The sequence below is a fragment of the Serratia sp. JSRIV006 genome (assembly GCF_019968685.1).
GTDB classification, from domain to species: Bacteria; Pseudomonadota; Gammaproteobacteria; order Enterobacterales; family Enterobacteriaceae; genus Chania; species Chania fonticola_B.
Genome location: NZ_CP074137.1, coordinates 2,242,856 through 2,473,541, shown reverse-complemented (window position 1 = coordinate 2,473,541; position 230,686 = coordinate 2,242,856). Strand labels below are relative to the sequence as shown.

Here is a 230,686-nt window from a genome sequence, read left to right as displayed (position 1 = left end):
TATCAAGTAACTCCAGTAAATTTTTTTTATCAAACTTACTCAAAAATGAAAAACCAACAAAGGCAAGGATGCCTAGAATATCCCTCGTTATATTAGATATTAAATCTCTAACTTTTGAAGCATACATGTCAGCCTGAGAGCGCATATCTTTTAATAACTCTCTCATTTCTTTATGATATGCATCTTTTCTATCAAGGATTACAAATGCATAGCTATCCTGCGCTTGTTGCAATGCTTCATCAATGTTGACAAAAACCCCTTTAAAGACGGATTGCTCTATCTCAATATTTAATGAAAGCACATCCATAATTAATTGCAAGCGAGTTTCCGCTCGTTCTTTATAAGTCCAAACTACAGTCTTAACAAGTCTCTTTTGAAGCTCAACGCAGTCCACATCAATTAACTTATCTAAAACTTTAGTAACTAATTTTGTACCTTTGAATGAAACAGCATAGTAATCATCAAATTTCTTTAATTCGAATGCCATACATGCAATAAGGTTTCTTACACTCAATGCAATAAAAGCTTTTGCCAACGTGCTTTGTATGTCTCCCCAAGTCATCAGGTAGGTATTTGGTCTTATTTTCAAAAGAACATCAGAAGAAACCTTCACCAATTCAGAAACCTGAGTTGAGTTGGGTAGTGTAGGAGTATCCTCTTGGCCTTCTTCTTTTTTATAGTCTTTAACTGGAATTACACTTATACAATTCCCACCAAAAGGCTGATCAAGCCCAAATACCCAAATAAAAGTTTTTTCGTTGAAACGTGGTTCTAGATCACTAATTGGAGCTGCGAAGGGGTCTATTTCCTTAACCCATTCTAAAGCTCGTTGCTCAGACATAAATAAAATATTCTTTGAATCAAGCTCACCCTCAATTTTCAACTTTTCGGCAAGTAGGTTTTTACTAATCAATATTGACCAAGAACTATCCAATACACCGACGAAATCCAAAACTTCATCTGGATCTACAGATGAACCATTGACCGTCATAGTGGGACAGGACATTCCAAGCTCAGTACTAAGCCGCCCAAGCTCCTCACATAACTGAGCGATTTTGTCTGTAACGCTCTCCCCCTTCAAAGTTAAGCGATAGCTTTCTTCTGTTACAACATTGGAATGTTGAACTAGTTCGTTGATTTGTTTGATCATACCTACAATGCTATTCATGCTATTTCACCTTCGTTTCCACCCTATTAGTTTCAATGGTAATTATTTCCTTCCCATTGTCCAACTTCCGGCGCTGTATGCCGGCAGCTGCCGCATCACCTTCAAATGTAATTATTACACCTTCTGATGTCTCGTAGATTTGTTTTTTCTCTCTTCTACTTATTGACTCAGGTTTTGATGCGAACCGTTGGCCAGCAACGCCCGCGCTAGCCAACTTTTCATACAGCTCATTTGATAGAGTTTCATTAATTTTAGCATCATCATGTCTTACAACAGCAGCGATAAATGCTTCAGTATCAAAATGTTCATGCGCAGTGAAGAAACTAAAGGAGCGGCCAATCATAGTGTTGGCATCTTCACCTTCAGGGAGCAACTCAGCAGGCACTTGCCGAGCCCAAGCCCTAACTGCTCTATGGGCTTCCTTCGTAAGCACTGAAGCTGTTTGCCTCTCAGTAACGCCGAGGAAAGATCTAAAATAATCAGTTAACGTGGGGCTAACCCGATCATAGGCTAGCACATTCCATTTATGGGTACCTGACAGATCAATCAAGGCGCTTTTTTGCACTGACTGCTTACTCTCACTAAGAGCATTGGGAACCTCATTGATCACAGCAATTCTCTTTCCATCCTCCTCAACATACGAGTACGTTAGCGTCGCACTTTTATCGAGTTTAACGAGAAATAGAAGTTTTTTATAATCATTGGGGCTACTGAGATACGACACTACAGATACAACAAAGAGGCCATCTGAAGACGATCCCACATGTAACTTAGCAAAACTACGTGTTATATCACGTGAAATTTCTACAAACTTGGTAGCATCTTTCGTTAAATTATCACATTTGCTTGCCAAGCTATCAACATCATCAACAAATAAAAATTGGCTACCTTTTGCGCACTCTTTAAGTCTGCTTAGAAAAAATTCCTCTTGAGCTTTAGCAAGTTTTACTGAATCCAAAAAAATAGTTTTTTCATCATCTCCATCAGTCTGGATGATATGGAAGATAAAATCGTTAATTTTTAATGACTCAATTTGCGCTTTACTGAGCACTGATTCAATTGCTTTCGCCATCTTTATATTCCCTGTTCTAATGATTCCGTAAAACTATCACACTACTTATGTGTTTAGTATTAATGCAATCACGTTTTTACTAGAAATAATTGATAGCGAAAAGAGCTCACATTTCGTACAGTTTTGCAGAAGAGTTTTGCAGGGGTTTTGCAGAAGAATTTTTGGAGGGGGAAAAACAGACGGGAGCCATAAGCTCCCGTTATCATTTAACGCTAAATCACAATTACATGTGTTTAACGATGGCGTCGCCAAACTCTGAACATTTCAGCAGCTTAGCGCCTTCCATCAGACGTTCGAAATCGTAAGTCACGGTCTTGGCAGCGATAGCGCCTTCCATGCCCTTAACGATCAGGTCAGCAGCTTCGAACCAGCCCATATGACGCAGCATCATCTCAGCGGACAGGATGATGGAACCTGGGTTCACTTTGTCCTGGCCAGCATACTTAGGCGCAGTACCGTGGGTGGCTTCAAACAGCGCACAATCGGAACCGATGTTGGCACCAGGGGCGATACCGATACCACCAACCTGAGCGGCCAGGGCGTCGGAGATGTAGTCACCGTTCAGGTTCATACAGGCGATCACGTCGTATTCTGCCGGGCGCAGCAGGATTTGCTGCAGGAAGGCGTCGGCGATCACGTCTTTAACCACGATCTCTTTACCGGTGTTCGGGTTCTTGATTTTCAGCCATGGGCCGCCGTCGATCAATTCACCACCGAACTCTTCACGTGCCAGTTCGTAGCCCCAATCCTTGAAGGCACCTTCGGTGAACTTCATGATGTTGCCTTTGTGAACCAGCGTCACTGAATCACGATCGTTGGTGATAGCATATTCGATAGCCGCACGAACCAGGCGCTTGGTGCCTTCTTCGGAACAAGGCTTAACGCCAATACCGCACTGCTCTGGGAAACGGATCTTCTTCACGCCCATTTCGTCGCGCAGGAACTTGATCACTTTGTCCGCTTCTGCAGAACCCGCTTTCCATTCAATACCGGCGTAGATGTCTTCGGCGTTTTCACGGAAGATCACCATATCGGTCAGCTCTGGCTGCTTAACCGGGCTTGGTGTGCCCTGATAATAACGCACCGGGCGCAGACACACGTACAGATCGAGCTGCTGGCGTAGTGCCACGTTCAGAGAACGAATACCGCCACCCACTGGCGTAGTCAGTGGGCCTTTGATCGCTACGCGGTAGTCACGAATAAGTTCCAGTGTTTCTTCCGGCAGCCACACGTCTTTCCCGTAAACGTGGGTGGATTTTTCACCGGTATAGATTTCCATCCAGGAGATTTTACGTTCGCCGTGGTAGGCCTTTTTAACCGCTGCATCCACCACGTGGATCATGGCAGGAGTCACGTCAACGCCAATACCGTCACCTTCGATGAACGGGATGATAGGGTTATGCGGAACAACCAGTTTACCCTGGGCATCAACCGTAATCTTTTTACCTTCTGCCGGAACAACTACTTTGCTTTCCATCAACCTCTCCTTTCTGTCTTCAAGCGCAATTTTTGTTAATGCTTTGTAAGATGCGTGTCAATACTACTTGAATATTCAGCTCGCGCCAATCCGAAACGGATTAGGCTATAATGCGCTTATCATTCGAAATCGCAAAGACCATGACTAAATTCTCTGTTAAAAATCACCAAGTTAAACGATTCAGCCGCAGTAAACCCGCAGCACGCCAGAAATCCCAGGCGCCGCGGCGAGTGGTCATCTTCAACAAACCCTTTGATGTGTTACCACAGTTTACCGACGAAGCAGGCCGCGTCACTCTGAAAAAATTCATTCCTTTCAGCGATGTTTATGCCGCAGGAAGGCTCGATCGCGACAGCGAAGGCTTACTGGTGCTGACCAACGACGGCAAGCTACAAGCACAGCTAACCCAGCCCGGCAAACGCACCGGTAAGATTTATTATGTGCAGGTGGAAGGCGAACCCCAGGAGAGCGATCTGGCCGCATTGCGCCTTGGCGTGACGCTGAACGATGGGCCAACCCTGCCCGCCGGAGCGGAACGGGTTGAAGAGCCAGAATGGTTATGGCCGCGCAATCCACCGATCCGCGAACGCAAGACCATCCCCACCAGTTGGCTGAAAATCACGCTCTACGAGGGCCGAAACCGCCAGGTGCGTCGCATGACGGCACATATCGGCTTCCCTACCCTGCGCCTGATTCGTTACAGTATGGGCAATCTTTCTCTGGGGGGCTTGCAACCTGGGGAATGGCAGACCGTCGATTCACTATAAGGAACCGCCATGTTTAAGCCGCACGTCACCGTTGCCTGCGTGATTCATGCCGCCGGTAAATTTTTGGTGGTCGAAGAAACCATCAACGGTAAAGCCCTGTGGAATCAACCAGCCGGCCATCTCGAAGCGGATGAAACGCTGGTCCAGGCCGCCGAGCGCGAACTGTGGGAAGAAACCGGCATCCGTGCCAAGCCGCAGTCTTTTCTGCGGATGCATCAGTGGATCGCGCCAGACCGCACGCCGTTTCTGCGCTTCTGCTTTGTGATTGAGCTGGAGCAGCCGCTGCCCACCGAGCCGCAAGACGATGATATAGACTGCTGCCTGTGGCTGACCGCCGAGCAGATCCTGGAGGCTGAAAACCTGCGTTCACCGCTGGTGGCCGAGACGATCCGTTGTTATCAGCAGCCGGAACGCTACCCGTTGTCGCTGGTTGCCAGCTTTAACTGGCCGCTTTAACGGCAAATAAGGGCCGTGCGCGCAGGCGGCCAACGTGGTAAAATCCTGCGCTTGTTTTTTATCGCACAGTACGTGTTCAAGTTCGTGAGATCCCCATGTCAGACAACAGCCAGAAAAAAGTGATCGTCGGAATGTCCGGCGGCGTCGACTCTTCCGTTACCGCCTATCTGTTACAACAACAGGGCTATCAGGTCGCTGGGTTGTTCATGAAGAACTGGGAAGAAGACGACGACGAGGAATACTGCTCGGCCGCCACCGATTTGGCCGATGCACAAGCCGTCTGCGACAAGCTGGGCATCGAGCTGCATACGGTGAACTTCGCGGCGGAGTACTGGGACAACGTGTTCGAGCTGTTCCTTGAAGAGTACAAGGCGGGCCGTACCCCTAACCCGGATATCCTGTGCAATAAAGAAATCAAATTCAAAGCGTTCCTGGAGTTTGCGGCTGAAGATCTGGGGGCGGATTTTATCGCTACCGGTCACTATGTCCGCCGCCAGGACGTGGACGGCAAAAGCCGCCTGTTGCGCGGCGTCGACGGTAACAAAGACCAGAGCTATTTCCTGTATACCCTGAGCCACGAGCAGGTCGCGCAAAGCCTGTTCCCGGTCGGTGAGTTGGAAAAGCCAGAGGTCCGCCGCATTGCGGAGCAACTGGAACTGGTTACCGCCAAGAAAAAAGACTCTACCGGCATCTGCTTTATCGGCGAACGTAAATTCCGCGACTTCCTGGGCCGCTATCTGCCAGCACAACCTGGCCCGATTGTTAGCGTCGACGGCCAAACCATCGGCGAGCACCAGGGCTTGATGTACCACACCCTCGGCCAACGCAAAGGCTTGGGCATAGGCGGTATGAAAGACAGCAGCGAAGATCCGTGGTACGTAGTGGATAAAGACGTCGCCAACAATATTCTGGTGGTCGCTCAAGGCCACGAACATCCGCGCCTGATGTCTATCGGCCTGATCGCCCAGCAGTTGCATTGGGTGGATCGCCTGCCGTTGACACAACCTCTGCGCTGTACGGTTAAAACCCGTTATCGCCAGCAGGATATTCCCTGCACCGTGACGCCGCTAGACGCCGAGCGCATCGAAGTTCGCTTCGACGAGCCGGTCGCAGCCGTCACCCCAGGCCAGTCCGCCGTGTTCTATCAGGGCGATATCTGCCTGGGCGGCGGCATTATTGAACAGCGTATACAGGAGTAACCGTGGCGAAGAATTATTACGACATCACGCTGGCCATGGCCGGGATTAGCCAAGCGGCCCGTCTGGTACAGCAGTTGGCGCACGAAGGGCAAATGGATGGCGAAGCCTTCCATACCTCACTCAACAGCCTGTTGCAGATGGATCCCCCTTCTACCCTGGCGGTGTTCGGCGGCGAAGAGCGTAACCTGAAGATGGGGCTGGAAACCTTGATTGGCGTACTCAACGCCAATAACAAAGGCCCGGCCGCCGAGCTGACCCGCTACACCATCAGCCTGATGGTGCTGGAGCGCAAGCTGAACGCCAACAAAACGGCGATGAATACGCTCGGCGAGCGGTTGAGCCAGTTGGAGCGTCAGTTGGCGCATTATGAACTGGGTTCAGATACCATCATCAGCGCCCTGGCCGGTATCTATGTCGATGTTGTGGCACCATTGGGGCCGCGCATCCAGGTAACAGGTTCACCCGCCATCCTGCAAAATCCGCAGGTGCAGGCCAAGGTTCGTGCCACCCTGCTCGCCGGTATCCGTGCCGCCGTGCTGTGGCAGCAGGTTGGCGGTAGCCGCCTGCAGTTAATGTTTTCCCGTAATCGTCTGCTCAAGCAGGCGCAAAATATCGTTGCTCATTGTTAAACTTCCCAGGAGTTGCTACCGATGGAATTATCCTCACTGACCGCCGTTTCCCCCATTGATGGACGCTACGGTGATAAAGTCAGCGCACTGCGCACCATTTTCAGCGAGTATGGCTTGCTGAAATTCCGCGTGCAGGTTGAAGTACGTTGGCTGCAAAAACTGGCCGCTTGCGCAGAGATCAAAGAAGTTCCCGCTTTTGACGCCGACGCAAACGCTTACCTTGATAAGATCGTCGCAGAATTCAGTGAAGAAGACGCCCAGCGCATCAAGACCATCGAGCGCACCACCAACCACGACGTTAAAGCGGTGGAATACTTCCTGAAAGAAAAAGTGGAATCAGTACCTGCTCTGCACGCCGTGTCTGAGTTTATCCACTTCGCCTGTACTTCTGAAGACATCAACAACCTGTCCCATGCGTTGATGCTGCACACTGCGCGTCAGGATGTGGTGTTGCCGCACTGGCGCAAAATCATCGAATCCATCAAAGGGCTGGCGCTGGAATATCGTGATATTCCGCTGCTGTCACGTACCCATGGCCAACCCGCTACCCCGTCTACCGTGGGTAAAGAGTTTGCCAACGTGTCCTACCGGATGGAGCGTCAATATCGCCAGTTAGAGCGCGTTGAGATCCTCGGTAAAATCAACGGCGCAGTAGGTAACTACAATGCCCACATCGTGGCCTATCCGGAAGTGGACTGGCACCGTTTCAGCGAAGAGTTTGTCACCTCGCTGGGAGTGACCTGGAACCCGTACACCACGCAGATCGAGCCGCATGACTATATCGCCGAGTTGTTCGACTGCGTGGCACGTTTCAACACCATCCTGATCGACTTCGACCGTGATATCTGGGGTTACATCGCCCTGAACCACTTCAAGCAAAAAACCATTGCCGGTGAGATCGGTTCTTCCACCATGCCGCACAAGGTTAACCCGATCGACTTCGAGAACTCCGAAGGCAACCTGGGCCTGGCTAACGCGGTACTGGGCCATCTGGCTAGCAAACTGCCGGTTTCCCGCTGGCAGCGTGACCTGACGGACTCCACCGTGCTGCGTAACCTGGGCGTGGGCCTGGGCTATGCGCTGATTGCCTATCAGGCCACCATGAAAGGCATCAGCAAGCTGGAAGTGAACCGCGCACACCTGCTGGACGAACTGGATCACAACTGGGAAGTGCTGGCCGAGCCGATCCAGACCGTGATGCGCCGTTACGGTATCGAAAAGCCGTACGAGAAGCTGAAAGAGCTGACCCGTGGCAAGCGCGTAGATGCAGCCGGTATGCAAACCTTTATCGATAGCCTGGAACTGCCGGAAGACGAGAAAACCCGCCTGAAAGCCATGACGCCAGCTAACTACATTGGCCGCGCCACCACCATGGTTGACGAGCTGAAGTAAGCGCCTTCCCTTGCAGCTTGAGAGGCTCTTTAGTTACCCGCCCAAGGGCGGGTTAACTTTAACCGAGCTGAATCTGCCCCCCTATGAAATAACAAGCCCTGCCGTTTATAGTGAGCTATCTGTGAAACGCCGCCCTTTATGGTAGAAAACTCGATCGTGCTCACCGATGGGTCTTAGTACACGGCAGGGAACGCCCGCAGCGACCACGTCTGCAGGCACATCCTTGGTCACCACGCTCCCTGCACCAATAACGCTGTTACGACCGATGGTAATACCAGGGTTAATGATGACCCCACTACCAATCCAGACATTATCTTCAATGGTGACGGGCAAAGAAAACTGCTGGCTGGTAATACGCACCGCAGGATCCACTGGGTGCCCCGTGGTAGATATCGTGACATTCGGCGCAATCATCACGTTGTCGCCAATCAGCACCTTACCGTCATCCACCACTACCAGATTAAAGTTGGCGTAAAAGTTTTCACCAATAGCGATCTGGCTACCATAAGCAACATGCAGTGGCGGCTCAATCCAAACGTTCTTGCCGACGCTCCCCATCAGTTGACGGATCAGCGCTTCACGTTTTTTTTGCTCTGAAGGCCGCGTATGATTAAAGTCATAAACCAATTCTTTTCCGCGCAGGCGCTCTTCTGCCATACCTTCATCCATATCAGTGTATAAACACCCACTGGCTAACTTTTCCCGTTGCGTCATCATCGTATTATCCTTGTCGTTGACTATGCCATATTCCTTACGGCTTCTGGTTCAGGTTTAAACGCTGACAGCGGCCCACGTCCCGACAAAGTGAAGACTGATATCAGAGTAAACGATAGCGCAATAAGCCCCAGAATAAGGTAGGTTCCGTGGAAACCGACTTTTTCATACATATTCCCGGCAAAGACCGACATGAACATAATCGCTAATTGTTTAAAGAAACAGAAACAAACCAGATAAATAGTGGCAGAGAAGCGCACCTCAAATACCGAAGTGATATATTTAAAACAGCCAACGATCAGGAACGGAATTTCAAACATATGCAAGGTTTTCAGAATAACCACTTCTACCGGTGTAGACGCAAATGAAGATCCGATAATACGTATCGACATGATGAGCCCCGCGAGCAACAGCGCATTCTTCCCACCGATGCGGTTAACAATGAGCGGGGCAAAGAACATGATTGACGCATTCAGTAACTCTCCCATGGTGGTGACATAACCAAAAACACGCGTACCTTGTTCGCTTGATGAGAAGAACGAGGTGAAGAAGTTGGCGAATTGCTGATCAAACACATCATAGGTACAGGAAACGCCCACCACATACAGGGCTAAAAACCAAAGTTTAGAGTCTTTCAGTAATTCGAACGCCAAGCGCAAATTAAACGGCTTACTGTTAGCCCCCAATTTGTCAGCAACCTGGGCGGTACTGCCTGCCTCAGGTTTAGCGATAAGTAACAGGATCGCCAGTATCACGGCACAGCCAGAACCGAGCCAGAATACAAACTCGTTGTTGATGGTGAACATAATGCCGACCACCGAGGCACACAAAGCCCAGCCCACACAGCCAAATAAGCGTGCTCGGCCAAATTCAAACGAGCTGCGGCGGCTTACCTTCTCAATATACGCCTCAATGGCTGGCGCACCCCCGTTATAAATAAAACCAAGGTAAATCCCGCCAGCAATGGAACCCAAGACAATATTAGTGCGTAATAGCGGGCCGAAAACATAGATAAAGAACGGTGCGAATAATATCAGCATCCCCGTGATTATCCACAGCAAGTGTTTTCTTAACCCCAGTTTATCTGACAGCAGGCCAAATATCGGCTGAAACAGTAATGAGAAGAAGGATATGCTGGCAAAGATAATGCCGGTATCGCTTTTACTGACCTGATTGATGTCATGCAACCAGATAGGGAAGAATGGGAAGTAGGCCCCCATGATGAAGAAATAGAAGAAGAAAAACAGCCCAAACATCCAGAAGTTGGTATTTTTTAAATAGTACATGCGAACTCCTTGTGCAAAACCCAAGCGCGTTTGAGTCCATACTCAGGTACGCGATATTATTTATATATTCATCAGGTAGGATGATGGATGTTTTTCTGTATTATAAAAAGTCAGGTTGCAGGGATGAGCTAAACCCACTACCCCAGTCACATAGATAACCCTGTGACTGGAGTAAACAAGTGCGACCAAGAATCCATCCCATGATAAATAAGTATTATTCACCGTACTGCCAAACCAGCTTATAGTTATAGTGCTCAGCATCCAGGATAAAATCCGGGCTCACACTCGGGCTCCATGAATCATCGCCGCCGACCCCCATGTGGAAACCATCTATATTGACCCAAACCCCCTGCTCCGGGCGCAACAAATGGTTATGCGAGGTATCCGCTAATTGTTGCTGACTATATTGGCTGAGGCCAAAGTGGAAATCCCCCTGCCACCGCCAACGACCAAATTTCAGTTGGCGAGTATTGCAACGCAATCCATTCTCCGTAGGGAAAATGTATGGCGTCTGTAGCTCAGAAAGCGGTAACGTCCACCGCCCAAGCTGAGCGGAAAGCTGGCGGTCAGGGTAGTTTTCGTGTGGGCCTAACCCCAGCCACGTTGCGTGTTCGGCAACCTCCGCCAACTGGCAGCTCAAGCCAATCCGCGCCGGTGCTGGAATTCCGTAGGCTACATCAACATTGACATCAATCTGCAGTTTACCCTGGCAGTCGATCAAATAGGTCTTGCGGCTGATGAACATGATGCTGTTTTGGTAAGCATAAGCATGGGCCGTGCGGATCTGCACGCCTTGTGAAATCGAATCGGCTTCACATTGCAGTAAGCGCGTTTCTAGCGCGTACATACCCGCTCTCTTCCAACGTTCTACCCATGCATTAGGATCGATGTGAGCGGCATCGCTCACACCAATGTCATTATCAAGCGGTGCTCGGGTAAAGTTGTCGCGTAACGGCGTCAACAGAGCGGCGTTTTCATCCTGCCACCACTGCTCAAGCAAACCAGTTTGCCGATTGAACTGCCAGCGCTGTGTACCCCACTCAATGCTGAAAGCGTCATTATGCTCGTTTAACCGAGGTGACTGCGCCTGAACGTCATTGTGATCGATTGGTAAGGTTAATGGTCGAGGTAAACGCCACTGGTCCCAGGCACAACGATGATGCTCTTCAGACCATGCCGTTGCCTTAATTTGGCGAACCTCCACGTTCAACCACAGTTCACCGCTCTCTTTCAGTTCGGGAATATCACCCAATACGATTTTCTGTGTCCCCTGCGCCGCTAATGACAGTTCAGCCTCTCCCTGTGCGATAGCTTTCCCGTCCAAGGCTACATTCCAATAAAGCCGCTCGTTATCGCTGGTACGGAATAAATACTCACTGTTCACTTCAATCGTTAACGGCTGCTGTTCGAGCAGTTGGAACTGGAAAAACTGCTGGGCACGCTGCGCTTCAAACAGTGCCGGGTGCGGGCTGCGATCGGGGAATACCAGCCCGTTCAGACAAAATTGGCGGTCGTTAGGCGTATCACCGAAGTCGCCGCCGTAGGCCCAATAGGTTTGGCCGCTGTCATCTGTGCGATTCAGTGCCTGATCGACCCAGTCCCAAACAAAGCCCCCCTGGAGTCGCGGATGTTTACGAAAAGCCTGCCAGTAGCGATCAAAGCCACCAAAGCTGTTGCCCATCGCATGAGCATACTCACACAGGATCAGTGGGCGGTTTTCATCGGGCATGCCGATCCACTTCTTGATCGACCATTTGGGTACTACCGGGAAAGGCTGATCCTGGTCGACACGGGCATACATGGGGCACACAATATCCGTTGCCGCCGAATTGGCACCGCCGCCTTCATACTGCACCGGACGAGTAGGATCCTGGCTTTTCACCCAGCGATACAGCGCATCATGGTTGCTGCCGTGGCCGGACTCGTTGCCCAGAGACCAGATGATGATGCAGGCATGGTTGCGATCGCGTTGTACCATGCGCGTAACACGCTCGCTCATGGCAGGCAGCCAGAGCGGATCGTTCGACAGCCGGTTCATAGGCTGCATGCCATGCGTTTCAATGTTCGCCTCATCCACGACGTACAGGCCGTAGCGATCGCACAGCTTGTACCACAGCGGGTGGTTCGGATAATGGGAACAGCGCACGGCATTAAAATTATGCTGCTTCATCAGCAGGATATCCTGACGCATAGTGGCTTCATCCATGACCTGCCCCTGCTCAGGATGGTGCTCATGGCGGTTGGTGCCACGTATCAATAGCGGTTGTCCGTTAAGCTTCAGTAAGCCGTTGCTGATTTCAACCTGGCGGAAACCCACATCATAGGCTTCAGCCTCCACCAATTCACCTGATGGGGAGAGCAATTTGACCACTGCGCGATACAGTGCCGGGGCCTCTGCACTCCACAAGGCGGGTTGTTCCACCGGCAGGCGCAGAGTCGTACGCTCATCATAGGCGCCGCGCTCATCGATTATCTCGCTGCCGAAGGCCTGAGTTTTTTCGCCGATCAGGGCATCTTCACGCCACAGTTGCACCTGCACCTGGTGTTGTTGTGGCTGATGAGCTCGCACCTCTACTACCACTTCCCCTCGGCGGAAACTGTCACTTAATGGCGTAGTGATAGAGATATCGCTCAGGTGAGTGGCGGGTTTATGCAATAGGCTAACATCGCGGAAAATCCCGCTCATGCGCCACATATCCTGATCTTCCAGATAACTGCCGTCGCACCAGCGTAATACCATCACCGCCAGCCGGTTTTCTCCTGCAACCAAAACGTCGCTGAGATCGAATTCGGCAGGTAAACGGCTGTCTTGTGAATAGCCAACCCACTGACCATTGCACCACAGATAAAACGCAGAATTGACACCGTCGAAAATAATTCGGGTTTGTCCCTGTGCTAACCACCCCTCATCGACATTAAATGTGAGCGAATAACATCCTGTGGGGTTTTCTGCCGGGACGAAAGGCGGATTAACCGGGATCGGATAGGTAACGTTGGTGTAAATCGGTGCATCGTAGCCAGCCAATTGCCAGTTTGACGGCACCTGTATTTCATCAGCGTTGTCCAGGTCGCTCTGTAGCCAGGTCTCCGGCACTCGTTCTGGCTGACTAAAATAGCTAAACTTCCAGGTGCCATTTAACGAAGCAGACTGCGCTGAAGCCCTATCTTCTCTTGCATCTTGCTCATTGCGCCAACTTTGAAATGGCGGATGCGCGGGTAGGCGACGGTATTGCGTACAGGCAGGATTTTCCCAGTCTCGACGAGATAAAACAGCGCTGAGTGATTTCCCTGTTTGAGATGAGTTCATGCTTCCCCTCTAAATGTTATACGCTCACAATTAACAATAAAATGAACAATGCGCGTAGGGGTGTAAAGCAAATATACTTGGGAAAGCGAGGTCGGTCACAAATTAAGCTCAGGGATCGCAACCGATCCCTGACGTTAGCGGCTATTTGCCCTCAAGCGCGGAGATTTGACGTGCGATACGCAGCAACTCCTGAGATAAAGTGTGCAGCGATACCTTATCCTGATTTATAGCCGCCGTTGTATGCCTTTGCACCAGACTAGTCGTCAGACGCAAAGAACCGGCATGAGGCACATGTCGATCTTCCAGACACTGAACCAGGCGTTTAACGCTTTCCTGCCCCAACATCCGAAAGTCCTGCTTAATGGTGGTCAGCGGTGGGTAATAATAAGCACTGTCTTCAGTATCATCGTACCCCACTACCGACATTTGCGCTGGAATGTGCAACCCATACTCCTGCAGCGCGCGCAGCACCCCTAACGCCATTTGATCGTTAGCAACCAATATCGCCGTAGGGTGTTTTGGCAAGCTCAGGATCTGCCCGGCAAGCTGATAACCGGAAGCCGCACTCCAATCGCCATGGAGCACCGAACAAGGTTTCAGCTGATGCTCTGCTAAGGTCGTCAGCCACCCCTGATAGCGCAAACGCGCCGAAATCGAGACCAGCGGCCCGGTAATCAGTGCTATATCACGATGCCCAAGAGCAACGACATGTTCTACCCCTTGACGAGCCCCCTCATAGGGATCAAACAGAATGCTGGAGACATCAGAATCAGGGTCGACGTCCAAAAACAGCGTAGGCACCTCGCTACAAACTTGTTCAATTGCGTGAGCATCTTCAGCGCAGAGCGAAACATTAATCAGCAATCCATCTACCCTTTGCGACAACAGCTCATTTATCGCAGTGCGACAGGCATGAACGCTAAGATCTTCCACCATGGAAATCACCACGTTAAATCCCATCTGGTTTGCCTGCGTTTTAATTGCCGACGCGATTTGAGAAGGTGCGTGCAGAGCTAGTTCTGTAGTCGCCAGCCCCAGCGTAAAACTCTGTTTGCCTGCAAGTTGCTGCGCGACACGGTTTGGTACGTAATTCAGCGCAGCCATGGCCTGCTCAACCTTCGCGCGGGTTTTATCCGAAACGTGTTCAGCACGATTTAATACCCGCGACACGGTTTGGTACGACACTCCAGAATACTCGGCGACGTCATTCAGCGTGACAGATTTAGGCTTCATACGGTTTCTCGCGTCGATTAATGCAAAGAAATCAAGCTAATGAGTATCAATCATAGCAGTTTAAAAAGCTATCCAACCAGGTATTATTGACAGTACGACCTGAAGGTATTGATTTCAGGCCTTCGGCCCTTAAAGACTGAACCCGTAAATCACACAACCCTTATTTTTTACTAAAAACTGATGAAAGTTCGCCGACATCACTTACAATGCCAGATAACGAAGTTTGCCGTTCAGGCTGTGAGATAAGGATAGATATGGCAACGCTGAAAGATATCGCGGCCGAAGCAGGAGTTTCATTAGCGACGGTCTCCCGGGTTTTGAATGACGATCCCACGCTCAACGTCAAAGAAGAGACCAAGCATCGCATTCTGGAAATTGCCGAAAAGCTGGAATACAAGACCAGCAGTGCCAAAAAGCATCTGACTAACGCGGTGGTACAGCACCACGTGCTGGCGCTATACAGCTATAAGCAAGAGATGGAAATCAACGATCCTTATTACCTTTCCATTCGCCACGGCATCGAAACCCAGTGCGAGAGGCTGGGGATTGAACTCACTAACTGCTATAAAAATAACCAGCTACCGGACCTGAAGAAGATCACCGGCGTACTGATCGTCAGCAAACCCACGCCTGAGACCCTGCGTAAGGCAGCGGCGTTAACCGACAACATCTGCTTTATTGATTTTAATGAGCCCGGTTCCGAATACGACTCGGTGGATATCGATCTGGCAAGGATCAGCAAAGAGATTATCGACTTCTTTATTGAGCACGGGGCCAAACGCATCGGTTTTATCGGCGGAGCCGATGAGCCGAATAAAGCGGATATCCGCGAAGCGGCCTTTGTAGAATATGGGCGGCTGAAAGGCGTGGTCCGTGAGCAAGATATCTATCGTGGTGACTTCTCTAGCGCCTCTGGTTATGAGTTGGCGAAAAAAATGCTGGCTACCGCGGATTATCCTACCGCGCTGTTTGTCGCCTCAGACTCCATTGCCATTGGGGTGCTGCGCAGCATTCATGAGTTGGGGTTGAAAATCCCACAGGACATCGCCCTGATCAGCGTGAACGATATCCCGACCGCGCGTTTTACCTTCCCACCGCTTTCTACCGTGCGTATCCACTCGGAAATGATGGGGATCCAAGGGGTCAACCTGCTGCTGGAGAAGTTCCGTGATGGCCGCGCCCTGCCGCTGCAGGTCTACGTGCCAAGCAAGTTAAAGCTGCGTGAAACCACCAAGTAACTGACCGCTCAAGTCTCACCATGTTGGGGCGCCGCATGCTGCGCCCGTTAAAGCACCAATCCCGCATCCAAACGCCCTGTTATTAGTAAAAAACACTAATAATTACGGGCTTTTTTACCTCAAAACCCACCAATTTATGCCACTTCTCTCCGCCTACCACAACAATCAGCCATTTCTTTAACCCGATCACAGATCCACCAGCGCAATGAACATAAAGCGTGATCGAGTTAAAGCAAAACAAATTATCGGCTATGTTTTAGTAAATGTTTTACTAAAATCATTCCAAGCATTGACGCATTCCATGCCAAGACTGCGGCCTACAGCATTCAGACCAGGAGAGATGACGTGAATAATTGGGAAAACTTTCAACACCTGCATGAGAACCGAATGGCGCCCCGCGCCTACTTCTTCTCATATGACTCACTCAAGCGTGCCCAAACCTTTCAGCGCGCCCTCAGCAGCCACTTTATAGCGCTCAGCGGCCAATGGAGCTTTAACTACTTCACCAATCCGTTGCTGGTGCCCGAAGATTTTTATTCACAAAGGATGACTGACTGGGGCCAGATCACGGTGCCCAGCATGTGGCAAATGGAAGGCCATGGCATTCTGCAATATACCGACGAAGGCTTCCCCTTCCCGATCGATGTGCCTTTCGTCCCCACAGACAACCCAACCGGTGCTTACCAACGTAGTTTTACGCTGAGCGAACAGTGGAACGGAAAGCAGACCATCATCAAATTTGACGGTGTTGAGACCTATTTTGAAGTGTACGTCAACGGCCAGTATGTGGGCTTCAGCAAGGGCAGCCGCCTGACCGCCGAATTTGATATCTCCGGTTACGTGCACTCAGGGGAAAACCTGCTGGCCGTGCGCGTCATGCAGTGGGCGGACTCGACCTACATTGAAGATCAGGATATGTGGTGGACAGCTGGCATCTTCCGCGATGTCTATCTGGTGGGGAAAGAGCCGGTTCACGTGCAGGATCTGACCGTTCGCACCGATTTTGCCGCCGACTACCAAAGCGCGACCCTGTCTTGCGAACTGGAGATCGAAAACCTATCGGGGACACCGCTAGCGGACTACGTGATTGAATATGCCCTGTTTGATAACGATAACCTGCTGGTACAGCAGAGTCTCGGCGCACAAACCCAGACCCATTTTGCTATCAATCTGGCAAATCCAATCCAGTGGTCAGCGGAAAACCCTTACCTCTATCAGCTGTTTATCACGCTTAAAGACCAAAACGGCACCGTGCTGGAGGTGATACCTCAACGCGTCGGGTTCCGTGATATCAAGGTGCGTGATGGACTGTTCTACATCAACAACCAGTATGTGATGCTGCACGGCGTCAACCGCCATGATAACGACCATCTGAAAGGCCGTGCGGTAGGCATGGATCGCGTCGAAAAAGATCTGATCCTGATGAAACAGCACAATATCAACTCGGTACGTACCGCCCATTACCCTAACGACCCGCGCTTTTATGAACTGTGCGACATTTACGGGCTGTTCGTCATGGCCGAAACCGACGTCGAAACCCACGGCTTTGCCAACGTGGGCGACCTGAGCCGCATCACCAACGATCCGGCCTGGGAAACGGTGTTCGTCGATCGCATTGTGCGTCACGTTCACGCGCAAAAGAACCATCCGTCGATCGTGATGTGGTCGTTGGGCAATGAGTCCGGCTACGGTTGCAACATCCACGCGATGTACCACGCCACCAAGGCCATTGACGATACCCGCCTGGTGCACTACGAGGAAGACCGCGACGCCGAGGTGGTGGATATCATCTCCACCATGTATACCCGCGCGCCGTTGATGAACGAGTTTGGTGAACACCCACACGCCAAGCCTCGCATCATCTGTGAATACGCTCACGCCATGGGCAATGGCCCCGGCGGCCTGACGGAATATCAGAACGTGTTTTACCAGCACGATCATATTCAGGGCCACTACGTTTGGGAGTGGTGCGATCACGGCATTCTGGCGCACGATGAGCAAGGCCAGGCGTTTTACAAATACGGTGGCGACTTCGGCGACTATCCGAACAACTACAACTTCTGCATGGACGGGTTGATCTTCCCGGATCAAACGCCTGGGCCGGGCCTGAGGGAGTACAAGCAGGTTATTGCGCCAGTCAAGATCCGCGCGCTTGAGGCTCGCCTTGGCACCTTCCTGGTTGAGAACAAACTGTGGTTTACCAATCTGGATGACTACACTCTCACCGCCGAGATCCGCGCAGAAGGGGAAACGCTGGCAACGCGGTCCCTGCGGCTGAAAGATCTGGCGGCCAACTCTTCACGGGAGATCCGCCTTGAGCTGCCTGAGCTGGATGAGCGCGAAGCCTTTGTGAACTTCACCGTGCGCAAGAACTCCAGCACGCTGTACAGCCCGGCCAATCACGACATCGCGGTGTACCAGTTCCAGCTCAAAGAGAACACGGCACAGGCAGAAGCCTATACCAACCTCAATGCCCTGCCACTACGGGTAGCAGAAAGCCGCCTGGCGTACAGCATCAGCGGCCAGGACTTTACGCTGACCTTCTCCAAGGTGAACGGCAAGCTGACCTCCTGGATGAGCAACGGGGAAGAAATCATCGCCTCTGCTCCGACGTTAAGCTTCTTCAAACCGATGATCGATAACCATAAACAGGAGTATCAGGGCCTGTGGGAACCCGCTCATCTGCAAATCATGCAAGAGCACTTCCGTACATTGGACGTCGTTCAGGCCGATAGCCGCGTTGAAATTACCGTCACCAGCATCATCGCCCCGCCGGTCTTCGACTTCGGCATGCGCTGTTGCTACCGCTACCAGATCAATGCCGAAGGCCAGCTCAACGTGGAACTCAGCGGCGAGCGTTATGGCGATTACCCGTACGTGATCCCGGCCATCGGGCTGGATGTCGGCATTAACGGCGGCTTTGAACGGGTGAACTACTATGGTCGCGGCCCGGAAGAAAACTATCAGGACAGCCAGCAGGCCAACCTGATCGATATCTACCAGACTACGGTGGCCGAGATGTTTGAACACTATCCGTTCCCACAAAACAACGGTAACCGCCAGCATGTGCGCTGGGCCGCGCTCACCAATCGCCACGGTACCGGCCTGCTGGTCAAACCGCAGCAACCGATCAACTTCAGCGCCTGGCAGTACACCAGCCAGAACCTGCATCAGTCGCAGCACACCAATGAGCTGCAACCGAGCGGTTATATCACCCTCAACCTTGACCACCAGGTGATGGGCCTGGGTTCCAACTCCTGGGGCAGCGAAGTCCTCGACTCCTACCGAGTTTACATGGCGCCCTTCCGCTATGGCCTGACCCTGATGCCACTGCAAGCCGGTGACGTCAGCGCCCAGGCGCTGGCCAACCATGACTTTGCCAACGACTTCTTCACTCCAACCACCAACGAGGCCTGATCCATGCACGTATTAGACAACCTGGAGCAATTCAAAGTGGTTTACCGTGACGGCCGTAAATGGAACCGTTGTGTGGAAGCCATTGACAACATTGCCAATATCAAAGACGGCGTGATGCACTCCATTGGCGATACGCTGGTCTATATGATTGAAGACGGCGTCACCCGCAATCGCTCGACCTTTGAAGGCAATCGTCGCTATTTCACCATTCATTACTACCTCAAGGGCGGCGAAACGGTAGAGTTCGCGCAGAAGTCCGCCCTCTCCCCCGTTGAGGCCTACCGCGATGAAACCGACCGCGAATACCTGCAAGGCACCGGGCAAACCTGTGAATTACGTGCCGGGCAACTGGCAATTTTTGATAATCAGGAAGCCTACCGTTTCCACGGCGATAACCGGGTAAGAAAAGTGGTGCTGCGGGTCACCATTGAGGATGGCTACATGTTGAACAAGTGATCCTGCTGGCTATGAAACGAAGCGGGCGGGAAATCACTCCCGCTCAATCCAGATTGAGTTCATCATTGATGTCGTTCATCGGAGGACGCTATGTCCGATTCTTTACGTGGCACGATTGGCAAGTTTGCCCTGTTGTCGATGACCTTTGCGGCGGTGTTCAACGTACGCAATATCGTCAACAACAACATTGAACTGGGCTTGAGTTCAGCCCCGGTATTTTTGTTTGCAACCCTGGTCTACTTCATTCCCTTTGTGTTTATTATCGCGGAGTTTGTGTCCGCCAATAAGAACTCGGAGTCGGGAATGTACGATTGGCTAAAACAGCCTCTGGGCACCCGAGCAGCCTATATGGGGTCGTTCCTGTATTGGTTCGTCAACCTGTTCTGGTTTGTATCACTGCTGCCTAACGTGATTGCCTATGCGTCGTACGCCATTATGGGCCGCGAATACGCCTTTTCCCCGGTGATGGTATCGATTATCTCGATCGTCCTGTTTGCCGCCACCACCCATATTTCCACCAAGGGGGCCAGTTGGCTGGGCAAGATTGCCGAAGTCGTCGCCTATGGGGTATTCGCCCTGTTTGCGATTTACGTGTTGGGCGCACTAATGGCGCTGAGCGGCGATCACGTCCCGGCGCAACCGATCACGCTGGAGGCGATGACGCCGACGGTGAACTGGGCAACGTTGGGTATCATGTGCTGGATCTTCCAGGCGGCTGGCGGTGCGGAAACGGCGGCGGCCTACCTCAATGACGTCAAAGGGGGCCAGAAGTCGTTTATCAAGGTGATTATCATTGCCGGTGCGGTTATCGGCGGGATGTATGCCGTCGGTTCCCTGCTGGTTAACGTGTTTGTCGCGCGTGAAAACCTGACCTACGCGGGCGGCATGGTGGAAATATTCACCGGGATGGCCAAGTACTTCGGCATTTCAGAAACGCTGGTAGGCCGCCTGGTGGGCATCGTACTGTTCATCGCCATTTTTGGTTCGATGATGATGTGGACCTCTGCGCCGGTGAAGATCCACTTCTCTGAGATCCCGAAAGGCGTTTACGGCCAGAAAACCACCGAACTGAACAAGCATGGCGTTCCGGTTCGTGCTGCATGGTGGCAATTTGCCTTCGTGTTCGTGATGTTGGTGGTTAACGGCTTTGGTTCCGAATCGGTACAGCAGATGATGAACACCGCGATCAACCTGACGGCGGGTACGGCGATGCTGCCGCCGATCTTTATCATGGTGGCCTACTTCGTGTTCCGCTGGAAGCATGACGATACGCCGCGCGAGTTCCGCATGGGATCGCGCAAGTTTGGCATGAGCGTGGTTTCGGTGCTGATCACCATCTTTGTGGTCAGCATGACGGCGTCGGCATTCCCGCCGGGGGTCGATCTGATGAAAGCCTTCTTTATCAACGTCTGTATGACCGCGGTATTCTCGGCACTGGCCTGGTGGTGGATTTCACGCTTCGAGGCTAAACAGGTAAGAAATAAAGCGGCGCTGAGCGAACAGTAAGCTACATAGGGGCGAACATGCACATGTTCGCCCCCTACATATCAAGGCATAAACGCCTGCAAACGCTGTATCTGCTGGCCATCGGAGCCAAAATTTTCGTCAGCCAGCCAACCTTCGAACGCACTACGCATCTGGGGCCAGTTTTGGTCGATCATGGCGAACCAGTCGGTATCCCGGTTGCGGCCCTTGATGACCAATGCCTGCATAAAACGCCCTTCGTAGTGGAAACCAAAGCGAAGTGCCGCCTGCCTGGAAGGCGCATTCAGGCTATCGCATTTCCATTCACAACGGCGATAGCCCAACTCGTCAAAGGTGTGGCGCAACATCAGGTAAATCGCCTCGGTGGCGCAGGAGCGCTGCTTCATCAGCGGTGACCAACAGACGTGGCCAATTTCCAACACGCCGCTGGCCTCTTCAATCCGCATAAAAGCCACCGTACCGACGGGCAGATCGGTGGCTGAATCGAACACCACCAGATTCACCAGCGTCGGGTTGGCCTGCAGGTTTTCCAGATGCGCACGCAGTTCCTGCGGGCTTTCAGGCCGCTCCCTCATCAGGTAAGTCCAGTCACGTCCATCTGGCGCAAGCTGGTAAGCCGCAAATAGCGCGGCAAAGTCCCGCTCGGCGTCCAACATCGCAAGGTGGCAAAATTTGCCCGTCAGCGTCACCTCCTGCGGCCGTGGCAAGGCATGCCATTGCACCAAGGGTTCGCCCACCGGCTGACCATATTGATTTATCGCCATAAAAGTATTCCGTCTGGTTGCAGCAAAAGTAGGTTCTCCGCAACAGCATATACCGATGCCAGATCGCAGCATACAGACCAATTAACCCCAGCGACTAGACCAATCACCAACCGCCTGTTAAGGGCATAAGTCAAGGTAAATTGTTAATGAAATGATCTAAATCAAAAACAATGTGAAGAAAATGTTTTGAAACAGATGCTTTATTGTTTGTTTTAGCTGCCAAGACTTAAACTTGAATCACCATACCAGTAGCTTGCTAATCATTATTGGTCATGGAATAGCAACTCCCTCTGCCCGTTTTTACGGCCCAAGACTGCGGCCACGCGGGTATTTCTGTGAAACATATTCAAGGTGGAATTATGTCTCGACAGCACTCTCCAGAACCGCCTCGGCGGAACTTTCTAAAGAAAACGCTAGCACTAATACCGCTGGCTGCCGCTGGAAGCACCAGCGTTTTGATGATGACGCCCTCACCAGCCTCGGCGGCGGGTGTCTCCTCTCACTATGTTCCCGCTTATTTCAATAACGAGGAATGGCGCTTCCTGCTGGCGGCTTGTGATCGACTGATCCCCAGCGATAGCAATGGCCCCGGTGCCGTCGAAGAAGGCGTGCCGATTTTTATCGATAAGCAGATGGAAACGCCTTATGGCCACGGTGGCCTGTGGTATATGCACCCGCCGTTTGTCCCTTCGGCCCCCGAACTGGGTTATCAGTCCAAACTGACGCCGCGTGATACCTACCGTATTGGCATTCGAGGCCTCAATGCGCACTGCCAGCAACAGTACCAGAAAGCCTTTGCAGACTTGGAACATAGCCAGCAAGAACAAATCCTGACGGCGCTGGAGAAAGGTGAGCTGGATTCCGAAGCCCTGCCCGGTCAAGCCTTTTTCAGCCAACTGCTGCAAAACACCAAAGAGGGTTATCTGGCCGATCCGCAGCACGGCGGTAACCAGTCGATGGCCTCATGGAAACTGATCGGTTTCCCTGGTGCGCGGGCGGATTACACCGACTGGGTCGATCATCCTAATCAGGCCTATCCCCTTGGTCCGGTAAGTATCTCCAGCAAAAGGAATGCATAAATGAGCACGATAAAAAAGCCACCGGTAGACGTGGTGATTGTCGGATTTGGCTGGACCGGTGCCATTATGGGCATGGAACTGACCGAAACCGGCCTGAGCGTATTGGCACTGGAGCGCGGTGAGCAGCGCGATACTTACCCTGATTTTGCCTATCCACGGATTGCCGACGAATTGACCTATGGCATCCGCCTGAAACTGGAGCAGGAGATGGCGCACGAGACCGTCACCGTGCGCCACACGCCAGCGGATTTCGCCGTGCCTTATCGTCAGCTTGGATCCTTTTTGCCCGGCAACGGCGTTGGCGGTGCAGGCGTCCACTGGAACGGCATGCACTGGCGCGCCCTGCCCGCCGATCTGAAAATGCGTACGACGGTGACGGAAAAGTATGGCGACAAATGGGTGCCCGAAGGCATGTTGTTGCAGGATTACCCTCTCAGTTACACCGAGCTGGAGCCTTACTTCGATAAGTTCGAGAAGGTCTGTGGCACCGCAGGCAAGGCCGGTAACCTGCAAGGCAACATCATCAAAGGCGGCAACCCGTTCGAAGGGCCACGCACCAGCGAATATCCCACTGCACCCCTCAAGCAGCTCTATTCCGGTTCGCTGTTTGGTAAGGCGGCCGAGTCGCTCGGCTATCACCCGTTCAGCATTCCAGCAGCCAACTGCTCGGAGCCTTATACCAATCCCTACGGCGTGCAACTCGGCCCCTGTAACTACTGCGGTTACTGTGAGCGCTTCGGCTGCTTTATGTATTCCAAGGCCTCACCACAGACCACCATTCTGCCGGTGCTGATGAAGCGGAAAAACTTTGAATTGCGCACTCAGTCGCAGGTCATCAAGGTCAATTTGGACAGCAGTGGCAAAAAGGCCACCGGCGTCACCTATGTCGATGCCCAGGGCCAACAGATTGAACAACCGGCGGATCTGGTGATCCTCAGCGCCTTCCAACTGCACAACGTGCGTCTGTTGTTGCTCTCCGGCATCGGTAAACCTTATGACCCCGTCACCGGCGAAGGAGTTGTCGGCAAGAACTACGCCTATCAGATGAACAGCGGCATTTCGCTGTTTTACGATAAGGACACCCACTTCAACCCGTTTATCGGAGCAGGAGCCGCGGGCACGGTGATCGACGATCTCAACTCGGAAAACTTCGATCACGGCGCGCTAGGCTTTATCGGCGGCGCCTATATTTCCGCCACCCGCACCGGTGGCCGCCCGATCCAACAGATGTCGTTACCGTCGGGGACCCCCACCTGGGGCAGTGGCTGGAAACAAGGTATCAAAGATAATTATCAGCACTCGATGAGCATTGGCTCTGAAGGCTCAGTGATGCCCTATCGCGACTGCTATCTCGATCTCGATCCCACCTATCAGGATGCCTATGGGCTACCGCTGCTGCGCATGACCTTCGACTGGAAGGCTAACGAGATCAAAATGACCCAGCACATTACCAGCAAGATGGCGAACATCGCCAAAGCCATGGAGCCGAAGCAGATGGCGATTTCGGTGATGGGCAGCGGTTCGCACTATGACGTGCGCCCGTATCAATCCACCCACACTACCGGCGGGGCAATCACCGGCGACAACCCAAAAACCAGCGTGGTGAACAAGTATCTGCAATGCTGGGACGTGCCCAACGTGTTTGTCACCGGCGCCTGCGCCTTCCCGCAGAACCTGGCTTATAACCCCACCGGGATCGTCGGTGCGCTGGCCTATTATTCAGCAGAAGCGATCCGTAATCAGTATCTGAACAACCCCGGCCCGTTGGTTCAGGCCTGATACGCAAGGAGAAGACGATGAAAGGATTAACCCCCTCGCTGCTGGCCTTGCTGGTATTAAGCGCCAGCGCTCTGGCCGCCGAGGATACCCACCAGGTCGGGCAAATCGCTCATGGCGAATATCTGGCCCGCGCCGGTGACTGTGCCGCCTGCCATACCGCGCCAGGTGGCATGGCATTCGCCGGTGGGCTGAAGATGACCACCCCGGTTGGCGCGATCTATTCCACCAATATCACCCCAGACAAAACCACCGGGATCGGTGCCTACGATCTACAGGAGTTTGCCGACGCCCTGCGTAAAGGCATTAGGCGCGATGGCACTCGGCTCTACCCGGCCATGCCCTATCCCTCTTTCGCCAAAATCAATGATGAGGATATACGCGATCTGTATCTCTACTTCACCCAACGGGTAACGCCGGTGGTGCAGCAGAACAAGGCTAGCGATATCCCATGGCCGCTGAATATGCGCTGGCCGTTGGCGATGTGGGACGGCATATTCCGCGAGGATGGCGCCTATCAGCCAGACGCTAACCAAAGCGCACAATGGAACCGTGGGGCCTATCTGGTACAAGGATTGGGCCACTGCGGCAGTTGCCATACGCCACGCGGCATTGGCTTCCAGGAGAAGGCGCTGAACCAGACGGATGACGACTATCTGAGCGGCGGGACGCTGGAGGGTTGGCACGCCGCCAGCCTGCGTGGCGATGCAATCAGCGGGTTGGGTAGTTGGAACGCGGCAGATCTGACTCGTTTCCTGAAAACCGGCCACAGCGACAGATTTGCCGCCTTTGGCTCCATGGTAGACGTGGTACAAGACAGCACTCAGCACCTGAGCGACGAGGATTTGCAGGCGATCGCCGCCTATCTGAAATCGCTACCTGCGGGGGATGAGCAGAAAACGCCAACGGCCAACCAGCCGCTGGCACTCTACAGCACCGACCAAGGCAACCCAGGCGGGCAGGCTTATCTGGATAACTGCGCCGCCTGCCACCGCAGCGATGGCCAGGGCTATCGCAATACCTTCCCACAGTTGGCCCATAATCCGGCGTTGCTGGCGGAAGACCCGGCTTCGGTGATCAGCATCATTCTGCATGGTTCACGTACGCCGATGACTTTAGACGCCCCTACCGGGCTAACCATGCCGGACTTTGGCTGGCGTCTGAGCGACCAGCAGGTGGCCCAGATAGCCACTTTTGTACGCACAAGTTGGGGGAATAACGCCGCTCCAGTCACCGCCGATCAGGTCAAAGAAATACGGGAGAGCAGCGCCACCAAACCTTCTCAGTAGTAAATACCACAACGGGCCTGGTCTGCCAGGCCCAACCATTTCCACCGATCTCACCGTGCACGGTTGCACCGCCCGGCGAAATCACCTTAAATAAGCTATCGCATTGAGGCTACAGGATTTCGGTCGACTATGAGCACGGATCCCAACCAGCGCCTGCTGGACAAACTGCAACAAGATCTGAGCAGCGCTGGCGCTATGCCGCTCTACCTGCGCTTTAACGAATCGGTACGGCAGGCCATTGAGCTTGGCGTATTGAGCCAGGGGGATTTTCTGCCCAGTGAGCGCCATTTCACCGAACGGCTGGGGATCTCGCGCATTACGGTACGCAAAGCCCTTGCCTGCCTGGAGCAGGACGGCATTATCGGCCGCTCGCGGGGCTATGGCACCTTTATTCAAAATACCGTGGCTCAACCTAAACTGGCCTATTCGCTGGCGGATGTGAAAGGCTTTTCACGCGAAGTGATGCTGCAAGGCCGTAAACCGGACACCATGTGGATCAGCCGTGAGCAAATCCCGGCGGATAGCGCACTGGCCGAGAAACTGTCGCTAGCCGAGCATACGCCGGTGTACAAACTCAAACGTATTCACTTTATCGATCAGCGCCCCATGTCGGTGGCGGTGTCTTATGTGGTGGCGGAGGCGATAGCCAACGTTGATGATATTGGCGTTTCTCTGTATGACTACTTCCGTTTGAACAACGTGGAGTTGGGATCGCTGCGTAGCCAGGTCAGCGCCGCCATGAGCGACGGCGAAACCCTGCAAGCGCTGCAGTTGAAAGAACCTATGCCGCTGCTGATCATCAAGCAAACGCTGTTCGACAACCGGAAAAAACCGATCGAATACAGCGAAAGCTTCTGCCGCAGCGACATGTACGAGTTTATCAGCGAGGATTGAGTTCCTCGCTGGCCAGGAGCTGGGCCAGGGTTGGCGCACAATCCCCACCGGCCTGTGATACCACGTAACCGGCGATGCTATTGGCTAGCGTCATGCTTTGGCGGGCGGTCAGGCCCAGTGCCAGCCCGGCTAGCAAACCGGCGCTGTGGCTATCGCCAGCACCAATGCTGTCTACCACTTTGACCTGACGAGCGGCGATCCAGCCTTGATCGTCCGGCCCGGCAAAGTAATATCCGCCTTCCCCGCCGCAGCGCACAACCACCAGTTGCCCGGTGGTTGACCATAACCGCTGGCAAAAACCGGCAATATCTTCCTGCATGCCAAGGTGCTGAGCTTCACGCTGGTTTAGCGTCAGGATCACCCCAGGGCGGATAAGGCGTTGCAACAGGCTCTGCGCCATCACGTCAATGCGCGGGCCAATATCCAGCACCACCCGCACCTGTTCGGGCAGGCGTAACAGCCAATCCACCAGCACGTGGCCCTGCCGGGCACCCAGTTGATAACCGGAAAGGTAAACCAGCCCGCTTTGTGGCGTCGCGTCTGCCAACCACTCAGGCTGCCACTGGTTCTCAATGCCATCGATAGAGATAAAGGTACGCTCTCCGTCCGGCTCGACCAGCGCCAAACACCAGCCGTTATCCTCACCACCCACTTGCAGATCGGAACTCACGCCGCGCTGCGCCATCTCGCTACGCAAACGCTCTGCCCACACGCCTTCTCCCACCGGCAGCAGATTGCGGCTGATAATGCCCAACTGGCGCAGAGCCACGGCGATATTCAGCGCGCAGCCCCCTAAATGCAGCCCCTGCATCTGGGCCGACACGTCGCCACCGCGCACCGGCAAGGCATCGGCGCTCACAACCATATCCATTACCGCTGCGCCAATCACCGTCACCGGGCACTGCTGATGCCAGCCGCCCTGGGTCAGCGTCTGCAATAACTCGCGTCTTTCGTTACTCATTCAGCCTCCTGCCAGCGCTGGCGGAAACGGAGAAAGGCCTGCGCGTAGTGGTTGATATCCAGCGGATTCACCCGCTTTAGTTCTGCCAACATGGCCGCGTCGAACGCGTCGATACCGTTCAGGGCACCGCAGATCGCCGTGGCCATCGCGCCGATGGTGTCGGTATCACCGCCCAGGTTGGCGCACAGGATCGCACAGCGGGTAGGATCGGTTTGCGCCAGTTCAACCATTGCCAACGCGGCCGGCACGGATTCTATGGTGCTGACCCCTGCGCCAACCAGTTGGTAAACCCGTTCTGAGGCCTGCTCGGTACCGCCAGCCTGTTCAACTACCTGGAAGGCCAGTTCGATACGCGCCGCTAAAGAAGCGCTGAAGGTGGTGCTCTGGCGGCGCTGAGCGTAATCTGCCACTCCCGGCAATGCCAGGCGGATCTCAGCCCAACTAGCCCCTTCGACCGCCTTGGCAACTGCCCAGGCAATCACCACCGCACCGGCAACCGCGATATCGGATTTATGCGTCGGGCTGGAGGCCAGCCAAACCTGCTGGCAAAACTGCTCCAACGGCGCAGAAGGCAGCACACAACCCAACGGGGAAACCCGCATCGCCGCGCCGTTGGTCACACCGTTGTTTTCCAAATCGCTAATCGGCGTGCCCTTCTTCTGCTCCCCCAGTGCCAGTTTGGAACTCGGACCAAGGATGTTTTTGTTGAAGGCGTCAAAACTATCGACCCAGCGGATCACGTTGCGGGCAATCAACTCCGGAACCACTTCACCATCGGCCTCGATCAACGCGTCGGCGAGCGCCAGAGCCATCGAGGTATCATCGGTATACTGCGCTGCCGTGAAATAGCAGGCGGCGCTGTTCTCTGCCGGGCCGTCGAGGAAGCGGTCGATCCAGCCAAAGTGGCGCTTAACCCGCTCACGCGGCCACAGCTCGGAAGGCATGCCGAGCGCGTCGCCCAACATTTGGCCATAAAGTGCGCCCACCACGCGTTGTTCCTGGGTTAACTGCTTCATCTTTTTCTCCTGAATTTTTACCTTGCCGGGCAACACGCCCGGCGCAACGAATTAAGACCGTGCTACGTCAATCGGGGTGATGTTGTCGCTGCGTTCACGGAAGAACAGCAGGAACAGCAGCATGACGCCCACCACCATCACCGCACCAACGCCCCACACGGCGAACCAGTCAAACGTCATACCGTCTCGCGGCTGTTCGAGGGCGAAAGTGGTCATTGCACGGCCCCCGAGCCAGTTACCGATAAAGCTGCCCAACCCTTGGCAAATCAGGGTGATCAGGCCTTGAGCGGCGGTACGCATATGCGGCGGCGCTTTTTTGTCGACGTAGATATAGCCGGTCACGAAATAGAAATCGTAGCTGACGCCGTGCAGCAAAATGCCCAGGAACAGCATGCTGTAGGCCCAGACGTCGGCGGTGCCGCCGTAGATAAAGAATACATAGCGGATTGCTGCGGTCACAAATCCCAGCAGCAGCACCTTTTTGATGCCGTAACGCTTGAGCAGCAACGGTAGCGCCAGCATGGCGAAGATTTCCGAAACCTGCCCCAGCGTCATCCAGCCGGTGGCATTTGGCAGCCCAACCTGCGTCAGATAGCCATTGGCAAACTGGTAGTAAAACGCCAACGGCATACAGAACAGGAACGAGCACAGGGCGAAGGTAGCAAATGATCGGTCCTTCAGCAGGCCAAGCGCGTTCAGGCCCAGCAACGCCTTGATATCCACCGGGCCAGAGCCTTTGGCTGGCGTATTGGGCAGCACAAAGCTGTACAAACCGAGCGCGATCGAGGCCACGCCGGTAATGATTAACGGCAGGTTGCTATCGGAAATATTGCCTAACCCCAGCAGCGGCGGCAGCATAAAGCCCACCACCAGACCGGAGGCAATCCAACCCAAGGTGCCCAGTACGCGGATGCGCGGGAACTCTTTTTCGGTATCGGTAATGTTGGCAAAGGCTATGCTGTTGGTCAGCGCCACGGTCGGCATATAGGTGATGGCATAAATCACCAGCAGCGGGAAGAAGGTGGCAAAGGTGGTTTGCCAGGCGATGATAAACATCAGCACCCCGCCAGCCAGATGCAACCAGCCCAAGACTTTTTGCGCGGCGAAGTAGCGATCGGCAATAACGCCAACCAGTACCGGCGAGAGGATTGCCGCAATCGCCGTACTGCTGTACGACCAGGCAATTTCACCCGGCGTAAAGCCCAGTTTGTTGAGGTATTGCCATAGGGGAACAAACCACGCTCCCCAGATAAACCACTCGATAAACATCATGACAGACAGCTTCAGATGAGGACGTTTCATTATTATGTATCCTTGCTGGCTACCTTCCCGGCTTCGGCTCGGGAAAGCGGTGTAGGGTTCCTGGTATTAGTATCATAACGATACCTATATAATACCTTAATGATACCTTTAATCCTTTGCAGCGATCCTGCTCACACTTCAGGCAGTCAGCTTTGTTTAAGTTTTGTTTACCTTTGGCACTGCGCTGTTTATCCTGCGTTTATCAGCCATTGCCGATAATCAATGGATGACAGAATTAAACGATCAGGGAATGGTCAGCTAATGCGCGTTACCACAACGTGGCCAACAGCGTGTAACCTTTTCAGTGTGGGTGCCTGGAGTTGCACCCGCCTAAACAACAGGAGTCTGTACCATGCGAGTACTGGTTGTTGAAGACAATGGCCTATTGCGCCACCATCTTAGTGTGCAAATGCGTGAAATGGGGCATCAGGTTGATGCCGCAGAAGATGCCAAAGAAGCTGACTATTTTCTGCAGGAACATGCGCCTGATATCGCCATTGTCGATCTCGGGTTGCCGGGTGAAGATGGCCTGAGCCTGATCCGTCGTTGGCGTGCCAACCAGATGAAGTTGCCGATCCTGGTACTGACCGCCCGTGAAAGCTGGCAGGATAAGGTGGCGGTGCTGGAAGCCGGTGCCGATGATTACGTCACCAAGCCCTTCCACCTGGAAGAAGTGATTGCCCGCATGCAGGCCTTGATGCGCCGCAATAGCGGCCTGGCCTCACAGGTGATCGTACTGCCGCCGTTCCAGATCGACCTCTCACGCCGTGAGCTGAGCGTCAACGAACAGCAAATCAAACTGACGGCCTTTGAGTACACCATTATCGAAACGTTGATCCGTAACGCGGGTAAAGTGGTCAGTAAAGATTCATTGATGTTGCAACTCTACCCGGATGCCGAACTGCGCGAAAGCCACACCATCGACGTATTAATGGGCCGCCTGCGTAAAAAACTACAGGCCGAATACCCACAGGAAGTGATCACCACCGTACGTGGTCAGGGCTACCGTTTCGATGCCAAGTGAGCATAATGTTCAACAGAGATAAAAAGCCTTTCTCACTGCGCGCCCGCTTTCTGATGGCCACCGCCGGGGTGATCCTGGCGCTGTCGCTGTCCTACGGGCTGGTTGCGGTCGTCGGCTATATCGTCAGCTTTGATAAAACCGCCTTCCGCCTGCTGCGCGGTGAGAGCAACCTGTTCTTCAGCCTGGCGCAGTGGAAAGACCAGAAGTTGACCATTGCCATCCCGCCCGATCTCGATCTCAACTCCCCAACGCTGGTGTTTATCTACGACGAAAAAGGCAACCTGTTGTGGAGCCAGCGCTCGGTACCGGAGCTGGAAAAACGGATCCAGAAAGAGTGGCTGGAAGAGTCCGGTTTCTATGAGATAGACACCGACACCCGCATCAGTAGCGAAGTGCTGGGCGACAATCCCAAAGCACAGGATCAGCTGAAAGACTACGATGACACCGACCATGAGGCGTTAACCCACTCGGTAGCCGTCAATACCTATGCCGCTACCCCACGCCTGCCCGCCTTGAGCATCGTGGTGGTCGACAGCATTCCGCAGGAGCTGCAACGCTCGGACGTGGTGTGGGAATGGTTCAGCTACGTACTTCTGGCCAATCTGCTACTGGTCGTGCCTCTGCTCTGGCTAGCTGCGTATTGGAGTTTGCGGCCGATCAAGGCGCTGATAACCCAGGTAGGTGAATTGGAAAATGGCGAGCGCGAGCAACTGGATGAAAATCCCCCCAGTGAACTACGTGGCTTGGTACGGAACCTGAATATCCTGGTGCGCAACGAGCGCCAGCGCTACACAAAATACCGTACTACGCTGTCCGATCTCACCCACAGCCTGAAAACCCCGCTGGCGGTATTGCAGACCACCCTGCGCTCGCTGCGTTCCAGCAAGCAGACCACCATCGAAGAGGTCGAGCCGATCATGCTCGAGCAGATTAGCCGTATCTCGCAACAGATTGGTTATTACCTGCATCGGGCCAGCATCAACTCTGGTCAAACCGTGCTGACTCGCGAGATCCATTCGGTTTCTGCCCTGCTAGACAGCCTGAGCGTGGCACTGAACAAGGTCTATCAGCGTAAAGGGGTAGTCATCACTCTCGATATCTCACCAGAAGTCACCTTTATGGGCGAGAAAAACGACTTTATGGAGGTGATGGGCAACGTGCTGGAGAACGCCTGTAAATATTGCCTGGAGTTTGTGGAGATCACCTCGCTGCACTCGGACAAATACCTGACGATCGTCATTGATGACGACGGCCCCGGCATCCCCGAAAGCAAGCGTGAGCTGATCTTCCAACGCGGCCAACGCGTCGATACTCTGCGCCCCGGCCAGGGGATTGGCCTGTCGGTCGCCGCCGAGATCATCGAGCAATATGACGGACAAATTACCATCAGCGACAGCCCGCTGGGTGGAGCACGGATGGAGGTCACCTTCTCCCGCCAGCACGACTCCCACCATCACGATTAAATTCTCTCGCTCAGGCCCCGATCCACGGGGCCTAACTTCCGTTATAATCCCTGCAGGCTCACTCTATCCTGGAATAGAACATGGATTACCAATTAGATCTCGACTGGAACGACTTTTTGCAACGCTATTGGCAAAAGCGTCCGGTAATTATCAAGCGTGGTTTTAACAACTTTATCGATCCGATTTCCCCGGATGAGCTGGCCGGGTTGGCTATGGAAAACGAGGTGGACAGCCGCCTGGTGAGCCATCAGGAAGGTCGCTGGCAGGTTGGCCACGGCCCGTTTGAAAGTTTCGACCATCTGGGCGAGAACAACTGGTCATTGCTGGTGCAGGCCGTAGATCACTGGCATCAGCCTTCCAGTGCGCTGATGCAACCGTTCCGTAAGCTGCCAGACTGGCGCATGGACGATCTGATGATTTCGTTCTCGGTGCCGGGCGGCGGCGTTGGCCCGCATCTCGATCAATACGACGTGTTCATCATCCAGGGTACTGGCCGCCGCCGTTGGCGCGTGGGCGAAAAAGTGCCGATGAAGCAGCACTGCCCGCACCCTGACCTGTTACAGGTTGAGCCGTTTGACGCCATCATTGACGAAGAGATGGAGCCTGGCGATATTCTGTATATCCCACCGGGATTCCCGCATGAAGGCTACTCGCTGGAAAATTCGCTCAACTATTCCGTCGGCTTCCGCGCACCGAATGGCCGCGAGATGGTGAGTGGCTATGCCGACTATGTGCTAGCGCGCGAGTTAGGCAGCAAACGTTACACCGATCCGGATATCGCGCTGCGCGATCATCCGGCGATGGTTCTCCCCCATGAGGTCGATGCACTGCGTGGGATGATCCTGGAGCTGGTGCAGCAGCCGGAGCACTTCCAGAACTGGTTTGGCGAGTTTATTTCGCAGTCGCGTCACGAGCTGGACATCGCGCCGCCAGAGCCGCCTTATCAGGCCGGTGAAATCTATGAGCTGCTGCAACAGGGTGAGCCATTACAACGTTTGGGTGGGTTGCGCGTGCTGCGCGTTGGCGACCAATGCTTTGTCAACGGTGAGCTAATCGACACCGAACATCTGCAAGCCGCCGATGCCCTGTGCCAGCACGCCAGCGTTGATGCCGCCTTGCTGGGCGACGCGGTGGACGACCCATCGTTCCTGGCCCTGCTGACGGCGTTGATTAACAGCGGTTACTGGTATTTTAACGACTAATCATAATGAGTGAGGGGCAAACTGGCCCCTCACTCAATCTATTAACGCAAAAAACTACCGTTTAGCGCGCTCGGCACTCAGAGTGGCAATGCGCATGATCACCGCAACCGCCTGCTCCATCCCTTCCAGCGTAATAAACTCATGCTTGCCATGGAAGTTATAGCCACCGGTAAACAGGTTTGGACAAGGCAGCCCCTTGAAGGATAGCTGCGCACCATCAGTGCCACCGCGGATCGGCTTCATCACCGGCTCAATATCGCAGTCCCGCATCGCCTGCTGTGCCAGCTCGATCACATGAGGATGCTCGGCCACCTGCTCACGCATGTTGTAGTAATTATCTTCGATCGCCACCTCAATGTAGCAATCCCGTGGTAACCCACGGCCAACCTTTTGCGCGACTTCAATCATCTTGCGCTTGCGAGCCTCAAAGCCTTCACGCTCAAAATCCCGCAAGATGTAGTGCATCTCGGCACGTTCAACGTTCCCCTTGATGCTGTTGAGATGGTAAAAACCCTGATACCCCTCGGTATGCTCCGGTGTTTCCTCGGCCGGTAGCTCCTGTTGGAAACGAGTTGCCAGCGACAGCGCGTTCACCATCACCCCTTTGGCACTGCCTGGATGGACGTTATTGCCGACGATTTTGACCGTCACCGCCGCTGCATTGAAGTTTTCACACTCCAGTTCGCCCACCCCACCACCATCGACGGTGTAGGCCCACTCGGCATCGAACGCAGCAACATCAAAGAAATGCGCCCCTTTGCCCACCTCTTCATCCGGCGTGAACGCCACGCGGATATCGCCGTGAGGAATTTTTTGCTGCTTTAGCCGCACCATCGCGGTCAAGATCTCGGCAATCCCGGCTTTATCGTCGGCCCCCAACAGCGTTTTGCCGTCGGTGGTGATCAGCGTTTGCCCCAGCATCTGATGCAAGATCGGGAACATCACCGGCGATAACACTTCATCACCGATGCCCAAGGCAATGTCACCGCCGCGATAGTTTTCCACTATCTGCGGTGTCACATGCTTACCCGAAAAATCGGGTGAGGTATCAAGGTGAGAAATAAAGCCAATGGCCGGCACTGGCCAGCTCACATTGCCAGGCAGCGTGCCCATCACGCAGCCATGTTCGCTTAGCGATACCCGTTCAAACCCCAGCCCAATCATTTCCTGTTGCAACGCACGCGCCAGCTTCAGTTGCCCTTCGGTACTAGGCACATGTTTGACGTTCGCTTTAGCCTGTGTGTCAAATGAGACGTAGTTAAAAAAGCGATCTAGTAGTTTATCCATGGTTCCGCCCTCAGAATTTCGCGTTTCATTATGCGGAACCGATCCGGATCAAATATTGAGACAGGTCATTAATAATCAGATTTAACACAAATCATTAAAGCAAGTGATGGTTTAATAGGGTAACTACCGACGCAAAAATCGGCCAACGGGCATGACTTATAGGCGGTTTGGCTTTCAATTACCGGATTCAGCGTCTATCATGCGCCCTCTTAAATTTTTGATCGGCGCCGCTGGCTTTGAGCTTCAGTACCTGACGGGTCACTCCCGTAAGCTCGCGCAGTCTTTTCCAGCGGCGGTTCTATCTGCACCACCGTACGGGATAGAGACACTAAAATGACTGAACAATCCTCTTTGGTTACACTGAACGCCCTGAGTAAAAGCTTTGACGGCAAAGAGATCATCCGCGCTCTCAACCTAAAGATTAACGATGGTGAATTCCTGACCCTGCTTGGCCCTTCCGGCTGCGGGAAAACTACCGTGCTGCGGTTGATTGCCGGGTTGGAAAATGCCGACCACGGGCAGATCGTGCTCGACGGGCAAGATATCACCGCTATTCCGGCCGAGCATCGGCACGTTAACACCGTGTTTCAAAGCTATGCCCTGTTCCCCCATATGACCGTGTTTGAAAATGTCGCCTTTGGCCTGCGCATGCAGAAAACCCCAGAGGCGGAGCTAACGCCGCGCGTGGAGGAAGCCCTGCGCATGGTGCAATTGGACGAGTTCGCTCAGCGCCGCCCGCATCAGCTGTCTGGTGGGCAACAGCAACGGGTCGCGATTGCCCGGGCCGTGGTGAATAAACCTAAACTGTTACTGCTCGACGAGTCGCTTTCGGCACTGGACTACAAGCTGCGCAAGCAGATGCAGAACGAGTTGAAGGCGCTACAGCGCCAATTGGGCATCACCTTTGTGTTCGTCACGCACGATCAGGAAGAGGCGCTGACCATGTCAGATCGGATTGTGGTGATGCGCGACGGGCGAATAGAACAGGACGGCACTCCACGGGAAATCTACGAGGAACCCAAGAACCTGTTTGTCGCCAGCTTTATCGGTGAGATCAATATCTTTGACGCGGTAGTGCTACATCGTATCGATCCGCAGCGGGTGCGCGCTCGTGTGGAAGGCCGCGAATGTGATATCTACGCCGATCTCCCGGTCGAGCCAGGGCAATCCCTGAAGGTTCTGCTGCGCCCAGAAGATCTGCGCGTCGAAGAGGTGAACGACAGCGAGCAGATAGATGGCCTGATCGGCTACGTGCGCGAACGCAACTATAAAGGCATGACGCTGGAGTCGGTGGTTGAACTGGAAAACGGTAAGATGGTGATGGTCAGCGAGTTCTTCAATGAAGACGATCCTGACTTTGACCACTCGTTAAACCAGAAGATGGCGATAACCTGGGTTGCAAGCTGGGAGGTAGTGCTGGCCGATGAAGAAATCGCGTAATTTGCTGCAAAACCTGGTGATCATCGGCACCGTCGGCTGGCTGGTGCTGTTTGTTTTTCTACCGAACCTGATGATCATCGGTACCAGTTTCCTCACCCGTGACGATGCCAATCTGGTGCAGATGGTGTTCACTCTGGATAATTATACCCGGCTGTTTGATCCCCTGTACGGCCAGGTGATGCTGCACTCGCTGAACATGGCGGCGATCGCCACCTTGTGCTGCCTGCTGCTGGGTTATCCTTTTGCCTTTATTCTGGCTCGCCTGCCGCAAAGGCTGCGTCCGCTGCTGCTGTTCCTGCTGATTGTGCCCTTCTGGACCAACTCGCTGATCCGTATCTATGGCCTGAAGCTGTTTCTCAGCACTCGCGGCTATCTCAACGAGTTCCTGATGTGGGCCGGGATCATCGATACGCCGTTACGCATCATGTATACCTCTGGCGCCGTGGTGCTGGGGCTGGTCTACATCTTGCTGCCGTTTATGGTGATGCCGCTCTACTCCAGCCTGGAAAAGCTGGATAAATCCTGTCTGGAGGCGGCCCGCGATCTCGGGGCCAGCAAGCTGCAAACCTTTATCCGCATCATCATTCCGCTGACCATGCCAGGCATTATCGCCGGTTGCCTGTTGGTGCTGCTGCCCGCTATGGGGCTGTTCTACGTGGCCGACCTGATGGGCGGAGCCAAAAACCTGCTGATCGGTAACGTCATCAAAAGCCAGTTCCTGAATATCCGTGACTGGCCGTTTGGTGCCGCCACCAGCATTTGCCTGACGCTGGTGATGGGGCTGATGCTGTGGATCTATTACCGAGCCGCCAAGCTGCTGAACAAAAAGGGGGAGCTGGAATGATTGGACGCCTGTTGCGCGGTGGCTTTATGAGCCTGATTTACGCCTATCTCTATATTCCCATCGTGATCCTGATCGTTAACTCGTTCAACACCTCGCGCTTTGGCATCAACTGGCGAGGTTTTACCACCCACTGGTACAGCATGTTGATGAACAACGACAGCCTGTTGCAGGCCGCTGGGCACTCACTCACCATGGCTGTGTTGTCCGCCAGCTTTGCGACCATGATCGGCTCTTTGGCGGCGGTGGCGTTATATCGCTATCGTTTTCGCGGGAAACCCTTCGTCGGTGGCATGCTGTTTGTGGTGATGATGTCGCCGGATATCGTCATGGCCATCTCGCTGCTGGTGCTGTTTATGCTGCTAGGCGTCTCGTTGGGCTTCTGGTCGCTGTTATTTTCGCATATCACCTTCTGCCTGCCTTTTGTGGTGGTCACCGTCTATGCGCGTCTGAAGGGCTTTGACGTCAAGATGCTGGAAGCCGCACGCGATCTGGGTGCCAGCGAAATGGTGATCCTGCGCAAAATCATCCTGCCGCTGGCGATGCCCGCTGTCGCCGCCAGTTGGTTGCTAAGCTTCACGCTGTCGATGGATGATGTCGTGGTCTCTTCGTTCGTGACCGGGCCGAGCTACGAGATTTTGCCCTTGAAGATCTATTCGATGGTCAAGGTCGGCGTATCTCCTGAAGTGAACGCCCTGGCGACCATTCTGCTGGTGTTATCGCTAGCGCTGGTGCTCACCAGCCAACTGCTGTTGCGCGACCGGCAAAAACACTGATTTGCCAATGGGATAAGCGTCTTTACCCCGTTGGGTACGCCACTTATAATGGCCGCTCTCTGGGGTATGGCGCATCACGCTATACTGTAAAAACACGCACTGCTAAAGGATCCGCACCATGAAAAAGTGGTCACATCTGCTCGCAGCCGGGATGATGGCACTGAGCCTTGGCTCAGCAAACGCCGCGGACGACGGCAAAACGCTCTATTTCTACAACTGGACCGAGTATGTCCCACCGGGGCTGCTGGAACAGTTCACCAAAGAAACCGGTATCAAGGTGATTTACTCCACCTATGAATCCAACGAAAGCATGTATGCCAAGCTGAAAACCTACCAGGATGGCGCGTACGATCTGGTGGTACCCTCCACCTATTTCATCGCCAAGATGAGCAAGGAAGGGATGCTGCAAAAGATCGACAAAAGCAAACTCAGCCACTTTAACGATCTCGATCCCAACCTGTTGCACAAGCCGTTCGATCCCAACAACGATTACTCCATTCCCTATATCTGGGGCGCCACCGCCATTGGCGTCAATACGGATGCCATTGATGCCAACACCATAACCGCCTGGGCCGATCTGTGGAAACCGGAATACAAAGGCCGCGTGCTGCTCACCGATGATGCACGTGAAGTGTTCCAGGTCGCGCTACGCAAACTAGGATATTCAGGCAATACCACCGATCCCAAACAGATCGAGGCTGCCTATAACGAGCTCAAGAAACTGATGCCAAACGTGCTGGCGTTCAACTCCGATAATCCGGGTAATCCGTATATGGAAGGCGAAGTCGATCTGGGCATGGTATGGAACGGTTCGGCCTATGTCGCGCGCCAAGCCGGTACTCCATTGGAGATCGTCTGGCCGAAAGAAGGCGGCATTTTCTGGATGGATAGCCTGGCCATTCCGGCTAACGCCAAGAACGTCGAGGGTGCATTGAAGCTGATCGACTTCCTGCTGCGCCCAGAGATCGCGGTGCAGGTGGCGGAAACCATCGGTTACCCTACCCCCAATCTGGCCGCGAGAAAGCTGCTACCTAAAGAGATCGCCAACGACAAGTCGCTGTATCCGGATGATGCGGTGATTGAGAACGGTGAGTGGCAAAACGATGTGGGTGATACCAGTACGCTGTATGAGACCTACTTCCAGCAGCTAAAAGCTGGACGCTGACCTAGATTAAGGTGTGGAGAACATATTGAATTTCCCCACACCTTTTAACCCGACGCTCGATTAAGGCTTATCCGCCCGCTCGACCTTGCCCATCAGGAACTTGTGCACAAAGCGTGGCACCACCTCGCTGGCCGGGCCGTAATGCTTCTCTTCGAACTGGCTTTCCACCAGGCTCGGCTCCAGATTCAGCTCCATGGTATAAGCCCCACCCAACCGAGCCTCGTGAACAAAGCCTGCCGCCGGGTAAACATTGCCAGAGGTGCCAATCGCGATAAAGAAATCGGCCTTGGCCAACGCGGCGTAAATCTCATCCATCCCCAACGGCATTTCACCAAACCACACCACGTGAGGCCGCAGAGGCGCAGGGAACTGGCAGCAGTGGCAGCGTTCATCCACGCTCAGGTCTCCCAACCACTCCACCACCTGCCCAGAACTGGTGCAGCGTACTTTCAGCAGCTCGCCATGCATATGCAGCACATGCTTGCTACCGGCACGCTCGTGCAGGTTGTCGATATTCTGCGTAACCAGCAGGAAGTTCTCCTCCCCCAGCCACTCTTCCAAATCGGCCAGCGCACGATGAGCCGCATTAGGGCCGATATCCGACTGCTGCAGTTGCCGGCGGCGCGCATTATAAAACTCCTGCACCAAGGCCGGATCGCGCTGATAACCGTCCAGGGTGGCGACATCTTCCACCTTATGCTCTTCCCACAGCCCATCGGCAGCGCGGAAAGTACGGATGCCAGACTCGGCAGAGATCCCTGCTCCCGTCAGCACCACGACAAACGGCTTTTTCAGCTCTGCCGCCGCCATGGTATCGCGTTGGAATATCCGCGAGCGAAAACGCTGATGCCGCACATGCTTACTCTTGCGAAACTGACACAACCGATGGCGAGTGTGCATGAACTCTCCTTATTTATGACTTTCCACCAAATTGAGGAACGCTGCCCCACGAACACCGCCAGCATCGCCATAGCGTGCCTTCTCGATGCGTGGCAGTTTGGCTACCCGTAACAAATGGGCTGGCAAACGCTGGGGCAACGCCTGATAAATTGCGGCAAAATTCGATAAGCCGCCGCCAATCACCACCAGGTGGGGGTCGATGATGGTCAGCAGGTTGCCCAGGCAAATGGCCAGGACATCCAGAAATCGTTCTACGTGCGCCACGGCCTGTGGCTCACCGGCCTGATAATGCGCAATGATTTGCTGCGCTGGCAACCGTTGTTGATAAAAATGCGCATACATCCACTCAAATCCGCGGCCCGAGATGTAATTCTCGATGCAACCGTCATGGCCGCAGCCACAGGGAACGCGAGGAATATCACGCCCGAGCACCTCCAGCGCATCCACCGGCAAACGGAAGTGGCCAAACTCTCCAGTGATAAAGTTACGCCCAGAGACCACTTTACCATTAACGATCAAGCCACCGCCAACTCCGGTACCCAAGATGATGCCCAGCACCGTTGGGTAATGGCGAAACTCTTCGTCCCAAGCTTCCGAGAGCGTGAAGCAGTTGGCGTCGTTATCGACCTTGACCTCACGGCCAATCAACGCGCTCAGATCGCGCGGCAGCGGCTGCCCCATCGCGGCCGGGACGTTGGCGGTAAACAAGGTGCCATCTTCATTTGGCAGCCCAGGAATGCCTATGCCCACCAGCCCCTGCGTACCACAAACGGCATCGGCCTCATGGGTGAGATCGCGTAATACCGCCAGCAGTTGCCGGTAGTCGTCACGCGGCGTCGGCACCCGCTTTTGCCAGATACGCTGCAGGTTGGCGTCGAACACCCCAAGTTCAATCTTGGTGCCGCCCATGTCGAAACCGTAGTACATAACTCGCCCTCAGGGTAAAAAAATGGGGCCCGCTACCGGCCCCAGGTTTTTATTACTGCCCGCTCAATACGCGGGCCGGATCGATGCGGCTGGCACGTCTGGCCGGATACCAACTGGCCAGCAGGCTAAGCACGATTGCCGTACCCAGTACGATAGCGACATCCAGCCAGTGCAGCTCGGACGGCAGGAAATCGATAAAGTAGATGTCGCCAGACAGGAAAGAGTGGCCCATCAGCTTTTCGATGCCTTTCATGATATTGGTCAACTGTAGCGAGGCAATCACGCCAACCACTACCCCGCTAAGGCTACCTACCAGCCCGGCCAACAAGCCATACCAGACAAAGATGGCGCGGATAAAGCCGTCTTTGGCCCCCAGCGTACGCAGCACGGCAATGTCGCCACTCTTGTCCTTCACCGCCATCACCAGGGTGGAAACAATGTTGAAACAGGCCACGCCGATCACCAGCACCATCGCCAAATACATGATGGCGCGGATCATCTGAATGTCGCGATACATAAATCCGTAGGTGCCAATCCAGCTCTTGATATAGACGGTGGCATCGGCGACTTCCCCGGCGTCACGCACCAGCTTGTTAGCGGCGAACACGTCGTTGACCTTGATGGCAATCCCGGTGACACTGTCACCCATATCCAGATAGTGCTGGGCATCCGCCAACGGCACCATGGCCAAGCTGTGATCGAGCTGACCGCTAAGTTGCAGAATACCGGTGACATGCAGGCGAATACGCTTCGGCTGCAACAGTTTCATCTCAGGATCGCTATTGGGGATCATCACCGTGACGTAAGAGCCCTGCTTCACGCCCAGAGCGTCGGCGACCCCTTTGCCCAGGATCACCTGCTGCTCACCGCTTTTGAAATTGGCCCAGGCATCGCCCTGCACATAACTTGGCAGCGCGCTAAGCTGTTTTTCCTGCGCAGGATCGACCCCTTTTACCTGCACGGCGCGTAGCTGAGCACCATTCTCCATCAGCCCGGTAAAGTTGATATAGGGCGCCGCAGCCAAAATGCCCGGTACCTTTTCGACCCGTTGCAGGATCTCCGGCCAGCCGGTGAACGGTTGCTTGACCGGTTCGATCTCTCCGTGCGGCACCACCGCCAGAATACGGTTCTGCAGTTCACGTTCGAAGCCGTTCATCGCGCTTAGCCCGACGATCAGCACCGCCACGCCCAGCGCGATGCCGATGGTGGAGATCACCGAGATCAACGAAACCATGCCGCCGCGCCGCCGGCCACGGCTGAAGCGCAGCGCCATCAGCAATGAAAGTGGCGAAGCGCTCATTACTCGGCCCCCATCAGGGTCAGTTGCGCCTGTAGATGGCCGTCTGCCATTTCCAACTGGCGGCTCAGGCGTTTAGCGAGTTGCAGATCGTGGGTGACCACCAAAAATGCGGTTCCCTGGCGTACGTTCAATTCGCCCAGTAAATCGAAGATGCTGTCTGCGGTGCGCTTATCCAGGTTGCCGGTCGGCTCATCTGCCAACACCAGTGAAGGATTATTCACCAACGCACGGGCAATCGCCACGCGCTGACGTTCACCGCCGGAAAGCTCGGACGGGCGGTGTTTGCTACGTTTTTCCAGGCCCACGGCCGCCAGCATCTCCAGCGCCTTTTCTTTCGCCAGCGCCGGTTTCGTGCCACCGATCAGCAGCGGCATCGCGGCGTTTTCCAGCGCGGTGAAATCTGGCAGCAGATGATGGAACTGATAGATAAAGCCGAGCTGGCGGTTGCGCAGTTCGGCTTTGGCAGTGGAAGAAAGCTTGTTCAACGACTGCCCTTTGTAAATCACCTCACCCGAAGTGGGCGAATCCAGCCCCCCCAGCAGATGCAGCAAAGTACTTTTACCGGAACCCGAGCTACCGACGATCGCCATCATCTCGCCCGGTTGCATGGCAAAACTGACATTGCGCAGCACGTCGGTATGCAGGTTGCCTTCCTGATAGGTTTTACACAGGCGCTCACACTGCAATAAAGGATGGTTACTCATAACGTAAAGCCTCAGCGGGTTGTACGGCGGCAGCGCGCCATGAAGGGTAAAGCGTGGATAACAGCGAGACCGCCATCGCCACTACGGCAATGATCGTCACCTGAAGAGGGTCAACCGCCACCGGCAGAGAAGCCCCGTCGATCAACGCGCCAAGGATCGGCATCAGGTTGTTCAGATTGGTGGCAAGCAGCACGCCTAACAGTGTGCCAAGCAACGAACCGATAATCCCGGCGCTGGCCCCCTGCACCATAAAGACCGACATGATCTGCCGCCGCGTCAGGCCCAGGGTTTGCAGAATGGCCACTTCGCCCTGCTTCTCCATCACCAACAGGCCCAGCGAGGTAATGATATTGAATGCCGCCACCGCCACGATCAGGCTAAGCAGCAGCCCCATCATGTTTTTCTCCATGCGCACCGCCTGGAACAACTCGCCCTTGCGTTCGCGCCAGTCTTTCCACTGGGTGCCTTCCGGCAGCGTTTGCTGGCTAAGGGTGTCCACCGTCAACGGCTGTTGCAGGAACAGACGCCAGCCGGTGATATTGCCCGCCGGGTAGCGCATCAGACGGGAAGCATCTTGCTGGTTCGCCAGCAGCTGATAGCCGTCCACTTCACTATTGGCATGGAAAGTGCCAATCACGGTGAACAGACGTTGGCTTGGGATGCGGCCCATCGGGGTAAACTGGCTCGCGCTCGGTACCATCAGACGCAGCTGATCGCCACGCTTGACGCCCAACTGCCCGGCAAGCTGTTCACCGATAATCAGGTTGTACTCGCCCGGCTGCAGCTGTTGCTGTTTAACGTTGACCAGATAAGGCGTCAGCGGATCGGGCTGCTGCGGGTCAACCCCCAACATGACGCCAACGGCCACGCTGCGAGCGCTTTGCAGCACCACATCGCCGGTAGTCAACGGGGTGACTCGGGTGACACCATGCAGGTTTTGCACGGCAGAGGCTGGCAGCTGTTCAGGGTTGATTGAACCCTGCTTGCTGGTGATCAGCGCCTGCGGCATGAGCCCCAGGATGTTGTTTTCGAGATCTTTCTCGAAGCCATTCATCACTGAAAGCACCGTCACCAGCGCCATCACCCCCAGCGTAATGCCAATGGTGGATAGCCAGGAAACAAACCGCCCAAAGCGGTCTGAGGCTCGCCCACGCATATAACGCAGGCCAATAAATAACGCGACAGGTTGATACATGAAATCCGTTTTGTTGCCGTAGCTTAAGCAAAGTGATCAAGGATAATAAAGGCTCTACCGGGTTTATGGAACCACCCGGCCGGTTTTATTCATCATGTTTGCACGGGTTTACAGAAAATGCCGGATTTTGACCTTCCTGATGGCACTGTTGTTTCGACTGACAGCCGCTTAACCGTTTGACAATCCGTTTACAACGGGCAAATTAATAGGCTGAACGAATCAATGCCAACCACATGAGGTAGCCATGACCGTTACGTCCCACTGCATCACCGCCGCCGATATTGCCAAAGCGGCCGAAATCCTGCAAAACCACGCGATCCGCACACCAGTAATGACTTCCCGCCAGGCGGATGAGATCGCCGGTGCCCAGCTCTTTTTCAAGTGCGAGAATTTCCAGCGCATTGGGGCCTTTAAATTCCGTGGTGCCTTTAACGCCATCAGCCAATTGACCCCGGCTCAGCGCCAGGCCGGAGTAATAGCCTTCTCATCCGGTAACCATGCGCAGGCCATGGCGTTGGCGGCCCGTGAGCTTGGAGTGAACGTTACTATCGTGATGCCGCATGACGCCCCCGCGGCCAAGCTGGCGGCAACCCGTGGCTACGGTGCAAACGTGGTGATCTATCAGCGGCAAACCGAAGACCGGGAAGCCATCACCCAACGGCTAGCGGCGGAACAGGGCTTAACGGTGATCCCACCTTACGATTATCCGCAGGTGATGGCTGGCCAGGGCACCGCAGCTAAAGAGTTGATCGAAGAAGTTGGCCCGTTGGATATTCTGCTGGTTTGTACCGGTGGCGGCGGGCTGCTCTCTGGATGCGCCATTGCGGCACATCACTGGTCGCCCGGCTGCCGGGTATTTGGCGTCGAACCCGAGGCGGGCAACGATGTGCAACAGGCATTCCGCAGTGGTGAAAAAGTATGGATCCCGGTACCAAAAACCATTGCCGACGGCGCACAAACCCAGCAGGTAGGCAATCTCACCTTCCCGATCATTCAACACTATGTGGAAGATATTTTGACGGTGACCGACCAACAGCTGTGCCAGCAAATGCGTTTCTTTATGGAGCGGATGAAGATGGTAGTCGAACCGACCGGTTGCCTGGCTGCCGCTGCGGCGATGAATCAGGTCATCGATCTGCAGGGCAAAAAAGTCGGGGTGATCGTCAGCGGTGGTAACGTGGACGTCGATAAAATCGGCCAGTACCTCGCCATGGCGCAGGATTGATTAAATTACCGCCAACAGGAAGCTTGCTCGCGCTTTTACCGGTGTCAGTTTATACGCCGCTGGGCTAGTATAACCAAGGTATACCCGTCGTCTTTCAAGCTGCAGCGTTGTTACCTGCACTATCTCACCCCAGTCACTTACAAAAGTAAGCTCCTGGGGATGAGATAGCTTGGCGCCTAGCTGCAACTTGAAATCCATAGGGTATAAGGAATGAGTAATTCTTTGTGACAAGCAAACAGGATTTTGTGGTATTCACGCGTCAAGTGCCACGGTGAACACCACAAAAACTGTTATTCAATTCATTGATTAAAGATAACTGAATGAGCATTTCTGATAATAACCGCAGCTCCGCATCCTCCTACCGTTACTCTCTTCCTGACCGCGCGGGCGATTTACGCCAGCTAGGGCAGCTCACCGGTTCTGCCTGTGCCGTAGAATGCGCCGAAATCGCCGAACGCCATCCCGGCCCGGTGATGCTCATCGCCCCGGATATGCAGAATGCATTGCGGTTGCGTGACGAAATCCAGCAGTTTACCGATCAGATGGTGACCACCCTTTCCGACTGGGAAACGCTGCCATACGACAGCTTCTCGCCCCATCAGGAAATCATCTCTGCGCGGCTTTCCAGCCTGTATCATCTGCCGACCATGGCACGCGGCATCATCATTCTGCCGGTGAATACGCTGATGCAACGCGTCTGCCCGCATGAGTTCCTGCATGGCCATGCGTTGGTGATGAAAAAGGGCCAACGACTTTCGCGGGATCTGCTGCGGGCACAGTTGGAACAGGCCGGTTATCGCAGCGTCGACCAAGTGATGGAGCATGGCGAATTTGCTACGCGCGGAGCGCTGCTTGACCTGTATCCCATGGGCAGCGAAGAGCCTTATCGCATCGACTTTTTCGACGACGAGATCGACAGCCTGCGCACCTTTGATGTGGATAACCAGCGTACGTTGAGCGAAGTGGACGCCATCAACCTGCTGCCAGCGCACGAGTTCCCGACCGATAAGGCCGCCATTGAGCTGTTCCGTAGCCAGTGGCGTGAACAGTTTGAAGTGCGTCGCGACGCCGAACATATTTATCAGCAAGTGAGTAAAGGCACCTGGCCTGCCGGTATCGAATACTGGCAACCGCTGTTCTTCAGCCAGCCGCTGCCTTCCTTGTTCAGCTATCTGCCAGCCAATACGCTACTCGTCAACACCGGCAACCTGGAGGGAGCAGCCGAGCGTTTCTGGCTCGATGTCAATCAACGCTATGAGAACCGGCGGATCGATCCGATGCGGCCGCTGCTGGCCCCGGATACCCTATGGCTGCGGGTCGATGCGCTATTTGCCGAGCTGAAAGCCTGGCCGCGAATGGCGTTGAAAACCGAGGAGCTGCCTGCCAAATCCGGTTGCACCAACCTGGGCTATCAAACCCTGCCGGATCTCGCCGTCCAGGCCCAGCAGAAGGCCCCACTGGATAATCTGCGACGCTTTATTGAAAGCTTCACCGGTGGCGTGGTCTTCTCGGTAGAGAGTGAAGGCCGCCGCGAAACCCTGCAAGATCTGCTTGGTCGCATCAAGCTGAGTACCAGCCTGATCCATCATCTGGATGAGGTCGAAGCATCGGGCCGTTATATGATGGTCGGAGCCTCCGAGCGTGGCTTCCTGGATACGCTGCGTGACCGGGCGTTGATCTGTGAAAGCGATCTGCTCGGTGAACGCGTCAGCCGCCGTCGGCAGGATAATCGCCGCACCATCAATACCGATACCCTGATCCGCAACCTGGCAGAGCTGCACCCAGGGCAGCCGGTGGTGCATCTGGAACACGGCGTTGGCCGCTACGTTGGCCTGACCACGCTGGAAGCTGGGGGCATCAAGGCGGAATATCTGATCCTCTCCTACGCCGGTGAAGACAAGCTGTACGTGCCGGTCTCTTCCCTGCACCTGATCAGCCGCTATGCCGGAGGAGCCGACGAGAACGCCCCGCTGCACCGGCTTGGCGGGGATGTCTGGTCGCGAGCCAGGCAGAAAGCCGCCGAACGCGTGCGTGACGTGGCCGCCGAGCTGTTGGACATCTATGCCCAACGTGCCGCCAAGAGCGGTTTTGCGTTCAAACATAATCGTGAGCAGTATCAGCTGTTCTGCCAGACCTTCCCGTTTGAGACCACGCCAGATCAGGAACAGGCCATCAACGCGGTGCTGAGCGATATGTGCCAGCCACTGGCGATGGATCGCCTGGTCTGCGGCGACGTTGGCTTTGGTAAAACCGAAGTCGCGATGCGTGCCGCCTTCCTGGCCGTCGAAAACGGTAAGCAGGTCGCGGTACTGGTGCCGACAACCCTGCTGGCGCAGCAGCACTTCGACAACTTCCGCGATCGCTTTGCCACCTGGCCCATCCGCATCGAAATGATGTCGCGTTTTCGCAGCGCCAAAGAGCAGCAGCAGATCCTGGAAGAGGCGGCCGAGGGCAAGGTCGATATCCTCATTGGCACCCATAAGCTGTTGCAGAGCGATCTGCGCTGGAAAGATCTGGGGCTGTTGGTGGTTGATGAAGAACACCGCTTTGGCGTACGTCACAAAGAGCGTATCAAGGCGATGCGCGCAGACGTAGATATTCTGACGTTAACCGCCACGCCAATCCCACGCACCCTGAATATGGCCATGAGCGGCATGCGCGATTTGTCGATCATTGCTACCCCACCGGCCCGCCGTCTGGCAGTGAAAACCTTTGTCCGTGAGTACGACAGCCTGGTGGTGCGCGAGGCCATCCTGCGTGAGGTACTGCGCGGCGGCCAGGTGTATTACCTGTATAACGACGTCGAGAATATCGATAAGGCCGCCGAACGCCTGGCGGAGCTGGTGCCAGAAGCACGGATTGCCATTGGCCACGGCCAGATGCGGGAACGCGATCTGGAACGGGTGATGAACGATTTCCACCACCAGCGCTTCAACGTGCTGGTTTGTACCACCATTATTGAAACCGGCATCGACATCCCCAGCGCCAATACCATCATTATCGAACGGGCAGACCGCTTTGGCCTGGCACAATTGCATCAGCTACGCGGCCGCGTTGGGCGTTCGCACCATCAGGCCTATGCTTATCTGTTAACCCCGAACCCGAAGGTCATGAGCACCGACGCACACAAGCGGTTGGAAGCGATTGCCTCGCTGGAAGATTTGGGGGCCGGGTTCGCGCTCGCCACCCACGATTTGGAAATCCGTGGTGCTGGGGAGCTGCTGGGGGAAGACCAAAGCGGCCAGATGACCACCGTGGGCTTCTCGCTGTATATGGAGCTGTTGGAAAGCGCCGTCGACGCCCTGAAGAACGGGCGTGAGCCTTCGCTGGAAGATCTCACCAGCAATCAGACGGAAGTGGAACTGCGCATGCCTGCGCTGCTGCCCGATGACTTTATCCCTGACGTGAATACCCGTTTGTCCTTCTATAAACGCATTGCCAGCGCTAAAAATGAGGGTGAACTGGAGGAACTGAAGGTTGAGCTGATCGATCGCTTTGGCCCGCTGCCGGATGCAGCGCGTAACCTGCTGCAAAGCGCGGCGATGCGTCAACAGGCGCAGATACTGGGGATCAAGCGTATCGAAGGCAACGAGCGCGGGGGCTTTATCGAGTTTGGCGAGAAGAACCGGGTCGATCCGGGTTATCTGATTGGCTTGCTGCAAAGCAAACCGCAGGTTTACCGCCTGGATGGGCCAACCAAGCTGAAGTTTATGCTGGATCTCACTGACCGGGCCGAACGACTGAAGTTTATCGGCGAGCTGCTGGCGGCGTTCAGAGAGCATACTTTGGCAGCTTGAGGCCAATGCCCCTAATCCTTAGATCATGTCTTCTCCGCCTTAGCGGATAAGACATGATCTAGCTCGTTCAACGTCCTTGATGGCATTGGCAATGCGTTTATTGATGCTCACCGCGTTTCGTTGCAGCGAGCTGCACCTGGGGGAGTGGCACGACAATACCACCGCTCATGGATTTCGACATTGTAGTGTTTTATATAAGCCGCGCAGTTAATAACTTCACCACCTCATCTACCGAGGGCAAAGATGGATGGCCCACCATGCGCTGTAACGCATTATCATATTTTTCATGCCAAACAGGTTGAATCATTTCATAACCGTCCTTGCGCAGTTGGTTAACGTTGCGGCGTACAGCAGCTTTCTCCCACATCACGGCCCCCATTACAGGGAAGAACAACACCGGAAAATCCGCAGCAAGCACTACCGTGGTTAAGCGATTTGGCGCAGCACCTTGTGCGACCGAGGCCAGCGTATTCGCCGTTGCAGGCAATACCGCCATGATGTCATGGTCAGAAACAATCTTTGAAGGTTTGTCGCTAGGCCAATCAGCAGTTTTTTCACCCGCAATCACACGGTCAGCCCACAACCCGAGCGTTTCTGCGGGGATAAACTGCTCTGCTTGCCGAGTCATCAACACGGTTAACGAACAGTGAATATTCTTTTTAATCGCCTTCAGGTACTCTGGAAGATAAGTGATATCCACCGAGCCAGTAGCACCAATTAAAATCCGCTTCTTCTCCGTCATGTTCGTGCTCCACGCAAAGCTTTCTAATAGCCACAGCTATGAGAGTAAAAGCCGCAACCTCTACTCTCATGCATCAAGTACCTGAAGGAATTACGGCGTACCAGGAGGTGCTTCCCCCCAGCCCCACTTCTTAATCGTTTCCCGCTTAGGGCATGGCGCTTCAGGTTGCGAATTCGCTTGGGCTCGACGCGATCCCCACTCAATATAAGCGGCAAATGCGGAACGGAACTCAGGATCGGTAGGCAAGTTTACCTCGTCCACACATTCCATCATCAAATCCACCCAACGCTGACGCTGATCCGGTTGGATACTCCTGCCGCGATGCTTGGAAACCATACCCTTAAACCCGCCTCGATGAGCCGTGTAATTAGCTTCTCCACCCAGAACCTCTTCCAGCCAGATAGCGACATGTTCCGGGTGGTCACCCGCCATATGAGCAAACATCGGCGCTAATAACTCATCCTTTTCAACCTTGGCGTAAAAGATCGCCATGAGTTTTAGCAGAACCTCTCTTCCACCCATCCATTCAAATAAAGTTGGTGTATTTTCTGACATAATTACTCCAGTAAAGTTAATTGGTGATAATTCAGACGATATTGATAACTCAACCTAATTCCAGTGAAGCCAGAGCATTAATTCCTAGCTGATAATCTGCAGGTGGTTCCCCACGATACATCCGGCAAGTATGAAACAATGTTTTGAACCCTAAAGAGCGGGCAAATGCGATGGTCTGCTGGGCGTATTCTGGAATATCTAGCGTGACATTCGTCTGCTGCGGCATCTCATTCATCGCGGCCAACATCAGTGCTCTCATGTTTTTCTCATTAGCGGCGTAGAAAGGTCCGACTCGATACCCACCATCGCAAGGACGTAAACCAATTACGCCCTCAATCCCTTTATTACCCACTAATAGAAGTCCTTTTCGCCCTTGGCCGAAAAACCACTCAGTAAGTAAACCGGCACGAGAATACCCGACAAAACTCGCATCATAATCAATCACAGAAGTAATATTTTTTTGATCGACGAGTTCGATATTGTATAGTTCGACAATGTTTTTAGTAGCCGCCCCCACCATGCGGAAAGTGTGATAATGTGTTTTGAACCCATACTTCTGATAAGTGGCCTCTTGAGCGGGCATACCATCCAGGCCAATACAGCGCCCTTCAGCATGTTCAATCGCCATACTCCAAACCGCCAAGCCAAACCCTTGACCGCGAAAATCGGGATTAACAATATAATGGCCAAGATGAGCGTAATTTTGCGCGTGGTTCACAACAGATATCGAAGCAATCGGCCTATCTTGCCAATAGCCGATATAAAAACCCGGCGCATCTACATTAAGGAAACGACTTGCGTCTCCTTCACCAAGATCCCAGTTCTCCTGACGTGCCATTTCCTCCACTACCTGCCATGCTTCGGGTGTGGCTATGCTTACCCGAAATTGGATTTCAGGGCGCTCGGTTATTCTACTCATATTATCTCCTGACCACATGAATAACTTCGGTTACAATCCCATAGACTTGCCAATAAACTCTTTAAGCACTTCACTCGTACCGCCATAAATAGTTTGCACCCGGCTATTCGCCCAGGCTTTCCCCATATATGAATCACTCATATAACCAGCTCCTCCATGCAACTGCAAACAGCGATCGGCCACTTTCATCTGAAGCTCGGTAGTCCAGAGTTTAATTCTTGCCGCATCAACCACGCTGAGGCTTTTCTGGTTAAAGCGAGCGATGGCATCATTTAAATACACCCTGGCTATTTTTACTTCCGTACCCAGCTCCGCTAGCATAAATCTATTCGCTTGAAACGATCCGAGAGGCTGCCCGAAAGCCTTACGGTGCTTTACCCATACCAGCGTTTTTTCTAGTAGATATTCCGCTGTGGCAACAGCAACGGTCGCAATGCTCAATCTTTCTCGTGGCATCCCTCCCATAAAATAGAGGTTGCCAAGATTCTCGCGGCCAATAAGATTTTCGCAGGGAACCCGACAAGCGGTGAAATGAAGATCGGCAGTATCACTGGCATGCCAACCTATTTTTTTCAGCAATGGCCCGCGCTCAAAACCCGGGGTGTTTCGTTCAACGATCAGCAAACTGATGCCCTGCCCGCGTGACGCCTCTGAGGTTCTTACCGCAGTCAGAATAAGATCGGCATTAATCCCATTGGTGATATAGCTTTTATGACCATTGACAATAAAGTACTGTCCTTGCTTTACCGCGGTCGTCTCAAGATCTGCCGAATCCGAACCACCATTCGGTTCGGTAATGGCGATCGCCGCAATAAGTTCACCGCTGCACAACCCTGGCAGCCAGCGAGCTTTCTGCTCATCGGTACCGTGTCTGTCTATATAACTGGCGATCACATCATTATGAGAGATAATGACTGGCGCGGTCATCTCGGCGCGAATTAACTCCTCCGTCAGGACAGCAGCATAGTGATAATCAGGCTTCTGCTGGCCGCCCAATTCACGGGCAACACCCAACCCCAATAACCCCACTTCACCCGCGTGCCGCCAAAAATCACGCCCGATCAGGCCGTTAGTTTCCCACTCAGACAGAAAGGGTTTAGCCTTACGCGCCAGGAAATCACGGCAGCCGAGTCGAAACTGTGTTAACTCTTTGTTTTCCATAATATCCTCAGAAAGATTCCGCGACCAATGCCTGAGTCTCTGGTACCTGCGAAAATAGTGCCTTTACCAGGTCAAAATAGTTATAAATAGCGAAATGGCCCCCTTCGATAGGGTGTAGTTGGGTGGTGGCAAGCGTGTGGTTCCGCCACGCTGCTTGCATTTCTTCAGTGACATTTTCATCTTGATCCGCTGAGATAACGTCCAAGGGTTGCGACACTTTTTTATCCACAAACTCCAAGAACTGATGGCGCAAAATATAATCGGTACGGAGCGAGGTCACCAGCCTACGGGCGAAGGCGGGCTCATTGAGAATGCTCTCTGGCGTCCCATTATCCGCACGCATTTTTGAAATGATTTGATCGTCCGTCCACAAATGTCGGTCATCGTCCGCCTGCACGCTCGGTGCGATAGAGCCTGAAATCACGGAAAACAGCGGGCGCATAGCATAGTTTTCCGCCAACGCCGCACTCACGATAAAACTCAGCACGCCACCAAAACTATGACCAAACGTCACCCACTCGGTCGTCCCAGCCTGCTGGTGCAGGGCAAAGTCCGCATGGATATCGGCGCAGATCCGATCGACCAACAACGGCAGGTTGTCGATCGCCTTTTCACGGCTCAGCACGTCACGGCCAGGTATCTCGATAGGCTTGAACACCAGATTGGAATCCCCTTTGAAGCGGCCAAGCCAAGCACGATAGACGCTCGCGCTAGCGCCTGCGTGTGGGAAGGCATAAATAATGCGCTTGGGCGCAGACGAATTCATATAGGGCTCCTCAGTAAGAAAGAGGCGATACGCTCAGCGACCATCACGGTAGTGAGGTTCGTGGGCATAGAGGGGATACAAGGGAAGAGTGAAGCATCTGCAACGGCGATTTGGCTCAGACCGTGCAGGTTACCCTGTTCATCCGCTGCGGTCTGCGGATCGCTCGCACATCCCATCCGTACCGTACCAGAGGCATGCCAGCCGGGGCTGAGCAGATTTTTGATGGCGTTATGCATAACCTCATCATTGTCGATCATCGCCTCAGACCACAACTGGATACCGTCGAGATATGCCGCAAGCTCAGGGTGATTGATCAACCTCCACATTTGACGTACCCCCCCGACCAAGCGCGCGATATCCTCTGGATCCTGTGATAAAGGCAAATCGATCATCGGCAATTGCTGACTATCCCTGCTCTGGATAAACACTCGTCCTCTGGCCTTGGGACGCATCAGCATCACAGAGGCCCCCACCAAGCGCGGGTAATCCGTGCGATTCTGAAAACCGGGTACGTTCTTGCTCGCCACGTTGTTCATTAATCCTAATTGCACATCAATCTGCGCATCGTACCCGCTGTTCAAGCGCGCAGCAGTTTGCCGCCACGGTGTTTCCTGGATGCCATTTCTAGATTTTGGGAGTGCCCATAGTACTACCGAAGCGTGATCGGACAGATGGTTGCCAACAGCAGGCATATCGGCCACTACGGGAATATCAAGTTGTTGTAATAAACGCGCATCGCCAACGCCGGAACGCTGCAAGATCGCCGCAGATCCTATCGCCCCGGCGCACAGCACGATCTGGTTGGCACGATAGGTTGTATAGCCCCCGTCGTGCGTCGCTTCGACACCAACAGCCTTGCCTGCGTTAAACAGTACTCTCTCGACCATCATGCGCGAGAGGATCTGAAGGTTTTCCCGCTCGCGTGCCGCATAAAGATAGGCACGGTAAAGATCGTATCTTTCCGCTCCCTGCACCACATTGGCGGGTACGACACCCACCGCTGCACTTTCTCCCTCATTCAGATCGTCAACAAAAGCGATGCCGTTCTGTTGGCATATATCGGCAAAGGCTTTCTCCAATGGCAAGATTTCGTCCCCTGAAGGCCTCCGTAACGTGAGAGGTCCTTGGTGACCGTGCAGTGCGGAATCTGGACGATCAACGTCATTTTCCAACTTCTTGTACCACGGCAGAACGTCACACCATGCCCATTGACGACACCCCATATTTACCCAGTGGTTAAAATCGCTGGGAAAGGCCCTTAAGGCTACGGCACCGTTAATCGCAGACGATCCACCCATGACTTTCCCCAGTCGATAGTCAAAGGCTTTACGCTGGTTACGACCTAACGGCTGATTACCATCTCCCTGGACGAAACGAGAAAATCGCTCTGTCCCATGCACGTTGGCTTCGTATGGCCAGTTATAGCCTTCAAGAACCAGACGGGAAGCATCCCGCAACGGACTACCAGGTTGAGCAACGTCGGAATCCTGCCCCGCCTCTAGCAATAAAACACGGTGTTTGCCACTTTCAGAAAGACGAGAAGCCATCACACAACCCGCGGTCCCGCCACCGACCACAATAAAATCATAATCAACCTGCTCTGGAGCCGCTTTAAATAGATGCGTCATACGTATTGCTCCTGAGCCTTGTCCGCTACGCTGGAAAGGATGCGCGAAAAATCACGTACTGAGGCATTCATAAACAAGCTCTCGATCATATCCTGTTCACTGGACGGACCGACCTTAAAGATTTCGCGTACCGCGCTCAACAGCCCCACCGCATGCAATGAATCGCCACCGATGTCGAAAAAACCATCATTGACATCAAAGTCACTGTGTTGCAGCTGTTTTGACCATAAGGCGAATACACAGGCCTCAAGTTCATCGGCGGGTTCACTCTTATCCGCCGCAGCCACCCATTCCCCCCATGGCACGGGCAGAGCGTTACGGTCTATTTTCCCATTACCCGTCAAGGGCATACTGTCCAATAACACAAACCAGGTTGGTATCATATAAGAAGGGAGATGAGCTTGAGCGAGTTCGCGTAGTGCTCCTTCCAACACTCTCTTTTCGTTCTCGCTGGCCTGTTGCTTCGGCACAATATAGGCAGCTAGCTGCTTTTGGCCGGTTTTCGGGTGGTTGACCGCGTTGATCACTACGTGGTTCGCCTGCGGATTCCCCAACAGGCAAGCCTCTATTTCACCCAGTTCGATGCGATAGCCATTAATTTTTACCTGATTATCTTCACGTCCCAAGATCTCAATCAGCCCTTCATCAATATAGCGCCCTAAATCACCGGTTCTATACAGCCGCTCACCCGTGATCGGATGGCTAAAAAATCTCTCCTGCGTTTTTTCAGCATCACCCAGGTAACCTTGTGCCACACCAGCGCCTGCAATGAACAGCTCACCAATAACCCACTTAGGACAAGGTTCAAACCATTCATTGAACACATGAAATTTCTGATTAGCTAATGGCTTACCGTAAGGAATGCTTTTCCAGGCGCTATCTACATGCCGGATAGGGTAAACAATTGACCAGATTGAACCTTCTGTCGCCCCACCCAGGCTGATCACATCAATACCGTTGACGGCGGCCTTGATTTGATCCGGCAGGTTGACCGGGATCCAGTCTCCACTCATCAGCACCAGGCGCAAAGCACTGCCAGAAAGCTGCGAACCGGCCCGCTCTACCAACGCTTTCATCGGTGCCGGCACGCTATTCCACAAAGTCACCCGATGTTTGGTGATCTTTTCAGCCCATATTTTCGGATCGTTAGCCTCATTTTCCGTAGCAAACAGAATGCTGCCACCGGCTCCCAGAACCCCAAAATAATCATAAACGGACAGATCAAACCCCGCTGGCGCAACGGAGAAGACACGGTCATGCTGATTGACATTGAAACGACGATTAATATCCAAAACCGTATTAGCGGCGTTGCGGTGCGTAATCATTACCCCTTTTGGCTCACCAGTAGAGCCGGAAGTAAAAATAACGTAGGCCAGATCATCCAATGTCTGTTTTGCCACCTGCACAGGAAACTTCATCGGTGCAGCACTATCAATGACCACCCCGATGTTGGTTAATCCATCTATTGGTTCCAGGCCAGCAGGCGTCACGATGGCTTTCGCCGCACAGCGCTCAATCAACCGCGCTTTACGCTGCTCGGGAAGCTGTGGATCAATCGAGACATATGCAGCCCCCGCGAAGAGTACACCCAGAATGGCGGCCAGCATTTCCGGCCCTTGCGGCAGAGAAACAGCAACGATGTCACCCGGTTCAATGGCTATAGCAGCACTCAGTTGCTCGGCAACCAGGTTACCGCTGGTGACCAACTCCCCGTAGCTAATCTCTCTTTGCCCCTGAATAATCGCCGTTTTGGTCGGGAACTGACGTGCAGAATGCAAGATCAGATCCTGCAACAACGCCAGTGGCATCCTATCATCCGTCGAATTTGCAGCCAGTCTCTCCTGCATGTCGTCCGTGTTCAAGGCCACCACCGCACCCTGTTGTGACCAAATCTGCGGGTTTTCGCCACAGGCGTTCAGCAGTTTAACGGCTGCCTCAAACATCATTTCCGGCATGCCCACCGGGAACAATCCTTCGACGTAGTTCCAGTTCATAACCAGATCGCCATTGATACGCAACAACTGATTTTCGAGCCAGACACCGGGCGTTTGGGTGCTGCTATACTTCACCATCGCCGTGCCTTCCCAGCCATAGTCGGTGACAATATCTCGTAGTTCCGCATTCAAGGTATTGCTGAAAACCACCGGGAAAGAGAGCGCCCTCTCTCCCTGGCTCAGACGCGTCATTTCGCGTAAAACCTGGATCCCATTGAATGAGGAATGCCAGTAGTTCAACAACTGTTCAGTCTGTAACATCACCAAGCGCTGGCCAAATGCCTCCGACTTACCGTCTTCAACACACAACAGGCTCGACTGAAGATAATTCCCTACGCTTTGTTGCACATCCGGGAAATAGTTACGCCGCGCATGCTGGGTTAAAGTGAGAGTAAAGTTCTGGCGTCGCGACCACAGCCGCAAGGTCTCAACATAAACACCAAGAAAGAGCGTTTCCAGGGTAATTCCCTGTTCAGTCGCGCTCTGGCGAAGCTTATTGACTAATTCCAGTGAGATCGGGTGTGAAAGCGTTTTGAATATGGGATTTTTAATTAATTCAGGTGCCTGATATAGTGGTAATTCAGGAGCTGAGGGCATTGTATCCACTTTATTTAACCAATAGTCCTTATCCCGGCAACCTTGCTTACTTTGCAGAAGTTGCTTTTCTCTTTCAATATAATCTCTAAAATTAAATTCCGGCACGGATTTTACTACATTTGGATTCTGATAGAAGTGCCACCAATCCTTCATCACTATTTTCACACTATGCAAATCAATAAACATCAAATCAAAGCAGAGGTGTAACCGAACCCTCTTTTTATTCAATAAGGTGGCTCTAATCTCGAAAGAAGGTGCAATAGCCAACGAACGTAAATGCGTTTTCATGTCACTTCGTGTGCTATTAATAAACTCCTGCAACTGATTATCATCGATGTATTGGCAATCAGTCACGGCAATCTCATAATGTTCAAGGGCCGCAGAAATTCGTTGGCGGCCACTATCAATCAGTTCGGCGCGTAGCATGGCATGCAGGGAAAGCGTATGGTTCAAGGCTGCATTGAGCCGCTGAAGATCAGGGTTGAAAATTTCGACCTCAAAATAGTAATGCGTTGCAATACCACCCAGAGGTATACCTGCATTGCGACCAATCAAATAAGCGTATTGAATATCGGTTAGCGAAAATGACTCATCTTCTTTTCTTTCCACTGTTTTATCAAAGGTTGTTGAATCATCTACAGGTAGTTTACCATTGAGCAACTCATTTATTTTAATGACATTTTTTTCAACGGAATGCTCAACCTGATGGGTGATGAGGTCATTTTCTTTGCCTGAAAGTTTTAAGCCAATTCTCTTGGCCGATTCCTGCATGACTCGCATAAAAAAACCCTCTGAAATTATTCAATAAAAATAGCATGAGAGCGTTACGCATCCATCAAAATATTCAATAATACCAATCACTTAAAGTTAGGAATAAAATCTCCCCCAAAAATACCGTTGTAACAGCAAACATCGGATAGATGAGATCCCCAAGCCAATAACATAAATAGCGTGAATGCTTTCATTGCGCCAATCAATCAAGCCATCAATTGATTGATAAAATACTACATTACTATGTTTTATGACGTCAAGCATAACCATCATAATAAGTAACAATTCTATATCATAAAAAACACAACCAACAACCAATAACATACTGATTTTATATAAATTAAATTAAATGTAGCTAAATACTCATGATGGGCAACCAGTAATGGCCATCAATAAAGAAATAAAAAATTAATATAAATTTAGGCTGTTTTTTGTTTTTATCTTGACAACATCAGTTAAATTCGCACATCATTCAATTAATCAATTGAATGATTTGTGTAATGCATTAGAATTTCTAATTGATTATCAGAGAAAGCAAACTTAACTAACAGATGACAAGTAGGGTGGTGAAATGAGTAATGATTTTGTGACCGACAAACGCGATTCGGCCCTTCCTGAAGATGTGGCTCCACTATTAGCCGTAGAGGAAAATAACGCTTTAGTGTTTGCTATTCTCGCCACCATTCAGGCAACGTTAATTTTTACAATTGTCATGATTGGAGTCCCATTGCCTGCGATTGGCGCTGAATTCCAGTTGGTTCAAGCAGAACTGGTGCTGGTGAGTGCTGCCTATGGGTTGCCCTTTAGCGGCCTGTTGTTGTTTGGCGGGCGACTAACTGATCGTTACAGTGGAAGAAAAATGTTTACTTTGGGGGTGCTTATCTTCGGCCTTGCATCACTGAGCGGCATGTTCGCCTTCTCCTATTGGATTCTAGTAGCAATTCGCTTTTTGCAAGGGATCGGTGCCGCGCTTACGGCACCAGCCCTGATGGCCTTATTGCGCCAACTCTACCGCGAGGCTGCTCAGTTCAACCATGCAATGGCAACTTGGGGCGGAGTATCGGTTCTGGGAGGAGCCGTTGGTTTTCTTTCATCAGGCATCGTCACCACTTGGCTATCTTGGCGGTGGATGTTTATTGTTCCGGTTGTTGTTAGCTTGTCTGGTCTGCTTTTGGTACGCAGAATGATGAAGCCGCTACCCCTACGTGATAACGACACTCCTGGTCTAGATTTGAGCGGTGCTCTATTGGCGACTAGTGGCATTTCGCTGTTTAGCTTTGGCCTGATCATGAGTGGCGAATATTCTTGGCTGACAGCGCCAGTCTATCTGCCTGTTGCCGCTGGCCTGCTGCTCATTTTCACCTTCTTGCTCGTCGAGCGACATGTTAGCTGTCCTCTGCTACCCCCTGGTTTTATCCTCACCCCAATGCGCACGACTGGCCTGATTGGTATTCTACTGGCCGCTGCGGGTATGGGCTTGATTACCTTTCTACTTTCCCTGTATCTGCAGCAATTTCGCGGTTGGTCATCTTTTGCAACCTCTATGGCGTTTATACCTTATACCGTTGGACTCCTAATTATGAATCGTGCCTCCGGGGCGCTCATTATGCGCTTCGGCGCCTTGCAAATCACAATTGTCGGGCTACTGCTCGGTGCTGCGGGGCTGTTTTTATTGGCTCAGCTCAATGAGCAAACCCACTATGTGCTTGGCCTGCTTCCTGGCTTATTTATCCTCCCCGCCGGAGCTTCTTTGACCTTTTCCGGCAGTGCGGTACTTTCAACGGCAAATGTATCCCTACACGAAGCGGGCCTTGCGGGCGGCGTAATGAACACATCGATGGAGTTAGGTCCAACTATGGGGCTGGCTGCGTTAATGGCGGTAGCAGCAACCCAGGCAAACGCAGTTAATGGCTATGCATGGGCCTTTGGCACTGCAGGAGGCGTCTATTTACTCGCAGCGATAGGCGCACTAATTTTAATGAAAAATATCAATTAGCCGTAATAATCGAAATACCACTGGAACCATAATGTTGAGTATCAGGATCCAGTGGTGTTTCCGTGATAGGTTATACCAGTAAACCGTGAAGACGAGGGCTTACCGGTTAATTTGCACTTCCAGTCCGGCGGCCTTCCACTCCGGAAACCCATCCTCTAGACAACGAGCAAGAAACCCATTTGTTTGCAGGATTTTCATAGCGTTGAGAGAGAGGACGCAGTAAGGCCCGCGGCAATACGCCACCACCTCCTGTCCTTTTAGCAGTTCAGATAGGCGCCCCTCTAGTTCTTCGGCCGGAATATTGACCGCTCCTGGCAGATGGCCAGAGGCAAACTCTTCGGGGGGACGCACATCCAGCAGAGTAATATCCCCCTCATTCAAGCGATGCAGAAGCTCTTCGCGAGAAATCGATTCCAGCCGTTCACGCTGGCTGAAAATATCAGACACGAATGACCTGATCTCGCTATGTCGGTATTCCACATATTGCCGAATCGCCGTCAAGATATTCTGGACTGGACCATTACCCAAACGGTAGTAAACGTTTTTCCCTTCCCGGCGTGATTGCACAAACCCCGCGCGTTTGAGATGTTGAAGATGCTGAGAAGCATTGGCTATCGTAAGACCAGCCAGTTCTGCTAGCCTTTCAACCGATCTTTCTCCCTGTGCGATATGCTCAAGCAGTAGCAGACGATGTGAGCTCCCCAAGGAACGTGTCACCTCTGCAAATTCGTTAAAAACTTGACGTTGACTCTCGCCATTGAGTGTTGACATATTGTTTTTGCTACCTCATCATTCAATATAATAATTGAAAGACAGTATATCAAAGGTTGCAGGAGCCCACCAGTTTACTGCTGCTACCTTTCGATCGAGGTTGTGTTACAGAACATGTTAGGCTTTCCACTCCCGAGGAGTATAAAAAAGGACCATTAAATGGATATATTATTACGTGCAGTACTGATTGGTATCGGGGCAACCTTGGTAATGGACCTCTGGGCATTACTGCAAAGACGCTTTTTTAATATCCCTTCGCTCAACTATCAGTTTGTCGGGCGCTGGTTAGGACACATGCCAAATGGCAAGTTTTTTCACCATACCATCATGCAGACAACACCAGTAAGCGGAGAAAAGGCTCTGGGGTGGACGGCACACTACGCAATTGGCGTCGTCTTTTCCTTGATATTTATTTGTATTATGGGACATGACTGGCTTGAGAACCCCACCTTTTTGACAGCACTCATTATGGGCATTATCAGCGTCATAGCCCCTTTCTTTATTATGCAACCTGGATTTGGTTTTGGCTTGGCAGCATCCAGGACACCGCAACCTAATATAGCGCGCCAGCGTAGTCTGATAGCACACGGTTCGTATGGTATTGGGATATATCTGAGTGCCGTTTTGCTACAGTACTACTGGCCGATAAGCTGAGAAAAGTCACTAACGCGGGTAATGACTCCAATAAGTAGAACATGTACTTTTCGATAAAGGCCCCGATGACCTTTTCATGCAACTCAATCGACCATGAGAAGCAGATTGTTTTATGATCCATGCACTTTATATGGTTTCGCAACGTTAGGTTATTACGTTCAATACGTTTAGTAAATATTCTGCTCGTCAGATACTTATCCTTCAGTACTTTCCGGCTATAACTGCCGCATTCATCACTGACTATCATGCCGACCTTGAACGGGATTAGTAATTGTTGATACCGACTTTGAGCGTTCTGACCGTATCCGGACACCTGCACCGTTGAAGGCTTAATCAACGATTAACGACGGCAGAACGGCTCCCTCTCCCTATAGGTTGAGGGAGCCCCAAAAAAATTGAGACGAGAAACAGGCTGTTTTTTCACCCAAGAACGGGGTAAAAAACAGCCTTATGCAGACGAGAAGAGGTTATTCGTAATTATCTCACTGCTAATTTGCGAAAAAATGGAACAAATTGCTCATAAAACACTCGTTATAATTCTCTACAGCCACTAACAAAAAATTAGTGGGGATTACTCCTCAGCCCTGTGGAGAGGGTTGGGCCGAGGGTAAACTCCGAAGATCAGACCTTGGTCAGCACCAACTGGCCACTTCTATCCAGCGGGATCTGGGTGCCTGGATCGTGATCCATGCGGATTTTGCCCTGCTGGTCGCCAATCTTGTAAGTCACGTCATAGCCCAGCGTTTTCTGCGATTTGTCATACACCGTTTTGCAGCGCTGCTGCGTGCTGGTGGTAGTGTCGTTGTCTTGCAAGGCCCCCTGCACCTGGTGACCGGCATAGCCCCCCCCCAACGCACCTACTACGGTCGCAACATCACGGCCACGACCACCGCCAAACTGGTGACCAATCACCCCCCCAGCAACCGCGCCCAGCACGGAGCCAGCGATGCGGTTTTCATCCTGGACCGGCGCACGATGGGTCACCGTGACGTTCCGGCACTCCTGCCGAGGGGTTTTGATGGTTTCTTTGATCGGTGTTGCGGCGAGAACCTGCGCATATTGTGGGCCGGGAGTGAATACGTCCAGACCAGCTACGGCAGCAATTCCCAGAGCGGCTGCAATACCAATCCCAACACCGGCTAACATTGATTTGTTCACAGGAAATCCTCCTGAATGTGTTACCACGCATTATGCACCGGGCGAGCTCGCAGCGATCACAGGCGATTCCCCCGGTTTACGGCGTGCGTGACGCGCCGTCTGTAAACTCCCTAAAGTCTGCACAAGGAAGTTCCCCCTCGCAATAAGACTCAATGAGCAAAACACCCTGAAAACGGGCCAAAACCAATGAATTGAGAAGAATCCTATCCCTGCCGGTCCCCTCTCTCACGGCAAGAAAAAACCCACGCGGCAAGCCTACGTGGGTTTTCATCAACCGAACTAGTGGGTTAAAACATTAGTGCATCTTCAAGCGCGGACGGATCACGCGGTTGATACCACCCACCAGCATCATCAGGCCGGTTTTGGTATAGCCGTGCAGCGCTACCTGGTGCATACGGTACAGCGAAATATACACCACGCGGGCGATACGTCCTTCGACCATCATCGAACCACGCATCAGGTTGCCCATCAGGCTACCTACGGTGCTGAAGCGGGAAAGCGAGACCAGTGAACCATGATCCTTATAAACGTAAGGCTTCATCGGCTGATCGTGCATCATCGCCAGGATATTGCTATAGCAACGTGATGCCATCTGGTGGGCAGACTGTGCCCGTGGTGGCACAAAACCGCCGCCTTCACGTGGGCAGGACGCGCAGTCACCAATAGCAAAGATGTTGGCATCGCGGGTAGTTTGCAGCGTTGGCTCAACCACCAGTTGATTGATGCGGTTGGTTTCCAGCCCGGCAATCTCTTTCATAAAGTCCGGTGCCTTGATGCCCGCTGCCCACACCATCAGATCGGCATTGATAAATTCGCCGCCTTTGGTGTTCAAGCCATGCTCATCGGCGCTGGTCACCATAGTATTGGTTAATACCCGTACGCCAAGCTTGTTCAGTTCCTGGTGCGCCGCTGCGGAAATACGCGGCGGCAGCGCTGGCAGAATACGCTCACCGGCTTCAACCAGGGTAACCTTCAAGGCGCTGTTATCCAGCCCTTCAAAGCCGTAGCTGTGCAGCTGTTTGACCGCGTTATGCAGTTCTGCCGACAGCTCAACGCCGGTAGCCCCACCGCCCACAATCGCGATATTCACGCTCTCCTTCTCTTCCGGATTGGCAGAGAACTTGAGGAACAGGTTCAACATCTCGTTATGGAAGCGGTGCGCCTGATTCGGGTTATCCAGGAAGATGCAGTTATCTCTTACCCCTGGGGTGCCAAAGTCGTTCGAGGTGCTGCCGAGCGCCATCACCAATATGTCGTAACTCAACTCGCGGGCGGGAACCAGTTGGCAGCCCTGCTCATCGCAGATCTGCGTCAACTGCAACGTTTTCTTTTCACGGTCAATGTTGACCAGTGAACCCAGTTGGAAGTTGAAGAAGTGGTTACGCGCATGCGCCAGGTAGTTCAACGCATCCACACCGTCGTCCAGGGAGCCGGTAGCCACTTCATGCAGCAACGGCTTCCACAGATGGCTGTGGTTGCGATCCACCAGCGTGATCTCCGCTTTATGCTTACGACCCAGTTTATGGCCCAGGCTGGTTGCCAGCTCCAGACCACCGGCACCACCGCCGACAATAACGATTTTCTTCTTTGGCGTTGTCAAAATGACCCCCTGAATGTGAACCAATTGTTGCCTAAGGGTAAATAAATAATATCCTTAGAATACATAGGGTTCGCTTAAGTTAAACCTGCAATCTGGGGCCAGAATAACACGAGAGGTTATTTGGTCATACCAAAATTGATGTACGTCAAAGTTTTTTGGTTAAAGGCTGGACGAAGGGTTTTTTTGAGGATTGTGATTCAAATAGTTAGCGTGAGATCACAGTTTTGCATTTTGCTGCCCACCGACGAAAACGGGCACGATAAAAACAAAAAAGCCGCAATTGCTGCCCTTTAGGAACAACATTCACGGCTTGGTTAAGCGTTATAGGACTGTTACGCCAGCGTCTTGAAAGCCTTGATACGCTGAAGGTGTGGCGAGATGTTTTTAAACTTGTGACTCTGCTGCTCATCCCAGACGATTTCATAATACTTGTGCAGCAACTCGGCACTACGTTGGCTGTCCAACACTTCGTCCTGACGAGAAAGCACCACCAGGCAGCGATCGCGGTTCTTCTCGCGGAAATCTTCCACGCATTTGGTGGCGATATCGCGATACTCTTCCGGCCGGTCGATCTTGCCGTGCATATGTTCTTCCGGGTACAGGTTCGGGTTGAAGATCACCTGACGGATACCGCACAAGAAACCGATACGTTCGGCCCAAAAGCCCCCAAGACCCACGCCGCAGATCAGAGGATGGACATCCCCTTCCTGCTGAACCGCCTTGTCCACCTCTTTCAATAAATGCTGCATATCATGGCGCGGATGCAAAGTGCTGTAGCTGATAAAGCGCACGTCCGGATCGATGAACTGTAACTGCATAATCTTTTCATGATTGCCGGGACTGGTGGAATCGAAGCCATGCAAATAGATAATCATGTGGTTCCTCGCAACAAGCTGGGGGCCGCTGGCAGCCCCCATTATTAACGCCGCCTTCATGCGGCGCCCTGGCCGTTCACCCCGCTGAGCGTTGCTTATGCTCTTCCCAGCGTTCATGCAATTGACTCAGCGCATGATGCGCCTTTTGCCAACGGTCGGAATCGCGCAGTTCCTGACGGGTGAACTGACCGCGATGATATAACCGCTGCAATTTCTCTACTTTGACCGGGGACAGGTTATCTAACACGCTGACCGCCCCTGCCCGATTATTACAAACCAGGATCATATCGCAACCGGCATCCAGCGCCGCCTGGCCACGCTCGGCATAGCTGCCCATGATCGCCGCCCCTTCCATCGACAGATCGTCAGAGAAGATCACGCCCTCAAAGCCTAGCTCCTGACGCAAGATTTGCTGCAGCCAGTAAGGCGAGCCGCTGGCCGGGCGCGGGTCTGCTTCAGTATAGATAACATGGGCTGGCATGATGGCATCCAGCAATCCGCGTTGGATCAGATCGCGGAAAATAGTCATATCATGTTCGCGGATTTGGGCTAATGGCCGCGGATCGCGCGGAGTTTCTTTATGCGAGTCCGCCGTGACTGCGCCATGCCCTGGGAAATGCTTGCCGGTGGTTTTCATCCCGGCGCTGTGCATCCCCTGGATAAAGCGTTCGGCCATCACTAACGCCTGCTGCGGATCGCTATGGAAAGAACGTTCGCCAATTGCCGCACTGGCGTGGCCGATGTCCAATACCGGGGCAAAACTGATATCGATATCCTGGGCAATCATTTCCGAGGCCATCAGCCAGCCAGCTTCCTGAGCCAGACGCCCGCCTTCCTGAGCATCGTTGAGCGCCGCAAAGGACTGCGCCGCCGGTAAGCGGGTAAAACCTTCGCGAAAGCGCTGCACACGCCCGCCTTCCTGATCAACCGCCACCACCAGTCGCGAATGCGAGGCCGCGCGGATCTGGCGAACCAGCTCACGCAACTGCTGCGGATCGGCAAAGTTGCGGGTAAACAGGATCAGGCCCCCTACCAGCGGGTGTTTTAAAATCTCGCGTTCTTCTGCGTCCAGCTCATAGCCGACGACATCTAGCATTACTGGGCCCACGGCCACCTCACATCAGTATTCATGATTAGTTTGACGATGATAAACAAAAACGCCGGTATAACGCTGCGCCCCAACGCAAAAATTCCGCATCCTGACACTGCTGCCAGCGCACTTCACACCACATCAGTATCAGATAATCCACCCACGGCAACCAACGCTGGACCTGTGAGGCCAACTGCGGCAAATCGGCATAGCCGTGGGGTTGATATTGCTCCAAAAAGCGTTGTTGCACAGCCGGGGAAAATTGATTGAAGCGAAACATCGCCGCCAGCTCCAGGGCGATATCGCCATCGGCGGCATACTCCCAGTCGATCAGCCTGAGCTGTCCGGCCTGCCGCAGCAGATTGCCGGCATGAATATCCATGTGCAGCGTTGCCAACTGCAACGGGCGTGGCATGGTGCCATTGATGAAATAGCGCTGCCAACGCAGCCAACCAGGTGTGATCCGCTGGCGATCAATTTGCTGCCAATAGCGGGTAAATTGCTGTTGCAGATCCAGCCGGTAACCACTCAACCCTCGGTTATGCAGCCGAGCGGTCAGCGCTGCCAACTCCCCGTTGGCCAGTATGGAAGCAAACGCCGTTTCGTCAACGCTCTCACCGGCAAGCCATTCGACGATCAACCACTCAGGGCTCTGTAACCAAACCTTTGGACCTATGCCCAATCCAGCACGCTTCAGCACTTGCCCCTCACGCCGACGGTTAACGCCGAGCATGCGTTTTTCCGGCGTCTGCGGACGGGCCAGTAGTTGCACATCGCCACTGTCGATCCGCCAGCTCTCGCCGCTCAACCCTTGCACCAGGCTAAAATGACAACCGGCGGTATTTACCGCCGGCAGCCTGTTACTCAAGAGTCGCCGCAGCTGGGATTCAGTATTTGACGTCGCCATTGCCTGACCAGACGATCTCACCGGTTTGCACCAGCATCAGCTGCATTTCCATCGACGGTGACTTCACATCGCCGCTGACGGCGCTATACAACACGTATTGCGCGTTGACGATACGCGCCAAGCCAATCGCCTTGCTGCGCGACCCGAGGCTATCTTCCGCCGAGAGGCCCAGCGTCTGTTTGGCGCTCGCCAACTGCGCCTCCGGCACGACGGCAAAGGTCTTGTTGGATGCCAAAGCCTGGTGCAGCGCCGAGGTAGCGTTGCCGATGCTCAATGAGCCATTGGTATTGTTTTTCACGCTGTCCAACAGCAATACGCTGCCAGGCGTGACGCCATCGGCCTTCAGCATCTGATTGACCAACGGCTGCACGCTGCCCAGCCAGTCAAGCTGCTGGATCTTCGGCGGCTGTGGCACCGGCTCGGTGGTTGGTGGCAACGGTTCAGGCTGAGGCTCTGGTTGCGGCTGTGGCTCTACCGTCACCGGTGCCGTAGGCTCTGGCGGGCGTGATGGACAACCGGTTAACACCAACGCGGCCAGCGCCACCCATAGGAACTTTTTCATTACCTTCTCCAACGTAACCCAAAACTTATAAGTATAAATACAGACGTACACGCTTGGCATCAAGGTTGCCATTCAACGAATAAATCTCGGCGTCTGAATTGGCAGCGACGGTGACCGTGCGCGGCTGTTCAAAAGGCAGGATGTCCAGCCCCTGTTTGTCATACCAGTAGAAACGATAGTGGAGGGTCACCGGCGTCGTCTGGGTGTTGCTGAGCACCGAACTGGCCCGCAGACGGCCAGACGCGTCGGCAATAGACGGGTTATCCGCCAGAATACCTGCCGTCAGTACCGGTGAATCCATCACCACCGTTTGCCGTTCATTGACCGAGATGCCCTTCGGGCTGCTACAGCCCATCAGTATCGCGGCGGGGAGCACCAGCGCCATCAAATAACGCGTCGTGTGAATATAGCGCATGGTCTTCCTCGGTTAACGTGACAACAACGGGCCCAGAGCGCGCCCACCTACTAAATGCATATGAATATGATAGACCTCCTGCCCGCCGTGACGATTGCAATTGATGAGCAAGCGGTAACCGTCTTCGGCAATCCCTTCCTGCTCGGCAATTTTGGCCGCCACGGTGATCATACGGCCTAATGCGGCCTCGTGTTCCACGGTCACATCGTTCACCGTTGGAATGAGCACGTTCGGCACGATCAGGATATGGGTCGGTGCCTGTGGGGAAATATCACGAAATGCGGTAACCAGTTCGTCCTGGTAGACCACATCGGCAGGGATTTCACGGCGAATAATTTTACTGAAAATCGTTTCTTCGGCCATCTGGAACTCCTTGTTCAGCGAAAATATTGGTTTACGCAGTATCGTGACAAATTCTACTGCTATCAACCCGATTGCGCACTTTCCGTATCGAATGATGGAGAATCACTCAACCTTACGACTTTACCGGCGGTTATTGGCTACCGATCAACTGAGGCGCATGGTCACGCATCCAATCGGCCAACGAGTCTAGCGTGGGGCGCAACGTTTTACCCAGCGGCGTTATCTGGTACTCCACCCGTGGTGGCACCTCTGGAAACACCTGGCGAGTGACAAGACCGCATTGTTCAAACTGGCGGAGCTGACGCGTCAGCTCTTTTTGCGCAATTGGCGCCACCGCGCGCTGTAATTCGCTAAAGCGTATCGGGCCATCGATCACCATCAGGCGATACAGGATTGGGATGGCCCATTTGCCCGAAACCAAATTGACGAAGCTCACCATTGGGCACGGCTCCCCCGCAGGCGGTAACGCATAATTTTTTTCAACCTGCCCTTTCACTGTTGACGCCATTGCATCCCACCTTGTCCTTTAGTATCCAAATGGTACCTACTATGCAAAAGGTACTGACAGACCAATAATGGCGTAACTGACCAACGAGAGAAAGGGTTATGTCACGATTAGCAGGTAAATACGCGTTGATTACCGGGGGAACCAGCGGCATAGGGCTGGAGACGGCCCGGCAGTTTATTGCCGAAGGCGCCACCGTGGCGATCACTGGGCGCAGCGCTGGCGGGTTAACAGCAGCTGGCGAAACGCTAGGGGATGTCGTGCTGTTGCACAATGACGCTGGGGATATCGGCCAACAACCGATTTTGGCTGCACAGTTGGCCAAAAGCTGGCCCCGGTTGGATATCCTGTATATCAACGCCGGTGATGTCACCCACCTGCCGTTGCAGGAATGGGATGAACAGCGCTATGACCAACTGATGAACACCAATCTCAAAGGCCCACTGTTTTTGATCCAGGCTCTGTTGCCATTGTTGGGCAACCCTGCCTCGGTGATCCTGTGTGGTTCCGTCAGCGCGCATATTGGCCTGGCGCAAAGCTGCGTCTATGCCGCCAGTAAAGCCGGGATTTTGTCTTTGGCGCGTTCACTTTCAGCCGAGTTGCATCCGCGCGGAATTCGCGTCAACGGCCTCAGCCCTGGCCCAACGGCAACTCCGGCACTGGGCAAGCTGGGTTTACCGGCACAGGCTGAACAGGCGTTGCGCGAAGAGATCCACGCGCTGGTGCCGATTGGCCGCATGGGGACCACGCTGGAATTGGCCAAAGCCGCCGTATTCCTCGCGTCTGACGAATCCAGCTACATGGTGGGCAGTGAACTGCTGATCGACGGTGGCGTGGGGAAGTTAGCGCGGAGTTGAAAGGCTGTTGTAGGGGCGCTGCATCTGCGCCCAATGAGATCATGCCACTGTTTGTTCCACACGTTTAGCGCTTCAGCAAAACGTCTAACCTGGCTTTCACCCCACACCATTCATCATCGATGATGCTGAACCTGACCGAGTTACGTTTGCGCCCGTCGGGCATGATGCGCTCATGGCGTACAATCCCCTCCTGCTTGGCACCAATGCGCAGAATTGCCGCGCGTGACCTGTCGTTCAGTTCGTCGGTGGTGAACTGCACCCGTACCGCCTGTAAAACCTCAAAGGCATAGTTGAGCAGCAGGTATTTCGCTTCGGTATTCACGCCGGTGCGCTGCACCGATTGGCTCAGCCAGGTGTGGCCGATTTCCATTTTGCGATTACCCCGGTCGATTTTCCAGAAACGGGTGCTGCCGATAATGCGTCCGCTATCCCGCTGAACAATGACAAACGGCAGCATGGAACCGGCATCACGGCCTGCCACGGCGGTGGCGATATAACTGTCGATCGTACTGGCACTCGGCACTGCGGTAACCTTCAGGTTCCACAGTTCGCCATCAGCAGCGGCGCTCAGCATTGCCTCACGGTGCTCTGGCTGCAAGGGTCGTAGTTCGATTTGATTGCCGATCAACGTTGATGGTTTGAGCACGGATGGGTTGGGCATTTTTCCCTCTCTTGCAGCATCGATGGACAGCCATCAGCATCGCAATAAACAGGGAAAAAACCAACAAATTAAGCAGGGTGTACACTGAGCCCGTTCAGCTTACTTGTTCTATGTAACAAAGCGCTGATTTATTACCCGGCGGGATTAGGGGTAAAATTTGCGTGGGTGCTCTGGATCTTTTTGTCCTGAGCATGAGCAAGGGATAGAAAGAGAAAAGCCCCGAATCGATGTAAATCAACCCGAGGCCACTCTTATGCTCCAACAACATAAAGGTAGCCTCTTACCCGCCGAAAGGCAAGGACAAGGAGGCTATCATGCCGCAAAAATTAGTAGTAATGACCCTGGTTATTCTCTGTATCACCGTACTGGTGTTTACCTGGATGACCAGGAAAAGACTCTGTGAGATCCGCATTCGTAGCGGAGAAACGGAGGTTGCGGCCATGATGGCTTACGAATCCGCAAGGTAAGGCAACCCAACGGCGGGGCTTGCCCCGCCTGTTGGTTGTTTGAGCTGAGATCCATGAGCACCCCTCCCTATCTTGTTAAGCCATCCCACACAAAAGAGCCCGCAGCCGCCATAGCATAGGTAAGAAAAACAGGCGCAAAAACCAATGAGTTATATAGAAATTCGTCACCGCAAGAAACGGGTAAAAAAACCAATAAATAACAAGTATGAGCACTGAGCCGGTTCAGCTTACTTGTTCTATGTAACAAAGCGCTGATTTATTACCCGGCGGGATTAGGGGTAAAATTCGCGTGGGTGCTCTGGATCTTTTTGTCCTGAGCATAAGCAAGGGATAGAAAGAGAAAAGCCCCGAATCGATGTAAATCAACCCGAGGCCACTCTTATGCCCAAACACCATAAAGGTAGCCTCATACCCACCGAAAGGCAAGGACAAGGAGGCTATCATGCCGCAAAAATTAGTAGTAATGGCCCTGGTTATTCTCTGTATCACCGTACTGGTGTTTACCTGGATGACCAGGAAAAGACTCTGTGAAATCCGCATTCGTAGCGGAGAAACGGAGGTTGCGGCCATGATGGCTTACGAATCCGCAAGGTAAGGCAACCCAACGGCGGGGCTTGCCCCGCCTGTTGGTTTTTTGAGCTGAGATCCATGAGCGCCCCTCCCTATCTTGTTAAGCAATCCCATACAAAAGAGCCCGCAACCGCCATAGCATATGCAAGAAAAATAGGTGTAAAAAACCAAAGAGTTATATAGAAATTCGTCACCGCAAGAAACGGGCAAAAAACCAATAAATAACAAGGATGAGCACTGAGCCGGTTCAGCTTAATTGTTCTATGTAACAAAGCGCTGATTTATTACCCGGCGGGATTAGGGGTAAAATTCGCGTGGGTGCTCTGGATCTTTTTGTCCTGAGCATTAGCAAGGATAGAAAGAGAAAAGCCCCGAATCGATGTAAATCAACCCGAGGCCACTCTTATGCATGAACACCATAAAGGTAGCCTCTTACCCGCCGAAAGGCAAGGACAAGGAGGCTATCATGCCGCAAAAATTAGTAGTAATGACCCTGGTTATTCTCTGTATCACCGTACTGGTGTTTACCTGGATGACCAGGAAAAGACTCTGTGAGATACGCATTCGTAGCGGAGAAACGGAGGTTGCGGCCATGATGGCTTACGAATCCCTAAGGTAAGGCAACCCAACGGCGGGGCTTGCCCCGCCTGTTGGTTGTTTGAGCTGAGATCCATGAGCGCCCCTCCCCATGTTGTTAATCAACCCATAAAAAAAGGGAGGCCTAAGCCTCCCCATTAACTCCCCTACCTGAATCAGTTGTTACGGATGTATTCATCCATATCGGTTTTCAGGTTGTCGGATTTGGTACCAAAGATCGCCTGAACGCCTGAGCCAGCCACAACTACACCGGCAGCACCCAGTTTCTTCAGACCAGCCTGGTCGACCTTGGATACGTCGGCCACGCTAACGCGCAGACGGGTAATACAGGCATCCAGGTTGGTGATGTTTTCTTTACCGCCGAATGCCTGAACCAGCGCAGCAGACATTTCAGAACCGCCCTGAGCCACCTGCTCGGAAGCATTGTCTTCACGGCCAGGGGTTTTCAGATCCAGTTTGGCAATCAGCACGCGGAAGATGGTGTAGTACACCAGACCGTAGATGACACCAACGATTGGGAACAGCCAGATTTTGCTGCTGTTGCCGCTCAGTACGATGAAGTCAATCAGGCCGTGTGAGAAGCTGGTACCGTCACGCATACCCAACAGAATACAGATTGGGAACGCCAGACCGGCCAGGATCGCATGGATTACGTACAGGATCGGCGCAACGAACATAAAGGAGAACTCGATCGGCTCGGTAATACCGGTCAGGAACGAGGTCAGCGCAGCGGAGATCATGATACCGCCGACTTTGGCACGGTTTTCCGGCTTGGCTGAGTGCCAGATGGCAATCGCAGCAGCAGGCAGACCATACATTTTGAACAGGAAGCCACCAGACAGCATACCCGCAGTTGGGTCACCCGCCATGTAACGTGGAATGTCGCCGTGGAACACTTGACCGGCCGCATTGGTATATTCACCAATCTGCATTTGGAACGGAACGTTCCAGATGTGGTGCAGGCCAAAGGGTACCAGCGCACGCTCAACAAAACCGTAGATACCGAATGCCACCACAGGGTTCTGATAAGCCGCCCATTCGGAGAAGGTCTGAATAGCCGTACCGATTGGTGGCCAGATGAAGGAGAGGATCACACCCAGAATGATAGCGGCCAGACCAGAGATGATCGGCACAAAACGCTTACCGGCAAAGAAGCCCAGGTATTCTGGCAACTGAATGCGGAAGAAGCGGTTAAACATGTAGGCAGCAATGGCACCGGAGATAATCCCCCCGAGCACACCGGTATCCGCCAGGTGTTTGGCCGCAATCTCTTCGGCTGGCAAATGCAGCACCAGCGGCGCAACCACGGCCATGGTTTTCACCATGATGCCGTAAGCCACTACCGCGGCCAATGCAGAAACGCCGTCGTTGTTAGTGAAGCCCAGGGCAACACCGATAGCGAAGATCAACGGCATATTGGCGAATACGGAACCGCCGGCTTCCGCCATCACGTGAGAGACTACCAGCGGTAGCCAGCTAAAGTTGGCGGAACCGACGCCCAGCAGAATACCTGCGATAGGCAATACGGAAACCGGCAGCATCAGCGATTTACCTACTTTTTGCAGGTTGGCAAATGCGTTCTTGAACATAGTTGAGTGTGCTCCTGAGTAATAGTGCTTTGCTACTTCTCGCGAATTTTCGCGTTGCAGAGGGGGGAGAGAAAACCCCTGCATTTTCAGGGTGTCTGAGCACCCCTTTAATTTTTACGCAGAGTAAAATAAATACCCTGAACAATGTTTGATGGCAGTCACGTTTCGATGAATCTGACCGGCCATTTTTCAAAAATCGTCTACTTTTTGTGAAGAAAGATGAAAATTTGCCCGACCGATCCCCTGAAACGGGTGGGAACATTACCCGTTTCGAGGATTAATTACGAGCTTAAAAAGAATTAGATTATCGCCAGCGGTTTGCTAAGCCTAGACGAAGGTTCAGAGTTCGATGTGAAACAAACGTGAAAAGTTGGCGGTGGTCGCTTGCGCCAGGTTTTCTAGACTGACGCCCTTCAATACGGCCAGGTATTCTGCGACGTCACGCACATAGGCGGGTTGGTTTTCTTTGCCGCGATGAGGCACCGGCGCCAGGTATGGCGAGTCGGTTTCCACCAGCATACGATCTAATGGCACATAGCGGGCCACCTCGCGCAGCGGCTCGGCGTTACGGAAAGTGACAATGCCGGAAAACGAGATATAGAAGCCCAGATCGAGCAAGGCTTTCGCCGTTGGCAAATCTTCGGTGAAGCAATGCAGCACGCCGCCGCAATCCTGTGCGTTCTCTTCACGCAGAATGGCCAAGGTATCGTCACGCGCGTCACGCGTATGCACAATCACCGGCTTGTTGAGATCCCGGCCAATACGAATATGTTGGCGGAACGACTCTTGCTGTAACGGGATATTGTCTTGCTGATAGAAGTAATCCAGCCCGGTTTCCCCCAGGGCAACCACCTGCTCTGCCGCAGCCAGACTGCGCAGTTCGGCATAATCGTAGCCCCCCTCCAGATTCAACGGATGAACGCCGCAGGAGAAGGCGACATCGTTACGTTGACCGATCAGTTGGGTCATCGCCTGGTAACCCGGCAGCGTGGTGGCAACCGCCAGTACAAAGCCCACATCCTGCGCTTTGGCTTTGACCAGAGCATCGTCCACGCTGTGGTGCAAGGTGGCGAAGTCCAGGCTGTCGAGGTGGCAGTGAGAATCTACTAATAACATGATAATTAACTCTTTTACAACGAATGAGGGGGTGAGTAGCCGGTAGCGCCGAGCATCTGCTCCCAACCGAGTAACTGTTCTGTCAGCAACAGCTCGCGATTAACGCCGACCACGCTGAGTAACTGATGGCGGCAGTTAAGCCACTGCTGCATGATTTGCTGGAGCGAAACGCTGCTCAAACGGCTGGCCAATTGCTGGACCAGTGGCAATTGATCCTGGTTCAGAGCATAGCTCGCGGCACCCTGCTGGTATTTCATCGCGTCCATCAGCAACGCGCATAGCCAGTGTAGCCGGTCCGCCACGTCGTCATGGTTCAGTGCCGGCAACAGGGCCAACATATCGCACTGCGGCAGAGCGGTGTTCAAGGCGTTGCACAGTGCGGCCCGCTGTTGCCAGCGATTCGGTTGCAGCAACTGTTCGGCTGCGAGTGGAGCACCGTCATGCAAGCGTAATGCGGTCAGGCGATCGACCGAATTGCCCGCGCCCTGGCGGTTAAGCCATTGCAGACTCAGCTGTTCATCCGGGCTGGCCAGATGCCAGTAGAAACAGCGGCTACGCAGTGTCGCCAGCAGGCGTGAGGGCTCACGGCAACCTAGCAGGAAGTAGGTATTGGCCGGAGGTTCTTCCAGGGTTTTCAGCAAGGCGTTGGCGGCGGCCTCGGTCAACAGTTCTGCCTGCGATAGCCACACCACCTTGGCTCCCCCCTGCTGGGCATGGGAATAGAGGACCTCAATCACCTGGCGGATAGGTTCGATACCCAAGCTACTCTTGCCCTTTTCCGGGGCCAATACGTGGTAGTCCGGGTGGTTGCCTGCCAGCATCAACCGGCAGCTGTGACACTCACCGCAGCTCTTTTCACCATTGCGCTTTTGGCAGATCAGCCAACGGCTAAGGGCATAGAGTAGCTCAGCATCGCCGTTGCCCACCGCCGCATGCAGCAGTAATGCGTGATGGCCACGCCCAGCCGCATACTGCCCCACCAAATGACGATAGGGAGCGTTAAGCCACGGGTACCAGTTCATTACGCCCCTTCCTGCTGTTGCAGCCACTGTACAACCACCTGGCGAATATCGGCGGTGACCTGTTCCAGCGTTTGTGCCGCATCTATGGTAACGATGCTCGCATCCTGCGCCGCCAGTTCAAGATAGCGCGCGCGGGTACGTTCAAAGAACGGCAGCGCTTCTTGCTCAATACGGTCTAACTCTCCGCGCGCACGCGCCCTTTGCAGGCCTACCGACGGAGGCAAGTCGAGATAAAGGGTCAGGTCGGGGCGGAAGTCACCCAATACCGTATCACGCAGCGAACTCATCAAGTGTGGATCGATTCCCCGGCCCCCGCCCTGATAGGCTTGCGCGGAAAGGTCGTGACGATCGCCCACTACCCAGGCTCCCCGCGCCAACGCCGGTTGGATAACGGTTTCCACCAGTTGCACCCGCGCGGCATATATCATCAGCAGTTCCGCCTTGATGGTCGGCAAATCGCCGTCTGCGCCGCATTTAAACAGCTCGCGCAGCTTCTCCGCCAGTGGCGTACCACCCGGTTCACGGGTAAATACAATGTCATTAATACCCTGCTCGTTAAGCACGTTGACCACGGTATTGCGCGCGGTGGTTTTACCCGCACCTTCCAAGCCTTCAATCACTACAAAGTTACTTTTCATTCTTTTCCTTTTGTACCTGCCGATAGACACGCACCGCAGCATTATGGCTTGCCAGGTTGGTGGTGAACGTATGGCCACCCTTGCCGTCGGCAACAAAGTACAAATAATCGGTTTTAGCCGGATTGGCAGCGGCTTCCAGTGAAGCATGGCTCGGCATGGCGATCGGCGTTGGCGGCAGGCCACTGATCACATAGGTGTTATAGGGCGTTGCCGTCTCCAGATCCTTACGGGTGATGTTCCCGGTGTAACTGTCGCCCATGCCGTAGATCACCGTAGGATCGGTTTGCAAACGCATGCCCAAACGCAGGCGATTGATAAACACCGAAGCGACCTTGGTGCGTTCCTCCGCTACAGCCGTCTCCTTCTCAACGATCGAAGCCATCGTCAGCAACTCTTCCGGCGTTTTGTATGGCAAGCTGGTGTCTCGCGCATGCCAAACGTCCTGCAATGCCTTGTACATCCGCAACTGCGAGCGCTTTAACAATGCCTGATCAGTGGTTCCCGCCGTATAGAGATAGGTATCTGGATACAAACGGCCTTCCAGCACGCCACCTTCCGGCAGCCCCAGTGCCTTGGCGATTTCCGCCTCGCTTTTACCTGCCAGGGTATGTTTGACGTATTTGGACTCTTGCAGCACCTGCAGCCAATCTTTCAGACGCAACCCCTCGATAAAGCGCGCGCTGAACTGGGCTTCTTTGCCGCTCGCCAACAGTTTCAGCATCTGGCGCACCGTCATCCCCGGGGTTAAACGGTAGGTACCCGCCTTGAATTCGGCCAGTTCCGGCTCCAGGCGCAGTAACCACGGGAACCAACGGCCATTGTGGATCAGCTTGTCGCGTACCAGCAGCCCTTCCAGCGCCACACGGCCAGTGCCTGCGGGCAGTTTGAAGTAGGTTTCCTGCCCAATCGCCAGCGGAGTCTCGGCAAAGCGTTCAATCCGCTGATGCCCCCAATACAGCGAAGCCAACGCCAGGAGCAGCAGCAGTACAACAATCTTGAGCTTTTTTCTCTTCATCGATCAGCCATCATTAACAGTGTGGTCGCAAAAAATCATACAGTTGGCGCGAAGGGTAGCGCCATGATTGTGCCCTATTCACCGGCAGCAACGGCATCAGCGCGTTGCATATCAGCACTTCCTCCGCATCGGCCAGCGTCTCCAGCGGTTCACTGACGTAATGCAGTAGATACTCGCTGCCCGCCAGAAGTTCAATCACGCGGCGGCGCATCACACCGGCGACACCGGCCTGATCCAGATTTGGCGTAAAGACGCTTTTTCCTTTACGCCAGAACAAATTAGCCGCACAGCATTCCACCAGCATACCCGCAGTGTCAAGCACCAGCGCCTCATCGGCATCGGCCTGGTCAAGATGTGCGCGGATCAACACCTGCTCCAGGCGGTTAAGGTGTTTCAGGCCAGCCAGCAATGGATTACGCCCTAGCGCTACCGGGCTGAGCGTCAGGCTGATCCCTTCCTCACGCCATGACAGGTAATGAGCGGGATAGGTGCTGCGTGAAACGATCCGTGTAGGAGCAGCGCAGCCGCGCGGGCTGTAACCTCGTCCGCCGCTGCCTCTGGTCAGTATCGCTTTGACCACGCCAAGGGACAGAGAGCCTGCCGCATGGCGCATCTCAAGTTCCAATGCCGCCCAGTCCACTGCAGGCAGCAGCAACTTCTGTGCCGCCTGCTGCATGCGCTCAAGATGCCAAGGGAAAAGATCGATGTTGCCATCCACTACTCTGGCGGTGGTAAAGCAGCCGTCGCCAAACTGCAAACCGCGATCGCTGGCTGCCAGGGCGTCATGTTGTTGTCCATTGATCCAGTACATGCGTTTCCTCACTGTGTTATCACTACAGCATAACAGGCGCATACTACGATAAACGGCCTGGAGCCATAAAAAAAGCCCGGTCAAAATGCACCGGGCCTTTATCAACTTAAGTTGGCAATAATTATACGCGACGGAAAATCAGCGAACCATTAGTGCCACCGAAGCCGAAGGAGTTACACAGCGTGAACTCCATATCTTTGGTCTGGCGCGCTTCGTGTGGTACGAAATCCAGATCGCAACCCTCATCCGGATTATCCAGATTGATGGTAGGTGGAACCGCCTGATCGCGCAGAGCCAACACGGTAAAGATCGACTCAATCGCCCCAGCGGCCCCCAGCAGGTGGCCGGTCATCGATTTGGTGGAGCTGACCATCACCCGGTTGGCATCGCTGCCAAATACGGATTTCACCGCTTGGGTTTCGGCCTTATCACCGGCCGGCGTCGAGGTGCCATGCGCGTTGATATAACCAATCTGTGACGTTGTCACACCTGCATCACGCAGTGCGTTTTCCATCGCCAAGGCGGCACCAGCACCGTTTTCCGGTGGTGATGTCATGTGGTAGGCATCGCTGCTCATACCAAACCCGACAATTTCGGCGTAAATTTTCGCACCGCGTTGTTTTGCGTGTTCGTACTCTTCCAGCACCATCATCCCCGCACCATCGCCCAGGACAAAACCATCACGGTCTTTATCCCAGGGGCGGCTTGCGGCCTGTGGGTTGTCATTGCGGGTTGAGAGCGCACGAGCCGCCCCAAAGCCGCCGACACCCAGAGGGGTACTGGCTTTTTCTGCGCCACCGGCCAGCATCACATCGGCATCATTGTAAGCAATGATACGTGCGGCATGGCCAATGTTATGGACACCTGAGGTACAGGCAGTAGCGATGGAAATACTTGGGCCACGCATGCCGTACATAATGGTCAGGTGACCGGCAATCATGTTCACAATGGTCGAAGGCACAAAAAACGGACTGATTTTCCGTGGGCCACCGTTAACCAGTGAGCTATGGTTCTCTTCAATCAACCCCAGGCCGCCGATACCAGAGCCGATAGCGGCACCAATACGATTGGCGTTCGCCTCGTTGATATCCAGCCCCGCATCCTGCATGGCTTGCATGCCGGCGACGATGCCGTATTGAATGAAGGCATCCATCTTGCGCGCATCTTTGCGCGAGATGAAATCTTCACAGTTAAAATTCTTTACCAAGCCAGCAAAGCGCGTTGCATAGGCAGTAGTATCGAAATGGTCGATCAGGCTGATGCCACTCTGACCGGCAAGAAGAGCATTCCATGTGGACTCTACAGTATTGCCGACAGGAGACAACATGCCCAGTCCGGTCACAACTACTCGACGCTTAGACACGTTTGTCCTCCAAGGAGGGAAAATATGACGCTAGGGATAGAAAAAACTTAGGCGGTCGAGTGACCGCCTAGATATGTTCGCTTACTGCTGGCTAGCGTTGATGAAATCAATAGCTGCTTGCACAGTAGTGATTTTCTCAGCTTCTTCGTCTGGAATTTCGGTGTCGAATTCTTCTTCCAGAGCCATTACCAGCTCAACGGTGTCAAGAGAATCAGCGCCCAGGTCTTCAACGAAAGAAGCGTTGTTCAATACTTCTTCCTGCTTAACACCCAGTTGCTCAACAATGATTTTCTTAACGCGTTCTTCGATAGTGCTCATACTCTTAAATTTCCTATCAAAACTCGCTTTCGCGATGGTTTTCGTAGTGTATAAAATGTTGAAAAAGATGCAACTAAATCCCGGCTGGTCAAACCACGATTTTACGCTATTTTGCGGTTTTTACCTCAAATAACGCAAATAGTTTTCGCATTTTTTAAATCATATACATGCCGCCATTGACATGTAACGTTTCACCGGTGATGTAGCTGGCCTCGTCAGAGGCTAAAAATGCAACAGCGCTGGCGATTTCTTTAGCTTCCCCAAGCCGGCTAGCCGGAACCTGAGTCAAAATGCCTGCGCGTTGATCTTCTGTCAACGCCCGTGTCATGTCCGTCTCAATAAAGCCAGGAGCCACGACGTTGACCGTAATGCCACGTGAAGCGATCTCACGTGCCAAAGACTTACTAAAACCAATCAGACCGGCTTTAGCCGCCGCGTAGTTAGCCTGCCCTGCATTCCCCATGGTGCCAACAACGGAACCGATAGAGATGATACGGCCAAACCGCTTTTTCATCATAGCTCGCATTACCGCTTTTGACAGACGGAATACGGAAGTCAGATTGGTGTCCAGGATATCCTGCCACTCCTCATCCTTCATTCGCATCAGCAGGTTATCACGCGTAATCCCGGCATTATTCACTAAAATGTCGATTTCGCCAAATTCTGCACGAATCGAGGTCAAAACGTTGTCGATAGATTGAGCATCAACCACGTTCAGCATATAGCCTTTGCCGTTCTCACCCAGATAGCTGCTGATGGCTTCAGCACCGCTCTCGCTGGTAGCGGTGCCGATAACCTTGGCGCCACGTGCAACAAACAACTCTGCAATAGCCCGGCCAATACCGCGGCTTGCGCCGGTGACCAGGACAATTTTCCCTTCGAAGCTCATGGTTATCCTCTTTTACTGTTCCAACGCCGCAGACAGGCTGGCAGTATCGTTAACCGCTGCCGCCGTCAAAGTGTCGACAATGCGTTTGGTCAGGCCGGTCAGCACTTTGCCTGGGCCCACTTCCAACAGCAGAGTCACACCCTCTGCCGCCATAAATTCTACGCTTTCCGTCCAGCGCACCGGGCTGTACAGTTGGCGAACCAACGCACTGCGGATAGCTTCTGGCGCGGTTTCTGCGCGTACATCAACGTTATTGACTACCGGGACTAACGGCGCGTTGAAGGTGATGTCTTGCAACGCTACAGCCAGCTTATCGGCAGCCGGTTTCATCAGTGCGCAGTGCGAAGGCACGCTCACCGGCAACGGCAGTGCACGTTTGGCACCGGCCGCCTTGCAAGCTGCGCCTGCACGCTCAACCGCTTCTTTGTTGCCCGCGATAACGACCTGCCCCGGAGAGTTGAAGTTCACCGGTGAAACTACCTGGCCTTGAGCAGACTCCTCACAGGCTTTGGCAATCGAGGCATTATCCAGACCGATGATGGCGTACATGGCACCGGTACCTTCTGGTACCGCTTCCTGCATCAGCTTGCCGCGCAACTCGACCAAACGGATAGCCGCAGCAAAATCCAGCACACCGGCACACACCAGCGCCGAGTATTCACCCAGGCTGTGGCCGGCCATCATCACAGGCATGTTACCGCCCTGCTGCTGCCAGACACGGAAGATGGCAACGGAGGCCGCCAACAACGCTGGCTGTGTCTGCCAGGTTTTATTCAGCTCTTCTGCCGGGCCAGTCTGCACCAACTGCCACAGATCGTAACCCAAAGCCGCTGAAGCGTCGCTAAAAGTTTGTTCCACAATGGGAAACTGTGCGGCCAAATCGGCCAACATGCCAACGGTTTGTGAACCCTGGCCTGGAAAAACAAAAGCAGTTTGCGTCATTTTTTTATTCCTGTTGAATCAAAAGCGAACCAGCGCCGAGCCCCAGGTAAAGCCACCGCCGAATGCTTCCAGCAACACCAGCTGACCACGCTGGATGCGCCCGTCGCGTACGGCTTCGTCGAGCGCCGCAGGTACCGAGGCGGCAGAAGTGTTTCCGTGACGATCGAGCGTCACTACCACTTTCTCCATCCCCATACCCAGTTTTTTTGCCGTTGCGCTGATGATGCGCAGGTTGGCCTGATGCGGAACCAGCCAATCCAGTTCACTGCGGTCAAGATCGTTAGCCTTCAGCGTTTCATCAACGATATGTGCCAGTTCGGTGACTGCCACTTTAAACACTTCATTACCCGCCATGGTGACGTAAGCAGGATGATCCGGGTTCTGACGATCTTTATTCGGCAGAGCCAGCAGATTGCCATAGCGACCATCGGCATGCAGATGGGTAGAGATAATGCCCTGGTCCTCAGAAGCCCCCAGCACTACCGCGCCAGCACCGTCGCCAAACAGGATGATCGTGCCGCGATCTTCAGGATCGAGCGTGCGCGACAGCACATCTGAGCCGATCACCAGCGCATGTTTTACCGCGCCGTTCTTGACGTACTGATCGGCCACGCTCAAGGCGTAGGTAAAGCCAGCACAGGCCGCCGCGATGTCAAACGCCGCGCAGTCCTGAATACCCAGCATCTGCTGTACCTGGCAGGCAGAACTTGGGAACGCATGGCTTGAGGTGGTGGTCGCCACCACGATCAGGCCGATATCTTCTTTAGCCACACTCGCCATTTCCAGCGCGTGAGACGCGGCATGGAAGCTCATGGTTGCCACGGTTTCATCCGGGGCAGCGATACGACGTTCACGAATACCGGTGCGAGTCACGATCCACTCGTCAGACGTATCCACCATTTTTTCTAAGTCAGCGTTGGTGCGCACTTGTGCGGGTAAGTAACTCCCCGTACCGAGAATCTTTGTATACATGAACGATCAGTCACTCTTGGGTAATACAGCTTCAAGGCGCGCAGCAATCCTGTCCGGAACTTGCCGCTGCACCGCCTGTACAGCCTGTTCGATTGCCACCGCAAACGCGTTTTGGTTTGCAGCGCCGTGGCTCTTGATCACGGTTCCCCGCAATCCTAACAGACATGCACCATTATACTGGTCGGGGTTCAGATGACCAAAACGCCTTGCCACCCTTTTTTGTAACCAACGACCCAACAATTTTAACCACCACGCCTGTTTTCCCCCATCGGAGGATGACTTGAGTAGCGACAAGAACAGTCTTATCACACCTTCCATGGTTTTCAGAGTGACGTTGCCGACAAAGCCGTCGCAGACCATCACATCGGTTTTACCGGTGAGCAGGTCGTTGCCTTCCAGATAACCAATATAGTTGATTGCCTGCGTTTTTTTAAGTACGGCGGAGGCTTCGCGGATATTATCCAGTCCTTTGGTTTCTTCTTCGCCGATATTGAGCAGTGCCACACGTGGCTGCGCGATACCCAATACCTCTTCCGCCATCACTGCTCCCATGACCGCGAACTGCACCAGCATCGTGCTGTCGCATTCTACGTTGGCCCCCAGATCCAGCACCACGGTTTTACCACGCTGTTGGTTAGGTATCACGGTCATCAACGCCGGGCGTTCAATGCCGTCCAACGGTTTGATCAGCAGCTTGGCCAGCCCCATCAACGCCCCGGTATTCCCCGCACTGACACAAGCCTGCGCCTCACCGCTTTTAATCAACTCCAGCGCAATGCGCATAGAGGTACCTCGGCTGGCCCGGATCGCTTGTGAAGGCTTCGCGTCACCGGCAATAACCGATTCGGCAGGTACGACTTGCAAGCGTTCCAGGACAGACGGATCGGCTTTGGCAAGTAACGGGGAGATGACGTCGGGATCGCCGACTAACAGGAGATGAAGCTGTAAATTAGAGGCCAGTGCCTGCAATGAAGCAGGCACTGTGACGCAGGGACCGAAATCCCCGCCCATTGCATCTAACGCCAGGGTTAGACGAGTCAAAGTATCGCTGACTTAGCCGATAACCTTGCGACCGCGGTAGAAACCGTCGGCAGTGATGTGGTGACGACGATGAGTTTCACCGGAAGTCGCATCTACAGACAAGGTGGTGGTGGTCAGGGCATCGTGTGAACGACGCATGCCACGTTTGGAACGGGTTGGTTTATTTTGTTGTACGGCCATGGACCTTACTCCTCGATTACTTACGCTTTAAACTGGCTAATACGGCAAATGGATTTGGTTTCTCCGCCTCAGGAGGCAGTTTGCCAAACACCATGTCCGCTTCGGACACTTCACAGTGTTCAGATTCATGTACCGGAACGACAGGCAGTGAAAGAATAATTTCATCTTCAATCATTGCCAACAGATCGACTTCGCCAAACTCGTCAACTTCGATCGGTTCGTACGCTTCCGGTAATGCCTCAGCCTGCTCATCATTGACGACCGGGCTAAAACAATATGTTGTGTGGACCTGGTGTGCAAACGGGACACCACAGCGTTGGCACATCAGCGTTACCGCGACGTCCGCATGCCCTGTTATCACCGCGAGGCGCTGGTTATCAATATCAAACGACAACTGCACTTCGACATCACTGTCCACACTGACCACGGAGTCGGCAACACGTGTAACCAGCTCAGGCGCGTAGGAACCAACATAGTCCAGGCGTTTCTGAGCGGTACGTACCGCATCAATGGTCAAGGGTAATTTTACCTTTTGCATAGGGCGCGCATATTAACTTTGTAACGTCATAGAGTCAAAGAAAAAGGCCCTAAAACGGCACCTTTCACCAATATTCGCTTCCAGAGCGGCCGACAGTTTAAGATGAGCGACATATTTACGCTATGGTTTGTGGAAAAAATTATGCAAAGACTCTTACTCGCCTCAACGTCAGTCTACCGCCAGCAACTGTTGGAGAAGCTGCACCTGCCCTTTATTTGTGCGGCACCGCAAACCGATGAAACACCGCTGCCCGGTGAAAGTGCCGAGGCTTTAGTGCTGCGCCTGGCGGCGGCCAAGGCTCAGGCGCTGGCTATGGCCTACCCTGATTATCTGATTATCGGTTCCGATCAGGTCTGCGTGATCGCCGGAGAAATCACCGGTAAGCCCCATAGCGAAGAGAACGCCCGCCAGCAGCTACGTAAGGCCAGCGGCCAGCAGGTGACCTTCTATACCGGTTTGGCGCTCTATAATAGCCGTAGCCAACGCCTACAGGTGATGTGTGAACCTTTCCACGTTCATTTCCGTGCCTTGAGCGAAGTGGAAATCGAAACCTATGTGCGCCTGGAACAGCCGCTCAACTGCGCAGGCAGCTTCAAGAGTGAAGGTTTGGGGATTGCGCTGTTTGATAAGTTGGAGGGCCGCGACCCGAATGCGTTGATTGGCCTGCCGCTGATCGCATTGTTGGAAATGTTGCGGGCTGAAGGGGTCAACCCGCTGGTATAAACTTATTTTTTGGCTGCGGCGGTCCGTTGGCGCAATACCTGCAGGCAATGACGCAGCTCGTCATCCATCGGCGCTTCGATGCGCATCGTTTCGCCGGTGGCAGGATGTTCAAAGCGCAGCGCTGCCGCATGCAGGAACAGGCGTTTCAGGCCGGTGCCCGCCAATTGGCGATCGAACTCCCGGTCACCATAACGGTCATCAAAGGCGATCGGATGCCCAGCATGCAAGGTATGCACACGAATCTGGTGGGTACGCCCGGTGATCGGGCTGGCCTTCACCAGCGTGGCATGTTCAAAGCGCTCTTCGATCTTGAAGCGGGTCTCCGAAGGTTTGCCTTCGCTGTTGACGCGGACAATGCGCTCCCCGCTCTGCAAAATATTCTTCAGCAACGGTGCCTGCACCGCTTTGCAGTGCGACTGCCACTCGCCGCGCACCAACGCCAGATAATCCTTCTGCATCCCCTTGAGGCGCAACTGCTCGTGCAGCGAACGCAGCGCCGAACGCTTCTTGGCCACCATCAACACGCCGGAGGTGTCGCGATCCAGACGGTGCACCAGCTCCAGAAAACGTGCTTCCGGACGTAATGCCCGCAATCCTTCGATCACGCCAAAACTCAGGCCACTGCCGCCATGCACCGCCGTTCCCGAAGGTTTGTTGAGTAGCAACAGGTGATCGTCCTCATAAAGGATGCAATCCGCCAGGGCAGCAACTTTATCCAGCTTGGCAGAAACCGGCGCATCTTCACGCTCGGCGACCCGAACCGGAGGAATGCGCACCACGTCGCCCGCCGCCAGTTTATATTCAGCCTTGATGCGGCCTTTATTGACCCGCACCTCGCCTTTGCGCACGATGCGATAAATCATGCTCTTCGGCACGCCTTTCAGGCGGGCAAGCAAAAAATTGTCGATTCTCTGACCGGCTTCATCGTCAGAAATCGTCACTAATTGTACTGCGGGAATGTTCGTTTTCATGGGGCGGGATTCTAAATAGAGCGCGTCAATAGCGCCACCTCTTTTTATGTGCTTAACTGTCTCTCAGACTGTGAAAGAAACGCCAGCGAACAATAAGGCAGCAAGCCAGGTTGATCGTTTGCGGTTTCCGCCACAGTTAGCGCAAAGTCACCTTGCTATAAAGGTACTTGCAATGGAATAATGCTGTAACTTTCCGTGCCGATCCCCTTGAAACGAGGAGAATTGCGGAATTATACAGTTTGTCTGGTTGCACAAAAACGCAGCAATGGCGTAAGACGTAATGTGAAATCAAACAATTAGCGGGCTGCGGGTTGCAGCTTGGCCGGCAAATGGAATCAGATCTGTCAACATACATCAGAGGCTATTCCCTGAGTCAAAAGCGCTGTGTTTCACAAAGAAATACAGGCTTACCGAGATAATGCGCCCCTATGCAGGCGACAACCGTGAGGTTGACGGCTTTGCGAGAAGACACGGGGTTTTCGGTTTTAACCTGGCCATGAGGTTATTTTGCCCGCAGCTTTGTCGATAATGTAAAAAAAACGAGTAAGTTAAGATGAAAAGAATGTTGATTAACGCAACTCAGCAGGAAGAGTTGCGTGTTGCCCTTGTAGATGGACAGCGGCTGTACGATCTGGATATTGAAAGCCCTGGCCATGAGCAGAAAAAAGCGAATATTTACAAAGGCAAAATCACTCGAATTGAACCTAGTCTCGAGGCCGCGTTCGTTGATTACGGCGCTGAACGACATGGTTTCCTTCCGCTAAAAGAAATCGCTCGCGAATACTTCCCAAGCAATTACTCTTCCCATGGTCGCCCAAACATCAAAGATGTGCTGCGTGAAGGCCAGGAAGTCATCGTTCAGGTTGATAAAGAAGAACGGGGTAATAAAGGCGCTGCCTTGACCACCTTCATCAGCCTGGCCGGTAGCTATCTGGTTCTGATGCCGAACAATCCGCGTGCCGGTGGTATTTCCCGCCGCATCGAAGGTGACGACCGTACCGAACTGAAAGAAGCGCTCTCCTCGCTGCAATTGCCAGACGGCATGGGTCTGATTGTCCGCACCGCTGGCGTTGGCAAATCTGCCGACGCTCTGCAATGGGACCTGTCATTCCGCCTCAAGCACTGGGAAGCGATTAAAAAAGCCGCCGAAGGCCGCCCTGCTCCGTTCCTGATCCACCAGGAAAGCAACGTTATCGTGCGAGCATTCCGCGATTACCTGCGTCCGGACATCGGCGAAATCCTGATCGACAACCCGAAGGTACTCGATCTGGCCAAAGAGCACATCGCTGCCCTGGGCCGCCCGGACTTCAGCAGCAAGATTAAATTGTACAGTGGCGAAATCCCGCTGTTCAGCCATTACCAAATCGAATCACAGATCGAGTCCGCGTTCCAACGTGAAGTGCGTCTACCTTCCGGTGGTTCCATCGTGATCGACACCACCGAAGCCTTGACCGCTATCGATATCAACTCCGCGCGTGCAACCCGCGGTGGCGACATCGAAGAGACCGCATTCAATACCAACCTGGAAGCCGCAGATGAAATTGCTCGCCAATTGCGCCTGCGCGACCTGGGTGGCCTGATCGTTATCGACTTTATCGATATGACCCCGGTTCGTCACCAGCGTGAAGTGGAAAACCGTCTGCGCGATGCCGTCCGCCAGGATCGTGCCCGCATTCAGATTGGCCGTATCTCTCGCTTCGGCCTGCTGGAAATGTCCCGTCAGCGCCTCAGCCCGTCACTGGGTGAGTCCAGCCACCACGTGTGCCCGCGCTGTACCGGTACCGGCACCATCCGTGATAACGAATCGCTGGCGCTGTCTATTCTGCGCCTGATCGAAGAAGAAGCGCTGAAAGAGAACACCAAAGAAGTTCACGCCATCGTACCGGTTCAGGTTGCTTCCTACCTGCTGAACGAAAAACGTGATTCTGTCAGCGCGATCGAGAAGCGCCAGGGTGGCGTGAAAGCGGTCATCGTGCCAAACGATCAGATGCAGACTCCGCATTACTCCGTGCTGCGCGTACGCAAGGGTGAAGAAACACCAACCCTGAGCTACCTGCTGCCGAAGCTGCATGAAGAAGAAATGGCCCAGCCGCAGGATGATGCGCCAGTCGAGCGCAAACGCGAGCAACCGGCTCTGGCTTCCTTCTCTCTGTCACAGGATGCTCCTCCGCAGGAAGAAGAGCCTGTGGTTAGCAAGCCTGCCGTTGCCGCCAAACCGGCAGTTGCATCAGCCCCTGCTGCTGAAGCCAAACCTGGCCTGTTGAGCCGTCTGTTTGGTGGCTTGAAGTCACTGTTCGCCGGTGAAGAAACGCCAGTGGTTGAAGCCAAGCCGGTTGTAGCTGAGAAAACAGAAGACAGCGACAACCGCCGTCAGGATCGTCGTGGCCAACGCCGCCAGGGTTCTGGCCGTAAAGGTGAACGTGGCGAGCGTAAAGAACGTGGCGAAGGGCGTGACAACCGTGAACGTGGTGATCGTGAGCCACGCGAAAATCGCGAGCCGCGTGAACCACGTGAAAACCGTGACGACCAGCGCCGCAACAACCGCCGTAACGCACAGCAACAAACCGCACCAGCGGCTGCCAATACCGAAGTGCAGACTGAAGAAGCAGCCAAGGTACAGCGCGAAGATCAGCAACAGCGCCGTGAACAGCGTGCCGAGCGTCAACGCCGTCGTCAGGAAGAAAAGCGCCAGGCTCCGCAAGACGTCAAAGTGCCAGAAACTGCGGAAGTCGTTGTTGCCAGCCATAGCAATGACGAAGATGAAGACCGTCATCAGCAGCCAACGCAGCGTCGTCAACGCCGTCCACTCACGCAGAAAGTTCGCGTCCTGTCGGCGGAAGAAGAACTGCATCGCGCCGCTGAAGAGCTGTTAGCGCCTAAAGCGCCAGTTGCCAAGGTAGAAGAAAGCCAGGCTCCGGTAGTGGCTGAGAACGTTAAACTGTTGCCACAGACCATTGCGGCCCAGTCTGAAGATGACGCGCAAGCTGATAACCGTGGAAACGGTGAAAACGGCATGCCACGTCGTTCTCGTCGTTCTCCACGCCATCTGCGCGTCAGTGGTCAGCGCCGTCGTCGCTATCGTGACGAGCGTTATCCGAACCAGTCGCCAATGCCGTTGGCCGGGGCGTTTGCCTCACCAGAGATGGCTTCAGGCAAGGTTTGGGTCAGCTATCCTGTGGCACAAGCCGCCGTCTACGTTGAACACGAAGAAGCTCAAGCGCCAGTGGCGGTAGAAACCGTAGCCGTTGCTGCTGCACCGGTGGCTGTTGAAGCCGCTCCTGTTCAGCCTGTAGTCAACGAAGCGCCAAGCGTAGTTGAAACCGCTCCGGCAGTAGCTGAATCGGTAGCAGCACCGGTAGTTGAAGCCCCGGTTGAAACCGTAGCCGACGTTGTCGTCGCTGCCGAGCCAGCCGCTGTTGTGGTAGATGAAACCGTTGTCAGTGAAACAACTGAGGATGAGACGGTTGCAGATGCCACGGTACAAGCTGAACCCGTTATCGCTGAGCCCGCAGTGCAAGAGCCTGTAGTTGAAGAAACTGTAGTGGAAGCCGTTGTGGCCGCCCCTGCAGAGGCTACTCTAACCGCAGAGCCGGAAGTCGTGTCAGCACAGCCAGAGGCTGCTCCAGCTCCAGTGCAAGAGGCCCCAGTGGTTGCACAACCACAACCGGCACTCTACAAGCATATCGCTACCGCCCCAATGACCAAAGCGCCTGCGCCGGATTATCAGCCGGAAGCCGCGAAGACCAGCGAGTGGCAGCGCCCTTCCTTCAACTTTGACGGAAAAGGTTCTGCTGGCGGCCATGCAGCGGCGAATCAGGCCACTGCTCCAGCGACCAAACCGCAGCCGGTTAACGACTAAGTTAATCCCTGCCATAAAAAAACCCGCCTAGATGGCGGGTTTTTTCTTACTACTGAACACTCATGCCCTTCTTTTCAGTTTGTTAACGCCCAATGCCCAAGTTGCTCTGTTCGCCTAAGCCAACTGATTTCAACTTGTCATTAACTAACAGATGCATCCAAACCGTTTTCCGCTTATCCTTTCACCCCGGCGTGAATAACCCCCGTTTATTCGCTTTTATTAAGATTTTTTGACCGCCGGAGCTCTGCACCATGACCGCACAACCCCAAGCCCTGAAAATCCGCCGCCCTGACGACTGGCATATCCATTTGCGTGACGACGACATGCTGAAAACGGTTCTGCCCTATACCAGTCAGGTGTTTGGCCGGGCGATTGTGATGCCGAACCTGGCCCCACCGATCACCACCGTTGCCGCGGCACGTAGCTATCGTGAACGTATTCTGGCTGCGCTCCCCGCAGAACATAACTTCACGCCGTTGATGACCTGCTACTTGACGGATTCCCTCGCTGCGGCGGAGCTGGTCAACGGGTTTGAGCAAGGGGTGTTCACCGCTGCCAAGCTCTATCCAGCCAATGCCACCACCAATTCCAGCCACGGCGTGAGCGATGTGACCGGGATTTATCCCCTGCTTGAGCAGATGCAGAAGATGGGTATGCCGCTGCTGATCCATGGTGAAGTCACCGATGCCAGCGTGGATATCTTCGATCGCGAGGCTCGCTTTATCGAACAGGTGATGGAGCCGGTACGCCGCCAGTTCCCGGAATTAAAAATCGTATTCGAGCATATCACTACCCGGGAAGCCGCTCAGTACGTGCAGGAAGGCAATCGTTTCCTTGGTGCCACCATTACGCCACAGCACCTGATGTTTAACCGCAACCACATGCTGGTAGGCGGGATCCGGCCACACCTGTTCTGCCTGCCAATCCTCAAGCGTAACATCCATCAGGAAGCGTTACGCAGCGCCGTTGCCAGCGGTTGTGACCGCTTCTTCCTCGGCACCGACTCGGCACCTCATGCCAAACACCGTAAAGAGACCAACTGTGGCTGCGCAGGGGTATTTAACGCCCCGAACGCAATGCCCGCCTATGCCACCGTATTTGAACAATTAGGCGCGCTGGAGCACCTGGAAGCCTTCAGCTCGCTGAATGGCCCCCGCTTCTACGGCTTGCCGGTTAACCAGGACTTTATCACGCTGCAACGCCTGCCGGTGGCCCAGCCAGAGGAGATCACGTTGGGTAATGAAGCCGTGGTGCCCTTCCTGGCCGGTGAGACCATTAACTGGTCAGTGACCGACTGCTAAATATTTTATTTCTGCTCTTGCCTCCGGCGCCAGTTGACTGTATAAATATCCAGTAGACAGTTCCGGGGGCAATTATGCGTGTTGAAGTCACTATAGATAAAACCAAACCACTGCCGCCGGGGGCTATCGAAGCCCTGACCGGCGAATTCAGTAAACGGGTCAATCGCCAGTTTCCTGACACTACCGTCCAGATCCGTTATGCCGGTGCCAATGGCCTTTCCGTCATGGGCGGTGCCAAAACAGATAAAGACCTGATCGAGGAGATACTCCAGGAAACCTGGGAAAGTGCCGACGATTGGTTCAGTGCAGAATAATTCTGCAATGTAGTTGTTGCCGGGGGTCGCTCTCCGGCTTTTTTGTTTCTGCCGTATCGTCGTTTTGCCTGGAAGAAACAGCACTTGTGGTCTGTAATGATTAGACAACTTATGGTGCAACAAAGGTATAAACAATGGTTCCTGATAAAGACAAGCCCGAAGAAGCGATGACCTTTGGCGAGTTGCTGGCCCTGATCGCCGATCAAAAACGGCGACTGAGCGTACTCGAGGTCGCTTTCTCTTATTTGTCTTTTGGCTTGAATGACAAAGCCAACCAGTTGCTGATCCACAGCCTGAAACTGGAAGCACAAAATCAGAACCGCGATCCTGAAATGCAAAAGCATTTCGCCCATTTGGCAGCCGAATTGGAAAGTCATGCGCACGTGAAACTTCCTCCTGCCGCCGAAGAGTAATATTGTTAGATGACTTAAGCACGGGCGCAGCATGCAGCTGCCCCAACCCTTTACCTAAAACCCCCAGCTATCCACTCCGCTAGCCGATTAATTACGCAAAAAATATTTATTTGCAATAAACCGCAGGAAAACACCCCACGCCAGATCCTGAATGCGTATACTGTAAAAGCTCACCATGAAGGTGAGACACATTGATCCTCGTTAGTAACTCCAGCTAGTCACTACTTGATAAGGGGTCTTTATGGACAGAAATGATGAAGTAATACAGACACATCCGCTTGTTGGCTGGGATATCAGTACCGTCGATGTTTATGATGCCATGATGATTCGCCTTCATTACCTGTCTTCACTAGACCAAACAGCCGAAGAAGCGCAAGTGGATCGGACTCTTTGGCTAACCACAGACGTTGCCCGCCAATTAATCAATATTTTAGAGGCTGGCATCGCCAAGATAGAATCTACGGATTATTTAGACCTTGATCGAAGAAAACATTAACCCATTCACCCTCAACCGCTAAGGCGTCGGCAATTAACCGGCGCCTTTTCTTTTGTATCGACCCGCATCGGTTCATGGTGCATTACCGCTGCCAAACTCTTATCATATCTGCCATCAGCGACACATCAAAGAAAGGACATGGCACGTGGAATATGACTTGATCATCGTGGGTAGTGGCTCGGTTGGGGCTGCTGCAGGCTATTATGCGACAGCCGCAGGCCTTAAGGTCTTAATGATCGACAGCGCTTTCCCCCCGCATCGTCAGGGCAGCCACCACGGCGATACCCGTATCATCCGCCACGCTTACGGCGAGGGCGAAAAATATGTGCCTTTTCTGCTGCGTGCCCAGGCACTGTGGAATGGATTAGAGCAGAAAAGCGGCGACAAGCTGTTTCATCCCTGTGGCGTGCTCACCCTGGGGCCACAAGACAGTGAATTTGTCACCACGGCACAGCGCAGTGCCAAAAACTTTAACCTCCATACCGAGTTACTGAGCGCCGAACAGATCCAACAACGCTGGCAAGAGTTCACCGCGCCAGCGGGTTATGTTGGCCTGTTCGAACCAGATGCAGGGATACTGCGCTCGGAACTGATTGTTGCCAGCTACGTCAGATTGGCCAGAGAAGCGGGCTGCGCCCAACTGTTTAATTGCCCGGTAACCGCCATCGAGCCAATCGAGCAAGGGGTTGAGGTCGTGACTTCAGAGGGGCGCTACCAAGGGCGTAAATCCGTGGTCTGCGCGGGAACCTGGGTCAAAAATCTGTTACCACAGCTTCCTGTTTCACCGGTGCGTAAGGTGTTTTCCTGGTATCAGGCAGATGGTCGTTACAGCGAAAACAACCGCTTTCCGGCTTTCACCGTTGAAGCGCAAGACGGCTGCCACTACTACGGTTTCCCATCCGAGAATGACGGCTTAAAGGTCGGTAAACACGATGGTGGACAACCGATGGAGACAGCGGATCAGCGCAAACCATTCGGCTCTCTGGCCAGCGACGGTACCGAAGTATTCGGCTTTCTGCGCCACTTCCTGCCAGGGCTTGGCGTCTGTCTGCACGGTGAAGCCTGTAGCTATGATATGAGCCCGGATGAAGACTTTATTATCGACACCCTGCCTGGCTGCCAACGCCTGATGGTGATCACCGGCCTGAGCGGCCACGGCTTTAAGTTTGCCAGCGTACTGGGTGAGATAGCCGCGCTGTTTGCGCAAGATAAGCCTTCATCCCTGGATATCACACCCTTCAGCCTGCGGCGTTTCTGACCGTTCAATCCCCTGTTCGCCCCGCTCTGGCCAGCGGCAGGGGAAAACCCCAGCGATATGAATACACCAACCTACTGATATTAATGAAAAATAAGCTATGGACGGAAATATCTTCCTATAGCCACTGGATTTCCGAATTGATCCCACAACCGGGTAAGGCCTATTTTACATAATTAGGCTCTAGCCGTTTTGTATCTTCAACAAGGACGTCACTATGAAACTACTCGTTGTGGACGAATGCTGTTTCACTCGTATTGGGATCGCCAACCACTTTACTGACAACGTGTTTGCGTCAGTAAACTGCTGCCCAGACATCGACACCGCGCTTCCTCTACTGGCCAGTTTCAAACCCAGCCATATTTTGGTGAATCTGTCCAACTACTGCCGCTGCACAACAGACAATCAACTGCTTTCAGCGTTTATCACGGCGGCCTGGCGTGCAACGGTATATATTTATCTGGATGCTCCTTATCCCTACAGTGAAAGCCCGCTGCGTATTGCCAGCAATACTTTTTTATTCAACAAAACCGTGCTACCCATTGCGCTAAAAACGCTAAGTAAAAGCCCAAGTGAGCTAATGAAGGATGAAGAGGCTCATTCGCTTTTCAGCCCGCAAGAATTGACGGTAATGCGCTATTGGATGTCCGAAATGCCGAATTATCGCATCGCCAAAAAATTACAGATCAGCGCCCATACGGTGTACGTGCATAAACGCCATATCACCGAGAAAATCAACGTGCGTAACCGGCTTGAATTTTATTCACTGTATAACATACTGCGTTATTTCTATCCGCCAGAACCCACCACCTTTAAGCCGGTGGGTTCGGCTTCGTTAGAACTACAGGCCGCCGTTTAAGCTTCATTTCGGCGTGATTTCGTTTATCTGGCGCCCATCACCGAGGAGCATGGCCACCTTGCGTCCTCCGTCCATAGTTTCCAACGTGATGCGCGCGATAATGGTCAAGGGGACCGAAAGCAACATCCCCACGGGCCCCATCAGCCAGCCCCAGAAGATCAGGGAAAGGAACACCACCAACGTAGAAAGCCCCAACCCACGGCCCATGATACGCGGTTCCAGCATATTACCGATGATCAGGTTGATCAGGATATAACCCGCAGCCACCACGGCCGCATCGGCAAAGCCGTTAAACAGCAAAGCCTGGATCAGCGGCGGAATAGCGGCAATGATCGAACCAATATTGGGCACATAGTTGAACATGAACGCCATCATGCCCCAGATAAAGGCAAAACGAACGCCAACCCAGCTCAAAAAGCCCCAGACGATCAGACCTGTGGCCAGGCTGATGGCGGTCTTGATCACCAGATAGTGCGTGACCCCTTGCAAGGCCCTGCGGATAGTGGCCATCCCTTCGGTGGGATTATCCAGCGCCTGCTGCAGCTTAAAGGGCAAGACCTTCACCTCAAACAGCATAAAGACCACCGTCATCAATAACAGGAAGATGCTGGTCATCGCGCCGGAAAGTTGCCCTAGCAGGCGGGTCACCAGGTTCATGGTGGCGCCAGGATCGACATATTTGACCACCGCATCTGCCGAGAAGGTAATATCCAGATTGAAGCGTTGCGCCTGGTATTGCAGTTCACTCAACTTCTCCAGCATCATGCCCCGATACTGCGGCAAGGAGCGAGCAAACTCATTTAATGAAGCCCCCAGCATACCAATCAAGGTCAGCAGCAGCACGACGATGGCAACCACCAACAGCGTCACCCCCAGCGCTCTGGGCACCCGGAAGCGTTCCAGTAGCAGCACCAGCGGGTTTAACACGATGGCCAAGAACACCGCCAGCAGGAATGGCACCACAATATCTGCCGCCGCCTTTATGCCAGCCAGGATCACCACCAGCATGGCCAGCATCATGATCAAACGTAGCTTGCGGTCATTAAACTCGGGTATGCCCATGAAAGTTCCTTGTGTGATACAGGCCCGCCAGGCCATTGATAAATACATGTTAGCAAATTATTCCTTGCTGTCGCAGGCATATCATCCTCAAGTTGCTGAAGGAATTAAATTAATCTTGGTCGACAGGGTGAACAAATAATCGTCGCTAGTCGTTATTCAATTATTTGCCAAGGTTTTTGGTGGTATTTACGAAAAATGACAAAAGCTGACAATGAAGAATAAAGTCGATAGATTTCAATTGGCCAGCATTTCCCCAACATCGCCAAAAAACACCCTCTCCAACGATTCCTTTGACCAACTTGCCACAACTCAAACAAATCTACTGATTAATATTTTTATGATGTTACTTAGTTAAATTTATTATTGATTTATGTTTCTTAAAGTTTAAGTATTGCTGTCGGTAAATGAGTTTTGTAAGGAAAACTGATGCTCTGGAAAAATACCGCCGACCGCTTTGGTCACGTTTCTGTACTGATCCACTGGCTGGTGGCGCTGACCGTTTACGGCATGTTCGCCCTCGGATTATGGATGGTGACGCTGGGCTACTACGACGTTTGGTATCACCAGGCGCCGGAGATCCACAAAAGTATTGGCACGCTGCTATTTATCGTCATGGTGGTACGAGTGGTTTGGCGTTTTATCTCGCCGCCGCCCAAGCCCCTGGCAAGTTATTGCCGTCTTACGCATATCAGTGCCGTGCTCGCACATATCGCACTTTATACCGTGCTGTTCGCCATCCTGATCAGCGGCTACCTGATCTCGACCGCCGATGGTCAGGCAATCAGCGTATTTGGCTGGTTTGACGTACCGGCCAGCGTGACCGGTTTGCCACAGCAGGCCGACACCGCCGGGACTATCCACCTTTATCTGGCTTGGGCCGTCGTCGTGCTTTCAGTACTGCACGCCCTGGCCGCGCTTAAACATCACTTTATTGATGGTGATGTGACTTTGAAACGGATGCTGGGACGCAGCACCGATTAACCCTTTGGATTTATGGAGATATTGCTATGTTGAAGAAAACCGTATTAGGCTTGGCCGCGGGTGCCCTGCTGTTAAACGCCGGTTCCGCTCTGGCTGCCAACTATAAAATCGACAAACAAGGCCAGCACGCCTTTATCGAATTCCGCATCCAGCACCTGGGCTACAGCTGGATTTATGGCTCTTTCAAAGATTTTGACGGTGGCTTCACCTTCGATGAAAAAGACCCTGCTAACGATAAAGTCAACGTAACCATCAACACAGCCAGCGTAGACACCAACCACGCCGAGCGTGACAAACACCTGCGCAGCGCCGATTTCTTGAACGTCGAAAAGAACAAGCAGGCTACCTTTACCTCTACCGAAGTGAAAAAAGACGGTGAAGGTTATGCCGTAGTCGGCAACCTGACGTTGAACGGCGTGACCAAGCCGGTCACGCTGGCAGCCAAACTGGTCGGCGAAGGTAAAGATCCTTGGGGCGGTTACCGCGCCGGTTTCGAAGCCAACGGTAAAATCAAGCTGAAAGACTTTGGCATCACCACCGACCTCGGCCCGGCTTCCCAGGAAGTTGAGCTGATCATCTCGGTCGAAGGCGTTCGCGAGAAGTAATACATTCTTTATACAACAAGGGCGCTGAATTTCAGCGCCCTTATTTCTATTTCTATCCTACGCGCAACACCCTACTCTTTCGGTTCTGGGATATGCATGGTGGTTTGCAACAGCCCTTTGGACTTATTGAAGATTTTTACGCCATTCTCGCGGCCAGCCCGGCGGGCTCGCTGTTCTTCACGCGGTAATTTCAGCTCTTCACGGCAGGTCTCGCTGCAGCAGCCAGCAAACTTCTCGGCACAGCTTGGGCACTGGATAAACAGCAGATGGCAGCCGTCGTTCAGGCAGTTGGTGTGAGTATCACATGGCGCACCGCACTGATGGCAGTTGGCGATCACGTCCTCTGAGATACGTTCCCCCATGCGCTCGTCAAACACAAAGTTCTTGCCGATGAACTTCAGTGGCAACCCCTTCGCCTTCGCCTGGCGGGCATACTCGATAATACCGCCTTCCACGTGATAGACGTTTTTGAAGCCATTATGCAGCATATAGGCGCTGGCTTTCTCACAACGGATCCCACCGGTACAGTACATGACAATATTTTTGTCTTTCTGCTCCTGTAGCATCTCCACCGCCATCGGTAGCTGATCGCGGAACGTGTCGGAAGGCACTTCGATCGCCTTCTCAAAGTGCCCGACCTCGTACTCATAGTGGTTGCGCATATCGACGAACACCGTATTCGGATCGTCGATCATCTGGTTAACGCGATCGGCCTGCAGATACTCACCCACATTGGCAGGGTTGAAGGTCTCATCTTCAATCCCATCGGCCACAATACGTTCACGCACTTTCAGACGCAGTACCCAGAAGGATTTGCCATCGTCTTCCAGCGCAATATTCAGGCGCACCTGGTCCAGAGCCGGGTGCGAAGCAAACAACACGGTTTTGAACGCGTCAAAGTGACTCTGCGGCACGCTGATCTGCGCATTGATGCCCTCTTTGGCCACGTAGATACGGCCAAACACCTTCAGCTTATCGAACTGAATATACAGGCTATCGCGAAATGCCTTGGGGTCGTCAATGGTGAAATATTTATAAAAAGAAACTGTGGTGCGTGGCTCGGTTTCGGCCAGCATACGCGCCTTCAGTTCCTCATTAGAAATTCGGTTATGTAACACTGGCATGGTGTACTTTCCTGTCTTTCGGGAGGTGACTGATTAAGTGCCCACGGGCCGTTAGCCCGCGCGCGGCGCACATCATACCCGAAAATAGGCGGCAACACAGCATTAACCCGGCGGCAATGATTTCCGCACAAAGCTTGACGTTATTGGCAAATACCGATAAGCCTAGTGCAAGTTGTAGCAACGAATTTTGACGGACCATGAGGAAATTATGAGCCAGCTGTTTACTCCGATCACCCTGGGGCTACTGCGGTTGCCTAACCGTATCATTATCGCCCCCATGTGCCAGTACTCTGCCGACAACGGTAAAGCCACCGAATGGCATACGATGCACCTTGGCCATCTGTCCCTTTCCGGGGCGGGTTTGCTGATTGTGGAAGCCACTGCGGTATCACCAGAAGGACGTATTTCTCCGGGGGATCTGGGCCTGTGGGACGACGCTACCGAACAGGCACTTGCCGACGTGGTACAGGCGGTGAAAAAACACGCCACCATGCCTTTGGGGATCCAACTGGGACACGCTGGCCGCAAAGCTTCCTGCGCTCTTCCCTGGCAAGGTGGAGCCCAGTTGGCCAGGAGTGAGGGCGGTTGGCAAACGCTCTCTGCCTCTGCCCAGCCCTTTAACCCTCTGGATGAGGCTCCACAGGCCATGAGCCTGGAGCAAATTGAGCAGTTGAAGGCGCAATTTGTTGCAGCGGCACGGCGTGCCGACCGTCTCGGCTTCGATCTGATCGAACTGCACGGGGCACATGGTTACCTGTTGCACCAGTTCCTTTCGCCACTGGCCAATCAGCGCACCGATCAATACGGCGGATGTCTGCAAAATCGTATGCGATTGTTGCTGGAGATTTTCAGCGAGGTGCGGGCGGTGTTCCCCGCCAACAAAGCGCTTGGCGTGCGGATCTCCGCCAGTGACTGGGTTGAAGGCGGCTGGAACGAACAGCAGTCCGTTGAGCTGACCAGCGCTTTAAAGGAATTGGGCTGCGATTACATTCATATTTCCAGCGGCGGCCTGTCGCCGCAGCAAAAAATCCCGGTGGGGCCGAACTACCAGGTCCCCTTTGCCGAAACCATCAAACATAAAGTAGGGATACCAACCATCGCCGTGGGGTTGATCACCGAACCGGAGCAGGCAGAAGCGATCGTCGCCACCGGTCAGGCCGATATGGTCGCGCTAGCGCGCGGTATTCTCTATAACCCACGCTGGCCGTGGCACGCAGCCGCCAAACTGGGGGCCCAAGTGCAGGCTCCGCCGCAGTATTGGCGCTCAGAACCACACCGGGTGAAAGGATTGTTCAAAGACCATTAAAACGGCCTCAAGCGGGTGTCTAGCGCCCGCTTGACCATTCCGTTGCCCCAGAAATAACCGCCCCAGCCAGCAGTCCGCCCCCCGCTACGGCTAGCAAAGGGTTGTACTGCATATAGGCACCAAGACAGCCAAGTAACCCACCGCTCACCAATAGCCCAGCGCTTAACCATGATGTCAACATAGTTACCTCCTGAATCAATAAACGGATAAAACACTGCCTGACTTATAGGCCGATTCTTACTTCACTTGGCCAAAAAACCAACAACCGCACCTGATTTAGGCCTAAAAAGGGTGTTTTAATGCGGTGAGTTTTCCTGTTACATAAGAAAAATGTCACAATACGCTACTATAAACGGCAGAAAACCATCGCATAGACCGAGTCGTTCAAGCAACCCGTGGCCAGCAAAAAATTCTGATGGCGACCCACAACAAGACTTATGGCAACTCGACGTGCCTATGCATTTTATCTGTTATTACTGTTAAATGACTGCTTCTAAGCTGAGAACCTATGACGCAAGTTCCTTCTTTCAATCGATCTTTACTGCATCCACGCTACTGGCTTACCTGGTTTGGCATCGCCTTACTCTACCTGCTGGTCCTGCTGCCCTACCCAATCATTTATCGTTTGGGGACCGGATTAGGTCGCTTTTCAATGCGTTTCCTCAAACGCCGGCGAGCGATAACTGAGCGTAATCTGGAGCTGTGCTTTCCGGATATGCCGAGAGCCGAACGTGATGCGTTGATCGCCAAGAACTTCGAATCCGTGGGGATGGGGCTGTTTGAAACCGGCATGGCCTGGTTTTGGCCCAACTGGCGTATCGAGCGCTGGTTCAGCGTCAGCGGCCTGGAACACATTCAAAAGGCACGGGACAATCATCAAGGGGTGCTGCTGATCGGCCTGCACTTCCTGACGCTGGAGTTGGGTGCTCGTATCTTTGGCATCCACAATCCGGGGATCGGCGTCTACCGTCCACACGACAACAAGCTGATGGACTGGCTACAGACCTGGGGCCGTATGCGCTCGAACAAATCCATGCTGGATCGTAAAGACGTCAAAGGGATGATCCGCGCCCTGAAACAGGGTGAGATCATCTGGTACGCACCGGATCATGACTACGGCCCGCGCAGCAGCGTGTTTGCCCCGCTGTTTGCAGTGGAAAAAGCAGCGACCACCACCGGCAGCTATGTGTTGATACGCATGGGGAAACCGGCGATCATTCCCTTTACGCCACGCCGCCTGCCAGAAGGTAAAGGGTACGAACTCATCATGCAGCCAGCAGTGGAAAATTTCCCGCTGGATAACGAAGTCGAGGCTGCAGCCTTTATGAACAAGGTGGTAGAAAAAGAGATCCTGATGGCGCCGGATCAATATATGTGGCTACACCGCCGCTTCAAGACCCGCCCAGAAGGTGAGCCTTCTCTCTATTAATCGCTACGGGCCGAGATGGCCCGCATGATATTGTCGCTTTCCCAGCAACAGGAGCTTCTATGTATATCGTCAGCCTGACCTACCACCGCCCGATTGAAGAAGTAGAAGGCCATCTTGAAGGGCATATCGCCTGGTTGAAGCACCATTTTCAAGCTGGCAGCTTTATTGCCTCTGGCCGTAAGAACCCACGTACTGGCGGCGTGATCCTGGTAAAAGACATGGAGCGCTCCAAGCTGGATGCCATCCTGGCAGAAGATCCCTTCGTCGCCGTGGCCAATTATGAGGTGACAAACGTCGCTCTCACCACCACCAACGCCGGATTCGAAGCCTTGGCCGGTGTCTGAAACCCTCGTTCCCGCGTTGTCCTGCGCGGGAATAATTGTCATTCCCTGTTTTAAAACTTTATTTCATTTTCACGCAAAATCACACAGTTGCTCAATTGATAACCTGCGTTATTAGGCGCATACTTACCAGGCTAACTTTTTTTGCCTTGCGTAATCGCCAGGCATATCTTCCCCCGCACGGAAACCTATGGCTCCGGCAGCAGAACCTATCAATTGGCAACGTAACCTGTTCATCACCTGGCTGGGCTGCTTTCTGACCGGTGCGGCCTTTAGCCTGATCATGCCGTTCCTGCCGCTTTACGTTGAAGCTCTTGGTGTTACCGGCCATCAGTCGCTGAATATGTGGTCCGGATTGGTATTCAGTATCACTTTCCTGTTCTCCGCTATTGCCTCACCGTTCTGGGGCAGTCTCGCCGATCGCCGTGGGCGTAAGCTGATGTTGCTGCGTTCTGCGCTGGGAATGGGCATTGTAATGGTGCTGATGGGCATGGCGCAGAACATCTGGCAGTTTCTGGCACTGCGCGCGGTGCTGGGGCTGCTCGGCGGCTTTATTCCCAACGCCAATGCGCTGATTGCTACCCAGGTGCCGCGCCATCGCAGCGGCTGGGCGCTGGGCACTCTATCGACCGGCGGCGTCAGTGGCGCCCTGATTGGCCCATTGATTGGCGGTTTGCTGGCTGACCAATATGGCCTGCGCCCCGTGTTCTTCATCACCGCCACGGTGCTGTTTATCTGTTTCCTGCTGACGCTGTTCTGCGTACGGGAACAGTTCACTCCGGTACAGAAAAAAGACATGCTGCATGCGCGCCAGGTGTTTGCCTCGCTCAAAAGCCCCAAGCTGATCCTCAGCCTGTTTGTTACCACCATGATTATCCAGATCGCCACTGGCTCGATTGCCCCAATCCTCACGCTTTACGTGCGCGAGCTGGCGGGCAACATCAGTAATCTGGCATTTGTCAGCGGTTTGATCGCTTCGGTACCCGGCGTTGCCGCCTTGATGAGTGCGCCACGGCTGGGCAAACTGGGCGACAGGATCGGCCCAGAGCGGATCCTGGTGTTTATGCTGGTGATTTCCGTGCTGTTGCTGATCCCGATGGCCTTTGTCCAGACACCGTGGCAACTCGGCGTATTGCGCTTCCTGCTCGGCGCTGCCGATGGCGCACTGTTGCCTGCTGTGCAAACCTTACTCATCTACAACTGTACCAATCAGGTTGCCGGGCGAATATTCAGCTATAACCAATCTTTCCGAGATATCGGCAACGTTAGCGGCCCACTGCTCGGCGCTGCCATTTCTGCCAGCTATGGATTCCGCGCGGTATTCTGCATGACGGCGCTGGTGGTGCTATTTAACGCGTTCTATTCCTGGTGGTGTCTGCAGCGGCGGCCAGCCAGAACGCGTGAAGACACGTTGCAAGAAGAGTAATAGCGCTATTTATCGCCAGTTGTTCTGATAAATATTGCCCAAGCCCCGTTTCCCTTACTTTTACTATTGTTACCATCCCGCTTCATCCCGCCCCCAATCTCGAAGAATAATATTATTAACACCTTGTTTTTAGACACAAAAATCACAAGCAGAGCAATAAACCACCTGTCAATGAAAATAACGCCACAACCAACATAAAAACCAATAAAGTAGATGTTTGTCGACTTTTCGTCTAAAAAATGGGATACAGGTACTAGACAAAGCCACCATTCAGTTATCAAATGGTTAAATAATATCACGCCAGAAGTAACATTCTGACCAAGTGAATAAAATAGCCTGCAGGGTTTTCAAGCTTAATAGGCACTGCGGCTGAGGTTTTGTCAGGTAATCCGCATCAGCGGGATTACCTCACTTACAGACACAGACATACCACAGTATCTGCTGCCAGCGCGCAGCACATTATATTGGGAAGACTTTATGCAATCCTCTGTTAATCAGAAAGAAAGCCGGACGTTCCTCGGCCATCCATATCCTCTCGGCTCGCTGTTCTTCACTGAAATGTGGGAGCGCTTCTCGTTTTATGGCATTCGTCCGTTACTGATCCTGTTTATGGCCGCCACGGTTTATGACGGCGGCATGGGTTTGGCGCGCGAAAACGCCTCGGCGATCGTTGGTATCTTTGCTGGCAGTATGTACCTGGCGGCACTGCCGGGTGGCTGGTTAGCCGATAACTGGCTCGGCCAGCAAAAAGCCGTTTGGTACGGTTCGATTCTGATCGCTTTAGGCCACCTGTCGATTGCCCTGTCCGCTATTATGGGCAACGACCTGTTCTTCGTCGGCCTGATGTTTATCGTGCTCGGTTCCGGCCTGTTCAAAACCTGTATCTCGGTGATGGTCGGTACCCTGTACAAAAAAGGCGATGCACGCCGTGACGGTGGCTTCTCGCTGTTCTATATGGGTATCAACATGGGCTCCTTTATCGCCCCGCTGATTTCCGGCTGGCTGATCCGCTCACACGGTTGGCACTGGGGCTTTGGCATCGGTGGTATCGGGATGTTGGTGGCCTTGGTGATTTTCCGTGTGTTCGCAGTACCGGCCATGAAGCGCTATGACAGCGAAGTGGGTCTGGACTCAACCTGGAACAGCCCGGTTGCCAAGAAAAATGGCGTGGGTGCCTGGCTGATTGCGCTGGCCGTGGGCGTTGCCGCGATCGTGATTATGATCTCACAAGGTATCATCGTGATTAACCCGGTCGCCGTTGCCAGTATGCTGGTTTACGTCATCGCCGCCTCGGTCACGCTGTACTTTATCTACCTCTTCTTCTTTGCTGGTCTGAGCCGCAAAGAACGTGCGCGTCTGCTGGTCTGTTTTATCCTGCTGATCTCTGCCGCCTTCTTCTGGTCGGCCTTCGAACAGAAACCGACCTCGTTCAACCTGTTTGCTAACGATTACACCAACCGCATGATCGGCGACTTCGAGATCCCGGCGGTATGGTTCCAATCGATTAACGCACTGTTCATTATCCTGTTGGCGCCAATCTTCAGTTGGGCCTGGCCAGCTCTGGCCCGTAACAAAATCCGCCTGAGCAGCATCACCAAATTCGTGATTGGTATTCTGTTTGCCGCCGCAGGCTTTGGCCTGATGATGCTGGCCGCGCAACAAGTGTTGGGCAATGGCGGCGCTGGCGTGTCACCGATGTGGCTGGTGGGCAGTATCCTGATGCTGACGCTGGGTGAGCTTTGCCTGAGCCCGATTGGCCTGGCGACCATGACGCTTCTGGCACCGGATAGAATGCGTGGCCAGATGATGGGCCTGTGGTTCTGTGCCAGCGCGCTGGGCAACCTGGCCGCGGGCTTGATCGGTGGCCACGTGAAAGCGGATCAGTTGGACATGCTGCCAACCCTGTTCGCCCGCTGCTCTATTGCTCTGGTGATCTGTGCCGCCGTGCTTATCCTGCTGATCGTCCCGATCCGCCGCATGCTGGAAAACACCCAGGGCAAAAGCGGTGACAAACCGGTCACGCATGCCTGATAGACACTAAGTAATCAGCCTTTAGCCAGCGCAAAGCGCTGGCTTTTTTATGCCTGCCAGGCACGTGCTTGCAACACCACGCGATAACCATCCAAATCTTCAAACGTTTGTCCATGCACATCCCAATAAGGGTTGTAGGCCTGCACTCGTTCAAAACCACTGGCTAGCATCCGATCGCACCTTCTCTGCCAACATGTTATTTCCGGCACATAAAATACCAACAGGTTGTCCTGTGTCGGTGCGCGTCCAACCAGTACACCACGGTGATGAGTGAATTCCAGATGATAGGCATGGCGCGGATGGCCAAGCATAATGCCATCGAACCCCTGGTGATCTGCAAACTCACCCAGTTGTTCAAACCCGAGCCCCTGGCAATACATTTTGGCAATCGCGGCCAAATGATCGGTGGGCCGGGCGATCCGTAATACCGCGTTGGCAAGCTCCATATTTCCTCCCGTTGGCAAACAGCTAGCCTAAGCCGTTTCATGGCAAAACGGCGTACAGGAAATGCGCTTTGCGGTAGCGGCAATACATGGCATGCTGCAACAGACACGTCATCAGGATCCAGAGGAGAAACAATGCTGTTTAACGTCGATTTTCTCCCAGAGAATCAGTCTATCGTGCCATTTTCAAAGGACTATCAGGATGGTGATAGCGAACCGGATCACAGCCACAACTGCGCTCAACTGATCCATAGCCTTAGCGGTGTGGTACAGGTGAATACACACGTGGGCAGTTGGGTAGCCCCCCCAGGCCGTGGCGTTTGGTTACCGGCCAAAGTGGAACATAATCTGCGTTTTAGCGGTAACGTGGCGATACGCACGCTGTTCGTCGATCCCCTGGCCCGTGCCGATTTACCTGCTCAGTGCCAGGTTGTGCAGATTTCTCCCTTATTGCGTGAACTGATTATCAGCGCGATGGATATTCAGCCCGGCTACCGGCCCGGCGGACGAGAAGAACGTATTATGGAACTGATCCTCGATGAGTTGCGTATGCTGCCGATCCTGCCCCTACACCTTCCCGAGCCACGCGATGGCGTCTTATTGGCCCTGTGCCAGCACATTCAGCAATCTTTGGCGCTGCCTTGGGAGTTGGAGCTGGCGGCGCAGCACATCAACGTCAGTGGCCGTACGCTGTCCCGTCGCTTCCAACGTGAGACTGGCCTACGCTTTAGCGACTGGGTGCGTCGTGCCCGCCTGCTGGCGGCGCTCAACGCCCTGGCCGCCGGAAGATCGGTGCTGGAGGTGGCTTTGGATCTGGGCTATGACAGCCCCAGCGCATTTAGCGCCATGTTCCGCCGCCTGCTTGGCGTTTCCCCCAGCACCTATTTTGCCCAGGCTCAGCCAGCGATCACGGCAAACAGCGGCCAGCCACGTTGAACAGAGCCTGGAGCGAGGCACTGGCCGAGTCGGCGTCAATCCCTACGCCGTAAATTGCCTCCCCCCTTGCTGGGGTACAACGGATATAGGTTACTGCCCGGCTATGGCTCTGATGCCCCAGGGTGTGTTCATGGTAATCGTCGATAGCCAGCACCAGGCCAAAGCGCTGGCATAACGCATCTACCGCGCTGGACAACAGCCCATTACCGCTGCCTTGCAACTGCATGGGTTCCCCCGCCAGAGCCACCTGCGCCGTAAAGCTGTAAGCCGCCCTACCCTGGCTTTGCGTTTGATAGCTGAGCAGCTGTAAGCGCGGCTGTTCCACCAATCCGTAGCTGTTGCGGAACAGCCGCCAGATTTCCGCCACCGTCATCTCCTTGCCGCTTTCATCCGTGGCCTGTTGCACCACTTTGCTGAAATCGATCTGCAAGCCACGTGGCAAACGCAATCCATGATTCTGCTCCAGCAACCACGCGGCACCGCTTTTGCCAGACTGGCTGTTAACGCGGATCACCGCCTCATAGCTGCACCCCACGTCCGCCGGATCGAGCGGCAGATAAGGCACTTGCCATAACCCATCTTCACGCTGCTGTTGGGCGGCAAAGCCTTTCTTGATGGCGTCCTGATGCGAACCCGAGAACGCGGTAAACACCAACTCACCGGCATAAGGATGGCGCGGATGTACCGGTAACTGGTTGCACTGCTCCACCACTTCAACCACTTCCTTCAACCGGCTGAAGTCCAACCCTGGCGCGATGCCCTGGGTGTACAAATTGAGCGCTAACGTCACCAGATCGACATTGCCCGTGCGTTCGCCGTTGCCAAACAGGCAGCCTTCCACTCGGTCAGCCCCCGCCAGCATGGCCAACTCGGCGCAAGCAACACCGGTACCGCGATCGTTATGCGGATGCACGCTGATGGTCACCTGCTTCCGCTGGCTGAAGTGGCGACAGAACCATTCGATCTGGTCGGCATAAATGTTCGGGGTACTCACCTCCACGGTGGCCGGCAGGTTGATAATCATGGGCCGCAGGCGTTCAGGTTGCCACACGTCCGCCACCGCCTCACAGATTTGCAGGGCAAACTCCAGCTCGGTAAAGCAGAAAGTCTCTGGAGAGTACTCGAAGCACCAGTCGGTTTCCGGATGTCGATCGCACCATTGGCGAATACGGCGTGCGCCATTCACCGCCAGCGCCACGGTAGCGGCCTTGTCCTGCTTGAAAACGATATCGCGAAACATCGGGGCGGTGGCGTTATACAGATGCACGATGGCACGTGGAGCCCCTTGTAACGACTCCATCGTGCGATCGATCAGATCGTCTCGCGACTGCGTCAGCACCTGGATTGAGACGTCATCCGGGATCAGCCGTTGCTCGATCAAGTGACGCACAAAGTCAAAATCGGTTTGCGATGCGGAAGGAAAAGCCACCTCGATTTCCTTAAACCCGCAGGCCAGTAACAGTTGGTAGAACTGTAGCTTGCGAGCGTTATCCATCGGCTCGGCCAACGCCTGATTGCCGTCACGCAGATCGCTGGAACACCAGCGCGGTGCCTGCTGCTGGGTACGCCCCGGCCACTGACGATCGGGTAAATCGATGGCCGGGAACGGCCGGTACTTGCTTGCTGGGTTGGCTAACATCCTGATTCTCCTACAGACCAAAGGGTGTAGCCATTATTTCCTGCCCGTAGCCAGGCGTCTCCCGGCTGATGGACAATCATCGTCGCAAAACGGACAACAAAAAATTTGCATCCTGCGACGATGCGACAACAATTAATGCTGATGTTCCCCAAGATGATTGAAAAAGGAGATGAGCATGAGCCTGTATGCCACGCTGGAAGAAGCGATCGAAGCCGCTCGCGAAGAGTTTATCGAAACGGCGGAAGGCGGCGATGATGATGAGCCGCCGGTACCCCAACAGTTTAACCTGCAGAAATACATCATGCTGGATGGCGATACGATGTGGCAGGCCGAGTTTTTCGAAGAGGAAGGTGAGTCTGTCGAATGCATGACGATGCGCAGCGGTGCTGCCGCCCAGGCCATTTTTGACGGTGACTACGACGAAATTGAGATCCGCGCCGAGTGGATCAACGAAAATACGCTGCATGAGTGGGAGGAAGGGGATTTTCAGCTCGATCCTCCGCTGGATACTGAAGAAGGCCAGAGCGCTGCCGACGAATGGGATGAACGTTGAGCCAGTTGGGTGGGCGCCTGGTCGCCCACCCTCGCCTTGACGCCCCTGGCTACGCATTGCATGCTACTACATTCTCCCCCTTGACACAGGCAGGTATCATGCTCATCAGGCAAGCGGTTCCCAGTGATTATCCCGCAATTCTGGCGCTACAGGCGCAAAATACTCCAGAGCAACTTAGCCCCCAGCAGCGGCAACAGGGCTTTATCGTCTCGCAGATGAACGAAAAACAGCTGGCAAGTATCAACAGCGGCCTGGGTATTTTGATCGCTGTCGAAGAAGAACAGTTGGCTGGTTTTGTCTGCCTGATGCCAACCAACGCCCAACCCCGACCGCCCGTAGTGGATGCCATGCTGCACACGTTGGCCACACAGCGGTTTCAAAATCAGGCATTGGATCAACAACGGGTATTTCTGTACGGCCCGGTATGCCTGAGTGCCGATTGGCGGGGAAAAGGTGTGCTACGCCAGTTGTTTGCAGCGGTGAAAGCGCGAACTCAGCAGGATTTTGACGTTGGCGCGCTGTTTGTTAATGAGGATAACCCGCACTCGCTGGCCGCCCATGTCGCTGGCCTGGGAATGACGGCGTTGACCACTTTCGATTGCAATAACCAAAGCTATCAACTGGTGGTCTTCGCAACCAGAGGCTAGAACCTATTCGTAAGGACCGTGCTGAGCATCAAACGGCAGCATAAAGGTATCCACCACCAGCGAGAGCGGTACATCAATCACCATAACACTGCGCCAGGGAGTATCACGCAAATCCCATTGCACCCCTGGATAATATTGGTGCCCGTGGCCTGCACCAGGCACCGTACGGCTGATAATGCTACCGCAGCCAGATAATGTCGTCGCCATAGCGGCCAACAGTGCCAGACGGACTAGTGAAGCCATTTTCAACATCCAAACTTTTTTGAGATTGAAACGAAAAAGGGGAACACGCAGTGCGCATTCCCCTTTAATTAATACTAACCGTCAGCGTTGGCCGACGGGGTGAGCCAGTTCATTATGCGGTAATTGCCGATAATGTTCGCGCCAAGCCTCGCCCTGCGGCAGCAGCCAAATGCGCTGATGCAGGCGTGACAACGCCACCGGATCGCTTAGCAGCTCAAGGCGTTTGGCTTTCGCCAACTTCTCTGGCCCTACTTCCAGCGCCTCGTTCACCCGCTCTTCCCGCGTCCGATCGATAATGGCGCGCAGATGGTGACGAGCCGTTGCCAGCGCGGCAGCCAAGGCGTTGTAGGACGGGTCCACCGCAGCATGCATAAAACCGTTGCGCAAGGCACGCTGGCGATTAAGCTGCAGATAGGTGTCTGTGGCAACCAGCTCACGCGGCGGATCGTACTCTTCCGGGATCAGGAACAGCTTAGCTCGCTTGCTCTTGAGACCGAGCGTAGCGCGACTCGACAGCGCCGAAACAAACGGTGACAGGATCAGCGAGAAGACGATCGGTGACAGCCACCACAGGAAGTTCAGATCCAGCAATGCCATGCCGCCGCCCCAAACCAGCCCAAGCAACATTTGCGAACCGTGACGCTTGAAGGCTTCGCCCCAAGGGGTGTCATCATCATCACGCTGCGGCGAGTTCCACACCACTTCCCAGCCCAGGAAGGCGCTGACCACAAACACGGTATGGAACAGCATGCGCACCGGCGCCAACAGCACTGAGAACATCACTTCCATCAGCATGGAGATCAGCAGCCGGATCGGCCCGCCGTACTGCTTCGAGCCTTTTGCCCAGACCAGCACGATACTCAGCAACTTCGGTAAGAACAGCAGCACCATGGTGGTAGAGAACAGCGCAATCGCCAACTCTGGCTTCCACTGTGGCCACACCGGGAACAACTGCCGGGGTTGCAGGAAGTATTGTGGCTCCACCAGGGTATGTACTATCTGCAAGGCAGTGGACAGCGCCAGGAACATAAACCACAACGGTGCCGACAGGTAGGACATCACGCCTGTCAGGAACACTGCGCGGTGTACCGGGTGCATGCCTTTTACCAGGAACAGACGGAAGTTCATCAGGTTGCCATGACACCAGCGGCGGTCGCGTTTCAGCTCGTCCAGCAGGTTAGGCGGTAACTCTTCATAACTGCCTGGCAGATCGTAGGCGATCCACACGCCCCAGCCAGCACGACGCATCAGTGCGGCTTCCACAAAGTCATGGGAGAGGATGGAACCGGCAAACGAGCCCTCACCCGGCAACGGTGCCAACGCGCAGTGCTCGATAAAGGGTTTTACCCGGATGATGGCGTTATGACCCCAGTAATGGGATTCGCCCAACTGCCAGAAGTGCAGACCAGCGGTGAACAACGGGCCATAGAGGCGCGTGGCGAACTGCTGCACACGGGCATACAGCGTATCCATGCCTGAGGCTTTTGGCGCAGACTGGATGATACCGGCGTTCGGGTTGGCTTCCATCAAGCGCACCAGACCGGTGAGGCACTCGCCGCTCATCACGCTGTCCGCGTCCAGGATCACCATGTAGCTGTACTCACCGCCCCAACGACGGCAGAAGTCGTCGATGTTGCCGCTCTTGCGTTTCACACGACGGCGGCGACGGCGGTAGAAGATACGGCCGTGGCCCTCAACATCGCGGCACAACTCCATCCAGGCTTTCTGTTCGGCGACGCAGATATCGGGATCGTAACTGTCGCTCAGCACATAGATATCGAAATGCTCGAGCTGACCCGTCGCCTTCACCGACTCATAGGTTGCCCGTAACCCGGCAAAGACCCGTTCGACATCTTCGTTACAGATCGGCATGATCAACGCGGTACGGTGCGCTGGGTCGATCGGCTCATCACCTTTGATAGTCGAAGAAATGCTGTATTTATCTTTGCCAATCAGCAGTTGCAGGAACCCCATCAGCGCCGTCCAGAAACCGGCAGAGACCCAGCAGAACAGAATGGCAAACAGGATCAGAATACCGGTCTGCAAAAGATAAGGTAATATTTGCAACATCGACTGCATCAGATCCTGATCGAACATGGCGATAGGATCGATCAGCGCCCAGCCCTGATAAGGCAGGATGGTTTTCATGTACCAGGTAGCGATACCGGTTTGCACCAACATCAGGATCAACAGCACGTAACGGCGCATTGAACCGACAATACGCCAGCGGTTTTCCGCTTCGGCTTCTTCTTTGCTGGCATGACGATTGTGCGTCTTACGGCCCAGCAGAGTATCCCAGAAACGCCCCACCGGGTTGGTGCGCCAGGCTTCAGGGAACATGGTGGTCCGTTTTACCGGCGGCGTGGCTTTCAGAATGGTGCGCCCTTCCGGGTCACAATCAAAATCGTCATCATCGACAGCATCCGGCCAAGCCTGGCTGATGCGTGCCTTGACCGAGGCCAAGGCAATGTCATCGGCAGGCAGCGACGCCACATTGACATCAGCGGCTCCCATCTGCCGATGCAAAGCCTCCAGTGCCGGGGTATCACCCGCCATCACTTGTTGTTTGAGCACCCCTGACCGCTCATCGGTCAGGGGCATTGCCGCAAGATATTCCTGGGCAGTTTCAGTAGACTTATTCATTGGCAGGTAGCTGATAGCTCCAGGTTTCCGTCAAGGTCTTGTCACCGTTGACCAACGCAGCACGCATTTCTACCGGCTGTTTCTCGTCTTTCACTTTCAGACGCACCGTCAAACGCCAGCCTTTGGTGACCGGATTATAGCGAACGCTGTTTTCCACCATTTCGCCGTTGTCACCAATGCTGATCTGAGAAGCCACCGGCGTATCGGCATCCAGCGCTTTCAGTGCCGGGCCGACGAAGTCAACCAGGAAGGCCACGCTGCCGTCCGGCTCGCGGATCAGGTTTGACTGCTTCACATCACCGGTTGAACGCATGGTTTTACCCACGTAGCCGATATCCTGTGAATGCAGCTTCTCTTCGTCGCGGGTGAAGTACAGGCGGTAGTTCAAGGCCAACGGCGTTTTTGCATCAGGCAACACGTCCGGCGTCCAGAACGCCACGATGTTATCGTTGGTTTCATCCGCAGTTGGGATCTCTACCAGCTCAACCTTGCCTTTGCCCCAATCGCCGCGCGGCTCAACCCAGGCGCTTGGACGCAGATCGTAACGATCGTCCAGGTCCTGGTAATCACGGAAATCGCGGCCACGCTGCAGCAGACCAAAACCTTTCGGGTTTTCGATGCTGTAAGTGCTGACGGACAGGTGCTTAGGATTGTTCAGCGGACGCCAGATCCACTCGCCGTTACCAGCATGGATAGACAGACCGTTGGAGTCATGCAGCGCCGGGCGGTAATTCAGCGTTGGCGAAGGATTGCTCGGCCCGAACAGGAACATGCTGGTCAACGGTGCCATACCCAACTTGCCCACTTTGTCGCGCAGGAACACTTTGGACTGGACATCTACCGTGGTATCGCGGCCGGGGTAAACCACAAAACGATAAGCGCCGGTAGCACGTGGAGAATCCAGCAAGGCATAAATCACCAGGTGTTTGTCGCCCTGCTTAGGACGTTCGATCCAGAACTCGCGGAAACGCGGGAACTCTTCGCCAGATGGCAAGGCGGTATCAATCGCCAGCCCACGGGCAGAAAGCCCATAAACCTGCCCTTTACCCACTACGCGGAAATAGCTGGCGCCCAGCATACTCATGATTTCGTCGTTCTTATCCGCACTGTTGACCGGATAGAGCACTTTAAACCCGGCGAAACCGAGCTTCTTCACCGAGTCGGGATCGTGCTTGACGGGGCCAAAGTTGAAATAGTCCGGGCTGTATTTGATCTCTTTGACGCTGGTGGCCGTGACCTCATTGATGGTAACCGGCGTGTCGAAGTACATCCCTTGATGGTAGAACTCAAGCTTGAAAGGGGTTTTCAGCTTACTCCACACGGCTTTATCGTGATTGAACTGGATCTGCTGATAGTCCGCGAACTTCATATCGCGAAACTGAGAAGGAAGGTTGCTCTTCGGGGCTTCAAAGCCTTTTCCTGCCAGATCCTGTGCCTGTTTGGCCACATCGTCGATAGAAAAAGCCCAAGCCTGCGAACTCAACAACGTGCATAAAACGGTAGCACCTAACCAACGTACGCTCGTGGCGCGTGGTTTTTTTGATAATAGATTTACTAGCACATCCCCCCCTATTCGTGTGCTCAAAATATTCAAAATCCATATTAATGGATTATTCTGCTCGCCGACAACATGATAAACGTGTGCTGATGTTTACGGCCTAGAGTTTAAGCAGTTGTGCAGCGTAGCAAGCCGTGCTCCAAGACGCTATGGAAAAATGTCGGTCGCTATAGTAGGGTTTGAGTTTGCGATTACCCCATTGCCGACTTATTAAGCGGGTTTACACTCCCCTGATGCAACCACCAGCGGTAACCTATGACTAACAGCACTAACCAGCGCGAGTTTTTCCTGGATTCGATCCGGGCCTATTTGATGCTGCTGGGCATTCCTTTTCATCTTTCTCTGATTTACTCCAGCCACTCGTGGGCGGTAAACAGCGCGGCCCCGTCGTTTTCGCTGACGGTGCTGAACGACTTTATTCACGCCTTTCGCATGCAGGTGTTCTTCATTATCTCCGGCTACTTCTCCTACATGCTGTACGAACGCTATGACAGCCACCGCTGGTTGAAGGTACGCCTGGAGCGGGTTGCCATTCCGCTGTTGAGCTCTATCCCATTGATTACCCTGCCACAGTTTTTTTTACTCAAGAACTACACCGATAAATTAACCGGTTGGGATGATTTTACCCTTTATCAAAAAATAAACGTGGCGGTTTGGGAGTTGGTCTCCCATCTGTGGTTTTTATTAACCTTATGCTTATTGACCTGTGCCTGTTTTTATCTGTTTAAAAAAATTAAGGCGATAAAAACGCCGATGGCACCGCGGCCAATAAATAAAATGACCACTCTCAGCAATATCTCATTGTGGTTTTTATTGTATGCCTTTATATACGGCGTGTTTCATCGCATTATTTTAATCACCGCCCCGCATTTACTGTCTAACGGCCTGTTCAACTTCGTAGTGATGGAAACCCTGTTCTACCTGCCGTTCTTCATTGTGGGTGCCTATGCGTTTAAGTACTCCTGGCTGAAAGCGGTGTTCCTCAAACCCTCGTGGCCAGCCGTACTGGGCTCACTGCTGCTGTTGGTAGCCTACATGCTCAACCAGAAACTGCTGGCGCACAGCAGCTTCGGGTTTGAACTGGAGATCATGATCAAAGCCGTGCTCGGGGTCCTGATGGCCAACGTGGTGTTCGCATTTGGCCATGCGCTGCTCGATTTCCATTCGCCCCGCATTACCTATCTGGTCAACGCTTCGCTGTTTATCTATCTGGTTCACCATCCGCTGACGCTGATATACGGCGCCTTCGTGACTCCGCTGATCGATAATAATCTGCTGGGTTTCCTGCTGGGTCTGGTGTTCGTCTTTGCTTGCGCCTTCCTGTTATATGAATTGCACAAGCGCATCCCGCTGTTACGCTTCCTGTTCTCTGGTAAAGCCTAACCTCCTGTGTAAGGGCGTTGCTTGCAGCGCCCTGCAAACATAATGTGGCCCTCTCAAGGAGGCCGCATGCTGCGCCCGCTTAGCTATAATTGATCGGTGGTCAGGCACATAGTGCTCAACCTATCACGACCCGTTGATGCAAAGTTGTGCTGGAGCATATTGCGGTGAGTTGTTATAACTACCGTGCATAAGAAAAAATCCACATCCCTGCCTTACGGTAGCGATTGGGCTCACGAACCCTAAGGGATGGCGCATCACCATCGCGTGCGCCGGTAACATTTCCCTTCCGTCACGACAGAGAGGATTTTTAATGACCGATAAACCGACCGCGGCAACCGAAGCCGTAGCAGAAAACGCCACACTACTGAAAATCTTGGGTAGACTGCTGTCCGCACTGGATTCTTCTATCAGTGGCAAAGATCGCAGCGTATTGGTCACCGAGCTTTCCAGCCTCAACCTGGACGGGATCTCTGAGGCCGAAAGGAAACTGGCAGCCGAATTAATCAAGCGTGCTCTGCAATCACTCGATCACTAACCTCCCGCCTGCTAACCATTAAGCCTCCTGCTGGGGGTTAATGGTTTTTCATCAATAACCTGTTTCCTTCCGTCCTCAATGAGCTGATAAATAGGCACAAAAACCGCAATACCCACCTTTCACCTCTCTTTTCATCAAATTTTGCGGCAACTAGCCATAATGACAGCGTTTTTTTGGCAATCAGCCTTGGCGTTGCACAGGACAAACAGGCTATTATGATGCGGTGTCTTTGCTTTGGCGCCTCCCCCCTTTCAGCTCAACTCGCAGGAGAACATTATTTTGGATGCCAGCACGATCAATAGCTTGTTCATCATCGGTGCCGTGTTGGTGGGAGCAAGTATTCTGCTCAGTTCTTTCTCTTCACGCCTGGGTATTCCCATTCTGGTGATCTTCCTGGCGATAGGCATGCTGGCCGGTGTTGACGGCCCTGGAGGCATCGCCTTCGATAACTATCCCGTCGCTTATCTGGTCAGTAACCTGGCTCTGGCCGTGATCCTGCTCGACGGCGGTATGCGTACTCGCGTCAGCTCCTTTCGTGTCGCGCTGTGGCCAGCATTGTCACTGGCTACCATCGGCGTACTGATCACCGCCGGTCTGACGGGCCTGGCCGCCGCCTGGCTGTTTAACCTCGATTTGATCCAGGGGCTACTGATCGGTGCCATTATTGGATCGACCGATGCGGCTGCGGTGTTCTCACTGTTGGGTGGCAAAGGCCTGAACGAGCGTGTCAGCGCGACGCTGGAAATTGAGTCCGGCAGCAACGACCCGATGGCGGTGTTTTTAACCATCACCCTGATTGCCATGATTTCCGCTGGCGAAACCTCGCTAAGCTGGATGTTCATCGTCCATCTCTTGCAGCAGTTCGGCATGGGCATCGTACTCGGCCTGGGCGGAGGCTGGTTGCTGATAACGCTGATCAATCACATCAAGCTGGCGGAAGGGTTGTATCCGCTGCTGGCGGTAAGCGGCGGCATCTTGATCTTTGCATTGACCACGGCCCTGGATGGCAGCGGCATTCTGGCGGTCTATCTGTGCGGCCTGCTGCTGGGTAACCGCCCAATCCGTAACTACCACGGCATTGTGCAAACCTTCGACGGCCTGGCCTGGCTGAGCCAGATCGGCATGTTCCTGGTGCTCGGCCTGTTGCTTAACCCGCACGACCTGTTGCCTATCGCCATCCCTGCCCTGCTGCTCTCGCTGTGGATGATCCTGTTTGCCCGTCCGATATCGGTGTTTATCGGCCTACTGCCGTTTCGCAACTTCAACCTGCGCGAACGCATGTTTATCTCCTGGGTGGGTTTACGCGGCGCGGTGCCGGTGATCCTGGCGGTGTTTCCGATGATGGCCGGGCTACCCAATGCCAATCTGTTCTTTAACGTCGCGTTCTTTGTGGTGTTGGTTTCACTGCTGTTGCAGGGCACTTCGCTGTCCTTTGCCGCCAAAAAGGCCAAGGTGGTGGTGCCACCGGCATTAGCCCCGATCTCCCGCGTGGGGCTGGATGTTCATCAGGAAAACCAATGGGAGCAGTTTGTCTATCAGCTAAGCGCAGAAAACTGGTGCGTTGGCGCGGCGCTACGCGAACTCAAGATGCCACCGGGAACGCACATTGCCGCGCTGTTCCGTGGCAAAGAACTGTTACACCCTAGCGGCAGCACCCGCTTGTTGGAAGGCGATACCCTGTGCGTTATTGGCCATGAACACGATCTGCCTGCATTGGGTAAACTGTTCAGCCAGGCACCTACGGTTACGCTGGATGAGCGGTTCTTCGGTGATTTCATTCTGCAATCTGATGCGCGCCTGAGTGATATCTCTCAGGTCTACGGCCTGAATCTGCAAGACGGTGTGGACGATCAGCAAACGCTCGGCCAGTTCGTTACCCGGTTAATCGGGGGGGAAGCCGTGGTGGGGGATCAGGTGGAATGGGATGGTTTGACCTGGACTATCGCGGAGATGGATGCTAATCAAATCAGCAAAATAGGCGTCAAGATCGTTACCGATTAACCCGCTCATCGCCATTAACCTTTCCGTTGCGGGAACTAATCCGGCCCGGATAACTCTTAATGACTGTCATTAATGCCCGCCCCAGCGTTGAGGTGGGCCGTTTGCGGCACATCAACCGTCGGATAAGATCTTGAGCAGCAAAACGAAGTTCTTTTCAGCCTTGACCGTCATCGCTTTAAGCGTTGCCTTGCTGGATTTGGGTATCGCCGATTTGGTCCATCGAATACTACTTGGATGATGTAACCTGATGCAAAAACAACAAGAGAAAGATTTACTGGGAAAGGTGCTGCTGACCGTTTCTGCCCTGTGCCTCGTTACCGTGGCCGGGCTGTTGATCTGGGGTTTTGTGCTGGATTGAGGCTATGTCTGGCGGGCGGGCATAAAAAAACCGCCGCAGCGGTTTTTTTGGCAATTCAATCAGATTTTGCAGCCTTCGCAGTCTTCTTCATCCTCAAGAATTTCAGGAACTTCCCTAGCCTTCTGTGCCGCATTTTTTTCTGCTTTGGCTAATTCATCATCAATGTCAAAATCAAAAATATCATCACTCATCGCTATTTCCTAAGAATAGTCTCATGCCAACGGCTATTATAGCCAACCTCGACACCGGTGCAACCTATTCAGCTCAGCGCGGCTTGTGGCACTGACGGGGTAGCTAATTTTTTGGCATAAGCCAGATCGTAAACGTCATAGAAATCAATCTCGCCCTTGTTGGCGATGATTTCCTGCATACGGGTTTTCAACACCGAGCTTACCGTAGGTTCGTTCAACAGTGCCTCAATTGCCTGCGGCGACAGTGCGCGCGTAAAGTACCATTCCCCATTGTAACAAACTCGCAGATCCAGTACGCCGATGTCCTCAAAGCGGTAAACCGGCTTGATTTCTATCAGCAGCATGGCAAACATAAACAGCACAAAGGCAGTAAAACCCAGGAACGAATACAGCCCCATGTAGGGCACCGGGTACATCACCGCGATCACCGCAAAATAGCCAGCGAACATGGCAAAACACAGCCAGCGATGGGTACGTGCAAACTCGCTGTTGAAGCGCGGCTTACCATCACGCCCTTCCCGCCGGTTAATCTGTTCTATCTCCGCAACCAGGATGTTCTTAATCGTATCCATCGCCATACCTTAATGCCTCAGCGCATCGTGACTATCACCAATCTCAGCCCAAGCTATCACAATGACAGTTTATTGAGGTAGATCAATTCCTGCATTATTCGCCGCAAACTGTTATAGGATCAGCGTGACTGTGATGCCCTTCCCTGCCCCTGCGCGACCATAAACATACGCTGTGCAACATCATCCGCCTGCTTGATTTTACGTTTCTGCGGTTCGTCACAGCGATGTGCAGCACGTACATAGGCGATTTCATGTGCCTGATCGATCATCGAAATCACCTTGTCGCACGCTGTTTTATCCATATTACCCAAAATGGTGGTGATGATTGCCTGGTAGGCATTGGAGGCCGCAGTGAGTGCCTGTTCACGGGCTTCCAATGCCTCTATACGCTGCAAAAGCACTTGAAGCAGTTCGGTATCAGACATATCCACCTCCACTCACCAGGCAACGCTGCCTGTAATAAGTGTAGCAAGGGTTGCGCTATCATGATGGGTTTCAATATGTTGCCACTGGGATAGAATAGCGGCACATCCTTTGGGACCTTCAATACCTATTACAAGGAGCATCACATGCCATCAAAACGTTATCGTTCTATCCCGTTGCTTGCCGCGCTGTTGCTTTGCGCCTGCTCCGCCTCACAAAGTAGCGTTGAAAGACACGCTCGCCATGCCACCTTCCAGTTGGCGGAGGCGCATTTCGGCCCTGATACGCGCACCGATATCTCAAAATCGACGAAAGCCGCCATCCCATTCTTTGAGCAGTTTTACCAGGCAGGAACAAAAGATCGCCAGGATGGACTGACCCGCGAACAGGCACAGCAAAGGGTGAATGAGTTCCGCAACCCTGATTTTTTACCTGAATCAGAACAAAAGGCGACGATGTATAATCAATCCTATACGGCTGACTCGCCGAAAAAACAGCGCGAGATCCTGCTCGAAAATGCTATCGCCACTTACTGGGATGGCTATGACGGCAAGCCTTAACCAGACGACCAGCTTACAGCACCGCCTCTGCTCTTGCGTCTGTGTGGGGGCCTTAACTCTGTATCATTCCTGTACTGTTCGGGGACATCGTAGACAGGTGTTCGGGGACATACTGAACACTTTTCACCCCCCCTTTATTGATGAAAATCCACCCATCCCTCAGACTTTCCTGCCGTAAAAGTCACTGAAAAACATAACATTTTTTACTCGGTTTGATTCAAGCTCCAGATAACGCTAAGCTATATGACAAGAAAAACTAATCCTAAGGATGACATTTTTTGTTTAAAACCCTAATTATTGTGATGAGACTCTCAGAAAAAAACCACGAGGACGATCTGCAAAACAGAGGTAACATTAGCCTGACTGATATCTTGACCAATAAAAATGAGCGGGCCGACGAACTCGCCGACGATCAATTTTGCATGGGATGATTTATGAAGCTAAGAAAAAAAAAGCATAAACCACTACAGATTAATGACATCACTATTATTGATGACAGCAAGTTAAAGAAAGCCATTACCGCCGCCGCATTAGGCAACGCCATGGAATGGTTTGACTTCGGTGTTTACGGCTTTGTCGCCTACGCACTTGGCCAGGTGTTCTTCCCTGGCGCCTCGCCTGGCGTGCAAATGATTGCCGCTCTGGCCACCTTCTCGGTTCCTTTCCTGGTACGTCCTTTGGGCGGTGTCTTCTTCGGTGCCATGGGCGATAAATTCGGCCGCCAGAAAGTGTTATCCGTTACCATCATTATTATGGCGATCAGTACCTTCTGTATCGGCCTGATCCCGTCCCACGCCTCGATTGGCATCTGGGCCCCTATCCTGCTGTTGCTGGCCAAACTGGCACAGGGCTTCTCCGTCGGTGGGGAGTATTCTGGCGCAGCCATCTTTGTGGCCGAGTATTCACCGGACCGTAAACGCGGATTTATGGGCAGTTGGCTCGACTTTGGCTCCATCGCCGGCTTCGTATTAGGGGCAGGTGTGGTGGTACTTATCTCCAGCATCGTGGGTGAGGCCAACTTCCTCGACTGGGGCTGGCGTATTCCGTTCTTCCTGGCAGCACCGCTGGGGATAATTGGCCTGTATTTGCGCCACGCCTTGGAAGAAACGCCAGCGTTCCAGCAGCATATGGACAAAATGGAACAGAACGATCGTGCGGCCATTGAGAACCCGCCGAAAACCTCGTTCAAAGAGATCGCTACCAAGCACTGGAGAAGCCTGCTGGTGTGCGTAGGTATCGTGATCTCAACCAACGTGACCTACTACATGCTGCTGACCTACATGCCAAGCTACCTGTCGCATAACCTGCACTATTCCGAAGACCACGGCGTGCTGATTATCATTGCCATCATGCTAGGTATGTTGTTCGTCCAGCCACTGGTCGGCATGACCAGCGACCGCATTGGCCGTAAACCCTTCATCATTGGCGGTAGCCTCGGTCTGCTGGTGCTGGCCATCCCTAGCTTTATCTTGATCAACAGTAACGTTATTGGCCTGATTTTTGTTGGCCTGTTGATACTGGCCGTGTTGCTCAACTCCTTTATCGGGGTAATGGCCTCCATTCTGCCTGCGATGTTCCCTACCCACATCCGTTACAGCGCGCTGGCGATTTCATTCAATATCTCGGTACTGGTTGCGGGTGTCACACCAACGCTGGCCGCCTGGCTGGTCGAAACCACCGGTAACCTGTATATGCCAGCCTATTATCTGATGGTGGTAGCCGCGATTGGTCTGGTTACCGGCCTGTATATGAAAGAAACGGCCAACAAGCCGCTGCGCGGTGCTGCTCCTGCCGCCTCTGACCGCTCAGAAGCCAAAGAGCTGCTGCAGGAAACTTACGATAATATCGAGCAGAAAGTGGAAGATATCAGCCAGCAAATCGCCGATTTGGAGAAGAAAAAGCAAACGCTGATCGACCAGCATCCAAAACTGGATTAATTCTCCTCGGTGAACAAACAGGCCAGAGCTCGTTAGCGTAACGACTCTGGCCTTTTTATTAGTCTCAATGGGCGCTGCATGAAGCCGGTCAAGATGTTGTCAGCGGCCTCGTTCAACTTAGCCAGGTTATGAACCCGTAGCAGATTCGCTAGGAAGTCTTAATGCCATTTGTCGATGGTTTTACCGTCACGATAAAAATACCCGCCATAATGACCAGCAGGCCAATACCCAGCGTGAGAGTCAATTGCTCCCCCAGAAAGACAACGGACATCAGTAAGCCTATCACCGGCACCCCGAGCATCGCCGTTGACATGCTGGTGCTCGACAGCCACATGCTGGCGGCATTCACCGCAACAAAGCAGAACGCGGTCGCCAGCGGGCCCATAAACAGCAGTATTTCGATTAACGATGTAGAACCATCGCCGGTATATGGCCCTTCGCATACCCGAGCCATCAACGCCAACGGTACGCTTGCCAGCAACATCTGCCAGGGAGCAAGCTCATACGCGCTGCACACTCCTTTATGATAACGCAAGTGCAAAATGCACATCGCCCAGGCAAAGGAGGCCGTCAGCAACATCAGGTTAGCCACAATCATAACCTTATCGCCCCAGTTAAACGTGAACGGGTTGAACAGTACAATGACCCCTACACCACCCAGCAACGATCCCATCAGTTGCCGACGCGAAAGCGGCTGCCGGAAAAATACCACTGCGATTGGCGTGACCCAGAGTGGCGTGGTGTAAGCCAGGATAGCGGATCGGCCAGCAGGCACTTCGGTCATGGCAAAAGCACCGAGCACGGTAAATGTCAGCATTTGCAGCAGCCCGACGCTCACCACTAACGGCCAATCCTTGCGGGGCGGGAATCGCAACTTTTTGGTCAATATCTGTAGAGCAAACAGGCACAGCGCACCACTGACAAATCGGGTGGAAGAAAGCCAAATCGGCGTCATATGTGAAAGCCCTGCCTTCATCACCGGCCAGTTAGCCCCCCAAATCACAATGGCCCCAACCAGCAGCAGGACGCCTTTGATTTTCACGCTATCAGGCGTATAGCTCGGCACGCTTGGCGAGCTGGTTAAGTATTTACCCTCAGTATCCACAGCGGTTTCTCATCCATTCATGCAATATGCTAATTTTATCTGGATAACCGGGGAAACTTTCTCTTATTATGTTTTTCAAATCGGTTTTTATGAGTCATTTTAACCTCATAAATCACATTTTAAGGGTAAATTCTCTCATATGAAGAAGCTTGATCGCACAGACGTTGCCATTCTGAACTCGATGCAAACTAACTCGAGGATCACCAATGCTGAGCTTGCCCGTTCGGTCAATCTATCCCCAACTCCCTGCTTCAACCGTGTAAAAGCCATGGAGGAGTTGGGCATCATCAGGGGGCAAGTCACCTTGCTGGAACCGGCGGTGCTAGGGCTCCATGTGAACGTATTTATTCAGGTGAGTTTGGAAAAGCAGGTTGAAGGTGCACTCAGTAACTTTGAACAGGCCATTGATCAGCGCCCAGAAGTGATGGAGTGTTACCTGATGACGGGCGATGCCGATTATCTGCTGCGGGTATTGGTGCCCGATATCCGCGCGCTTGAGCGTTTCATTCTGGATCATCTGACCAAGATACCGGGCGTAGCCAACATCCGCTCCAGCTTTGCCCTCAAGCAGGTGCGCTATAAAACGGCGCTGCCGCTACCGGCCGAAGGCATCAGCATAGTCTCGACGAAATAGCCGTTTGATCACGAGTCACGCCTGAGCTGACAAACTTCAACCTGAAATAAACTGCGCGGAAACGGGCGCCTCCGCGCATAGAAGGATTATTTTTTCTTGGCTGTAGTCGGGTTTGGTTTGGCTTTCTTTGGCTTGGCAACGACTTCTGCAGCAACGGTTGACTCTTTAACCGCTGGAGCCGATGTCTTGGCCCTCGATTTTGCCGCTACGGGGGCCTTGTCGACATTGTTTTTTGCTTTGGCTGCAACCACTGCAGGTTTACTTGGCAATGTAGCCATCTTAACCTCCGAGGCAGGGAGCGCTGTAGGGTTGTCCTTAGCCTGAACAGCACCGGGCTCTGCAGCTAATGCCTTATACTTTTCCACCAGGTTTTGGTAAGTGTTTAACGCTTTGGCACCATTAAAGGCGTTGTCAATTTTCCCTGCGCGGATCAACTCGATAACCACCTGCTGGGCCGCTAGCTCTGGATGTTTCGCCGGGTTAATAATCTCAATTTCAAATTCCATCGTCATCTCCTGAGTGAATAGCCGAGTCTTGTAGCATACCAGTTGCCGCTGGCAACAAAATCGGGCTGAATCCATTCAATTTATAAATCGACGATAGAGAAGCCATAGCGCTCCGTTTGTATTCGACCACCGAATGAGAAAATGCTTCGTTGCTTGTTGAATCGCGTTAAGGGCTATTGAGTGCTAGATTTAGATATACCCCTCAGCCACCGAAATATCCGGTCCGTTTCCGTGGCAATAGATCGGCTCATTTTGGAGGAACTACAATGTCAAAAAATGCAGCTGTTATGCTGACACTGACGCTACTTGGCATCGCCCCGGCCCACGCCATCAACGCAAAATTTGCCCAGCAGTTGGAGCGTTCTGGCTGTACCCAAGTGACCGAGGCTCAAGGCTGTGACATTCACAAAACCAAGGCCGAGAATGCCAAGGCCGGCTTTGGAGCCGCCCCCACTGCTGACACCAGTGCCAGCCCATATGCCGGTGAGTGGGTTGCCACCTTTCCAGAGACAGGTGCCACGGTAGCGACAATCAGTATCGATGGTAAGGATCGTGTATTGGTGAACGGCAAGCAGGTCAAGGCAAAAAAATCTGATGGCGCGCTGGTGTTCAGAAGTGGCACCATCACTTATACCATTCAAGGAGATCGTCGCCTCAAGGGGCAAGATGTCTGGGTGGATAATGATGCAGGCAGCAAAGGAGTGATTAATGCCAAATAGAGAAAACGAGGAAAATAGTAGATCGCAGAACTAGCGGCACCAGCAGCTCAGTACGCTAAAGGATTTTTTGGGTTTCCTTTAGCATTTTCAGCATGATTTTCCCTGAGTCAGGGGCACTTTTGTAAATACTCAATGCTTTATTTCGGTATATCCCACGATACGTTTTGGCCATGAGCGGGAGAGGTATGAGCACAAAAGGGATCATGCCCGCACCAAACGCTGCCAAACCAAACACCCAGTCCATTAGAGTAACGATCAGTAGAACAAAGCAGTAATGGGCTGCGAAAGCTATACCCGCGCATTTTTTGGCCCAGCCAGGTACAAACAGCTGCGCATAGATCTTGTCATTTCCAAACTCTTCCACAATGCTCCGGGCGGTGGCAAGCATACCCGAAAACCAAAAACAGGGTATATATGTGATGACCAATGAAAACACAACAATAATATCCCACTGACTCATGCTTACTCCCCTGTTTTTATGGTGCGAACCTTTCAGTGTTATTACCATGAAGATGGGATAGTGACAAGGACCAGCATAAAAGGACGTGCTATGTACTTGATTATACTAGCTCATTGTTCTGCATTACACCTTCGAGGATAACGCCCAAGGCAAATCAAATGTTCCAGGTATCTGCACAGCTATCGAAGTATCTCGCTTTGCCGAGCCGCGTCGATTTGCGCCCCTACTTTAGCGGCGATCTCAACCGCTTTTTTTACTACCTCGCCTGCGTTTAATTTGGAACCTACGACTAATCGCCTCTCTACGCTGTCGCAAAATTTTTCTAACCCAGGGAAACTTTTCGCCATGAGTTCTCTCAGCGCTTGACTATCACATTCATCGTCATTGAACTCGTCCTTCACCCAGATAAGCCTTAACGTGAATTTCGATTTTTCATCATCATTTTTGGTCTCACGAAAGATATTCAGATAAATTGGCCAATATCCATCAGAGCTCTGCATCAGCGATTGCATCTCTGCCGTGGAAAATCTAAGCCATAAGCGTCCATGCTCAATGTTTTCATGATCAAGGTCTGGTAATTGCTTGCGCAAGCTGACCAAAACAGAGCCGATCCCTCGGGCTTGCACCAAGAGATCGCATAACTGACGGTTTTGTTGAATGAACAGCAATAGTTCGCTTTCTGGCCCACTAAAGTGCAGAGGTTTCCACTCTGTTGGACCTATCCTTCTGGTTTTTTTGAGCGCTTCCACCACAGTCTCATGCTGTGAAGCTAACTCTGCCGCCAGCTCTGAAACGCGTTTTTCGTTCGGGCCTTGCCATCCCGTCTGCTTTTGGCAGTATGCCATCAGCAGTTGGGCAGCTTGGTTATTACGCTCTATGTGATGGCGAGCCCGATTTGCAGACGCTTCCAACCAGCTATAGTCGAGCAAAGCCCACTTATTGCCTAACGACTTTAAATGTTCTTCGGTGTACTGCGACAAATCGCGATCTACCACCAAATAGGCAAAGTCGTAATCTTTAAACACCTTGCGACTGCTGATTTGAGCATTCACAGCGGTGTAATAAGAACTCAGTTGACCTTCCGTTAAGGCGGCTCCAGCCTTATTTTCTATGGTCACGACGATACGATTGTTCGGATCAATCAAAAATAGGTCAAGACGCCCCCTTTTATTGGCCTCGCTGATTGACAAACTGAATTCCCTGGCGATGAACGTAGAACCGAAGCTTGATGTGCGTACACGACCTGGTGTCCATTTCTCAAAGAAGGCCTTATTTGAGAACTTATTCGTCTGTGCGCCTGCATTGTAGGCAGCCACCAACAAGTCCTTAACCACGGCATCACCTTGCCCATGGCCTTCGTTAGGATGGAGACACCAGGCGAGCATATCGGAGTGCTGTGTTTCAGACAGCGAGATAACGTCCAGAAAGTCGTCCGAAACCTTTACACACTCGACCAAGTCGACCAATCGATTATCAGAGAGAAATGAATACAGGTCCTGCGATTCCATAGCTAATTGTCCATTAATAGTTGGGATTGCTGGAAACTCTTTGGGAGATTTCCGTAGTAGGAATAACGAGAAAAAGTTGAAGGGGGTGCCGCTAGTGGGGTTGAATAGTATGCCGACTGCGACTTCTATCTTCCGAGAGCCTCTTCCGAAAAGGTTCCAAAGCAGATTTCAGGCACAAAAAAACCGCCTCTCGGCGGTACGACATTACTACATATTGCTTTGATTATTCTTAGTGTATTTTCCTGGTACCCGGGGCGGGACTTGAACCCGCACAGCCATAAGCCGAGGGATTTTAAATCCCTTGTGTCTACCGATTTCACCACCCGGGCTCGGGAAAATTGGAGGCGCGTTCCGGAGTCGAACCGGACTAGACGGATTTGCAATCCGCTACATAACCGCTTTGTTAACGCGCCTTAATTCTGTTTGCCTTTGCAGGCTAAAGCTCGCAATCACCAGCTTTACTAAATTTGGAGCGGGAAACGAGACTCGAACTCGCGACCCCGACCTTGGCAAGGTCGTGCTCTACCAACTGAGCTATTCCCGCATTAATCAGAACTTGCTGATTTTTTTAAATCTTTTGGCAACTCACCGCTGCCGTCTGATGCGATGCATTCTACTTATCTGGCGTGGTGAGTCAATAAAATTGTTATCTCACCGGGTTCGTTTGCCGATTTTTACATCGCTTCGATCAAGGTTCCAGCAAATCGCGGCGTGCCGCGTTCAAATATTGGAACATTGACCAGAAGGTCAGCACGGCCGCGATGTACAGCAAGCCGAACGACAGATACTCCACCGTAGGCTCCGGCCGCCACAACAGGCCAACCAATGACATCATCTGCGCCATGGTTTTCACCTTGCCAATCCACGAAACCGCCACGCTGCTGCGCTTGCCGATTTCCGCCATCCATTCGCGCAACGACGAGATAATGATCTCGCGGGCAATCATGGTTGCCGCAGGCAGAGTGATCCACCAGGTGTGATAATGCTCCGCTACCAGCACCAGGGCCACCGCCACCATCACCTTATCGGCAACCGGATCGAGGAACGCACCAAAGCGGGTTGTCTGCTTCCAGCGACGGGCTAAAAAGCCGTCAAACCAGTCGGTTACAGCAGCAAACACGAAAATGACCGCACAGAGCATGGGAGCCCAGACGAACGGCAGGTAAAACGCCAGGACGAAGAATGGGATCAAAACTACGCGGAACAGGGTAAGCCAAGTCGGTATATTCAATTGCATAATGCTGGTAACTATCTGGCTGGAGTGGAAATTAAGAGTATGTTGCTACATTGCCCTCAGTGTTTCAATGCATTGTAGATCTTTTCTGCCAATGCTTGTGAAATACCCGGCACTTTTGCAATTTCCTCAACGCTGGCGTTCAATAATGGTTGAAGTCCACCCATATACTTCAACAGCACCTGACGCCGTTTTGGCCCAACGCCGTCAATCAGTTCAAGGGCGCTGGTGTTTTTGACTTTCGCCCGTTTCTGGCGATGGCCGGTGATCGCATGGTTGTGTGAGTCATCACGAATATGCTGGATCACGTGCAGTGCCGGCGAGTCCGAAGGTAGCGAAATCCCCTCCCCCTCAGGGACGAAGAACAACGTCTCCAGCCCGGCTTTGCGATCGCTGCCTTTGGCAATACCGATCAACAATGGTTTGTTCTTGTCCCAGGTCACGTTGAGCGAATTGAACACGTCAATCGCCATACCCAGTTGCCCTTTCCCGCCATCAATAAAGATGACGTCCGGGATCTTGCTCTCTTCCAGAGCTTTACCATAGCGCCGTTTCAGCACTTGCGCCATCGCGGCATAGTCATCACCCGGCGTGATGCCGGTAATATTGTAGCGCCGATACTCCGAGCGCAGTGGACCATTGCTATCGAACACCACGCAGGAAGCAACTGTCTGCTCCCCCATGGTGTGGCTGATATCGAAACACTCCATCCGGTTTATTTCGGTCAGGTTCAGCGTTTTCGCCAGTTCCGCCAGCCGCTGATGGATAGTCGATTGCTGAGAAAGCTTGGTGACCAGCGCCGTCGAGGCATTGGTACGTGCCAGCTTCAAGTAGCGGGCACGGTCGCCACGCGGCTTGCTCTGGATCTGGATCTTGCGGCCAGCCAGTTCGCTTAGCGAGCTAGCCAGCAGATCTTTTTCCGGTAACGTAAAGTCCAGCAGGATCTCGGCTGGCAAAGTGCGCGCCTGGCTGCCTTGTAAATAGAACTGGCCCACAAAGGTCTGCACCACTTCACTCAATTCTGTACCGCCCGGCACTTTAGGGAAGTAGCTGCGGCTGCCTAACACTTTACCCTGGCGAATAAACAGCACGTGTACGCAGGCCATACCCGCATCGAAAGCCACGCCGATCACGTCCAGATCGTCGCTGTCTCCTGAGACAAACTGCTTTTCCGTTACTCGCCGTACCGCCTGGATCTGATCGCGGATGCGCGCAGCTTCTTCAAAATTGAGCAGTTTGCTGGCGTTTTCCATCCGCGCAATCAACTGGTGCAAGACCTGCTGATCCTTACCGGACAAAAACAGGCGCACATAGTCTACTTGCTGACGGTAATCTTCCTCACTCACCAAACCGGCGACGCATGGCCCCAGACAACGGCCAATCTGATACTGCAGGCAAGGACGGGAGCGATTGCGGTAGACGCTGTTATCGCATTGACGTACGGGGAACAGTTTTTGCAACAGCGCCAGCGTTTCACGCACGGCGTAAGAATTGGGGAACGGGCCAAAGTATTCACCTTTGGCATGCTTGGCACCACGGTGTACCGTCAGCCGTGGGTGGCTATCGGCACTCAAAAAAATCAGCGGATAGGATTTATCGTCACGCAACAGAACGTTATATCGGGGCTGATACAGCTTGATATAATTATGTTCCAACAGTAGCGCCTCGGTTTCCGTATGGGTAACGGTAACGTCAATTTGCGCGATATTTTTGACCAGCGTTTCCGTCTTGCGGCTACTGACCTGAGTGCGAAAATAGCTCGCGAGACGTTTTTTCAGGTCCTTGGCTTTACCCACATAGATCACCGTCCCCGTCAGATCATACATGCGATATACGCCAGGCTGACTGGTTACGGTTTTAAGAAATGCCGGTGCATCAAAACGATCATTCACTGCTTAACAAGGTCTCCGCGTTGAACAGCCCGTGTCTGATCGCCAGATGGGTCAATTCAACATCCCCGCTGATATTCAGCTTGGTGAACATACGATAACGATAACTATTCACTGTTTTAGGGCTGAGATTCAGCTGTTCTGAAATCTCATTCACTTTCTTCCCTTTAGTGATCATCAACATAATTTGTAATTCACGCTCAGACAAGGTACTGAACGGGTTTTCCGCCTGCGGCTCCAACTGGCTTAATGCCATTTGCTGGGCGATGTCCGAAGCGATGTAGCGCTGGCCGGCATGTACCGAACGGATCGCATTAATCACCTCTTGCGGTGCTGCGCCTTTGCTCAGATAGCCAGCTGCGCCCGCCTGCATCACCTTGGCAGGCAACGGATTCTCAGTATGAATAGTCAACATGATGACTTTGATATCGGGCGTGTAACGCACAATCTTACGGGTGGCTTCCAGCCCCCCAATACCCGGCATATTCATATCCATCAAAACGATATCGACAGTGTTGCCGCGGCACCATTTTACGGCATCTTCACCGCATTGTGCTTCGCCAACAACTTTAATGCCTTTGATATCTTCAAGAATGCGTCGTATCCCTGCGCGCACCAGTTCGTGGTCATCAACAAGAAGAACGCTAATCAAGGAAAATTCTCCAAAATAAGGGAGTAACGCAATCAATCAGCCTCTGTCATCTAAACAGATATTACTTGGTTTTCAGCAAAGAATGAATACAGATTAATACTTACTCTCGGTTAACTATGGCCAGGTTTGTCGACCCCTGTACCACCTTTGTTACGATTAAAGCACTGGTTAACGGATAAAAAACCATCAAGCCTATTAGGCTCAATACATTACCACCATGATACGCCATTTTACGCCTTCTGGCGGGAAAATTAATCGCTGTTTTCACAAAACCAGATAATAACCACCCTGCCAATTATCACCTGTAACTATATGAATTACAAAAAAATAACAAAATTACGCCATTTTTAATCACGTACAAACCGCTGTAGGTAAACCCTTATTCAGAATACATAACCGTTGTAGATGGGGAAAAAGGTGACATTTCAAGAGAAAATAACCGTCCTAAATGTCAATAGCTTGCAGATGAAATAGTTATTCATCACGTCGAATTAAGCCAGTATTACTTTATAAAATCCACGTTATCTGAAAGCGCACATCCCGCCGCTAACTATAAATGAGTATACAGAGGAATTACACCTCTAGCGCAAAAAAATGCCCTGCCGACCAGCCCTAACGGGCATCGTGCCCTCGCCACGCGGCCTCAGCGATACGAACTGCCGATGCTGTGATATACTCCGCGCCCTAAATGAGGCACGGGGTCTGCCTGGGTGGGTCGGCAGCGGGTTGTTGTGCATCAAACCACATTTCATATTTCACTTCAGGCTTACGCCTTAAAATTCAGGAGATAAAATGAGCAACGTTGACTTCACTACGTCTGCAAACCCGCAAGCGCTGGCCACCGAAGTGGCCTGCCTCAAAGCGACTTTGACGTTGATATTAAAGGCTATTGGCCAGGCTGATGCCGGTAAAGTGATCATCAATCTGGAACGTTTTGCCGCTCAGGTAGATGACCCGGATCAGGCTGAAATCTTCAAGAACAGTATTCAGCAGATCAAGCACGCCTACCGCCAATAATCCGTGCGCTATCAGGCCCCCGTTTGGGGTCTGATAACGGCTTGGCGATGTAATTAGCGCCCCTCCTGAACGGTTGAATGATAAGTTTCGTAACAGAATATTTTCTATCATTAACTTAACTAACATTCACTCTAGCGCATTAATCATTAGTTGAAAAAACAACAATAGGATTAGTCCCATTTAATCATTAATAATATTGTGGGATTTTTATTACCCCATTATTGTTCACGACGCGAATAAATAGCCCTATAGATTAGGAATTAACTTACCTTTTCGCGCAGTATCTGCACGGGCATGCTGGCCAGCACCGTTTTCTTTGGGGGGGTGATTGGCCCGCAAGGTGCGGGCCGGGTTAGATGAGGGCTAACTACTGATTATCGGACTACCATCACCGAGATCTTGGCGTGGCGGACAATGGCGGCCGCATTCGAGCCGAGCAGGTAGGTTTTGACACTAGGACGGCGAGAGCCAATCACGATCAGATCGGCTGAGATTTCCTCGGCAAGTTGTAACACCTCGTCACGTGGCGAACCGAAGCTGATGGTATAAGAAAGACGCTCCAACGGCAGGTCGATCTTCGCCATGAGTTTCTTCAACCCCTCCACCGCCTTCACTTCAGCCTGATTTTCAAACTCTTTGATGCCAAACGAATAGGCGGTCACAAACGCCGAAGCATCCGGCAAGGCATGGAAGAAATGCACCTTGGCCCCAGACATCTTGGCCAGATACTCCACGTGTTCGAGCGCATGTTCAGTCAATACGTCTTCTGCAAGATCTACCGGTACTAAAATGGTCTTGTACATATTCAATCCCCTCTCTGTATTACCGTGATGAACACAGCTTACCGCTGGCCAATGGGAGCTTGTACCTATTTATGATGCTTTTGTGATCAACAGGTGTAGCTGGTGGCTTCTCGACCTTTTGACCACCATGACTCAACCAATGATTTATACTTTTGTGATTTAAACCGCAAAACCAACCAAATGTACGCTGCACGCCCGGCGATCCACTGCCAAGCCGCGCCAGCTGCAGCAATAAACTGATTAGAACTCAACTGCTCCTCGCGCAAAACCCGCTATTAACGCCCCTCAAGCACAGACAGACATCAGCATGAGTTTAATCGCCTTTTAGCATTAGTTTTTCTCATGCGAGTTTTATAAGCCCCTGTTTAATCAATGAGATAACCACTGCTGGCACTGTTCATTTGCCGCGGTAAAGAGTAATCTTCCGCCCCCTAGACGTCCGATTTGCCTCCCCCTGAGTAAAGAATAATCGGCTTTGATCCCACCTCATTATGTTGTAAAAATGTTGCACAAAGGTGGTGATATTGAGTTACCTTACTTTTGTCGGAAAAACCGGCTAATACAGATAAAAAAGAGCCACTTCAGAGCTCGCCATTCCACTCATGACAGGTAAAAACAGGACAGCATACGATGGTAGATCATTCTAAAATAGCAGTGGACGCCACGCCCGGATCAGAAGATCACCTAAGGCGAAACCTCTCAAACCGACATATCCAGCTGATCGCTATCGGCGGTGCCATTGGTACAGGTTTGTTTATGGGTTCCGGTAAGACCATCAGCCTGGCCGGGCCTTCCATCATCTTCGTGTACATGATCATCGGCTTTATGCTGTTCTTCGTGATGCGCGCGATGGGCGAGCTGCTGCTCTCCAATCTGCAGTACAAATCTTTCAGCGACTTTGCCGCCGATCTGCTCGGCCCCTGGGCAGGGTTCTTCACCGGTTGGACTTACTGGTTCTGTTGGGTGGTGACCGGTATTGCCGACGTGGTGGCCATTACCGCCTACGCGCAGTTCTGGTTCCCCGACCTCTCCCAATGGATCGCCTCTTTACTGTGCGTGTTGCTGCTGCTCAGCCTGAACCTGGCAACGGTGAAAATGTTCGGTGAGATGGAGTTCTGGTTTGCGATGATCAAAATCGTCGCGATAGTGGGCCTGATCATCGCCGGTCTGGTGATGGTGGCGATGCACTTCGAATCCCCAACCGGCAGCGTAGCCTCCTTCTCCCACTTATGGAATGACGGCGGCATGTTCCCGAAAGGCATTAGCGGCTTCTTTGCAGGCTTCCAGATTGCGGTGTTTGCCTTTGTGGGTATCGAGCTGGTGGGAACCACCGCGGCCGAAACCAAAGATCCGGAAAAAGTGCTGCCACGCGCCATCAACTCCATCCCGATCCGCATTATCATGTTCTACGTTTTCGCGCTGATCGTGATCATGTCGGTAACGCCTTGGAACTCGGTGGTGGCCGATAAGAGCCCGTTCGTCGAGCTGTTCGTACTGATTGGTTTGCCAGCCGCAGCCAGCGTGATCAACTTCGTGGTGTTGACCTCTGCCGCCTCTTCCGCCAACAGTGGCGTGTTCTCCACCAGCCGTATGCTGTTCGGCCTGGCACAGGAAGGCGATGCGCCTAAATCCTTTGCCAACCTGTCCAAGCGTGCGGTACCGGCAAACGGCCTGACCTTCTCTTGTATCTGTCTGCTGGGCGGCGTGGTGCTGATCTATCTGATCCCGAACGTCATGACCGTATTCACGCTGGTCACCACCGTGTCGGCCATTTTGTTCATGTTCGTCTGGACCATCATCCTGTGCTCGTATCTGGTCTACCGTAAGCAACGCCCGGCACTGCACCAGAAATCGATCTACAAGATGCCTGCCGGTAAGTTGATGTGCTGGGTATGCATGGCGTTCTTCGCATTCGTGCTGGTGCTGCTGACGCTGCGCGAGGACACACGCCAGGCGCTGGTCGTCACGCCGCTGTGGTTTATCATTCTGGGGATCGGTTATCAGTTTGTGCGCCGTAAGAAGTCGGCCTAACCCTAGTTATTACAACGCCGCGTTCTCACGCGGCGTTTTTACAGGTGCTATATGCAGCGCCCGCCCCTATGTCAACTCTACTGGCTTTGGTTTACGCCGAATACGCAACTCACTGACAATCACCCCCAGCACAATCAACCCTGCGCCAATCAGCGCCAACCCAGGCAAACGCTCACCGGCGATACGGCCAACTATCCCAGCCCATACCGGTTCACCGGCATAAATAACCGTGGCACGGGTAGGTGAAACGCTGCGTTGTGCCCAGTTCATCGTCAGTTGGATCACCGCACTGGCGATCCCTAACCCTACCGCGCTGTAAAGCAGATAGTTGGAAAACGCCGGAACCGACTCCCCGGTAGGAGCCATCATCAAAAACGATAACAACGACGCAGTAGCCAACTGCACAATAGTCACCCGCCGCACATTGACCTTGCCCGCAAAAGCACCGATTAAAATCACCTCGATAGCGATCGCCAGCGCACTGACCAACGTCAGGAATTCACCGCCGCTGAATGCCAGGCTGGAACTGCTTGGCCCACTCAACAGCATCAGCCCGACGAAGGCCAGTAGAATGCCAATCCAGGACATAATCCCCGGCATACGGCCAAGGACTAACCACTGCAATAACGGCACAATCGGCACGTACATGGCGGTAATAAATGCCGACTGGCTGCTGGTGATGGTTTGCAGCCCCATGGTTTGCAGGCCATAGCCGAACATGATCGAGGTGCCGATAAACACCCCGGCCTTGATTTCGTACCAGGTCATCCCCCGCAGCGAACGCAGAGAAAACAGCACCAGCGCCAACGTCGCGGTGCCAAAACGTAGCCCGACAAAAAAGAATGGCCCGCTGACTAGCATCGCCTGATGCACGGCCAAAAAGGTGCCGCCCCAGAGCATGGTGATAAGGACCAGCACGGCTTCCTGGGGTTTGATCTTCAGAAACAGCGAGGGAGTAGAGTTTTTCTTGACCGTTGACACTGACTTGCCCTTCCTGCTGGGTGCAATAAAATACACCATTTCTGCCAGTATGGGGAAAAGGCTAGCAATGGGCAATATCGTGCCTGATTGGCAGCAGCAATCGCCGCCCGGTGCCGAGGGTTGACAACCCATCCTCCTGGGTCTTTTTACTCTTCCTGGGCCGGGACTTCCGGCAGCGTTTCCAACGGCGGCTGTATCCCCTCAGAGATGTAATCTACGGCAGCCAGGGTGCGCTCGTTGCCCATAGCGTCTTCCACCACCACATGTTTGATAGCGCCATCAGAAAGTATCACTCGCTTAATGCCACGTTCGGGTTCCATATCTCCTCCCTGTGTGAATATCTGCCCCTCAAGTTTAGCCTGTAGAGCGCTTGTCGGGTTGCGGTCTAAGCGTTTATCTGAATACCCTTCGCATTTTTTATCATAGGGCACCGGTTATCAGAGCTCCAGGCGGCAATACACTTTGTATAGACAGCGAAAAACCATCACTAGCAGTTATACATAGAAGGCAAACCATCAATCATCCCTATCTTGTTTGCGGAACCCGAGCAGGGTTAAAATGCCGACCAGCCTACCGCTCACCCGTTGAACGTCCGGTCGATTCAAGCTGTGTCCGCCTGTCAGCCAACCAAAGCCAGGCGTTCTATTTTTTGCGTACTGCAAAGGGAAATAAGTCAGTGTCTAAAGATTTTGATGAACTAATAAGAGACATGGATCTTATTATTGAAAATGTAGACAGTTTCAAGGCTATGGCCCCACGCATGCCGCCACCGGCGGTAGAAGCGCCGCCAACAGCCCACTCCTACGATTCATTCTGCGAAAACATTGCGCTGAAAGTGGTACTGAAGGTTCTGCTGTCATCGGTAGACAAGATCGTCAAGGTGCAAATCGCCAACCGGGTTGAGCAAGAGATCGCCCAGATCGAGCAACAGGTCGTCTTGGCTGGCGGTGGCCCGGTTGCGCCCGAAGACCTGGCGCAGATGACCCACTACGTGCGCCGCACCGTTCACGATTTACTCAATTAAGTTCCGCCAGAAAAACGGCGATGCGTCAGGGATGGATTACTTCAGGCCGGATAGCAAGGCTTGGCGAGTATCGGCATTCAGGGATGGGTTGAATAATCATCGGGCATACCCGAATCAAGCGTACTCCAGGCGTTTCGGCTGCAAGCCGGGCGTTTGGGGTTTCGTCACCTTGACGGCTTTCGCCGGATCGCCTGCCACAAACTCCAAGGTGGGCGAGTAGTAAAAAGGCAACCATGCCTCGAAATTCTCTTCCCACTCCCATTTGACTGGGCATGGCCACAGAATATCTTCGTGCAGAATGTAATAGATCCACCGCCCATGAGGGCGGCGCGGCTTAAGTGTTTTCATAATGCCATCAATACTTTCTCACCTGTTGCGAGCTGGCCGCGAAATCGGTCGCTCAGTCATAATACCTCAGTGGGGCCACTTGAAGCGAGGAGCACCACGAAACGCGGTGCTTAACAGGTAATTATACGATAAAGGCACGGATTTTGCGGCAAAGTAGCGGAGTTTAATCCGCTACTTTGCGCAATGCATTACTGCGAAGTGATGGTAAATCTTACTACATGTTCAGTGAGGCATAGTGCGGTTGGCAAGTTAGCTTGCTCTTGTCACTATCCTCTGCCCTAAAGGGCGTATCCCTGGTGAAGCACAATATTCTCTATTCGGTATACTCTTGAGAAAGGTCAATTATTCCCTTCTCTTACCAACAACATACCCATTTTTTGCCATCAGGAAAACAGGTGAAAAACACCCTTGTAATCATTGACAATAAATGTTAACAAAAGCTAATCAATACAGAGACCTTAATGAACATTTGAATTATTAGCATGAAAAGGAAAGATTGACCATGAAGATTAACGTAACGGACACTCCAAATCCGCAGGATGAAGAGTTCGTGATTGACAGCCTCTGGGCGCACAACCATCAGTATGATGAGGTAGATATTCATCCGTTATTCCTGACCGTCACCGACGATCGCGGGCAGATTGTGGCCGGGCTGGTTGCCAGAACCTGGTGGGGGGGATTAGAAGTCCAGTACCTGTGGGTAGGTGACGAGTATCGCAAAAAAGGCTACGGCCGTGATCTGATGCTGCGGGCAGAACAGGAAGCCGTCAAGCGCGGTTGCCATATGGCCTATGTCGATACCTTCAGTTTTCAGGCGCAGGCGTTTTACGAAAAACTGGGGTACCAGCCGTATGGCAACTTAGCGGGTTATGCGCACCGCCATACTCGCATCTATTTAGCGAAAAACATCTGATAGCGCTGAAGTATGAGGGGTTCAAATGGATTCATTTTGGCAGAGCAATGAATTATATTTAAAAGGTCTCATCACCATGATGGAACATTTAAATGAGCCTTGGGGCATTAAAGATTTATCTTCACGCCATATTTATATGAACAAGGCGGCCTATCTTTATACCAACACACCTCTCAATTTCGATATTGCGGGCAAGCTTGATGCCGAGTTCCCCGCCGATTGGGCAGAGTTTGCCCCCGACTTGCAAGAACACGACAGGAAAACCGAAGGAACGCGGGATCGCGTAGCCGTTATCGAGACGCACTTCTGGTACGGCAGCGACAGCCTGGTCCCCTTTATCAGCGAAAAACTGCCTATTTATAATGACAAGGAAGAGCTGGTTGGCACCATGTGGAACGCCCGTCCGCTGGACAGTTTTTCACCGCTAAAATATATCAACCAGCAAAAGCCCAGCATATTAACCACCGAAGTCAGCATCCAGATTTTTACCCAGTCGGAGCTGGACATCATATTTTTAATGCTGCAACGCTACACCAACAAAGAGATTGCCAGGTTATATGACGTCAGCAATAAAACCATAGAAAATAGAATCTACAACATCTACCAAAAAGCCGATGTGCATACGCTCCAGCAGTTCGAAGAGTATTGCAAACAGGTGAACTTGGACAGCTACATTCCAGTACGCCTGATTGAAAAAGGCATCCAATTTATTTAAACGTTAACGAGAGATTATCGTGATTAAAATTGAAGACTACCCACTGAGCCGGGTACCGCAGGATAAGAGGGTCTCCTTCCTCAGCGTCGCCATCGTGCATATGGGTATGCTAACGGCCTTGGACCAGTTTATGCTGGGTGCCGTGCTGGGTAACTCAATGACCCTGACCGATGCCTTTATCGCCATCTCGATTGGCAGCCTGATCTTTGGGGTCGTGACGTTCGGGCTGGGCTTGGCCGGGATGAGAGAAGGTATCTCCGGCAGCCTGCTGGCTCGCTGGTGTGGCTTTGGCCGCATAGGCTCGGTGCTTATCGGCCTGGTAGTGGCCGTCAGCCTGTTGGGCTGGTTTGGCATTCAGAACGCCATCTTTGCCAAATCGCTTAACTTCGCCTTGGGCGATCGCCTGGGCTTCCCGCTGTCAGCCTCACTCTCCGGCCTGTTTTTGACGGTGCTGGTCGCTTTTGGTTTTAAAGCTCTGCGCATTACAGCTCGTATTGCTGTGCCGCTGTTTATCCTGCTGGTGTTCTTTATTTCCTATAACGTCCTCTCCGGGCAGAAACTGCATGAGGCCATTCTGCTGGCACCGATGGGGGACGCGTTAACCATCAGCGCGGGCATCACCATCGTCGTTGGCGGTGCCATTGTTGCCAGCCTGATGACCCCTGACCTGACCCGTTACTCCAAAAACAAACGCCACGTGTTTGGCATTACGTTGCTGACCATTATTGCCGGTGAATTCGTGGTTAACGGTCTGGCGATTTTTATTGCCAAAACGCTCGGCACCGCAGACGTGGTGACGATCATGGCCCAGAGTGCGGGCGGTATCGGTTTGCTGGTGGTGGTGTTCTCGACCCTGCGCGTCAACGATCTGAACCTCTATTCGTCGTCCTTGGGCGTGGTGAATGCGGTTGAAGGGATCACCGGTAAAAAGCTGAAATATACCGCGACCACGGTGATTATCGGTCTGTTGGGCACGCTGCTTTCGGTTCTGGGGATCCTGGATCGGTTTGTGGATTTCCTGACCGTGCTGGGCGTGGTATTCCCACCGATCCTCGGCGTCATGCTGGTGGATTATTTCGTGCTGCGCAGCCACCGCGATGCGCTGGACGCCAGCCGCCAGCTCGGCCAACTGCCGCAAGAAACGCCACTCATCGGCTGGGCAGCGATTATCGCCAGCATTGTCGGTAGCGTGATCGGCCTGGTGACGGAATGGGGCGTGCCAACCATTAACTCACTGCTGGCAGCCAGCGTGATTTACTGGTTGTTCAAACGCCTGTTTGGCCGGGCAACCAGCCTGCAAACCGCATAGTTCCAAGAACGCGAAACAAGCGGGCGCAGCATTCTGCGCTCGCTGAGTTAATCAACCGGTCAGGTCGCGCTACCGGGAATTACAATATTACTGTCCGCCAACGACCCCATCTGATTAAACATCACGCAGGCCGCATCCACGATATGCATGGCAATGGCGGCACCGCTGCCCTCCCCCAGTCGCATATCCAGATGCAGATAAGGTGCCAATTGCAGGTGCTCAAGTGCGGCAGCTGCGCCCTTTTCAGCTGAGAAATGGGACGGTAGCAGATAATCCCGAGCCTGAGGCGCAATGCCGCAGACCGCCAGCGCAGAGGCATATGAGAGAAAACCATCGAGGATCACCGGCAGACCGGCCGCCGCAGCCCCCAACATCACGCCAGCCATTCCCACCAGATCGTATCCACCCAGCTTCGCCAGTACGTCCAGCGCATCTTGGGTATCCGGCTGATTTACCTCAATCGCCCGGCGCACCACGTCCACCTTGTGGTGTAAACGGTCGCTGGGGAAATTGGCCCCAATGCCGACCACTTCCTGCGGATCGCGGCCGGTAAAGACGCTGACCAGCGCTGCGGCTGGCGTCGTATTTGCCATCCCCAGTTCCCCGACGCCAAACAGCTTCACCCCAAGCGCCGCCTGTTCCAGCGTCAATTGAGCCGTGGCCAACAGCAACTCCTCCGCCTGCTGGCGCGTCATTGCCGCACCACGCGCAATGTTGCCGCTGCCGCGCCCAACTTTCATGTCGATCAGGCCCGGCAAGGGTTCGCTGTCGATGCCAACATCCACCAGCTTCACCTCGGCACCGGCATTGGCCGCCAATACGCAGACGCCGGTATTGCCTTTCACCATATTCAGCGCCTGGATCACCGTTACTTCACGCGGTGACACCGCTACCCCTTCGGCATAAACGCCGTGATCGGCCATCATGACGATGATTTGCTTGCGGCTGGCGGCCATCCCGCTAAAACCGCGCATCCCGGCCAGTTGGGTTGCCAACTGTTCCAGGCGGCCAAGGCTGCCCGGTGGCTTAAGCAGGCCATCAATCTTTGCCGCTGCCTGTTGCATGGCGGCCGCGTCCAACGGCTTAATCAGGTCGATTAACGATGACAATGTTTGCATACTTTATTCTCTACTTGCAGGCTGCCAATGAGCCTGGCTGTTAAATACCTTTAGCGTGACAAACCCCTGGTTGAGTTCCACCACGCTGTAGGCTCCCTGGGTAAACGGGAAGTGCCACATCCCGGAGGCAGGCAGCTTTAGTAACCCTGCCAGCAACAGGCTCAGGGAGCCTTGGTGCGCCACCAGCAGACGATCGCCATCGCCCTGTTCGTCCAGCAGACGTTGGGCCTGCAGGCTAATCCTCTGGGAAAACAGTGGAAAGGACTCCCCCGCTGGCGGGCAGGCTCGCTGCCAATCCGCCACCCAGTCGGCCCAGGCAGCGCTATCCTGCTGCTGCAAATCCTGGTGATGGCACATTTCCCAGTCACCAAAATTCATTTCGTTAAAGCCTCCGTCAGGTTGGATCGCCAGTTCACGCTGCCCAAGCACAATCTCGGCGGTATGTTGGGCGCGTCTTAACTCACTGCTGATCGCCTGGGTAAAAGGCACTTCGGCCAGCCATTGTGCGATCTGCCTGGCCTGATGTTCACCTTGCTCGGTCAACGGTAAATCGGTCATGCCACAAAATACGCCCTGTCGATTCGCCGCCGTTTGCCCGTGTCGTACCAAAAATAGCCGCATAACGCCCACTCACAGCAGTGCCAGTAAGAAGATCAATTCGGCAATTTCTATCGCCGCCCCCAGGGTGTCGCCCGTTTGCCCGCCCAGACGGCGGCGCAGATAGGCCCGCAGCAACAGCACGGCGATCAGGGCACAGCCAAGCGCAAACAGCCCCTGCCCATGCCCATGCCCTAACAAGGCGACCAAAGCGGCCCCTAGCGCCAGAGTGAACAGCGTTTGCCCCCCGCTGATCTTGCCAATGTAAAGGTTCCCCAGCCCGTTACCTTCACGGGCATAAGGCTGGCGATACATCATCAATACCACCAGGCTCCGGCAGGCCACTCCCGCTGCCGCTAACGTGACCAACATCGGTACCCCACGCAATGCCAGTTCGCTGATCACCAACACTTTGGCCACGACGATAAAGATCAGCGCCAAACCCCCATTGGTACCAAGGCGGCTGTCACGCATGATCTCCAGCATTTTTTCCCGGGTGCGGGCCGAGAACACGCCATCACAGGTATCGGCCAATCCGTCGAGGTGAAAGGCGCCGGTAACCAGAGCCAATGCCAGCACGTAGCTCAACGCCGCCAGCGGCACCCCACACCAGGGGGCCAACAGGGTAAAGACGGCCCCACTGATTGCACCCACGATCAGGCCAATCAAAGGGAAACCGACAATGCCGCGCTGGTAATTATCCATCGCCAATCCCTGTGTCCAACTCGCGGGCAGCGGGATACGCGTCATCAATTGCAGGGTGGCCCAAAATAGTCGCAGACTCATTTGATCTTGACCTCAATACCAGAAATCACCAATAGCACCGACTCGGCGGCGGCGGCCAAACGCTGGTTAACACGCCCGGCAATATCACGGAAGTGTCGTGCCAAACGGTTTTCCGGCACGATGCCCATCCCCAGTTCATTGGTGACCAGATAGATCGCCGCCGGACTGCGGGCGCAGGCGGCCAGCAGATCATCGATCTGCCGTTGGATTGCCGTTTCAACCACGGCAAAATCGATGCTTTCCACCGGCGTCTCCCCGGTCAGGTCAAACATCAGGTTGGCGATCAGCGTGGTAATACACTCCAGGATCACCGCATCTCCCGCCCCCGCCTGTTGGTCGATCACACTGGCCAGTTGCTGGCTCCCCTCCCAGGTACGCCAATGAGCGGGCCGGGCTTGGCGATGCAGCTTGATCCGTTCGGCCATTTCCTCATCGGTGACCACCGAGGTGGCGATATACAACACCCGGTCACTGACACCGCTCGCTAACCTTTCGGCCAGCGAACTTTTGCCGCTGCGTGCTCCGCCGGTGATCAGGATCATTGTGCCTCCGTTTGCTGGTGTTCGGTCATCAAGCGATAAATTTTATCCATATCAATATGTTCCCGCATCTTATCGGCCAACAGATCAAACTGTTGCTGCTTGTAATCGGCATAATCGAAAGCCGGGCCGTCGTAAACCGCTAGCCCTTTACGCTGGCGCAATTGGTTTAGTAGCGCACGGCAAAAAGGCGCGCTGTCGAATAAGCCATGGATATAGCTGCCCAGCACGTTACCGGTGGGGTTCACTGCACCGTCGAAGGCGCTATCCGGCTGCCCATTGCGTAGGGAAAGGCGGGAGAAAGGCGTAGCCTCTGAGCCAAGCTGGGTGGTGCCCATATGGATTTCATAACCAACGACATCCTGCTCGCCACAGCCAGACCAGAGGCCGGGCAACCCAGGCTCACATTGTGCTGTCACCTGCGTAGTGACTTTTTGCGGTGCGAAGCGGGTGGTGACATCCAGCAAGCCCAAACCCGCCATCTGTTCCACACCGGACTCCACGCCATCAATAATGTGCTTACCGAGCATCTGGTAGCCGCCGCAAATACCCACGATCTGCACTCCGGCCCGGTGCTGATCCTGTAACGCCGCCGCCAACCCGCTCCGTTGTAGCCACTGCAGATCCCCCAGAGTGTTTTTGCTACCCGGCAGGATAATCAGATCGGCACCGGCCAGCGCCGCCGGGTGCGAAACATAGCGCAGCCCTACGTCCGGCTGGGCCGCCAAGGCATTAAAATCGGTAAAGTTGGACATATAGGGCAGTTGTACCACCGCGATGTCCAGCTCATGGCTACTGCCTGTCGGGGCATATTTGCCATTTTGCAACGCCACACCATCCTCATCTTCCAGATCGATATTCAACCAGGGCATCACGCCCAGCACCGGCACACCGGTCAGCGCCTCAATCTGCTCCAAGCCCGAATAGAGCAAGGCAATATCACCACGGAATTTATTGATGATCACCCCTTTCACCCGAGCTTTTTCATCCGGTTCTAGCAGTGCCAACGTGCCATAAATGGCGGCAAATACCCCGCCGCGATCGATATCGGCCACCAACAGCACTGGCGCATCGGCGATCGCCGCCATGCCCATATTGACGATGTCGCGGTCGCGCAGGTTGATTTCCGCCGGGCTACCCGCCCCCTCCAGCACCATGATGTCGTAGCCGCTGGCCAGGCTGTGATACACCTCGCTGATTTGTTGCTGTAACTGCGGCTTGTACTCGTGATAGCTGACTGCGTCCATATTGCAGGCCACTTTACCCATCAGCACCACCTGCGCCTGACAATCGCTGGTCGGTTTCAGCAGGACCGGGTTCATTCGCACATCGGGTGCGATACCGGCGGCCTCGGCCTGAAAGATCTGCGCACGACCCATCTCTTCGCCACGGGCGGTAATGCCAGAGTTGAGCGCCATATTCTGCGATTTGAACGGCGCACAGCGATAGCCATCCTGCATGAAGATCCGGCACAGCCCGGCCACCAGCACGCTTTTACCCACATCGGATGCAGTTCCCTGCACCATCACACACCGTTTCATCACTTATTCTCCACGTAGCGCTGGCTGAGCCGCGCAAACCATTATTATTTCAAGCGCCAAGCCATAGCAGGCGCAACGCGGCAAACAGCAGCAGAGCCAACAGCGAGGCCGTCATCATCAGACGCGTGCTGCGGGGAATATCTGCCAGCTCGATCTCCCGCCGAGCCTCACCGATCCACGGCTTTTCGACCCGCTGACCAAAGTAGTTGTTAGGACCGCCAAGCCGCACTCCCAGCGCTCCAGCCACGGTCGCTTCCGACCAGGCGCAGTTGGGGCTGGTATGCTGATAGCGATCGCGCCAGCCGATACGTAACGCCTGGCGATAGTTCAATCCGTGCAGCCGGGCCGCGCAGCTCAGCAGTAGCCAGCTAAGCCGGGCGGGTAACCAGTTGGCGAAGTCATCCATCCGCGCCGACACATAGCCGATGGCGCGGTATTTCGGCGTTTTATAGCCCACCATTGAATCGAGAGTGTTAACCGCTTTATACGCCATTGCCAACGGTGCCCCACCGATCAGTAAAAAGAACAGCGGCGCAATTACGCCATCCACGCTGTTTTCCGCCACCGTTTCCACCACCGCCCGGGTGATTTGCGGCTCTTCCAGTTGTGAGGTATCCCGCCCGACAATCCACGACAGCTTGCGGCGGCTCTCCTCAAGATCGGCACTCTGCAGGGCCCGGTGAACCATCATGGCCGCCTGTTCCAGGCAGCGTCCGGCGAGCAGGGTATAGATCAGCCAGACTTCCGCCAGCCAGCCCAACCACGGGTGAATATGCTGCATCAGCGTTAAAAAGCCCCAACTGACCAGCCAGACCAACCCTACGACGCCCAGCCACAACAGCCCGCCACCAAGTTTTAGCGCCCTCTCGCTATGGCAAATCCGGCGGATCGCGCGTTGCAGCACCGTGATCAGGTTGCCGATCCAGCGCACCGGATGCGGCCAGTGCGGCGGGTCGCCTAACAGGCTGTCGAGCAGAAAGGCCACGAACCAGGCTAGCAGCGTCATGGCACGCACCTTATAGCCACGATCGAGAAAACTTGATGGTGGGTTAATGACATAAAAAAATCCCGACCTCTCGGACGGGATTTAGGTGTCAACAGGATACGACCAAGCGGTGCAACATAGCTGCACGTATCTCATGACAACCCCCTTCCCACCGAAGGTGTTGAATGTGTGACCAACTGGTCGGTCTTCTGGCTTAGCGTCATCCTTATCCACTCCCTTCCCAATCCTCAGATCAGTGGCGCAGTGGACTCGTCGGCATCACAGCAGCGGGGGCTGCGGGGGAGTTACACCCCCTTCCCAACCACAACCTGTTATCGTTCAGGATGTGGGTTATCCAGTTGGCAATAATTCGGTTAATTACCACGTTTTCGCTTCAATAAACGCAACGCTTCAATTTATCGCTTAGTTATCATCTCGATAGCCTCGACAATCGCCATGCCATAATAACCTGTTGATATCGCGAATACACACCAAGATCTGGCATTCACCAGAGCGACAGGTTTGGTTTACGCCGGATCAACGGCGATTACCCTGTGTTATCCTGCACGCAAACTTGACAGGGGGAATAGCAAAACCGTGAGTGAACATGGTGGTAACGTACTGGAAATGGCGTTGAAAAGCGGCCTGGATCCGGCCGAGATTATTGATTTCAGCGCCAATATCAATCCATTGGGCATGCCCGCCAGCCTGAAGGCGGCGATTATCGAGCATCTGACCAGCGCCGAATGCTATCCCGACGTTGAATACCGGCGTCTGCATGCAGCATTGGCAGGGGTTCATCACTGCCCGGCGGAAAATATCATGGCAGGCAACGGGGCCACCGAGCTGATTTACGCCATCGTGAACCGGCTACGCCCCCGCACGGCGCTGCTCCTAACGCCTGGGTTTGCCGAATACCGCCGGGCATTGCAGCGGATTGACTGCCAGATCGAGGACTACCCGCTGGATGAAGCCGGTGGATTTCAGCCCGATGAGCAGTTGCTACAGGTGCTGGCCGAGCGCCAACCGGACTGCCTGTTCCTGGCTACCCCCAACAATCCGACCGGGCTGATGCCAGACCCCGCGCTATTGCAGGCCATTGTCGCCTGTTGTCGCCAGCACAATATTGCGTTGATCGTTGATGAAGCCTTTATCGACTTTCTGCCAGATGCGCCGGGGCTGATCCCACAAATGGCGGACTATTCACGCCTCTACATTCTGCGTTCATTAACCAAATTCTTCGCCATTCCCGGGCTGCGGCTCGGCTATCTGGTCAGCAGCGATCGCGCTGGCCTGCAACAGATGAAACAGCAGCGCGAGCCCTGGACCATCAATGCCTATGCAGCACTGGCAGGCGAAGTGATCCTTGACGATCTCGATTACATGCAGCAAACCCACCAATGGCTGGCCGAGCAGCGTGCCTGGTTGTTTGACGCGCTGACAGCCTTGCCGCACTTGCGTATCTGGCCAGGGACTGCGAACTATATTTTCCTACGCTGCCTGCGTCCCGGCTACGATCTGCAACAGGCGTTGTTGCAGCACCGCATCTTGATCCGCCACTGTGCCAACTACCCTGGCCTTTCCGCCGACTATTATCGGGTGGCGATCAAGAGCGAAGCGGCCAACCGCAGGCTGATAGCCGCGCTGCAACAGATACTGGAGGAAGGCTAAGGCGCAGGAGTTTTTAGGCATCAAACGTTAATCTTTGATTATCGGAACGGATGCAGTATGGCAATTACGGCGGAGTGGTTGTCTCATACACCAGGCCGTCGCTATTGCCCAACTTAGGGTAATCGAAATCATGGGCTGGAAAGCGGAACAGGCGGTTACGCCAGCGATCAAACTGCACGCGATAGTTATAGCTATCAGGCAGTTTTTTCATTCTGAACCAGTGCTGGCCGCCATCGGTAGAGACTGTCATATGCAGCGGGTCGTTGAACGCTTTCTCCATCATCAGCAGATCATTACCCGCATAAAGCGTGCCTAAGGCTTTTTTACCGGTTTCCAGCAGCGGTTGCAACGCGCCATTCTCCCGCAACCGGTTCAGGCTATAAAGCCACCGTGGCCGCTGGCGTAAGACAAAATCAAAATCCCCTTGCGGGCTGATGTCGGCCGCAACGATATCTCCGCCCACCCACTGGCTGGACTGGATTTGAGCTGATTTCAGATTGAAATCAAGCAGCAATGAAGCAGTTAACCGATCCTGTTCCCCGGTATTATGGGGCTGATTACTGACTATCACCCGATCGCCGCCGTTATAGTACCAACTGGCCGCATAGAGAGCAGGGTCGATCCCGCGTTCCGTTAACAACCTGACCAGATCGAATACCTGTTGCCAATGCTGGCCGAGATCGTCCGACCGGTAGAGTTTACCCTGTTGAACCAGCAGCACGCTCTGCGCTCCAGAGAGCCCCAAAAGCTGATAAGTCTGGTTACCACCGGGGGCTTGCCACTGGGGTAACCAACACCAGTTACGCCCACCATCGGCAGAATAAAATACGGCATCTTTACTATAAGAACGGGCGCCGAACACCACCAGGCAATGCCCCTGAGCATCACACTGTTGCTCAGCCACGTAGCCCAAAAAACGGGCGCTGACGCGCAGCTTGCCATTCTCTTCGATGATGAGTTGGCTGACCGGGATCGTGGCGCTGTCATCATAGCTCCGGTGCCGGATTGTTCCACGGCCAACCTTAGCCTCCAGCATCAAACGTAACATGGTGGTATCAGGGGATATCTGCAGGTTTAACAAAGGGGGAGCAATGTCTGCCAGCACATCGATCTGCACCGAATTTTCATAGTGATAGATCAGCGTATTCTGGTCACGCTCAATATCCGTGATCCGTGTATTTATTACATCGCTGATACCCGTCAACAGCATCCCTTGTTGAAAACTGCTCAGGCGTTCCCCACTCATAACTACCGCAGGACGTTCTGCCTGATAATTTCGCTGCCATTGCCAGTCGGGGGCAAACCCGGCAAAGCTGTCGATATAAAACAGCATCCAGGAAATGATAAGCCCCAGTGCCAGCAGGATGATGCGCGTTAGGCTATTGCTGAACATCAGGGGACTTCCTGAATATAGGCTTTGCCACCGTTGCGTTTTTTAAACAATACCAACAGTTGGCGGGCAAAGACAAAGCGCGCCGCACTGAGCGAGTTCCTGCGCGTTATCCAAGTGCAGACCTCCACCAACAGCATGAACACGCAGAAAATCATGATGCTCATCAGAGCAAAGTCATAAAACATGACTGCGGCGTCCAGCCAGTCCCACTTATCCGGCACACTGCCCTGCTCCCACCAATCATGCAGGGTGAAAAACACCAGCAACACCAGTAAAAAAGAGCAGCAGCCAAACATCACTTTATACATCAGCTTGAGCTGGTGAAAAGAAACGGCAATCCCGCCGAGCTTGAGATAGGCGCTGCCATCCCTTTCATTACACAGGCCCAGCACCGCATTATCTTGCTGATTGACCACCAACATCAGCGGATCTTCGGCCGCCAGGAAGAACGGATGTTGCCGATAGAACAGCGGATTAAGGTCTTCCATCAGCGAGTTAATTCCGCTACGAAATGAGAACCGCTCTCCATTGCAGCTAAATTGGTACTCGATAAAATCCCGGCGGCTTTTGCCTCCGCCGGTAAAATCGCGGCGGGCGCTAACATCGGCAGCCTCTCCGCTCACGCTGGTCAAGGTGACTTTATCGGCCAATAGCAAATCATTCGGCAGCAGCGCATCCAGATCGTTAGCCAATTCTTTGCTGGCCTGTAGTGAAGGCGCACCGCCTCCCGGCTCGGTTAATGATTCGGTGGTGGTAATGCAAAGGGAAGTGTCGCCTTGTTTGACGCTCTCCAGCCCTTTTAACAACCTACGCGTGTGACGGCTGGTTCCCACCATCAGCGTATGAAACGAAGCCACGAACCACCAGCAACCAAAGATGAAAACAAAAAGCAGTAGCACCATCACCCAGATATTCAGCAACTGGAAATAACCCACTGCTGAGAGCGTCATCACTATGATCGCGCCCACCAGCTTCATCAACGCAGCCGGTTTGCTAAGGTCGGCCAGCTTCGGTTGTAGCTCCCCCTTTTCAGGCGAAACCAGCCAATGCAGCCAGTAGCTGCCATCAGCCAACTGATGGGCACCGATATACACACGATCCCCCGATACCAAACGGTATAACACTTTGGCATCAACAAACTGTTTGCTGTAGGTATAGAACACCTTGTCCCCGGCCAAAATGCGCCGTAGCTTACTTTCGCTGGGCGCGTTGAGATTGTGGCGGATAAAGGACAGCTCATAGAAGCAGATTTTTTTCATGGTTGCTAACGACCAGGCACGGATTAAAAACGATGTTCGAGCAACTTATCCTGCTCTACGGGATAGGCTTTACCATCGAACTTGAGCTCGACGCGAGTCTTGGCAACGATGCTGTTGCTTTCCACACAGTCCTCCCCTTTTTTGCTGGCTTCCTTATGCGTCGCCATCGTCTGTAGTTGCAGATCCTGGAAGCCGTTGTGTGCGTTCTTGCCAAGCGCCAATGCGCGATGGGTCGTGGCAAAATCCCCGGCACACTGGCCATCCCACTCACCGCTATATTCATTCATGGTGAGATTGTTGAGCACCAGATTGACTTGCCGATCTTGCAGGGTATAGAGGTTAAGGCGTTCGATGCTAAGGGGATTGACCGAGGAGGAGCCACGGTGGATAAAACGCACCCCGAAGGCGCGTATCGCCGGAGATAATTGATAGCGCGCGGTGTCGATGGTCACGCTACTGGTGTAGATGGCATCATCCATAATCGCCTTGGGATGATATTTGCTAGCCAGCACCTTACCGGTCTGGCTATCAACCACCAAAACGGCGACGTCAAAGTCGGTAAAATCGGGTTGGGCCTCTTCCTTGGGTTCCAGCATCAGTACCGCAATGGTTTTATCCGGGGCATAGGGCCACACCTTACAGGTGGACAGCTCGGTATTCATGCTCACTTTGGCGGCGAAGGGTTTAGCCAGATCGGCTAGGAGGGGCTGGCAATCGGCCAGAGAAGAAAAAGAAACCAGGCATAACGCCAGTACGCCTATCACCCTGTTCATAGCAATATTCCCTGTAATTTTTTAATTAACTCATGTGGTTAAAAGTTGTGCGACAGCACAGTATCAAGCGCACATAGCTAGCAGGGAATCTAACGATAAAATTGGCACAAATCCAGCCGCTTGTTATTTTTTGAGATCAACAGGGGAGACTGCTGGCAGCTATCACAAAGTCACTGCCAGCAAACTAGGGTTAATAGATTGATAGACTCAGATCACACCGCTGAGCAGGCCGAGCCCCAGCAGCGATGAGCCGCCGCCAATCACCCGCGCCCAGCCACTGTGCGTAGACGAAGATGCCATCAGATAGCCGATACCCAACCCCGCCACGTGCAGCAGCGCCGTTGCCATCACCATACCGGAAAGCGCCGCCACCGAATGGGAAAGCTCCGCACCGTGGGCCAGGCCGTGGAAAATGGCAAAAGCGCCAATAATCAACGCGCCCGTTATCGCCGACAGTTTCAGCTGTAAGGCAACCATCACACCTATGCCCAGCAGCGAGGCGGCAACGATAAATTCAGTGCCAGGTACGGTGACGCCCGCCATGCCAACCAACGCGCCGGTCAGCAGCAAACAAGCAAATGCCAGCGGCGCCAGCCACCACTGCTTGGTATTCATGGCGCTCCAGATACCCACCAGAACCATGGCGACCAGATGATCCATCCCGGTCAGCGGATGGATAAAGCCTTCGGTAAAGCTTAATACGTGATGCGCGCCGCCGTCATGGCCCACATGAGCAAAGGCCAGCATGGGGAACAGCGCCAGTAGGGATACAGCCACAGCTTTGACATTAATACGCATAATGAATACCTAAATTTTCCAGTGAATGAAGGTGGTGGTTTTACTCATAAAAACAGTTAATTACGTTATAAATTCATCCTTATGCCTGCCTTGAAAGTCGGTTGGCGGCAATCAGCGCCTGCCCCAGAGCCAGACCGCCATCGCCAGCAGGTAAACGGGATGGCAGCAAGACTTGTAATCCGTCTAACTGCTGGATCAATAGTTGCCGCAGCAGCGCGTTATGCATCACTCCACCGGACAGCACGACGGTATTGATGCCGTATTGCTTTGTCGCGTGGCTAGCCAGTGCGGCAAAACCCTGGGCAAAGGCAACATGGAACGCATAAGCACGCTGCGCCGGGGGAGCTTCATAGGCCAGCCATTGCCGCCAGAAGGTGGCCAGATCCAGCCGATTGCCAAGCAGCGGCAGCGAAACCGGCGGCTGATGAGGCGGGCTTTGCCATGCCAAGGCCTCCAACTGGCAGGCAGCCTCTCCCTCCCAGGAAATTTGTGGCGGCACGATCTGCAATGCTGCTGCCACCGCATCAAACAAGCGCCCGGCGGAAGAGGCCAACGGCGAGTTGATTTGCCGTTCTACCGCCCGCAGTAAGATCGTCGCCTGCGGTTGAGGGATTGCGGCGGCCTCTGGCAACGTCTGCCAATCGGGGACAAAACGCTGTAACTGGGCCAACAGGTTGCGCCACGGCTGGCGAGCGGCCACATCGCCCCCCGGCAATGCCACTGCGGGCAACCCGCCTAAATACTCACAATGCTGATAATCCACCAGCAGGCATTCACCGCCCCACAGTTGCCCGCCAAGACCATATCCCAGCCCATCCAACGCCAGACCAATCACCTTACCGCCGTCGCGCGGCCAGCCATGTTCCGCCAAGCAGGCAACCAGATGGGCATGATGATGCAGCGTGGTGACACAAGGTATCGCCCGCTCATTGGCCAACGCCTGGCCCTGCTGGTGGCTGAGATAGCCGGGGTGAGCATCGATGGCGATCGCCTGCGGCACCACACCGTAGATTTCGCCAAAAAGCGTCAGCAATCGTTGTTGCTGTTGCCGGGTGGTTTCATCTCCTAGCGAGCCTAGATGCTGGCTGACCACCGCCCGGTCATCCCACAGCAGGCAGAAGGTATTCTTGCTGTCGGCTCCCAGTGCCAGAATGGCCGGTTGGGTGGTAAAGCCAGGGGGTAAGGGCATCGCATCGGGAACATAGCCACGTGCCCGGCGCAACATCTCGCTACCCTGCCCGGTCAAGCGTACTAAAGAGTCATCGGCTCGCTGGCCGATCTCGCGGTTATGCAGCAGCCAGACGTCAGCCACCCCAGCGAGTTCATCCAGTGCCTGTTGGTTGCTCAGTGCGGGAGGTTTGCCTGCCGGATTGCCGGAGGTCATCACCAGTGGCCGCGCGACCTGTTGCAACAGCAGATGTTGCAGCGGATTTGCCGGTAACATCACCCCTACCTCATTGAGCCCCGGCGCAATCTCCCCGCACAAGGGACTTTGCGGGTGAGCCATTACCAGCACTATCGGGGCTGGTGGGCTACGCAACAGCTTTAACAGTGCCGTCGGTTCCGCGACCTGAGCACATTGTTGCAGCCAGTGAGTATCCGGCATCATCACCGCCAGGGGCTTGGCAGGGCGATGTTTGCGCGCGCGCAGGCGCTGTACCGCAGCAGAATTGGTAGCATCACAGGCAAGATGAAAACCGCCGATCCCCTTCACCGCGACGATCTGCCCGGCAATCAGCGCCTCAGCGGCCAGTTGCAGCGCATCGTCGGCGCTGGCAGTAGTTTTGCCTGCGGCATCGCTGAGCCATAGCTGCGGGCCACACTCCGGGCAGGCGGTAGGTTGTGCATGAAAACGACGGTCGGCAGGATCCTGATACTCCGCCAGGCACTGCGGGCACAGCGGGAAAGGCTGCATCGAGGTATTGGGCCGATCGTAGGGCATCCGGCGGATGATGGTGAAACGTGGGCCACAGTGGGTGCAGTTGATAAACGGATAGTGATAGCGCCGGTTATGCTGCGAGTTCAGCTCTGCCAGGCAGGCGTCGCAGGTGGCCGCATCCGCCACGATATGGGTATCCACTTGCCCTGCACCGCTAGTGGCAATGGTGAAACTCGCTGGCCGTTGCGGCCAGTTAAAAGGTGAAGAAAAGACGCTATCGATCCGCGCCAGAGGCGGGCACTCTTGCGGCAGTACCCGCAAAAATTCCGTTATGGCGGGCGATTGCCATAGCTGGACAATCACCCCGGCGCCGTCATTGCTGACCTCGCCGCACAGGTTAAAGCGCCGCGCCAGCAGCCAAACGTAGGGCCGAAATCCGACCCCTTGCACCTTGCCCTTGATCCGCAGGCGAAGGCCGTTGCTGCTGGCGATATTCTCCGGCTCAAAATCTGCCATGTTGTCTCGACTCTCCTGTTAGTCCAGCGATCAATCTGTATCTCCCTCACCCCAACCCTCTCCCCAAGGAGAGGGAGCTGATTCGGTGCCGTGGTTGAGTACCGCGACCGACCTGTTGTCCTCAGCCACGATCAGGTGACTCTCTGCAACTGAAGCAAACTCGGTCGGTCCCCTCTCCCTGCGAGAGAGAGCTGATTCGGTGCCGTGGTTGAGTACCGCGACCGACCTGTTGTCCTCAGCCATGATCAGGTGACTCTCTGCAACTGAAGCAAACTCGGTCGGTCCCCTCTCCCTGCGAGAGAGAGCTGATTCGGTGCCGTGGTTAAGTACCGCGACCGACCTGTTGTCCTCAGCCATGATCAGGTGACTCTCTGCAACTGAAGCAAACTCGGTCGGTCCCCTCTCCCTGTGGGAGAGGGTTAGGGTGAGGGGTCAGTCCCCACGGTCAAACACCTAACAGATCCGTGGCAAAGGCTCATCCAGCGGCAGATCCAGCCGTCGGGAAACCCCGAATAGCCCGGTGAGGCTCACCTGCTGGCGCTCGGTGGTATGGCCAATCACCGCCGCATCGCGCCCCAAAGGATGCCGATGTAACGCAGCCAATACTTCCGCCTCAGCCTCGGGCGCCACCACCAACACCAGCTTGCCTTCGTTGGCAAAGTTGAGCGCATCCAGCCCCAGCAGTTCGCAAATCCCCCTCACCGCCGGTTTCAACGGCAGTGCCGCCTCGGAAATCGCCATGCCACAACCGCTAGCGGCCGCAAACTCATGCAGCACCGCCGTTACGCCGCCACGAGTCGCGTCACGTAAAGCACGCACCCCGGCAATCGGTAACAAAGGAGCAATCAGCGGAGCCAGCAGCGCGCAATCGCTGCTTAATTCACTCTCCAGGCCCAGCCCTTCACGCAGGTTCAGGATGGTTGCGCCATGATCGCCCAAGGTGCCGCTGACAATAATGCTGTCCCCAAGGCGGATGTTCGCAGCCCCCCAATTGACGCCAGCCGGGATGGTTCCCAAACCGGTAGTATTAATAAAGATTTTGTCTGCCGCGCCACGGGGCACCACTTTGGTATCGCCGGTCACAATCTGGATCCCGGCCTGCTGCGCCGTGCTGGCCATCGACTGGACGATGCGTTCCAGCGTGGCATACGGCAACCCTTCCTCCAGGATCATGGCGCAGCTCAGATAACGCGGCTGGGCACCACTGACGGCCACGTCGTTAGCGGTGCCGCAGACCGCCAGTTTGCCGATATCACCACCGGGGAAGAAAATGGGGTCGATAACATAACTGTCGGTCGATACGGCCAGACGATCGCCCGAGGTGGCAAGCTCATCCAGTGAAATTCGTGCCTGATCTTCCCGAGCATTTAATGCCGGATTGGCAAAGGCGGGCAGCATGAGTTCTTCAATCAGGGATTGCATGGCGCGGCCACCGCTACCATGGGCCAGAGTAATTTCCCGCCCGTTGTTCTCTTCACGCATTATGCGGTCTCCCTGCGATACTGATAGTAAGCCGAGCAGGCCCCTTCCGAGGACACCATCAAGGCACCAAAGGCGTTCTCTGGCGTACATTGCTTGCCAAACAGCGGGCAGGCATCCGGTTTGCAGCGCCCGGTCAACACTTCGCCACAACGTGAACTCGGATCGTCCGCTACCCGCTGCGCCTGCGGTTTAAACCGCAGCTCTGCATCAAAATCCGCATACTCAGGTTTGATCTGCACGCCAGAGTGGGCAATCTCACCCAGCCCGCGCCATTCGCTACTGTCTTTCAGGCCAAATACCTCTGCCATTGCCCGCTGGGCCAGAAGATTGCCCTGTTCCGGTACGATGCGCCGGTATTGGTTTTCTACCGCACGGCGGCCATCACGCAACTGTTCCAGCAACATCACCAAACCCTGCAGAATGTCTAACGGCTCAAAGCCGGTCACCACCAGCGGCTTATGATAATCCGCAGCAATGAACTGATAGGGCGCGTTGCCGATCACCATGCTGACGTGGCCCGGTGCCAGGAGGCCATCGATGCGCACATCGGGCTGCTGCAACAGGCTGCGTAAGGTGGGGATCAGAGTGATATGTTGGCAAAACAGGGTGAAATTGCGCAGCTGACGCTGGCTGGCTTGCTGCAAGGTCAAGGCGCTGGCGGGCATGGTGGTTTCAAAGCCCAGGCCAAAAAACACCACTTCGCGCTGTGGGTTATCCGCCGCCAGCTGTAGCGCATCCAGCGGCGAGTACACCACCCGGATATCGGCACCACGGCGGCGGGCATCCAGCAACGACCCATTGCGGCCAGGAACCCGCATCGCATCACCGTAGGTGCAAAAAATCACCTCCGGATGGGCGGCAATCTCCAGGCAGCTATCAATGCGCCCCATCGGCAATACGCAAACTGGGCAGCCGGGGCCGTGGACAAACTCCAGGCTGTCCGGCAACAGTTGGTCAAGACCAAACTTGAAGATCGCGTGGGTGTGACCGCCGCAGACTTCCATCACCTGTAGCGGCAGGCGCTGCGACTGGGGGATGGCTAACATCAGCGTTTCGATGCGCCGTAACAGCGCTTGGCATAACGCCGGATCGCGGAATTCATCAACGTAGCGCATTGGCATCCTCGTCATCCCGTGCCAGCCCGACGGCGCGCATATGCTGCAATGCTGCCAGCGTTTCCAGCGCTTCCTGTTCATCGAGCAGGCTCATGGCAAAGCCGACGTGCACCAGCACCCACTGGCCGATCAGATCCTGCGGTGAGCCTTCACAGACCAGCGCGATATTGATCCTGACCGCCACGCCGCACACGTCGGCCCAGGCCAGTTGGTGGATATCCTCCCCCACTGCGGTCACCTTGCCGGGCACACCGAGGCACATTATTGTTCCCCCAGCCAGTTCAGCCAGAGATCCATCCCCTCGCCGCTGGTCGCCGACAGTGCGATCACCTGGATGGACGGATTAACCTGGCGGGCAAACTCGATGCATTTCTCTACAGAGAAATTAACGTAAGGCAGCAAATCGATCTTGTTGATAATCATCAGCGTTGCGGCAGCAAACATATGAGGATACTTCAGCGGCTTGTCTTCCCCTTCCGTCACCGACAGCACTGCGACCTTATGCCGTTCGCCCAGATCGAAGCTGGCCGGGCAGACCAGGTTGCCGACGTTCTCGATAAACAGCAGGCTGTGATCCTGCAAATCCAGGCGGTGTGCCGCGTCGTGTACCATCTGCGCGTCCAGATGACAGCCCTTGCCGGTATTAACCTGAATGGCCGGTACGCCCGTGGCGCGAATACGCTCGGCATCGTTACTGGTTTGCTGGTCGCCCTCAATCACCGCGCAGGGCAATTTGCCCGCCAATCGTTCCAGCGTGGCCGTCAGCAAGGTCGTTTTGCCCGACCCGGGGCTGGAAACCAGGTTCAGCACCAGAATATGCTGCGCGGAAAAGTGTTCGCGGTTGTGGGCCGCCAGATGGTTGTTCTTGCTCAGTACGTCCTGTTCAATCTGCACCAGACGGCGCTGCCCGATACCCGGTGCATGGCTGCCCGCCTCGCCGTGTCCATAGTGCAGGTCTTGCGAATGTGGTTGCACCTCTGGCGTAAAGCGTTCCGCCGCAGCGACACCTGCGTAATGGTGATGCACATCGCCCTGGTGGTAATAGTGATGGTGATGATGGATCACCACGCCTGCCGGTGCTTGATGTTCCCCGTCGTGGTGGTGATGGTGATGATGATCAGGATGATGGTGGTGAGCATCATGATGGTCGTGATGATGGTGGTCGTCATGGTGATGATGTTCATCACCTTCGATGGTTTTTTCGCCACTGGCGCAACCGCAAGTCGTACACATCGTTATTCACTCCTCAAAATTATTCCACTTCCAGCTGCTTTAACCGCAGGCTGTCACCGCTCTCAACGCGCAGTTGGTGGCCGCCGCACTGAGGGCAACCTTCATCATGTTGTTCAATCTGCACGCTCATGCTGCAACTCCAGCACCAGGCGCGGGCCGGCTGGTAGTCCAGCAATAGCTGGCACCCCTCTGCCAGCGTATGGCGGGATGCCGAGGCGAAACTGAAACGCAGCGCGTGCTCTTCAATACAGGAGAGCGCCCCAATTTCCAGCCACACCGCCGTCACCCGTTTAGCTCCGTGCTGCCGAGCCTGCTGCTCTATCAATTCCATCGTGCTCAGGCACAGGCTGATTTCATGCATCTACGCCGTTCTCTGTGACAGACCAAATAGCGCCCTGCGCCCGGGATTACTAGGGATGTTGCCATCCACCACCGGTAGCGAAAGCGCCATCCGCGCACTCTGTTGTGCCAACGCCAGCGCCTGCTCGGCCCCCAGATGGCGATCCAACGGAGACATCAGTGAACAGGCCAGGTATTGCCCGCAGCCCGCAATCTCACCGACGATAAACCTCACGCTGCCGCAAGGCAGATTCAGCGCCAGCTTGTCCCCTACCGCATAGGGTTGCCAAACCTGTTCTGGTCCGGGCAACACCAGCAGGCTAAGCATCCACGGCGTGAGAATGGTGCCAACCCACTGCTGTTCAAACAGTTGAAAACCACAGGCACACACCGGGATTTGCGGTTGGAAAAACGGCAAATCCTGCATCTCACCGTCGGCGATCGCCTGAAAGGCGGTTTCCAACAGCGCGCTGGGGTTGAGCTGAAAACCGTTAGTCACAGTCTGCATTAGCCACCTCTTTTGGCTCCGCCACCACGCCGCTCTCTTGCAGCCCCAGCAACACCTGGGCCAACGCTGGCTCAATCGCCTGGCTGACCACGGCGCTCAGACCAATTCCGGGCTCCAGCGACTCTGGCACCACGCCCACCAGGGTGAGCCGACGCGGAAACTCATCCGTCAGCCGCAGCGCCATCAGCACGTCGGAAAGCCCCAGTTGATGGGGCGAAACCTTACGGGTAAACAGCGCCGGGATCTCTTCGTCATACAGCACGGCGACGCTGCCGGGTTTGGCACCGGTCAACACCGCATCCGCCACAATCAGATGATCGCGATCGGCCATCATTTCCATCAGTTCCATCCCCGAGGTGCCGCCGTCCAGCACTTCAACATGGGCAGGTAAGCGATAGCGCTGCTCAAGCGCTTCGACGATGCGCACGCCCACCGCTTCATCACCCAACAACAAATTACCTATGCCTAATACCAAGATTCTCATTACAACACCTTGACCCTGGTCACTTCATTGCCGGTGGTGTCTACAATATGTACCGCACAGGACATGCACGGGTCGAACGAGTGGATAGTTCGCACCACCTCCAGCGGTTTGCTCGGATCGGCCACCGGCGTGCCAACCAGTGAACGTTCGTAAGGACCGGGCTCATCGTTAAAGTTGCGGGGTCCAGCGTTCCAGGTTGAGGGCACTACCGCCTGATAGTTGGCGATCTTGCCGTCCTTGATCACCACCCAGTGCGACAATGCACCGCGCGGAGCTTCGATAAAGCCCACGCCCCGGATCTCACCGGTCAATGGAATATTCGGTGGGATAAAGGTTTCATGGTCGCCGCTGCCGATATTGCTCACCAACGCCTGCCACTGCTGGCCCAGGGTTTCATGCAGCACGCAGGCATGCACCGTACGCCCTACAATGCGGCCCAGGGTCGACGGCAGTTGATCGGCGGTTAGCGCTTTGCCGGTCAGGGCCTGGTAGTGACTGTTGACCTTGGCAAAATATTTCTGGGTTGGTGGATGCTCGGCTTGCAGGGTACACATCAGCCACGCCAACGGCCCCATCTCTACCGCTTTGCCGAAGAAGGTTGGCGCTTTTACCCAGGAGTATTTGCCATCTTCCTGCCAGCCGGTGTAGTTAGGCCGGGTCAGCCCTTCCCACGGTGCCAGCGGTTCATCGTCCTGATACCAGGCGTGTTTACCGCTCTCCTGAATGCCCTTGATCAGATACTCATCGCGCTGGGTGGCGATCGGACGGAACTTGCCGTTCTCCAGATAGCCACCCGGCATCAGGAACTGGTCGCCTTTACGATCGATCGGCAGCTCCGGCACGCAGAGATAGCAGTCTGAGCCTTTGCCGAGGGTTAGCCACTCAGGGTAATGCGCCGCGATCACCGCGCTGTCCACCAGATAAACCTGCTCGATAAAGTCGCCCAGGCGATCGATAAAGGTTTTCAGGTACATCAGGCGCTCGAGGTTCAGCACGCTAGGCGCATCGAGGTTGATCGGGTTCGCCACCCCGCCCACCGCCAGGTTCTGAATGTGCGGCGTTTTACCGCCCAGTATTGCTACCACGCGGTTGGCATCACGCTGGCATTCCAGCGCCTGCAAATAGTGGGCAACGGCGATCAGGTTAATCTCCGGCGGTAACGCCATGGCCGGGTGCCCCCAATAGCCATTGGCAAAGATGCCGAGCTGGCCGCTGGCGACCAGATCCTTGATCTTCTGCTGCACCCGGGTGAACTCTGCAGCGCTGTTCAACGGCCAGCTGGACAGGCCACTGAGCAAATCGGCAGCCTTCTGAGGGTCGGCCTTCAGCGCCGAGGTGACGTCCACCCAGTCCAGCGCCGAGAGCTGGTAGAAATGCACGATATGGTCGTGAATGCTGTGGGCGGCCGCAATGATATTGCGGATGTATTGGGCATTGACCGGGATCTCCATCCCCAGCGCATTTTCCACCGTCCGCACGGAGGCTAACGCGTGAATGGTGGTGCACACGCCGCAGATCCGTTGGACGATCATCCACGCGTCACGCGGGTCGTTACATTGCAGGATCTCTTCCATTCCGCGCCACATGGTGCCTGAGGACCAGGCTTTAACCACCTTGCCGTCTTCGATTTCACAGTCGATGCGCAGGTGGCCCTCAATACGGGTGACGGGATCAATGGTGATGCGTTGGCTCATGCTCTACCTCTAACTGGTTGTTTTCATTCTTGTGTTGATGCGCAGGCAGCACCGGTAACAACCGGATCAACAGGATGTACGCACAAACTTCAATTGCCACAAAGCCGATGGAGATCAGCAGTTCGCTGGCCGTCGGGAAATAGTGGTAGCCATTGCCAGGGTCGTAGGCCAGCAACGCGTAATTCAGCCGCCAGAACGACGCCCCGCAGACCATGCTCAGCGCGCCGAGAAACAGCAGGCGTGAGTTGCGGCGGTTACGCTTCCAGCGGAACATCACCAGCGGCACCAGCATCAACAGCGTTTCCACCCAGAACGAGATGGCAAAGCGATCGAGATGCCACAGATAGTCCGTTTTGCCGCGCCAGATCAGTTCCCCAAAGCGCAGCACAATAAACAGCAGTAAGAACCCATCGATGATGTAGGTCATGCGGGCAAACAGCGGCGTTTCCTCCGGCCCTTTTCCCCGCAGCCCGGCCTGCACCAGCGAGCCTTCAAATATCACTATCGAGAAGCCCAGGATCCCCGCCGTCAACAGCGAGAACAGCGGCAGCATTTCGTAGCTTTGCCACAGCGGGTGGATTTTGATCCCCGCAGCAATCATCAGCGATCCCATTGATGACTGGTGCATAGTTGGCAGCAATGCGCCAAGGGCGATCACCAGGAACATCACCTTGTTGAGCCGTTTGAGCGACACCTTCCAGCCCAGCCGCTCCAGCAGCGCAGGGGCGAACTCCAGCGCCACAATACCCACGTAGATCGTCATACAGACCGCGGTTTCAAACAGCACCGACGAGGTGTTGAAATGGCCGGGAATATAGAAGTAAGGCAGGTTCCAGTAACGGCCCACATCGATGGTGATCGACAGCCCGCCCAGCGAATAGCCGAACAGGCTGGCCAACAGCGCAGGCCGCACCAGCGGGTGATATTCTCCCCGGTTGAACACATACACCGCCCAGGCCAACGCCCAGCCGCCGCAGGCCAAACCGGTGCCCACCAGCAGATCGAACGCGATCCAGATCCCCCAGGGGTAGCCGCCGTTCAGATCGGAAACATCGCCCAACCCCAACACCAGACGTTTGAGGATCAGCAACAGGCACAGCACCACAAAAGGTGCCAGCATCATCACCGGCCAGCTCACCAGCCGCCCGCCGAGTGGCTGCGTTTTATGCGTCGTCATGTTTATCGTCCTTCTTGTCCTGACGCTCGTTTCGCTGGTTGCGCTGCACCAGGAAGGTGATCCCGGCCAGAGCGGCAAACGGCAACACCATGCCTTTGTACAGCGTGTGCTGGATATGCTCGGAACGCGCACCGGTTGACAACTCCTCTAGCGCTGGCAAACCGAGATCCTCGAAGGGCACACCGGTCAGCACTAGCACCTGCGTTCCGCCGCCCTCATGCTCGCCATACAGATGCGGTTGGTAATGCGGCAGCGGATGTTCGTAATGGTCGTTGCCCTGTAGGGTTTGGCGCGGGTAACGGTAATTCTCACCGGGCTTGCTGGCCAGACGCTGCTTGGCTTCGGCCATTAACTGCTCGCGGGTGCCAAAGATCACCGCCCCGGTTGGGCAAACCTCGACACAGCCTGGCAGCCCGCCCTGATCCAGCCGAGCCACGCCTTTCTGGTTACAGAGTTCGCATTTATGGATCTTGCCGAACGGGTTGTCGTAGTCGTATTTCGGCACGTTGAACGGGCAGCCCACCATGCAGTAGCGGCAGCCGGTACAGACATCCGGGTTGTAATGCACGATGCCGGTTTTGGCATCTTTATGCAGCGCCTGAACCGGGCAGACAGAAACGCAGTTGGGATCGACACAGTGCATGCACTGCTTTTTGATATAGGCGTAGCCGTTGTCCACCTGATCTTTGTGCTTGCCGTCTCCGCTGGTCCACACCTGAATAATGTTATTGGTGTAAGGGCTGAGCTTGTCGTTGTTCGACCAGGTCGCTTCGGTACCCGCGTAGGCATAGGTTTCGCCATGCGGTTCATCGGTATGGTTGATACGTTGGCATTTGCTGACACAGGCCTGGCAACCCACACACAAGGTCGAGTCATACAGCATGCCCAGCGAGTTGGGGATGGGCGGCTTGTTCTCCGGCCCGGCCTGCGCCGCAGGGGCAACCCCTGCCAACATCGCGCCACCGCAGGTCAGTTTTAGAAAATTACGTCGATTCACGGCTTACTCCTTGCTTGGCGGCTGCTCGTCGTCTTTACGCTGCGTTTTCTGCTGCCGCCCCAGCTCTTTCACCGCCATCAGGCTGACACCGGCAACCAGGCCAACCACGCCGCCAAGCAATCCCATCGCCGTTGGGCTGACATGCCCGCCTTCGATGCTACCCACTTCGGGTTTGGCGTTGCGGGGGGTAGGATTTTCAACGCTGGCCAACTGGGCGATCCCTTTGGTAAAGCCGATACCCTGTTCGTTGCAGCCGTAACAGGGGTGACCGATCCCAACCGGCCAGATGCCACCGCCCACGTCGCAGAACTCCAGCGTTGAGCAGTTGCCGTAGGTTTCTGGCCCCTTGCAACCGAGGTGATACAGGCACCAGCCCTGCCGATGGCCATCATCACCAAACTGTTTGGCAAAACGCCCGGCGTCAAAGTGCGGACGACGCTCGCAGTTTTCATGGATCAGGCGGGCATAGGCGAACTCGGGGCGATTTTTCGCATCCAGCGCCGGTGGCCGTTGGTAGGTGATGATATGGGCCACCGTCGCCAGGAAGTTGTGCGGGTTGGGCGGGCAGCCGGGGATGTTGATCACGGTTTTGCCGGGTAAAATCTCCTGCAGGCTGACTGCGCCGGTCGGGTTAGGCCCGCTGGCCGCGACGCCGCCCCAGGCAGCACAGGAGCCGATGGCGATCACCGCAGCGGCATGTTCTGCCGCATTACGGATATGCTCAACAATTGGCTTACCGGCCACCATGCAGTAGACGCCGCCATCCTTCATCGGAATGGAGCCGTCGACCACCAGCACGTATTTCCCTTTGTATTGCTCAATCGCGCGGTGCTTGTTTTCTTCCGCCTGTTCACCGAACGCAGCAGAGAGGACTTCGTGGTATTCCATGGAAACCACGTCAAGCAACAGGTTCTCGATCGTTGGGTGAGTGGCCCGCAACAAGGACTCCGTACAGCCGGTACATTCCTGAGCCCCGATCCAGATAACCGGTGGCCGCTGTGGCGAACCTACCGAGTCGGCTATTTCGGCGGCGGCTTTGGTGCTGAGCCCCATGGTGGCGGCCAGTGCCGCACATAACTTCATAAAATCGCGGCGATTCACGCCATCCCGGAAAAATGCTTGATTTTCCCTTATCATTATTATCTATCCCCTGTTGATGACCGACATGCAAGCCCGTAAACACAGTATGCGGGTGGTTAATATATTGTTATTTTCTGGCTATCCCGAGTTGATCTTTATCAACCTTTGCTGAGGTAACAGTTAATATTTGCGTAACATGAGAAAAATCGCTTCAGCAAAAAATATTTTTCTTGCATATTTATCTGGCTGGATTTATTCGCGCACGTATTTAAATAACAATAACTCTCATTACCTTTTAAATTAAAAATCCTAACCCCGCTAAATAAGTCACCAAGCAAACAACAAGAATAATAATGTATTCACATGCGTCGTTTTGTAACAATTAATACCCCCCCCTGCTTCAGCATAAGTTTTACGACACAATCAAGCGTGATGAGTATAGGAAAGGCCGGGGCAGGAAAACACGTAATATGCCGTTTTAGTTTATAATTTTATTGCAGAATCATCAGCGGGGCCTAGCTTGGTAACGGTGTTGCGGGATGTCGACCTTTTACCGGGTTTTTCCTACTACTGCGACGGCTGGCGGGGATTGGTCATCATGCAATCCATCGTGAATTAGTCAATGAATGACTTTGCTAATCCCTCTGACTCGCGCGTGCCGGGGGGCTTATGTTGCACGAGGCCATAACAATATTGTATCGACGCTGGATTTAAATCACCAACCTCGCCTAATCCTGCCAACCAAATATGCTATAGATTGAGTCCTTGGACTCAACATGGCGCTTGCTGTTTTGAAAAAAAAAGCAACCCACCCGTTTTATTCGCTTGCGAAAAGCTAAAACTTGACCTCAAGCAAACTTCATCTGCCCCGCGCACGAGTATACTTATTAAGAGGTAATCTAATTATCAAGCTGAGAGATAACTTTGCATAGCTAATATTACCAATGCAACTTCATTAATGTAGACGGCTTTATTCGCTACAGGTTAGCACTTTTAATATATCACACCACGGTTGCCTGGCTTAAAACGTCTTGCCAAGAGACATCATGGGTTAATAGCAAACCAGACATCAGGCGTTATCGGCAGCGAAATAGGCCAGCACAGGGAGCACTATCATGAACGATAACCACAACCCGGACCTGCTTCATCACCCGTTCAGCCGCCGTAAGCTAATCAAAACCGGCTCGGCTACCGGCTGTTTACTGGCCGCCACTTCGGGGCTGGTGCTGCCCTTCCGTAAAACCGCCGCCGCCGAGCCATTGCCAAATGCCCAACAGCCGGAAGACAAAGTGGTCTGGAGTTCTTGCACCGTAAACTGCGGCAGCCGCTGTGCGCTGCGCCTGCACGTGCGGGATGACGAAGTATACTGGGTGGAAACCGACAACACCGGCAACGACCAATATGGCAACCATCAGGTGCGGGCCTGCCTGCGCGGGCGCTCTATCCGCCGCCGTATGAACCATCCGGACCGGCTGAAATACCCAATGAAACGCGTCGGTAAACGCGGTGAAGGCAAGTTCAAACGCATCAGTTGGGAAGAAGCGCTGGATACCATCAGCGGCCAGTTGAAGCACACCCTGGCGCAATACGGTAATGAAGCGGTGCACGTGCTGTACGGTACCGGGGTCGACGGCGGCAATATCACCAACTCCAACGTGCCTTATCGCCTGATGAACTCCTGTGGCGGCTTCCTCAGCCGCTATGGCAGCTACAGCACCGCGCAGATCACCGCCGCCATGCCCTATCTGTACGGTGCACAGCAGGGCAACAGCCCGGATGATATAGCCAACAGCAAGCTGGTGGTGCTGTTTGGCAATAACCCGGCGGAAACCCGCATGAGCGGTGGCGGTGTGACCTACTATCTGGAGCAAGCCAGAGCAATCTCTAACGCCAAGATGATTGTCATCGATCCGCGCTATACCGATACCGCCGGTGGCCGTGAAGATCAATGGGTGCCGATCCGCCCAGGCACCGATGCTGCGTTGGTTGCGGGCATCGCACACGTGTTGATCAGCGAAAACCTGGTGGACCAGCCGTTCCTGGATAAATACTGCGTAGGGTATGATGAAACCACCCTACCCAGCAGCGCGCCAAAAAACGGCCATTACAAAGCCTATATCCTCGGCCAGGGTGACGATGGTATCGCCAAAACGCCAGAGTGGGCGGCTCGTATCACCGGGATACCGGCCAACACCATTATCCAACTGGCGCGCGAAATTGGCATGACCAAACCGGCCTATATCTGCCAGGGCTGGGGGCCACAGCGTCACGCCAACGGTGAACAAACCGCCAGGGCCATTGCCATGTTACCGATCCTGACCGGTAACGTCGGTATCAACGGCGGTAATACCGGCTGCCGCGAAGGCAGCTTCGATCTGGGCGTCGAATGGTTCGATATGCTGACCAACCCGGTGCAAACCAAGATTTCAGTGTTTACCTGGACCGACGCCATCCTGCGCGGCCCGGAAATGACCGCCAAACGTGACGGCATCCGTGGCAAAGACAAGCTGGACGTGCCGATCAAGTTTATCTGGTGCTACGCCAGTAATACGCTGATCAACCAGCATGGCGATATCAGCCGTACCCACCAGATCCTGCAAGACGACAGCAAGTGTGAAATGATCGTCGGCATCGAACACTTTATGACGTCGTCGGCCAAATACTGCGACATCCTGCTGCCCGATCTGATGCCAACCGAGCAGGAAGACCTGATCTCTCATGAGTCCGCAGGCAATATGGGCTACGTGATCCTGGGCCAGCCCGCCACCACGCGCAAGTTTGAACGCCGCCCGATTTACGAGATCCTTTCCGAGGTGGCCAAACGGGTTGGGCCACAGGCCGAAGCGACCTTCACCGAGGGACGCAACCAACAGCAGTGGATTGAATACCTGTGCGAGAAAACCCGCGAGCGCAACCCGGAGATGCCAAGCTATCAAGAGATGAAAACCGCCGGTATTTATAAGCGCAAATGCCCGGAGGAGCACGTGGTGGCCTTCAAGGAGTTCAGAGAAGATCCGCAGGCCAACCCACTGAAAACGCCATCGGGCAAGATTGAAATTTATTCCGAACGGCTGGCGGAGATCGCTGCTACCTGGGAGCTCGCACCAGAAGATGTGATCCACCCGTTACCTGTCTATGCCGCCGGGTTCGAAGGTTGGGAAGATCCGCTGAGCAGCCAATATCCGCTACAGCTGTTTGGTTACCACTACAAGGCCAGAACCCACTCCAGCTACGGTAACATTGACGTGTTGCAGCAGGCTTGCCCGCAGGAGGTGTGGATCAACACGCTGGATGCGCAGGCGCGCGGCATCAAGAACGGCGATCGGGTGAAGGTCTTTAACGGCCGGGGCGAAACGCAGATCCAGGCGAAGGTAACGCCACGCATTATGCCCGGCGTCACGGCAATGGGCCAAGGTGCCTGGCTGGCGGCGGATATGTTTGGTGATAAGGTCGATCACGGCGGCAGCGTGAATATTCTGACCCACCATCGCCCTTCCCCGCTGGCCAAGGGCAATCCGCAACACACCAATCTGGTGCAGATTGTGAAGCTGTAGGTGATTTGGGGCTGGCTGAACTCGGCCAACCCCTTCAACACCGTTGTGGCTACATGACGATGCTGTGGCAAGGCTATGCATCGGTCAACCCGGCAGCGCCCCATCTAAGTTATCTAACATTGCGCAGCCATCAGCCACAGGCGGCGCTTATTGACGTAGGAGATTTTGACGATCGGTAACCAATAACCGATATGCATGTCTGCCGGGACAACGGTGGTCTGCGTATTCAACTGCGGCGCGGAGAATTAATGCTGACGGTGGAGGTGAGCGACGGTAGCGACTCGCTACCGTACTGGCATACAACGCAAGGTGCGATATGACTGCGATTTAACCATCAAAACCACGACAAGATTGGCCCCAAACTGATATAGCTAGTATCAACTTGATAATCTTCTGCTTATCAATATGATAAATTATCGTCGCACAGCGTCTTTGCCATACCGACCTTGGTGCGGCCTCCCCCTCTTAGACCACCAAAAACTCTCCCCTTTCGCCATAAACCAGATTCACCTCACAAATCCCACATCCGGCTGATTTCTCAAGCCATTATGGCCTGTAAGTTGCTGCTGTTGGCTATCGCGACTTTTTCTCTCACCGAGGAGAGCAGGATGCCTGTAGGAACCTCGCCCGAACGCGTCGATGCGCAAGCCAAAGTCACCGGCCGGGCACGTTATACCGACGATATGACCATGCCGGGTATGCGTCATGCCAAATATGTTCGTAGCCCGATTGCCCATGGTCTGGTTACGCGTATCGACACCAGCAAAGCCCTGCAACTGCCAGGGGTGGAAGCCATATTCACTTATCAGGATGTGCCGCAGCATGGTTTTCCGACTGCCGGCCACGCCTGGTCGCTGGATGCCAATAAGCGTGACGTAGCGGATAAACAGTTGCTGACCCAGCATGTACGCCATCACGGCGATGGCGTGGCGATCGTTGTCGCCTGCGACGCGTTAACGGCAGAGAAAGCCGCCATGCTGGTTGAAGTGGAATATCAGGAACTGCCAGCGATGACCACAGCAAAAACCGCGCTGGCAGCCGATGCGCCGCTGTTACACGGTGGCAAAAGCAATCTGCTGAAACAGCACCAGCTCAGCGGCGGCGATCCCGTGGCAGCATTGGCTGCATCAGAGATCGTGATCGAAGGCAACTACAGCACGCAGGTAGTGCAACATTGTCATCTGGAAGGGGTGATTTCCTACGCTTACATGGACGAGATGGATCGCATAGTGATCGTCTCCAGCACCCAAATTCCCCATCTGGTACGCCGTGTGGTAGGCCAGGCGCTAGATCGGCCATGGTCGTCCATCCGGGTGATCAAGCCCTATATCGGGGGTGGGTTCGGCAATAAGCAGGACGTCTTGGAAGAGCCGATGGCCGCATTCCTGACCTGGAAACTCGGCGGCGTGCCGGTCAAGGTTGAACTGAGCCGCGAAGAGTGCTTTTTGGCATCTCGTACCCGTCACTCGTTCTCCATCAGCGGTAAGATGGGCATTAACCGCGACGGTATCCTGCAAACCTATAGCCTGGATGTGCTCTCCAATACCGGAGGGTATGCATCTCACGGCCACTCCATTGCCTCCGCCGGGGCCAATAAAATCGCCTATTTGTATCCGCGTATCGCCTTCGGCTACCAAGCCACCACCTTTTATTCCAACCTGCCGAACGCCGGTGCCATGCGCGGCTACGGTGCACCTCAGGTGACCTTTGCCCTGGAATGCATGATTGACGAAGCCGCCGCCCAACTGGGGATGGATCCGCTGGAACTGCGGCTCAAAAACGTCGCCCGCCAAGGAGATCTCAATCCGCTCAATCACAAGGAGATCAAGAGCGCCGGGATTATCGAGTGCCTGCAAAAAGGCCGGGAACTGTTTGAGTGGGATGCCCGTCGTGCCGCCTGCCTGAACCAAAGTGGCCCCATCCGCCGCGGCGTTGGCGTGGCCTGCCTGAGCTATGCGTCCAATACCTATCCAGTTGGCGTCGAGATTGCCAGCGCCCGGCTGTTACTGAACCAGGATGGCACCGTCCATCTGCAAGTCGGCGCGACGGAAATTGGCCAGGGATCGGATACCGTGTTTGCACAAATGGCGGCGCAAACCATCGGCGTGCCCTTCTCTTCCCTCTACGTTATCTCCACCCAAGACACCGATATTACCGCCTACGATCCCGGTGCCTTCGCCTCGCGGCAAAGCTATGTTGCAGCCCCTGCCATCCGCCAGGCCGCTACAGAGTTGCGCGCCAAGATCCTGACCCATGCAGCCTTTATGTGCAGCCAACCCGAATGGGCGTTGGATGTGATCAACGGCGAGGTGGTGCTGAAGGAGATGCCGGAAAAAGTGTTGTGCTCGGTGCAAGAAGTTTCCATGAGCGCCCATTACGATCAGGAGGTCGGTGGGCAGATTATGGCCGAGGTGTCCTGCAAAACCCGCAGCAATCCGCCCGCCTTTGGCTGTACCTTTGTTGACCTCACCGTCGATATTGAGCTGTGTAAGGTCACCATCAACAAGATCATTAACCTGCACGATTCCGGCCAGATCCTTAACCCACTGCTGGCCGAGGGCCAGGTGCATGGCGGCATGGGGATGGGCATCGGCTGGACGCTGTTCGAAGAGATGATCATCGACGAGCAAAGCGGCATCGTGCGCAATAACAATCTGCTGGATTACAAGTTCCCTACCATTCTCGATCTGCCAGAGTTGGACTGTGCGTTTGTCGAAACCTATGAGCCGCAATCTGCCTATGGGCACAAGGCGCTGGGTGAGCCGCCGCTGATCTCTCCCGCCCCGGCGATCCGCAACGCCATCTGGATGGCAACCGGCGTGAAGATAGATGAGTTACCACTAACGCCCAAAACGCTCTATCGCTATTTTTCGCAAGCGGGCCTGATCGAGTAACTGGAGAAAATTATGTACGATATTGCGCACTATTATCGGGCGACCTGCATAGACGATGCCGTGCGGCAATTAGCCGCCGATCCGCAGGCCCGGTTGATTGCTGGCGGTACCGACGTGCTGATCCAGCTCCATCATATGAACGGCAAATATCGCCATCTGGTGGATATTCACGGCCTGAACGAGCTGAACGGTATCGAGCTGCTGCCGGATGGCACGCTGCGCATCGGCAGTGGCACCACCTTTAGCCAGATTATCGATTCACCGTTGGTGCAACGCCATATCCCGATCCTGGCAGAGGCAGCCGCGACAATCGCCGGGCCACAGGTGCGGAATATGGCCACGCTGGGCGGGAATATCTGTAACGGTGCCACCAGTGCCGATTCCGCCTCACCCTGTGTGGTGATGGAAGCCGAGCTGGAAATCGCTACCCCCACAGGGCTACGCCGTACATCGATCCAAGGTTTCCACACCGGTCCAGGCAAAGTCGCGTTAGGGCAAAATGAGGTCGCCGTAGCGTTGCTGTTTAGGCCACAGCACTATCAGCACTTTGGTACCAGCTATTACAAATACGCCATGCGTGGTGCGATGGATATTGCCACCATCGGCTGCGCGGCGGCCTGCAAAATTGAAAATGGCCACTTTAGCGCGGTGAAAATCGCCTTTGGCGTAGCGGCCCCAACACCGATCCGTGCCCCAAATGCCGAGGCCGCAGCTCTGGGTCAGCCATTCAATGCGCAAACGCTCGCCGCCGTGCGTGAGGCGGTCATACGTGACGTGCTGCCACGTTCATCCTGGCGTGCCAGTAAAGAGTTCCGTATGCAAATCATCCGTACGCTGGCAGAGCGCGTGCTGGCCCAGGCGGCCCAACGTGCTGGAGGAGAGTTATCATGTTGATCAATTGCACCATCAATGGCCGCCCCTATCAGTTCGAGGTCGATCCCCGCCTGTCGCTGATGGAGTTACTGCGCCAGCAAGGGCTTAACAGCGTCAAACAAGGGTGCAGCGTGGGCGAGTGTGGTGCCTGTACCGTACTGATCGACGATGTCGCTACGGACACCTGTATTTATCTGGCGCTCTGGGCCGATGGCAAAACCATCCGCACCACCGAGGGCGAGGTGAAACAGGGCAAACTGTCTGCCGTACAGCAGGCTTATGTGAATGTGGGGGCGGTGCAGTGTGGTTTTTGTACGCCGGGACTGGTGATGACCAGTACCTCGATGGTGGAACGTTTTCGCGGCCACCGCCTTACCGAGCAGGAGATCCGCCGCGGCCTGGCTGGGAATTTATGCCGCTGCACCGGCTATACCTCGATCGTCAAGGCAGTGGAGCAGGCGCAGCAGCTGGATGAGGAGATACCGCGTTGAGAAACGCGGGTAAACGCTAGTGGCGGATTTGCGCTAGCTCTTCTTCTGAAAGACCGGTCAGCTGTATGACCATAGCGTGATCGAAGCCCTTAGCCAGCATGGAGAGCGCTATCTTCAAGATGGCTTCTCGCCCTTCCTTTCGCCCTTCCTCAATACCTTTCTCTATACCTTTCTCTATACCTTTATCGAAACCTTTCTGCTCGAGATATTCTGCAATAGTCATCAATTCCTCCTCATGCTGCGGCGCGCGTCTGGCCAATTCACGGAGCAGTCTCTCCGGTTTGGTCGTACTCCCCATCTGCAGCATATAGTTAATCAACGATATCAGTTGTTCTTTAGTAGTGTATCCGGCCAACAATAATGTGACCAGTCGTTCCTGTAGTTCGAACAGATCGCGATGGCGCACATGTTTTTGTAACAGCTCCAGAATGGCCATACGGCGGTGTTGCATGATCTCATCGTCGGGAATGACGGTAACGTCAACTAAAGGAAAATGTCCCGCGTAAAGTTGCCTAGCCAATTCTGGGTCACTGAACTCCTCAAGCCAACTCATCGAATACGGGTAAGGTGTGATCTGCCCGTGGTAAAAGAGCATCGGGATAACTAATGGTAGCCGATCGTGACCCGCCTGAAGATGGCGTTGCATTGCGGCAATGGCATAACGTACCAAACGGAATGCCATATGCTTGTCGGGCGAACTTTGGTGCTCAATCAGAGCATAGACATAGCCGTCATCCTTACCGGTTTTCAGCGAGTAAAGCACATCGGAGTAATAAGCACGCAGGTCGCGCTCGATAAAACTACCTGGCTCTAGCTTTAACGTATTCAGATCGCAACTTTGCCGCAAATCTGGCGGCAAATGCATTTCCAGAAAGTCGCGGGCGGTGGCGGGATGGGTGAGGAACTGCTTAAAAACCGCATCATGTGGAGTGGGGGTAGGCTTTTTCATGTCGGTCATCCTGGACAAAACATGAGCAAAACCTACTACAAGCTGAACGTGGTTAAAATTACCTACGTGCAACCTCTGGAGTCAACTCGCAAAACGAGGTTGAACGCTGATAGTGGGCGCAGCATGCAGCGCCCCTACCTTTAGCATCGAGTGCAAGTTGGTCAGCAATCTGCTCGGTTACCCCATCAAATCGCCCAGCCGCCAGCATAGAATGCCACTAGCGCCACTGCGATTATCACCGTACCAATATTCAGCTTGCGCCACTCGTGAGAGAACACGCGGCCAATCACCAGCGTGCTGAAGCCTAGCATAATGCCGGTGACAATGTTACAGGTCAGCACGATAAATACCGCGCACACCAGGCCAGACATGGCATCGACAAAGTCGTCAAAGTCCAGCTTGGCCACGTTGCTCAGCATCAGCAGGCCCACATACATCAGCGCCGGTGCCGTCGCATAGCCGGGGACCAGATAAGACAGCGGTGACAAGAACAGGATCAGCAAGAACAGTACGCCCACCACCGCCGCCGTCATGCCGGTTTTACCGCCAGCAGCCGTTCCCGCAGCAGACTCGATATACACCGCAGCCGGTGAGGCCCCAACCAACGCAGAGAACATGCTGCTCATGGAGTCGGCGGTTAACGCCCGGCCACCGTTGATAATCTGCCCATCCTTGTCCAGCAGGTTAGCCTGCCCGGCGACCGCCCGGATGGTGCCCGTGGCGTCAAAAACAGCAGTCATTACTAATGCCAATACGCTGGGCAGTATCGCCGGATTCAACGCCCCTTTGATATCCAGGCTGAAAATCAGCGAGCTACCGTCCGGCCCGGAGAGGCTGGGCAACGCAAACAGCCCCTGATATTTCACATTAGGGTCAAAAATTAGACCGATAACGGAAATACCGATGATCACCAATAAGATCCCGCCCGGCACACGTAATTTCTCCAGCCCGAGGATCATCGCCAGGCCGAGCAGCGACATCATCACCGGGAAAGACACAAACGACCCCAGCGCCACCGGCAAACCGTCCAGCGGGTTTTTGATCACCATACCGACACCGTTGGCAGCGATCAGCAGCAGGAACAGGCCGATACCAATCCCGGTGCCATGCGCGATGCCCATCGGTAGGTTACGCAGGATCCATGAGCGCACCCCGGTTACGGAAATGGCGGTGAATATCAGCCCCATCAGGAAGATCGCCCCCAGGGCAACGGGGATGCTGATATGCTGGCCAAGCACCAGGCTGAAAGCGGTAAACGCCGTCAATGAGATGGCGCAGCCAATAGCCATCGGCAAGTTAGCCCACAGGCCCATCACCAGTGACCCCACACCGGCAACCAGGCAAGTGGCGACAAATACCGCAGCAGGAGGGAAACCCGCCTTGCCCAACATGCCGGGCACCACGATCACCGAATAGACCATTGCCAAAAAGGTGGTCAACCCTGCCAATACTTCCTGCCGTACGCTGCTGCCCCGCTCGCTAATCTTGAAATAGCTGTCTAGCGAGCTGGCCGCTTTTCCTGACGTCGCCTGCGATAAATTATTAGACATATCAATGCCCTCTGAAAGTTTACACTCACCTACCCCACGGGCTTGCCGTTACGGCACTCGCTGGGGGTAACGCCAATCCTGGCAAATTGCAGTGCGGTGGTTTTAAGTACGTTCATACACCAGCCGGCCATCGACATAGGTGCGATAGATCGACCGGTCATCCCCTAGCGTCATCATGACAAACAGCTTATCCATCAAGGTTTTTGAGTTGTCGTAGCGCAACTGTTGCAGCGGCGTGGCCGTCGGCTCCAGCACCACAAAGTCTGCCTCTTTCCCCAGGTTGAAGTTACCAATGGTGTCCGCCAGCCCCAGGGCATCGGCCCCGCCCAACGTCGCCAGATAAAACGCCTCATACGCTGAGAGCCGGTAGCCCTGCAGCTGCATGATTTTGTATGCCTCGTTCAACGTTTGCAGCATGTTGAAGGTGGTGCCCGCGCCGATGTCGGTGCCCATCCCCACCCGCACCTTTTTCCGCCAGGCGTTGGGCAAATTAAACAGGCCGCTGCCGAGATACAGGTTGGAGGTCGGGCAAAAGGCGATGGATGATTGGGTTTGGTGCAGACAATCCCACTCGGCGTCTTCCAGATGCACACAGTGGGCAAATACGCTTTTTCTGCCGGTCATGCCGTAGTGATGGTAAACATCGAGATAACTTTTGCGCTCTGGGAACAAGGCTTTCACCCAAGCCACTTCATCCTTGTTTTCCGACAGGTGGGTATGCAGGTAAACATCCGGGTATTCCTGGCGCAGGCGTTGCACCATCTCCAGCTGTTCCGGTGAGGAGGTTGGCGCAAAACGCGGGGTGATGGCGTATAACAGGCGGCCATTGTTATGCCAGCGCTCAATCAGCGCCTTGGTTTGGCTATAGCTGCTTTCTGGAGTATCCAGTAGGTAATCGGGCGCGTTGCGATCCATCATCACCTTACCGGCGATCATCCGCATATTGATATGGCGCGCCGACTCAAACAGCGCCTCTACCGATTCGGGATGCACGGTGCCGAACACCAGCGCGGTGGTGGTGCCATTACGCAGCAGCTGCTTGATGAAAAACGCCGACATCTCGCGGGCGTATTCCAGATCGTTATAGCGCTTCTCCGCCGGGAAGGTGTGCTTGTTCAGCCAGTCCAGCAGTTGTTCGCCATAGGCTCCTACCATTTCACACTGCGGATAGTGAATATGGGTGTCGACAAACCCTGGCACGATCATTTTACCGCTGTAGTCGCGTACCCGGATGCTGTCGGGGATCTGGTGGTGCCCCTCTTCCCAGTCGCCAAACCACTCCACTCGCCCATCACGAATGATCAGTAGTCCGTCTTTAATAAAGCGCAGATGGCCCTCGATTTCTTCCGGATGCTGTACAGTGCGGGTGATATCGAGAAAACTGCCCCGCACGGCCTTGATTGATTGTTCACGCTCCATACTGAAATTCCTTGTCGCCATAAAACGGATATTGCCAGGCGGGCGCCGCATACAGCGCCCCTAAGTAACCTTTGTCAGCAATCTCAATCGGTGTTTTTTTCCGCTGTAACCACCTCGAATTCGGCCTCCTCGGCGTCAGGTTTCTCACGCGGGTTTTGCGGTATCAGCAAATTGAGGAAAATGGCCGTGAGCCCACCGGCGCAGATCGGGTTTTCCACCAGCACATAAATCGACTCGGGCAAAATACGAAACACTTCCGGATCGTAAGAGACGCCAAGGCCCAGCCCCAGCGAGGTGGCAACGATGATGGTTTCGCGACGGTTTAAACCGTCAGAGATAATGATGCGTATCCCGGCGATGGCGATCATCGAGAACATCAGTGTCATGGCGCCCCCCAGCACTGGTGCGGGGATAGTGGTAAAGAAGCGGCCAATGACGGGAAACAGCCCCAGCACCACCAGGATCACGGCGATATATTTGCCGATATGGCGCGAGGCGACGCCGGTCATCTGGATCACGCCGTTATTCTGGGAAAATGTCGTCAGTGGCAACGAGCCCAGCATGGCGGCAATCACCGAGACCAGCCCATCGGCCAGCACTCCACCGCTCAGGCGTGCGGTATATTCATCCCCCTTGATGGGCTGCTCGGACACTATTGCGGTAGCGGTGATACTGCCGACCGCCTCCAACACGCTGAGCAGATAGATGATGCCAGCCACCAGGAAGGCATGCAGATCGAAAGAGAAACCGTATTTAAAGGGAACGGGAACGGTCATTACCGGCAGGTTTTGCATCACCGAAAAATCCACCATGCCCAGGCACAACGCCACGACATAACCGACAATCAAGCCGATGGCGATGCCCCCCATGCGCAATAATGCGTTCTGGCAACAGTTAAACCCGATCACCACCAGCAGCACCAACAGGCCGATACCGATATTTTCGTAGTTGCCAAAGGTGCCGCTGCTTTTCGCTGAATAACCGCCGCCAAAATCGATAATGCCCACCTTGATCAGGCTCAGGCCAATCATCAGCACCACAATGCCGCTCACGGTGGGCGTGATCACCCGTTTCAGATAGGGCAAAATAAACGAGGAGCCCACCACCAGGAATGCACCAACAAAAGAGATGCCCAGCAGCGTGGACATGATCGCTTCCACATGCAGGCCATCGGCTTTCATTGTGCTACCCAAGGCGATCATTACCGTCACAAAGGAAAAGTTGACCGATTGAATGGACAATAATCCGGAGCCTACGCGGCCATAGCGATTCACCTGCAACCAGGTGCCAATCCCTGAGGCTATCATTGCCATCGATACCAGATAGGCCGTGACGTCCGGCGGCAACCCCAGCGCGGTGCCGACGATCAGTGCAGGTGCCACCATCGGCACAAAAATAGCCAGTAAATGGGTGATTGCCCCCACGATGCATTGGTCGAAAGGTGGTTTATCTTCCACCCGATAAATAAGGTCGTTATTTGAAGTAGGCATATCAGACATCTCTTTACTCCATTCCAGTAAATTTGATCATCTGATTCAATAAGCTCCACGCCCTGCACTTTCGCCATGTTGATCCCACGGGCTAGCCTGAGCGATGAGCTCATATATGGCGGCAATAACAGATTAGCCTTTGGCTAATATATTGAATCGTTTATACCCGCCGCCGGTTTAACTCGGCAGGTATAGCGGGATAATGACCGTAATTGGCCACTATCCCGGTACGACTTATTACAGAGTCTACGCTGACAGCTTATTTAACCCCCTCAAAATCTTCTCAGGGGTGAAATGCCATTCGCGCAGCCAAACTCCACAGGCATCGTGGATTGCCATAGCGATGGCCGGGGCCGCGCCATTGACACCAATCTCGGAGATCGACTTGGCCCCATATGGCCCCACCCGATCGTCGCTGGGCACCAGGAACGCCTGGAAATCCAACGGGATATCACCAATCTTCGGTGCGCCATAGCTTTGCAAATCACGAGTGATCGGCGAGCCTTGGCTGTCATAGATAATCTCTTCCGTCATGCTGTGGCCGATGGCGCGCATTGAAGCCCCGTAGATTTGCCCCAGCGCCAGCTCCGGGTTAACTGGGGTGCCGCAATCGAGCAAGGCATAAAACTTGTCCAACCGGATCTCCCCGCTGCGCACATTGACCGCCACTTCGGCAAAGTTGGCGCCAAACGGGAAGGCAAAGTCAGAGGAGATATAGCTGGCGGTGGCCACCAGGGTGCCAAAGCCGGTGCCCGTTTCTGCCTTATGGGCAATCTGGGCGAACGTCACTTCGCCCTGTTTACCGCGCACCACGCCTGGAACCACCAGCGTGACGTCGCTTTCTGGCTCACCCAGCATCTGCGCGCCGTGGAACAGGATTTTTTTCCTGAGATTTTCCGCCGCATTCTTCGCCGCATTGCCGGAGAAGCAGGTGCCGGAAGAGGCGTAGGCCCCTTTATCAAACAGGGCATGATCGGTATCGCCGGAGATCACATGTACCTCGGAGAACGGGCAGCACAGCACTTCCGCCGCCAGTTTGCCCACGACCGTATCCAGCCCGGTACCGATATCTGCCCCGCCGGAATGCACGATAAAGGTGCCGTCCGACTCGAGCTTGATCATGCAGTTGGCCTGATCGATATCCGGAATACCGGATTTTTGCATGATAATGGCCACGCCACGGCCAATCTGCCAGTCTCCCTGACTGATTTTCGGTGAGCTCCACTGGATCAGCTCACGCCCTTTGCGCAAAATCGGCTCCAGCGCACAGCTGGCGGCACTTGGCACCGAAGTCGGCATTTTTCCTTCGCCAATCGCCCCGAGGATTTTCAACTCTTGCCCTTCAACTACCCGATTACGCTCGATGATTTCCAGCGGATCCATCTGCAGTTTTTCCGCCATTTCCGCCAGGATCATGGTCAGGGCGAAGTTGCCTTTTGGCGCACCGTACCCCTGATAAGCCCCGTTTGGGCAGATGTTGCTGTAAAAGGTGGTCACCTGGAAATTGACGTTATCGCAGGGATAGAGCGGCAGCGACAGCGCCGGGCCGTTGCTGGGCACCGTTAGCGCATGGTTGCCATAAGGGCCGGTATTGGCCAGGAAGTTCATATCGATTGCCGTCAGGCGGCCATCTTTTTTCGCACCAATCTTCACCCGCACCTTGGCCACGTGGCGTGAGGTGTTGCTGATGAACTCTTCTTCGCGGGTGTAGTGGAAATAAACCGCACGGCCGGTTACGCAGGTTGCCCAGGCACACACTTCTTCCAACAGGATATCCTGCTTGGAGCCAAAACCGCCGCCGACCCGCTCTTTGATCACGTGCACTTTATGCTGCTTGAGCCCGACGATCCTGGCGACCTGGCGGCGCAGGTGCCAAGGCACCTGGGTTGACGCGTGGATCACCAGCCGATCGCCGTCCATGTAGGTGTAACAGACGTGCATTTCCGCCGGGCACTGCTGCACCTGTTTGGATTCGTAGGTGCGCTCCAGCACCACGTCCGCCTCGGCAAAACCTTGATCCACGTTGCCAATGCGTCCATGTACCGCGGCGGCAATATTGCTGTGGGGTTTGGCACCAATCGGGAAATTGATCGTCACATGCTCGGTGCCACGCTCTGCGCTACCCTGGTTCTGCTCGGCCAGGTCCTCCGGTGCGCCGTGGACGTAAACAATCGGTTCGTCGTGTACCAGCGGTGCCCCTTCCGCCATCGCCTCATCGATCGACATCACCGGTTTAAGCACTTGATATTCGACATCGATCAACGCCAGCGCGGCCAACGCAATCTCTTCGCTCTCGGCCACAACCGCCGCCACCCGGTCACCCACGTGGCGCAGCTTTTGGCCAAACATCCGACGATCTAGAGGTGAAGGTTCTGGCGCGCTCTGCCCACCGGGGGTGTAATAGATATCCGGGCAATTGCGATAGGTGATCACATGCACCACCCCTGGCAACGCTTCGGCTTTGCTGACGTCCAGATGTGTGATCAAGGCATGAGGATGCGGGCTGCGCAGCATCTTGATGATGCAGGCATTGCGGGCCACGCGGTCTTCCACATAACAAGGCTTGGCCTGTACCATTTTCGCCGCGTCCACCTTAGGACACAGCTTACCGACCACGTTCAGATCGCTGCGGAATTCGGGAGCCGCGAGCGACTGGAATTCAGGATCGTTACGGCGAGCCACCGCCAGCGCTACGACCTGATAGAACTGCTGATAACCGGCATCACGGCTGAACAAGCCTGACAGCGCATCGTCTATTTGCGCGCGCGTTGGTTCCTCAATGCGGGCCAACAGATCCGTCAGGATCAGCGCCGCCGCCGCATCGTTATAGCCGGACTGGACGATCCCCACGTCCACCATTGCCTGTTGCACCAGGCTGAGCTGGTTCCAGCTCCCCAGCGCTTCGGCCGTGGTCACCGCGCCATTATCCAACTGGGCGGCGATCAGCAACGAGGCGTTGACCACCACACCGTTGAGCAGGATCGCGTCCGAACCGGCAAAGCCGAAGCCGTCATCGCTATTGCGGACCGAATGCATTCCCAACGTAAACAGCAGTTGCTGGACGTTTTCGCCGGGTTGGCACTGCATCTCCTGCGGGATGCCGTTAAGCGTAAAGCGAATATTCATCATGCTTTCTCCCCTGATGCCTGGCAAGCCGCCAACAGGTCTGCCACCACCACACCGGTGATATAGCGCTTATAGGCGCGGCTGCCACAGATGTCGTCTGGCGGAGATATCATCTGCGCCACTGCCGGCTCCAATGCCGGGCCACTCAGACCACTGTTCTCTGCATCACGCAGGCGGCCAGGAGCCATCACACCGCTCAAGGCGATACGAATCTTCGCCTGCGCATCGCGGGATACCGCCGCAGTCACCACCGGCAACCCCGCCGCTGAACGGGCAATTTTACGGGTAGCGCAGGTACGGTAAGGCTCCGGCAGTATCACCGCCAGCAGTAATTCACTGCCGCCGCACAGCGGATAGTCTTCCAGCGCCGTCGTCTTGCCGCTGCCCACCACCACCTGGGCACTCAATGCCAGCAGCACCGGCAGCAGCACCGAATCTTTCGTTGCCGAAACGACTTCACCACCCAGCGTGGCCTGATTGCGAATATGGCGGGAATAGACAAAACCCAGCGCCTCACGCAGGGCCTGCGGGATAAGCTGGGTATCCATTAAACGCTGTAAGGTAATGGTGGCACCGATATGCAATGCCCCCTGCTGCCAGCTCACCTGATCCAGCCCCAGCTGCGACAGCCCGATGGCAATCTTTTGCCGTGTTTTAGTGGGTGTGGCGTTTAGTTTGCTGCCGCCAGCGAAATAGACGGCATCCTGCTGGAACTGGCGTTTTAGCTCTAGCGCCTGCTGTACCGATCCTGGCCGATAGAATTGCTCAATCATGTTGCACCCTCATCAATGTCAGCCGCCCCGGTGTTCGCAGGGCGGCGACCGGTTTACTTCAAGGTATCCATACGCTGCCACAGCTTGGCCGCTACCTTGCGCGCCTCGGCGTAGATCGGTTCCACATCGAACGGGAACTGGCGATCCTGATAGACCATGCGGCCTTCCACCATCACGCTGTTGACGCTGCCAGCCCCCATGCCGAAGGCCAGGTGCCCGCCGATATTCTGCGCCGCCAGCGGCGTGGGTGACGGGTAGTCGCAGATGGTCAGATCCGCTTTGTAACCGGCGGCCAGGCAGCCGAAGTTGGCGCCAAAGTTGCGCGCCAGCAGTTGATTCCCCTTGGCCAGGAAGCGGGCAAAGCTATCCGGCCACAACGGCCCGCCCGCATCACGGTGTTTAAAGAAGGCAAACTTCAGCTCTTCAAACATGTCTGAGCCGATGCCGTCGGTGCCGAGCGCCAGGTTGCGGTACTGCGCCAGCTGATGGTTATAGCCCACGTGGTTGTTCATATTGGAGCGGGCGTTGTGCACCAGGAAGGCATCCTGCTGGTTGATCAGTTCGATGTCCGCTGCAGACAGATACAGACCGTGGGCGACCAACGTTTTTGACCCGATCAGGTCGTATTGCGCCAGGCGCTCGATCAGATCCTTGCCATATTTGTCGTGGCTATGGGATACGTCATAGCTGTCCTCGGCGGCGTGGATATGCAGACCACGGCCGGTACTTTTAACCGCCGCTTGCAGCATCTCCAACCCGGCATCAGAAACCGTGAACGGTGCGTGAGCGCCAATATGCGCCTCCACCAGGTAAGGCTCCTTACCGGCTTTTTTGGCGACGTCGATCAACTGGGCAAAAGCAATATTCTCCTCCACGCCAGCCCGCAGTTCGCGCTCCCCGCCGTTGCGATCGGTGGTTTCAAAACAGGTCATGCCGCGCAGCCCGGTCTCGATAAAGCCTGCGCGCAGGGTTTTCAGCGAACCGGCGATAAAGTTGGGCGAGGCGTGGTGATCGATCACCGCCGTACAGCCGCTCTTGATGGCTTCCAACGAGCAGATCAGACCGCTGTAATACAGCGATTCCTCATCCAGCGCCCGATCCAACCGCCACCACAGGTTCTTCAGCGTGGAGATAAAGTCCGGGCTGGGCGCGATGTTGGCCATAATCCCGCGTGATAACCCGGAGTAGAAATGGTTGTGGGCGCACACAATCCCTGGCATCACCCATTTGCCGTGCATATTGCGCACTTCCGCCTGGGGATATTTGGCCGCCAACCCTTGCCCCACCTCTTTGATCAACGCCCCTTCAATGGCGATATCGATACCGTACTGTACGCTGGCGGGGTCGAGCTGCACGCCGGTTGCATTGGTTAATATCAGCATGACTACACCTCCACCTGGCCAAGGAGATAATGATGATGAGTGTGCACATGGCTGATAATGCGGCACATCTCCTCCAGTTCCGGCGGCACTTGCTCAAGCTGGCCGTCGCTATCGATCTGCAGTTGGTAAAGCTTGCCGTCCTGCCGTACGCTGACCTGCGCCCCATCCACCAGGAACCCTGGATTGGTGCTGTTGGCAAAGTCCTGCGGCAGGCTGTAGATCGTTACTTTGTCTTGGTATGGCTTACCCTGCCACGGGCAGAACTGGGCGCAGTTGCCGCATTCATTGCAGTAGGCGTCCAGATGCAGGGTCTGGAAACGATCCTGGAAGCCCGGTATGGCAATCGACACGTTGGCGCGGTTCGGGCAAACGTCGACGCATTTGCTGCACACGTAGTTACATTCCAGGCAGCGCTGGGCCTCTTGGGCCACGAAGGCCTCGCGCTCGGTTTTATCCACCAGCGCTACCGAAATAGCGCCTTTGCGGCGATAGATTTCCGCCGGGTCGACGTTCGACCAGTATTTGTCGGCGTGATGGGTTTTGACGTTCTCCCGCGCCAGCACCGTTTCAGCGGCGTTGCGGGCGCTACCGATGGCAGCAACAATGGATGACGGGCCACGCTGCACGTCGCCGATCAAGAAGACGTTCGGCCGGGTAGTTTCGCCGGTGGCGGTGTTGACCTGCGGATAGCCTGCGTCATCCAGCGGTACGCCCAGCTTATGCAGCACTTCCTCGTCAGCCTGTTCGCCAATGGCGGTGATCAAGGTATCCATTTGCAGCGTCAGGGTCTGTTCGGTGGCGACCGGGCGGCGGCGCCCCTTCTCGTCCGGCTCTCCCAGCGCCATCACTCTGGCCGTCAAGGTACCGTTGGCATCAAAGTGTTCCGGGTTGGTGAGGAACATAAACTGCACGTTGTCCTCTACCGCCTCCTGATACTCTTCACGGTAGGCTGGCATCTCATTGAGCGTGCGGCGGTACAGCACGGTGACGTCCTGCACGCCAGGCACCTTCAACGCGGCCCTGGCACAGTCCATTGCCGTGTTACCGGCACCGACCACGGCCACGTGTTTACCCAGGTTCATCGGCTTACCGAGGTTGAAATCGCGCAGGAACGGCAAGGATTTGTGGACGTTGCGGTTGTTGCCCGCCAGCTTCACGCCGCTGTTTTTATCGGTGCCGATACCGATAAACACGTAATCAAAGCCCTGCTGTTGCAACTTGTCGACGGTCAGATCGGGATCGCAGCCATAAACCATCTTCACGCCGTGTGCGGCCACGAAGTCGATATCGTGCTCGATAAGCTCCGCCGGGATGCGGAACTGTGGAATGATGTTTTTCACCACCCCACCCGCGTTGGCCTCACGCTCAAACAGCGTAACCTGATACCCGGCCCGCGCCAGGAAGTACCCTGCTGACAAGCCCGCCGGGCCAGCCCCCAAAATGGCAACTGGGCGTTTGCTGCCAGAGCCAGCCGGTTTATGCCAGCGGCGTTGATACTCATCCCAGCCCTTCTCCAACGCCACCTTTTTCAGTTCGCGGATGTTCAGCGCGCTGTCGTAATCAAGACGGGTGCAGTTGTATTGGCACTGGTGATCGCAAATATGCCCGGTAATAGCTGGCAAGGCGTTACGTTGATAAATCAGCTCCAGCGCATCGGCATAGCGTTGCTCACCCAGCAGCCGGATATATTCCGGGATATCCTGTTTGATGGCGCAGGCGGTGACGCAAGGAGCCACATAGCAGTCAATCATCGGTAATGGGCCACCCGCGTCGATGCGATCCGTTGATTTCCAGTGTTTCTGGGTGTACTCCATGCTGACGGCCTTGTCTGCCAGCGCTTGCAGCTTATCGACATCGATGCGCGTCATCTGCCAGCTATCGGAAGCGTCCAGCTCTTGCATGCACTCCGTCAGGCGTAAATAGCCACCGGGCTTGAGCAGGTCGGTGGCCATGGTGATTGGCCGGATGCCGGTGTCAAAAATCTCGCGGACGTTAAACTTGCTTGCTCCGCCGGAATAGGAAATCGGCAGCTCCCCGTTGAACTCGCGGGAGAGAACCGCCGCCACGTTGATGGAAAGCGGGAACAGCGCGCGCCCGGACATATACATCTCTTCGCCCGGCAAGGCGCCTTTATGGTTGATCGCCCCCAGGGTATTGGTCAGTTTGACCCCGAAACCCAACTTCTGCTGTTTCCCCAGGGCGGTCAGGCGGTGCAACATCGCGATCGCCTGCTCCAGTTTGAGATCGTGCTCGAAAGATTCCTCTTTCAGCCCGACATAATCAAACCCGCAGCTATCCAGAATGGCACGCACGCGCGGATAACCCAGCAGCGTCGGGTTTAATTTGACAAAGGTATTGAGCCGTTTCTCTGCTAGCATATAGCGGCAGATGGCTTCAATTTCATCTGGCGGACAACCATGCATGGTCGAAAGGGTAATACCGCTGACCAGTTGCGCTGGAATATGCTCTGGCAACTGTGCCAATGCCCCGCGTTGGGCGGATAAGGCGAACTGGCTAATAAAGCCCTCGTCCTTAACCCATGCGGCAAGAATATGTTGATACTCGGCATATTTCGGGTGCTGTGCGGAGTCCATCATGTTATGGATAAAGTCCTGCATCGGCGGCTGTTTAATCCCGTCGAGGTTATAACCCACGCTCATATTGAAAATGAAGGATTTACTTTCCCCCTTGGCCCGTGGATCAAACATTTCTTCCAGCAGGTGCAGGGCAAACCAGGCTTTTAAATATTCATCATAGGCTTTGAGCAGCGTGAACTCGGTTGACCATTCGGTGTTGAAGCATTCGTCTTCGGCATCGATACAGGGCTTTTCCAGCTCCAACCTATCGAGGATCTGCACGGTTTTCAATTCGATAAAGCGTCCGCCGGTCAACCAGGAAACGATGATATTCTGCGCCAACTGAGTATGCGGGCCTGCGGCCGGGCCAAGTGGCGTTTCACAACTTTCATTGAAGACGTTAATCCGCCGATCGTCATGTTTGCGATAAAACTGCTTTTCTGGAATACCAAAAATAGACCGGCTCTCATGATATTCATCAAAAATCCGGGTTAACAGCGCCTTGAACGGAACGGGACGCATTAAATCTCCCATAGCTTTATCTCCTTGCGGCGAAATGCCTGAATGATGAGTCTGTAAAAACCTGAGGACGGTTTTCCACAGCGGATAGGCATAACGCAGCAACAATCAGGCCAAATCTCCCTACGGGGTTGGGCAGCAGTTAAATTCGTGAGGTAGTTCTAATTGTTAATTTTATTTGTGAACGGGCTCACTATCGCAACTGAGAATAACAATCAGTGCAGGTAGTCGCTTAATCATCACGGCTACGCTAATAGAATCAATTATCAAAAAAACATCGCCAGCTATCACTTTGATACGGCCAAATAGCACTTCGCTTAAAAACGAGACCGCAATCGATAAAGTATGAATGTTTGCCAAATATCGATTACATCAATGTTGTTTGCGATTAAATCGGCACTCTATCCTGAAAAAACTGCATATTGGTTATCGGTTAAATCACCGTTATTTACCCCGTTTTCTGACTCACAAAACAGGCTATTTATGACGCCCAGCTTCAGAGAATTATTCAGTGAGGAATATCACCGCCTCGATCGGGGCCAGCCGCTGCTGATCGCCCTGATTGGCGCCGGGGGGAAAACCAGTACCCTGCACTGGCTGGCGCAGGCCTTTTATCACCAGGGCAAACGCGTGCTGTTTACTACCACCACCAAGATGTACTTGCCCACCGCTGCCGACTACCACCACCTGTTGATAGGCCAACCGCCCACCACCAGCAGCACCCCGGCCATTACCGCCTGCTTCAGTCATTATCAGCCGCAGGGTAACAAGGTTATCGGGTTAACCCCCGAGCAAATCGATGCAATCAAACAGCGTGGTGCTTTCGACGTGATCCTGGTCGAAGCGGACGGCTCCCGAGGGTTACCCCTGAAAGCCCCGGCAAGGCATGAACCTTGCATCCCCTCCCGCAGTGATTGTGTTATCGCGCTAACCGGAGGCCAGGTGATCGATCGTCCCGCAGACCCACAGCAAATTCACCGTTGGGCGATTTTCTCCGCGCTGACGGGGGTCGAGGCCGGTGAAATACTGGATCACCGGGTATTCGACACTCTGATCTCGCACCCTGAAGGGATGTTCAAAGGTACGCCCTCTCAGGCGCGGCGGGTCTGGCTGATCAATCAGGTTTCTCATTGTGATAATCAACTGGCAGCCAGGTGGCAAACCCTGCTGCGGCCAGAGCTGACGCTCAGCGCCATCTGGTTTGGCGCAGTGCAGGAGACCCCGGCGATCCGCCACCTGATACGGCGCTTAACACGATAATATTTCTGAGGTTATTGACGAGGTCATCATGAATATCTTCGCCGAAGCTGCACGTTTAGAAGAGCAAAACCAGCCCTTTGCGCTCGCCCAGATTATCGAAAGCCGTGGATCTACACCGCGCCATTCAGGGCAGATGCTGGTGATGGCCGACGGTGGCTGTATTGGCACCATCGGTGGCGGCATGATCGAACGCCTGGTGATTGAACAGGCAATTGCCGCCATTACGGAGCGCAAGGCCAGGGTGTTTCATGGCCGTATGGCACGCACCGGGCAGGATGCAGTAGGCTCGGACTGTGGAGGCGCGATGTCGGTATATATCGACGTGCATGGTCTACGCCCGCGCCTGATATTGATCGGGGCCGGGCACGTCAACCGCGCCATCGCCAGCACCGCAAAGCCGTTGGGCTTTGATATTCACGTTGCCGATATCTACCCGACCAGCCTCGACCCGGCGCTATTTCCGATGGGCACTACCCTAGTTCATGGCGAGACCTTCTCAGAGGCCATCGACAAGATGAATATTGATCCGGCCAACTTTGTGATCATCGCCACCAACAATCAGGATTGCGAGGCACTCAACGTGCTGATCGAGCAGCCGTTGCGCTATCTGGGATTGCTGGCCAGCCGCCGCAAGGTGCAAACCTTTACCCAACAATTGCGCCAGCGCGGCGTAGATGATGAGAAGCTTGCCAAACTCCATGCCCCGGTCGGCTACAACATCGGCGCAGAAACGCCGGAAGAAATCGCCATTAGCGTGCTGGCTGAACTGCTGCAAGTGCGCAACCAATTTGCTGGCGGGCTGATGAAAAATGACATCCGCTTAACGCGCGACAAACTGGTGGTGATCCGTGGCGCAGGTGATATCGCCACCGGCGTGGCGCTGCGGCTGTATCATGCCGGTTTTCAGGTCATCATGCTGGACATTGCCCAACCGACCGCCATTCGCCGGACGGTGGCATTTGCTCAGGCGATGTTTGACGGCAAAACCTGCGTGGAGGGGGTTACCGCCAGCCTGGCCAACGACGTCAACGAAGCTTTCGACATCATCAACCGTGGCGAGATCCCGCTGCTGGTTGATCCAGAGACCCGCAGCCTGGAGCAGCTCAAACCCCGTTTTCTGGTGGATGCCATCCTGGCCAAGCAAAACCTGGGGACCCATCGCAATATGGCCCCGATTACCGTGGCTCTTGGCCCTGGCTTCAACGCCGGGCAGGATTGCGACGCGGTGATCGAAACTAATCGCGGCCATGCGCTGGGCCGGGTGATTTATCAAGGTTACACCCATCCCAATACCGGTATTCCCGGCAATATCGCTGGCCACACCACCCGTCGGGTGATCCGTGCACCCGCCGATGGCATTATGCAATGTCGCGTCGCTTTGGGGGATTTGGTGCAGGAGGGGGATGTGGTGGCCCACTGCGGCGAGGTGCCGGTGATTGCGCCGCTTTCCGGTATGGTGCGCGGTTTGCTGCATGATGGGCTGGAGGTCAAAACCGGCACTAAAATCGGTGATATCGATCCGCGCGGTACGCTGGCAGATTACACCACAGTGTCAGATAAGGCGCGGGCCGTCGCCGGGGCGGTGCTTGAAGCCATGATGAAACTTGGGCGCAGATAGAGACTGCTGACTCACAAGGGGCGCGAATGAGCGCAGCATCCAGCGCCCCTACAAGTGAGCCTGGTGTCTGTGATTAATGGCTAATCACCGTGCCGGTTTTGCCTTCAATGCCCTGCTGAGCCTTGCTCAATACCGTGATCAACGCCTGACGCCCTGGCTTGGATTCGGCAAACGCCACCGCCGCTTCTACCTTCGGCAGCATTGAGCCTTTGGCAAAGTGCCCTTCTTCGATAAAGCGCTGGGCATCGGCAATGCTCAACTGCTCCAGCCATTGCTCATTCGGTTTGCCAAAGTTGATCGCCACCTTTTCTACCGCGGTGAGGATGATCAGCATATCGGCATCGATCATCTCTGCCAGTTTGGCACTGGCCCAGTCTTTGTCGATCACCGCGCTGGCTCCCCGCAGATGGTTACCTTCGCGGATCACCGGAATACCCCCGCCTCCCGCGGTGATCACCACCTGCCCGGCCTCCATCATGGCGCGTACCGTTTCTTTCTCGACGATGTCGATCGGCTTGGGCGAGGCAACGACCCGGCGGTAGCCACGGCCCGCATCCTCTACCATGTTGTAACCGTTCTTGGTCAGTTGGCTGGCTTCGGCCTTGGTAAAGAACGAACCAATCGGCTTGGTGGGATTGAGAAACGCCGGATCGCTGCCGTTAACGATCACCTGGGTGATCAAAGTGGCAACCGGTTTAACGATATTACGATCGAGCAACTCTTCACGCAGGGCGTTTTGCAGATCGTAACCTATATACCCCTGGCTCAACGCGACGCACACCGACATCGGCAGCATCGGCGTATGGGCTTCACTTTTTGCCGCCGCCTCAAACGCCAGGTTGATCATGCCCACCTGCGGGCCATTGCCGTGGGTGACCACTACCTGGTGGCCGTGCTCGATTAAATCGACAATCGCCCGCGCGGTGGTTTTGACCGCCTGCATCTGTTCCGCCAGGCCCTCACCCAATGCGTTACCGCCCAATGCCAGCACTATTTTCTTGTTCATGTTGATCCTTGTTGTTTAGTGAGGTGTTACCCCATTTTTGCCGCGATCTGGGCATTGAAAGGCCGACGACGCAAGAACTGCCCGTACCCTTGCCGCCCGGTAAATTCGCCATTACGCGCTACGACCTCGCCCCGGCACATCGTCAGCACCGGCACGCCCTGGCACTGAAAACCTTCATAAGGGGAATAATCCGCCTTGTCATGAAGCCGATCATGGCTGATAGCCGTGGATTGGCGCGGATCAAAGATCACCACGTCGGCATCTGCACCGGAGTTTAGATTGCCTTTACGCGGCCACAGGCCGAACAACCGCGCCGGGTTGCTGCTAGTGAGCGCCACAAAGCGTGAAGGGGAAATCCGCCCGCTCATCACTCCGTGAGAGAACAGCAGCATCATGCGATTCTCGACCCCAGGCAGGCCGTTCGGGCAGCGGGTAAAGTCCCCTGCCGCCATTGCCTGCCGTTGGTGGTAAGGGAATGTGCAGTGATCGGTAGCGACGGTATCGATCGAACCGTCGGCAATGCCCACCCATAGGCGATCCAATTCCCGTTGGTCACGCAGCGGCGGGCTGAGGATGTATTTCGCCCCATCTTCACGCAGGTAACATTGTTCGTTGAGCAGCAGATACTGCGGGCAGGTTTCTACCCACACCGGTTGGCGCTGTTGGCGTGCCAGACGCAAATAATCCAGCCCCAGCCCATTGGATAAATGGACGATGTACAGCGGCGCGTTGTCTGCCAGATGGGCCAGATTGATCATCCGGCCAATTGCTTCAGCCTCACATTCCAACGGGCGGCTTAATGCGTGATGGATCGGCGCTGTTTTACCAGCGGCCACCAGCGCAGCACGGCGCAGAGCAATCGCGGCATCGTTTTCTGGGTGGACGGTAGTCAATGCCCCAGCCTGCCGCAACTGCCTCAAGGCTCGCAGCACGTCGGTATCATTGATCTTGTAGAGATAGGTCAGATACAGCTTAAAGCTGCTGATCCCTTCGTCATGCACCATGCTGGCCATCTCTTCGAGAATACCGTCGTCAATATGTTGGATCACGCCGTGAAAGCCGTAGTCAATCGCCGCATTGCCGGCCGCATACTTGTGGTAGACGTTGAGCTGATGATGGAGATTGCAGCCCGCCGGGCCAAATCCCATATGATCGATAATGGTGGTGGTACCGCCGCAGGCCGCCGCGCGAGTGCCGCTGAAAAAATCGTCACAGCTACGGGCGATGCCGACATCGATATTGAAGTGGGTATGGACATCAATGCCGCCGGGCATGACATAACAGCCGGAAGCATCAATCACCTCACAATGGCTATCAACTTCGATCGTTGTGTCGCGCTGGCAGATCACCCCGTTTTCAATCAACAAATCCTGAGGGTACTGTCCGTCGCTATCAACCAGAATGCCGTTCTTAATCAACTGCTTCATTGCTAGGCACTCCATAAAAAAAGCCGGCGGAGGGGGCCGGGTATTTAACCGTGTGATGCTTGCTGGATAAGGTGCTATTTGGGCTTCTCACCCTCTCCCGCTGGGAGAGGGTGAGGGGTCGCTTATTTCTGCAACTCTTCCAGATAAGCCAAAGGCACCGCAGCATACATAGCCGCGCAGGTCACCAGATGGTCTTTCCAGGTTTTCTCGTTCGGCGCGTGGGCTTCAGGCTCCTTGCCCGGACCGAAACCGATCACCGGAATACCGTGGCGCCCCATGATGGAAACCCCGTTGGTTGAGAAGGTCCACTTATCCACCACCGGCTGCTTCTTGAACAGGCCCTGATAGGCCTTGCTCAGGGTTTTCACCGTGATGTGATCTTCTTCGACCTTCCAGGTTGGGAAGTAGCATTCGGTTGGGTACACCAGACCGGTGTAGGACGGACGGCTATAGTCATACATCGACACGACTGCCTTGGCCGCCTGTACCGCTGGTAACGCACGGATCTCGTCCAACGCCCCTTCCCAGGTTTCGCCCCAGGTCAGGCGGCGGTCGATGGATACCGCACAGCTGTCTGCTACCGCACAGCGGCTAGGTGAGGTGAAGAAAATCTCTGAAACGGTGAGCGTGCCTTTACCCAGGAAATCGTCATTGCCCAAGTTGCCGGACAGCTGTTGCAATTCGTTGAGGATTGGGCCCATTTTGAAAATGGCGTTGTCACCACGCTCCGGCGCCGAGCCGTGGCAGCTGATGCCTTGCACATCCACACGGATTTCCATACGGCCACGCTGGCCGCGGTAGATCTGACAGTCGGTCGGTTCGGTGCTGATCACAAACTCTGGGCGGATGTTGGATTGCTCAATAATGTACTGCCAGCACAGGCCATCGCAGTCTTCTTCCTGCACGGTGCCGGTCACCAGCAGCGTATACTGATCTTCCAGCTCCAGATCCTTGATGATTTTGCCCGCGTAGACCATGGAAGCCATGCCGCCTTCCTGATCCGATGCGCCACGGCCACCGATGATCTCGTCGTTTTCCATGCCCTGATACGGGTCAAAGGTCCAGTTCTTGATGTTGCCAATGCCGACGGTATCAATATGCGCGTCCATCGCAATCAGGTGTGGGCCGTTGCCGATATAGCCCAGGATGTTGCCCATCGGGTCAATCTCGACCTTGTCGAACCCGACCTTCTCCATCTCTTTCTTGATACACAGCACCACCAGCTTCTCGTCACAGCTTTCACTCGGGATGGCGATCATGTCCCGCAGGAAGCGCGTCATCTCATCTTTGTATTGGTAGGCTTTCTCTAATACCAATTCGAAAGGAATTTGCTTTGCCATTGTGTTCTTTCTCCAATTTTTTATAACCCCTCGCTGCTGCGAGAGGTTGAGTAATCTGACGGCGGTGGTTAAACCGGAAGCTTCCCTTCCCACACCACTTCGCGATAGTGCTTCACGTCGGTATCGCCTTCGGAGCTGATTAACAGCACTACCGACTGGCTATTCAGACCGAGTTTTTGCATCAGCTGCGCACGTTGCGGGCTGTGATGTACCGCAGCCAACACGCCCAACCCGACGGCACCGGACTCGCCAGAGATAATGCGCGGGTCGTTACCCAACGGATTACCCAACACCCGCATCCCTAACGCCGCCACGCTGTCCTGGCAGGAAATAAATTGCGTGGCGCAGTTACGCAGCAACGGCCATCCCAAGGGGTTAGGTTCACCACAGGCCAGACCGGCCATGATGGTGGCCATATCGCCGCCCACATTGACGATTTCCCCTTTTACCCCGGAGCGATAAACGCAGTCGGCCAGCTCGGGTTCGACAATCACCGAATGCAGATTATCCGCGCCAAACACGTCCACCAGATAGCCCAGCACGCCCGCGGCCATCGCGCCGACACCGGCCTGTAACAGCACATGGGTTGGCCGCTCGATCTGCATCTGCCGCATCTGTTCGGCCGCTTCGTCTGCCAGCGTGGCGTAACCCTGCATGATCCAGGTTGGGATCTTGGTGTAGCCTTCCCAGGCGGTGTCCTGCACCACTTGCCAGCCACGTTCCTGGGCCGTTTTCATGGTCAGGCGCACGGTATCGTCGTAGTTCATATCGGTGACGATGCACTCGGCACCCAGGTTGAGAATGTGATCCACCCTCTCCTGCGCCGAGCCTTTAGGCATATACACCACCGCATGCTGGCCTAGCTGTTGCGCCGCCCAGGCAACCCCCCTGCCATGGTTGCCGTCGGTGGTGGTGGCGAAGGTCATCTTCTCGGTCGCCATGGCTTTGAACTTTTCAAAAGAAAACGCATTGATATCAATCTGGTACTTTTCACACAGCAGTTGGGCAATGGCGTACGCACCGCCGAGCATCTTGAAGGCGTTTAAACCAAAGCGTTTGGATTCGTCTTTGACCAGGATTTTCCGCACGCCAAACAGCTGCGCGAGATCGTCCAACGCGCATAACGGCGTTGGCTGATAACCCGCGATCTTTTTATGAAACTCGCGCGCTTTCTGCGCTTGCGCCTTAGAGAACAGAGGGGAGGTTTCGCCGTTAAAATAACGGTTATCCTCTATCGCCACTTTCAATGAAAAAACCGACATAACCGCTACCTCTTCTGGTCGCATTAACTTTCACCGCGCAGGGACACCGCCCGGTATCCCTGACCAGGTAAATTTATTTAATGCGTTTTTCTGCTTCTTTCAGTAATTGATCCAACACCAGACCTGGGTTGGAGAATTTGCGCGCCATGATCATCGCCGCGATGATATAAGGCTTCCAGCTGGCTTCCTTATAGGTGGCAATACGGTACTTCTCGAATACGCTGGCACAGACTTCCCCTTCACTGCAGGAGACGTCGGTGATGTCCGCTGGCAGACAGTGCATATAGAGCGCTTCGCCGCCTTTGGTCAGCTTCATCATCTCTTCGGTGCAGTGCCAGTTTTTGTAGTAGGCGTTTTGCGCCAGGCACTGTTGCTCCAGCGCCTTGAGGCCCGCGTGATCGTTGGCACGCAACAGATCGGTACGCTGCTCCATGACCTTGTATGGCGCCCAGGATTTCGGATAAACGATGTCCGCGCCCTGGAAGGCTTCGGCCATTGAGGTCACCTGCTGGAAGCTGCCACCGGATGCGGCGGCGTTGTTCTTCGCCACTTCGATCACGTCCGGGATCAGGTCGTAACCTTCCGGATGAGCCAGCGTCACCTTCATGCCAAAGCGGGTCATCAGGCCAATGATGCCCTGCGGCACCGACAGCGGCTTGCCATAGCTGGGTGAATAGGCCCAGGTCATGGCGATCTTCTTGCCTTTCAGGTTTTCCAGGCTGCCGAAGTGCTCCTGCAACCAGGCCAGATCCGCCATGGCCTGGGTGGGGTGATCGATATCGCACTGCAAGTTGACCAGTGCCGGGCGCTGTGGCAGCACGCCCTTCTCAAATCCTTCATCCAGCGCGGCCCCCACCTCACGCATGTAGGCGTTGCCTGCCCCCAGATACATGTCGTCACGGATACCGATGGCATCCGCGCAGAAGGAGATCATGTTGGCCGTTTCACGCACCGTTTCCCCGTGGGCGATCTGCGATTTACCTTCATCCAGATCTTGCTGCGCCAACCCCAGCAGGTTGAGCGCCGAGGCATAAGAAAAACGGGTACGCGTGGAGTTATCACGGAAGATGGAGATGCCTAAGCCACTGTTGAAAATCTTGGTGGCAATGTTTTCTGAGCGCATGGTTTTCAGCGATTCCGCCAGCTTGAGCACCAGTTCCAGCTCGTCACGGCTCTGTTCCCACGTCAGTAAAAAGTCCTTTTGATATAAATTGGACTTTAACGCGCTTATTTCCTTAATTAACTGGTTAACTGTTCTCATCTTTGCCCCTAAATAGAGAGTGTGGTGGTGATCCGTTAAAACAAGTGCCTAACCTCGGAATAACCAATACGCTTTTTCAGCGTCTGGCTACAGGACAATCAATAAGCGTGCCAACAAGGGGAAAGTTAAGCTGCGTAACATAAAACTGCGGAGTATTATGATGGCGATCACATAAAACGGGACTTTCGGGGCGGTTAACGTGAAATTTACAGTCAGGGTGTTACTGGCAAGAGATAATTCCCTACGGCGTAAATCTGCAATTTATAATTATCAGCCTTTCTCGCAACCCAAAATGATAGCAATTAGCGCGCAGTATCATTTTGATAATAAAATGTGATGCTAACAGCAGAATCTCTATTCTCTGTGGGATTAGCTTGATGGCTATCAAATTATAGCTGACCGTAGTGTATTATCGTTTCTTTTTCAATGACGATAACGGGAGACGCGTGATGATAGCACCGGCCACTGCCCAGTCGGCTCTTATGCAGATCCAACCGACAATTTTGCGCTTTACCAAGATGCTCTCCAGCGTGTTGCTGCTGGAGGTAGAGATTGTCGATGCCAACCTGGTACGCGTGGCAGGCACTGGCCCGTATGGCAAACAATTTGGCATCAAGCTCGGCAGCAATTCCTGGTTGTTGAAATATGTGCTTGATACCAAAAACGAAAAAATAGTCACCCACTCCCGTTACGACCCGGTGTGCGAAGGCTGCACCAGCAAAGATGAGTGCCAGGAAAAAGCCTTTCTCGGCATTCCTATCCTGTTCCAGGATGCCTGCATCGGCGTGATCAGCCTGGTGGCCTTCACCCTCGAACAGCAGCAAAGGTTACGGGATAACCTGCAAGAGTTCTCGGGCTACGTGCGCAATATTTCCAACGTTTTCGTTTCCAACTTATTGGAGACGCAAGGCGGCAGCGGTGGCTTAAATAAAGTGCTTTTCAGCCTGATTGAAAATATGGATCAGGGGGTGTTAATACTCAATGAAAAGAGCCAGGTGAAGTTCGCCAATATGATGGCCTTAAAACAGCTCAATATGCCGCAGGAAAATATTATCGGCAAAACCTTTACTATTCGCGCCCTCACCTTCCAGCAAAATTACACCAGCGGACATCTGCAACATATTCTCTCCTTCGACGATAACCAGGAGATTATGATTGGCCAGCTGCATCAGGTTCAGGATCATCAATTATTTTTAATGGCTTTTCATCAGTCACACTCCTCATTTGACGAAACGCTGAACCTGCAAGACCCGCGTATTGAGCAACTGGCGGGGGAAAGCAAACCGATGCGTCTGCTGAAGAGCTTAATCACCCGTATTGCCCCCAGCCCCTCCAGCGTATTGGTAGTTGGCGAAAGCGGCACCGGCAAAGAGGTGGTGGCGCGGGCGATCCACCGGCTGAGCAACCGCAGCGATAAACCCTTTATCGCCATTAACTGCGCCGCCATTCCGGATCAGCTGTTGGAGAGTGAACTGTTCGGTTACCTGAAGGGGGCATTTACCGGCGCTTCGGCTAATGGCAAGGTGGGGCTGATCCAGGCGGCCAATCAGGGGACGTTATTCCTGGATGAGATCGGTGATATGCCGTTAATGTTACAGGCCAAGCTGCTGCGCACGGTGGAATCCCGTGAAGTGTTACCGATCGGCTCCAGCAAGCCGATCCCGGTCGATATCCGCATTATCTCCGCCACCAACCAGAATCTGGAACAGTACATTGCCGAAGGCAAGTTCCGTGAAGACCTTTATTACCGCCTGAACGTTATCCCCATCACCCTGCCACCGCTGCGTGAGCGCGAAGGCGATATCGAACTGCTGGTGCACTATTTCCTCAGTTTGCACACCAAGCGGATCGGCATTATCTACCCCGGCATCTCGGCAGAGGTACTCGAGCTGCTACGCCGACACCGCTGGCCAGGCAACGTGCGTGAACTGAGTAATTTGATGGAATATCTGGTTAACGTAGTGCCGAGCGGTGAGATCATTGATACCTATCTGCTGCCGCCCAATCTGACCCGTGGGCAACATCTGGAGGCTCGCGCCAGCGTATCTACGTATAAGGCCACAGAGAATTGCGAAAACCACGATATGGCGGGTTTGGAAAGTATGGAGAAACTGATGATTGAGGAGGCACTGAGCCAACATGCTAACAAGAAGGTGGTGGCAGAGAAGCTGGGGATTGGCATCGCGACGCTGTATCGCAAGATAAAGAAGTATGAGCTGTCTTCTCATTGAGGGGGTGATTAATTGTGTGCCGGGCTGGCGCGTTTAGCTGGCTAGCCCAAGACTGTCCTTGTTCCTGCTATCAATATCTCTTTTCAAGGCGTATAGCGCTCTTATCTCAATCTGCGAAATGCATCGCATTATTCTTGCTTCAAAGAACCTCAATTTACATATGAAAACAACTGGACCCAATAAAACCACATATTGTAGTATTTACATCATATCGTAGTAAAATGTTCGGTATGTTATGGTTGTCTTGTGACATTCAGGAACCAAGGCAACTATGGCGATCAGTAGCGAAGAACGTGATTTTTTCATTGCGTTGGGCAAACGCATTACCAGCCTGCGCAAAGAACGTACCATTACTCAGACCGAATTGGCTGAGCAGTTGGGCGTTTCCCAACAGACAGTGCAAGCATGGGAGGCTGGCCGCCGTCGCATCAAGGTGTCTTCACTCCCTGCCGTAGCAAACATTTTTTCGGTTTCACTAGAGGAATTGTTTGGAGCAACGGCGGAGTCTTCCCTCCGCGAGAGTGTCCCGACTCCGAAGTGGCAGCAGCAGATAGAAGCGATTGCTAATTTGCCGCAGGAAAAACAGCAGATAATTTCAGAGATGTTAGGCGCCATGATTACACAGGCGCGTAACTAACTGACAAGTAACGCGGCGATAACGGGTTGCAGCCCACTATCGCCGCTCACCACAAGCAACTAAGCAGGAGTTGATTATGGCTAAGAGCGATTCTAAGTCAGGCACTACTGTAAATAAAGCACCCAAGGCAACACGCCATTACACCGTGGGCTATTCGCCCAACCGAGGTATCAAGAAGCCCGCGCCACAGCTGCTTATAAAGGGTTATTGGTTGGAGGAACTGGGATTTTTAACCGGCCAGCAGGTTACAGTAAATATTGAACAGGGAAGATTGATTATTCAAGCGGAGGGGAATGTATGAACGGAACACATATTTTACAGGCAACCACTGGCAGGTTTATTCCTGAGCTGATTATCGATGGTGAGGATATTATCAAGGCGGGGTTTATGGTGGGAGCTTTATTTAAGATAGAACCATGCCAAGATGGACTGGCAATAACGCTAGTTTCTAATGAGGAAGAGATTGAGCGGTTATTATTGGACGTGGACGCTCAACCGCATATCGGCGTGGACTGGATACGGGATAACGGCGAGTTGTATCTGGCGGGGGACTGGTTGACACAGTGCGGCCTGACCGGGCAACCGTTGACGATCAACGTGATGCCCGGTCAGGTGGTGATTCGGGTACAGCAGAATGATATATTGGCGTAACAACAGATAAAAAGCCGGGAAGATCCAGAGAGGATCTTTCCAGCCTTATCAAGGGTCTAAATTTTCTTTGATTTATACTCTACAATCTTAATAATCCAATCATCAAAATTTATAAATTCACACTCTTCTATCCATAGTTCAGGTGGAGTTTCAGGATAAAATATTCCATAATTATCTTTCGACTCACCTTCCATCCAAAAACCACCAAAGTATCCAAGTTTAGGAATTGAAGTTGTTAATAACAACACTGGATAAAGATCATCACCAAAATTATAAAAAACACTCTTTGAGAACTCTTTTATATCATTAGGTGATAAAATTTCTATTCCCGCAGTATTCTCACCAACGAATATATTTACACAGCCTACATTAATTAAAAACGACTTGTAATCATCAGGTAGTTTTAAGTTATTTCTTGACTCAAATTTAGATAATTCGTCTTCAGTAATGTTTTTAAGCCGAGAGAATGAATAGCGTTCACCCCCGCCAATATCTATATGAGAACCATTGCTTGTACTAATCCAAGCATTCAATTGATCATATGCATCTGAAATATTCACAACCAACCTCCTACGAGCCTAATAAATTCCACAATTTACCCCCTTCTTTCTGATAAGGAAGATGAGTCCTGAGGGCAGAACCAGTTCCATGTATAGTTCCCGTATGCGGATGTTGTACAGGTATTATATTCCACCATTCATTAGAACCACCATTCTTAATAGGAATAACATGGTGAGGCGTTGCTCTACTGCCACTTGAAAGTTTAGGCCAACTCATCCCCGTTTGCTTTTCCCACTCACTAATTATTTTTGATTCATTCGCATTAAAGTGTTCTCGCATTTTAGTATTCAATGCTTTTGATCTCTCTTTTACAGTGGAGAGTTTATCTTTAATCATTCCTTTTTGACGATCACTGATCTTTGATAATGACCATTTATCAGCATCAGCTAATATCTCTCCCATTGGGCATTTGGCTAGCCCCAAAGGATCAACCCAACTTAATGGATTATGTACGTATGCATATGGGTTCTCGCCCCCCGCCAGCCCTATCGGGTCTGGGCACAGGCAACATCCCTCCTGCGAGTCCTACTACCGGTTCAGGTGGTGCACCTCCGCCAAAAATGCATCGTACATATGAGCATTAATCATGCTACCGCCCTACCATGATAGTTTTTATCTGCACAAAATCATTATATATCGGAGAGTAAAGTAGGCACAAACTGATTAAAGCATGGGAGCACCACCTAATTAAGAAACAGACTGGATACAGAGTAACAGAAAACTGTAAATTAGCTGGCACAGAACAGTCTTTATTAGGCAAGTACTTGGTAGATACACGGTGATACCCGACAAGATGGTTATTAGACGTATGTTAGTATAATCGCAGATTAAAACCTGAAAAGATCCTTAAGGAATCTTTTCAGGTTAGTTTAAAAATAGATCCTTGTTGCATCAAGGCAATTTAGTTTTCACTTTCTTTAACACTCGATTAGGATCAAAGCTATAATCTTTGCAATATTCTGCAAGAGCTTGTTCTAGATGGACAATTTTAAAACCCGTAAACCCATTATTTTCTATAGATAGTTTAACATCTTCATTAATGACCAGTCTTAAACCAATTACAATTTTAGAGCTAAGTTGAAAGACATCATAATCATTTAATGAAGGATTTTTGAAAATTATTTTATTAGGAACCAATGAACCACGAGTAACATCCAATAACATAGACTCTTTGTAATCAATGAAGTCATGAGGTGGGAAAAATACGTATTTATACGTCTTATCCGAAGCTATACTCTCGCCACAGCAAGAGATAGATAAGTTTTTAATATATTTCTCAGGCATCCTAAACTTAGAGATGATCTCCCACAGATTACTTGAAAAAATATGCCCCTGCTCTTTTCTATAATCGAAAGATATCTCCTTATCTTCCTCTAGATTAAGAAAAATATCGTCAGGACAATTTTCATCCTCGATGTAATAAGGAAAATCATATTTTGACTCCTTAACCGGATACGTTTTATTTATATCAAAAACACCTTTAAAAAAACGCTCATTTTCTTTGTAATCATTCATTACCAAATATAAATTACTCATCGCCAGACTCCGATTAATAAAGTATTCCACATTTTTTATTAGCGCGACGCACGGTCTAGTGGTTATTCAGGCTCAGCAGGGTAGCAACAAATAAAATGCAGGGAAGGTCATTTGTGAGGTTTCCCGACTGCGTATTTTTCCAAATTTTTAATATTTTTTCAATTCCGAAAATATTTTTTTAGATGGTAAGGTTAAATATCAACTGCTTTTACCTTTAAAAACTAGGAATATAATATTTTAATTAAAAAAGTTAGATTTTAAGCCAAGATAACTTATCTCTAGAGAATAATCTCATTTAAAACAGGAATAAACGACCTTCCGGTTTTAAACACTTAGAAAAAACAAGCGTGGCTCTATCCATAAAAGTAATCAAAAAAACCATTAAAATTATCAACGCCAATCACTGGTTCTATGCCCTCTTTCAGCCTTTTAACAAACGCATTATTTAACCCATTATCATCAGCAACATCAAAGATATTAAACTCCCCATAAACAATCTCTATTAATTTGGCTAGTGAAAATAGATAATCAGATAAAGAATCGGCTATCTTAAACGGCACACCAATATCATAGTTAGCATAAATAGACGTTCCTAGATGAGTAGTTACAGCTATAATAGGTTTTCCACCTCCTACATCATCCATAAATACAACATAATCATCCGGCCAACTAGGATTCACTGATACACTAGTTGAACTTTTTATCCATTTATATCCATATTGTGCCTTCTCTAATACGTCCAAACTAAAAAATTTAATCGGAGTAAACCCTGTTTCAATTTTTACGTTTCTGGGATCATAGTTATTAAAAAAATATTCGAGTTCTTTAGAACAAGCCAAGCCATTAGGCCACTTATTTTTGACCTCGTCCCCCCTCGTAAACTCACCTTGAATACTAAATTTATCATGAGCACGGGATAATGCTAAAATTGATTTTTCAAGATCATTCATATATTTCCTCCTAAATATTTAATATTTGTCATTTAACTGCTTTGCAGTAGCCAAACGATCTATTAATCGACCTTTCCCTGGCGTATCATAGTTCCCTCTATGACCTTGATTACTATATAAATGCTCATCAAATCCACTTGGATGATTAGCATTTTGTAGGAATACAATGTTTCGTGCATCCCCTTGCCATGCGGTTCCTAATGCTCCATTACCTTTTACACTGTTTATATGGTGACCAGTGTATCCTTGTTCAGACATAATCGAGGCCAATTGTTGATTATTTTTTGTATTCAAAATAATCTCTCTCTGCTTGGGACCAATTTCGAGACCCACCACCGGCACCTACAAGAACTCTCTCTTCGCCCCATGCCCTGTTTATAGCTGTACCTCTTGAGCCAGCCTGCGGAGTTATAGAACTACGCTGACCTGCTCCCAGTTGATTAATACACGGCAATGTTAGTAATGTCTTCATAAACCACATGAGGACATGCCCATGAAGAAGCGTTTTTCCGACGAACAGATCATCAGTATCCTCCGCGAGGCTGAAGCCGGGGTTTCTGCCCGTGAGCTCTGCCGTAAGCACGCCATTTCCGACGCCACCTTTTACACCTGGCGTAAGAAGTATGGCGGTATGGAGGTGCCCGAGGTTAAGCGCCTGAAGTCGCTTGAGGAAGAGAACGCCAGGCTCAAGAAGCTGCTTGCCGAAGCCATGCTGGATAAGGAGGCGCTTCAGGTGGCTCTGGGGCGAAAGTACTGACGACAGACCAGAAGCGGGAAGCCGTGGTGTTGATGTGTGATGCGACCGGTCTGTCGCAACGTCGTGCCTGCAGGCTTACAGGTTTGTCCTTGTCGACCTGCCGTTATGATGCTCAGCGTCCGGCTGCTGATGCACATTTATCAGGGCGTATTACTGAGCTGGCGCTTGAACGCAGACGTTTTGGTTATCGGCGCATCTGGCAGTTGCTGCGTAGGGAGGGCCTTCACGTCAATCACAAGCGGGTATACCGTATTTACCACCTTAATGGACTGAGCGTAAAACGCAGACGACGCCGTAAAGGGCTGGCGACCGAACGGTTTCCGCTTCTGCGCCCGGATGCGCCGAACCTTACATGGTCGATGGATTTCGTTATGGACGCACTGGCCAACGGTCGCAGGATAAAGTGCCTGACCTGTGTGGATGATTTCACGAAGGAGTGTCTGACGATCACCGCTGCTTTCGGTATTTCAGGCGTTCAGGTCACGCATATTCTGGACAGCATCGCGTTGTTTCGGGGCTATCCGACGACAATAAGAACCGATCAGGACCCGGAATTTACCTGTCGCGCGCTCGATCAATGGGCCTTTGAGCATGGTGTGGAACTACGGCTTATCCAGCCAGGTAAGCCAACGCAGAACGGATTTATTGAGAGTTTTAACGGACGCTTTCGCGATGAGTGTCTGAATGAACACTGGTTCAGGGATATTATTCATGCCCGGAAAACGATTAATGACTGGCGGCAGGATTATAACGAGAGCCGTCCCCATTCATCGCTGGATTACCAGACACCAGCTGAATTCGCAACGGACTGGCGAAACAGGAAATATGAAGAAAAACCAACCGACATTACTAACTGAAGGTTGTATCTAATCCTGGGGGCAGGTCAACGCGGCTTATATCTTATTAAATCTTCCGGTTTAAGTCCTAAGTAATCTATCCATGCTAACGGATTAGTAACATAACCATAAGGGTTACTACCCCCCGACAGCCCTATCGGGTCTGGGCACAGGTAACTACCCTCGTGCACATCATACTACCAGCTCGGGTGGTACACCTCAGTTAGAAATGCATCATATACATGGATCTTAATCACTCTATCGCCCTACCATTAAAGTTCTTATCTGCACAAAGACTTTTTAAATCACATAGTAATGTAAATACCGGTTTGTTAAGAAATGGGAACATAACCAGTATTCGAGTCGTGTGGCACATTATGAAGATAAATTGTATCTGAAGGGCGGCAGTCTGACCGCGTAACCGCTGGCGATCAGCGTGATGCCCGGCAAAGTGGTGATTCAGGTGCAACGAGGTAATATGCTGGCATAGCAACTGATAAAATTAGCCGTAAAGATCCAGAGAGGATCTTTACGGCTTTTATTTATGGCAGTTTTCTAGCTGTTTTCTTAGTGGCTAACGGTTTCCAAGAGATTAATACTCCTGCCTCACCAAGATACCTATTTACCTCGTCGAGTTCAGTATCCTCAACGGTCCATAGCCACAGATTATTGTTTAACCCCTCAAGGGAACCATGCTTTTCATTACTTGATATCCACTCTTTCAAGCTAACATTTTCGATAACAATATCAAGATGATGACAATTAATCACATTAACCGGGTACACCATCCTTAGCATAGTATTTTTATAGCGTTCCTGACCCTCATATATTCCCCCAGTTTCTTTTTCAAAGAGCATTGGGTTCTCATATTGATAAATCTGAACAAAATTTCCACCTTCGGCATAATAAAAACCATCGGCAACATTGTCAGGATTATATACTATTCCATAAGAGAAATTATTTTTACTGCTAAGTTCCTTTATAAATTCGATAAATTTCTCTTTTCCATTTTTCGATAACGCACATTGAGCATCAAAATGATAAAAACCACCAAAATCACTTGTTGAGAACCCAAATGACGCAGTCCAATAATCGTTTTTTTCACTTTCATTATAAAATCGAAAAGAAGTAGCATTTTTATTTTTAAGTTCATTTTTCAAATCAGATAAAGACACTTCAACAAAGTCAATATCCTCCTCGCTTCTATCTTCCCTATACTTATAGTAACCTGTTGAAGTTATATCTAGCTCTATAACCTTAAAAAAAAGCACACCTATTTCATATGCAGTTTCAGGAGGAATATTCTCAGTACCATAAATAGCTATAGCCGTACACATAGTCTCACCTATATACCAGAAATAAGATTATCTAATGCATTCTTAATCTTCGAAGAGTTATATTGGTGCTCCAATACAATAACACTTCCTCGATCAGTGCTTGGTAAGTTCTTCATTGCATCTTGGTTTCGAGTCCTCAGAGATGGTAACTTTCTACCCATATCTGTTTTAGATGCCAATTCTATAGCATGAACTTTACCATTCATATCAACAGCCATAATATCAGGTCGTCGTCCGGATATTCCCTTGCCATTAGCAAAGCTATATGACCTGTTTAAATAAACCTCTTTAAACTTACCACTCATAGCTAATTTATTAGCTATAACTTCAGAGAACTGATCGTGACCAGGGGTTCCATCTTTTTGGCCTTTACCAAATATCTTTGTTCCATTCACTTCACGCATTGGACATGCCACTAACCCGTATGGGTCTGCCCATGTCAGAGGATTGTGGACGTAACCATAGGTGTTTAATCCCCCCGCCAGCCCTATCGGGTCTGGACACAAGTACTGCCCGGTATCCACATCATAATAGCGATACCGGTTATAATGCAACCCAGACTCGGCATCCGCATACTGACCCGCAAACCGTAGATTGCAGGTGACCTTATCTTCGTCGTTGGCCGCTTGTTGCCACAACTCGGTTTTACCCCAGGTACTCAAACGATCTGCCCAGACCATCTTCCCCTGTTCGTTGAGCAATTCACGTGGAGTACCCAAGTGATCGGCGACGACATAATGGAGTTTGCCCTGTTCATAGCGGGCCACCGGTGCTAACGAACCAGGAGTATACAACCAGTGGATACTCTGCTCGTAGGCAACGGTGCCATCGGCATAGATAGGGGCTTCCTCTATCAGTTGATCACCACTCCACAGGTACTCATAACCTTGCACCACAGCGCTAGCTGGTCGAGTAGCTGGTTCAGGCAAATCAAACAACGTTGAACTAAATGGCTTGCTGTCAACTAACCGTAGTTTTCGGATTCGCCGCCCAAAAGCATCATAGCCATAGCGCCAACGTTCGCCTTTCGGCGTCATCAATTCCGATAGCTGATCCTGTTCATTCCAGCGGTAGCGCCACACCTGCGGCCGAAATCCTTCTTTAAGAACTCGTTTTTCAACCAACCTTCCACCCATATCGTAATGATATTGGCAGTTACCACGGGATACGACACGGCCTGCCCGCTGATGTTGTTGGTCTTGCTGTAAAGCAGCCTCAGCCCCACGTGGCATACGAGCATGCAATGTGACGTTCAGGTTGGCGTCGTAGGTAAACTGCTCAATGAGCGGCAAAACGCCAGCAAAATTGGCTCGAACTATCTGGTCATTGAGATCATATTGATACTGCGTCTTACCCCAACGCCCATCATCAATACCCACCACGTTATAGGCCCGATCATACTGCCAACTTCGGTTGACTGCGCTACCATGCAACGCAGGTGTCATCGAATCTGGTGTCACTAATTGCTGCTGGAACAAAAAGGAATTGCGTCCAGCCGCCTGGTTGGCCAGCAATCCCACTGAAGTATAATTACAGGCTTGGATAAATCCTGCGGCACTTTCGCGCACGGTTTCCCGGCCTAGCTTGTCGTGTCGGAAACGTAATGGCTGATGGCCCGCAAGCCTTAACTGCGTCAGTTCCCCCTGAAGACCGTAGTCAAAATCAAGCCCGAGCTCGCCAACCAACCGAGAACTTGGCGTGCCGTTTAGCGTGTCCCACTGATGCTTAATCTCTCGTCCATTCAAGCGCTCGGCAATCAGTTGGCCAGCATCATCATAATCAAACTCAACAACGGCTTCTGCATTTTCAGCTTTTAGTAAGCGCCCCTGTTCGTCGTAGCTATAACTCACCGTTGCGACCAGCGTGGAACTCAATTTATCACTGCGCCATGTCTGTTGAGCCAAGACCTGATCACGCGGCGAGTATTGCCAACTGATCACGCGACGATCGGGGTAACGCGCCCAAATGCGTCGCCCCACAGCATCGTATTGATATTGAATGGTACGCCCGGTAAAATCGGTTTCCGCAATGACCTGTCCGGCCAAATCACGCGTATAGCGGTAAGTTTCACCTAGTGCATTGGTGACACCATCAAGACGGGTTAGCTTGTCATAGCTAAATGTCAATTTCTGCCCATCAGGACGAATAAGGCCTGTCAGCAAATCAAAACCACCGTATTCGTAACGGGTAGTTTTTCCTGCGCCATCGGTTATTGCCGCTATGCGTTTTTCACTGTCATAGGTGATCGCCTGCTTAACGCCATCAGGCAAATAAACCTGGCTGACACTGCCTGTCGGGCTAGCATGCTGAGAGCTATATGCATAACGGGTGATGTGCCCTAATGGATCTTGGCTGTCTTTTAAGCGGCCAAAGATGTCCTGATTTAATAGCGTAACACCGCCATCAGGCGCGATAATCTCACTGATTTGATGCTGCGTGTTGTAACTGTAACGCCACTCTGCCCCGTTAGGCAGGATCTGACGTACTAATGCCCCTAACTCGCCATAACGATATTCTTGCCGTAAACCCTGCGGATCAACAACACTGCAAAGTTGTCCTTCATCACCATAGATAAATTGCCAACCTTTACCATCCGGTAAGGTGCTATTCGTGACCTGCCCAAAACCATTGTACTCATAGCGATATATTTCACCCGTAGGGGTCGTAATCTGCTCTGTTTCTCCATATTGATTAAGCTGGAACTCTACCTTGCGTCCCAGGGCATCCGTTTCAGAAAGTTTGTTGCCGAACGCCCATTCAGTCAAATGTTCCCGCCCCAGCGGGTCAATTTCACGGATCACCTGACCATCACTGTTATACCAAAAACGGGTGCATCCTCCCTCCGCATCCAGATAGGTTGTGCATTGGGCGGCATCATCGTAGATAAAACGATCCTGGTAATGCCCGCTAGCGGTACGTGTAGACAGTACTCTGCCCTGCGGGTCATAGAGAATATAAGCGTCGGTCTTATCCGTATCATGCCAACGGGTCATGTAACCGGCAGCATTATACTCATGATAAATGTGGGTGAACTGGAATGTATTACATTCGGCCAACAGGCCAGTCGCAGCATAACAGCATTTAACCAGCCATTGACGTTGAACCGGTGTAATCAATTCAATCGCAACCAATTGTTGTTGCTGATAACTGAGTTCAAGTGAATAACCGTCGCTATGATCAATGCGTGAAAGCTGCCGTTCTTCAGAATAGCGAAAACGAATTTGATTACCGAAACGATCGCTGATGGTAGACAAGCGGCGAACATTCCCCTGCGGTTCGGCAAAGCTCAGGATCTGTTGTGTTTGTCGATTAAAAATATGCAATACACCACTACGTTGGCCATAGAGCAGATAATGACCTTCGTGCAGATTGATAGCCTGAACGTCATCATCGTCTTGTGGGGCATCGTATGTCAGCAACACACCTTCATGGTTGCGAAAACGAATGACCGCGTCTTCAAGGATTAAATGCTGAGACCAATCATCTGCCCATTTATCGCCAAAACTGCCAGTCAAGTGACCACTGGAACGATAGAGTCGGGTAAGCGTCAGCGGCAATATTCCCGGAATATCGATCATCGGCCACACTTGGAGGAAATCCCCCGTTGCCGCATCCACAGGCTCACCGGGTTTGGTGCATTTGTTATTACTGCAACCTTCAGATTCAGAAGAGGTTTTTGGTTTGCTGCCCTTTTTCTTCCCTCTGGGTATCGGTAGATAACTGGCGACGATAGTCACCCAGCGCAGGGCTGAATTTCGGCTATCTTTAACTTTGAAAATCTGCGCCGTTTCTGTGGTTTCCATAATGGTTGCCGCAGCGCTATTAATGTTGGCATCACAAGTGGTACGGTGCCCTAAACGGGCAATTTGTTTGCCGTTGGCGTAGACCGTTTTCGCCCCTTCCGCGATAACCGGCGGAGGACCTGGATGATCGCTACACACGATAGGATCGCCTACTCGCGCCACTTTTTTCCCTTCAAAATACACGTTGGGGGAACCGTCGATAATCGTGCCTTTGTTATCACCGTATTGCCCCATCACTGCGCCAGCCGCGGCGACACCAGCACCAACAAATCCCCCTGCGGCTGCTGCGGCTGCAACAACAACCAAAGCAGCGCCACCGGTAGCAACCACCAATGCCCCAACAGCAACGGCAGCAACCGCTCCGAGCAATATTCCGCCTAATGCCCCCCAGGTACCGAGGTCTTTCTTTTGGTGCGCAATAAAGTCACCCATACGCGCCGGAGCATCTCCCTCCGTTGCCACCTTTTTCCATCCAAGGAACTCGGCAATGGCTGTACCTGCTTTTTCGCCGACATAGCTACCCGCTTGTGCGCCAACGTAACCAGCAGCTAGCCCGACGGCGAAAGGTGCCCCTGCACCACTCGCGACGGCATAAGCTCCCATACCGACAGTCACCGCACTGTTTACTTCTTCACTCTCCATAAAGTTCAGAGCTTGTTCGTTAAAAGACTCCGCGCCGCCTTCGTTAGTATTCGGTGGTGATGCCTCACGCTGTTGTTCCATCACCTCTTGACGAACGGCAGAGCGCCCGCCAGCAGCACCTGCGCCTGACCATACTCCTTGTGCAACACTCATCGTCCGCTCCTGTTACCTTGTAGCCGTTTTTTCTGCCGTGGCCGATTCCCGCAATTGGAATGTACTCATCAACGTGGTTATTTGTTGCCGCTGTTCATCCGTCATATCTCCTGGGATCGTGGCAGTGAAAACCAACACTTTAGGATTGACATCAAGCAACATCATTAATTGATGGATCGGCCCCTGTGGTGATGACCAACTAAATTCAGACGTTGCCGTATCTCGGGAATCTAACACCCCATTCTCTTGATTAATCTGCTGGTAATTTTTCAACTGTTTTGACAGGCTGGATATCTCACGCTCAGCAAACTGACTGAATGACATTCCCCATGGAATAACGTCTCTGGAAATGGTAAAGCTGATTCCGCTTTGGTCGTTATCAGCTGCACTGAGCACCAGTACACTGAGATCTTTCCAGGCGGTAGGTAACTTAATCGCACCTTCGTTAAACTGGAAAAGGGAGAGTTCATTAGGATTTGACATTATTTATCCCTAAATAATTTTGTTCATGGCATCCCGTTAATCAGAATGCCATTCGTAATGAGTTTACTTATTCAAATGAATAACTGGCCCACTGACAAAGATACCGTTAGCATCAAGCTGAATGCTTGAGCCACCGAATTTGAGAACAATGCTACCGGGAGTCATCTTTATTTCCCCAGCCCCCACTTTCAGCGTGATGTCGTCTGAGGACTCATAAAGCTGTGTTCCTGGGCCACTCTTACCTGCTTTAGCTTTGACCTGAACCTGATTAGCACTGGTGCTACGCATGGTACAAATGGTTTCCGTCAGGCCTCCCTGCTTTACGGTTTTGGTTTCGTTACCAGCAAGAATATTTAGCGTCCGGTTACCTGATTCGACGGTAAGAGACTGATCGTTTTTAACCGTCGTACTCATATCCTTCTGGGCATGCAGAAACAGCCCCTCGCCCCCCTTGGCATCTTCGAACCGCAATTCGTTGAAGCCCTCGCCCTTATGGGTCTTGGAGCGGAACGCCATCTGGGTCTTGCTGGCAGGCAGCGATCCCGGCGGGATATTGTTGGCGTGATAGGTACGCCCGGTGACGATCGGTTGGTCCGGATCGCCATGCAGGAAATCCACCACCACTTCCTGGCCGATACGTGGAATGGCCAACATCCCCCAACCCTGTCCGGCCCACGGTTGGGTCACGCGGATCCAGCATGAGCTGTTGTCGTTGCTTTTACCGTAGCGGTCCCACAGGAATTGCAGGCGGATACGGCCGAACTCATCACAGTAGATTTCTTCCCCGGCTGGCCCCACCACCATCGCGATCTGTGGGCCGTCCATGCTCGGTTTCGGCATCGGCGTCGGCCGCCAGGTCTGGGTGTGCGGCAGGAAGACGAACTGGTTGCTCAGCGTGGTGCCTTGCCCACCAGACTCCTGCTCTAGCGCCTGAGGCTGGCTGCCACTGTGCTGAATGCTCAGCAGTTGCCACTGGTGGTTCAAATCGCTACGCGGGTGGCTGGTCAACGTAAACAGCAGCCCCGGCTGCAGGGTAAAGTCGTTACTCTGCCCATTCCCCAGGTTGGCATCGTTGCGCAGGGCTTCCAGGCGGTAATGGGTAAAGGCCTTGCCGTGCTGTTCATCTTTGAAACGCCCAGGGAAATCGAAGTGTTCGTAGTCTGGCCGCTGGTTTTGCAGTTCGCTGGCCTGCTCATTAAAGGCCGCCGACCACTGCGGGTTTTTAAAGGTGTAATCCTTCAGTTCCACCACGGCGGTACGCACCTGTGCGCTGCGGGTGAAGGTAGTGACGCACAGTTCCAGCGCCTGAGAGGCTACGCCTGGGTTATACGGCAGCACCGCGCCCTGCGGCAGGGTGCCCACGTCATCGGTATACACCACGATGTTTTTGCCTTCGGGGTATTCGAAGTAGTAGAACATCCCCTCTTCGGCGGCCAGCCGCTGGATGAAATCAAAATCCGATTCCTGATACTGCACGCAGAACTCACGGGCCGGATGGGGGTTTCGCAAGCCAAAGGCAAAATCGGTGATGCCGTTCTCTTTCAGCAAGGTGGTAATGATGCTTTCGATGCTCTGCTGCTGGAAGATACGCGAGTTGCGCCGCAGCGTGGTGCGCCACAGTGCCGGGCGGATCACCATGCTATAACGGGTCTGGTGCAAGCCGGTATCGCCCTGTTCAAAACTCGCTACCATGCCGGTGATACTGCGTTGCACTACCCCTTCACGCTTGATCACCAGCGTCGCATCCTCATCCAGCACCGCGGCAAAGTCGATGGCCGGATCGGCACTGGCCAGGCCCACGTTCAGCACGAACGGTGAGGAGAGCATCTCGGTCAGGCTGAAATCCACCACCACAAAGGTCTGCGGAGGCAGGTTCGCCGTGGAGAGCGTGAACTGCAACCCACTCGGTTCCGCGCCGCCCATCAGGGCACTGGCAGCCGAGGACGCCATCGCCGTGGCGCTGCCGCCGCTGGCAAAGCTCATCGGCTTGACGCCCGCAGATGAGGCCATGCCCGCGGCACCACCACTGCTGACAATGTTCTTAGGATTGATGCCTACGGATGAGGCTATCGAACCGGCCTTTTTAGCAATATCCGCCGCCTGCGATACCACCTTGCCCGCCTTGCCGCCTACAGCGCCAGCCGCGGCTCCCACCATATCCACCACCTGATCGCCACTGACTGATGGCGTCTCCGTGGCCACAATGTTCTTCGGCTGTACGCCCCCCTTGGGGGCGTTTTTCTTGTCATCAGCAAACATATCTTTTCCTTCCTGGAGGTTAGCGGGCAAATGCTGCCTGCTGCGTGAGTTGGTGATAGCGACTGAGCAGTGCATTCCAGCGCTCGTCTATCTGCTTGAGCAGCACCGGTGAAGCCGGTTGTTGTTGTTCGACCGAAACCGCCAACTGCCGCAGCAACTCTTCCAGCGGCGTTTCACGGTTCAGTTCATTTTGCATCTGATAAACCTGCGTTTTCAGATAGGAAAGCGTCAGGCTGCCGCGCGTTTGTTCCTGTTCAAGCAGCTTGTCCGACAGCGCCTGCAAGCGCTGCTGCACCTGGAAATAGCTGCTGTCGGCCCGCTCGCTGCCGAGCCGCGCCTGTAGCAGCCGTTGCCAACGCTGGCTTTGGGCAATCTGCTCCGGATCGGTCGGCCACAGCTGGTTGGCCAGCGCCACCGAGGCATCGGCGGTACGCAACCCGGCCAACGGAGAAAGGTTCTCCAGAGTGTTCAGTTGCTGGCCGTAGCCGTCCAGAGTCGGTTGGGCCAGCCACAGCTGCACCGAACCTTCTGGGGTGGCGGCCAGCCCCGCCAGCCGCTCCTGCATTGGTTTGACCTGCATCAGATAAGCCGCACCGGCAACCACCAGGCTGCACAGCACACCGCCGCCAAAGCCCCAAGCCGTTGCAGCGCGTTTGGCCGCTTTAGGGATGACCGGTGGTGGCGGTGCAAAACGCACTTCCACATTGGGCAACGGTTGTTCTATTGGCTGTGGCGCGGGTTCTTCGTAGGCCGGAGGGGGTTCATTCGCGGCCGTTTTTACCCCCGAGAACAGGGTGCGGATCGGCTCCGCTTCGGGCACCGAGAGATACACCATCGAGGGCATCTTCAGCGGTTGCGCTGGCGGCTGTTTGGCCGCTTCATGGGCGGCTTCCAGCCGTTTGGCGGTGTTCTGCATCAGGTACAACAGGTTTTCAATGCGTGGCACGCGTTTGAGCTCAACCTGCTGCAGTTTGTCGCACAGCAGTTGCAGCGCCCGCTCGGCGCGGTACACCAGGCGCAGGTCGTCAATGCCGAACTCGTGCTGGCGCAGTTGGCTACCGACGCGGGCGTTGAACCACTCCAGTATTTCCGAGCGGGCCTGCGGCTGCTCTGGCCACAATCGCTCCCATTGGCTGACTACCATGCCCGCCAACAGCTCGCAGCTTTCGGTAAACCCGGCCAGCCCGTGCCTTTGGGTACGCGCCAGGGCGTAGTACACCGTGGTTTGCAGATCGACTCCGTTGGTGCGGAACAGCGTCAACGCCAGCGACTCAATCAGGCGCCAGTTAACCTCTGGCCGTGCCGGGTGGTTGATCTTGTTGATCTCTTCACGAATGGCGCTGAATTCCGGCCAATGGCGCGGATCGCCGCCGGTTTGAATGATGATATTTTCTGAGGCTTCGCTCATGCGGACTCATCCTTAAAGCGTCTCTCTGCCAAGCGCGGCAGAGAGACGTGATAACAACGATTAATACAGCGTGTCTGGCAGAGTGAACTTGCTGAACAGACCGCCAGCGAACGGGTTGTCGGACTCATCCACATGGATGCGGTAGGTCATCTCGCCGCCGTCCACCTTGAAGCGGACATCGAACGAGTTGGTGCCGACGTTGGTCAACTCACCGGCGTTGATCAGCCGCAGCTGTGCCCAAGGGCCGCTGAAGGTGATGCTGCGCGGGGACTTGCCGTTTTCATCCGGAACCAGCGTTACCTTGCTTTCTACCCCGGCCCGCATGGAGTTAGGCCAAACCAGATGCACCATATTGCTGCGGCCATGGGCGTAATCCAGCAGTTGCCCATCCAGGTTCAGCACGCTGCGGCGTTTGTTGCCGCTCAGCACCACCGGTTCGATGGCGAACTGGGTGCCCAGGCCGTTTTGTGCCGAGAAGAAGGTTTCGCGGATCTTCTGCGCCTGAGCCAGCTGTTGCAGCACGTCTGGGCGGATTAACAGTTGCCCGTCGCTGCCGCTGCTCAGGTTGTTATCCACGAACGGCTTCAGGTTCTGCTGGTAGAAGCTGTCCAGGGTGCCTTTCGGGCCGAAGAAGCGTTCAAACTCGCTCAGCGGCACGTCCTGCTGCGACTTAGGATCGAACGGGTAACGGCCAGCCAGGTAGGTGTGATACTGCTTCACCACCGTCTCGTTCCACTCGACTTCCAACGATTGGATGGCTTCCATCATCACGACGCGCCAGGCTTGCTCGGCCAAATCCCCGACCCAACGGTTCAGCGGTTCCGGCAGGTTTTTCGCCAACTGCTGAACTTCGAAGATCGGGTCGCTGCTGTTTTGATCCAGGCGCAGCTGTACCGCCTTCATGGCCGCTTTACCCGGTGCCGGTGAGTTTTGGATCGCCAGCAGGTAACGGTGCAGTTCGGTCAGCTTTTGGTAGACGCTTTGCAGCACGCTGCCTTTGTCACCGTTCTCCACCAGCACGGCAGTTTCCGGCGCGAACTCGCGATTGATGCGGCCCAGCAGTTGATAATCGGATTTTTGCATCAGCTCCTGGCGTTCTTTACCCTGCAACGCGTCAGGCACCGCAGGCAGCCGGGTGTTATCACTCAGCGTCTGCAAGGCACGGCGGAAAGGCTGCTCACCGCTGATCACCTGTTCGATGGCGCTGATCGCCTGCGGCAGATCTTCAAACTCACCGACCGACAGGTTATTCATCGCCGCACGCCAGGTGGCGGTATAGTCACCGATATACTGCTCGGTCACCTGCCGCTGGATCTCTTTGCGATCCGCCTCGCTATACTCGACGTTTTTGCTGAGATCCAGCACCCAGCTGTCCATCACCGTCAGATCCACCAGTTGGTCATTCTGCTTGGTGAAGTAGTTCTGCAAACCGTTGCGCGTCAGGAACTGCGGCACCACCAGCAGGCGATCGTTGTTGGAGATAAAGATGTCGTCAAAGCTGGCACCGATCTGATCGCGCAGGTTCAGGGCCGGAGGCAGTGCTTCCTGTGCCTTGATGCGCAGGTTCTGGTACACCCGCTGATAAATCGACAGCTTGCTCAACTCGCGCTGTGCCAGCTGGATCGGCTGGCGATAAGGGATAAAGTTCTTGATGGCAACCTGATCGCCACTTTCCCGCGCGGCACGCCAATCGGTGTGCTTGAGCGCATAGTCCAGATGCCCCATCAACTGCTGTTGCACCTCGCGCTGGCCGTTAAACTGCTGGCTCCAGCGGTCGCCCATAAATTGTTCCACCAGCGCAATATTGCGGCCACTGCCGTCTTCCAGCATGCGCATCACACGCAGGATCTCGAGTTTCTCTTCGCTGCCTGGAGGCGCAGCATTCAACTGCTCCAACAGGCCACTCATCAACGCCGGAACAAAGCGCTGCTGCAACAGCTGCAGATAGGTGCTTTCCACATAAGGGCCGATGTTGTTGCCTTGATACAGGCCCATGTCCGCCAACAGGCTGTTGCGCTCATGGTAGTTGCCATAAGCCAGCGTGGCGTCACGGATCGGGTTCAGCAACGGCAGTTGCAGGTTGCCATAGCGATCGTCCCCCTTCGGCGTCGGGATGGAGAGGAAGGTTTTGGCCTGGGCAAGAACCTCTTGTCCGGCACGGTAGTTGCTCTGATAGTAGTATTGCCAGCAACCCCACAGCGTCAACGCCACCACGGCGCCCACGCAGGAGAACACCATCAGGCGTTTTCTGGAGTTACGCAGCCACAGGCCGTTTTCCCCCGCCAGATTCGGTTCCGCCAGCAACACCTGATTAAACAGCTCTTTGGTGAAGTACGGGGTCGTTTCGGCGACCGGCCAGGTTGGGAAGGCCTGCGGCGACAGGTGATACTGCACGGCGGCAGACTGGGTAAACACGTCATCCATCTGTCCGCGCTGTTGGGCAGAAGTCAGGTAGATACCGCGCAGCAGCGGCTGTTGATGATCGCCGCTGTAGAGGATCCCCTCCAGCAGTTGCACCACATACTCTTGCAGGCCCTGCATCTGGCGGGTAAAGCTGAACAGTTGGCTACGTTGCCCGGCATCAACGCCGTTGAGCATCATGTCTGGCATCGCGCCGTTCAACTGGGCGATCCATTGTTGCCAGAACTGCTGCAACTCTTTGCGCCACACCTCCGGCTCGGCGGCGTTCAGGCTGAATGTCACCCCCAGCACCGCTTCGCGTTGCGCCTTATCCAGCGTCTGGTACATCGCTTCAAACCCGTACAGCAGGTCCAGTTTGGTAAACACCACGTACAGCGGCAGTTGGCTATGCAGCGCCTGGCGCACATCCTGCAAACGCTGATGGAGGCTGGCAACCATGTTTTCGCGCTGAGCCTTGTTCGCCGTCAGCAACTGATGCAGATCGACGGTGAGGATCAGGCCGTTCAGCGGCTGGCGTTTACGGTGTTCAACCAGCCAGTTCAGCAGGCTTTGCCATAGGCGGCTATTGAGCGCCGCTTTGCCCACTATGGACAGCGTTGGCTGCTCGATCAGTTCACCTGCAGGATCGATCAGTACGGCCTGTTCACCCAGCCAGCAGCGCACGCGCAGCTCACCGGCGTCTTCCACGCTGGTCAGTTCCGGGCTGGCGATTTCGGTCAGCTTGTAGCCTTCTTTGATCAGGGTGCTTTTGCCGCTGTTGCGGGTGCCAATCACCATGTACCAAGGCAGGCGATAGAGATAAGTCGGGGTATTCAGCCGCCGTTGCAGCTGCTGCTTCCAGACGCCCAGATACTGGTCCTGCTGTTCGATATCGGCCAGGATCGGATCGTCGACCTGCGTTTTGGCCTGCAGCTGCAGCTTTTCCAACTGCTGTAAACGCCGCACCATTTTGAAGGTGAGCCAGCACACCGCCAGCAGCACCACCAATGCAGTCACTAACCAGCGGCTCAGCAAAGGTTCGAACGGTTGGTAATCCTTCAGCTTCCATTCCGGCCCGTAAATCCAGACCCAAATCAAGCCGATACAGGCCAACAGCGCCAGCACCACCGGCACCGAGGCTTTGATGCGCGGAACGGCCGGTCTGGCAAAATGAATAAATGAGGGCAATTTCATGCGTTAACGCTCCTGTTCCCTTCCCTGGCCATCACGGCTTGAGCTGCCGCTGCTTGTCTGTAAGCAAGGCGATCAACGCCGGTTCCCATTCGCTTAGCTGCACTTGCTGCCCCACCTGCAACAGGTTGTGGTAGTGCTGCTGTGCCAGCGCCGTCATCCCCGCTTTTTCCAGTAACTGGGCGCTGAGCAATTGCAGGTAAAAACGGTCCCTGGGTTCGGCTTGCTGCGATTGCCGATCGATCATCTGTAACGCGGCTTCCAGTCCTTGCTGTTGATAGCATTGCCAAATTTCATCCTGTTCAATAGTGTGACCTCCCCCTTTGGCACCCGTATCCTGCTGTAACCAGCTGGCAGATTCAGGGGAGAGGAATGGCGTCATATCGGTAAAGTAAAGGGTGGTTAACGCCGGCATGCGCTCGATAAAGGCGCTCAGTTCGTCGCGTATGGCCTGCGCAACCCCTGCGTATCCCAGCCGAATAGCGATCTGTGCCGAAAGCGCGTGGCCATCCAGCCAGTAAGGTGCCAGCGCCAGGCTCTGTTCTACCTGTTGCCACAGGGCCAGATCCGCAGTGGCCACGCGCCCCAGATAATCGGCCATGCGATCGACAGAAACGGCTGCCAGCGGCGTGCGGCCATCGGCCTGCGCTATCGGTGGCGCGGTCAAACTGCCCCACAGGGCATGGCGACGCAGGCGGAAACCAATGGCGGCCTCGGGGTGCAGTTCACACAGCAAATCCGCCATTTTCAGCAGCGTTTGCCGCCAGGCTTTATCGCTGGAGCTATCAATGCTCAGGCTGGGGCTGATCGTTCTGCTGGCAGTGGTTGATGTTGATGCCGCACCAGACTGAGGGCGTTCTTCCTCCTCAACCACCGGGTCAACGGTGCGAGTAGGCAACCGCGCATAGCTGGTTCGCAGGCTATCCACCTCTTTCGCCAGGGCCGGTTCGTCGCTGTGCCAGACCTGGGCCAGATGTGCCAGCAAACCTTGCACATCCTGGCGTTGGGCATCCGTCGCCCGTTGGCTAAAGCTGCCGCTGGCGCTGTCAAAACGCTTGAGGATCTGCTGGGCAAAGCGGCGCTTATGCAGCGGGTTCAACGGCCAGGCGCTGGTCCAGAAGTTCTGCACGTAGGCGGTCAGCAAGGAGATCGCCAGCATCAGGTCGCCCGGCTCGCCGCCGTGCTGCAAGGTACGCAGCAGGTGCACCACCAAACGGAAGTCTTTGCTTTTTTGCGACAGCAGAGCCATCGCCTGCTGCTGAAGGTCATCGATATTCAGCGAGCTGTGGGTCAGTGAACCCACTTTGACCATCTGGCTGTCGATATGCTCCCATTGCGGATCGTCATCGGCCAACGCCTTGGCGGTCTGCTCGGGCGTCAGCGGCGTCAGCAATAATGCATGCCAGGGATGTTGTGACGTGCTATCCATAGTCCTCACCAGTGGCAGGCGTTACGCAGCGGTTTCAGCGCTGGCGTTAACTGCGAAATATTAAATGTCAGACGGGGTAACCCGCCGTTGGTACCGTCGATCGTCAGCGTCTGCGCCGACATCAACCGCTTGATCTCATCAATACCGGCCAGGCCCCGGCTGGATTCCAGCAGATAGCCGTTTTCACGCAGGAACCACTGCACGTTAAACCGGTCGCTATCCGCCGTTAGCGTCACCGCACCGTCTTTTTGCGGACCGACCAAGGCGATCTGCAAACGGGTAATGTTGTCGATGCAGCTCAGCATCAGCACTGGCCGCGGTGGTGGCACACCAATCGCTGGCGTGGTCAGCACCACCTGAGGGTTGTTGCCCTGCCCTTCGCTTATCAGGAATGCCGTCGAGTGATCGCGGCGGCCTTTTTCCTGCGCCATGGCTCGCTGCCAGGCTGGCCCGGCCTGTACCTGACCAGGATTGTCGCCGCTGGCCGCTGACAACGCGTTGTCGTAACAGTCCAGACGCACCAGCGGCGAGCTTTCACTGCGGCAGTTCATCAGCAGCGCCAACTGATGCGCATCCCCTTCAGGCTGCGGCAGCGAAAGGCCGCTTAGCCACTCGGTGGCTGAATGGCTGCCGGAAAGCAGTAACGAACCGATCAATAACCACGTATTCATAGCTAACACCTGTATTTCGCCAACTTGTAACCCAGGGTGCGCGGCGTGATCCCCAGGCTGTCGGCGATGCGGTTTTTGTCATTGCCGTACAGACGCTGGCGCTGCGTCAGTACCGCGGCTTCAAACGCCTCCACCGCGCTAGACAGGTCATCTATCTTGCTGTAATCGCGTGATAGCTCTGGCGAGGTGGAAACGTCGGAGGTGCTCAGCGAGACCATCAGCTCATCCAACTGTTTTTCACGCACCTTGAACATCGATCGCAGCTGGACCAGTTGCGATCGCAGATGCTCCACCTCTTGCAGCTTGTTGAGGCGGTGCTGAAAAATCTGGCAATAGATAGAGAACATGCCCCGGCTGTCCACAAATCGATCGATATCCTCGGCAAACACCGCAATCACCCCGCAGGCCCGCCCCTGAAAATCAAACAGCGGTACGCCATACATGCTGCAACCGTTGGGCAACGCCTCAATAAAGCCGCGAAAACCGTCATCTTCAATGCGCACCCCGCGATTGAGCGCGTACCAGACTTCGGGCGCGCCATTACGCAGCACCCGCACCAAAGGGTGGTTGGTGTCTTCGATATCGGCTTCCAGCTTCACCGTAGCGCGCCGGTTGGCATCAGACAGGCGGAGGCATTCCAACTGCCCCTCACTGGCGTTGAACATCGCCACCATCAAGCCGTCGAACCCGTGACGGTGGTGATCCAGCGTCAAAAAGCCATGGACCAAATGCTCGACCGAATCGTTTTCCAGCAGCGCCAGTAAGCATTTCAGCCGTTGCCTCATAGCGCCTCCTCGACCTGTGCGGTAAACGCATTTCCCTCCGTGGCAATGCGGATATGGCTGATTGCCGTACCTGCCGCCATTTTTTGCAATAGCAGTAGGGAAACCGGTGGTAACAACGCCCCGTCGATAATCGACTCCAGCATGCGCGCCCCGTTCTCGGCACGGGTGGCGCGCAGCAGGATCTCTTCGATCACCTCAGGCTCAATCACCACTTCGGCGTTAAAGCGCTGGCGCAGCAGGTTATCCAGGCGTTTGAGCTTGCCGTGGATGATGGTTTGCAGCGTGTCCTTGCCCAGCGGCAGGTAAGGCACCACTTCCATACGCGCCAGCAGGGCCGGTTTGAAGAAGGCCGCCAGCTCGGGATAAAGCAGTTCGCCCAGCAGTTCCGGCTGTTCGGCGTGATCGACAATGGTCTGATAGCCCAGGTTGGAGGTCAGGAAGAACACCACGTTCTTGCAGTCGATGATGCGGCCTTCGCCGTCGGCCAGTTCACCCTTGTCGAACGCCTGATAGAACAGGTTGAGCACGTCGGGGTGGGCTTTTTCGACTTCATCGAGCAGCACCACCGAATAGGGTTTCTGGCGGATGGCTTCAGTCAACACGCCGCCTTCGCCATAGCCCACATAGCCCGGCGGTGAGCCGATCAGGCGCGAAACGGTGTGTTTCTCCTGGAACTCGGACATGTTGATGGTGGTGAGATAGTGGCGCCCGCCGTACAACAGCTCGGAGATCTGCAATACGGTCTCGGTTTTACCCACGCCGCTTGGCCCCACCAGCAGGAAAGCACCCATTGGGCGACCCGGACGTCGCAAATCGGCCCTGGCGGTCAGCAGATGCTGATGCAGGCAGTGGATCGCGGTTTCCTGGCCTTTGATCTGCTCGCCAAGATACGTTGGCAGCTCGGTGACCACCGACAGTTCACTCTGCGACAGGCGGTTTAACGGCACGCCGGTCCACTCGGCGATCACTGCCGCGATCTGATGTTTATCCACGTGTGGAGAAACCAGGGTCTGATGCTGTTGCAGTTGTTCCAGCTCGGCACCCAGCGCAGCCAGATTAATAACCTGTTCTTCCGTCGCGTTTTCTTCCTGCGTCAGCAGCTCTGCCCGCAGGGCGATGATCTGCTGCACCAACTGCTGCTGGGTTTGCCAGCTGGCATTCAGGTCCGCCAGTTGCTGTTCGATCTCAGCGCGCTGCTGTTGTAACACCGATAATCGCTCATCCGGCTGGCTCAGGTTGAGGCGCTGTTCACGCTCCAACATCTGGATTTCCATCGCCTGCTGGTGCAGCTGCGTTTTCAGTGCCGATACCTGACGCGGTGCCGAAGTCAGGTTGATCGCCACCCGCGCGGCGGCGGTATCGAGCACGTCGATGGCCTTGTCCGGCAGTTGGCGGCCAGAGAGATAGCGATCGCTGAGCACCGCCGACGCCTGTAACGCCTCGTCGTCGATCAGTACGCCATGCGCCTTTTCATAGATGGTGCGCAGGCCGCGCATGATCACCGTGGCCTCTTCGGCACTCGGCTCAGAAACCTTCACCAGTTGGAAACGGCGCGACAGCGCGGCATCCTTCTCAAAATACTTTTTGTATTCGCTCCAGGTGGTGGCGGCGATGGTTTTCAGCTCACCGCGCGCCAACGCCGGTTTCAACAGGTTGGAGATATCCAGGCCACCCTGCTGATTACCCGCGCCGATCAGCGTATGGGCTTCATCAATAAACAGGATGATCGGCGTGGCCGACTGGGCAACTTCCGCCATGATCCCTTTGAAGCGCTTTTCGAACTCGCCTTTTACCGCCGCACCAGCCTGCAACGCGCCGAGATCCAGCGTCATCAGTTCGCTGTTGCGCAGCTTTTCCGGCACCTGGCCGTCCACGATACGCAGCGCCAGGCCTTCGATCAGGGCGCTTTTACCCACGCCAGCCTCACCCACTACGATCGGGTTATTCTTGCGGCGGCGACACAGGATATCGATCATCAGGTCGATTTCTTCATCGCGGCACAGCACCGGATCTAGCGTGCCTTTACGGGCCTGCTCGGTCATGTTGCTGGCATAGCGCGCCAGCAAACTTTCGCCATTGGCGACAGCTGCGGTTTTATCGCCCGCTTTCGCTACCCGAGGGGCTTCTGCGGAATCGGCGGTCCAGTCAGCAAAGTTCTGGCGCAACAGTTCGCGATTCACCGGGGATAACAACCGGCTGGCCGCCGGTGTGAGATAACGCATAGGGCTCAGCAGTAAGGTCAGTAACATCACCCCGCCGCGCAGCTGGCTGTGATCCATTTCGGCCGACGCCAATAGCCAACTGTCCTGCAACCACTCCACCAGCAAAGGTGAGAAGCTGGGATAAGCCTGAGTGACCGACTGATAGCCGGAAATACGTTGATCGAGTGACTCACGCAATGCGTCAGTGTCCACGCCAGCATGATTAAGGATCACCCTGACGTCGCTTAAGGGGCTGGCGACCATCTGCATTAATACCTGCGAGACCGTCACTTCCGCTTCCTGCAGGCTGACGCAGTGCGCCGCCGCGGCCTCCAGGGCATGGCGGGCGATGGGATTAAGGCGGTTTACCAGCGTGGGCAAGTCAATTTGAATCATCTGTGCTTCCTAGCTCAATAAATTGTTTAGCTGCTGCAAAATATCCTGAGTCTGTCCATGTAACTGGATGGCATAGAACAGGTAAATCACCGTCAACAGGCCTAAGCCACCCCATAGCAGGTGCTTGATGGTCAACCGTTTACTCAGGTAATAACGCCCGCCGGTGCGGCTTTGTTTCTGGTGCAAGACGGTCGCAGGCGCTTCACCGCGCAGCTGTTGCAGTTGGTGATGCAGCCGACGGAACAGCCGTTCAAAGTCATCGCTGTTTTGCAATGTCACCTTGTAACGGCCGCGATAACCCAGGCAGAAACACAGGTAGATGAACTCCAGCAGATCCTGATAACGTTTGGGTTCGCCCATCAGGCGTTCCAGCAGGACGTACACCTTCTCGCCGCCCCAGGTTTCGTTATGGAAATGCACCAGCAAGGACTGCTGCAACCAGCCGTTTTGCGTATTCCAACCGTGCCCCAACGCCGTCTCATCGATAAAGGTACAAAGCACGTAGCGGAACGAAACGATCGCCCCTGGCTCGTAGCCTTTGGTTTGCAGGAACTGCTCAATGGCGCGGATATCCGTTACCACCTGCTGATAAAGCTGGTCTGGCAGCGGCTGGTTTTCCATGTCTTTCAAGCGCAGCACCATGCCGAGTAACGGCGTGGCGGCGTCCACCATCGCATTCAGGCTCTCGCCGCGCAGCGGGAGCTGATATTGCCGATACGAAGTGACGGTTTCCGTTTCGGGCAGCGCGGGGTTATCCGTGACGGCATGCATTTTCATTAGCTGCTCCTAATCGCCCAGAACTGCATATCCAGTTCAGGGAAGTCACCCGAAACGTGGAAGGCAATCGCATTGCTTTGCAGGACCTCTTTCCAGGTCGGGCTTTGTCGATCCAACATGAAGTAGGTATAGCCGGAATGGTAAGGCAGTTGACGCGGTGCGGCAGAGAGAGCCACCAGCGGTACACCAGGCAGTTGCAGGCTAACCAGCTCACGGATTTTCTCCAGCGAGGTGATCTTGGTTTGCTGCACGAATTGCCGCCGCAGCTGTTCCTGCGGGATCTGCGCCCGAACGGCCAGCACAAAGTCAGCGCTGCGCAACAGATCGCTATCGTTGATCGTCCCCACACGAATGCCGTTAGGCTGTGGATGCAGCTGTACCGAGATAGCACGCGGTGTCAGCACCGTGCTGAGCGTTTGGCGCATCGCCAGGAACAGCGGCTGGAAGCAATCGGTCAGGTTGTCATGGTTATAAACGATGAAGCTGCCTGCCAGTCGTGATTCGTCGGTAAAGGTGCGCAATTCGCCGCAGGTTTGCACCAGGTGGCTATAAAAATCCTGTGGGTGCAGCACCGCCTGATGAGACAGATGGGTGAACAAAGGCTGCATGCGGTTAAACACCTGCAGCATCATGAATTCGGCCACGTCGGCAATCCCCTGCTGGCCCGGCGAACCGATACGTTTGGCCAACAGCCGGGCGCGCTCCACCAAGGTACCCTCCACTTCATCCATAAAGTCTTTCAACTGTACGGAGGCGTGCAGAGTGGTGCAGGTAGGAATAAATTCTTCATCCAGGATCAGCGAGCCGTCCGGGTGCTTCTCTTTAATGCGGCAGACCGGCAGCACGGAATAGGCGCTGAGATCTTCGGAGCCCTGCATCAAACGCGGTGCCAACTGGGCCAGCAGCAGCTGGCTGACATCGCCGCCGTCGGTATGCAAATCGCGCACGTCATCGGTATGTTCGGCGTAGCGGATCGCCCCAGGCAGTGGGCTGTGCGGGCTGGCAACCTCATTGATGGTGTCGTTGAGCATCGGCAACGCCAGATAGATATCGCGGCTGGCGGCATCGTTGCAGTTCAGTACGTCTAACGGCTTGGGCGCGCAATCCTGATAAGGAATATCAAACACCGTGCCATCGGCCATGCTGCCGCTGGCGTTGGTCAAGCCGATACGCCCCAGCTTGAGCAGTTCCTGATTGATCTGCAGCGAGTGGAAGCCATAGGTGTAATTGGTCAGCGCGGTGATACGGCGCTGCAGCTGGTAATCGTTATGTCTTTGTTGCTGTTGAAAGTGTTGTGGCTTAATGAACAGGCCTTCGCGCCAGATCACCCGATTCTTGGTCGGCATGGTTATTCTTCCTCTTTCCTTAAGTCGATTTCATCCGCTTTAACGTGGATCAGCACGCCGTAGTTATGACCAACATCTTTGATCTTGATGATTTTTTTCCATTCAGCGCGATCAACGTCGGCATAGTAGGCAATCACCCCCAGATAGTGGGTCTTCTCTTCCAGCTCAATAGCGGGTAACGGTTTATATTGGCTCGGCAGCAGGGTGTATTCCTGATGGTCGATGTAGTTCTTACTGAGCGTTTTCTTCAGTATTTCCGTGTCGAGCTGGTCGTAGTCGGCGGCCAGCAGTTTGGAATCATCGCTCAGGTACACCACCGCAATCTCGGTCGGCGCGGCCTCGCCTTTCTCATTGGGGTTGATATTCGCGTCCGCCAGCAGCGTCAACCGCAGCGTAGAAGGCTGCTCGGTAGCGCGCTCCGGCTTCTTGTTTTTCCATATCGTGCAGCCTGACAGCATCAGCACCAGGCATAGCGCAGTCGTCAGAAAGTATCCTCTGCCACCTTTCATCGTTCGCTGTCCTTCATCCCCTGGCGCAGCGCCTGGTCGTAAGCCTGTTCATACACTTCGCCAAACAGCTTTTCGAAGCCCTGCTGGCGGCTGGAGGCCAATTCCTGGTAGTAGTTTTTGTACATTTCCCAGGCCCAGGCGGAGTCTTGTTCCTGGCGCTCGTTGCTGCGCATGTAATGGCTAAAGCGCGTCAGCAGTCGCTCTGGGGAGAAGGCTTCCAGCATGGTGCTCAACGCCTGGGCAATCGCCTGTTGGTTGGCCTGATGGTGCAGGCGCAGGTTATGCAGGCTCTCGGCCACCGCCGCCGGGGCGGAAAGGTGGACCGGGCTTTTTTGATCGGCAAACAGCAGGCTGAGCGTGGTGTCGTAGTCCATATTCAGACGCAGCGGGTTATCTTCGATTGGGCGCAGATGTTTGTCCCGCAGGCCGTGTTGGCTGCGCTGCAAAGCCAATAACCCTTCAATGGCAGCCCTGAGCGTTTTACCGGCTTCTTCGAGGAAGTCATTGGCCTCCTGGCTGTTGCGGATTGGCAGTTGCGCGCCAAAACCCCGCATCAGCGGCGTGATCGCCACGTGCTGCTGTTCCATCTTGCTGTCTGACGGTGCCTGCTGGCCGGAAAGAAAACTGCTGATTTGCGGCAGATCGATAAACTCCTGATCCATGGCACTGTCCTTGGTGATATCAGAAAGTGGAGAAGAGAACAGCGGATCGCGGTAGCGATCCTGTTGTAATGATTGATCGGCACCGGTGAGGGTGCTCAGAGGTTCGTGCATCGTCAGGCTTTCGGTTTCCAATACCCGCAGCGGGTCGTGGCTGAAACCGTTAGCGACCGTGGCGGCCAGGCGGTTGTCCTGCTCATGATGGGAAGGCTGCGCATTGCCTCCTTCCATCATCGCTTCCAGCGGGTTGCTGTAGCTGGAGACCAGCGATTCCGGCGAAACCATCAGCGGATCGATCATATCGGCGTTCGAGCGGCTGATATGGCTCTTGATGGCCAGGTTGCCTACGCTGATCTCGTCACCTTGCTGGATGCGCACCAAACCGGAGTTTGCCGTCAGCATCGACTGGTTAATACTCACCGCACCGTTGAGCACCCGCAGGCAAAAGGACCCATCTCGCCATTCAATGGCAAACTGTGAAGGGCTGATATTGCCGCCCTGATCCTGAATAGACCAATGATGGCTGCCGTCACTGCCCACCACCCCACCCTGTGCATTAAACAGGCTGCTGGCCGGTTTGCCACTTTCCAATCTGTCGCTATTGACGACTCGCAATGATAGCGTCGGTTGCTGTTTATCCATGATCTCTCTTCCTGAATCTTGATTGTCATTCCATAACGCTAATGGTTACGTGGGGCTGTTGCTCGGGTTCCCCGAGGAAGCTGGTCCAGCCCAGCAGGTTGTTTTGTTCTGTCCCCAGGATCATGCCGCCCACCTGCTGCTCTGCCAGACCCAGGCGTAAATCCCACGAAAACTGGTCGCGCATAATGAAAGCCACAAACATCTCTAACGGCTCGTAATTCTCCCCGTTAGGTAAAAATGACAAGAACTGTTCACGCGTCAGTTGGTTAAGGCACAACTGATATTTGCCGCTGCGATCCGCCACCTGCGATCCCAGCGAGAAATTGACGCCCAGCACCGATTTCCCCTGGTATTTCTGGCCGCTGACCTTCACCCTGCCGCCCAGGCGGTTCTGCTGCTCCGGGGCGATTTTGACCTTGCGCAGCTGCCAACTTTGCAGCGTCACATCCGCCAGGTTGAAACAGTGTGCCACCAGGCTGCAAATCACTTCCGGTGCCCGCCCAGGGCTGGCCAGCAAGCCGGCATAGGCCAGCATTTTGCCGTGGTGGATACGCAGTTTTTTGCGGATCGCCTCGTTACTTAATCCCACTAGCGCAAACATGCGCTGCGAGACATCATCGTTACCGCCCTCGTCAAAGCAGATGTAGTAGCGGTATTTGCGCCAAATCTGATGCAGCAGCGTTAACAGCCGGTGGTTGAACACGTTGAGAAAATCCGTCAGGCGGTTTTCGTTCTGGGCATCTTCCCAGGCCAACGAGTCCAGGTAATAACCGGGCAACGGCGACTGGCTGCCATGCAACCCAAGGAAAGAAACTTCCAGCTCAAACTGGCCGCGAGCGGAAGTCTCCAACGCGATCACGTCACGGGTTGGAAAAGCCAGGCTGGCGGTCGATTTAAAGCGGATTGCCTCATCGGCTGGCCTGGATGAACCCGGGGATTTTTGCCACGCTACCGCCATTTGGTTGAGCAGCTCGACCAATTGGTAAAAGTTATAGCGTGACACATCCAGCACTGGCTCAGGCGGTACGCCTTCACCCGCGCTTACATCAATGCATGTTGACCCGTCTGTACCGGCCATTGGTAACATTCCTGATTATCAAGATTGATGACTTTCAAAAGGTGGAACGAGTTGACGCTGGCATACAGGGAGAAGAAGCGTGCCAACACCGTACCAAACAGGTAGAGCTCACCTTCAGAACCAAAAGCGCTTTGCTCCAGCCAGAGGGTGGTTTGCAGACCTCTGACCGGTAAACCCCGGAACAACCTGTCGATCGGCTGGGTTTCGATACGCGAAATCGCGTCCAGTTTTTTTTGCGACGACCGAGCGGATTGCCGGTTGTGTACGCTGGGGAAATCATAGGTTTGCAGTATCTGTTTTAACGAATCCTTGTCCAATAATGACATGTAGTTCAATGACATATTGGATAATAAAGACCATTGCAGGCTGCCATCCAACACCGGATACAGCGGTACCGAAGGCCGGGTAATATTACGGAAGGTGGCAAAGGACGGGCCTGCTTGCGTCCGTTGGCAGATATCACCCACGCGTAGCGCCAGCGGTAATTCGCGGTTGGTACAGGTCATGCTGACCGACACGTTTTCTTGCGACAGCGCTACCTCCGTCTCATCACTGCGCACAAAGGAGATGTAATGCTCAAAGCCCTTACGGAACAGCGAGTTTTTCACCCGCAGGCGGTAATAGAGCATGTTGCGTTCCTGCGCAGGTTCCACCTGATGATGGAAACTTTCGAACGCCGGATAGCTTCTGGCCTGCCCCCGCCCGCTGCCTTTGGGATCTTTACTTAACCAGCTCTCTACGCGATCGATCGAGAAAATCTCGTAGCGTTCAGGATGATGGTAACTGGCGCACAGCGGATATTCGGTTTGTGTGCCATCCAGGGCTATCGCCTCGCTATCGCGTTTGAACAGGTTCACCGCAGGGGTGCAGTTCAGGCGCAGGGTGGTTGGCCGTATCTTGACCTCAGGAGGCAATGGCTGGGAGAAATGCAGATTGAGGGTGAACTCGCTGGCTTTCAGATGCGCGGGGAAATCCACCACCCCAGCCACGTCAAAGAACAGGAAGCCTTCCGGGAAACAGAAATACTCCTGCAGGATACGGTAGCCGACATAGGCGTTTTTCGGGTAAGGCAATAGCGCATCTTCGCGCTCAAAGCCCACCGGGTTGAAATCAAAGTCCGGCATCGGAATAGTAATGCCGTTGACCACCAGGTCGGCCCGTTCGAAATAGTGACTGATCCAGAAATAGAGCTGGGTACTGGTGTAACCGTCCTCACCCAGATAGAAACGCAGTTTATCGAGCCGCATTTCCTGCACGTTCAACTCCGCCTTGGCGCCGAAGTGAATGCTCAATATCCCCTGTTCGTTGCTGTTGTTGACGGCGATATCCTGGATACCCATCGGGAACAGCCAGACATCCCGGCACAGCGTGAAGCTGCACTGGGGGCCGTGTGTTTCGCTGTCGTTTTGCAACGCGCCACGTTCCGCCCTTTGCGCAATCGGGACGCTCTCGATCTGGCTACCGCGCTCGATCAACGTCGCTTCAGTGAGTGCACTGCTGTTCGGCGTGTATTCGACGATGGTCATGCTGGGCACTGGCCGCAAATAGTTCGGCCACAGCATATTCAGCAGGCCGTGTGTCAACTCCGGAAACTGGTCATCGATCTTTTCGCGCAGGTTGCCGGTCAGAAAGGCGAAGCCCTCCAACAGGCGCTCAACGTCCGGATCGGAACCCTGTTCGGATAAAAAGGCAGCAAGATGCGGCCGTTCGATTGCGGCATCCCGCCCTAATTGCCGGAGGTAATCCAGCTCATCCCTGAAGTACTTTTCGAACGACATTATGCTTCCTGGTTTAGGCAGTAACGGCGGTTGCTGTCCAATTGGATATTGAACTCAACCACATCGCCGATATTGTCGAAATCAACTTGAGCACTGATATGGAAACTCAATAACAGTGGGTCCCCCTGATCCACCAGGGATTGAACGGCAACCTCGGAAATTCTTGGCTCGTAGCGTTCAATACACTCCTTGATGGCCTGCTCAATACTCTTACGGAAATCAGACGTGGTTGCCGTGGCATCATTGAGATCAATAACCCCCAGGCCTGCAGCACTTTGGCAGGCTCCGGGGCGCGAATTGAGGACTTCGTTCAAATGCTGCTTGATTGAGATTAATAGCTCTTGAACACGGCTATGTGAGGAAGGGCCTAAGCCCTTCCCCTGGATACGCTCAAACAAGCTGGCAGAACTTCCTCGCTCCCAATTAAGAAGCGCAGCCATGGCCTGTTATTCCTTATCCAAACGACCAACCAGCGAGAGCTCGAAACTGGCTCCCATGTATTTGAAGTGTGGACGCACCTGCATCGCCACCTGGTACCAGCCCGGATCCCCTTCGACATCCAGAACCTGGATCTGAGCAGAACGCAGAGGGCGGCGGCTGCGGACATCGGTCGGTGGGTTTTCCTGATCGGCAATGTATTGCTTGAGCCAGATGTTCAGCTCACGCTCCAGATCCTGACGCTCTTTCCACGAACCAATCTGCTCACGCTGCAGCACTTTGATGTAGTGAGCCAGGCGGTTGATGATGAACATGTACGGCAGTTGGGTACCCAACTTGTAGTTGGTTTCCGCCATCCGGCCTTCATGGGTATTCGGGAAGACCTTCGGCTTTTGGACCGAGTTGGCCGAGAAGAACGCCGCGTTGTCGGTGCCTTTGCGCATGGTCAGGGTAATAAAGCCCTCTTCCGCCAGCTCAAATTCACGACGATCGGTGATCAGTACTTCGGTCGGGATCTTCGCCTGTACCTGGCCCATCGCCTCATAGAGGTGAACCGGCAGGTTGTGCACTGCACCACCGCTTTGTGGCCCGATGATGTTCGGACACCAGCGATACTTGGCGAAGCTGTCTGTCAGGCAGGCGGCCAGCAGGAATGCGGTGTTGCCCCACAGGAAGTGTTCGTGATCCTTGCTGACGTCTTCGTAGTAGTTGAAATTCTTGATCGGATTTTCAACGGTGGAATACGGTAAACGCAGCAGGAAACGTGGCGTGGTCAGGCCCAGATAGCGGGAGTCTTCCGACTCGCGCAGCGCACGCCATTTGGTGTGTGCTGGCCCTTCGAACACCGACTTCATGTCTTTGATGGCTGGCAGCTCGGTAAAGCTGTTGATACCAAAGAAGTCCGGCGCAACGCTGGAAAGGAACGGCGCATGTGCCATGGCCCCAACGGCGCTGACGTATTGCAGCAGCTTCATATCCGGGGTGCTGTTGCTGAACGCATAGTTACCGATGATGGCTGCGGTAGGTTCGCCGCCAAACTGGCCGTAACCGGATGAGTACACGTGCTTGTAGAAACCAGACTGGATAATTTCCGGCGAGAACTCAAAATCTTCCAGCAGCTCTTCTTTCGTCGCGTGCATGATGTTGATTTTGATGTTTTCACGGAAATCGGTGCGATCCACCAGCAGCTTCAGTGAACGCCAGG

Annotated in this window: 201 protein-coding genes, 3 tRNA genes, 3 pseudogenes and 1 riboswitch (2 of these 208 cut by a window edge); of the genes and pseudogenes, 71 read left to right on the top strand and 136 right to left on the bottom strand. The window is 53.9% G+C overall.

Annotated elements, in window-relative coordinates:
- The 3 genes from KGP16_RS11340 to icd all read right to left on the bottom strand — a co-directional run.
- On the bottom strand, positions 1-1,168 hold the 5' portion of the coding sequence (locus tag KGP16_RS11340) for a hypothetical protein (RefSeq protein ID WP_223499302.1). It extends 296 nt beyond the left edge of the window; 1,168 of the gene's 1,464 nt are visible here — the first part of the coding sequence; its start codon is at positions 1,166-1,168; the stop codon falls past the left edge of the window.
- 1 nt (position 1,169) lies between these two features.
- The gene (locus tag KGP16_RS11335; protein ID WP_223499301.1) at positions 1,170-2,240 is read right to left on the bottom strand and encodes a nucleoid-associated protein; all 1,071 of its coding nucleotides are present in this window, start codon (positions 2,238-2,240) and stop codon (positions 1,170-1,172) included.
- A 223-nt stretch (positions 2,241-2,463) separates the two neighbouring features.
- On the bottom strand, positions 2,464-3,717 hold the full coding sequence (icd, locus tag KGP16_RS11330) for an NADP-dependent isocitrate dehydrogenase (protein ID WP_021804667.1): 1,254 nt from the start codon (positions 3,715-3,717) through the stop codon (positions 2,464-2,466).
- A 140-nt stretch (positions 3,718-3,857) separates the two neighbouring features.
- On the opposite strand from icd, the gene rluE reads away from it, so the two are divergent.
- The 5 genes from rluE (at position 3,858) to purB (ending at position 8,160) form a co-directional block, all read left to right on the top strand.
- Positions 3,858-4,484 carry a 23S rRNA pseudouridine(2457) synthase RluE gene (gene rluE, locus KGP16_RS11325; RefSeq protein ID WP_037374930.1) on the top strand — a complete coding sequence of 209 codons (627 nt, stop codon included), beginning with the start codon at positions 3,858-3,860 and terminating at the stop codon, positions 4,482-4,484.
- A 9-nt stretch (positions 4,485-4,493) separates the two neighbouring features.
- Positions 4,494-4,940, top strand: a complete 447-nt coding sequence (locus KGP16_RS11320; protein ID WP_059200581.1) for an NUDIX hydrolase — start codon at positions 4,494-4,496, stop codon at positions 4,938-4,940.
- A gap of 95 nt (positions 4,941-5,035) precedes the next feature.
- Positions 5,036-6,139, top strand: a complete 1,104-nt coding sequence (mnmA, locus tag KGP16_RS11315; protein WP_021178255.1) for a tRNA 2-thiouridine(34) synthase MnmA — start codon at positions 5,036-5,038, stop codon at positions 6,137-6,139.
- 2 nt (positions 6,140-6,141) lie between these two features.
- Positions 6,142-6,768 (top strand): high frequency lysogenization protein HflD, encoded by a 627-nt coding sequence (gene hflD, locus KGP16_RS11310; RefSeq protein ID WP_021804670.1) that lies wholly within the window; start codon positions 6,142-6,144, stop codon positions 6,766-6,768.
- A gap of 21 nt (positions 6,769-6,789) precedes the next feature.
- Positions 6,790-8,160, top strand: a complete 1,371-nt coding sequence (purB, locus tag KGP16_RS11305) for an adenylosuccinate lyase (RefSeq protein ID WP_223501347.1) — start codon at positions 6,790-6,792, stop codon at positions 8,158-8,160.
- 105 nt (positions 8,161-8,265) lie between these two features.
- Here the strand turns inward: purB and KGP16_RS11300 are convergent, their stop codons facing one another.
- The 4 genes from KGP16_RS11300 to KGP16_RS11285 all read right to left on the bottom strand — a co-directional run bounded on the left by KGP16_RS11300 (position 8,266) and on the right by KGP16_RS11285 (position 14,700).
- Entirely contained in the window at positions 8,266-8,874 is a 609-nt protein-coding gene (locus tag KGP16_RS11300; RefSeq protein WP_223501528.1) for a maltose acetyltransferase domain-containing protein, read from the bottom strand.
- 23 nt (positions 8,875-8,897) lie between these two features.
- Positions 8,898-10,160: an MFS transporter gene (locus tag KGP16_RS11295; RefSeq protein ID WP_021804673.1), complete on the bottom strand. Its 1,263-nt coding sequence runs from the start codon at positions 10,158-10,160 to the stop codon at positions 8,898-8,900.
- Positions 10,161-10,374: 214 nt separating this feature from the next.
- The gene (locus KGP16_RS11290) at positions 10,375-13,467 is read right to left on the bottom strand and encodes a beta-galactosidase (protein ID WP_223501346.1); all 3,093 of its coding nucleotides are present in this window, start codon (positions 13,465-13,467) and stop codon (positions 10,375-10,377) included.
- Positions 13,468-13,608: 141 nt separating this feature from the next.
- On the bottom strand, positions 13,609-14,700 hold the full coding sequence (locus KGP16_RS11285; RefSeq protein ID WP_223501345.1) for a LacI family DNA-binding transcriptional regulator: 1,092 nt from the start codon (positions 14,698-14,700) through the stop codon (positions 13,609-13,611).
- A gap of 254 nt (positions 14,701-14,954) precedes the next feature.
- Between KGP16_RS11285 and ebgR the strand changes: the two genes are divergently transcribed.
- The 4 genes from ebgR (at position 14,955) to KGP16_RS11265 (ending at position 21,317) form a co-directional block, all read left to right on the top strand.
- Entirely contained in the window at positions 14,955-15,938 is a 984-nt protein-coding gene (gene ebgR / locus KGP16_RS11280; RefSeq protein WP_094981836.1) for a transcriptional regulator EbgR, read from the top strand.
- A 345-nt stretch (positions 15,939-16,283) separates the two neighbouring features.
- Positions 16,284-19,355 (top strand): beta-galactosidase subunit alpha, encoded by a 3,072-nt coding sequence (ebgA, locus tag KGP16_RS11275; RefSeq protein ID WP_218519432.1) that lies wholly within the window; start codon positions 16,284-16,286, stop codon positions 19,353-19,355.
- Between the two features lie 3 nt (positions 19,356-19,358).
- On the top strand, positions 19,359-19,811 hold the full coding sequence (locus KGP16_RS11270) for a beta-galactosidase subunit beta (RefSeq protein WP_223501343.1): 453 nt from the start codon (positions 19,359-19,361) through the stop codon (positions 19,809-19,811).
- A gap of 90 nt (positions 19,812-19,901) precedes the next feature.
- Entirely contained in the window at positions 19,902-21,317 is a 1,416-nt protein-coding gene (locus tag KGP16_RS11265) for an amino acid permease (protein WP_021804679.1), read from the top strand.
- A 41-nt stretch (positions 21,318-21,358) separates the two neighbouring features.
- Here the strand turns inward: KGP16_RS11265 and KGP16_RS11260 are convergent, their stop codons facing one another.
- The gene (locus KGP16_RS11260; protein WP_223501341.1) at positions 21,359-22,060 is read right to left on the bottom strand and encodes a GNAT family N-acetyltransferase; all 702 of its coding nucleotides are present in this window, start codon (positions 22,058-22,060) and stop codon (positions 21,359-21,361) included.
- 359 nt (positions 22,061-22,419) lie between these two features.
- On the opposite strand from KGP16_RS11260, the gene KGP16_RS11255 reads away from it, so the two are divergent.
- The 4 genes from KGP16_RS11255 to KGP16_RS11240 all read left to right on the top strand — a co-directional run bounded on the left by KGP16_RS11255 (position 22,420) and on the right by KGP16_RS11240 (position 27,098).
- Entirely contained in the window at positions 22,420-23,139 is a 720-nt protein-coding gene (locus KGP16_RS11255; RefSeq protein ID WP_080670565.1) for a gluconate 2-dehydrogenase subunit 3 family protein, read from the top strand.
- Entirely contained in the window at positions 23,140-24,918 is a 1,779-nt protein-coding gene (locus KGP16_RS11250; protein WP_218519435.1) for a GMC family oxidoreductase, read from the top strand. It begins immediately after the preceding gene.
- Between the two features lie 17 nt (positions 24,919-24,935).
- Positions 24,936-26,204 carry a cytochrome c gene (locus KGP16_RS11245; RefSeq protein ID WP_021804683.1) on the top strand — a complete coding sequence of 423 codons (1,269 nt, stop codon included), beginning with the start codon at positions 24,936-24,938 and terminating at the stop codon, positions 26,202-26,204.
- A 129-nt stretch (positions 26,205-26,333) separates the two neighbouring features.
- A complete protein-coding gene (locus tag KGP16_RS11240; RefSeq protein ID WP_223501340.1) occupies positions 26,334-27,098 on the top strand; it encodes a GntR family transcriptional regulator in 765 nt (254 codons plus the stop codon).
- Here KGP16_RS11240 and KGP16_RS11235 read toward each other — a convergent pair.
- Genes KGP16_RS11235 through KGP16_RS11225 form a run of 3 tightly spaced genes read right to left on the bottom strand, consistent with a single transcriptional unit; the run spans position 27,085 to position 30,377 of the window.
- Positions 27,085-28,059, bottom strand: coding sequence for a PfkB family carbohydrate kinase (locus KGP16_RS11235; protein WP_059200574.1), 975 nt, complete (start codon positions 28,057-28,059; stop codon positions 27,085-27,087). The two genes, KGP16_RS11240 and KGP16_RS11235, sit on opposite strands and share 14 nt — an antisense overlap.
- A complete protein-coding gene (locus tag KGP16_RS11230) occupies positions 28,056-29,075 on the bottom strand; it encodes an ADP-ribosylglycohydrolase family protein (protein ID WP_223501338.1) in 1,020 nt (339 codons plus the stop codon). Before KGP16_RS11230 ends, KGP16_RS11235 begins: the two co-directional genes overlap by 4 nt.
- A gap of 51 nt (positions 29,076-29,126) precedes the next feature.
- Positions 29,127-30,377 carry a nucleoside permease gene (locus tag KGP16_RS11225; RefSeq protein ID WP_059200572.1) on the bottom strand — a complete coding sequence of 417 codons (1,251 nt, stop codon included), beginning with the start codon at positions 30,375-30,377 and terminating at the stop codon, positions 29,127-29,129.
- Positions 30,378-30,729: 352 nt separating this feature from the next.
- Between KGP16_RS11225 and phoP the strand changes: the two genes are divergently transcribed.
- The 3 genes from phoP (at position 30,730) to KGP16_RS11210 (ending at position 34,066) form a co-directional block, all read left to right on the top strand.
- Entirely contained in the window at positions 30,730-31,401 is a 672-nt protein-coding gene (phoP, locus tag KGP16_RS11220; protein WP_021804688.1) for a two-component system response regulator PhoP, read from the top strand.
- 5 nt (positions 31,402-31,406) lie between these two features.
- Positions 31,407-32,864: a two-component system sensor histidine kinase PhoQ gene (phoQ, locus tag KGP16_RS11215; protein ID WP_021804689.1), complete on the top strand. Its 1,458-nt coding sequence runs from the start codon at positions 31,407-31,409 to the stop codon at positions 32,862-32,864.
- A gap of 80 nt (positions 32,865-32,944) precedes the next feature.
- The gene (locus tag KGP16_RS11210) at positions 32,945-34,066 is read left to right on the top strand and encodes a cupin domain-containing protein (RefSeq protein WP_021804690.1); all 1,122 of its coding nucleotides are present in this window, start codon (positions 32,945-32,947) and stop codon (positions 34,064-34,066) included.
- A 54-nt stretch (positions 34,067-34,120) separates the two neighbouring features.
- On the opposite strand, the gene pepT is transcribed toward KGP16_RS11210, so the two are convergent.
- On the bottom strand, positions 34,121-35,353 hold the full coding sequence (gene pepT, locus KGP16_RS11205; protein ID WP_024485244.1) for a peptidase T: 1,233 nt from the start codon (positions 35,351-35,353) through the stop codon (positions 34,121-34,123).
- Positions 35,354-35,686: 333 nt separating this feature from the next.
- On the opposite strand from pepT, the gene potA reads away from it, so the two are divergent.
- The 4 genes from potA (at position 35,687) to potD (ending at position 39,575) form a co-directional block, all read left to right on the top strand.
- Positions 35,687-36,793: a spermidine/putrescine ABC transporter ATP-binding protein PotA gene (gene potA / locus KGP16_RS11200; protein WP_245398416.1), complete on the top strand. Its 1,107-nt coding sequence runs from the start codon at positions 35,687-35,689 to the stop codon at positions 36,791-36,793.
- On the top strand, positions 36,777-37,637 hold the full coding sequence (gene potB / locus KGP16_RS11195; RefSeq protein WP_021804692.1) for a spermidine/putrescine ABC transporter permease PotB: 861 nt from the start codon (positions 36,777-36,779) through the stop codon (positions 37,635-37,637). The genes potA and potB overlap by 17 nt, the downstream gene beginning before the upstream one ends.
- Entirely contained in the window at positions 37,634-38,410 is a 777-nt protein-coding gene (gene potC / locus KGP16_RS11190) for a spermidine/putrescine ABC transporter permease PotC (RefSeq protein ID WP_021804693.1), read from the top strand. The genes potB and potC overlap by 4 nt, the downstream gene beginning before the upstream one ends.
- Positions 38,411-38,528: 118 nt before the next feature.
- On the top strand, positions 38,529-39,575 hold the full coding sequence (gene potD / locus KGP16_RS11185) for a spermidine/putrescine ABC transporter substrate-binding protein PotD (RefSeq protein ID WP_115158379.1): 1,047 nt from the start codon (positions 38,529-38,531) through the stop codon (positions 39,573-39,575).
- Between the two features lie 60 nt (positions 39,576-39,635).
- On the opposite strand, the gene cobB is transcribed toward potD, so the two are convergent.
- The 5 genes from cobB to lolC are packed head-to-tail and all read right to left on the bottom strand — an operon-like array spanning position 39,636 to position 44,601.
- Positions 39,636-40,475, bottom strand: a complete 840-nt coding sequence (cobB, locus tag KGP16_RS11180) for a Sir2 family NAD+-dependent deacetylase (protein WP_059200568.1) — start codon at positions 40,473-40,475, stop codon at positions 39,636-39,638.
- 9 nt (positions 40,476-40,484) lie between these two features.
- Positions 40,485-41,402: an N-acetylglucosamine kinase gene (gene nagK, locus KGP16_RS11175; protein ID WP_024531138.1), complete on the bottom strand. Its 918-nt coding sequence runs from the start codon at positions 41,400-41,402 to the stop codon at positions 40,485-40,487.
- Between the two features lie 52 nt (positions 41,403-41,454).
- Positions 41,455-42,702, bottom strand: coding sequence for a lipoprotein-releasing ABC transporter permease subunit LolE (gene lolE / locus KGP16_RS11170; protein ID WP_021804697.1), 1,248 nt, complete (start codon positions 42,700-42,702; stop codon positions 41,455-41,457).
- A complete protein-coding gene (gene lolD / locus KGP16_RS11165; protein ID WP_021178283.1) occupies positions 42,702-43,406 on the bottom strand; it encodes a lipoprotein-releasing ABC transporter ATP-binding protein LolD in 705 nt (234 codons plus the stop codon). The genes lolE and lolD overlap by 1 nt, the downstream gene beginning before the upstream one ends.
- A complete protein-coding gene (gene lolC / locus KGP16_RS11160) occupies positions 43,399-44,601 on the bottom strand; it encodes a lipoprotein-releasing ABC transporter permease subunit LolC (RefSeq protein ID WP_094981845.1) in 1,203 nt (400 codons plus the stop codon). The genes lolD and lolC overlap by 8 nt, the downstream gene beginning before the upstream one ends.
- Positions 44,602-44,845: 244 nt before the next feature.
- On the opposite strand from lolC, the gene KGP16_RS11155 reads away from it, so the two are divergent.
- Positions 44,846-45,826 (top strand): threo-3-hydroxy-L-aspartate ammonia-lyase, encoded by a 981-nt coding sequence (locus tag KGP16_RS11155; protein ID WP_223501337.1) that lies wholly within the window; start codon positions 44,846-44,848, stop codon positions 45,824-45,826.
- A gap of 320 nt (positions 45,827-46,146) precedes the next feature.
- Positions 46,147-49,623: a transcription-repair coupling factor gene (gene mfd / locus KGP16_RS11150; protein ID WP_223501336.1), complete on the top strand. Its 3,477-nt coding sequence runs from the start codon at positions 46,147-46,149 to the stop codon at positions 49,621-49,623.
- A 190-nt stretch (positions 49,624-49,813) separates the two neighbouring features.
- Here the strand turns inward: mfd and KGP16_RS11145 are convergent, their stop codons facing one another.
- The 7 genes from KGP16_RS11145 to KGP16_RS11115 all read right to left on the bottom strand — a co-directional run bounded on the left by KGP16_RS11145 (position 49,814) and on the right by KGP16_RS11115 (position 58,765).
- On the bottom strand, positions 49,814-50,365 hold the full coding sequence (locus tag KGP16_RS11145) for a flavoprotein (RefSeq protein WP_179244647.1): 552 nt from the start codon (positions 50,363-50,365) through the stop codon (positions 49,814-49,816).
- 90 nt (positions 50,366-50,455) lie between these two features.
- Complete coding sequence (locus tag KGP16_RS11140; RefSeq protein WP_179244646.1) at positions 50,456-50,920, bottom strand: group II truncated hemoglobin; 465 nt, start codon at positions 50,918-50,920, stop codon at positions 50,456-50,458.
- Between the two features lie 49 nt (positions 50,921-50,969).
- Positions 50,970-51,839, bottom strand: a complete 870-nt coding sequence (locus tag KGP16_RS11135) for a GNAT family N-acetyltransferase (protein ID WP_223501335.1) — start codon at positions 51,837-51,839, stop codon at positions 50,970-50,972.
- A gap of 30 nt (positions 51,840-51,869) precedes the next feature.
- A complete protein-coding gene (locus tag KGP16_RS11130; RefSeq protein WP_179251435.1) occupies positions 51,870-53,000 on the bottom strand; it encodes an acyl-CoA dehydrogenase family protein in 1,131 nt (376 codons plus the stop codon).
- A gap of 7 nt (positions 53,001-53,007) precedes the next feature.
- Entirely contained in the window at positions 53,008-53,766 is a 759-nt protein-coding gene (locus KGP16_RS11125; RefSeq protein WP_179244643.1) for a thioesterase II family protein, read from the bottom strand.
- Positions 53,763-55,394, bottom strand: coding sequence for a GMC family oxidoreductase (locus KGP16_RS11120; protein ID WP_179244642.1), 1,632 nt, complete (start codon positions 55,392-55,394; stop codon positions 53,763-53,765). The genes KGP16_RS11125 and KGP16_RS11120 overlap by 4 nt, the downstream gene beginning before the upstream one ends.
- Positions 55,391-58,765, bottom strand: a complete 3,375-nt coding sequence (locus KGP16_RS11115; protein WP_223501334.1) for a non-ribosomal peptide synthetase — start codon at positions 58,763-58,765, stop codon at positions 55,391-55,393. The genes KGP16_RS11120 and KGP16_RS11115 overlap by 4 nt, the downstream gene beginning before the upstream one ends.
- Before the next feature lie 562 nt (positions 58,766-59,327).
- Here KGP16_RS11115 and KGP16_RS11110 point away from each other — a divergent pair.
- Positions 59,328-60,752, top strand: a complete 1,425-nt coding sequence (locus KGP16_RS11110; protein ID WP_218519443.1) for an MFS transporter — start codon at positions 59,328-59,330, stop codon at positions 60,750-60,752.
- A gap of 99 nt (positions 60,753-60,851) precedes the next feature.
- On the opposite strand, the gene KGP16_RS11105 is transcribed toward KGP16_RS11110, so the two are convergent.
- A complete protein-coding gene (locus KGP16_RS11105; protein WP_223501332.1) occupies positions 60,852-61,523 on the bottom strand; it encodes a metalloregulator ArsR/SmtB family transcription factor in 672 nt (223 codons plus the stop codon).
- A gap of 159 nt (positions 61,524-61,682) precedes the next feature.
- On the opposite strand from KGP16_RS11105, the gene KGP16_RS11100 reads away from it, so the two are divergent.
- Complete coding sequence (locus KGP16_RS11100) at positions 61,683-62,177, top strand: DUF2938 domain-containing protein (protein ID WP_218519444.1); 495 nt, start codon at positions 61,683-61,685, stop codon at positions 62,175-62,177.
- Positions 62,178-62,211: 34 nt separating this feature from the next.
- On the opposite strand, the pseudogene KGP16_RS11095 reads toward KGP16_RS11100, so the two are convergent.
- The 10 genes and pseudogenes from KGP16_RS11095 to KGP16_RS11050 all read right to left on the bottom strand — a co-directional run.
- Positions 62,212-62,448: pseudogene (locus KGP16_RS11095) on the bottom strand (IS1 family transposase); the annotation flags it as partial.
- 350 nt (positions 62,449-62,798) lie between these two features.
- Positions 62,799-63,335 (bottom strand): glycine zipper 2TM domain-containing protein, encoded by a 537-nt coding sequence (locus KGP16_RS11090; protein WP_166734786.1) that lies wholly within the window; start codon positions 63,333-63,335, stop codon positions 62,799-62,801.
- A gap of 295 nt (positions 63,336-63,630) precedes the next feature.
- Entirely contained in the window at positions 63,631-64,935 is a 1,305-nt protein-coding gene (locus KGP16_RS11085) for an NAD(P)/FAD-dependent oxidoreductase (RefSeq protein WP_024485958.1), read from the bottom strand.
- A gap of 332 nt (positions 64,936-65,267) precedes the next feature.
- Positions 65,268-65,810, bottom strand: coding sequence for an alpha/beta hydrolase YcfP (gene ycfP / locus KGP16_RS11080; RefSeq protein ID WP_021178290.1), 543 nt, complete (start codon positions 65,808-65,810; stop codon positions 65,268-65,270).
- A 76-nt stretch (positions 65,811-65,886) separates the two neighbouring features.
- Positions 65,887-66,906, bottom strand: a complete 1,020-nt coding sequence (gene nagZ, locus KGP16_RS11075) for a beta-N-acetylhexosaminidase (protein ID WP_037374844.1) — start codon at positions 66,904-66,906, stop codon at positions 65,887-65,889.
- A gap of 37 nt (positions 66,907-66,943) precedes the next feature.
- The gene (locus KGP16_RS11070; RefSeq protein WP_179251430.1) at positions 66,944-67,807 is read right to left on the bottom strand and encodes a phosphotransferase; all 864 of its coding nucleotides are present in this window, start codon (positions 67,805-67,807) and stop codon (positions 66,944-66,946) included.
- Positions 67,788-68,369: a penicillin-binding protein activator LpoB gene (gene lpoB, locus KGP16_RS11065; RefSeq protein ID WP_037374848.1), complete on the bottom strand. Its 582-nt coding sequence runs from the start codon at positions 68,367-68,369 to the stop codon at positions 67,788-67,790. The genes KGP16_RS11070 and lpoB overlap by 20 nt, the downstream gene beginning before the upstream one ends.
- 25 nt (positions 68,370-68,394) lie before the next feature.
- Positions 68,395-68,784 (bottom strand): YcfL family protein, encoded by a 390-nt coding sequence (locus KGP16_RS11060; RefSeq protein WP_021178294.1) that lies wholly within the window; start codon positions 68,782-68,784, stop codon positions 68,395-68,397.
- Positions 68,785-68,796: 12 nt separating this feature from the next.
- A complete protein-coding gene (hinT, locus tag KGP16_RS11055; protein WP_021178295.1) occupies positions 68,797-69,147 on the bottom strand; it encodes a purine nucleoside phosphoramidase in 351 nt (116 codons plus the stop codon).
- Positions 69,148-69,277: 130 nt separating this feature from the next.
- Complete coding sequence (locus KGP16_RS11050; RefSeq protein ID WP_174332915.1) at positions 69,278-69,586, bottom strand: helix-turn-helix domain-containing protein; 309 nt, start codon at positions 69,584-69,586, stop codon at positions 69,278-69,280.
- Between the two features lie 167 nt (positions 69,587-69,753).
- On the opposite strand from KGP16_RS11050, the gene KGP16_RS11045 reads away from it, so the two are divergent.
- On the top strand, positions 69,754-70,509 hold the full coding sequence (locus KGP16_RS11045; RefSeq protein WP_223501330.1) for an SDR family oxidoreductase: 756 nt from the start codon (positions 69,754-69,756) through the stop codon (positions 70,507-70,509).
- A gap of 64 nt (positions 70,510-70,573) precedes the next feature.
- On the opposite strand, the gene KGP16_RS11040 is transcribed toward KGP16_RS11045, so the two are convergent.
- Positions 70,574-71,170: a GNAT family N-acetyltransferase gene (locus KGP16_RS11040; RefSeq protein WP_021804708.1), complete on the bottom strand. Its 597-nt coding sequence runs from the start codon at positions 71,168-71,170 to the stop codon at positions 70,574-70,576.
- Positions 71,171-71,484: 314 nt separating this feature from the next.
- Between KGP16_RS11040 and KGP16_RS11035 the strand changes: the two genes are divergently transcribed.
- From KGP16_RS11035 to KGP16_RS11025, 3 genes are all read left to right on the top strand, one after another.
- The gene (locus tag KGP16_RS11035; RefSeq protein WP_021804709.1) at positions 71,485-71,637 is read left to right on the top strand and encodes a type I toxin-antitoxin system Hok family toxin; all 153 of its coding nucleotides are present in this window, start codon (positions 71,485-71,487) and stop codon (positions 71,635-71,637) included.
- Positions 71,638-72,079: 442 nt separating this feature from the next.
- Positions 72,080-72,232, top strand: a complete 153-nt coding sequence (locus KGP16_RS11030; protein WP_021178298.1) for a type I toxin-antitoxin system Hok family toxin — start codon at positions 72,080-72,082, stop codon at positions 72,230-72,232.
- A 441-nt stretch (positions 72,233-72,673) separates the two neighbouring features.
- Positions 72,674-72,826, top strand: a complete 153-nt coding sequence (locus KGP16_RS11025; protein ID WP_209522161.1) for a type I toxin-antitoxin system Hok family toxin — start codon at positions 72,674-72,676, stop codon at positions 72,824-72,826.
- Between the two features lie 133 nt (positions 72,827-72,959).
- On the opposite strand, the gene ptsG is transcribed toward KGP16_RS11025, so the two are convergent.
- The 14 genes from ptsG to yceD all read right to left on the bottom strand — a co-directional run bounded on the left by ptsG (position 72,960) and on the right by yceD (position 85,238).
- Complete coding sequence (ptsG, locus tag KGP16_RS11020; RefSeq protein WP_021804710.1) at positions 72,960-74,393, bottom strand: PTS glucose transporter subunit IIBC; 1,434 nt, start codon at positions 74,391-74,393, stop codon at positions 72,960-72,962.
- 339 nt (positions 74,394-74,732) lie between these two features.
- The gene (locus tag KGP16_RS11015; RefSeq protein WP_059200559.1) at positions 74,733-75,509 is read right to left on the bottom strand and encodes a metal-dependent hydrolase; all 777 of its coding nucleotides are present in this window, start codon (positions 75,507-75,509) and stop codon (positions 74,733-74,735) included.
- 14 nt (positions 75,510-75,523) lie between these two features.
- Positions 75,524-76,531 (bottom strand): DNA polymerase III subunit delta', encoded by a 1,008-nt coding sequence (gene holB / locus KGP16_RS11010; protein WP_059200558.1) that lies wholly within the window; start codon positions 76,529-76,531, stop codon positions 75,524-75,526.
- A complete protein-coding gene (tmk, locus tag KGP16_RS11005) occupies positions 76,531-77,169 on the bottom strand; it encodes a dTMP kinase (protein ID WP_021804713.1) in 639 nt (212 codons plus the stop codon). Before tmk ends, holB begins: the two co-directional genes overlap by 1 nt.
- On the bottom strand, positions 77,159-78,184 hold the full coding sequence (gene mltG / locus KGP16_RS11000; RefSeq protein WP_223501329.1) for an endolytic transglycosylase MltG: 1,026 nt from the start codon (positions 78,182-78,184) through the stop codon (positions 77,159-77,161). The genes tmk and mltG overlap by 11 nt, the downstream gene beginning before the upstream one ends.
- 13 nt (positions 78,185-78,197) lie before the next feature.
- The gene (pabC, locus tag KGP16_RS10995) at positions 78,198-78,995 is read right to left on the bottom strand and encodes an aminodeoxychorismate lyase (protein WP_209527579.1); all 798 of its coding nucleotides are present in this window, start codon (positions 78,993-78,995) and stop codon (positions 78,198-78,200) included.
- Positions 78,996-79,116: 121 nt separating this feature from the next.
- Entirely contained in the window at positions 79,117-80,358 is a 1,242-nt protein-coding gene (fabF, locus tag KGP16_RS10990; RefSeq protein WP_024485943.1) for a beta-ketoacyl-ACP synthase II, read from the bottom strand.
- 81 nt (positions 80,359-80,439) lie between these two features.
- A complete protein-coding gene (acpP, locus tag KGP16_RS10985; RefSeq protein ID WP_004719003.1) occupies positions 80,440-80,676 on the bottom strand; it encodes an acyl carrier protein in 237 nt (78 codons plus the stop codon).
- A 154-nt stretch (positions 80,677-80,830) separates the two neighbouring features.
- The gene (gene fabG / locus KGP16_RS10980; protein ID WP_021178306.1) at positions 80,831-81,565 is read right to left on the bottom strand and encodes a 3-oxoacyl-ACP reductase FabG; all 735 of its coding nucleotides are present in this window, start codon (positions 81,563-81,565) and stop codon (positions 80,831-80,833) included.
- A 12-nt stretch (positions 81,566-81,577) separates the two neighbouring features.
- On the bottom strand, positions 81,578-82,507 hold the full coding sequence (gene fabD / locus KGP16_RS10975; RefSeq protein ID WP_021804717.1) for an ACP S-malonyltransferase: 930 nt from the start codon (positions 82,505-82,507) through the stop codon (positions 81,578-81,580).
- An 18-nt stretch (positions 82,508-82,525) separates the two neighbouring features.
- A complete protein-coding gene (locus KGP16_RS10970; RefSeq protein ID WP_218519452.1) occupies positions 82,526-83,479 on the bottom strand; it encodes a beta-ketoacyl-ACP synthase III in 954 nt (317 codons plus the stop codon).
- Between the two features lie 6 nt (positions 83,480-83,485).
- Positions 83,486-84,520 (bottom strand): phosphate acyltransferase PlsX, encoded by a 1,035-nt coding sequence (gene plsX / locus KGP16_RS10965; RefSeq protein ID WP_071680507.1) that lies wholly within the window; start codon positions 84,518-84,520, stop codon positions 83,486-83,488.
- A gap of 12 nt (positions 84,521-84,532) precedes the next feature.
- Positions 84,533-84,700, bottom strand: coding sequence for a 50S ribosomal protein L32 (rpmF, locus tag KGP16_RS10960; RefSeq protein WP_004943042.1), 168 nt, complete (start codon positions 84,698-84,700; stop codon positions 84,533-84,535).
- A 16-nt stretch (positions 84,701-84,716) separates the two neighbouring features.
- Positions 84,717-85,238 carry a 23S rRNA accumulation protein YceD gene (gene yceD, locus KGP16_RS10955; RefSeq protein WP_024485941.1) on the bottom strand — a complete coding sequence of 174 codons (522 nt, stop codon included), beginning with the start codon at positions 85,236-85,238 and terminating at the stop codon, positions 84,717-84,719.
- 141 nt (positions 85,239-85,379) lie between these two features.
- Between yceD and KGP16_RS10950 the strand changes: the two genes are divergently transcribed.
- The gene (locus KGP16_RS10950; protein ID WP_021804720.1) at positions 85,380-85,961 is read left to right on the top strand and encodes a nucleoside triphosphate pyrophosphatase; all 582 of its coding nucleotides are present in this window, start codon (positions 85,380-85,382) and stop codon (positions 85,959-85,961) included.
- Positions 85,962-85,963: 2 nt separating this feature from the next.
- On the opposite strand, the gene rluC is transcribed toward KGP16_RS10950, so the two are convergent.
- Entirely contained in the window at positions 85,964-86,932 is a 969-nt protein-coding gene (gene rluC / locus KGP16_RS10945; RefSeq protein ID WP_021178312.1) for a 23S rRNA pseudouridine(955/2504/2580) synthase RluC, read from the bottom strand.
- A 553-nt stretch (positions 86,933-87,485) separates the two neighbouring features.
- On the opposite strand from rluC, the gene rne reads away from it, so the two are divergent.
- The 7 genes from rne (at position 87,486) to KGP16_RS10910 (ending at position 95,429) form a co-directional block, all read left to right on the top strand.
- Positions 87,486-90,791 (top strand): ribonuclease E, encoded by a 3,306-nt coding sequence (gene rne / locus KGP16_RS10940; protein WP_223501328.1) that lies wholly within the window; start codon positions 87,486-87,488, stop codon positions 90,789-90,791.
- 251 nt (positions 90,792-91,042) lie between these two features.
- Positions 91,043-92,092 (top strand): dihydroorotase, encoded by a 1,050-nt coding sequence (gene pyrC / locus KGP16_RS10935; RefSeq protein WP_223501327.1) that lies wholly within the window; start codon positions 91,043-91,045, stop codon positions 92,090-92,092.
- A 74-nt stretch (positions 92,093-92,166) separates the two neighbouring features.
- On the top strand, positions 92,167-92,406 hold the full coding sequence (gene dinI / locus KGP16_RS10930) for a DNA damage-inducible protein I (protein ID WP_021178315.1): 240 nt from the start codon (positions 92,167-92,169) through the stop codon (positions 92,404-92,406).
- Between the two features lie 134 nt (positions 92,407-92,540).
- A complete protein-coding gene (locus KGP16_RS10925; protein WP_021178316.1) occupies positions 92,541-92,819 on the top strand; it encodes a hypothetical protein in 279 nt (92 codons plus the stop codon).
- Between the two features lie 241 nt (positions 92,820-93,060).
- On the top strand, positions 93,061-93,315 hold the full coding sequence (gene bssS / locus KGP16_RS10920; RefSeq protein WP_024485935.1) for a biofilm formation regulator BssS: 255 nt from the start codon (positions 93,061-93,063) through the stop codon (positions 93,313-93,315).
- A 145-nt stretch (positions 93,316-93,460) separates the two neighbouring features.
- Complete coding sequence (gene solA / locus KGP16_RS10915) at positions 93,461-94,573, top strand: N-methyl-L-tryptophan oxidase (protein WP_223501326.1); 1,113 nt, start codon at positions 93,461-93,463, stop codon at positions 94,571-94,573.
- A gap of 214 nt (positions 94,574-94,787) precedes the next feature.
- Positions 94,788-95,429 (top strand): LuxR C-terminal-related transcriptional regulator, encoded by a 642-nt coding sequence (locus tag KGP16_RS10910; protein ID WP_094982282.1) that lies wholly within the window; start codon positions 94,788-94,790, stop codon positions 95,427-95,429.
- 3 nt (positions 95,430-95,432) lie between these two features.
- On the opposite strand, the gene KGP16_RS10905 is transcribed toward KGP16_RS10910, so the two are convergent.
- Positions 95,433-96,491, bottom strand: coding sequence for an AI-2E family transporter (locus KGP16_RS10905; protein WP_021804726.1), 1,059 nt, complete (start codon positions 96,489-96,491; stop codon positions 95,433-95,435).
- A 426-nt stretch (positions 96,492-96,917) separates the two neighbouring features.
- Here KGP16_RS10905 and KGP16_RS10900 point away from each other — a divergent pair, with 426 nt between their 5' ends.
- Together KGP16_RS10900 and KGP16_RS10895 are read left to right on the top strand one after the other, a co-directional pair.
- Positions 96,918-97,472, top strand: a complete 555-nt coding sequence (locus KGP16_RS10900) for a cytochrome b (RefSeq protein ID WP_223501325.1) — start codon at positions 96,918-96,920, stop codon at positions 97,470-97,472.
- Between the two features lie 26 nt (positions 97,473-97,498).
- Complete coding sequence (locus tag KGP16_RS10895) at positions 97,499-98,077, top strand: YceI family protein (RefSeq protein WP_021804728.1); 579 nt, start codon at positions 97,499-97,501, stop codon at positions 98,075-98,077.
- Between the two features lie 71 nt (positions 98,078-98,148).
- Here KGP16_RS10895 and KGP16_RS10890 read toward each other — a convergent pair whose 3' ends face one another.
- On the bottom strand, positions 98,149-99,201 hold the full coding sequence (locus tag KGP16_RS10890) for a rhodanese-related sulfurtransferase (RefSeq protein WP_021804729.1): 1,053 nt from the start codon (positions 99,199-99,201) through the stop codon (positions 98,149-98,151).
- A 208-nt stretch (positions 99,202-99,409) separates the two neighbouring features.
- Between KGP16_RS10890 and KGP16_RS10885 the strand changes: the two genes are divergently transcribed.
- On the top strand, positions 99,410-100,507 hold the full coding sequence (locus KGP16_RS10885; protein ID WP_021804730.1) for an NADH:flavin oxidoreductase/NADH oxidase: 1,098 nt from the start codon (positions 99,410-99,412) through the stop codon (positions 100,505-100,507).
- A 19-nt stretch (positions 100,508-100,526) separates the two neighbouring features.
- On the opposite strand, the gene KGP16_RS10880 is transcribed toward KGP16_RS10885, so the two are convergent.
- Entirely contained in the window at positions 100,527-100,688 is a 162-nt protein-coding gene (locus tag KGP16_RS10880) for a hypothetical protein (RefSeq protein WP_021804731.1), read from the bottom strand.
- Positions 100,689-101,015: 327 nt separating this feature from the next.
- On the opposite strand from KGP16_RS10880, the gene KGP16_RS10875 reads away from it, so the two are divergent.
- The 4 genes from KGP16_RS10875 (at position 101,016) to KGP16_RS10860 (ending at position 105,734) form a co-directional block, all read left to right on the top strand.
- On the top strand, positions 101,016-101,936 hold the full coding sequence (locus KGP16_RS10875; RefSeq protein WP_024486561.1) for a Kdo(2)-lipid IV(A) acyltransferase: 921 nt from the start codon (positions 101,016-101,018) through the stop codon (positions 101,934-101,936).
- A gap of 59 nt (positions 101,937-101,995) precedes the next feature.
- Positions 101,996-102,280, top strand: coding sequence for a YciI family protein (locus tag KGP16_RS10870; RefSeq protein ID WP_021804733.1), 285 nt, complete (start codon positions 101,996-101,998; stop codon positions 102,278-102,280).
- Between the two features lie 187 nt (positions 102,281-102,467).
- Positions 102,468-103,703, top strand: a complete 1,236-nt coding sequence (mdtG, locus tag KGP16_RS10865; protein ID WP_209522166.1) for a multidrug efflux MFS transporter MdtG — start codon at positions 102,468-102,470, stop codon at positions 103,701-103,703.
- Between the two features lie 477 nt (positions 103,704-104,180).
- Positions 104,181-105,734: a peptide MFS transporter gene (locus KGP16_RS10860; RefSeq protein ID WP_037374874.1), complete on the top strand. Its 1,554-nt coding sequence runs from the start codon at positions 104,181-104,183 to the stop codon at positions 105,732-105,734.
- A 47-nt stretch (positions 105,735-105,781) separates the two neighbouring features.
- Here KGP16_RS10860 and KGP16_RS10855 read toward each other — a convergent pair whose 3' ends face one another.
- The gene (locus KGP16_RS10855) at positions 105,782-106,180 is read right to left on the bottom strand and encodes a VOC family protein (protein ID WP_037374876.1); all 399 of its coding nucleotides are present in this window, start codon (positions 106,178-106,180) and stop codon (positions 105,782-105,784) included.
- Between the two features lie 132 nt (positions 106,181-106,312).
- On the opposite strand from KGP16_RS10855, the gene KGP16_RS10850 reads away from it, so the two are divergent.
- Entirely contained in the window at positions 106,313-107,113 is an 801-nt protein-coding gene (locus KGP16_RS10850; RefSeq protein WP_223499277.1) for a helix-turn-helix transcriptional regulator, read from the top strand.
- Here the strand turns inward: KGP16_RS10850 and leuA are convergent.
- Positions 107,085-108,752 (bottom strand): 2-isopropylmalate synthase, encoded by a 1,668-nt coding sequence (gene leuA / locus KGP16_RS10845; RefSeq protein ID WP_223501324.1) that lies wholly within the window; start codon positions 108,750-108,752, stop codon positions 107,085-107,087. The genes KGP16_RS10850 and leuA overlap by 29 nt on opposite strands.
- A 175-nt stretch (positions 108,753-108,927) precedes the next feature.
- Between leuA and KGP16_RS10840 the strand changes: the two genes are divergently transcribed.
- Positions 108,928-109,305: a MysB family protein gene (locus KGP16_RS10840; protein WP_021804739.1), complete on the top strand. Its 378-nt coding sequence runs from the start codon at positions 108,928-108,930 to the stop codon at positions 109,303-109,305.
- Positions 109,306-109,403: 98 nt separating this feature from the next.
- Entirely contained in the window at positions 109,404-109,952 is a 549-nt protein-coding gene (locus KGP16_RS10835; protein WP_223501322.1) for a GNAT family N-acetyltransferase, read from the top strand.
- 3 nt (positions 109,953-109,955) lie between these two features.
- Here KGP16_RS10835 and KGP16_RS10830 read toward each other — a convergent pair whose 3' ends face one another.
- The 3 genes from KGP16_RS10830 to KGP16_RS10820 form a co-directional block, all read right to left on the bottom strand.
- The gene (locus KGP16_RS10830) at positions 109,956-110,195 is read right to left on the bottom strand and encodes a YceK/YidQ family lipoprotein (RefSeq protein WP_021804741.1); all 240 of its coding nucleotides are present in this window, start codon (positions 110,193-110,195) and stop codon (positions 109,956-109,958) included.
- An 81-nt stretch (positions 110,196-110,276) separates the two neighbouring features.
- The gene (mdoH, locus tag KGP16_RS10825; protein WP_037374880.1) at positions 110,277-112,838 is read right to left on the bottom strand and encodes a glucans biosynthesis glucosyltransferase MdoH; all 2,562 of its coding nucleotides are present in this window, start codon (positions 112,836-112,838) and stop codon (positions 110,277-110,279) included.
- Positions 112,831-114,399, bottom strand: coding sequence for a glucan biosynthesis protein G (locus KGP16_RS10820; protein WP_081050633.1), 1,569 nt, complete (start codon positions 114,397-114,399; stop codon positions 112,831-112,833). Before KGP16_RS10820 ends, mdoH begins: the two co-directional genes overlap by 8 nt.
- Positions 114,400-114,651: 252 nt before the next feature.
- Here KGP16_RS10820 and mdoC point away from each other — a divergent pair, with 252 nt between their 5' ends.
- From mdoC to KGP16_RS10805, 3 genes are all read left to right on the top strand, one after another.
- The gene (gene mdoC / locus KGP16_RS10815) at positions 114,652-115,779 is read left to right on the top strand and encodes a glucans biosynthesis protein MdoC (protein WP_059200543.1); all 1,128 of its coding nucleotides are present in this window, start codon (positions 114,652-114,654) and stop codon (positions 115,777-115,779) included.
- Positions 115,780-116,089: 310 nt separating this feature from the next.
- Positions 116,090-116,314, top strand: a complete 225-nt coding sequence (locus KGP16_RS10810) for a hypothetical protein (protein WP_021178338.1) — start codon at positions 116,090-116,092, stop codon at positions 116,312-116,314.
- Between the two features lie 279 nt (positions 116,315-116,593).
- Positions 116,594-118,315 carry a potassium/proton antiporter gene (locus KGP16_RS10805; RefSeq protein ID WP_059200542.1) on the top strand — a complete coding sequence of 574 codons (1,722 nt, stop codon included), beginning with the start codon at positions 116,594-116,596 and terminating at the stop codon, positions 118,313-118,315.
- A gap of 417 nt (positions 118,316-118,732) precedes the next feature.
- Here KGP16_RS10805 and KGP16_RS27590 read toward each other — a convergent pair whose 3' ends face one another.
- The 3 genes from KGP16_RS27590 to KGP16_RS10795 all read right to left on the bottom strand — a co-directional run bounded on the left by KGP16_RS27590 (position 118,733) and on the right by KGP16_RS10795 (position 119,861).
- Positions 118,733-118,864, bottom strand: a complete 132-nt coding sequence (locus KGP16_RS27590; protein ID WP_021178340.1) for a hypothetical protein — start codon at positions 118,862-118,864, stop codon at positions 118,733-118,735.
- 68 nt (positions 118,865-118,932) lie between these two features.
- Complete coding sequence (locus tag KGP16_RS10800; protein WP_059200541.1) at positions 118,933-119,436, bottom strand: YlaC family protein; 504 nt, start codon at positions 119,434-119,436, stop codon at positions 118,933-118,935.
- A 119-nt stretch (positions 119,437-119,555) separates the two neighbouring features.
- Positions 119,556-119,861 (bottom strand): hypothetical protein, encoded by a 306-nt coding sequence (locus KGP16_RS10795; protein WP_021804748.1) that lies wholly within the window; start codon positions 119,859-119,861, stop codon positions 119,556-119,558.
- Positions 119,862-120,005: 144 nt separating this feature from the next.
- Here KGP16_RS10795 and KGP16_RS10790 point away from each other — a divergent pair, with 144 nt between their 5' ends.
- Together KGP16_RS10790 and proP are read left to right on the top strand one after the other, a co-directional pair.
- Positions 120,006-120,419, top strand: a complete 414-nt coding sequence (locus tag KGP16_RS10790; protein ID WP_223501321.1) for an Exc2 family lipoprotein — start codon at positions 120,006-120,008, stop codon at positions 120,417-120,419.
- 434 nt (positions 120,420-120,853) lie between these two features.
- Positions 120,854-122,356: a glycine betaine/L-proline transporter ProP gene (gene proP, locus KGP16_RS10785; RefSeq protein ID WP_021178344.1), complete on the top strand. Its 1,503-nt coding sequence runs from the start codon at positions 120,854-120,856 to the stop codon at positions 122,354-122,356.
- A gap of 148 nt (positions 122,357-122,504) precedes the next feature.
- Here the strand turns inward: proP and KGP16_RS10780 are convergent, their stop codons facing one another.
- On the bottom strand, positions 122,505-123,461 hold the full coding sequence (locus tag KGP16_RS10780) for a DMT family transporter (RefSeq protein WP_223501319.1): 957 nt from the start codon (positions 123,459-123,461) through the stop codon (positions 122,505-122,507).
- Positions 123,462-123,600: 139 nt separating this feature from the next.
- Here KGP16_RS10780 and KGP16_RS10775 point away from each other — a divergent pair, with 139 nt between their 5' ends.
- Positions 123,601-124,095 carry an Lrp/AsnC family transcriptional regulator gene (locus KGP16_RS10775; RefSeq protein WP_024485698.1) on the top strand — a complete coding sequence of 165 codons (495 nt, stop codon included), beginning with the start codon at positions 123,601-123,603 and terminating at the stop codon, positions 124,093-124,095.
- Between the two features lie 86 nt (positions 124,096-124,181).
- Here KGP16_RS10775 and KGP16_RS10770 read toward each other — a convergent pair whose 3' ends face one another.
- Positions 124,182-124,601: a hypothetical protein gene (locus KGP16_RS10770; RefSeq protein WP_115158355.1), complete on the bottom strand. Its 420-nt coding sequence runs from the start codon at positions 124,599-124,601 to the stop codon at positions 124,182-124,184.
- Positions 124,602-124,867: 266 nt separating this feature from the next.
- Between KGP16_RS10770 and KGP16_RS10765 the strand changes: the two genes are divergently transcribed.
- Positions 124,868-125,320 carry a hypothetical protein gene (locus KGP16_RS10765; RefSeq protein ID WP_094982295.1) on the top strand — a complete coding sequence of 151 codons (453 nt, stop codon included), beginning with the start codon at positions 124,868-124,870 and terminating at the stop codon, positions 125,318-125,320.
- Positions 125,321-125,375: 55 nt separating this feature from the next.
- Here the strand turns inward: KGP16_RS10765 and KGP16_RS10760 are convergent, their stop codons facing one another.
- From KGP16_RS10760 to uvrY, 8 genes are all read right to left on the bottom strand, one after another.
- Positions 125,376-125,780: a hypothetical protein gene (locus KGP16_RS10760; RefSeq protein WP_059200536.1), complete on the bottom strand. Its 405-nt coding sequence runs from the start codon at positions 125,778-125,780 to the stop codon at positions 125,376-125,378.
- 179 nt (positions 125,781-125,959) lie between these two features.
- Entirely contained in the window at positions 125,960-127,288 is a 1,329-nt protein-coding gene (locus KGP16_RS10755; protein ID WP_223501318.1) for a PD-(D/E)XK nuclease family protein, read from the bottom strand.
- Positions 127,289-127,531: 243 nt separating this feature from the next.
- Positions 127,532-127,617, bottom strand: a tRNA-Leu gene (locus KGP16_RS10750).
- A gap of 10 nt (positions 127,618-127,627) precedes the next feature.
- A tRNA-Cys gene (locus KGP16_RS10745) sits at positions 127,628-127,701 on the bottom strand.
- Between the two features lie 55 nt (positions 127,702-127,756).
- Positions 127,757-127,832: transfer RNA gene (locus KGP16_RS10740), tRNA-Gly, on the bottom strand.
- Between the two features lie 144 nt (positions 127,833-127,976).
- A complete protein-coding gene (gene pgsA, locus KGP16_RS10735) occupies positions 127,977-128,525 on the bottom strand; it encodes a CDP-diacylglycerol--glycerol-3-phosphate 3-phosphatidyltransferase (RefSeq protein ID WP_021804755.1) in 549 nt (182 codons plus the stop codon).
- Positions 128,526-128,581: 56 nt separating this feature from the next.
- Positions 128,582-130,414: an excinuclease ABC subunit UvrC gene (gene uvrC, locus KGP16_RS10730; protein ID WP_071680541.1), complete on the bottom strand. Its 1,833-nt coding sequence runs from the start codon at positions 130,412-130,414 to the stop codon at positions 128,582-128,584.
- Complete coding sequence (gene uvrY, locus KGP16_RS10725; protein ID WP_021178351.1) at positions 130,407-131,063, bottom strand: UvrY/SirA/GacA family response regulator transcription factor; 657 nt, start codon at positions 131,061-131,063, stop codon at positions 130,407-130,409. Before uvrY ends, uvrC begins: the two co-directional genes overlap by 8 nt.
- 792 nt (positions 131,064-131,855) lie before the next feature.
- On the opposite strand from uvrY, the gene KGP16_RS10720 reads away from it, so the two are divergent.
- Positions 131,856-132,080: a DUF2594 family protein gene (locus KGP16_RS10720; RefSeq protein WP_021178352.1), complete on the top strand. Its 225-nt coding sequence runs from the start codon at positions 131,856-131,858 to the stop codon at positions 132,078-132,080.
- Positions 132,081-132,454: 374 nt separating this feature from the next.
- Here KGP16_RS10720 and KGP16_RS10715 read toward each other — a convergent pair whose 3' ends face one another.
- A complete protein-coding gene (locus tag KGP16_RS10715; protein ID WP_021804757.1) occupies positions 132,455-132,883 on the bottom strand; it encodes a universal stress protein in 429 nt (142 codons plus the stop codon).
- Between the two features lie 630 nt (positions 132,884-133,513).
- Here KGP16_RS10715 and cycA point away from each other — a divergent pair.
- The gene (gene cycA / locus KGP16_RS10710; RefSeq protein ID WP_223501316.1) at positions 133,514-134,914 is read left to right on the top strand and encodes a D-serine/D-alanine/glycine transporter; all 1,401 of its coding nucleotides are present in this window, start codon (positions 133,514-133,516) and stop codon (positions 134,912-134,914) included.
- Between the two features lie 66 nt (positions 134,915-134,980).
- On the opposite strand, the gene KGP16_RS10705 is transcribed toward cycA, so the two are convergent.
- Together KGP16_RS10705 and KGP16_RS10700 are read right to left on the bottom strand one after the other, a co-directional pair.
- A complete protein-coding gene (locus KGP16_RS10705; protein WP_115158352.1) occupies positions 134,981-135,895 on the bottom strand; it encodes a DMT family transporter in 915 nt (304 codons plus the stop codon).
- Between the two features lie 146 nt (positions 135,896-136,041).
- The gene (locus KGP16_RS10700; RefSeq protein WP_021804758.1) at positions 136,042-136,215 is read right to left on the bottom strand and encodes a hypothetical protein; all 174 of its coding nucleotides are present in this window, start codon (positions 136,213-136,215) and stop codon (positions 136,042-136,044) included.
- 389 nt (positions 136,216-136,604) lie between these two features.
- On the opposite strand from KGP16_RS10700, the gene KGP16_RS10695 reads away from it, so the two are divergent.
- Positions 136,605-136,919: a hypothetical protein gene (locus KGP16_RS10695; protein WP_081050627.1), complete on the top strand. Its 315-nt coding sequence runs from the start codon at positions 136,605-136,607 to the stop codon at positions 136,917-136,919.
- A 114-nt stretch (positions 136,920-137,033) separates the two neighbouring features.
- Here the strand turns inward: KGP16_RS10695 and KGP16_RS10690 are convergent, their stop codons facing one another.
- On the bottom strand, positions 137,034-137,267 hold the full coding sequence (locus KGP16_RS10690; RefSeq protein ID WP_024486733.1) for a hypothetical protein: 234 nt from the start codon (positions 137,265-137,267) through the stop codon (positions 137,034-137,036).
- Positions 137,268-137,769: 502 nt separating this feature from the next.
- On the opposite strand from KGP16_RS10690, the gene KGP16_RS10685 reads away from it, so the two are divergent.
- Genes KGP16_RS10685 through KGP16_RS10675 form a run of 3 tightly spaced genes read left to right on the top strand, consistent with a single transcriptional unit; the run spans position 137,770 to position 140,204 of the window.
- Positions 137,770-138,180, top strand: coding sequence for a GNAT family N-acetyltransferase (locus tag KGP16_RS10685; RefSeq protein WP_021804760.1), 411 nt, complete (start codon positions 137,770-137,772; stop codon positions 138,178-138,180).
- A 25-nt stretch (positions 138,181-138,205) separates the two neighbouring features.
- Entirely contained in the window at positions 138,206-138,895 is a 690-nt protein-coding gene (locus KGP16_RS10680; protein WP_037374900.1) for a PAS and helix-turn-helix domain-containing protein, read from the top strand.
- A gap of 19 nt (positions 138,896-138,914) precedes the next feature.
- Positions 138,915-140,204, top strand: a complete 1,290-nt coding sequence (locus KGP16_RS10675; RefSeq protein ID WP_094982300.1) for a cytosine permease — start codon at positions 138,915-138,917, stop codon at positions 140,202-140,204.
- Between the two features lie 59 nt (positions 140,205-140,263).
- Here KGP16_RS10675 and cobT read toward each other — a convergent pair whose 3' ends face one another.
- The 6 genes from cobT to cbiB are packed head-to-tail and all read right to left on the bottom strand — an operon-like array spanning position 140,264 to position 145,791.
- Complete coding sequence (gene cobT, locus KGP16_RS10670; RefSeq protein WP_223501315.1) at positions 140,264-141,322, bottom strand: nicotinate-nucleotide--dimethylbenzimidazole phosphoribosyltransferase; 1,059 nt, start codon at positions 141,320-141,322, stop codon at positions 140,264-140,266.
- A 3-nt stretch (positions 141,323-141,325) separates the two neighbouring features.
- Positions 141,326-141,943: an adenosylcobalamin/alpha-ribazole phosphatase gene (locus tag KGP16_RS10665; protein ID WP_037374938.1), complete on the bottom strand. Its 618-nt coding sequence runs from the start codon at positions 141,941-141,943 to the stop codon at positions 141,326-141,328.
- Positions 141,944-141,952: 9 nt separating this feature from the next.
- On the bottom strand, positions 141,953-142,705 hold the full coding sequence (cobS, locus tag KGP16_RS10660) for an adenosylcobinamide-GDP ribazoletransferase (RefSeq protein ID WP_021804765.1): 753 nt from the start codon (positions 142,703-142,705) through the stop codon (positions 141,953-141,955).
- A complete protein-coding gene (cobU, locus tag KGP16_RS10655) occupies positions 142,702-143,247 on the bottom strand; it encodes a bifunctional adenosylcobinamide kinase/adenosylcobinamide-phosphate guanylyltransferase (protein WP_059200491.1) in 546 nt (181 codons plus the stop codon). The genes cobS and cobU overlap by 4 nt, the downstream gene beginning before the upstream one ends.
- Positions 143,244-144,785 (bottom strand): cobyric acid synthase, encoded by a 1,542-nt coding sequence (locus tag KGP16_RS10650; RefSeq protein ID WP_209528134.1) that lies wholly within the window; start codon positions 144,783-144,785, stop codon positions 143,244-143,246. Before KGP16_RS10650 ends, cobU begins: the two co-directional genes overlap by 4 nt.
- Positions 144,786-144,834: 49 nt before the next feature.
- Positions 144,835-145,791, bottom strand: a complete 957-nt coding sequence (gene cbiB / locus KGP16_RS10645; protein ID WP_223501314.1) for an adenosylcobinamide-phosphate synthase CbiB — start codon at positions 145,789-145,791, stop codon at positions 144,835-144,837.
- Between the two features lie 160 nt (positions 145,792-145,951).
- A riboswitch (cobalamin riboswitch) is annotated at positions 145,952-146,145 on the bottom strand.
- A gap of 222 nt (positions 146,146-146,367) precedes the next feature.
- On the opposite strand from cbiB, the gene cobD reads away from it, so the two are divergent.
- Entirely contained in the window at positions 146,368-147,441 is a 1,074-nt protein-coding gene (gene cobD / locus KGP16_RS10640; protein ID WP_223501313.1) for a threonine-phosphate decarboxylase CobD, read from the top strand.
- Positions 147,442-147,505: 64 nt separating this feature from the next.
- Here cobD and KGP16_RS10635 read toward each other — a convergent pair whose 3' ends face one another.
- From KGP16_RS10635 to hybO, 17 genes are all read right to left on the bottom strand, one after another.
- Positions 147,506-148,834, bottom strand: coding sequence for a hypothetical protein (locus KGP16_RS10635; protein WP_223501312.1), 1,329 nt, complete (start codon positions 148,832-148,834; stop codon positions 147,506-147,508).
- Entirely contained in the window at positions 148,834-150,093 is a 1,260-nt protein-coding gene (locus tag KGP16_RS10630; RefSeq protein ID WP_223501311.1) for a hypothetical protein, read from the bottom strand. Before KGP16_RS10630 ends, KGP16_RS10635 begins: the two co-directional genes overlap by 1 nt.
- A 23-nt stretch (positions 150,094-150,116) precedes the next feature.
- Positions 150,117-150,866, bottom strand: a complete 750-nt coding sequence (locus KGP16_RS10625) for a hypothetical protein (protein WP_059200486.1) — start codon at positions 150,864-150,866, stop codon at positions 150,117-150,119.
- 207 nt (positions 150,867-151,073) lie between these two features.
- Entirely contained in the window at positions 151,074-151,664 is a 591-nt protein-coding gene (locus KGP16_RS10620) for a HupE/UreJ family protein (RefSeq protein WP_223499264.1), read from the bottom strand.
- A 79-nt stretch (positions 151,665-151,743) separates the two neighbouring features.
- Entirely contained in the window at positions 151,744-154,059 is a 2,316-nt protein-coding gene (gene hypF / locus KGP16_RS10615) for a carbamoyltransferase HypF (protein WP_223501310.1), read from the bottom strand.
- Between the two features lie 30 nt (positions 154,060-154,089).
- Positions 154,090-154,416, bottom strand: a complete 327-nt coding sequence (locus KGP16_RS10610) for a hypothetical protein (protein ID WP_223501309.1) — start codon at positions 154,414-154,416, stop codon at positions 154,090-154,092.
- A 96-nt stretch (positions 154,417-154,512) separates the two neighbouring features.
- Positions 154,513-155,481: a hydrogenase expression/formation protein HypE gene (gene hypE, locus KGP16_RS10605; protein ID WP_051363677.1), complete on the bottom strand. Its 969-nt coding sequence runs from the start codon at positions 155,479-155,481 to the stop codon at positions 154,513-154,515.
- Between the two features lie 59 nt (positions 155,482-155,540).
- On the bottom strand, positions 155,541-156,656 hold the full coding sequence (hypD, locus tag KGP16_RS10600) for a hydrogenase formation protein HypD (RefSeq protein ID WP_223501307.1): 1,116 nt from the start codon (positions 156,654-156,656) through the stop codon (positions 155,541-155,543).
- The gene (hybG, locus tag KGP16_RS10595) at positions 156,643-156,918 is read right to left on the bottom strand and encodes a hydrogenase maturation factor HybG (protein ID WP_021804776.1); all 276 of its coding nucleotides are present in this window, start codon (positions 156,916-156,918) and stop codon (positions 156,643-156,645) included. Before hybG ends, hypD begins: the two co-directional genes overlap by 14 nt.
- Entirely contained in the window at positions 156,918-157,889 is a 972-nt protein-coding gene (gene hypB, locus KGP16_RS10590; RefSeq protein WP_094982311.1) for a hydrogenase nickel incorporation protein HypB, read from the bottom strand. Before hypB ends, hybG begins: the two co-directional genes overlap by 1 nt.
- Before the next feature lie 19 nt (positions 157,890-157,908).
- Positions 157,909-158,250 carry a hydrogenase maturation nickel metallochaperone HypA gene (gene hypA, locus KGP16_RS10585; RefSeq protein WP_021804778.1) on the bottom strand — a complete coding sequence of 114 codons (342 nt, stop codon included), beginning with the start codon at positions 158,248-158,250 and terminating at the stop codon, positions 157,909-157,911.
- On the bottom strand, positions 158,251-158,736 hold the full coding sequence (gene hybE, locus KGP16_RS10580) for a hydrogenase-2 assembly chaperone (protein WP_209554619.1): 486 nt from the start codon (positions 158,734-158,736) through the stop codon (positions 158,251-158,253).
- Positions 158,720-159,220: a HyaD/HybD family hydrogenase maturation endopeptidase gene (locus tag KGP16_RS10575; protein WP_218519476.1), complete on the bottom strand. Its 501-nt coding sequence runs from the start codon at positions 159,218-159,220 to the stop codon at positions 158,720-158,722. Before KGP16_RS10575 ends, hybE begins: the two co-directional genes overlap by 17 nt.
- A complete protein-coding gene (gene hybC, locus KGP16_RS10570) occupies positions 159,220-160,914 on the bottom strand; it encodes a hydrogenase 2 large subunit (protein WP_223501305.1) in 1,695 nt (564 codons plus the stop codon). The genes KGP16_RS10575 and hybC overlap by 1 nt, the downstream gene beginning before the upstream one ends.
- The gene (hybB, locus tag KGP16_RS10565) at positions 160,892-162,091 is read right to left on the bottom strand and encodes a Ni/Fe-hydrogenase cytochrome b subunit (protein ID WP_021804782.1); all 1,200 of its coding nucleotides are present in this window, start codon (positions 162,089-162,091) and stop codon (positions 160,892-160,894) included. The genes hybC and hybB overlap by 23 nt, the downstream gene beginning before the upstream one ends.
- Positions 162,078-163,088, bottom strand: a complete 1,011-nt coding sequence (hybA, locus tag KGP16_RS10560) for a hydrogenase 2 operon protein HybA (protein ID WP_094982313.1) — start codon at positions 163,086-163,088, stop codon at positions 162,078-162,080. Before hybA ends, hybB begins: the two co-directional genes overlap by 14 nt.
- A 3-nt stretch (positions 163,089-163,091) precedes the next feature.
- Positions 163,092-164,225, bottom strand: a complete 1,134-nt coding sequence (gene hybO / locus KGP16_RS10555) for a hydrogenase 2 small subunit (protein WP_223501304.1) — start codon at positions 164,223-164,225, stop codon at positions 163,092-163,094.
- 1,058 nt (positions 164,226-165,283) lie between these two features.
- On the opposite strand from hybO, the gene ynfF reads away from it, so the two are divergent.
- The 4 genes from ynfF (at position 165,284) to xdhC (ending at position 171,980) form a co-directional block, all read left to right on the top strand.
- Positions 165,284-167,722: a selenate/tellurate reductase subunit YnfF gene (gene ynfF / locus KGP16_RS10550; RefSeq protein ID WP_223501303.1), complete on the top strand. Its 2,439-nt coding sequence runs from the start codon at positions 165,284-165,286 to the stop codon at positions 167,720-167,722.
- Positions 167,723-168,330: 608 nt separating this feature from the next.
- Positions 168,331-170,616: a xanthine dehydrogenase molybdenum-binding subunit XdhA gene (gene xdhA, locus KGP16_RS10545; protein ID WP_223501302.1), complete on the top strand. Its 2,286-nt coding sequence runs from the start codon at positions 168,331-168,333 to the stop codon at positions 170,614-170,616.
- Positions 170,617-170,628: 12 nt separating this feature from the next.
- Positions 170,629-171,510 (top strand): xanthine dehydrogenase FAD-binding subunit XdhB, encoded by an 882-nt coding sequence (xdhB, locus tag KGP16_RS10540; RefSeq protein WP_223501301.1) that lies wholly within the window; start codon positions 170,629-170,631, stop codon positions 171,508-171,510.
- Positions 171,504-171,980, top strand: coding sequence for a xanthine dehydrogenase iron sulfur-binding subunit XdhC (xdhC, locus tag KGP16_RS10535; RefSeq protein WP_021804789.1), 477 nt, complete (start codon positions 171,504-171,506; stop codon positions 171,978-171,980). The genes xdhB and xdhC overlap by 7 nt, the downstream gene beginning before the upstream one ends.
- A gap of 16 nt (positions 171,981-171,996) precedes the next feature.
- Here the strand turns inward: xdhC and KGP16_RS10530 are convergent, their stop codons facing one another.
- The 8 genes from KGP16_RS10530 to ygfK all read right to left on the bottom strand — a co-directional run bounded on the left by KGP16_RS10530 (position 171,997) and on the right by ygfK (position 185,779).
- On the bottom strand, positions 171,997-172,938 hold the full coding sequence (locus tag KGP16_RS10530) for an Rpn family recombination-promoting nuclease/putative transposase (RefSeq protein WP_371822691.1): 942 nt from the start codon (positions 172,936-172,938) through the stop codon (positions 171,997-171,999).
- 176 nt (positions 172,939-173,114) lie between these two features.
- Positions 173,115-174,479 (bottom strand): NCS2 family permease, encoded by a 1,365-nt coding sequence (locus KGP16_RS10525; RefSeq protein WP_223501299.1) that lies wholly within the window; start codon positions 174,477-174,479, stop codon positions 173,115-173,117.
- A 102-nt stretch (positions 174,480-174,581) separates the two neighbouring features.
- On the bottom strand, positions 174,582-175,898 hold the full coding sequence (gene guaD, locus KGP16_RS10520; protein WP_115158331.1) for a guanine deaminase: 1,317 nt from the start codon (positions 175,896-175,898) through the stop codon (positions 174,582-174,584).
- A gap of 83 nt (positions 175,899-175,981) precedes the next feature.
- Complete coding sequence (locus KGP16_RS10515) at positions 175,982-177,397, bottom strand: nucleobase:cation symporter-2 family protein (RefSeq protein ID WP_021804795.1); 1,416 nt, start codon at positions 177,395-177,397, stop codon at positions 175,982-175,984.
- Between the two features lie 237 nt (positions 177,398-177,634).
- Positions 177,635-180,514, bottom strand: coding sequence for a molybdopterin-dependent oxidoreductase Mo/Fe-S-binding subunit (locus tag KGP16_RS10510; protein ID WP_223501523.1), 2,880 nt, complete (start codon positions 180,512-180,514; stop codon positions 177,635-177,637).
- Positions 180,514-181,287 carry a molybdopterin-dependent oxidoreductase FAD-binding subunit gene (gene ygfM, locus KGP16_RS10505; protein WP_094982322.1) on the bottom strand — a complete coding sequence of 258 codons (774 nt, stop codon included), beginning with the start codon at positions 181,285-181,287 and terminating at the stop codon, positions 180,514-180,516. Before ygfM ends, KGP16_RS10510 begins: the two co-directional genes overlap by 1 nt.
- Positions 181,288-181,340: 53 nt before the next feature.
- Entirely contained in the window at positions 181,341-182,669 is a 1,329-nt protein-coding gene (ssnA, locus tag KGP16_RS10500) for a putative aminohydrolase SsnA (protein ID WP_094982323.1), read from the bottom strand.
- Between the two features lie 2 nt (positions 182,670-182,671).
- On the bottom strand, positions 182,672-185,779 hold the full coding sequence (gene ygfK, locus KGP16_RS10495) for a putative selenate reductase subunit YgfK (RefSeq protein ID WP_094982324.1): 3,108 nt from the start codon (positions 185,777-185,779) through the stop codon (positions 182,672-182,674).
- Between the two features lie 468 nt (positions 185,780-186,247).
- Here ygfK and yqeC point away from each other — a divergent pair, with 468 nt between their 5' ends.
- On the top strand, positions 186,248-187,024 hold the full coding sequence (gene yqeC, locus KGP16_RS10490) for a selenium cofactor biosynthesis protein YqeC (protein ID WP_021804801.1): 777 nt from the start codon (positions 186,248-186,250) through the stop codon (positions 187,022-187,024).
- A gap of 28 nt (positions 187,025-187,052) precedes the next feature.
- Positions 187,053-188,642 (top strand): selenium-dependent molybdenum cofactor biosynthesis protein YqeB, encoded by a 1,590-nt coding sequence (gene yqeB / locus KGP16_RS10485; protein ID WP_223501298.1) that lies wholly within the window; start codon positions 187,053-187,055, stop codon positions 188,640-188,642.
- 73 nt (positions 188,643-188,715) lie between these two features.
- Here the strand turns inward: yqeB and arcC are convergent, their stop codons facing one another.
- The 5 genes from arcC to ygeW all read right to left on the bottom strand — a co-directional run bounded on the left by arcC (position 188,716) and on the right by ygeW (position 194,938).
- The gene (gene arcC, locus KGP16_RS10480; protein ID WP_059200464.1) at positions 188,716-189,648 is read right to left on the bottom strand and encodes a carbamate kinase; all 933 of its coding nucleotides are present in this window, start codon (positions 189,646-189,648) and stop codon (positions 188,716-188,718) included.
- Positions 189,649-189,674: 26 nt separating this feature from the next.
- Complete coding sequence (gene hydA, locus KGP16_RS10475) at positions 189,675-191,075, bottom strand: dihydropyrimidinase (RefSeq protein ID WP_223501296.1); 1,401 nt, start codon at positions 191,073-191,075, stop codon at positions 189,675-189,677.
- A gap of 122 nt (positions 191,076-191,197) precedes the next feature.
- Entirely contained in the window at positions 191,198-192,415 is a 1,218-nt protein-coding gene (locus tag KGP16_RS10470; protein WP_218519492.1) for a YgeY family selenium metabolism-linked hydrolase, read from the bottom strand.
- 68 nt (positions 192,416-192,483) lie between these two features.
- A complete protein-coding gene (gene dpaL / locus KGP16_RS10465; protein ID WP_223501295.1) occupies positions 192,484-193,677 on the bottom strand; it encodes a diaminopropionate ammonia-lyase in 1,194 nt (397 codons plus the stop codon).
- Between the two features lie 73 nt (positions 193,678-193,750).
- A complete protein-coding gene (gene ygeW, locus KGP16_RS10460) occupies positions 193,751-194,938 on the bottom strand; it encodes a knotted carbamoyltransferase YgeW (RefSeq protein ID WP_209522197.1) in 1,188 nt (395 codons plus the stop codon).
- 452 nt (positions 194,939-195,390) lie between these two features.
- On the opposite strand from ygeW, the gene KGP16_RS10455 reads away from it, so the two are divergent.
- From KGP16_RS10455 to KGP16_RS10440, 4 genes are all read left to right on the top strand, one after another.
- Positions 195,391-197,169 (top strand): sigma-54-dependent Fis family transcriptional regulator, encoded by a 1,779-nt coding sequence (locus tag KGP16_RS10455; protein ID WP_223501522.1) that lies wholly within the window; start codon positions 195,391-195,393, stop codon positions 197,167-197,169.
- Between the two features lie 271 nt (positions 197,170-197,440).
- Positions 197,441-197,806, top strand: a complete 366-nt coding sequence (locus KGP16_RS10450) for a helix-turn-helix domain-containing protein (RefSeq protein ID WP_223501293.1) — start codon at positions 197,441-197,443, stop codon at positions 197,804-197,806.
- Positions 197,807-197,882: 76 nt separating this feature from the next.
- Positions 197,883-198,107, top strand: coding sequence for a SymE family type I addiction module toxin (locus tag KGP16_RS10445; protein WP_223501292.1), 225 nt, complete (start codon positions 197,883-197,885; stop codon positions 198,105-198,107).
- On the top strand, positions 198,104-198,457 hold the full coding sequence (locus KGP16_RS10440; RefSeq protein ID WP_223501291.1) for a SymE family type I addiction module toxin: 354 nt from the start codon (positions 198,104-198,106) through the stop codon (positions 198,455-198,457). Before KGP16_RS10445 ends, KGP16_RS10440 begins: the two co-directional genes overlap by 4 nt.
- Before the next feature lie 56 nt (positions 198,458-198,513).
- On the opposite strand, the gene KGP16_RS10435 is transcribed toward KGP16_RS10440, so the two are convergent.
- The 5 genes and pseudogenes from KGP16_RS10435 to KGP16_RS10415 all read right to left on the bottom strand — a co-directional run bounded on the left by KGP16_RS10435 (position 198,514) and on the right by KGP16_RS10415 (position 201,837).
- Positions 198,514-199,017, bottom strand: a complete 504-nt coding sequence (locus KGP16_RS10435; RefSeq protein WP_094982331.1) for an SMI1/KNR4 family protein — start codon at positions 199,015-199,017, stop codon at positions 198,514-198,516.
- A 10-nt stretch (positions 199,018-199,027) separates the two neighbouring features.
- Positions 199,028-199,531: pseudogene (locus tag KGP16_RS10430) on the bottom strand (type IV secretion protein Rhs); the annotation flags it as partial.
- A gap of 378 nt (positions 199,532-199,909) precedes the next feature.
- The gene (locus KGP16_RS10425; protein ID WP_094982332.1) at positions 199,910-200,554 is read right to left on the bottom strand and encodes an Imm43 family immunity protein; all 645 of its coding nucleotides are present in this window, start codon (positions 200,552-200,554) and stop codon (positions 199,910-199,912) included.
- 353 nt (positions 200,555-200,907) lie between these two features.
- Positions 200,908-201,504: a hypothetical protein gene (locus KGP16_RS10420; RefSeq protein ID WP_094982333.1), complete on the bottom strand. Its 597-nt coding sequence runs from the start codon at positions 201,502-201,504 to the stop codon at positions 200,908-200,910.
- An 18-nt stretch (positions 201,505-201,522) separates the two neighbouring features.
- Positions 201,523-201,837 carry a hypothetical protein gene (locus KGP16_RS10415; RefSeq protein WP_223501288.1) on the bottom strand — a complete coding sequence of 105 codons (315 nt, stop codon included), beginning with the start codon at positions 201,835-201,837 and terminating at the stop codon, positions 201,523-201,525.
- 160 nt (positions 201,838-201,997) lie between these two features.
- On the opposite strand from KGP16_RS10415, the gene KGP16_RS10410 reads away from it, so the two are divergent.
- A protein-coding gene (locus tag KGP16_RS10410; protein ID WP_094982334.1) for an IS3 family transposase occupies positions 201,998-203,118 on the top strand; the annotation gives its coding sequence in 2 pieces (ribosomal slippage) (positions 201,998-202,256 and positions 202,256-203,118; 1,122 coding nt in all).
- A gap of 62 nt (positions 203,119-203,180) precedes the next feature.
- Here the strand turns inward: KGP16_RS10410 and KGP16_RS10405 are convergent.
- The 19 genes and pseudogenes from KGP16_RS10405 to tssC all read right to left on the bottom strand — a co-directional run.
- Positions 203,181-203,294 (bottom strand): annotated as a pseudogene (locus tag KGP16_RS10405) (RHS repeat-associated core domain-containing protein); the annotation flags it as partial.
- A 345-nt stretch (positions 203,295-203,639) separates the two neighbouring features.
- On the bottom strand, positions 203,640-204,434 hold the full coding sequence (locus KGP16_RS10400) for a hypothetical protein (protein ID WP_094982335.1): 795 nt from the start codon (positions 204,432-204,434) through the stop codon (positions 203,640-203,642).
- Between the two features lie 8 nt (positions 204,435-204,442).
- Entirely contained in the window at positions 204,443-209,032 is a 4,590-nt protein-coding gene (locus KGP16_RS10395) for an RHS repeat-associated core domain-containing protein (RefSeq protein WP_223501286.1), read from the bottom strand.
- 12 nt (positions 209,033-209,044) lie between these two features.
- Positions 209,045-209,515: a DcrB-related protein gene (locus KGP16_RS10390; protein ID WP_209527668.1), complete on the bottom strand. Its 471-nt coding sequence runs from the start codon at positions 209,513-209,515 to the stop codon at positions 209,045-209,047.
- 63 nt (positions 209,516-209,578) lie between these two features.
- Positions 209,579-211,465 (bottom strand): type VI secretion system tip protein VgrG, encoded by a 1,887-nt coding sequence (locus KGP16_RS10385; protein WP_223501520.1) that lies wholly within the window; start codon positions 211,463-211,465, stop codon positions 209,579-209,581.
- A 328-nt stretch (positions 211,466-211,793) separates the two neighbouring features.
- The gene (locus KGP16_RS10380; protein WP_223501284.1) at positions 211,794-213,182 is read right to left on the bottom strand and encodes a VasL domain-containing protein; all 1,389 of its coding nucleotides are present in this window, start codon (positions 213,180-213,182) and stop codon (positions 211,794-211,796) included.
- 60 nt (positions 213,183-213,242) lie between these two features.
- On the bottom strand, positions 213,243-216,776 hold the full coding sequence (gene tssM / locus KGP16_RS10375) for a type VI secretion system membrane subunit TssM (protein WP_021804817.1): 3,534 nt from the start codon (positions 216,774-216,776) through the stop codon (positions 213,243-213,245).
- A 31-nt stretch (positions 216,777-216,807) separates the two neighbouring features.
- Positions 216,808-218,202, bottom strand: coding sequence for a type VI secretion system protein TssA (tssA, locus tag KGP16_RS10370; protein WP_223501283.1), 1,395 nt, complete (start codon positions 218,200-218,202; stop codon positions 216,808-216,810).
- A gap of 5 nt (positions 218,203-218,207) precedes the next feature.
- A complete protein-coding gene (vasI, locus tag KGP16_RS10365; protein ID WP_071680600.1) occupies positions 218,208-218,873 on the bottom strand; it encodes a type VI secretion system-associated protein VasI in 666 nt (221 codons plus the stop codon).
- 2 nt (positions 218,874-218,875) lie between these two features.
- Positions 218,876-219,658 carry a helix-turn-helix domain-containing protein gene (locus KGP16_RS10360; RefSeq protein WP_021178395.1) on the bottom strand — a complete coding sequence of 261 codons (783 nt, stop codon included), beginning with the start codon at positions 219,656-219,658 and terminating at the stop codon, positions 218,876-218,878.
- The gene (tssH, locus tag KGP16_RS10355) at positions 219,655-222,255 is read right to left on the bottom strand and encodes a type VI secretion system ATPase TssH (protein WP_223501281.1); all 2,601 of its coding nucleotides are present in this window, start codon (positions 222,253-222,255) and stop codon (positions 219,655-219,657) included. Before tssH ends, KGP16_RS10360 begins: the two co-directional genes overlap by 4 nt.
- A 9-nt stretch (positions 222,256-222,264) precedes the next feature.
- Positions 222,265-223,032 (bottom strand): type IVB secretion system protein IcmH/DotU, encoded by a 768-nt coding sequence (gene icmH, locus KGP16_RS10350; RefSeq protein WP_021178397.1) that lies wholly within the window; start codon positions 223,030-223,032, stop codon positions 222,265-222,267.
- The gene (gene tssK, locus KGP16_RS10345; RefSeq protein ID WP_021804821.1) at positions 223,032-224,378 is read right to left on the bottom strand and encodes a type VI secretion system baseplate subunit TssK; all 1,347 of its coding nucleotides are present in this window, start codon (positions 224,376-224,378) and stop codon (positions 223,032-223,034) included. Before tssK ends, icmH begins: the two co-directional genes overlap by 1 nt.
- Positions 224,379-224,380: 2 nt before the next feature.
- Positions 224,381-224,887 carry a type VI secretion system lipoprotein TssJ gene (tssJ, locus tag KGP16_RS10340; protein ID WP_021178399.1) on the bottom strand — a complete coding sequence of 169 codons (507 nt, stop codon included), beginning with the start codon at positions 224,885-224,887 and terminating at the stop codon, positions 224,381-224,383.
- Positions 224,884-226,188, bottom strand: a complete 1,305-nt coding sequence (tagH, locus tag KGP16_RS10335; RefSeq protein WP_021804823.1) for a type VI secretion system-associated FHA domain protein TagH — start codon at positions 226,186-226,188, stop codon at positions 224,884-224,886. Before tagH ends, tssJ begins: the two co-directional genes overlap by 4 nt.
- Before the next feature lie 25 nt (positions 226,189-226,213).
- Positions 226,214-227,266 (bottom strand): type VI secretion system baseplate subunit TssG, encoded by a 1,053-nt coding sequence (gene tssG, locus KGP16_RS10330; RefSeq protein ID WP_021804824.1) that lies wholly within the window; start codon positions 227,264-227,266, stop codon positions 226,214-226,216.
- A complete protein-coding gene (tssF, locus tag KGP16_RS10325; protein ID WP_021804825.1) occupies positions 227,230-229,044 on the bottom strand; it encodes a type VI secretion system baseplate subunit TssF in 1,815 nt (604 codons plus the stop codon). The genes tssG and tssF overlap by 37 nt, the downstream gene beginning before the upstream one ends.
- A complete protein-coding gene (tssE, locus tag KGP16_RS10320; RefSeq protein WP_021178403.1) occupies positions 229,044-229,484 on the bottom strand; it encodes a type VI secretion system baseplate subunit TssE in 441 nt (146 codons plus the stop codon). Before tssE ends, tssF begins: the two co-directional genes overlap by 1 nt.
- Positions 229,485-229,490: 6 nt before the next feature.
- A protein-coding gene (gene tssC, locus KGP16_RS10315; protein WP_021804827.1) for a type VI secretion system contractile sheath large subunit crosses the window boundary here: on the bottom strand, positions 229,491-230,686 show its 3' portion. Its footprint extends 286 nt past the window's final position; the window shows 1,196 of its 1,482 coding nt (coding positions 287-1,482); its start codon lies off the right edge, out of view; the stop codon is at positions 229,491-229,493.

What these genes read in the sequence shown, in the direction of transcription:
- KGP16_RS11335 (WP_223499301.1), bottom strand. Translation starts at nt 2,240, where the DNA reads ATGGCGAAAGCAATTGAATCAGTGCTCAGTAAAGCGCAAATTGAGTCA.
- icd (WP_021804667.1), bottom strand. Translation starts at nt 3,717, where the DNA reads ATGGAAAGCAAAGTAGTTGTTCCGGCAGAAGGTAAAAAGATTACGGTT.
- rluE (WP_037374930.1), top strand. Translation starts at nt 3,858, where the DNA reads ATGACTAAATTCTCTGTTAAAAATCACCAAGTTAAACGATTCAGCCGC.
- KGP16_RS11320 (WP_059200581.1), top strand. Translation starts at nt 4,494, where the DNA reads ATGTTTAAGCCGCACGTCACCGTTGCCTGCGTGATTCATGCCGCCGGT.
- mnmA (WP_021178255.1), top strand. Translation starts at nt 5,036, where the DNA reads ATGTCAGACAACAGCCAGAAAAAAGTGATCGTCGGAATGTCCGGCGGC.
- purB (WP_223501347.1), top strand. Translation starts at nt 6,790, where the DNA reads ATGGAATTATCCTCACTGACCGCCGTTTCCCCCATTGATGGACGCTAC.
- KGP16_RS11300 (WP_223501528.1), bottom strand. Translation starts at nt 8,874, where the DNA reads ATGACGCAACGGGAAAAGTTAGCCAGTGGGTGTTTATACACTGATATG.
- KGP16_RS11295 (WP_021804673.1), bottom strand. Translation starts at nt 10,160, where the DNA reads ATGTACTATTTAAAAAATACCAACTTCTGGATGTTTGGGCTGTTTTTC.
- KGP16_RS11290 (WP_223501346.1), bottom strand. Translation starts at nt 13,467, where the DNA reads ATGAACTCATCTCAAACAGGGAAATCACTCAGCGCTGTTTTATCTCGT.
- KGP16_RS11285 (WP_223501345.1), bottom strand. Translation starts at nt 14,700, where the DNA reads ATGAAGCCTAAATCTGTCACGCTGAATGACGTCGCCGAGTATTCTGGA.
- ebgR (WP_094981836.1), top strand. Translation starts at nt 14,955, where the DNA reads ATGGCAACGCTGAAAGATATCGCGGCCGAAGCAGGAGTTTCATTAGCG.
- KGP16_RS11270 (WP_223501343.1), top strand. Translation starts at nt 19,359, where the DNA reads ATGCACGTATTAGACAACCTGGAGCAATTCAAAGTGGTTTACCGTGAC.
- KGP16_RS11265 (WP_021804679.1), top strand. Translation starts at nt 19,902, where the DNA reads ATGTCCGATTCTTTACGTGGCACGATTGGCAAGTTTGCCCTGTTGTCG.
- KGP16_RS11260 (WP_223501341.1), bottom strand. Translation starts at nt 22,060, where the DNA reads ATGGCGATAAATCAATATGGTCAGCCGGTGGGCGAACCCTTGGTGCAA.
- KGP16_RS11255 (WP_080670565.1), top strand. Translation starts at nt 22,420, where the DNA reads ATGTCTCGACAGCACTCTCCAGAACCGCCTCGGCGGAACTTTCTAAAG.
- KGP16_RS11250 (WP_218519435.1), top strand. Translation starts at nt 23,140, where the DNA reads ATGAGCACGATAAAAAAGCCACCGGTAGACGTGGTGATTGTCGGATTT.
- KGP16_RS11245 (WP_021804683.1), top strand. Translation starts at nt 24,936, where the DNA reads ATGAAAGGATTAACCCCCTCGCTGCTGGCCTTGCTGGTATTAAGCGCC.
- KGP16_RS11240 (WP_223501340.1), top strand. Translation starts at nt 26,334, where the DNA reads ATGAGCACGGATCCCAACCAGCGCCTGCTGGACAAACTGCAACAAGAT.
- KGP16_RS11235 (WP_059200574.1), bottom strand. Translation starts at nt 28,059, where the DNA reads ATGAGTAACGAAAGACGCGAGTTATTGCAGACGCTGACCCAGGGCGGC.
- KGP16_RS11230 (WP_223501338.1), bottom strand. Translation starts at nt 29,075, where the DNA reads ATGAAGCAGTTAACCCAGGAACAACGCGTGGTGGGCGCACTTTATGGC.
- KGP16_RS11225 (WP_059200572.1), bottom strand. Translation starts at nt 30,377, where the DNA reads ATGAAACGTCCTCATCTGAAGCTGTCTGTCATGATGTTTATCGAGTGG.
- phoP (WP_021804688.1), top strand. Translation starts at nt 30,730, where the DNA reads ATGCGAGTACTGGTTGTTGAAGACAATGGCCTATTGCGCCACCATCTT.
- phoQ (WP_021804689.1), top strand. Translation starts at nt 31,407, where the DNA reads ATGTTCAACAGAGATAAAAAGCCTTTCTCACTGCGCGCCCGCTTTCTG.
- KGP16_RS11210 (WP_021804690.1), top strand. Translation starts at nt 32,945, where the DNA reads ATGGATTACCAATTAGATCTCGACTGGAACGACTTTTTGCAACGCTAT.
- pepT (WP_024485244.1), bottom strand. Translation starts at nt 35,353, where the DNA reads ATGGATAAACTACTAGATCGCTTTTTTAACTACGTCTCATTTGACACA.
- potA (WP_245398416.1), top strand. Translation starts at nt 35,687, where the DNA reads ATGACTGAACAATCCTCTTTGGTTACACTGAACGCCCTGAGTAAAAGC.
- potB (WP_021804692.1), top strand. Translation starts at nt 36,777, where the DNA reads ATGAAGAAATCGCGTAATTTGCTGCAAAACCTGGTGATCATCGGCACC.
- potC (WP_021804693.1), top strand. Translation starts at nt 37,634, where the DNA reads ATGATTGGACGCCTGTTGCGCGGTGGCTTTATGAGCCTGATTTACGCC.
- potD (WP_115158379.1), top strand. Translation starts at nt 38,529, where the DNA reads ATGAAAAAGTGGTCACATCTGCTCGCAGCCGGGATGATGGCACTGAGC.
- cobB (WP_059200568.1), bottom strand. Translation starts at nt 40,475, where the DNA reads ATGCACACTCGCCATCGGTTGTGTCAGTTTCGCAAGAGTAAGCATGTG.
- nagK (WP_024531138.1), bottom strand. Translation starts at nt 41,402, where the DNA reads ATGTACTACGGTTTCGACATGGGCGGCACCAAGATTGAACTTGGGGTG.
- lolE (WP_021804697.1), bottom strand. Translation starts at nt 42,702, where the DNA reads ATGAGCGCTTCGCCACTTTCATTGCTGATGGCGCTGCGCTTCAGCCGT.
- lolD (WP_021178283.1), bottom strand. Translation starts at nt 43,406, where the DNA reads ATGAGTAACCATCCTTTATTGCAGTGTGAGCGCCTGTGTAAAACCTAT.
- lolC (WP_094981845.1), bottom strand. Translation starts at nt 44,601, where the DNA reads ATGTATCAACCTGTCGCGTTATTTATTGGCCTGCGTTATATGCGTGGG.
- KGP16_RS11155 (WP_223501337.1), top strand. Translation starts at nt 44,846, where the DNA reads ATGACCGTTACGTCCCACTGCATCACCGCCGCCGATATTGCCAAAGCG.
- mfd (WP_223501336.1), top strand. Translation starts at nt 46,147, where the DNA reads ATGAGCATTTCTGATAATAACCGCAGCTCCGCATCCTCCTACCGTTAC.
- KGP16_RS11145 (WP_179244647.1), bottom strand. Translation starts at nt 50,365, where the DNA reads ATGACGGAGAAGAAGCGGATTTTAATTGGTGCTACTGGCTCGGTGGAT.
- KGP16_RS11140 (WP_179244646.1), bottom strand. Translation starts at nt 50,920, where the DNA reads ATGTCAGAAAATACACCAACTTTATTTGAATGGATGGGTGGAAGAGAG.
- KGP16_RS11135 (WP_223501335.1), bottom strand. Translation starts at nt 51,839, where the DNA reads ATGAGTAGAATAACCGAGCGCCCTGAAATCCAATTTCGGGTAAGCATA.
- KGP16_RS11130 (WP_179251435.1), bottom strand. Translation starts at nt 53,000, where the DNA reads ATGGAAAACAAAGAGTTAACACAGTTTCGACTCGGCTGCCGTGATTTC.
- KGP16_RS11125 (WP_179244643.1), bottom strand. Translation starts at nt 53,766, where the DNA reads ATGAATTCGTCTGCGCCCAAGCGCATTATTTATGCCTTCCCACACGCA.
- KGP16_RS11120 (WP_179244642.1), bottom strand. Translation starts at nt 55,394, where the DNA reads ATGACGCATCTATTTAAAGCGGCTCCAGAGCAGGTTGATTATGATTTT.
- KGP16_RS11115 (WP_223501334.1), bottom strand. Translation starts at nt 58,765, where the DNA reads ATGCGAGTCATGCAGGAATCGGCCAAGAGAATTGGCTTAAAACTTTCA.
- KGP16_RS11110 (WP_218519443.1), top strand. Translation starts at nt 59,328, where the DNA reads ATGAGTAATGATTTTGTGACCGACAAACGCGATTCGGCCCTTCCTGAA.
- KGP16_RS11105 (WP_223501332.1), bottom strand. Translation starts at nt 61,523, where the DNA reads ATGTCAACACTCAATGGCGAGAGTCAACGTCAAGTTTTTAACGAATTT.
- KGP16_RS11100 (WP_218519444.1), top strand. Translation starts at nt 61,683, where the DNA reads ATGGATATATTATTACGTGCAGTACTGATTGGTATCGGGGCAACCTTG.
- ycfP (WP_021178290.1), bottom strand. Translation starts at nt 65,810, where the DNA reads ATGATTATCTATTTGCATGGCTTCGATTCCACCAGTCCCGGCAATCAT.
- nagZ (WP_037374844.1), bottom strand. Translation starts at nt 66,906, where the DNA reads ATGCTAGATGTCGTCGGCTATGAGCTGGACGCAGAAGAACGCGAGATT.
- KGP16_RS11070 (WP_179251430.1), bottom strand. Translation starts at nt 67,807, where the DNA reads ATGGCGACGTCAAATACTGAATCCCAGCTGCGGCGACTCTTGAGTAAC.
- lpoB (WP_037374848.1), bottom strand. Translation starts at nt 68,369, where the DNA reads ATGAAAAAGTTCCTATGGGTGGCGCTGGCCGCGTTGGTGTTAACCGGT.
- KGP16_RS11060 (WP_021178294.1), bottom strand. Translation starts at nt 68,784, where the DNA reads ATGCGCTATATTCACACGACGCGTTATTTGATGGCGCTGGTGCTCCCC.
- hinT (WP_021178295.1), bottom strand. Translation starts at nt 69,147, where the DNA reads ATGGCCGAAGAAACGATTTTCAGTAAAATTATTCGCCGTGAAATCCCT.
- KGP16_RS11050 (WP_174332915.1), bottom strand. Translation starts at nt 69,586, where the DNA reads ATGGTGAGCTTCGTCAATTTGGTTTCGGGCAAATGGGCCATCCCAATC.
- KGP16_RS11045 (WP_223501330.1), top strand. Translation starts at nt 69,754, where the DNA reads ATGTCACGATTAGCAGGTAAATACGCGTTGATTACCGGGGGAACCAGC.
- KGP16_RS11040 (WP_021804708.1), bottom strand. Translation starts at nt 71,170, where the DNA reads ATGCCCAACCCATCCGTGCTCAAACCATCAACGTTGATCGGCAATCAA.
- KGP16_RS11035 (WP_021804709.1), top strand. Translation starts at nt 71,485, where the DNA reads ATGCCGCAAAAATTAGTAGTAATGACCCTGGTTATTCTCTGTATCACC.
- KGP16_RS11030 (WP_021178298.1), top strand. Translation starts at nt 72,080, where the DNA reads ATGCCGCAAAAATTAGTAGTAATGGCCCTGGTTATTCTCTGTATCACC.
- KGP16_RS11025 (WP_209522161.1), top strand. Translation starts at nt 72,674, where the DNA reads ATGCCGCAAAAATTAGTAGTAATGACCCTGGTTATTCTCTGTATCACC.
- ptsG (WP_021804710.1), bottom strand. Translation starts at nt 74,393, where the DNA reads ATGTTCAAGAACGCATTTGCCAACCTGCAAAAAGTAGGTAAATCGCTG.
- KGP16_RS11015 (WP_059200559.1), bottom strand. Translation starts at nt 75,509, where the DNA reads ATGTTATTAGTAGATTCTCACTGCCACCTCGACAGCCTGGACTTCGCC.
- holB (WP_059200558.1), bottom strand. Translation starts at nt 76,531, where the DNA reads ATGAACTGGTACCCGTGGCTTAACGCTCCCTATCGTCATTTGGTGGGG.
- tmk (WP_021804713.1), bottom strand. Translation starts at nt 77,169, where the DNA reads ATGAAAAGTAACTTTGTAGTGATTGAAGGCTTGGAAGGTGCGGGTAAA.
- mltG (WP_223501329.1), bottom strand. Translation starts at nt 78,184, where the DNA reads ATGAAGAGAAAAAAGCTCAAGATTGTTGTACTGCTGCTGCTCCTGGCG.
- pabC (WP_209527579.1), bottom strand. Translation starts at nt 78,995, where the DNA reads ATGTACTGGATCAATGGACAACAACATGACGCCCTGGCAGCCAGCGAT.
- acpP (WP_004719003.1), bottom strand. Translation starts at nt 80,676, where the DNA reads ATGAGCACTATCGAAGAACGCGTTAAGAAAATCATTGTTGAGCAACTG.
- fabG (WP_021178306.1), bottom strand. Translation starts at nt 81,565, where the DNA reads ATGAGCTTCGAAGGGAAAATTGTCCTGGTCACCGGCGCAAGCCGCGGT.
- fabD (WP_021804717.1), bottom strand. Translation starts at nt 82,507, where the DNA reads ATGACGCAAACTGCTTTTGTTTTTCCAGGCCAGGGTTCACAAACCGTT.
- KGP16_RS10970 (WP_218519452.1), bottom strand. Translation starts at nt 83,479, where the DNA reads ATGTATACAAAGATTCTCGGTACGGGGAGTTACTTACCCGCACAAGTG.
- rpmF (WP_004943042.1), bottom strand. Translation starts at nt 84,700, where the DNA reads ATGGCCGTACAACAAAATAAACCAACCCGTTCCAAACGTGGCATGCGT.
- yceD (WP_024485941.1), bottom strand. Translation starts at nt 85,238, where the DNA reads ATGCAAAAGGTAAAATTACCCTTGACCATTGATGCGGTACGTACCGCT.
- KGP16_RS10950 (WP_021804720.1), top strand. Translation starts at nt 85,380, where the DNA reads ATGCAAAGACTCTTACTCGCCTCAACGTCAGTCTACCGCCAGCAACTG.
- rluC (WP_021178312.1), bottom strand. Translation starts at nt 86,932, where the DNA reads ATGAAAACGAACATTCCCGCAGTACAATTAGTGACGATTTCTGACGAT.
- rne (WP_223501328.1), top strand. Translation starts at nt 87,486, where the DNA reads ATGAAAAGAATGTTGATTAACGCAACTCAGCAGGAAGAGTTGCGTGTT.
- pyrC (WP_223501327.1), top strand. Translation starts at nt 91,043, where the DNA reads ATGACCGCACAACCCCAAGCCCTGAAAATCCGCCGCCCTGACGACTGG.
- dinI (WP_021178315.1), top strand. Translation starts at nt 92,167, where the DNA reads ATGCGTGTTGAAGTCACTATAGATAAAACCAAACCACTGCCGCCGGGG.
- KGP16_RS10925 (WP_021178316.1), top strand. Translation starts at nt 92,541, where the DNA reads ATGGTTCCTGATAAAGACAAGCCCGAAGAAGCGATGACCTTTGGCGAG.
- bssS (WP_024485935.1), top strand. Translation starts at nt 93,061, where the DNA reads ATGGACAGAAATGATGAAGTAATACAGACACATCCGCTTGTTGGCTGG.
- KGP16_RS10910 (WP_094982282.1), top strand. Translation starts at nt 94,788, where the DNA reads ATGAAACTACTCGTTGTGGACGAATGCTGTTTCACTCGTATTGGGATC.
- KGP16_RS10905 (WP_021804726.1), bottom strand. Translation starts at nt 96,491, where the DNA reads ATGGGCATACCCGAGTTTAATGACCGCAAGCTACGTTTGATCATGATG.
- KGP16_RS10900 (WP_223501325.1), top strand. Translation starts at nt 96,918, where the DNA reads ATGCTCTGGAAAAATACCGCCGACCGCTTTGGTCACGTTTCTGTACTG.
- KGP16_RS10895 (WP_021804728.1), top strand. Translation starts at nt 97,499, where the DNA reads ATGTTGAAGAAAACCGTATTAGGCTTGGCCGCGGGTGCCCTGCTGTTA.
- KGP16_RS10890 (WP_021804729.1), bottom strand. Translation starts at nt 99,201, where the DNA reads ATGCCAGTGTTACATAACCGAATTTCTAATGAGGAACTGAAGGCGCGT.
- KGP16_RS10885 (WP_021804730.1), top strand. Translation starts at nt 99,410, where the DNA reads ATGAGCCAGCTGTTTACTCCGATCACCCTGGGGCTACTGCGGTTGCCT.
- KGP16_RS10880 (WP_021804731.1), bottom strand. Translation starts at nt 100,688, where the DNA reads ATGTTGACATCATGGTTAAGCGCTGGGCTATTGGTGAGCGGTGGGTTA.
- KGP16_RS10875 (WP_024486561.1), top strand. Translation starts at nt 101,016, where the DNA reads ATGACGCAAGTTCCTTCTTTCAATCGATCTTTACTGCATCCACGCTAC.
- KGP16_RS10870 (WP_021804733.1), top strand. Translation starts at nt 101,996, where the DNA reads ATGTATATCGTCAGCCTGACCTACCACCGCCCGATTGAAGAAGTAGAA.
- mdtG (WP_209522166.1), top strand. Translation starts at nt 102,468, where the DNA reads ATGGCTCCGGCAGCAGAACCTATCAATTGGCAACGTAACCTGTTCATC.
- KGP16_RS10860 (WP_037374874.1), top strand. Translation starts at nt 104,181, where the DNA reads ATGCAATCCTCTGTTAATCAGAAAGAAAGCCGGACGTTCCTCGGCCAT.
- KGP16_RS10855 (WP_037374876.1), bottom strand. Translation starts at nt 106,180, where the DNA reads ATGGAGCTTGCCAACGCGGTATTACGGATCGCCCGGCCCACCGATCAT.
- KGP16_RS10850 (WP_223499277.1), top strand. Translation starts at nt 106,313, where the DNA reads ATGCTGTTTAACGTCGATTTTCTCCCAGAGAATCAGTCTATCGTGCCA.
- leuA (WP_223501324.1), bottom strand. Translation starts at nt 108,752, where the DNA reads ATGTTAGCCAACCCAGCAAGCAAGTACCGGCCGTTCCCGGCCATCGAT.
- KGP16_RS10840 (WP_021804739.1), top strand. Translation starts at nt 108,928, where the DNA reads ATGAGCCTGTATGCCACGCTGGAAGAAGCGATCGAAGCCGCTCGCGAA.
- KGP16_RS10835 (WP_223501322.1), top strand. Translation starts at nt 109,404, where the DNA reads ATGCTCATCAGGCAAGCGGTTCCCAGTGATTATCCCGCAATTCTGGCG.
- KGP16_RS10830 (WP_021804741.1), bottom strand. Translation starts at nt 110,195, where the DNA reads ATGGCTTCACTAGTCCGTCTGGCACTGTTGGCCGCTATGGCGACGACA.
- mdoH (WP_037374880.1), bottom strand. Translation starts at nt 112,838, where the DNA reads ATGAATAAGTCTACTGAAACTGCCCAGGAATATCTTGCGGCAATGCCC.
- mdoC (WP_059200543.1), top strand. Translation starts at nt 114,652, where the DNA reads ATGACTAACAGCACTAACCAGCGCGAGTTTTTCCTGGATTCGATCCGG.
- KGP16_RS10810 (WP_021178338.1), top strand. Translation starts at nt 116,090, where the DNA reads ATGACCGATAAACCGACCGCGGCAACCGAAGCCGTAGCAGAAAACGCC.
- KGP16_RS27590 (WP_021178340.1), bottom strand. Translation starts at nt 118,864, where the DNA reads ATGAGTGATGATATTTTTGATTTTGACATTGATGATGAATTAGCCAAA.
- KGP16_RS10800 (WP_059200541.1), bottom strand. Translation starts at nt 119,436, where the DNA reads ATGGATACGATTAAGAACATCCTGGTTGCGGAGATAGAACAGATTAAC.
- KGP16_RS10795 (WP_021804748.1), bottom strand. Translation starts at nt 119,861, where the DNA reads ATGTCTGATACCGAACTGCTTCAAGTGCTTTTGCAGCGTATAGAGGCA.
- KGP16_RS10790 (WP_223501321.1), top strand. Translation starts at nt 120,006, where the DNA reads ATGCCATCAAAACGTTATCGTTCTATCCCGTTGCTTGCCGCGCTGTTG.
- proP (WP_021178344.1), top strand. Translation starts at nt 120,854, where the DNA reads ATGAAGCTAAGAAAAAAAAAGCATAAACCACTACAGATTAATGACATC.
- KGP16_RS10775 (WP_024485698.1), top strand. Translation starts at nt 123,601, where the DNA reads ATGAAGAAGCTTGATCGCACAGACGTTGCCATTCTGAACTCGATGCAA.
- KGP16_RS10770 (WP_115158355.1), bottom strand. Translation starts at nt 124,601, where the DNA reads ATGGAATTTGAAATTGAGATTATTAACCCGGCGAAACATCCAGAGCTA.
- KGP16_RS10765 (WP_094982295.1), top strand. Translation starts at nt 124,868, where the DNA reads ATGTCAAAAAATGCAGCTGTTATGCTGACACTGACGCTACTTGGCATC.
- KGP16_RS10760 (WP_059200536.1), bottom strand. Translation starts at nt 125,780, where the DNA reads ATGAGTCAGTGGGATATTATTGTTGTGTTTTCATTGGTCATCACATAT.
- KGP16_RS10755 (WP_223501318.1), bottom strand. Translation starts at nt 127,288, where the DNA reads ATGGAATCGCAGGACCTGTATTCATTTCTCTCTGATAATCGATTGGTC.
- pgsA (WP_021804755.1), bottom strand. Translation starts at nt 128,525, where the DNA reads ATGCAATTGAATATACCGACTTGGCTTACCCTGTTCCGCGTAGTTTTG.
- KGP16_RS10720 (WP_021178352.1), top strand. Translation starts at nt 131,856, where the DNA reads ATGAGCAACGTTGACTTCACTACGTCTGCAAACCCGCAAGCGCTGGCC.
- KGP16_RS10715 (WP_021804757.1), bottom strand. Translation starts at nt 132,883, where the DNA reads ATGTACAAGACCATTTTAGTACCGGTAGATCTTGCAGAAGACGTATTG.
- cycA (WP_223501316.1), top strand. Translation starts at nt 133,514, where the DNA reads ATGGTAGATCATTCTAAAATAGCAGTGGACGCCACGCCCGGATCAGAA.
- KGP16_RS10700 (WP_021804758.1), bottom strand. Translation starts at nt 136,215, where the DNA reads ATGGAACCCGAACGTGGCATTAAGCGAGTGATACTTTCTGATGGCGCT.
- KGP16_RS10695 (WP_081050627.1), top strand. Translation starts at nt 136,605, where the DNA reads ATGGATCTTATTATTGAAAATGTAGACAGTTTCAAGGCTATGGCCCCA.
- KGP16_RS10690 (WP_024486733.1), bottom strand. Translation starts at nt 137,267, where the DNA reads ATGAAAACACTTAAGCCGCGCCGCCCTCATGGGCGGTGGATCTATTAC.
- KGP16_RS10685 (WP_021804760.1), top strand. Translation starts at nt 137,770, where the DNA reads ATGAAGATTAACGTAACGGACACTCCAAATCCGCAGGATGAAGAGTTC.
- KGP16_RS10680 (WP_037374900.1), top strand. Translation starts at nt 138,206, where the DNA reads ATGGATTCATTTTGGCAGAGCAATGAATTATATTTAAAAGGTCTCATC.
- cobT (WP_223501315.1), bottom strand. Translation starts at nt 141,322, where the DNA reads ATGCAAACATTGTCATCGTTAATCGACCTGATTAAGCCGTTGGACGCG.
- KGP16_RS10665 (WP_037374938.1), bottom strand. Translation starts at nt 141,943, where the DNA reads ATGCGGCTATTTTTGGTACGACACGGGCAAACGGCGGCGAATCGACAG.
- cobS (WP_021804765.1), bottom strand. Translation starts at nt 142,705, where the DNA reads ATGAGTCTGCGACTATTTTGGGCCACCCTGCAATTGATGACGCGTATC.
- cobU (WP_059200491.1), bottom strand. Translation starts at nt 143,247, where the DNA reads ATGATCCTGATCACCGGCGGAGCACGCAGCGGCAAAAGTTCGCTGGCC.
- KGP16_RS10650 (WP_209528134.1), bottom strand. Translation starts at nt 144,785, where the DNA reads ATGAAACGGTGTGTGATGGTGCAGGGAACTGCATCCGATGTGGGTAAA.
- cbiB (WP_223501314.1), bottom strand. Translation starts at nt 145,791, where the DNA reads ATGACGCTGCTAGCCTGGTTCGTGGCCTTTCTGCTCGACAGCCTGTTA.
- KGP16_RS10635 (WP_223501312.1), bottom strand. Translation starts at nt 148,834, where the DNA reads ATGTTCAGCAATAGCCTAACGCGCATCATCCTGCTGGCACTGGGGCTT.
- KGP16_RS10630 (WP_223501311.1), bottom strand. Translation starts at nt 150,093, where the DNA reads ATGAAAAAAATCTGCTTCTATGAGCTGTCCTTTATCCGCCACAATCTC.
- KGP16_RS10625 (WP_059200486.1), bottom strand. Translation starts at nt 150,866, where the DNA reads ATGAACAGGGTGATAGGCGTACTGGCGTTATGCCTGGTTTCTTTTTCT.
- KGP16_RS10620 (WP_223499264.1), bottom strand. Translation starts at nt 151,664, where the DNA reads ATGCGTATTAATGTCAAAGCTGTGGCTGTATCCCTACTGGCGCTGTTC.
- hypF (WP_223501310.1), bottom strand. Translation starts at nt 154,059, where the DNA reads ATGGCAGATTTTGAGCCGGAGAATATCGCCAGCAGCAACGGCCTTCGC.
- KGP16_RS10610 (WP_223501309.1), bottom strand. Translation starts at nt 154,416, where the DNA reads ATGGCTGAGGACAACAGGTCGGTCGCGGTACTTAACCACGGCACCGAA.
- hypE (WP_051363677.1), bottom strand. Translation starts at nt 155,481, where the DNA reads ATGCAATCCCTGATTGAAGAACTCATGCTGCCCGCCTTTGCCAATCCG.
- hypD (WP_223501307.1), bottom strand. Translation starts at nt 156,656, where the DNA reads ATGCGCTACGTTGATGAATTCCGCGATCCGGCGTTATGCCAAGCGCTG.
- hybG (WP_021804776.1), bottom strand. Translation starts at nt 156,918, where the DNA reads ATGTGCCTCGGTGTGCCCGGCAAGGTGACCGCAGTGGGGGAGGATATC.
- hypB (WP_094982311.1), bottom strand. Translation starts at nt 157,889, where the DNA reads ATGTGTACGACTTGCGGTTGCGCCAGTGGCGAAAAAACCATCGAAGGT.
- hypA (WP_021804778.1), bottom strand. Translation starts at nt 158,250, where the DNA reads ATGCATGAAATCAGCCTGTGCCTGAGCACGATGGAATTGATAGAGCAG.
- hybE (WP_209554619.1), bottom strand. Translation starts at nt 158,736, where the DNA reads ATGCAGACTGTGACTAACGGTTTTCAGCTCAACCCCAGCGCGCTGTTG.
- KGP16_RS10575 (WP_218519476.1), bottom strand. Translation starts at nt 159,220, where the DNA reads ATGAGAATCTTGGTATTAGGCATAGGTAATTTGTTGTTGGGTGATGAA.
- hybC (WP_223501305.1), bottom strand. Translation starts at nt 160,914, where the DNA reads ATGAGCCAACGCATCACCATTGATCCCGTCACCCGTATTGAGGGCCAC.
- hybB (WP_021804782.1), bottom strand. Translation starts at nt 162,091, where the DNA reads ATGACGACGCATAAAACGCAGCCACTCGGCGGGCGGCTGGTGAGCTGG.
- hybO (WP_223501304.1), bottom strand. Translation starts at nt 164,225, where the DNA reads ATGATAAGGGAAAATCAAGCATTTTTCCGGGATGGCGTGAATCGCCGC.
- ynfF (WP_223501303.1), top strand. Translation starts at nt 165,284, where the DNA reads ATGAACGATAACCACAACCCGGACCTGCTTCATCACCCGTTCAGCCGC.
- xdhA (WP_223501302.1), top strand. Translation starts at nt 168,331, where the DNA reads ATGCCTGTAGGAACCTCGCCCGAACGCGTCGATGCGCAAGCCAAAGTC.
- xdhB (WP_223501301.1), top strand. Translation starts at nt 170,629, where the DNA reads ATGTACGATATTGCGCACTATTATCGGGCGACCTGCATAGACGATGCC.
- xdhC (WP_021804789.1), top strand. Translation starts at nt 171,504, where the DNA reads ATGTTGATCAATTGCACCATCAATGGCCGCCCCTATCAGTTCGAGGTC.
- KGP16_RS10530 (WP_371822691.1), bottom strand. Translation starts at nt 172,938, where the DNA reads ATGACCGACATGAAAAAGCCTACCCCCACTCCACATGATGCGGTTTTT.
- KGP16_RS10525 (WP_223501299.1), bottom strand. Translation starts at nt 174,479, where the DNA reads ATGTCTAATAATTTATCGCAGGCGACGTCAGGAAAAGCGGCCAGCTCG.
- guaD (WP_115158331.1), bottom strand. Translation starts at nt 175,898, where the DNA reads ATGGAGCGTGAACAATCAATCAAGGCCGTGCGGGGCAGTTTTCTCGAT.
- KGP16_RS10515 (WP_021804795.1), bottom strand. Translation starts at nt 177,397, where the DNA reads ATGTCTGATATGCCTACTTCAAATAACGACCTTATTTATCGGGTGGAA.
- KGP16_RS10510 (WP_223501523.1), bottom strand. Translation starts at nt 180,514, where the DNA reads ATGAATATTCGCTTTACGCTTAACGGCATCCCGCAGGAGATGCAGTGC.
- ygfM (WP_094982322.1), bottom strand. Translation starts at nt 181,287, where the DNA reads ATGATTGAGCAATTCTATCGGCCAGGATCGGTACAGCAGGCGCTAGAG.
- ssnA (WP_094982323.1), bottom strand. Translation starts at nt 182,669, where the DNA reads ATGCTGATATTAACCAATGCAACCGGCGTGCAGCTCGACCCCGCCAGC.
- ygfK (WP_094982324.1), bottom strand. Translation starts at nt 185,779, where the DNA reads ATGGGAGATTTAATGCGTCCCGTTCCGTTCAAGGCGCTGTTAACCCGG.
- yqeC (WP_021804801.1), top strand. Translation starts at nt 186,248, where the DNA reads ATGACGCCCAGCTTCAGAGAATTATTCAGTGAGGAATATCACCGCCTC.
- yqeB (WP_223501298.1), top strand. Translation starts at nt 187,053, where the DNA reads ATGAATATCTTCGCCGAAGCTGCACGTTTAGAAGAGCAAAACCAGCCC.
- arcC (WP_059200464.1), bottom strand. Translation starts at nt 189,648, where the DNA reads ATGAACAAGAAAATAGTGCTGGCATTGGGCGGTAACGCATTGGGTGAG.
- hydA (WP_223501296.1), bottom strand. Translation starts at nt 191,075, where the DNA reads ATGAAGCAGTTGATTAAGAACGGCATTCTGGTTGATAGCGACGGACAG.
- KGP16_RS10470 (WP_218519492.1), bottom strand. Translation starts at nt 192,415, where the DNA reads ATGGCAAAGCAAATTCCTTTCGAATTGGTATTAGAGAAAGCCTACCAA.
- dpaL (WP_223501295.1), bottom strand. Translation starts at nt 193,677, where the DNA reads ATGTCGGTTTTTTCATTGAAAGTGGCGATAGAGGATAACCGTTATTTT.
- ygeW (WP_209522197.1), bottom strand. Translation starts at nt 194,938, where the DNA reads ATGAGAACAGTTAACCAGTTAATTAAGGAAATAAGCGCGTTAAAGTCC.
- KGP16_RS10450 (WP_223501293.1), top strand. Translation starts at nt 197,441, where the DNA reads ATGGCGATCAGTAGCGAAGAACGTGATTTTTTCATTGCGTTGGGCAAA.
- KGP16_RS10445 (WP_223501292.1), top strand. Translation starts at nt 197,883, where the DNA reads ATGGCTAAGAGCGATTCTAAGTCAGGCACTACTGTAAATAAAGCACCC.
- KGP16_RS10440 (WP_223501291.1), top strand. Translation starts at nt 198,104, where the DNA reads ATGAACGGAACACATATTTTACAGGCAACCACTGGCAGGTTTATTCCT.
- KGP16_RS10425 (WP_094982332.1), bottom strand. Translation starts at nt 200,554, where the DNA reads ATGAGTAATTTATATTTGGTAATGAATGATTACAAAGAAAATGAGCGT.
- KGP16_RS10420 (WP_094982333.1), bottom strand. Translation starts at nt 201,504, where the DNA reads ATGAATGATCTTGAAAAATCAATTTTAGCATTATCCCGTGCTCATGAT.
- KGP16_RS10400 (WP_094982335.1), bottom strand. Translation starts at nt 204,434, where the DNA reads ATGTGTACGGCTATAGCTATTTATGGTACTGAGAATATTCCTCCTGAA.
- KGP16_RS10395 (WP_223501286.1), bottom strand. Translation starts at nt 209,032, where the DNA reads ATGAGTGTTGCACAAGGAGTATGGTCAGGCGCAGGTGCTGCTGGCGGG.
- KGP16_RS10390 (WP_209527668.1), bottom strand. Translation starts at nt 209,515, where the DNA reads ATGTCAAATCCTAATGAACTCTCCCTTTTCCAGTTTAACGAAGGTGCG.
- KGP16_RS10385 (WP_223501520.1), bottom strand. Translation starts at nt 211,465, where the DNA reads ATGGCGTCCTCGGCTGCCAGTGCCCTGATGGGCGGCGCGGAACCGAGT.
- KGP16_RS10380 (WP_223501284.1), bottom strand. Translation starts at nt 213,182, where the DNA reads ATGAGCGAAGCCTCAGAAAATATCATCATTCAAACCGGCGGCGATCCG.
- tssM (WP_021804817.1), bottom strand. Translation starts at nt 216,776, where the DNA reads ATGAAATTGCCCTCATTTATTCATTTTGCCAGACCGGCCGTTCCGCGC.
- tssA (WP_223501283.1), bottom strand. Translation starts at nt 218,202, where the DNA reads ATGGATAGCACGTCACAACATCCCTGGCATGCATTATTGCTGACGCCG.
- vasI (WP_071680600.1), bottom strand. Translation starts at nt 218,873, where the DNA reads ATGAATACGTGGTTATTGATCGGTTCGTTACTGCTTTCCGGCAGCCAT.
- KGP16_RS10360 (WP_021178395.1), bottom strand. Translation starts at nt 219,658, where the DNA reads ATGAGGCAACGGCTGAAATGCTTACTGGCGCTGCTGGAAAACGATTCG.
- tssH (WP_223501281.1), bottom strand. Translation starts at nt 222,255, where the DNA reads ATGATTCAAATTGACTTGCCCACGCTGGTAAACCGCCTTAATCCCATC.
- icmH (WP_021178397.1), bottom strand. Translation starts at nt 223,032, where the DNA reads ATGAAAATGCATGCCGTCACGGATAACCCCGCGCTGCCCGAAACGGAA.
- tssK (WP_021804821.1), bottom strand. Translation starts at nt 224,378, where the DNA reads ATGCCGACCAAGAATCGGGTGATCTGGCGCGAAGGCCTGTTCATTAAG.
- tssJ (WP_021178399.1), bottom strand. Translation starts at nt 224,887, where the DNA reads ATGAAAGGTGGCAGAGGATACTTTCTGACGACTGCGCTATGCCTGGTG.
- tagH (WP_021804823.1), bottom strand. Translation starts at nt 226,188, where the DNA reads ATGGATAAACAGCAACCGACGCTATCATTGCGAGTCGTCAATAGCGAC.
- tssG (WP_021804824.1), bottom strand. Translation starts at nt 227,266, where the DNA reads ATGGCCGGTACAGACGGGTCAACATGCATTGATGTAAGCGCGGGTGAA.
- tssF (WP_021804825.1), bottom strand. Translation starts at nt 229,044, where the DNA reads ATGTCGTTCGAAAAGTACTTCAGGGATGAGCTGGATTACCTCCGGCAA.
- tssE (WP_021178403.1), bottom strand. Translation starts at nt 229,484, where the DNA reads ATGGCTGCGCTTCTTAATTGGGAGCGAGGAAGTTCTGCCAGCTTGTTT.